Here is a 230686-nt window from a genome sequence, read left to right as displayed (position 1 = left end):
CTCCCCTTTATCTATCTATATTAATATAATCTCATAATAGTTAAGAGTTGTAAAAAAATGACACATTCCAAAACGAATGATTCATATACTATGTACAAAAGGAGGTTCAAACTTATGCGCGCTTTCGTTATTATCGCTTTAACTTTTTTAAGTGTAATTAGCTGGGATGCGTTTTTTAAAGATAAAAGTGATGATAAAAATACAACTGAATAAAAACTCTTCTTTTTTTACTTATTGGACAAACTTTAAAAAACTGTCCAATTCTCCGAAATAACTTAGGCTTTTCTACAAAAATATTTAAACATAACAATTTTTGTAGATTTCCTTCGTTTATTGTCGGTTTCCATCCGCATACATTTTTTGAAAGTATGATATAATAATATAAATCTTGAAGGAAGGGATTTTGATATCATGATCGCTCGAAGGAGCATGTGGCATCGTATTGACGAATCATACACGTAGCGTATTTTTCAGCTCAGATACTTTAGTCTAGCGAAAAAAATACGAGAGTGGGGAAATTATGATTGCCCGAAGGATAATTTGGCAAAAAAAAGACTCTTCTTACACATAGCGTTTTGTTTAGGACTTAATTGTTACTAGCTAAACAAAACAAAGAAGAGCAGGATTGCTAAATGAAGAATCCTACTCCACGTTTTGTTTAGTCGTTTTAAGACTTAAACTAAAACGAAGGTAGGGAGAATTGATGGACGAGAGGATTATTCGTTATTTCTTCAGCGACATATAGCGTAGTTAGTTTTTTTCGTAAACTAACTGAAGCTACATGTGAGCTCGTAGTTAGTTTACAACACAAAAAGGACTACTAACTACGGAAAGAAGGAATAACGATGAGGAACATCCAAAGTCGACAAATTATTAAAGAAATTTTTATGGTTTTAATCGGTTCATTTATTTTAGCAGCAGCGCTATATCACATTCACTTTCAAAACCACTTAACAGAAGGTGGCTTTGTAGGTATCGCACTATTCATCCAAAATTTTTATGATATTTCACCATCTATTTCAACTGTAATGATGGATATCCCAATTATTTTACTATGTGCTTCATTTTTAGGTAGAAAAATGGTTGGCTATTCATTCCTAGGTTCGATTTCATTCGGAGTATTTTATTCTCTTATGGAAAATTATTCTCCATTTACGGTCGATTTATCAAACAATTTATTTATAGCTGCAGTAGTTGGCGGTGCATTAGCTGGTATTGGACTCGGTTTTATATTGCGATTTGGCGGTGCAACCGGCGGAGACGACATTTTAACAATTGTGTTAAGTAAACGAACTCGTTTTACAATTGGGCAAATTTTCTTCGTCTTTGACGCGATTGTTCTTGCGCTTTCATTATATTATTTAAATTGGACAGAAATTGCTTTTACTATTCTTTCAATTGCTGTACAGGCAAAAACATTGGATTTAATTTATTATCCAAAAACAGAAAAAGCAGAAGAAAAGCAACCAGTATCTATTCCAATGTCCAAAAAGCATGCAACAAATTAAAAAGCGAAAGGCTTCGGCCTCTCGCTTTTTTTTACGCTCTTTTTTCCTTCTCAACTATGTGGCGCACTTGATAAAATCTATTTGCAAATTCAGTAACGTTTCTCGTTAAACGATAATTTACAGTAGACCCGATTGCCATTCCAATAACCGGAATTCCTTGGAACAATTTGCGACGAAGAGCATAAATCGAAAATGTTTTTAAAATTTGTTTTAACACAACTTCAGTAGAAGCTGGTTGTAACACCGCTTCGTCTCCTTCATAGAAGAACGAATCCTCTTGCTCTAGTTCTTGTAGTAAATTGTACCATGCGTATTGCTGAAGTCTTCCTGGTAGTAAGGACGCATGAAAGACCTTTAATGCAAGCATCATTTCATAAGGCTTGTTCACATCATGCCCAAATGATGTGGCAATAAGTTGGACAGCCTTCACATTTAACGCAATCATAACCGGAAAATCAGCTGTTAATAATAATAAACCTCCAGCACCCGTTGCTCCGCCTTGTACGAATGAATATAAACGATGTCGTGCTGTTTGCTGCTCTGCTATGTATGTTAATTGATCAATAGATAATTCTTTTAAGTCCTCTAGTTGCTCAATCGATTCATCAAATAATCTCGACGTTCCTAAAATACGATTACGCGCATCTAATTGTGATTGTGAACTTTGAATGAGTGCATGCAAATGAAAGAGCCATCCATCTGCTTTCGTAAAGAAATCTTTTCGTTTTTTCTCAGGTAATTTCGCAATTGTAGTATGTACCCATTTATCAAACATTTTTTGAAAATCTGTCGCTTCTTGCTCAACCAATTGCGATTCCCATTCTTTTATATTGTCTAAAATGGCTTGTTCTCGCTTCGATCGCATCGTAACAACCACCTCGTTCGATTTTTTTCTATTGTAACATATTTCTGCTTATTCTTTGCATATATGCTTGTCTATCTTTATTCACATACCATTTTTTCATGACATAAAATATTAACAAAAAGGATGAGATGAGTCACATGAATCTATCCGATATAAAAAAAGAATATAATGCAGTATTCAGCTTAGGACAAAACTGCTGGCCTGCTTGGGCTTTATATCAATTCGAATTATCACCATTTTTTGGTGTTATCGATTTTATGCTAAGCCCTTCATTAGAAAAAGTGAATGTATTATTACAAAATCGATTTGACCGTTTTTTACATTTCGAAAACCTATCTTTCATCTCATTTTGGGATGATGATGCGAAATTAAGACTAAGGGACACCCTCTATGAAATCGACTCTTGTCACGACTTTAAAACAGATGTAAACACACCAGCTTCTTGGCCTTCTTATACAGAGATTAAGTTAAACTATGAGCATCGAATTCATCGTTTTCTAACAACAATTGAAACGGCACAATCCACATTGTTTATTCGAACTGGAGGAACATATGAAGAAGCACAATCTCTGGAACAAATTTTATCTCAAATAGTCAAACATAATTTTTCTGTCCTATTACTCATTCCTGCAGATGTACCAACTGTTGTAGAAGAAGATTGGGGATTACAAAATATTTGCGCTATAAAATGCCCTATTATGGATGTATTTCAATACAATGAAGCATTTTGGAGTGACTTATTTGATGGAATTACAATTAGACCACATTCTTAAATACACGACCCCTTTTATTGCAAAACACATTATAATCATCCTTATACAAAAGAAATAAGGAGTAGTTGTATATGTATCCACGTGCAAAAGCCTTTGGCATTGCTACACATTACGGTCGTCTTCTCGTACAAGAATATCATACAGCCGATGAAACATATTACCGACCTCTTGGCGGTTCAATTGAACTTGGTGAAAGATCAGCAGATACCGTTATTCGAGAATTTACCGAAGAACTTCATACAGAAATAGAAGTTACCGATTATTTAGGGTGCTTAGAGAATATTTTTTATTCGGGTGAGGAAATTGGTCATGAAATCATTCAACTATATTCTTTGCGTTTATTAGACACATCTCTTTATGAAATGGAAAAAGTGAAGATACAAGATGAGCAAACAGTATCGTATGCGAAATGGATTCCCATTACAACATTCATTCAGAAGAAAAAAGTACTATATCCAGATGGAGTTTTAAACTTTATACAAAAGAAAAAAGACGAAATCCTATAGGATCTCGTCTTTCTTTTCATATAGTATATTAACCAATATCTCCAAGACGTAGTACGTCACGAGCGATCATAACTTCTTCGTCAGTTGGAATTACGATAATTTTTACTGGAGAGTGTGGGAAGCTGATAAATGCTTCTTCACCAAATACGTTATTACGTTTTACGTCGAAGTATACGCCCATGTACTCAAGGCCTTCTAATACGCGCTCACGAATAATTGCACTGTTTTCCCCTACACCAGCTGTGAAGATGATTGCGTCTACACCTTTCATACGAGCAGTGTAAGAACCGATGTATTTGTGGATACGGCTTACGAATACATCAAGTGCTACTTTCGCACGGTGGTCGCCTTCTTCTTCTTTCGCAATGATGTCACGTAGGTCACTAGAGTAACCAGTAAGACCTAACATACCACTCTTCTTGTTTAATACGTTAACTACTTCTTCTACTGTTTGGCCTGTTTTTTCCATGATGTATGGAATTAACGCAGGGTCAAGGTTACCAGAACGTGTACCCATTGTTACACCAGCAAGTGGAGTGAAGCCCATAGAAGTATCGATAGATTTACCGCCTTCTACTGCTGCGATACTTGCACCGTTACCTAAGTGACAAGAAAGTAAGCTTAAGCTTTCAAGTGGACGACCTAATAGTTCAGCCGCACGCTCAGTTACGTATTTATGAGAAGTTCCGTGGAAACCGTATTTACGGATGCCGAATTTTTCATAGTACTCATATGGTAAGCTGTATAGGAATGCAGATTCCGGCATTGTTTGGTGGAATGCTGTATCGAATACTGCTACTGCTGGTACGTTTGGTAATACTTCTTGGAATGCTTTAATACCAACAACGTTTGCTGGGTTATGAAGTGGTGCTAAATCGCTTAATTCTTCGATATCAGCTAATACTTCAGCAGTAATTAAAACAGAGTCAGCAAATTTTTCGCCGCCGTGAACAACACGGTGACCGATACCGCCAATCTCGTCTAGAGATTTAACGATTCCGTTTTCAGTTAATTTTTTAAGAAGCATATTAACTGCTACTGCGTGATCTGGAATGTTTGTAATTTCTTTTTGTTTTTCGCCATCTACAGTAATAGTGAAGATACTATCTTCTAAACCGATACGTTCTACTAAACCTTTTGTTAATACTGTTTCACTTGGCATTTCAAATAATTGGAATTTTAAGGAAGAGCTTCCTGCGTTAATCGCGATGATTTTTGACATCTAGTCTTTCGCCCCTTTTTCTCTTGGTAGTTGTGTGGATCTGTCCACAAACCGCTCGATTTTATCTGATCAAATTTACTACATATGAAAACGTTTCATCATTAGCAAATTTTATACTCACGATTTTAATTTAAACATCGTCCGACATATATTTCAAGTGAAAAAATTGTAACACCAAGAAAAAATATATATTACAGATTTCAAAAAAATTCAGTTTAATCTAGTATATATTTAAAAATATGACATATCATATAAAACTGTACTACATGAATTACTAATCCTGTTACATATACCTATCCTTATTTATGCGTTGCAAACCAAGTATTTAATTGGTCCATAATGTCCTCCATCGCCTTCATGTTGGAGAATTTAGGTAACTCCACTAATAACGCCTGTTTTGGCATCGTTACACTAGGACCTTTCTTTTGGAGAACAAATATACTTTTTGCATTTTTCTCGTTTTTAAACATGGAAACAGGTAGCTGTAATAACCCCTGAATAAAGCACGTTTCTTTAATAAATGCATGTAATTTAGGTGCTTGATCACTTTCAAAAATGAAGTTCGGTACTAAGAAGAATAAGTAGCCACCTTCTTTCGTATGTTTCACACTTTGTTCAATAAATAGGTGGTGGGCATACGACATTCCTTCATCTGCTTTTAACTTATATTCGCTTGCACCAATTTCATTTGGATAGTAACCAATCGGTAAATCTGAAACGACTGCATCAACCGGATCGATATAAAGTGGTGCTAGTCCATCTTGATGGAAGAATTCGATTGCATGCTTTTGTAAATTCGCATTTACTAAAGCAAGCTTAATTAGCACTTCATCCACTTCTACACCAAACCCACTCATTGTTAGTCCTTCTTTGGCGCTATTAAACACTGTAGTCATTAAGTTACCTGTTCCAATTGCAGGGTCTAACACAGTAATTTCTGCTTTACCTTGCATAAATTTATGGAATAAATAGCTCATGAACATGCCAACTGCATCAGGCGTCATTTCGTGATTCGCTTGTACGCCTTCTTTCATTCCTTTTAAGATGGCTAACTGAAATGCTTTACGAATTTCTTCACCTTTATATGTTTCTTCATTAAACGTACTATATTCACGATTCAGCCTTTCAATTGCTGATTCTGATAATTCCTCTTGTAAAATCGCTCCTTCAAACAAGTTATCACCTGTTTCTACAAGCGCCTCTAAATATGTTACATCTAATTCTTTACGTAAAACTACCGCAGAAGAATCAAAAATAGAAAATAATGTTTCTACTGTCTGACTCACGTACATTCCTCCTTCTCTCTTTTACACATAACTTATATCATACCACAAAGTGTTTTTTTCCAAAAAGAAAAAGCGACCTCCTACAAAGAGCTCCCCTTTAAGTTATATATGATATAACGTTTTTTCTCATATATCGGTACCTTTACGAAGCAATATATGAGAAAAAACGACCTCTTTATAAGAGGTCATTTTCTTCACATTACTTCGCAGATTTTGCTGCTTCTAATGCTGCTTCATAGTTTGGATGGCTTGTACCTTCGCTTACGTATTCTACGTAAACTACTTTGTCGTTGCTATCTACTACGAATACTGCACGAGCAAGTAAACGAAGTTCTTTCATTACTAAGCCATAAGCTTCACCGAATGAAAGGTCGCGGTGGTCAGAAAGTGTAACAACATTTTCTAAACCGTTTGCTGCACACCAGCGTTTTTGAGCGAATGGTAAATCAGCGCTAATTGTTAATACTTTCGCGTTTTCAATACCTGCTGCATCTTGGTTAAAACGACGTGTTTGTGCATCACATACACCTGTGTCGATTGAAGGTACAACACTAATTAATTTTACTTCGCCTTTGTATGTTTCTAAACTTACTGGAGATAAGTCGTTTGCTAATACTTGGAAGTTTGGCGCTTGATCGCCAACTTTAACTTCTGTTCCAACTAAAGTCATTGGATTACCTTTAAAAGTTACGTTTGCCACTTGAAAATCCTCCCTTATTTAAACAAAATATGTACAATGTAAATGATAGTTTGTCCCTATCGATAATGCAAATAAAATCGCTTTATTTACAAAAAAATTAAAGAAGCTAATCTATTGATCAGCTTCTTTATCCGTTAAATTTGAAATTCAGGATCGTCTTCTTTTCGTTTATCCATCATTTCCTTCACTTTATCAACAGCTTGTGGCGCTAATTCAATTATTTTATCGATGACATGTGTTTGCTTATCTAAATGCAACACTTTTACACCTTCGCCATTTATAACAAGAAAAGCAACAGGATTAATAGAAACTCCTCCACCACTTCCCCCGCCAAATGGATGACGGCCTGCCTGTTCTTTACCAAATTCACTTCCACCAGCGGCGAATCCGAAACTAACTTTCGAAACGGTAAGAATTACACTTCCATCTGCCGCTTTAATTGGGTCACCAACAATTGTATTTACATCAGTCATTTGTTTCAAATGCTGCATTGCGGTTGTCATTAAACCTTGAATTGGATGGTCCATTCTATATCCCCCCTATGCTTGAACAGATTTTTCTGTCACATCAGATTTTTGCTTTCTCATAAACATGAGCAATTTCACTGCTGTTTTTACAGTGCGGAATATACGAAAAGATGCTGTTAACTCACATCTTGACGCAAATCCTTTCCCTTGAAAAACAGGGGTAATTTCAAATTCTGGTACATCGACAATATGCATATATTGTCCTATGACTCCAGCAGCCATTCCTTTTGTCCCCCATGCATATCCAGTGACAATTCCAGTGCTAGCTGCATCACCTGCACCAATTTGCGTGTGCCATTTCCAACCATTGATTTTCACTCGTTTGAGAAAATCTTTAACAATAGTATGAACTTCTTGCAGCTTTTTTATCAGCTCCCCCATACTATCCAGTTGCGCTATAATTTTATTATCTAATCCGCCATCCTCTTCAGCTTTCTTGATCTTTTGTCCCGTCTTTTTCTGTTGCTTTTCAATTCTTTCCAACACATCGAATGTATATCGAATCATCCATATTTTCACTTGAAACAAACATTGCTTTTCCATTTCTGAATATAAAAATGTCACTTTAAGCTTTATTTTCGACAATAGTATAAGCAAAATAAAAAGGAGAAGAATTATTATTCCAATTACGAACCACTTCATACGTATCATCCTTTCACTCCGTACCCATTATCGACAAGTTTATTCATCATTAAACAGAATCTCATAAGATTGAATATAAAAATTTTTCTAAAAATAAAAAGGTATTTTGACATTTTATATCGAAATATATTATTTGAACATATCTTCAAGAAGGTATGTAGCACGAAGAACAGCAAATTTAACTGCAGTGGAGGGATACATAATGGCAGATCGTCGCAATTTATTTTTCTTTTATGGTGATGACAAAGCAACGCTCGTTGAAAAAATGAAACCAATCTATCGTATTTTAGAAGAGAATGGATTTACCATATTAGATCATCCAAAAAATGCAAACGCTATCGTCAGTGTTGGAGATGATGCAACTTTCTTACAAGCCGTTCGTAAAACTGGTTTTAGAGAAGATTGCTTATACGCAGGGATTTCTACGAAAGATGAAACTTCTTTCTACTGCGATTTCCATATTGATCACGTTGATACAGCCCTTCAAGAAATTACAAAAAATGAAATTGAAGTGCGAAAATATCCAACAATTCAGGTAGATGTAGATCACGGTACATCTTTCCATTGTTTAAATGAGTTCTCATTACGTTCTAGCATCATTAAAACATTCGTTGTAGATGTTCACGTTGATGATCTATATTTCGAAACATTTAGAGGGGACGGTTTAGTCGTTTCTACTCCAACAGGAAGTACAGCTTATAATAAATCATTACATGGTGCGGTTGTTGACCCGCTTATCCCATGCTTCCAAGTAAGCGAATTAGCATCATTAAATAACAACACATACCGTACGCTCGGTTCACCATTTATCTTAAATCATAAGCGTACATTAACTTTAAAACTAAGACCAGACGGTAACGACTATCCTGTTATCGGTATGGATAATGAAGCGCTTAGCATTAAACAAGTGGAAAAAGCTGTTGTACGCTTAAGCGATAAACAAATTAAAACAGTTAAATTAAAAAACAATTCCTTCTGGGAAAAAGTACAGAGAACGTTTTTATAGTATTTAAAAACCGTCGCATTATGGAGATTCCATAATGCGACAGTTTTCTATTTGTAGACAGTTCCGCTTATTATTCGGCCGCTATTCTTGTTAGTTTTTGTCGGTCAATCGACATATTTTCACGCTTCTTTTTTATAAACAATCTTCCCATCAATAACGGTCATCTCTGCTTGTACTTCTTTTATTTCTTCTGCCTCTATTTCAAAAATATTGCGGTCTAATATCGTAAAGTCTGCTTCATATCCTTTTGTAATTTGCCCTCGCTTCGCTTCTTTTCCAATTGCATAGGCACTTCCTGTTGTAAATAGATTAACAGCGTCATATGCCGTTAATCTTTCCTCAGGCATATAACATACACCGTCAATAAAACTTCTACGTGTAACAGCGCTATATATGCCTAGAAACGGATTCACTTGCTCAATCGGAGCATCTGATCCCCCGTTACAGTGTAATCCTGCCTCCAGTAACGTCTTCCAAGCATACGCATAACGAAGACGTTGCTCGCCTAGTTTTTCAATGACTGATGGAAAATCCGATGAAACAAAGACTGGTTGTATATCAATAATGGCTTGTAAGTTTTTCATTCTTTCAATCAACTCTTCACGAGCTAGCTGACAATGAATAATGCGGTCACGTAATCCTTCTGCTGGCGGATACAATTCAAGTGCATCAATGACATATTCAAGCGATAAGTCACCGATAGTATGAATCGCAACTGGCATATGTAAATCTCGTGCTTTCTTCACTAATTCCGCAAGTTCTTCACGTGAGAAAATCGCAACCCCATTCGTTTCCTTCGCATCTTCATACGGTTCACTTAATAATGCGGTTCTTCCGCCAAAAGAACCGTCAGAAAAAATTTTCATTGCCCCAAATTCAATATAATGCTCATTTTCATATTCCTTTCGTTCATGTGCTACTTCATGGTGAACGAGTAAATGTGCTTTAAATGGCATTTCCTTTATGACATGAGAAAACGCATTATGCGTCTTTCTAAAACCACCGTAATAATTTAAATCTTCCGTATGTCCACCAACGAGTCCGTATTGCCAACAATCTTTAATCGCTGTTTGCAAAGCGCTTTGTAAATAAGCTTCATCAATTTCAGGCTGCACATGTTTAATTAACTCTTGTCCTTGTTCATATAAAAGCCCTGTTAACATATTTGATGAATCACGGCCAATTTTCCCGCCTTTTGGATCTTCTGCCTTTTCTGTTATATTCGCTTCTTGCAGTATGTATGAATTCACCCATGTAACGTGACGACAAACTCTCTTTAATAAAATGGGATGTTCTTTCGAAATTTCATCTAAATCACGCGCGTGAACATCTTTCGTATCTGTAAAGTTATTCTCATTCCAGCCTTCTCCAATAATCCAAGAACCTTTTGGGGCTTTTTCTACGCGCTTCTGAACGAGAGTAAGCACTTCGCTATATGATGTGCAATTTGATAAATCTAGACGAAGTAATCTCTCCCCGTGACCAATAAGATGCATATGGCTATCAACGAGACCTGGAATCATTGTTTTGCCTTCTAAATTATGCAATGTAACCGCAGCATATCGGCTTTCTAACTCTTCTTTACTTCCAACATCAACAATCATACCGTTTTCAACGTAAACGGCGTCCACTTTTTCATTTTCTTCTCTCATCGTGTAAATGGTGCCGCCATACCAAATTTCTCCCATATACTCATCCCCCTTTTCCCTTTAGTCTACGAAATTCGTTCGTATAAAAAAAGCACCATTTCGATTAAAAACGGTGCTTTTCCAAAAATTATTTTTGTTCAGTAGTAGACGTTGTAACTTGCCATTCAATGCTAAATTTATCTTTTAGTTGTCCGTATGCTGGGCTCCAGAACGTTTCTTGAAGAGGCATAATAACTTCGCCACCTTCTTGTAACTTACTGAATACTTCTTTCGCTTTTTCCGCGTTACTAATTTGAATTGCAATTGTTACTTGAGATCCAATTGCATGCCCTTGACCTGGGAATGTATCAGAAATCATAAGATCCGTATTCCCAACTTTTAAAGTAGCGTGTAAAACGCGCTCTTTCGCTTCAGCTGGAACCGGGTATTCTGGATTTTCAGGCATATCACCAAAAGTTTGCATGACTTCTACTTTTGCATCTAACGCCTCTTTATAAAACTGTACAGCTTCTTGCCCACTGCCATCTAAAACTAAGTACGGATTAATACCTAAAATCATACGGACACCTCATTTTTTTAATTTATAAAATCGAACTTACGTTCGTTTTTATGATATCATCGTTTTGCATCTCATTCAACTATTTACTTCACTATTTTCAAAATTATTTTGAAGGAATCTCCATCTCTTGTTTTCTAAGTTCAATACGGCGAATTTTTCCGGAAATCGTTTTTGGTAGTTCATCTACAAATTCAATTTTGCGAGGATATTTATATGGTGCAGTGAGTTCTTTGACGTGTTGTTGGAGTGCTGGAATTAATGTTTCTTCGTTCTTGTCTATATTCTCTCTTAATACGATAAATGCCTTCACGACACTTCCGCGAATTTCATCCGGACTTGCAACAACCGCACATTCTCTTACGTAAGGATGTTTTACAAGTGCATCTTCTACTTCAAACGGTCCGATTGTATAACCAGAGCTAATAATGATATCATCACCGCGCCCTTCAAACCAGAAATAGCCGTCTTCATCTTTCTTCGCTTTATCACCTGTAATATAATAATCACCGCGGAATTGCATCGCTGTGCGCTCATCGTCTTTATAGTATTGTTTAAAGAGGGCTGGTGTTTCCATGTGGACGGCAATATCACCAACTTCTCCTACCTGCACGGGAATCCCTTCCTCATTTACGATATCAACATGGTTGCCTGGCGTCGGTTTCCCCATTGATCCTGGTCTAATGTCCATCCCTTTCATTGTCCCCACAAGTAATGTGTTTTCCGTTTGTCCATAGCCATCTCTTACTGTAATATCGAAATACTTTTGGAACGTTTCAATGACTTCTCTATTTAACGGCTCACCCGCGGATACAGCGCTATGTAACGCTTCTAGGTTGTAAGTATTTAAGTTTTCTACCTTAGCCATTAATCTATACTCAGTCGGCGTACAACAAAGCACGTTCACTTTATTATCGTCTAATAAATTTAAATACGTTTTCGGTTCAAATTTACCGTGGTATACAAATCCTGTCGCTCCTGATCCGAGAGTTGCTAAAAACGGGCTCCAAATCCACTTTTGCCAGCCTGGACTAGCCGTTGCCCATACAACATCATTCTCTTCAATACCGAGCCAATTTGGAGCGCTCGTACGTAAATGAGCGTACGCCCACGCATGCGTATGAACAACACCTTTTGGATTTCCTGTCGTCCCTGACGTATAAGATAAAAAGACCATATCTTCTTTATCTGTCTTCGCCATTTCTAACAGGTCACTTTCTGTTTCTAACGCTGTTTTTAAATTAATCCATCCATTCACTGACTGCTCGCTCAGAACGAATTTTTGAAGAGATTCCATCGCTTCTATATCATCAAACTGTCCAATGTATGGCTCATAACTTACGATTGCTTTTACTTCCCCGTGCCCAATACGATATTCGATATCCTTTTTGCGTAACATTTCCGAACTCGGAATTACGACAAATCCTGCTTTAATTGCAGCGATATACGTCATGTACGCTTCAATTAAACGCGGCATCATAATGAGAAGCTTGTCCCCTTTTTGCAGACCACTCTTTATAAAAGCGTTTCCAATTTTATTCGCACCTTGCATAAGCTCAGCGTATGTAACTTCTCGTCTATTCCCTTTATCATCTTGCCAAATTAAAGCAAGCTTCTCTTTATCCCCTGTATATTTCTCTATTTCAGAAACTAAATTATAAGACGGCGGTGCCAACAATTCTTCTCTCTTCATAAACATCCTCCTTTTTTCTTTATGCCTCCCTTATATAATAAAGAATTTTCTGTCTATTTTGAACCCTCTTCTTTTGACAAATTTTTTATATCTATGTCGAAATAATCGTATAACGATGCAAACGACAAAAAGAAAGAGCGGGAGAACCCGCTCTTTCTAAGCCATCATATATGGGATTATTTTTGGTAACCGCCTAATTGTTGCTCAGCTAGTGAAACTAGACGTTTAGTAATTTCGCCACCAACAGAACCGTTAGCGCGAGCTGTTGCATCCGCTCCAAGTTGAACACCAAACTCTTGAGCGATTTCGTATTTCATTTGGTCTAATGCTGATTCAGCACCAGGAACCGCTAATTTATTTGTGCTACGTGCCATGTTATATCACCTCCTTGTGAGTATAGAGTGTGATAAATAACATGACTTCATACACGTTTTAAATATGGTAATTTATGGTTTTAGAAAAGTTCTTCGAATTTTTCTTCTTCCGCCACTACTTCTACTGTTTGTAATACCATTGTTTCTTTGTTCGCTACAGCTTCATCGATTAATGGTGTGAAATCATATTTCGCTTCAAAACGATTTGCTTTTTCACGCTTCGGCTTCGTCGCTGGGCTTGCTGGTGTGAATACTGTACAGCAATCTTCGTACGGACGAATTGAAATATCATATGTGCCGATTTCTTCAGCAATTTTAATAATTTCTAATTTGTCCATCGTAATAAGTGGACGAATAACCGGATAGTTTGTTACCTCGTTAATTGTATGCATACTATCTAACGTTTGACTTGCTACTTGTCCAAGACTTTCACCAGTCGTGATTGCTAGTGCGTTACGCTCCTCTGCGATACGCTCTGTAATACGCATCATCATACGGCGCATAACTGTCATTGAATAGCTAGATGGAATTTCTTTATTGATCGTTTTTTGCACTTCTGTAAATGGAACAAGGTGAAGTGTTACACGTTTACAGTATTTCGTTAATTCTTGTGCTAAATCGATTACTTTTTGTTTTGCACGCTCACTTGTGAACGGTGGGCTATGGAAGTGAACTGCTTCCACAGATACGCCGCGTTTCATCGTTAAGTACGCTGCTACTGGGCTATCGATACCACCAGAAAGAAGTACCATTACTTTTCCGCCAACACCAACTGGTAAACCGCCAGCTCCCATACGCTCATCGCACATGATGTAACTATAACCACTGCGAATTTCTACACGTACATTTACATCTGGATTATGAACATCTACTGTAATATCTTCAGTATTTTCTAGAATGTGTCCACCAATCTCAGGTAATAATTCCATCGTTCTCATTGGGAAATGCTTATAAGAACGGTGTACAGTAATTTTAAATGTTTTCACATCGCCTTTTACTTGTAAGAAAGCTGCTAATGCACCTTTTTTAATATCTTCTAATTCTGACGGTACTTTCATCGCTAAGTTAAACTTATGAATACCGAATACATCTTTCAATCTTTCAGAAATCGCTTCATGATCTTCACCATTTAATTGGATGTACATACGGTCATGCGTTGCATCGATTTTAATATTTGGGAATTTTTTCAATTTGAATTTTACGTTATCTTTTAATGTGCTTACAAACTTAGAACGGTTCTTACCTTTAGTCGTCATTTCTCCATAACGAACTAAAATATATTCATATGTCATCATATTCCTTTACCTCATCACTTCATATAATTTTGGCATTGTTTCTTTCACAATACCTTCAAATTGTTTTACTTCTTCCATCGTGTTTTCTGGTGCCAAACTAATGCGAATCGCACTTGCAGCAGCGGCATGCGGTACTCCCATTGACACTAACACTCTGCTCACTTCATTTGCTTTTGAAGAACAAGCAGACTTCGTTGATACATATACACCGTGTTCTTCTAAAGCATGAACGACCACTTCTGGTTTTAAACCTACAAATGATACATTTAAAATGTGCGGTGCTGCGTATGCAAGCGACGTATTGATCGTTACGTCTTCCATCTCTTTAAAGAAACGGACAAGCTCTGTTTGTAAACTTTGCAAATGAGCTACCTTTTCTTTCACTTGTTCCATCGTCATACGAAGTGCTTTCACCATCGCTACAATGCCAGGTAAATTTTCTGTACCAGAGCGATACTTCAGCTCTTGTTGACCACCTGATAAAATTGGATCTAACCTTACGCCATCACGTACATAAAGAAGACCTGTCCCTTTTACACTGTGGAATTTATGTCCAGATATTGAGCAAAGATCAATATGAGAAGCATATAAATTAAGCGGTACTTTTCCTATCCCTTGTACATGGTCCACATGGAATCTTATTTTCGGATAATTCGATAATAACGTTCCAATTTCGGCAACAGGCTGAATTGCTCCAGTCTCGTTGTTTACGTGAATAATTGACACAAGAATCGTATCTTCACGAAGTGCTCGTTTTACATCCTCTACCGATACAATACCATGCTCATTAACCGGTAAATATGTTACATCAAAACCGAGATCTTCTAATTGTTTATATGCTTCAAACACAGACGCGTGTTCAATATTTGTTGTAATGATATGTTTACCGCGCGAACGATTCCTCATCGCTATCCCTTTAATCGCAAGGTTATTCCCTTCCGTTCCACCTGATGTGAAAATAATCTCAGAAGGTTTAACGTGAAGAAGCTGCGCTGCAATCGTTCTTGATTGTGTTAATAGACGCTCTGCCTCTCCTCCAAGCGAATGAATAGAAGAAGGATTCCCAAAATATTTCCCCGCAACCGTTACGTACGATTGAAGAGCTTCTGGATATGGCTTTGTCGTCGCACTATTATCAAAATAGATCATCGTTCTTCCCCTTTCAGCGCTGTCACATCATATAATCATATCACAAATACGTGTCATTACGCTAAGACTACTAAAAGGTTCCGTTATATTTTAAAACGAATAACCTTACTGTATTCCGCTATTCATTATAGCAACATCGCCTACAAATTTACACAAAAAAACAAACCCTTATGAAAGGGTTTGTTCATTGTCTACATATTCCGCTATTTTTTGAACAACGCCAGGCTCAAGTTGCTCTAGTATAGAAGCCGCTTGTTCTAAAGCTGCATCGTATTGATATTCACGGAATAATTTCTCCGCATAATTTAAGCTCTCTGCAAGGCTCTCATCATGACTACGGTAACGATTACCGTATTGAATTAATTTTTCAACTAAATACGCTTGTCCAATTAACTCTTCTGTCATTTCAGCTACACCATTAACAGTTTTGTATGCTTCTTCTAAACTGCTATTTACAGCGTTCATATTTAACGGCTTCACTTCTAACTGTTCATATACAGCTTGCATTGCCATTTGTCCTCTTTTTAAATCTTCCATAATGCTCTCTGGAAGACCTGGCAAATTCGACTTTTGCATAAAGCGTTTCGTTTCAAAAATAGTATTTCGCATTTCTTGTAACTTCTCACGTGCTTCAAATTCTTCTTTACGCATCGTTTGCAGCATTTCTTTATATTCTGCATGAAGTACTTTTAACGTTTCACATTGCTCATAAACCTCTTCTAGTTCCTCACGAATAATAGAGAAGGCAATATCTTGTTCAGCAACGCGTAATTGCAACATTTCAAAACGTTTCATTAAAATGTGCATTTGCTTTTCAATTACTTTTTGAGACTCAATGTCCTTATCTTGTAACTGATAACTTTGTTTCACAAGTTGTGTTTCTGCTTTTGTTTCAATCGTTTCATTACGAATTTCTTCTAAGTCTTCATAAACAGAAAGTGTTTTTTGCTCCACATAATGTCTCGCATGTACTTCTTGTTCCAGTTGATCGTAGAAGCCATCTAAGCGTGTTTTTAAGTTTTCTACTTTTTCAGCCGCTTCCGTTATATGAAGCTCCTGTATATCCATTAAACATGTTTGTAGTTGTGTCGTCATATCACGAACTTCTTTAGGGACTTCCAAATACTCTAATACATAACCTTGTCTTACCATATCATTATGTCCGTGCAATAAATCTTCCAACTGTACTGGTAACGTCGCTTGACACTCTACCAATAAATCTGGAATTTGGTGAATAATGATTTCTAAGCTTGCCAAACCTTCTTCTAAACTAATAACAATTTCTCTCGCTTTTAAATAGTCACCATTATCTGTTGCCTCTTCAAAGCTTTTAAATTTATTAGATTCAGCGTCTAGCATCTCTTCAATTTTCTGCTCTGCTGCTCCGTACATATGTCTATGAGCAAGAACACTCTTCTTCATACTACGATATGTATCACGTAACTCTTCAATTTCCGAGCTATTCTTTTCATGGCTTTCTAACAATTGCTGTAATTCATTTAAAATATCTGTAATACGATTATCAGCGTCATCTAAACCACTTATGGATTCATTCATCGCATGCTTTGCTTTTCGGAAGGAGAATTGCGAGGCGAATTTTCGCGCTTGCGCTAAATCTTTGTCAGCTTTCGGAAGGGTTGTTGATACAATTTCATCCCATTCTTCACGCCATTTACCAAACAGCTCTTCTGTTTGACCCGTCATATTTAAATCTTTTACCCGTTTTAGTTCATCTGCCACAGGTTTATCTTTTATCTCTTGTTTCCACTGCTCCAGTGCTTCAATATCTTTATATGAACGATTTCTTATCACAAGCTCTATCATGAGCAGCACTAGAATAGAGCTTACTACAATGATAACGATCGTCAGGATAGAATCCATGCAAAAAAGCCTCCTAGTTATATCTCTTTTTTTGTCCGTTCCGTTTATGAAATGGAAGGCATTATGTATAAAAAGGGAATTCCCCTATATTTAACAACTAACAATGTACTAATCATACCATGTAATGGCTTGTTTTTGACCTAGTTTTTTTTAAAATTTCATGTTTCTTTCAATGCAATTGTAATCTTTCTCAATATTCCGTTTGGATTACCTCTCATCATGAAATGAATGTAATAAAGGGCCTTCTTCCATATGAGATGCGAAATAAATTTTGCGCACAAGTGGTGGTTCAATAGAAATCGCATGCACATTTCCTTGCCTTACCGGTTGCCCTACTGACATTTCTGGAAGTAACGTGATACCAAGTCCAGCACCGACCATCGCAAGCATCGGTTCTGTATAAGAAGTTTCAAATGCAATGATCGGTTTCGCACCTATCCCATGAAACGTATTCGTAATCATTTTCCTTACATCACAAATTTCTGGATATACGATTAACTTTTCATTTTGTAAATCTTCCATTCGGATTACTGTTTTCTCTTTATAAAGATGATCATTTGAAACGACACAAACAATTTTTTCTTCTCGTATTTCTTTTATACACGCAGCGCCTTCTACTACTGAGTCGATGAACATTGCTTCAATCTTCCGTTCTTTAAAGAGCCCCATTAATACTTTCGTATGCTCAATTTTCCATTCTACTTCGAACCCTTCACCTAATACATCATTACATTTTGATATATAATGCGCTGCTAAACTTGGCAATATGCCTATAGAAATTTTCCGCTTCTCTTGAAATTCCTTCATTTCTGCTTTCACTTCATATATGTGTTCCAAAATCGGTAGCATTCTTTTTATAAATAACTCTCCTGCCTCTGTTAACTCCACTCCTTGCGAGGAACGCTTCAGTAAAGTAACCTCTAAATCCGCCTCTAACCTTTGAATTTGTTTGCTAAGCGCCGGTTGAGAAATATGTAAAATCTTACTCGCCTTCGATAAGCTTCGCGTATTCTTTACTTCAATAAACGATCGTACTGCCTCTAAATCCATCGTACACACCTCTAACAAAAAGTTATAACTGTCATAAAAAATCGATATTTCCTTCTATAAACCATTACTCTTTATACTTATTTCATCAACTTACTATAACGAAATGTAAAGGGGAAAGATACTCTTGGATAAAAAACAAACGCTACTCGGATCCCTCCTATGCCTACTTGCCGTAACAGCTTGGGGATTTATGTTTCCTGTCATGGCAAATGCCCTGCAGTTTATCGACCCGTTCTTCTTCACAACTATCCGGTACGGATCAGCAGCTATTATTTTTCTTATTTTGCTACTCATTTCTGAAGGAAAAACTTCACTCCGCTTAGAGAAAAGAACACTTTCTTTATTCTTTTACGGAACTGTCGGTTTCGCTGGATATGGTTTTCTCATTTTTTACGGTCAACAACTTGCCGGACCTGCTGGAGCCATCCATGCCGCGATGATTCAATCTCTTATGCCGCTCATCGCTTTACTATTGCAGTGGGTAACAAAAAACAAACGCCCACAAAGCTACACCTTCCTTTGTATGTTCGTTGCATTGCTCGGTGTTATGCTTGTCATTTCAAAGGGAAATATGCACTTATTATTTGGAGCTGCTAGTCACTTCTCAACAAATATACTTATGCTATGCGGCGTTACTTGCTGGGTCATTTACACGAACGGCGGTACTCGTTTTCAATCGTGGTCACCACTTAGGTACACGACGTTAACTTGTTTATTCGGCTCCATTTCACTAAGCGCTATTGTCACCTTCTTCACTTATACAAATATCGTTACTATGCCGTCACTTCGTACAATTATGAGCGTTCGTTTTGAACTCTTATATATGTCGATCATTGCAGGTGTCATTGCTGTATTTTGCTGGAACACAGGAAATCGCTATATTTCATCTATTAACGGCATATTATTTATGAATTTAGTTCCTGTACTTGCACTTATCGGTTCCATCTTTCGAGGTTATACAGTCGACAAAATCGAAATTGCCGGAGCTTCATTAACAATTATCGCGCTATTATGCAACAATGTTTGGCAAAGAAAAGAAAGCACAAAAATCCCCACCTTAGTTCGTTAGGTGGGGATTTTTCACATATGAACAGCTCTTGGCCATTCTTGATACATATTCGTTATACATAATGTTTGTTCCATCCATTGCTCAATTTCTTTCGTGTACATTTCTAAGAAAAATGTCTCAGATGGAAAAGAATGCAGCACCTCTGATATATATTGCGGATATAAGAACGGCATATTTATCATGCCTTTTAATTGCGTCATAAACATTGTAAAAGATACTTTCTTAAACTCTTGTTTCATTTGTCCCTGTCTAATTACTTGCTCTATATAATATCTTTCTTTAGAAAAATAAACGGTCATCACTTCGCGAATTAATGTCGTATCAAGCGACAGCTCTCGGTAAAAAAAACGTGTCAGTTCCCTATTATCAAATTGATATCGTAAAATTCTCCGCACCATTTGCACCATCACATCTTTAGCCGACAAATATTCTCTCTGTTCAAAGGACGTTTCAATCACATGAATATACCCTTCTAAAAAATCAGTAATAAGCTGCTCTAATAGGCCTTGCTTTCCAGCAAAATAATATGAAATATTCGCTACATTCACATCCGCTCGCTTTGCAATGTCTCGCACCGACGTTCCATCATAACCTTTCGTATTAAACAACGATATTGCCGCATCAATTACTTTTTGTTTTGTCTGTTTCATGCGCTCACTTCCTCTCACTGAACAGCTATAGTTTAAATTTCTTGACTTTTAAGACAAATTCCTTTAATTTTCTATCGACAAAGTCATGTGAAATACATCGTATTTTGCTAATTTTTTACACATCTCGATAAAAAGGAGCTGTTTCCATGTTTACTAAAGAAAGTTATGCAGGATCTCGTGAAGAACAATATGAGACAGTAATTAAACAACTGGATGCATTATTAACTGGCGAATTAAACGTAGTCGCAAACTTATCAAATGCGTCCGCATTATTAAACCAATTTTTAGACCGTGTGAATTGGGTTGGCTTTTACGTAACAGAAGGAAATCAGCTTGTTCTAGGACCATTCCAAGGAATGCCTGCTTGCGTGCGCATTCCATTTGGACGAGGCGTTTGCGGCGTTGCAGCTGAAACGAAAACAACACAGCTTGTAGCAGACGTTCACCAATTCCCGGGACATATCGCATGCGACAGTGCTTCAAATTCAGAAATCGTCGTACCAATCGTGAAAGAAGGAACTGTCATTGGTGTACTTGATATTGATAGTCCTGAAAAAAATCGATTCGACGAAGTAGATCAGCACTATTTAGAAAAGTTTGTGGAAACACTCCTAAAACATATGTAAAAGGAAAAGAGCTAGTTATCAATTGCGTACATCACGTACGAAACCGATAGCTAGCTCTTTTTTATTGATTACTAACAGTAGATATTTTCTTTAACGCTTGCTCTAAATCCGAAACGATATCCTCCCACGATTCTAAACCGACAGATAAACGTATTAAATTATCATAAATACCCATTTCTTGTCTTAGCTCAGCTGGAATCGCAGCGTGCGTCATCGTTGCTGGGTGCTGAATTAACGTTTCTGTATCCCCTAAACTTACGGCAATTGTAATAAAGTGAAGGTCATTAATAAACGCTTGCGTCTCTTCTTTTCCGCCTTTTACTGAAAAAGAAATCACACCGCCGCCTCGTTTCATTTGGTGAGATGCTAACTCTCCTTCTGGATACCAAACACCTTCTACCGCATCATGATTTTTCAGGAACGATACAATTTTTTCTGCATTATCACAATGGCGGTCCATTCTTACCGCTAGTGTCTTTAATCCGCGTAACAATAACCACGCATCAAACGGCGCCATAATACCACCGATATCTTTTCGCATCGGGCGAATTTTTTCAGCTAACGCTTTCGTTTTACAAATCGTTACACCCGCTACAACATCGCCATGACCGCCAATATATTTTGTCGCACTATGCACAACAGCGTCACAACCAAGCTCAAGCGGTCTTTGTAAATAAGGTGAACAAAACGTATTATCAACAACGACAAGTAAGCCATTTCGCTTCGCAACCCGAATAACTTGTTTTAAGTCGATTAATTTCATTGTTGGATTAATTGGTGTTTCAACGAAAATAACCTTTGTATTTGGACGGATTTTATTTTCGACATCAGCCTCTGTCTCCATCTCACAAAACGAATGCGTAATCATAAATTTCTCTTCTAACACTTCTAAAAAACCGTACGTGCACCCGTATAATCCATTTGAACAAATAATATGATCTCCAGCTTTTAGAAAGCCAATTAACGTTGCTGAAATAGCTGCCATTCCTGATCCGAAAGCAAGTGCTTCTTCCCCTCCTTCTAACACCGCCATACGTTCTTCAAATAATTTTACAGTTGGATTTCCAAGTCTTGAGTAAATATAAGACGGATCCACTCCCGCAAAACTCGCCTCCCCTTGCTGCGCAGTCTCAAATGTAAATGTAGACGTTTGAAATAAAGGCGGTGTTAAACTTCCTTTATGTTCCTCTGATGTATACCCGTGATGAATTAACGCTGTCTCCATATGCTTCTTTTTCATAAAAACATCCCCTTTTATGTTTTTACTGCCGCATATTCATCAACAAAAAATTAATGAACATTTTTTACTACATTTTATGTAAGCGTTTTATTTGTGTTTCTATCACTTCTTTTATCTCGTTTTAAATTCCTTCTTGTTCATTTCCAAAATTTATATGCATAAAACAAAAACGCACTTGCTTGACGAAACTCTGGGTAAAAGATATAATAGCGTTTGTGTAAAATAAAAAGGCAGCCTTGTAATGTGAGTTTATCGTTTGTATTTTGTTCCTCTACGGAGGTGTATCTCGTAACTCCCTGCTGCTGGAGCGAAGGTACATGAAAACAAAATGCCCGTAAATATCGATTACGTCTGTTTTTATTTTACGTAAATAAAAACATTTTTAAAGGAGGAGTCAACTATGGCTCGTTATACAGGTCCAGCTTGGAAACTGTCTCGTCGTCTTGGAATCTCTCTAAGCGGCACAGGAAAAGAATTAGAAAAACGCCCTTACGCACCAGGTCCTCACGGTCCTAACCAACGTAAGAAACTTTCAGAATACGGTTTACAATTACAAGAGAAACAAAAACTTCGTCACATGTACGGCATGACTGAGCGTCAATTCCGTCGCACATTTGACCAAGCAGGTAAAATGCCTGGTAAGCACGGCGAAAACTTCATGATCCTTCTTGAAGCTCGTCTTGACAACTTAGTTTACCGTATGGGCTTAGCTCGCACTCGTCGCGCAGCTCGCCAATTAGTAAACCACGGTCACATCATGGTTGATGGCGCTCGCGTAGATATCCCATCTTACCGTGTAAAACCTGGTCAAACAATCAGCGTTCGCGAAAAATCTAACAACCTTGTTGTTGTTAAAGAAGCGATCGAAGTTAACAACTTCGTACCAGAATACTTAACTTTCGATGCTGATAAATTAGAAGCTACTTACACTCGTCACGCTGAGCGTTCTGAGTTAGCAGCTGAAATCAACGAAGCATTAATCGTAGAGTTCTACTCTCGTTAATGACAAAAAGCCAATCCTGTGGATTGGCTTTTTTCGTTATATATAAAATAAAATTATTTATTTTCCTCTTTCTGAACATATACATAAGCATCTTTCTGCTCTTTATGTACATCAACCTTCGAATTCTCTGCAAGCTGACCCGCGTTTAGCAAAGAAAAAATAATGAGCGCTTCTAGTGACATTTTGTTTTACCACTCCTTTCTAGTTGTTATACATTTATCATACCGCTTACATGTGATTTCCGTATGAATTCGAAAAGGAGATTACAACAAAAAGGTTACAAGCATACGAATGCACGCTATAATAACCATAAAATAGGAGGTGGATTCTTTTTGACAATAAACCAAATGGTTCAGTTAGGTAGTGCATGTATGTTCTTTATTACTTCCGCGCTTATTAATTGGTATCAGGGGAGTAATTTAATAGATGATCCTGATGAATGGAAATATAGCGCTAAATTTACGAATTACTTTAAAGGCAGCGTTTCAAATTACGAAGATATTTATCAAATCGATTTCTTTATATATGCGGCAAAATTTTATCCAACAGCATTTGTCATTATGCTCATTAGCTTACTTTATATGCTCGTATTAATTCTTTATATTCTATTTACAAGAACTCGTAAGGTAATCTAAATTCATACATAAAAACCCCGAATCATAAACTTTTCAGCCTACAATCCGGGGTACTATTTGTTTTATATTCGTTTCTGATTAGTAACGAATTAAGAAATATTTCTTTTTACCGCGGCGAATGATTGTGAATTTACCTTCAATGCGGTCGTTTTCTGTTACAACGTAGTCTAACGCTTGTGTACGTTCACCGTTTACGTAGATTGCACCGTTCGTTACATCTTCACGTGCTTGACGTTTTGATGGAGAGATTTTGCTTTCTACAAGTAAGTCGATTAATACTGTATCTTCTGCAGTACGTTCTACAGATGGTACGTCTTTGAATCCTTGCTCGATTTCGCTTGCAGTCAGTTCTGCTACAGAACCGCTGAATAATGCAGCTGAAATTTTAATCGCTTGCTCTAATGCTTCTTCGCCGTGAACAAGTTTAGTCATTTCAGAACCTAAAGCTTTTTGTGCTGCACGTTTTTCTGGTGCTTCAGCTACTTGCTTTTCAAGCTCAATAATTTCTTCATGAGATAAGAATGTGAAGTATTTTAAGTATTTAACAACGTCGCGGTCATCTGTGTTAATCCAGAATTGGTAGAACTCGTAAGGAGTTGTTTTCTCTGGGTCTAACCAAATTGCGCCGCCTTCTGTTTTACCAAACTTCGTACCGTCAGATTTTGTAACTAGCGGAATTGTTAAACCGAATGCTTTCGCATCTTCTTCTGATTTACGGATTAATTCAAGACCAGCTGTAATGTTACCCCATTGGTCACTACCACCGATTTGCAAGCGGCAATTATGGTTTTGGTATAAGTTTAAGAAGTCGTATGATTGTAAAATCATGTAACTAAACTCAGTGAATGAAATACCAGTATCTAAACGAGATGCTACTGTATCTTTTGCTAACATATAGTTTAAACCGAAGTTTTTACCGATATCGCGTAAGAATGAAATGACATCTAAGTTACCAAGCCAGTCATAGTTGTTAGCCATTGTTGCTGGGTTGTCCACGTTTTCAAACTCTAAGAAGTTTGAAAGTTGGTTTTTAATGCTTTCTGTGTAGTAAGCAACTGTATCTTTCGTATTTAATGTACGTTCTGCTTTTTTACCACTTGGGTCACCGATCATACCAGTACCACCGCCAACAAGTGCGATTGGTTGGTGACCAGCTAATTGGAAACGACGTAACATTAATACTGGTAACATATGACCGATGTGTAAGCTATCCGCTGTCGGGTCGAAACCACAGTATAATTTAACGCTTTCTTTTTCTAATAATTGCTCAAGTCCCTCAGCATCTGTTTGCTGATTAATTAGACCGCGAAATTCAAGATCTTGTAAAATACCCATATCCTACATACTCTCCTTTAAGTTCATTACTGGCGTGAAGGTTGAAAACATAAAAAAATCGCCCCTTCAAATAAGGGACGATTTTGATTATCGCGTTACCACCCTAGTTGCAGGCCAAAAAAGCCTACCACCTTATTTACATAACGGCTTAGCACCGTCTTTTCCCTTTTGAATACAATTCAATCGAAAAAAGATGCTCTAGGGGCGTAATTCGCGATCATCTATGTGCTGATTTTCACCGGCCATCAGCTCTCTAAAACAGGGAAATGATCACTACTTCTCCCTTTCCACGCTCAATTATTCATATACTTTTCTTTATACCATCATTTATATAGGCGTGTCAAATAGAGGTAGGTGTTCTCTTCTTACCAATCCTTTACAACGCCATAAAGAGTATCGTAATAAGAGAAAGAATTGGAACTCCAACTAATAACGATACATGAAACACGACCGATAAATCATTTCCAATCGTCGCCTCCACAGGATCTTTCGCTGGAGAACCAAGAAATCTGATTAATCGGTCAAAGCGACTTACCGTTTTTGGAAATTCTGGTATTTCTACATGATCACTATCTAAATGCTGCTTTAATTTATATTCACTCTTAAAGGGATTTTCGCTCAATTTCATCCACCTCCAGCAATTGTTTCAATTTCTTTATTCCGTTATGAAGTCTCGATTTTACTGTTCCAATCGGAATGTTTAATATCTCTGCAATCTCTTTTTGCTGCATATCATGATAATAAGAAAGAATAAGGACAGCCCGCTGTTCTTCAGGAACTTTCAAAATTGCCGCTCTTACTGTGAGCCGATCTTCGTGAGAAAATTCTTTTTCCTGAATCGGCACTAAAAATGGCAAAAGCGTACGCCACTTTTTTCTTCTATTTAATTTGTTAATCATAAGACGATAACCAATTTGGAATAAATACGTTTTTATTTTTCCTTTTTCAGGTTCATACATATGTTTCTTTCGTTCTAGCATCAAAAACGTATCTTGCACAAGGTCGATACTTAATTGTTCATCTCGGTTAAATCGATACAAAAATGTATAGAGCGCTGGTTTGATTAAAACATATAGTTTTTCTCCCGCCTGTTTATCTCCACTTTGATACGCAAGCATGAGTTCCTCCTCAATCCCAATCTGCGCCATGATTTTTGATCTCCTTTATTCCTTTTAACGTTAATGAAATACGGGAAATTAAATAGCAACTTGCGACAATAATCCATACTTGTGATTGATTCGTAAAAAATTGAACATACGGGTTTTGAATTGTCTGTCCAGTTGAAACTAAAATATTTAATGCTTGCACACATATACATGCATACACTGCAAGACAAGCCGAAATCGTATCAAATACATTCCAGCGAAAATACACTTTTGTTTTTGTAAAATCAATTTTATATCCATTTTTCCGTACTATATGTTTTCTATCAAACGGAATAATGATTGAAAACATAACAATCATCATGACCCCAGCTGTAATCATTGATACTTTAAATCCGATTGGCATCGGTAATAGCAAACCACAAGAAAATACGACTATAATTCCAATTACAGCAAAAGTAAGAAGTAATTTATTAGACATAAAAAAGCCTCCCTCATCTATTCTTTCATAAATGTATACAGACGAGGAAGGCGCTTCGTTCAAATATTATTTTATTTTTTTAATAATCTTCGCAGGATTTCCGCCAACTACTACATTGTCCGGCACATCTTTCGTTACGACAGCACCAGATGCGATGACCGCATTATCTCCAATTGTTACACCTGGATTAATAATCGCTCTTCCGCCAATCCATACGTTATCGCCAATTGTAACTGGTTTTCCGTATTCTGATCCGCTTATGCGCTCTACCGGATCAAGTGGGTGTGTTGCTGTATAAATGTGAACACCTGGAGCTAACATACAGTTCACTCCAATTGTTACTGGACATACATCTAAAATGGTACAGTCAAAGTTCGCGTAAAAATTTTCGCCAGCGTGAATGTTATAACCGTAATCACATCTAAAAGAAGATTCAAGATGAATGTTATCTCCAGTCGTTCCGAATAGTTCTTTTACGATTTCGCTACGCTCTTTTAATTGTACTTCTGGCGTTTCATTTAATTTTCTCGTTAATATACGAGCTTGCTCCCTCTCTTGAACTAAAACTGGATCAGCTGGTATGTACATTTCACCTAGTATCATCTTTTCTTTTTCTGTTTTCATTTTATCATCCTCATTAACTTATATATATAAGTTAATGATATCACAAAAAAGAAAGGTCTGAACATATTACTTGTTCAGACCTTCCTCTCTTAATCTTCCATCGTTGATAAGTCACCTGTTGGTAAGTTTAACTCCCACGCTTTTAATACGCGGCGCATAATTTTACCACTTCTCGTTTTCGGTAATTTATCTCTAAATTCAATTTGTCTTGGCGCTGCATGAGCTGCTAGGCCTTTCTTTACAAATTGACGAATTTCTTCTTTTAATTCTTCAGATGGTTCGTATCCCACGCGAAGCGCGATAAATGCTTTAATGATTTCTCCGCGAACTGGATCAGGAATACCAATTACACCAGCTTCTGCAACAGCCGCATGTTCGATTAATTTGCTTTCTACTTCAAACGGACCAACGCGCTCACCTGACGTCATAATTACATCATCAATACGCCCCTGGAACCAGAAGTATCCATCTTCATCCATATAAGCAGAGTCACCTGATACGTACCAATCTCCTGGCATGAAATAAGACTCATACTTTTGCTTGTTATTCCAAATACCACGCATCATCGCTGGCCAACCTTTACCAATTGCTAAGTTGCCCATTGTGTATGGAGGAACTTCATTTCCTTCATTATCAACAATCGCTGCTTTCACACCTGGAATTGGTTTACCCATTGAACCTGGACGGATTTCCATACAAGGGTAGTTACAAATAACTTGTCCACCTGTTTCTGTCATCCACCACGTATCATGAATACGAAGTCCAAATGCGTTCATACCCCAGCGAATTACTTCTGGATTTAACGGTTCACCAACGCTTAATACGTGGCGTACTTGTGATAAATCATATTTTTTAATTGCGTCTTGTCCAGCACCCATTAACATACGGAACGCTGTTGGTGCGCTGTACCAAACTGTTACACCGTAATCTTGCAGTGCTTCATACCATGCTTCTGGACTAAAGCGGCCACCTAAAACAACATTGGATGCCCCAACTAACCACGGTGCAAAAATACCGTAAGCTGTTCCAGTTACCCAACCTGGGTCAGCTGTACACCAATATACATCGTCTTCTTTTAAATCTAATACCCATTTCGCCGTTTGATGGTGCTGAACCATTGCGTTCTGCGCATGTAGAACACCTTTTGGTTTACCAGTAGAACCAGACGTATAATGTAGAATCAAACCGTCTTCACGGCCTAGCCATTCAATATGTAATTCTTTTGAAGCTTGTTCGAATAAAGGATTGAACGCTACCGTTTTACCGCCTTCTTCTACATTATCTCCAACAAGGAAGACTGTTTTTAAAGCCGGTAAATCATTTAAGGGTACGCGCTCTAACAATTCAGGCGTTGTAATTAACACCTTCGCTTCGCTATCTTCTAGACGATCGCGAACTGCGCCTTCCATAAATGCTTCAAATAGTGGACCAACGATTGCCCCTAATTTCACTGCGCCTAAAAGTGCGAAATATAACTCTGGGGAACGCGGCATAAAAATAAAAACGCGATCGCCTTTTTCTACATCGCCATAATTTTTCAGGACGTTTCCTGCTTTATTAGAAAAATCCTTCATTTCCTTAAATGTATACTTCTCTTTTCGTGATCCATCTTGATAATAAAGGGCTACTTTATTCTTTCGATCGGATTTCGCATGCTTATCAATTGCCTCATACGCCATATTTACTCGGCCTGTCTCATTCCAAGTAAAGTTTTTATTAACCTCTTCCCAGTTAAAATTCGCGTATGCCTCATCATAATTCGGCAAATTATTTTCTCCTTTAATGACAGGAAGCGTTTCTACTTTCATACTTTACATCCCCCTCCTATGTATTCTATTATCTATTATAATGACATTATTTAAAATTTTCAGTATATTTGTTGATTTTTAGACAAATTTTTAATGACAAATTTCGATTCACATCGCATATATTATAAAGTACGATATGAATAGATTCACAAACCCTCAAGGTGGTGAGCAATACATTGATCCATAAAAAAATATATAATGCTAGAAACTTGAAAACAGCGAAAGGCACTTTAATTATTGAAGGTCCTGTCTCTACACATAACTTAGAAATGTATGAATTTCATCCAGATTTAGTTGCGTTTCGTCCTGCCGAGCAGCAATATAAAGCAATTGTCGAAATTTCTAAATTACCAGAAGCTCGTCTCATTATTGCTAGACATGACCAAACGATTGTTGGATATGTTACATACTTGTATCCTGATCCACTTGAACGATGGTCAGAAGGAAAGATAGAAAACTTAATTGAACTCGGGGCGATTGAAGTTGTCCCTGCCTTCCGCGGCTGCGCTGTCGGAAAGAACTTACTAGAAGTTTCAATGATGGACGATTATATGGAAGATTACATTATATTAACGACTGAATATTATTGGCACTGGGATTTAAAACAAACAGGCTTAAATGTTTGGGAGTACCGAAAAGTAATGGAAAAGATGATGAATGCTGGTGGATTACAATGGATGGCTACAGATGATCCTGAAATTTGTTCGCATCCTGCTAACTGTTTAATGGTCCGCATCGGTAAACGCGTTGATACGGATTCTATTCAAGCATTTGATCGTCTACGTTTTCACAATCGTTTTATGTACTAATAAAGGGGGCAACTGGAATGATTGTAGAAGAAATTATGAATCAAGATGTGGTGACACTACATCCAAACGATACAATCGAAACAGCAATCCGAACGATACGCACGAAAGGCATTCGGCACATTCCAATTGTCGATCAAAATAATCATGTTGTAGGCATTATTTCTGATCGGGATGTAAGAGATGCAAGTCCGTCTATTTTAGATGAACAAGTTTCACTCGATATGCTGAAGCAACCACTTGAACTGATTATGAAACATCCTGTTATGACTTGCCATCCTCTCGATTTTGTTGAGGAAATTGCTACTTTATTTTTTGAAAATAAAATTGGCTGTCTTCCTGTTACAAAGGCTGGAAAGTTAGTTGGAATTATTTCTGAATCTACTGTGCTGCACACGTTAGTGAAATTAACAGGAGCACATCAACCGAGTTCACAAATTGAAATTCAAGTGAAAAACGAACCTGGTATTCTCGGAAAAGTCGTTGCTATTTTTAGTGAGTTACAAATCAATATCGTGAGCGTTCTCGTCTACCCAGCAAAAGATGAGAATGATAAAGTACTCGTTTTCCGCATTCAAACGATGAATCCGCTAAAAGTGATTGATGCACTTGAAGCAGAAGGCTACCGCGTATTATGGCCGAACATTATGGGGATGCAAGCATGAGTAGCGCGTTTATTTATTCGGATGACTTTCGGGGCTATTCGTTTAGCCCTGATCATCCTTTTAACCAACTGCGCGTCACACTCACGTATGATTTATTACAAAAGGGTGGTTTTATCTCTCCTTCTCAAATCATCTCACCACGGATGGCTACAGATGAAGAGATCGCCTACGTTCATACAGAGGAGTACATAAATGCGGTAAAACGTGCTGGAGAAGGAAAGTTAGAAAAATCAATTGCGATGACATATGGACTCGGAACAGAAGATACACCAATGTTTCCAAATATGCACGAAGCAAGTGCATTACTCGTTGGCGGTACATTAACTGCTGTCGATGCTGTTCTTTCCGGGAAAGTAAAACACGCGCTTAATTTAGGCGGCGGCTTACATCACGGCTTCCGCGGCAAGGCATCTGGTTTTTGCATTTATAACGATAGCTCTATCGCAATGAAATATATTCAGAAGAAATACGGTTTACGTGTTTTATATATTGATACAGATGCTCATCACGGTGATGGTGTACAGTGGTCCTTTTACGACGATCCTAACGTATGCACCATTTCACTACATGAAACCGGTCGTTATTTATTCCCTGGAACTGGCGCTGTAAATGAACGCGGACAAGGGAATGGCTATAGTTACTCTTTTAACGTTCCACTCGATGCTTTTACAGAAGACGAATCGTTCTTAGATTCTTATCGAACTGTCGTAAAAGAAGTTGCCGCATACTTTAAACCGGATATTATTTTAACGCAAAACGGCGCTGACGCACATTATTACGACCCACTTACACACCTTTGCGCAACGATGAATATTTACCGTGAAATACCGAAGCTCGCTCGTGAAATCGCTAACGAATATTGCGAAGGTCGCTGGATCGCTGTCGGCGGCGGTGGCTATGACCACTGGCGCGTCGTCCCAAGAGCTTGGGCACTCATCTGGCTCGAAATGAACAACATCCAAAACATCTCAGGTTATCTCCCTCCAGAATGGATTGACGCTTGGAAAGGACAAGCTGAAACAGAACTTCCCCTCACATGGGAAGATCCAAACAACATGTATAAACCTATCCCCCGTAAACCAGAAATTGAAGAAAAGAATGCATTAACTGTAGCGAAATCCCTTGAAATTATTCGGAATAATATGACAAAATCTTTGTACTAAAGAAAAAGGAGGCTCGTTTTTGAATAGCCTCCTTTTATTTGTATAATTACTACCCATGTCGTTTTTTGTTGGTAAATCGATATTCTGTGTCGAATCGCCGATATAGTTCGAGTTGTGGTCGATATATTCGAAAAATCGCTGATATATTTTAAGTTACGGTCGATATATTCGAAAAATCGCCGATATATTTTCATTTAGTAACAGTCTGGCCCAATTTTTATGAGGAAAGGTCGTGAAATTATGTGGACACAACAAATGATCCACACGAAACGTGGTACATTCGAACTCTTCATAAAAGGCAGTGGCAAACCGCTTTGTATTACACATCACTATTCGCAATTTAATGAGACTGGTGATTACTTTGCGGATGTTTTCACTTCTACGCATCGTGTATTCCTCATTAATTTACGAGACGCTGGTAACTCTGCAAAAGCCCAGGTAGAAAACGAATTAAGTATGATTGAAACCATTCACGATTTAGAAGCTATACGAGAAGCATTACAACTTCCAACATGGCATTTCGCCGGTCATTCAACAGGTGGTATGCTTGGACTTTTATATACAATTACCTATCCAAACTCCTTACAATCATTAGTCGTGGTCGGAGCCGCGGCAAGCAACTACACCGAAACACCCTTTTGCATTTATCATCCGGAACATCCTCAGTTTCATTATATGCAACAGCTCATTGAAAACTTAAAAAGCCCCCATCTTACAAGTGAAGAACGGAAAGCACTATCTACTAAACGAACAAAATTATCTTTATATAAACCGGAAAACTACAATGCTTATTTTCATAAGCCAATCCAAAAAACAATGTCTGCTAACCGAATGAATGCTTTTTCTCACGAATATCCAGCATTTAATTTACGAGAACATTTACATTCTATGAAAACAAAGACACTTATTATATGCGGACGACACGATGTGCAGTGCCCGATTCAGTATTCTATCGAGATGCATGAGGGCATACGTAATTCTATTTTTGTGACATTTGAAGAGAGTAATCATTATCCTTTTTTAGAAGAAGCTGCTCCGTTTACTTCTACCACTCAAACATTTTATAAATCGTTACACTAGTACCGTTATTATTAAGGAAAGCTCACAGTCTCTATAAGACTATGAGCTTTTTTCAAAAGAAGTATTTCAACTAGTAACAATTAAAAGAAGAACACAAAAAGTCACTAAACCTAAATCAATGAATATCGACTTTTTATCTCTTTCTTTTATACTCATCATAAAACTAGAAATTATTTTAATTCCAAAAAAAACCATCATAAATAACCCACCGAAATAATCATTTGTAGGGTCTTCATCATAAAACATTTGTATTGCACCGATAATTAATAAAATAAGTATGATATTCGTTCCAATCTTTAAAGCCTTGTTTGATTTATTATTCTTTAATTCCGCCCCCAAGATCTAGCACCCCCCTCAAACTATCGTGCGTGTTAGCAAAACAAAGATGTTTTATCTATATATACCTTAACATAAATTACCTATTATTTCCTTTTCATTCAAATAACATAAAAAACCTGCCAATTACTCGGCAGGTATATTACACATTAAAACGATAACCAGCTCCCCACACTGTTTCAATGTATTGCGGGTGAGCAGGGTCTCTTTCGATTTTTTCACGTAGCTTTCGAATGTGAACAACGACAGTGGCTAAATCGCCAGCTGAGTCTAGTCCCCAAATACGTTCAAATAACTGTTCTTTATTTAATACTTGGTTTGGGTTTGTGACAAAGAATGTTAATAAATCAAATTCCTTCGTTGTAAACGCGATTTCTTCATTGTTTATAAAAACTTTTCTTGCCCTTTGATCAATAGAAATTCCGTGAATGTATAACGTATCGCGTTGCTTACTTACATTTCCTGATAATCTTTCATAACGAGAAATATGAGCTTTTACTCTTGCTACTAGCTCACTCGGGCTAAACGGTTTCGTTATATAATCATCTGCTCCTAATCCGAGTCCGCGAATTTTATCTATATCTTCTTTTTTTGCTGAAACAAGTAAAATCGGAATGTCTTTTATAGCACGTATTTGTTTACAAATTTCAAAACCATTCATCTTAGGAAGCATAATGTCTAAAATAATTAAATCATAATCTTCCTGCAAAGCCATTTGTAAACCTACCTCTCCGGAATGCTCTACATCCACTTGAAAATCACTAATTTCTAAATAATCTCGCTGTAATTCTGCAATACTTATTTCATCTTCTACTAGTAAAATTCTCTTCATTCTACTCACCACATTCCTGTACTTTTTTCAATGAGAAGAAAATAATTGTACCTTCGCCAAGCTTACTTTCCGCCCAAATTTCCCCGCCATGTTCTTCAACAATTTGCTTCGCTATCGCTAAGCCAAGTCCACTTCCACCTGTACTCGAATTTCGCGATTGCTCTGCACGATAAAACCGCTCAAATATATACGGCAATGTATCAGCTTCTATACCTGATCCATTGTCCATTACTTTCACAATAACTTTACTTTTATCATTCAATACTGTTACAGTAATTTTCTTATCTTCTTTATCCATATACTTCACACTATTATGAATTAAATTCGATATCACTCTATTTATCTTTTCACAGTCGGCAGTTACATAGAGTGGTGATGAATGTAATTGTAAGTGAACTTCTATACCTTCCTCACTTAAATCCATTTGCATCTCTTCTAATAATTCCTGCATAAACACGTTTAATTCTATCGTTTCAAACTGAAAGGGAACTCGATTCAAATCAAGCTTTGAAAACAAAAAGAGCTCATCAATGAGTGTATCCATATGTTTTGCCTTCGTATGAATGGTCGTTAAATACTTATCCATTTTTTCTGGCGTATTTGCGACTCCATCTTTTATGCCTTCTACATATCCAATAATAGATGTAATCGGTGTTTTTAAATCATGAGATATGTTTGAAATGAGCTCTTTTCGATTTTCTTCATACTGTGTTTGCACTTCAATCGATTCTTTTAACTTCTTCCTCATTTCCTCAAATCCTTGATTTAATTGCCCGATTTCATCGTGCGACGTAACTGGAATTTGAAAATTTAAATCCCCTTCTTTAATTCTCCCAGTCGCATCTTTCAATACAAAGATTGGCTTTATCACGCTTCTTGAGACGAAATAGCTTACTAACCCTATAAGTAAAATAGCTAACAGTAAAAGCGCTACGAACAAAATCGGAAATAACTTTTGTGTAAGATCTACAAATGAACTTTGCTTCTTTAATACAAATATACTCCCCTCTTCTTCCTGAGGAAAATAAAAATCAAACTTTACATATCGATAAAATGTATCGCCTAATTCCGTTGTACCACGACTATTAATATTTGCTGATTCAAATTTCGGAAGGGCTTCCTTTAAAGCCAAACTTTCAAATACTTTTGTAGCATAAGAAATGGTTTCTCCCTTTCTTACAACTATTTTCACCCCTTCTTTTTCAAGTGATGAAACGAACGATTCATCTAATAGTTGCGATTGATGTTTCTTTGCTGCCGTCTTTAACTCAATATACGCATTCTCTTCTTCTGACGTAAGCGGCTTTTGAATATAGGAACTTTTATAGAAATTTTTCACTGATTCCAAGTCTCCTGTTATGGAAAAAACAATTAAAAATCCCGTGACTAATATGAGCGTGATGGAAACGAGAATAACAGCGATATAAGAGAATAAAAATCTTGTTTTAATAGACATATGTTACACCCTCACTTTACCAAACCTTATTATTCCTAAGCATAAAAATATATGATCAAATACTCAAGCGATTTTATAGTAATTTTAGCGCCAGTTTATAAAAATTTAATGTTCTTATTTTACAGTTGAAATGAGGAGGTTGAGATTCCATGTTCAAAAAAACAGTAAGCATGATATGTTGCGTAATTTTTTTGCAAGGTTGCTCGCAAGAACAAGAAGTTAAAAAGGAGATGACAAACATGGAGACAGCACTACTAACAGCTACTGAGAAACAAGAAACGAATACCGTTATATCTTTACTCAAAAAAGGGGCTGACATAAATATAACAGATGATAAAGGACGTACTCCTCTTATGATTGCTACATACAAAAATGATGTGAAAACCGCAGAAGCGCTTATCGACGCTGGAGCCGACGTAAATATCCAAGATGATATGAAAAACAATCCCTTTCTATACGCTGGTGCAGAAGGTTACTTAGACATTTTAAAATTAACAATTGATGCTGGCGCAGATCCATCGCTTACGAATCGATATGGCGGTACAGCTCTTATCCCAGCCTCAGAACATGGCTATATTGATGTTATAAAAGAACTCCTCATGCGAACAAATATCGATGTAAACCATGTAAATAACCTCGGATGGACAGCTTTGATGGAAGCTATCGTACTAAGTAACGGAGATGAAACACAACAACAAGTCATCCGTCTTCTTATTGAGCACGGTGCAGATGTAAATATTCCAGACAACGATGGTGTTACCCCGCTAGAGCATGCTCGCGCTCATCACTTTGAAAAGATAGAGAAGATTTTGCTAGAAGGACATAAGTAAAAAGCTAATTTTTGCCTTCCTCCCCCGCCCTATGCTACATTTAAGCCGTTACATCAATATGAATAGGGTGGGAATACACATGAACAAACCTAAAATTGGGATGATTGGACTTGGAAGTATCGCACAGAAAGCCTATCTTCCAACACTTACTAAAGAAACAGATTGGAATTTTGTAGGGGCATTTACACCTAACGCGGAGAAAAGGAAACAAGTTTGCCAGCAATACCGCATTCAAGACTTCCATTCTATTGAAACGTTAGCTTCAGAATGCGATGCAATCTTCGTTCATAGTTCAACTGCATCGCATTATGAAATCGTTTCTGAACTTCTGAAAAAAGGAATCGACATTTATGTTGATAAGCCGCTAGCAGCTACAGTAGAACAAGCTGAGAAACTAGTCGAGTTGAGCGAAAAGCATAACCGAAAATTAATGGTCGGATTTAATCGCCGATTCGTTCCTATGTATGTTGCAGCAAAAGAGCAAGCTCATCATATTTCATGGATTCGAATTGAAAAGCATCGTACAAATAAAGTCGGGCCCTATACATACGACTTTACGATGTTAGATGATTACTTACATATTGTAGATACTGCTCGCTGGTTAGCTAACGATGACCTTAACGTCGTTCATAATATGATGCAAACTAATGAAAAGAATGAACTTCTTTACGGACATCATACATATACAACGCCAAGTGGACTGTTGCTTTCTACAGCAATGCATCGCCATGCTGGTACAAATTTAGAACAAATTGAACTTGTAACGACAGGGAAAATCATTCGCGTAAAAAATATGAACACATATGAAGTTGAGCAGGAAAATGCAGTTTCTCAGATCGGCTCCCCATCATGGGATACGACGTTAAAACAACGTGGTTTTGAAGATGCTGTTCATCATTTTATCGAATGTGTACACGGAGATACAAAGCCTGTTGTAGATGGATTAGAAGGATTAAAAACACAGCAACTGCTGCAATCTCTACTAGATAATGTAAATAAAAATTAAAACGGATACATTTTTCAGAATTTACTTTCATTCCCATTTCCCCTTTATTTCTGTCGCAAATTTCTATAGAATATGTTGATAGGAATTATAAATTTCATATTGAATCGTGGAAAGGATGGGATTAACACATGTGGAACGAGTTTAAAAAATTCGCCTTCAAAGGGAATGTAATCGATTTAGCTGTCGGGGTTGTAATCGGTGCTGCATTCGGTAAAATCGTTAGTTCTTTAGTAAAAGATATCATCACACCATTACTTGGTATGGTATTAGGTGGCGTTGACTTTACAGATTTAAAAATTACATTCGGTAAATCATCTATTATGTATGGTAACTTCATCCAAACTATTTTTGATTTCTTAATTATTGCAGCGGCTATCTTTATGTTCGTTAAAGTATTCAACAAACTAACTTCTAAAAGAGAAGAAGAAGAAAAAGAAGAAGAACTTCCAGAACCAACAAAAGAAGAAGAACTTCTTGGCGAAATTCGAGACTTATTAAAACAACAAAATTCTTCTAAAGATAGAGCATAATTGAACGGATAAAAAGGCATGTCCCAAGGGGACATGCCTTTTCTATATGCTATAACGTTTCCGAATTCATATGAATAAATAAAATTATACCTGCAACCATAAGTACCATAATACTACCTGCAAATAGTGTAATACCGATGAACATGAAACTCGTGCTCATGTCCACTGATACACTTTCAATAAAAATAGAAATTACATACGTGATAAGGGCAATTCCTGCAAGAATACTTCCTGGAACTAATCGCTTTAAGCCATTTTGTTTTAACGTCATATATGCAAAAATAGCAGTCATACAAAGCGTAATTATCCAAAGAACGATCATCTCTTCTCCCCCCTCACAAGCCTTTTCTTTCTATTATACATGACATTGCCCTATAATAGTTGAATTTGCACTTATGTGACATATAACAAGGAATCATATTATTTTACAGCGAAGTCACCAATAGGCCATATACTGAGGAGGATTTCAATTGGAAGATGATATTGTAGAATACTTTAAACAAGTAGAGCGATTCGATTATATTACAATCGACTTAGACAAAAAGTTTTTTTATATCGAAGTTGTGCAATTAGAAACAAATATAACTTTGCTACAAATATCCATTAACTTAGAAAAAGATGAAACTATTATTGCTGGCAATGTAAAACAATATGATCCTTCTCGGTTAGAACCGCTAATACAAAGTTTTAAACATACTGCCCAAACATGCCTTGCACATAATTTACGAAATCCTGAAGAACTTTTTGCATTTTGGAAAGAGAATTAACCCCCTCTAAAAATGGTTATTTTTTCTATTAATTGATATAATTATCATATACAAATATTCTTTATAAGGGAGTGTTTCATAATGATTTGGATTTCACTAATCGTATTAGCCTATTTCATCATTCTCGTCCCAATACAGTATAACTATATTAAAATGCTCAAGACAAAGCAGAAAAAAATGAACATGTCACAAAACGAACTATACGACAATATGTCTTATGAAGAATCTCAAATACACTATCATTATCAAAGTAACGTATTTACAATACCTGCTTCACTTGTCGCAAGTATTATTTATAGAGTGAAACATGCAGCATAATATGTACGCTGTAAAGTTATTGTTTGAATCTGTTCATTCTGGTGAGCCTGATCCTACGAAAATTGATGAGCATTATGAAGAGAATTACGATACACTTTTTGAAGAAAGTATTATTCTTGTTAAAGCAAAAAGTTTAGAAGAAGCTCATGAACTAGGTGAAAAAATCGCTATGCAATCTGAAGAATCGTACGACAATGTGTACGGCGAGCAAGTCACATGGACGTTCCGGAAAGTGTTGCATGTGTTTGAATTAGACGATACACCATTTGAAACTGGAAAAGAATTGTACGCAAGATTTTTACACGTTAAGAAAAATGAAACGGTAGATACAGTCGTACAAAAATACTATCCTGAATACGAATAAAAGCTCACAGCAATCGCTGTGAGCTTTTTTATACTTACTTCGTTGAATCTCTAAATTGGATACGGTGAGGTAAGATAACAGTGTGATCTTCCACTTTTTCTTTGTTCATATACTTTGTTAATAGACGCATTGCTACTGCACCGATATCGTACATTGGTTGTACAACTGTTGAAAGCTGCGGGCGTACCATTAATGCAAGGCGTGTATTATCGAAACCAAGTACTTCTACATCCGTTGGTACGTTTAATCCAGCGTCTTGTGCTGCATGGATTACACCTAGTGCCATTTCGTCAGAAGATACGAAGATCGCTGTTGGCTTGCCATCAAGGCTCCAAAGCTTTTCAAATGCTTCGATACCTGAATCATATGTGTAATCTCCATCGATTACAAGATTTTCATCATATGAAATACCTGCTTCTTCTAGAGCTTTTTTATAACCTTGTAACTTCTTCGCACTTCCTGCTTTATCAATGAAAGGACCAGAGACGAAACCGATACGCTTATGTCCTTGCTCAATAAAGTGCTTCATTGCGTCGTAAGCTGCTTGTGTATAATCAATATTTACTGACGGCGTTTCATTTTGCTCATCGAATGACGCCGCTAATACGATTGGTACTGGAGACTTTTTGAATTCTTCAATGTGAATGTCTGTAATATCTTCACCCATGAAAACAATTCCGTCTACTTGCTTTCCAAGCATCGTATTTAATAAATGGAACTCTTTCTCTTTGTTTTGGTCAGAATTACTTAAAATGATGTTATATTTGTACATTGTTGCGATATCTTCAATTCCACGAGCAAGTTCTGCATAAAATGTATTTGAGATATCAGGAATAATAACACCTACTGTAGTTGTCTTCTTACTTGCTAGTCCACGTGCTACCGCATTTGGGCGGTATCCTAAACGATCAATTGCTTCTAATACTTTCTTTCTTGTTGTAGGCTTTACATTTGGGTTACCGTTCACAACGCGTGATACGGTAGCCATTGAAACGTTCGCTTCGCGCGCTACATCATATATTGTTACGTTCATCTCATTGCACACTCCTTCTATTTTTGTTATCTATTTTTATGTATCGGTTACTTGAATGAAAAAAAGACATCAACTCTATTTGCAGATGCCACCAATCGTCCCGAGTTCTTCCTTTTACTAATGATACGATAAAAACGCAGGCTCATACAATATTTTCCCGCAAAAGTTTCGAAAAAATTCGCTTCTTTTCTCGTATTTTCGTATTTTTTATGAAAAAAAGGGCATTTTTTGTAAAAATATAGATATCTCATACGTAGAAACCTTATTTTAAGCAGTACATTAGTAAATGAAATTTATATTAGAGTTGTTTCAAATATATCGACCGCAACTCAAAATATATGAGCGATTTTTTTTATATATCGACTTACCAACAAAAATCGACAATGATAGGCATTTGATGCGCTGAATCTGGAAGTACTTCACAATTAGCAATAGAAGATCATATCCCTCTGTAGAATGTGTTACATCGACAATGCAAGGAGGTAAATAGGTTTCTTCCTTTAAAATCGATACAGAGGGAAATATGAAGCATATTACGCAGCACTCCGTCCTATCGTACCCTTTCATTTAAAATAAAAAAAGACAGTTTAAACACTGTCTTTTTTTATAAGAAGGAAACAAACGGTTTATCGCTGTTTTTCTCTTTTATAACAATTGCCTCGATTTTATTCTCGGACTTTATCTGCAATTGTACTTTTGCATCTTTAGGTAATTGGTCTAACATACTTTGAGCAGCTAGTTGAGTAAGAGCCATTAATTCTGTTTTACCGTTATATTTAATAACAATATTCATATTTAATGTATCCATTTGATTTTTCTTATAAAAAACTTTAGCATTTACTGGAATAAAATCTCCAGGAGAAAAACCTTTCATCGCATCAGCAAAGTCAGCTATTTTTTTATTATCTTCTCCATGTGCTTTTGTAAATTCATCAGAAGGATATGAATATGCTTGCTCATCGATTGTACTCCAATTTCCAAGATTCGTATCGTTCTTTTGAACGGTAGCACTAGCAATATATGTACCATTTTTCAAAGAACTTGTACTTTCTTGCTTAAAGATAGCAAACGTAATTGGAGATTTGTTATACTTGTCATTTTTATTAATAGCTTCTATAAGTTGTCCAGCAACTTCAGCACCCTTAGACATTGCTTCTTCATTTGATACAGTTGACGACATTGCTAACCCGATCACAACGCCAGATAAACTTAATTCATTTGAATTCTGCTTCCCGAAATAGTCTTGTTCTATTATATTTGTCAAAACGGGTGCTTTTACTTTTGCGACCAGTTCATCAACTAACTTCTCAGGGATATACTGATTTAATTGTAGTACGTGATTTTCTGTATCAAATTGCTCTTTTGCAATATTCATTAAACCATTTTCATACTCTGCTAAATCTAATTTAGAATTTGTTGTTATATTAGCTGTATTTATAACCTTTTGTTCTTTTAGAGGAATTACAGTTCTATAATAATCTTTAGAAACAGCAGTTCTCGGAATCATGCTTTTTTCTTTCGTATCTTTCTGTATAACTTCATCCTTCTTACTAATCGTATCATTACTACAAGCTCCTAGTAATAAACTTACGACCGCGAAGGATAATGCCATTTTCTTCATTACTTAAAACCTACTTTCAACAATCTAGTTATTTAATTTGAACTAATAACAGTGTACCATTAAATATATTTCAACAAAAACAAAAAAAAGAAGCAAGCACCTTTAGCTTGCTTCTTTTTACTTAATATTCTCTTCTAAAGCGTCTTTTTTAATGTTCCAATGGGACGTATTCCATACTACCATCCCATCTTTTATGTATAACACTTGCGGAGATTCATGTTTAATGCTGTACTGTTCTGTAACACGATTCGAAACATCTCTCGCATCTTGTACGTATAAGTAATACGCTGGTACTGCTCTTTCTTCACTACAATACGCTTGAAATTCTGTATAGGCACCATGACTAATCGGACATGTCGTACTATGTTTAAAAAGAACATAAGGTTCATTTTTTTCTACTAATACTTCAAGCTCTTCAATTGTTTCAAGCTTTGTCATATTCATCACGATTCACCTCTCATACGAAGTCTAGAGCGCTTCTCTTTCTTTTCAGCTTTTTTCTCAAGTCTTTCTAATTTACGCTCTTCTTTTTCAACCTTTTTCTCTTGTCTTGTCGCACGATAATGATTGTATACTTCAATTGCTGCGCTACTCCACTGTACAACTTGCGCTACTTTATCTGCATTATTTTCAATTTCGTCCGTAACAGACTCTGATACATTACGAAGTTTCGTATTTAAAGAATGGATTGTCGTTCCAATTCCATCTACACCCGATACTACTTTATTTAATGATTGTGACTTCTGTTGAATGTCATCAGCTAACGCATTTGTTTTATGTAATAATTGCTCCGTCTCTACGCTAATCCCTTGCATTTGCTTTTCTAAACCTTCTAACGTACTTGCAACGTTTTCTAACGTCTTCTGAACAGATAACAACGTTCTACATACATACACTACTAATACAGCGAAAGCAACCGCGATAATAGCCGCACTTACATATAAAAGAACTTGCATTTCATCACTTCCTTTATCTTTTTCATACTTTCTCCTATTATACAATCATTTTCCGTTTCGTTCTAATCCCTATCTTTTCATTAGAATTTTCATACTTATTCGTTAACTTTAACATAAATGATTCAACAAATTCCACTAAGTAGGTTACAATAGGAGAGGATACATAATTAGTAGGGAGGCTTTACATATGAAAGATCCACGCATTGAAAAGTTAGCATACAATTTAATTAACTACTCTATCCGCTTACAAAAAGGCGAAAAAGTATTAATTGAAAACTTTGGCTTACAAAAAGAACTTGTAACTGCACTTGTAAAAGAAGCATATGCAGCTGGTGGTTTCCCATTCGTTTCTTTAAAAGATCATCAAGTAGATCGCTCTTTATTAATGGGTGCTACTGAAGAACATTTTGAACAAATCGCTGCATATGAAGCAAGCGTAATGAAAGATATGGACGCTTATATCGGTCTTCGCTCTGGCGATAACATTAACGAACAAGCTGACGTACCAAGTGAAAGAATGCAAATTCACGGTCAAACAGTTGGTAAGAAAGTTCATAGAGACATCCGTGTTCCGAAAACGCGCTGGGTTGTTCTTCGCTACCCAAATGCTTCTATGGCGCAACTTGCTAAAATGAGCACAGAAGCTTTCGAAGACTTCTACTTCGAAGTTTGTAACTTAGACTACGGTAAAATGGATAAGGCAATGGATAGCCTTGTTACATTAATGAATAAAACAGATAAAGTGCGCCTAACTGGACCTGGAACTGACTTAACATTCTCTATTAAAGACATTCCAGCAATTAAATGCTCAGGTCATTTAAACATTCCAGACGGTGAAGTATACTCTGCACCAGTTCGTGATTCTGTTAACGGTACAGTTTCTTACAACACGCCATCTCCTTACAACGGTTATACATTTGAAAATGTACAACTTAAGTTCGAGAACGGGCAAATCGTTGAAGCAACTGCAAACGATACAGAGCGCATTAACAAAATCTTCGATACAGACGAAGGCGCACGCTTCGTTGGTGAGTTCGCAATCGGCGTAAACCCATACATCTTACATCCAATGGGGGACATCCTATTCGATGAAAAAATCGATGGCAGCTTCCACTTCACTCCTGGACAAGCTTACGACGATGCATGGAACGGCAACAACTCGAACATTCACTGGGATCTAGTATGCATCCAGCGCCCTGAATACGGCGGCGGCGAAATTTACTTCGACGACGTACTAATCCGTAAAGACGGACGCTTCGTTGTACCTGAATTAGAAGCTTTAAACCCAGAGAACTTAAAATAATAGAAAAAGCGCTCGGATGGAATTCCGAGCGCTTTTTTTCATTAATACTCTAATAATTTTTTAGCCACATCTTCTGGTACTTTAAAACTATTTTTATTTTTTATTTTATTAATTTTCAATTCAACTTCAACATAAGGGACATCTTTATATACTGTCATCGTACCAATTTCATATAACTCTTTTTTATCTTTACTCGAATCCGATAATTTCGGTGTATCTTCTTGATACATTTTAAATATTTTCCCTTGCGGAGTATCTAACGGAGCCGATTCCATTTTCCACTCATCCATTTTGATTGATTCAAACAACTTTGTGATTTCTTTCTTATCGGTAATGTTTTTTTTATCACTCGAATCAATAAACGATTCAACTTCAATTTTCTGTGCTTTTTCTAAGCTAACATCAGACTTCTCTTTCTTCGTACTACATCCTATTAAAAGAACGGATGCGGTTAGCAGAAGTAAAAATAACATAAGGACTTTTTTCATTTCTAACCCTCCTGTACTACATAAAGCTGCTTTTCTCACTTTTTGTTTGCTGAAAATGAAAATAATATAAAAGCGCCACTGCGATAGTACTTATTAATATTGGTACATATAAGGGCAAATCCCATTTCATATATCCCCTAGTGCAAATAATAATCACCAGCAATATTTCCAAACAAAAAAAGGTTGTACATATTTCATTTCTTACCTACCATTTCTATTTTTACATTTGGATTCTCTTTCTCAATAAGCCCCAAAAATTCATTCATATCTTGCGGCATCGCAATCATATGTACTTTATACGCATTCGTTGTAATTTCAAGATATTTCCCAACTTGACGAATGTTTCTTATCTCTTTCAATACGATATCGTCATTTAAAATGCCGTACTTTAATACACCATTTTCTACTTTATGCTTTTTAATAAATACTTCCCAAACGAGTGGTACATTTACAAGAAAGCATAAACCCATTCCAATTAACGCTGACATCCACTGCTCTTTATTTGTGACAATCATGACAAGTGGATATACAAACATAAAAGCTAACGTGAGACAAACGAAAATTACTACCGATTTGCTTCTTTGAATCGGAATGTTCATACACTCACCCCCTAACCTAAATTATACCACTTTTTCCATTTTAGTCATAAAACAGTCCATTTCTGAATGACCTTCTTAAATAAGATACATATAACATTTTTTACTTATCTTGAATCTCTCTCCACTCTGAAGCTAGTAAACTATATACAGCGATATCGTGAAAATGGTCGTATAGCCATTCATCATCTCTTAAAATACCATCTAACTTAAAACCCAAACGCTCTGGAATAGCGCGGCTTTTCACATTTTCAACACCGCATCTAATTTCCATTTTATTTAATTTTAAATTCTCAAATGCATAGTGAAGTACAGCCTTCACGCTACGCGTCATAATGCCTTTCCCGCCAGCATCTTCTGCAAGATAATATCCGAGACTTGCCGCTTTCTTCCCCCAACTTACCGGATGAATGCCTACCATCCCAACGAGCTTTCCTTTATAACGTATACCACTTTCAAAACCGTCTCCCTCTGCAAACTTCTTTAACCACATCGGACAAATCTCATCATACGCACCAGCAGATTTTACCCCATCCACCCAAGGAAGCCATCTTCTTAAATGGTTACGGTTTTGATCTATTAATTGATATAGTTCCTCTTTATGATGTTTTTCTAATAACTGTAATTCGATTTCATCGTCTACTCGAAGTGTGAACATATTTTTAGCTCCCCTTTAGTTTTCTTATTATTCTAACACTTATAGATGTCAATTGTTAAATATTCACACTTTATCTTGAATTTTATATGTGAATAACAACTATATATGATTGATATCTAGGTATGAATCATATATAGTTGAAGTATGGAAAAAAATGATAATTTTATAATTCAATTACGTAAAGGTGTTTTTGATCTCGCTATTTTGTCTTTAATAAGTAGACAACCTATGTACGGATACGAAATTACAAGCGCACTACAAGATATTCCTGTGTTTCATATCCCAAACGGTTCGATTTATCCTATATTAAATCGAATCACGAAAAACAATTGGGCTGTTTCCTATTGGGAAGAGTCCGGTGATGGTCCAAAGAGAAAATACTATCGCATTACAGACGAAGGGAGAGAAATTTTACATAGTCGCTTACATGATTATGATGCAGTGTATCATGCTCTAATGTTACTAGCTAAAGGAGAGGATAAAAAATGAACAAAGAACAATTCTTTTCAAATGAACTCATTACTTCTTTCTTACACGATCTTCATAAAGGTTTAATGAACTTACCTGCGTCAGCAAGAGAACAACATGTGCTAGAAATCAAATCAGATTTATATGAAAATGCATTAAGTAAAGAAAGCGAAGGGATACCATTAGAAATCATTCCTTCACAAGTGATTGAAGAATTTCTTCCTCCAAAAGAATTAGCAAAAGAAATTGCAGGAGAATATACAGATGTTATTCAAAATGCACAGCAATCTACAAATACATTTATTAAATACTTTACTGGGTTCTCAATTGCTCCACTTGTGGCTTTATCAGTACCCATCGCACTTGGCTTTATAAATATTTCAGCTAATTTACCTTTTTTGCTAGCCTTTATCGCAAGCAACATTTGGTTCATCTGTAGAGAAAACCATTTGAATACAAAGCAATTAAAATTTTTAAAAACAATGATTTCCTTTAGTACTAGCGTTTTAATCGCACTTCCATTTGCATTTTTCGCGATTCGAATTATGATAACAAAACAATTCGATATATTTTCATTCTATTATTTAATTGGATATGTACTTTTTAGTTCACTATATATCGTCTTATTAAAACAACTATACAAAAAAAATAAACAATACCAACATATGAACGCTTTTTAAAATATATTGAACAAAGCAAAAAAGACGCACAGCCACGGCTATGCGTCTTTTCTATTACTTCTCTGCAACTTGAACTTCTTTTACGTAAGCTGCTTCGAATTTTTGGATGTCTCCTGCGCCCATGAAAATGAGAACGCCGTTTTTATGTTTCTTTAATACATCCGTTGTTGTATCTGTAATTAGTTCTGCACCGTCAATACGCTTTTGCAGATCTTCGATTGTTAATTCACCTTTGTTTTCGCGCGCTGATCCGAAAATATCACATAAGTATACTTGGTCAGCTTTGCTTAAGCTTTCAGCGAACTCATCTAAGAACTTTTCTGTACGTGAGAATGTATGTGGCTGGAATACAGCGACAACTTCACGCTCTGGATGTTTTTGACGAGCTGCTTCAATCGTTGCATTAATTTCTGTCGGATGGTGTGCGTAGTCATCGATAATAACTTGCTCTCCCATCGGCTTTTCATTAAAGCGACGTTTTACGCCTTCAAAAGTTGTTAGCTGATGCTTAACTGCTTCTACATCAACATTTTCATAATGGCAAAGCGCGATTACTGCTAATGCATTTAATACGCTGTGATTGCCGTATCCTGTAATTTTGAACGTATCATAGTACGTATTACGAACGAATACATCGAAAATAGTACCATCTGTTCTCTTTTGAATGTTACGTGCTTGGAAATCATTATCTTCTCCAAATCCATAGAAAATAACAGGTACTTTCGCTTGAATTTTTTGAAGTTCTTCATCATCTCCACATGCAATAATGCCTTTTTTCACTTGCAATGCCATCTCTTGGAATGCACTGAATACATCATTGATATCTGTGAAATAATCTGGATGATCAAAATCAATATTTGTCATAATTGCATAGTCTGGATTGTAAGACAAGAAATGACGACGATACTCACAAGCTTCAAATACAAAATACTTACTATTTTCTACCCCATGCCCTGTTCCATCTCCGATAAGGTAAGATGTAGGATGTGCACCTTGCATTACATGGGCTAACAAACCAGTTGTTGATGTTTTTCCATGCGCCCCAGTTACCGCAACACTTGTGTATTGGTTCATAAGGTCACCTAGGAAGTGATGGTAACGATGTACTGGGATGTTCAATTCTTTTGCTGCTACGATTTCTTCATGCGTATCAGGAAATGCATTTCCTGCAATAATCACTTGTCCTTCTTTTACATTATTTTTATCAAAAGGAAGGATCGAGATATTGCGCTTTTCCAACGCTGTTTGTGTAAAGAAACGCTTTTCATAATCAGACCCTTGAACAGTATGCTTCATGTCATGAAGAATTTGCGCTAATGAACTCATTCCTGTTCCTTTAATTCCTACAAAATGGTAAACTGTCATCTTAAAGAACCTCCAACATTTCGAACTAATACAACGGCCTATCTATAAGACAGTATATGAATCTTTTCTTATTTTGGTAATCATCATACATTTTTGATGTAGTGAAGTTATTCTTCCCTTCACTTATCAGGATAAACTCGTACGTACTTCTTTTTTATGTCCATAACAAATCCATTATAGCAAAAAAGAAGCCGCTATACTATGATAACAGAAAAACTGATAGGGTCAATCACCTATCAGTTTTTCTCTCTTTTACATATCTTCTCTTTTTTCTAATTGAACACGCTCTAGACGTGGGTTTGGACGATATTTACGACCAGCTTTCGCTTCTGGTTTTCCATTTAATTCTACGTTATCACCAGTAAAGCCAATATTCATTTTTAATAAGCTACTTCCTACTCCGTATATATCAACAGGTACGTTTTGAGCTTCAAATTCACGAATACGCTTCTCATCAAATCCACCAGTTACAACGATGTCTACATGCTGGAATCCTTCTTCATCAAGTGCTTTACGAAGTGCGAATACAAGCGATGGGTTTACACCACGTGGATCGAATGTTCCAAGTACTTCTGGATGACGAATGAAGTATTGATCAATCATTGTGCGCGACGTATCTACACGTACACCTTTTAATGTTGATCCAAATTCACGCGCTACGCGAAGTGCATCTGTAATGACATCATTGTTGTAATCAATTAATACAACTAATTCATCTTCTGGGAATTTCTTGTGATATGCTTTTGCCGCTTCCACAACATCCCCATTAAACATTTGAATTAATGCGTGAGGCATTGTCCCCATACCACTTCTGCCCCACCATTCATTCATCGCATGCGTCGCTTGTGCGCTCATACCTCCGATGTATGCTGCATAACCGTCACCAGCTTGTTGTGTATAATGATCGTCACGGTCTCCCATGAAAATAACTGGTTTTTCTTTATCTACGCTACGCGCAGCTTGGACAACGTTATATACGTTTGTCGCAACCGATGTACGACGAGCTAAAATCCCATCAATAACACCTTCTAAAAATCCGAAATTTTCATAAGGACCATGAATTGTTAACACTGTTTCAAACGGACTAATATTATCGCCATCTTTTAAAGAGTTAATTTCTAGTTCCTCAGGATTTTTAGCGAATGTTTGTAGCAATGCAATCACTTCATCTGTTCCGCAAAGAACTGCATTTTCCTTTTGGAAAAATTGCATCGTTACAACACTTTTCGGGCGAAATTCTTCAATGATTTCTTTAGTCTTTAAAAAGTAAACGGCAGAGAACCAACCTTCTCCAACGCGTTCGTCAAATTTAAATGTTCTATTTGTTAGTCTATTTATTTCACCTTTTAATTTTAATTCAATTTCTTTCATGTCGCTTTACTCCCTACTTTACTATCCAACATTTTCTCTTAGTATACAGCAAAACCGTTTACTATACATTTGTTTCCTGCATAGCAGCGAATTCATCCTCAGAAATAAGGACATCTCTTGGCTTCGTTCCTCTTGCTTCAGAAATAATTCCTTGCGATTCCATCTCTTCAATGAGACGTGCCGCGCGATTATAACCGATGCGGAATTTTCGCTGTACAGAAGATGTGGACGCTCCCCCTTGTTCTACAACATATTGACACGCTTCAAAGAACAATTCGTCTTCCGACTCAGCCTGTTCTGTTTTCGCTAATAAATCCTCTTGCTTAAATAAGTAATTCGGCTTCATTTGCTTTTTCACATGATCAACTGTCTTTTCAATCTCATCATCCGATACATATACACCTTGTACACGTACAGGCTTAGATGTACCGTTCCCTAAGAATAACATATCACCACGGCCAAGTAATTTCTCCGCGCCACCAATATCGATAATCGTACGCGAATCAACTTGAGATGATACAGTAAACGCAATACGTGTTGGAATGTTTGACTTAATTAAACCTGTAATAACATCTACAGATGGACGCTGCGTCGCTACTAATAAATGAATACCACAAGCACGTGCTTTTTGCGCAATACGACAAATCGCTTCCTCAACATCACCAGGTGCTACCATCATTAAATCAGCTAACTCGTCAATGACAATAACGATATAAGGTAATGTCTCTCCCGGAATTTCTCGCTCACTTACAATCGTATTGTAGCGAGTTAAATCACGAGCACCTGCGTGCGCAAACAATTCATAACGGCGCTCCATTTCTTCAACCGCCCATTTTAATGCTGCTGTCGCTGCTTTCACATCCGTAATAACAGGTGCGACAAGATGCGGAACAGAATTGTATGGTGCAAGCTCAACCATCTTCGGATCAATTAACATTAACTTCACTTCATGTGGTTTCGCTTTATATAAAATGCTCGTTAAAATGGCGTTAATACACACACTTTTACCAGAACCTGTTGCACCCGCAATAAGTCCGTGTGGCATTTTTCGAATATCCGTTACAATTGGATCTCCTGAAATATCAAGCCCTAGCGCAACCGTAAGCGGTGATTCGCTCTTCGTAAACACAGGACTTCTTAAAATTTCACGAAGAAATACTGGCTTACTTTCTTTATTTGGAACTTCGATTCCAATCGCACTCTTCCCTGGAATCGGTGCTTCAATACGAATATCTTTCGCTGCTAAGCTTAACTTAATATCATCACTTAAATTTGTAATTTTATTTACTTTCACACCTGGGTCTGGCTGTACTTCAAAACGAGTTACTGCTGGACCTTGCGATACATTAATAACATGTGCGCCAACATGGAAATTATTAAACGTTGTATCTAATAATTCTTTCTGTTCTTCCAACCATTCCGTATTATCTAACGCTGCTTGCTGCGGAATCGATAGCAATGTTAATGGTGGAATCGTATACGTCGGTGGTGTTTGCAATACATTTCGCACATCGTTCTCTCTTTGATTTACAACATATGCTTTCTCTTCTACTTCCGTACTTGAAATTGGCTTTTGTACTTGCTCTGCCACTACTTGTTGTACTGGTTTTTCTTCCACTTGTGGTTCTACTACTACTTGTTGCATTGGTTTTTCTTCCACTTGTGGTTCCACTACTACTTGCTGCATTGGTTTTTCTTCCACTTGTGGTTCTACCACTACTTGCTGCATTGGTTTTTCTTCCACTTGTGGTTCTACCACTACTTGCTGCATTGGTTTTTCTTCCACTTGTGGTTCTACTACCACTTGCTGCACTGGTTTTTCTTCCACTTGTGGTTCCACTACTACTTGTTGCACTGGTTTTTCTTCCACTTGTGGTTCTACCACTACTTGCTGCATTGGTTTTTCTTCTACTTGATGTACAGACTTATTCTCTACTCGTTCACTCATAGAAGGTTGCATTGCATTTGTTCTAGCCGCATGTCTTTCCATTAATCGCGTTCTGTCTTGTTTCAACATAACAACATTAAATGGTACGTGACGCTTTTTCTCACGTTTTGGTTCTTCTTTTTGTACAACTGGTTGTTCTTCTACAATCGGTGCTTCTTCTACAACTGATTGTTCTTCTGCGACCGGTGTTTCTTCTACAACTAATTGTTCTTCTGCGACCGGTGTTTCTTCTACAACTGGTTGTTCTTCTGCGACCGGTGCTTCCTCTACAACTGGCTGCTCTTCTACAATCGGTGTTTCTTCTGCAACTGGTTGTTCTTCTACAATCGGTGTTTCTTCTACAACTAATTGTTCTTCTCTAATTAAAACATCCGCAAAGCTTTGAACATCTTTTTTCGTTTGTTCATCAGCCTCAGCAACATGTATGAATTCATTCTTTTGTTCAATTGCTTCATTTAACACCATTTCTTGCTGCGTTTCCTCAAGTACTACAGGTTCCACTTCTTCTGGTGCTTCCGTTTCTGCAATTACTTCCACTTCTTCTTGCTCTTCTGCTTCCACAATTACTTCCGCTTCTTCTCGCTCTTCCGTTTCTGTAATTACTTCCACTTCTTCTTGCTCTTCTGCTTCCGCAATTACTTCCGCTTCTTCTCGCTCTTCTGTTTCTGCAATTACTTCCACTTCTTCTTGCTCTTCTGTTTCTGCAATTACTTCCACTTCTTCTTGCTCTTCTGCTTCCGCAATTACTTCCGCTTCTTCTCGCTCTTCTGCTTCTGCAATTACTTCTACTTCTTCTCGCTCTTCTGTTTCTGCAATTACTTCCACTTCTTCTTGCTCTTCTGTTTCTGCAATTACTTCTACTTCTTCTCGCTCTTCTGTTTCTGCAATTACTTCCACTTCTTCTTGCTCTTCTGTTTCTGCAATTACTTCCACTTCTTCTTGCTCTTCTGCTTCCGCAATTACTTCCGCTTCTTCTCGCTCTTCTGCTTCTGCAATTACTTCCACTTCTTCTGGTATTTCCACAATGATTGTTTCTTCCAGTTTTTCTTCTGCTTTGACAATCACTGATTCTTCTGGTGCTTGTTTTTCTACTTCGATAGTAGGTTGTTCTATTTCTGTATTACGTTTAGTTTCTTCTGATAATATTGTATCCTCGTGCTCTACTTTAGAATCTACTAATTCCGCTTGTAGAGTGTTTTTGGCCACTACATCACTTTCTTGCTTCGCATCTTCCATACGCTCAGCAATTGTTTCATGAAGTAATTCAGCCGCTGGAACTTCCTGCGGTGCACTAATTTCTTGAACCACTTCTTTTTCTTCTACTATAGGCTCTTGGCGTTCAATTTCATAACCGTTTTTCTCTAGCCATTGATCGACAACTGACTTTTCTTCCTTTTTACTTTGTTGATCTCGCTGATCAACACCTTCATGACTGGAAGAATTCGTTGCTTGTCCTTGTGAGAAATCAGATAATGTATATCCTTTTTTCTCTAACCATGCATCAACGACTGGTTTGCCCTCTACAGATATTTCAAGGTCTTCTCTTTCCTTTTCTTCCTCCTGCTTTTCTTCCTTTTTCTCTACTGAAGGACGATTATATCCGTAAATTGGCGAAATCATTTCTGTTGGACGAAATGGTCTACGGTTACTTTCTTGCGTAGGTGCAGATGCTTTCTTTACGACAGGCTCTCGCTCCGGTTCATGTTGCATTTCCGGCTCTTCGTATGTAGAAACTACCTTCGCCACATACTGTCGTCTACTTCTTTCCACTTTGATTCCTCTTTGAATAGGCTGATCTTCATACGTTACAGCTTGAACAGGTTGTTCTTCAAAATGCCCTGTTTCTATAACATCTTCTTCATCGAACCCATTATCTGGTACTAATGGAAAACGGCATTTACCTGCATTCCTACTTGCCATTTGTGCTTCTCTTGCTTCAGTGTAGTGGTTTACACGAGGAATTTTCGGCTGACTTTCAACTTGCTTTGGTACTTCTTTATTCATCGCTGTTTGTTCTTCCTCTTTGTTAAACAGCTTTTTCATCCAATCTAACATGCTTACCACTCTTTCTACTAAATAGTAACATCCTTTATTGTATCAGCATTCGGCAAAAAGTGCAGGTAAAATTAAGCATGTCATATTTATCCATAATATTCTAATTTACTAGTGTTTTCATATGGAAAAACGCACCCTTACATGTAAGACTGCGCTTAAGCTTTACTCTTCCTATATTCATCTACACTATCCGTTACACTTTGCAATAAAGAATTTATATACTGCGGGTCAGATAATTTTTTATCTTCTTCAGGGTTTGACATAAATCCAAGTTCTAATAGCACGCCAGGTACTTTGGACCAATTAAACCCAGAAAGGTCATCCCTAAATTTAATTCCATTTACCTTCACTTGCTGATTCTCTCTCATCTTATTTACGATCGTTTGAGAGATTTGAAGGCTTTCCGCATAAATCTCTTTCGTATACGGACTTCCTTCGGCTGGTGTCAATACAGCAAATCCACTTTGATTCGGATTTTCAGAACCATCTGCATGAAGACGTAAAAATAAATTCGCCTTATGATCATTCGCCAATGTCGCACGTTCTTTATTACTTATATCAACATCTTGTGACGTTCTTGTCATTAATACTTGCATTCCCTTTGCTTCTAACTTTTCTTTTAATACGAAAGCCATTTCTAATACAAGAACAGCCTCTCTTTTTTTCGTTACAACACCAGTTGTACCATCTGTCACTTTATATTTTTGCGTCGTCGCTCCTGGCCCAATCGGCTCTAAATTTAAATTCGCCTTTTGTTGATGGCCCGGATCAATAACAACGAGAAACTTTCCTTGTTTTTCATTACTCTCTACTTTTGGTTCATTATTTTGCTGTGGTTGCTCGGCTGGCTGCACTGGCGTAGCTTCCTCTTTCTTTTCCTCAGCCGGCACTTCCTCCTGCTTCTGCTCCACTTGCTCAGTTGTTTGAACTGCTTGCGGTTCTTCTTTCTTTTCTTGTTCTGCTTCCTGCTTTTCTACCGGTGCGTCTTCCTTTTTATCTTTGTTTGTTTCCTGCATAGAAGATGTTACTTCTTTTTTCGGCTCTTCTTGCGAACAACCGCCCATATATATGCCAATGAATGCAATCATACTCATTATTTTTATATACTTCATATTTCTCTCCCATCACTTTGCACCGGTCTCAAAGTTTTTTCTTATAATTGTTTTATAATCTCATCTATATTTCCAATGTAAACAGGTTGCCACTTCTCTGTACCACGCTCTGCAGTATAAACTAGATAAGCATCATCAGCCACATTTACGAAAACCGGATCTCCCATATCTGTTTCATAACCGATAACAATCCATTCCTCTTTCCATTTTCCATGTTCTTCACTTATTAATGAATTTTTATGTTTATCATATCGGTAACCGATTTGTCCTTTTTCTAATTCACTTTCGCTAAATACATATATTTCATAGGAACCTAACTCGATATCTTGCTGTTTTGAAGTTTCAATTCGTTTCAGAAGTTCTACGATTTTTAGTTGTTGTTTCATACGTCTACCCCCTTCTTTTTTTCTAAATTTTAACTAGTTTGTTTATAAAATACAATATAGATTTTGTGAAAAAAGGTGACATCCTTATGAATATGAACGATTTTCTACATATATCTATCACAACTCACAATATATCAAAGATTCAATAGAAAAGAGAGGTTGCCCATAAGGACAACCTCTCTTTTCTATTATCAATTAAAATTTAAACTCTTGTCCAACTTCAAAGCTATCCTCTAATACAAGAATACCTTTTTCTTGTGGAGCATCTGGAAGCTCTAATTCACGTGCTGAGCAGATCATTCCAGAAGAAGGAACTCCGCGAAGTTCAGCTGGTTTAATTAGCATACCACTTGGCATTACAGCGCCGATTTTTGCAACGACAACTTTTTGTCCTGCGTCAACGTTCGGTGCGCCACATACGATTTGTAATGTTTCTGTACCGATTTCTACTTTACAGATGTTTAACTTATCAGCATTTGGATGCTTCTCTTTTTCAGCTACATAGCCTACAACAAATTTTGGAGAAAGATCTGCTTCTACTGTTTCTTCAAAACCGTTCTTCGCTAAAATTTCGTTAATTTTTTCTACAAGTTCTTTCGTTAATGTAAGGTTACCTGTTTCTTTTACTTCTAAGTAAGTAGATGCATTAAAGATGTTAAATCCTGCCACCACGTTGCTTTCACGGTCATATACGCGTGCAACATCTCCTTTGCGATCAAAAGTACGGTTCTCTAAAGTAATATCTTGTAAGGCAACAATTAGAGTGTCACCAATTCCTTCAAGGTTGTAAAAAACGTTCACTTCGTTCATCCTTTCTCTTTTCCATCTGTCTTCTTCCGATTCTTCGCTAAAATAAAGATTGGTTCAAAGTCCCCATCTTCATATACGAATGAAAGTGATGTAATCGGAACATGCCCTTCGGCAAAAAATTTCATTGTCATTTGTGCAATAATATCATAACCGATTTCGTTGACGATATCAGCAATAATTAATACATCTTGGTGAGGAACAGCAACAACCATATCCCCAGAAATCTTTTCACGCATCGATTGTAATAACGATTCGTTTAAAATACGCGTCGCATCATACCCATCATTTGTGTTTAAAAAGTAGAATGTATTCCCTGCTACTGTGTCTTGTTTAAATTCATAACCTAATGAGCGAGCGTTGAATAATGCCATTTCACGCACTTGTTGCTCTGTAAGTTCTAATTTTTGCAATAGACGTTCATCAATTAATCGATACGTTTTATTTGAATCTAACGCGTAGTAAATACGTGTTTCCGCCGTATGATCCGTCATAATGAACGGATTTCCTTCTTCTGCTTGTTTCGGGAAAGAAGTAGAGCGAATAACAGGTAAAATCTTCGCCGCACTATTTTCTTCTTTATGCATCGCAATTAACGCTTCTTGTACGTAATAAGCAACCTCTTCAATCGCCTTTTCTTTATTCACTTCCCATTTTGCCACAACTCCTGGAAGCGATACGTTAATACCTTTTTTAGAGTCTTTCTGTTCTATACGTAGAACTTCTTTCTCGTTATCATATTGAAAGTCCCATTCCGGGCGAGATAATTTCTTCATTAACTCATCTTTCATCTTTTTACTTGTCATCTTCATCTCTTTTTCCTCCCTTCCAAAAAAATAACCTCCCCCGCGAAGGTAGAGGTTGTTTTACAATTCAATTGGCAAATTGCCTTATTTTAAACCTTCAATAAACTCTTCGATTTGTTCTTGTGTTTTACGATCTTTGTTTACATAGCGACCTGTTTCTTCACCTTTATTGTACGCTACAAAGCTCGGAATGCCAAATACGTCTAATTTCACGCATAGATCAATAAACTCATCACGATCTACATAGTAAAATGAGAAATCACTATATTTCTCTTCTACTTCCGGCATAAATGGATCTACGAAGCGACAGTCTGGACACCATTCGGCTGAGAACATAAAGACTACATTCTCTTCATTTTTTAATTGTTGGAATTGCTCCATGCTTTCTAATGATTTCATCTATATTTCCTCCTCTAACGAGTGCATTTTTTCATGTTATAATCTTTCTTTTATACTACCATACATCGCGCACGGTGCAAGGTTTATGCTTGCTTTTCGTCATACTTATATTGCCCAACAAGTAACTTAACAACGTGTACAAATAATTCCGTACGGTCGACATAATCATCCGTAAAAATACCAATCGCACCTTCGTGACTACGAATATCTTTTCTCTGTACAAACTCTTCCATCACTTCACTTAACTCCTTGCCATCTTCAAGAGGCGCTAAAAAGTCATCTGGTAATTTAATGCGCGCCCCGCCCGCAACGAATATTTTACCGCCACTTGTTGCTAGCGCGCCCCAGTTACACATAAATAAACCGTGCTCTGTTTTCATTACACCGCCTTCTAATCCAATACCAATTTGAGCTTCTCCTTCCTCTAGCGCTCGCTTCGCTCTATTAACCGCTCCTTGCATCGTCTCTTCATCTGAAAAAGGCTGGTTTGCTACCCCTGAAGGAACAGAAAGAGACGTAATTTCAGCATCTTTCCAAACCTTCTCCACAGCTCCAACTTTCGTTTTATTCTTTGATCCAACTACTACCTTCATTTCGTTCACCTCTATAAAAATTTATCATTTTGTTCTAACATCCGCTTCGGCACGAATTAAGTAACAAGCACTACCACATATCAGCGGGTCATCTATTCAACCTAAAAAAAGAAGGGTTTTTCGCCCTTCTTCTCTACGCGTTATTCTTAATTGTTTCTAACGTCGTTTTATCCGTTGCTCTTACAAGCTTCGTAATTAACTCTTTCGCTGCCGCATAATCATCAACATGTAAAATAGAAGCATGTGTATGAATGTAGCGCGCACAAACGCCAATTACTGCTGATGGGATACCTGAGTTACTTGTATGTACACGGCCCGCATCTGTACCACCTTGTGAAATAAAGTATTGGTACGGAATGTTGTGTGTTTCTGCTGTATCTAAAATGAATTCGCGCATTCCTCTATGTGTTACCATCGTGCGATCATAAATACGAAGAAGAGCACCTTTTCCTAATTGACCGAACTGCGTTTTGTCACCAGATGCATCGTTTGCTGGACTTGCATCAAGCGCATAGAAAATGTCTGGTTGAATCATATTTGCAGCAGTTTGTGCACCGCGAAGACCTACTTCTTCTTGTACAGTCGCACCAGAATATAACGTGTTTGGTAATGTTTCGTCTTTTAATTCTTTTAGTAATTCGATTGCAAGGCCACATCCGTAACGGTTGTCCCAAGCTTTCGCCATAATTTTCTTTTCGTTTGCCATCGGCGTAAACGGGCAGATTGGCACGATTTGTTGTCCTGGTTTTATACCAATTTCAATCGCATCTTCATAGCTATCCGCACCTATATCAATTAACATGTTTTTTATATCCATCGGTTTTGCACGTTGCGCGTCACTTAATAAATGAGGAGGAATAGAGCCAACAACCCCAACTACAGGACCATTCTTCGTCATAACTTGTACACGCTGTGCTAATAGAACTTGGCTCCACCAGCCGCCTAACGTTTGAAAACGAAGCATTCCGTTTTTCGTAATTTGCGTAACCATGAAACCTACTTCATCCATATGACCCGCTACAAGAACACGTGGGCCAGTTTCGTCCCCTTTTTTCAGACCAAATACGCTACCTAAACCGTCTTGTACAATTTCATCCGCATATTTGCTTAATTCTTGCTTCATAAAACGGCGTACATCATGCTCAAAACCTGATGCACCTTGTAATTCTGTTAACGTACGAAATAATTGTAATGTCTCTTTATTCACGAAGTCCCCTTCTTTCAAACCTTAGTAGAATACCTCTTTTATTGTAACGAAATTTTCGAAATGTTTCTAGTTTCTTCTTTTTTAGCTGTATTTGATTTATAATTATTATCGGTACACTATTTTTATTTTATAGAATTGAGGTGAATATATGAGCTGGAAAGGTTTAGTAGCAGGTCTTGGCGTTGGATTCGCAGCTGGTTATCTTGTTGCAAACAAAGTCCAAGAACAATCCCATATTTCTTCAGAAAAAGCATTGAAAATGGTGAAACAAGCATTAAGTCATAAAGGTGAAATTACTGGCTCTTGGGTACATATGGTTCCAGAGACATTTGAAAAATATGATGTCGCGTACGAGGTTTATCGCGGCGGTCTTACAACGATGTTAGATGATATACAAGAACGATTTGAATTTTTAGTTGATGCTAAAACAGGTACTGTTTTAGAGGTTATAGCAGCATAAAAAGGAGGGTTCCCATTAGGTGAACCTCTTATTTTTTTATTGTGGATAGTGATTGAAATTATATCGGCGATTTTTCGAATATATCGACTGCAACTCCAAATATATCAGCGATTTTTTCAATATATCGACCGTAACTCAAATTATATCGGCGATTTTTTCAATATATCGACCTACCGACAAAAAACGACAATAATAAAAAGGCTGCTCCAGCAAATATTCTGGGACAACCTCCTCTTTTTAAGCCTCTATACTCGTTTTCCGCTCTATCTTTTCTACAATATGCCCTTCCTCATTCCACTTTACTGCACGGTAATACGCGTCATGGTAAAACGTAAACCAAGCATCGTTTTCAGCACCATACTTCATCCACTTTTGCTTATTTTCAATCGATGTCATCGGATAATCATCGTATGCCATTACCCATAATACATTTTGATGCGCATGCGTCGGCAATAGGTCAGCTAAATGCAGCATCGTTTCACCTTTGCTTTCTAACGCAATAACTGCATGTCCATCACTATGACCGCCTGTATGCGCCATTTTGATTTCATCTGTAATTTCTATTTCTTGCTGGAATGTAACAACTTGATTTACAATCGGCTCCCAATTCTCCTTCCAATATGTATTACGCGATCTAATATTTGGGCTTCTCATTTCATTCCATTCTGTTTCATTTACGTAAATTTTCGCATTCGGAAACGCCGGTACAAGGTAATCACCTTCCCATTTTGTTAAACCAGATGCATGATCAAAATGAAGGTGCGTCATTAAAACGTAGTGGATATCTTCAGGCTTTAATCCTAGTTTTTCTAATGATCCATAAACCGATGATTCTTCTGTTACACCTTGATTTCTCTTCATCTTCTCATTCAACTTCCCGTTTCCTATTCCGGAATCAATGAGCATATTACCGTCTTTCGTTTGCAAAAGTAACGGATCTGTTCGTAAATAAATATGATTTGTATCATTATGTTTATACTTACGTGACCAAAGCACTTTCGGCACAACGCCAAACATCGCTCCCCCGTCTAAATGTGTGTTCCCGCCTTTTAACCACGTTACTTTTATATCTCCAATTTGCAACTGTTCCATTTTCCATCCCCCTTTTCTTTCAATACTAACATAAAATTCTGATTATTTTAGATGAAAAAAACCTATGCATTACTGCATAGGCTCTGTACGATATTTCGCTTCCACTCGGTAAATACGATGACCTTTACTAGAGAACTTCTCTTCGTATTCTGTCATAATGTTTCCTTCATAATCACTATTATGAAGATCTAGGCTAAGGTAAGTTAATAACATACCATACTCAGCCATACTCATTAGAGAGTATTCAAATAAACCTTGGTTATCTGTTTTGAAATGAATTTCTCCGCCTTCTACTAACACTTCTTCATAATTGCGTAAAAACGTTTTATACGTTAAACGACGCTTCGTATGACGTTTCTTTGGCCATGGATCTGAGAAGTTTAAATACACGCGATCGATCTCACCTTTTGCAAAGAAAACTGTTAAATCTTCAGCATCTTTATTAATTAATTTCAAGTTCGGTAATTCTTCTTCAATTAATTTATCAAGTGCATCTACAACAACACTTGTGAATTTTTCAATTCCAATATAATTAATATGCGGATTTGCTTTTGCCATATCATACATAAAGCGGCCACGACCTGTACCTACTTCAATATGAATGGGTTGTTCATTTCCAAATACTTCTTTCCAGTTACCAGCGCGCTCCTCTGGGTTTCCAATTACGATATGTGAATACTCATTAATTCGATCCATTGCATATGGTTTATGTCTTAAACGCATAGATGTCTCCCTCTCTTTACATAGCTATTTTAAAGGAATAATTCCTTCTTTCTGTTTTTAAATCAATCTACCAAACAAAAAACCAAGTACGTACGAGCACTCGGTCCGTTTCTTTCAAGTATAAGATGTACCATTTTGATAAAAACTACATACAGCATTAAACATTCCATGACGAAACAGCTTTTTCTCTTACTTCTCTAAGAAGAGAAAAACAATCGAAAGGATGATCCGTTCATGCCAATTAATCAACAACATCAATTAGAAGTGCTGAAAGATATTTTAGTCAATCACCAAAGTGATTGTTGCGGGACAGTTTCTGAATGCGAGCAATTAGAGCGTCTCATTCAATCGTTACTCGCAAACGATAATGTAAGTAGTGACGCTAAAGCAATGCTAAACGATGTATATTCTTATAGTCAATCGGGTAAATCTTCCTCTAATTTGGACAACCACATTTCCAATAATCAAGAACAACTTACTCAGTGGATTGCTGGAATGGACAATTTTTCTTAAGTATTACTCTGAAGCAAGTAGTTGCTGTAAATATTGATGCCAATATTCAGCTTCTGCTTGCTGCTTTTTTGTTGTATGCCATTGAATAGACAAAATCGTTTGTGCTATCACATACCATCTCATACGCTTAAGCAGCAATTCATCCATTTCAATATCATAATAACCGAGCCACTCACTCCATTCATGGCGCGGAATGTACCAATATAATAACATACCAAGGTCTAGAGCTGGGTCAGCAATTACAGCTCCATCCCAATCAATTAAAAACAACTCATCTTCATCCGACAATAGCCAGTTGTTATGGTTTACATCACAATGGCATACAACGAATTCATTGTATTCAATATCTTTTAATGAATCCATTAAATATTGAAGGCCTTGCTGAATTGTTTCATCATCCCTTATATCTCCTCTTAAAACAAGTTGCAGTTGTTGTAATAACTCTTGCGCGTGAAGCGGCTGCTTCCCAAGTCTTTGAATCATCTGTACAAGTGCTTTAGAGGAGTGTATTTTCTTCAAAAGTTTCGCAACACGTTCTAGTTTCATATCCTCTGGCTCTAGCTTCTGTCCCGGAAGCCATTTTTGAGCAGAAATTACATCACCGTTCGTTACCCTTCTTGTCCAAAGTAATTTTGGAACAATTCCTTCTGCTGACAATACCGCTAAAAAGGGCGATGTATTCCGCTTTAAAAATAACTTCTGTTGTCCGTTTTGCGCAATATATGCATCGCCCGTTACTCCACCAGCCGGTACAAGACTCCACTCTTTTCCTAATAATTGTTCCAACCATTCCATATTCATTACCCGTTAACAAATCCTTATCTTTTATAGTTATGAAAAGAAAAACCGCAACATTTCTACACATGTTGTGGATTCATATATATTTTACTGTAAATGAAAAGAAATTTTAGCATAAGCCAAAAACTCTCTATTTTATTTTACAAAACCAGTCATAGAATGACAACTTATCAAAATCGTCACCTTTGTCAATTCTACATTTATTACATTCTCATCGTCAAGTAGCGATTTGTCACATTATCGTCAATATATACGTGCTAATTGGAGCGAGCCTAAGTTCCTTTCCTCTAAATGAAGAAATTGGCTCTATTTTCGCTTGCTTTTCATTTACTAACACATGCCACGTTTCTTCTTTCGGAAGTTGCACCGTTTTAGCTTCTAAACCACTATTAAATAAAACGATAATCTCTTTCCACGGTCCAAGCGATCCTACATGCTCTAGGTGGTATGCAAGTACTTCTGAAGATGTTTGCAAAAAAGTCATGTGCTTTTTTATGAGGTCTGCATTCTGTAATCGAAATGCTCCGTGCTCTTTACGAATCGCAATTAAATCTTTTATATAGTTAACGGTCTCTATCTCTTTCTCTTTTCGATCCCAATCTAATTGATTAATTTCATCATTTGCATTATAACTATTTTCATTTCCTTGCTTCGTACGATAAAACTCTTGCCCAGCATGTAAGAAAGGAATGCCTTGCGACAGAATCACCATTGCACTCGCTAGCAGATGACGTTTTTTCAAAATCTCTTCTGTCTCTTCATTGCTGCGCATTAGTTTATCCCACATCGTCATATTATCATGACATTCTACATAATTAATGCTTTGTACAGGCTCTAGAAACAAACCTGTTTCTTTCATACTCAAAAGGCTTCCTGATGCTATATACTGCAAATGATTACAGTCTACATGCCCACCAAATGCAAAACCGCGCTTATTTATATGAAAAGTACTCCCCTTTATCCCATCACGAAATTGATCATTAAATTGCGCAATATACGGCATTTTCTTCGCATTATTTAGCGTTGCTTTTTCTTCAGCTGGAAGTGGTGTTTGTAGATCCCATCCTTCCCCTAATAGCAATGCATCTCGTTTTATGTTTCGCACTTCTTTTTCTATTATGTTCATTGTATCAACATCTAAAATTCCCATTAAGTCGAATCGGAATCCATCCACATTGTATTCAGTAAGCCAATATAAAATAGACTCTACAATGAATTTACGCATCATTTTTCGCTCAGATGCTATATCATTCCCGACTCCCGTCCCATTAGAAGGCATACCATTTTCACCATGACGAAAATAATATCCTGGGACAAGCTTTTCAAATGATGATAGCTCTCTTTCATACACATGATTATATACAACATCTATAATCACTCTAATGCCGTGCTCATGAAATGTTTCAATTAACTGTTTACACTCTACTATCCTGTTATACGGGTCAGAGGGATTTGTAGCATAATATCCCGTTGGTGCATTGTAATATAATGGATTGTAACCCCAATTATAGGCAGAGGAAGGATTCGCCTCATCCACACCACCGAAACAATATAAAGGTAATAATTCAACATGTGTAACACCTAAATCTTTTATATGAGACAAACCTGTCAATATCCCATTTCGCCCTGTTGTTCCTTCTTCCATTAGCCCTGTATACGTTCCTTTTTTACTTACTCCACTATTCGGATGAATAGTAGCATCACGAATATGCAGTTCATACAATATGGCATCTGTCATTGCTTGTAATGGTGGTAATTGCTCCCCCTTTGTTACAATTGTCTTTTCTAAATCGATAACAATGCCATACTTCCCATTTACAGTTACTGACTTTGCGTAAGGATCCACCGCTTCATTCCATATTAAATTAATACAAACAAGAAACGTATACTTTTCTCCGGCTAAATCACCCTGTAATGTATGAGTCCAAACTCCATTTTCTCCTCTATACATTTCATGATCGATATATTCTTTATCACTTTTATAAATTCTTACTTTTGCAAGTCTCGCAGTTGGAGCCCATACTTTAAATGTAGTTGCTTCTTTTTGGTGCACTGCCCCTAAATCAGTACCTTCGTAATAATACTTTTCATCAAAAATCGCTGTTCTTATGACAGCACCTATTTGTAAATCTGTTTCTTCATTCCGTTCATCTCGTACTGTATAATACTTCCCCACATCTAGCGGCTCTTCTATAAAGCACTCATACTTCGTTGCATCCGGAAGCGCAATTGTATGAGCAATCGGTAAATCTTTCACGTTACTTCCTTCTTGCAAACGAAATGTCCGGCTTGTTCCATACGCATGTGGGAGCAAAATTGTAATTTTATTCATTTCATCTAAATAGGCATCAAATGGACGTTTTACTTTCAACATAAAAAAATCACCATCATTCTTAAAGTTAAATGAAACGAGCTGCAAATGATAAGGCTATTCTTATCCGCAAGACTCTATACAGTAACACATTATTCTTTATAGTATATTCACCTGTATAAAAAACGTTTTCATACATTCTATTTTTGTAATTTTATTTCAGCAATCGCTTTATACTTCGGTGTTTCCTTCACGTGAGATTCGTATAAAGTAATCGTATCCGCTTGAAATGATATTTCAGGCACTTTCTTTATATGTTCTAAATCAAACTTTCCTTCTCCTACCCATTTACGGGCAACAGTAATATGCGGATGATACGGGCGCGTTTCTAAAGAAAATCCATTCCCTTCACAAATAGCGTGCACTTGCTTTTGTAATTGGAACAAATCGTGATTCTCGCTTATCTTCGACCAAAAAATACGCGGCCTATCTTCCATACCGAACGTTGAAAATCCTTGTAACGTAAACGATAGTTCCTTTGTTCCTGTAAGTGTTTGTAATCCACTCTTTATTCCTTCTAATTGTTCCTCTGTCGCACTACCTAAAAATGAAAGGGTAATATGATAGTCTTCTTTATGTACCCACGAACGAAATGGTAATTCCTCCTGCATTTCTTCTTTATAGTTAGACAGCACTTCTTTTATATGATTTGGTAACGTAATTGCGACAAAATAATGCGGCTCCATGTACATCTTCTCCTTCTTTCTATTGTTGCTTTTCTTTCCTATCTCATTCAATGAAAAAGAATCGAATTTCCCTACAAGTCTAACCAAGTTCAGATCGCGTTAATAAATGAAATTACATCGAAATTTCGACAAGGAATATCGACTTAACAACAAACGATACATAACAGAAAACCGTCCCAAAATATGTATCGGGACGGCCTCTTCTTATTTATATATCCACTATTTCGCTAATTCATGAATTGCTTGAGCATAAATCGCCGTCGCTTTTAATAAATCTTCAATTTCAATGTACTCGTCTTTTTGATGCGCAAGCTCTTCTTTTCCAGGGAACAACGGACCAAACGCAACGCCAGCTTTCAATGAACGTGCGTAAGTACCACCGCCGATTGCTAATAGTTCTGCTTTTTCTCCTGTTTGTTCTTCGTATACGCGCTGCAACGTGCGAATTAACACGTGGTCTTTATCAACATGATGCGGACGAGAGTTTGAATAATCCGCTACTTCAAATCCATGAGTACCAACGTATTCTTTTAACTTCGCAATCATCTCTTCAAATTTAGTCGTAACTGGGTAACGTACGTTTAATCCTAAATTCCCACCATTTTCTTTCGTATAAGAAAGGCGACCAACATTCACTGTTAATGGTCCGCTAATATCGTCTTTATAAGAAATACCAGCTTTCTCTCCTAAAATATCACCAGTAAATGTTTCTGTCGCAAATGTTGCAAACGAAGCTCCTTTTCCATCAAGAGCGACTTTCGTTAAGAAGTTTGCCAGTAATAAACCTGCATTCTCACCCTTCTCTGGAGTAGATCCGTGAGCTGAAACCCCTTTAATTTGCAACGTCACCGTATTACCTTCTACAATGGCTTCACCTATTTTTTTAGCAGTTTGTAAATACTCTTCATATGCTACTGTAAGTGCATTTACATCTTCTCCTATAATAATTGCTTCTGCAAAATCAGGAACCATATTTAAACGGCGACCTGATTCAAATGAAACAAGTTCATATGTACCTTTCTTCTCTTCACTACCACTTTGCACAACTTGTATATCAGAAATTCCTTTTTCTGCATTAATAATTGGAAAATCAGCGTCTGGCGCAAAACCGATTGTTGGCATTTCTTCATTTTTAAAGTAGTGATCTACACATTTCCAATTGCTTTCCTCATCTGTTCCTAAAATCATACGAACGCGTTTTGAAAGAGGTAAACCTAATTCTTTCACAATTTTCATCGCATAATAAGCTGCCATCGTTGGGCCTTTATCGTCAATTGCACCGCGCGCAAAAATCTTTCCGTCGCGAATATCTGCACTATATGCAGGAGTCGTCCAGCCATCTCCTTCTGGTACAACGTCAACGTGACAAAGAATACCTACTAACTCTTCTCCTTGTCCCATTTCAAGATGACCTGCATATCCTTCTAAATTTTTAGAAGTAAAACCTTCATTTTCTCCTTTATGTAACATGAAAGATAAAGCTTTTTCTACACCTTCACCGAATGGTGCGCCCTCTTTCGCTGACTCTTCTTCCCATACACTTTTAATTTGTAAAAATTGTTGTGTATCACGAATTAAATCATCTTTTCGTTTTGCAACTTCTTCTGTCCAATTAATTGCTGACATCACGCATCCATCCTTCACTATATTGTTTCTTTCATCATAACAAACCGAAATCTCTTACGCTATACACGAAAACCAAATACCGAACAATTGTAATATTTCAGATATTTCTCATTAGTTTTTCTTTTATTTTTTCAAAAAAATTTGCAGGAATTTGGCGTTTTACGTAGAATTTTATGTGTTAGTTGACTGACCATATATACAATGTCAACTACCAATATTTTTCTATATGAATATTTGTTAAACTTTTGTAAAATTTAAGTAGATTAAAGCATGAATTTTATCATGTAGAGTACAATGGTAGTAACGACCTTCTTTCCTGAATGGGGTCAAAAAAACTAGTAGAGGAGTGGTTTTCTCTTGAAACCTACAACTACTCGTATGCTAACACGCATTAAATCAATTTATATGTACATCAATGAAAACGGAACGGTAACGACGAAAGACCTTGTAGATGAGTTCGGGATCACACCACGAACGATACAACGTGATCTAAATGTGTTGCAGTTTAATGAACTCGTGTATAGCCCTTGCCGCGGTAAGTGGACAACAACAGGAAAGAAAGTGAGAATGACCTCATAACGAAAAATAATTGTATGTAAATAAATACATACCCCTTTCTAACTCATTAGAAAGGGGTCTTTTCTGCGCCTAAAAACAGCACTATTTTTCAGTATCTACTTGATATGTTTTTAACATTTCTACTTCTTCATCTGATAGCTCTCGGTATTGTCCAAGTTCTAGCTCTTCATCTAATACTAACGGTCCCATCTCTGTTCTCTTTAGGTAGACTACTTTTTTCCCTACCGCTTCAAACATACGCTTCACTTGATGGAACTTTCCTTCTGTAATGACAAGCTCGATTTCAGAAATCTCATCGCTTTTTAATATTGTAAGTGCACCTGGCTTTGTTTCATAGCCATCATCTAAAATAACACCTTTAGCGAACTCTTTTACATCCTCTTCTGTTACGACTCCTGCAACGTGTGCATAATATTTTTTCGGCACATGCTTTTTCGGAGATAACAATTGGTGTGATAACTTCCCGTCATTTGTTATTAATAAGAAACCTTCTGTATCGATATCAAGTCGTCCAACTGGGAACGGATCAAAGATTGCATCTTCTAACTCTAATAAATCTATTACCGTTTCATGATTATCATCTTCTGTCGCTGAAATAACACCTTGTGGTTTATGCATCATTAAGTAAACAAACTCTTTATATTCCACAACTTCACCGTGAATCATAACTTCTTGTTCTTCGACATTTACATGAACCTTCGCATCTTTCACTGACGTTCCATCAATTTTCACAACGCCGTCTTTCAATAATTTCTTTACTTCTTTTCTACTTCCATATCCCATATTCGCTAATAATTTATCTAATCTCACGTTTTTCACCTTCTTTGTTTATCATAGAAAAGGGGACGTAATTACGCCCCTTTTGATTTCAACTTTATTTTGAATCTATTGCCAAGTTTACGCTGGATTTTCTCTAACGCTTCTCCACCAAATACTCTTTCAAGTACTCCTGTGCGAATCGCTAACAATCCGTAAACAAGACCACCAATACCTGCACAAATCGCAACTGTAACAAGAGCACCAATTCGGCCATCAGGCGAAATCATGAAGGATAGAATCCATTGTGATAACTTTACAGTAACGACCATTACAAGTGTTAATACTGCAATTTGGAATGTTCTCTTATATACAACACCAAATGAATAATGTACATGTTTTTTGATTTGTCTATTCGTATACCATACGGAAGCTAAGAATCCGACTGCTGTTGCTAAAATCGCTCCAACTGTACCGAAATAACGAATAAAGATTACGTTACATACGAATTTCAAAATAACACCCATAATAAGCGCGACAATCGCATGTTTTTGTTGATTGATTCCTTGCAGAATTGCTGCTGTTACTGTAAATAAAGCGAATAACAACGCAACCGGTGCATACCACATTAATACTTGTCCACCTAGTGGATCTGAGTCGTAAAACGCAGTGTAAATTGGATATGCAAGTGTAGAAATACCGATAACTGCTGGCAATGTTAAGAACATGTTTGCCTGGAATGTTTGTGTAATTTGTAACTTTAAATAACGGTATTGTTTTTCAGTAAATGATTTTGTAATCGCTGGTACAAGCGTTAAACTAAACGCTGTTGCAAGTGATACAGGAATCATAATCAATTTATGCGTCCACATTGTGAAAATACCAAGTGCTCGCTCTGCGATATCACCTTGGCCAATCGCCTGCATAATTGAGTTAAATGTCAATGTATCAATTTGTTGATATAAAGGAATTGTTAACCCAATTACAACGTAAGGAATTGCATATGCAAATAATTCTTTAAACAATTGAACAGTACTCACTGTCGATTCTGGTACAGTTTGTTCAATTAAATATTGATCCAAATGTTTTTTACGTTTTAACCAGTACCAAATTAATACACCGAGTGCTCCAACTGCTGAAACGAATGCTGCAAATGTCGCTACCCCAACTGCTGTTGCAACTGTACCGCCAAGTACTTTAATAACGATAAAACTACCCGCTAATAAAAAGACGATACGAATAATTTGTTCAATAATTTGTGAAACAGTAGTCGGTCCCATTGATTGGTGACCTTGGAAATAACCACGAATTAAACTCGCTGCTGGTACAACAATAAGTGCAAAACTTACAAGACGAATGATCGTCGTAACTTCTTCTACATTACTGTGTATACTTTGTTTACCAAGCATTGCTTCTGCAAACAGTGGCGCCGTCATGTATAGAACTAGGAACGAAAGAACTCCTGTTACTATCATCATAACCATTCCCGAACGGAACATTCTCCGGCTCGTTTTATAATCGCCAAGCGCATTATATTTGGAAACAAATTTGGAAACAGCAAGCGGCACCCCTGCCGTTGCAATACTTAAAAAGATCGTATATGGAATGTATCCATATGTATAGAGCGTTCCGCCTTCTGTCCCTACTAATGCATGAAACGGAAAGACGTAAATCATGCCTAAGAACTTTACTAAAAATGTCCCTAACGTAACAATAAGCGTTCCGCGCAGAAATTTCGAATCGGACATACAAAAATCCTCCTACATCTACATAAAGTGAAACTATAATTTGCAGGGAAGGTGTTAACTCCCTACTCTTTATTAGTTGAACTATTCGAGCATTTACAGGCTACCAAATTCCCTTTTTATTTCTCTTACATCTTAAGGTTTTTATATTATTGCCCACAAATAGCAGGATAGTGCTGAACTCTAACTTTTGTATTGTACCACAATTCTCTCCTTAAGCAGTACTTCACTCTATTTTTCTTTTAAGGGAAAACATGCTATTCTTTTAGGCAGGAAATGTAGAAAATGAGGTCGATATATTATGCATTATGATGTTATTGTCATCGGCGGCGGGCCTTCTGGTCTAATGGCTGCAATCGGTGCTGCAGAAGAAGGCGCAAGCGTCTTACTTCTTGATAAAGGAAATAAACTAGGGCGTAAACTTGCGATTTCTGGTGGTGGCCGTTGTAACGTAACGAACCGTCTACCACTTGATGAGATCGTTAAACATATACCAGGAAATGGCCGCTTCTTATACAGTGCTTTTTCTATTTTTAATAATGAAGATATTATTACATTCTTCGAAAATCTCGGTGTAAAACTGAAAGAAGAGGATCATGGCCGCATGTTCCCTGTTTCAAATAAAGCACAGTCAGTAGTAGACGCACTTTTAACACGATTAAAAGATTTAGGTGTAAAGATGCGTACGAATACACCTGTTGAAACGATTGAATATGAAAATGGTCAAACGAAAGCAGTCGTACTAAAGACTGGCGAAGTGCTAGAAACAAATCACGTCGTTATCGCTGTTGGCGGAAAATCTGTTCCTCAGACTGGTTCTACTGGCGACGGATATGCTTGGGCTAAAAAAGCTGGTCATACAATTACAGAATTATTCCCAACAGAAGTACCAATCCTTTCGAACGAACCATTTATTCAAGACCGTTCACTGCAAGGACTCGCTTTACGAGACGTAAACTTAAGTGTATTAAATCCGAAAGGAAAGGCTATCATTTCTCACAAAATGGACATGCTCTTCACTCATTTCGGCCTATCTGGTCCTGCTGCTCTTCGTTGTAGTCAATTCGTCGTGAAAGCACTGAAAAAGTTTAAAACGAATACAGTACAAATGAGTATTGATGCATTACCAGAAGAAAATAGTGAACAACTATTCCAGCGCATGCTGAAACAAATGAAAGAAGATCCGAAAAAAGGAATTAAAAACGTTTTAAAAGGTTATGTTCCTGAACGTTACTTCCTATTCTTATTAGAAAAAAATGAAATTGACGGTAGTGAACAAGCTGGACAAGTTTCTCATGAAAAGATTCGTGCACTTGTGAAAGACTTTAAAGAATTTACTGTGAATGTAAATGGTACGCAGTCAATTGAAAAAGCATTCGTTACTGGCGGCGGTGTATCCGTTAAAGAAATTAACCCGAAAGAAATGTCTTCTAAATTCACGAACGGCTTATATTTCTGCGGAGAAGTTCTTGATATTCACGGTTATACTGGTGGTTATAACATTACATCTGCCCTTGTTACTGGTAGAATTGCCGGAACAACAGCTGGAGAAAACGCGAAAATGCAATATTAAAAAAAGAAACAGGGATTCCTGTTTCTTTTTTTATAGGTACATGAAACTATTATCGGCGGTTTTTCAAATATATCAGCGATTTTCACGATATATCGGCGATTCTCCAAATTTATCAGCGATTACGCAAATTTATCGGCAATTTCACCAAAACATATATCAACTTGCCGACCAATGCCCATTCCTCATAACATCCTAGTGCTTTTTTATTGCTTTATTTACCTTAGTACCTTTATATTTTATATTGTTGAATATTTGAAAAAGGGTAAGGGGAAAACATATGAGAAAAAAAGTCATGATGTCTTTAATGCTAATGACGTTTCTTTCTGCGGTAGAAGGAACGATTGTTAGTACAGCAATTCCTCGTATAACGAGTGATTTATCAGGCGTCGAACTTGTTAGTTGGGTATATGCAATTTATATGCTTGCAACAGCAGTTTCGACTCCAATATACGGAAAGCTTGCTGATTTATTTGGCCGTAAAAAAGTTTTACTTATCGGAGCTACCATCTTTTTAGTTGGTTCTGCACTTTGCGGAGTCGTTACATCGATGGAACAATTAATTTTCTTCCGCGCTCTTCAAGGTATTGGTGCTGGTGCTGTTATGCCGATCACAATGACAATTATTGGAGACTTATATAGCGAAGCGAAAGACCGCGCGAAAGCACAAGGCTGGATGAGTGCCGTTTGGGGTGTATCTGGTGTTATCGGACCGTTAGTAGGTGGATTTTTAGTTGATTCCCTATCTTGGCGTTATATTTTCTTCTTAAACGTTCCATTCGGAATTATCGCTTGCTTAATGATTGCCATTTACTACAAAGAATCTATTAAGCCAGCTAAACACCATATCGATTATCTTGGTGCAACAGTCTTCTCATTAAGTACGATTGCTCTACTATACGCATTATTAACAGGTAGCAGTAAGCAAAACTGGGGAGACATTACAATTATCGGCCTATTAATCTTTGCCGTTGTTTCATTCATTATTTTCTTATTCATCGAGAAAAAATCTCCGGAACCATTAATTCCGCTAGCACTTTTCTCTAACCGTACATTATCTACGATAAACATATTAACGCTTATTGCTGGCGCAATGATCATTAGTATTACAATGTACCTTCCAATTTGGAGCCAAGGTGTATTAGGAAAAAATGCAACGGAAGCTGGACTTATTTTAATGCCAATCCCTGTTATGTGGACCTTTGGCGCTATTTTCTCCGGTAACTTAGTAGGCAAATTAAAAACGAAACAAATCATTTTACTTGGGGCTAGCATTTTATCAGTCGCTACATTCTTATTATTTACATTATCAACAAATTCACCATCGTTCCTTATTTATGTAGCAGTCGGATTATTCGGCTTAGGAATGGGGCTTGTGACACCAATTTATATGGTAACAATTCAAGCAGCCGTACCAGCTCATACACGCGGAACAGCCGTTGGTTTAAACACATTTATTAATACATTTAGTCAAACGTTAGGTGCTGCAATATTCGGTACAATTTTCAATACGATGATTCACGCACGCGGCATTAAAAACCTTGATCTTGTATCTGGCGGACACGGCGGAACTACAGCAAACGTAGCCACTGAATCACAATCCGCATTAGCAGCAAGTGTACACGTCATTTATATGAGCACTTTCGTATTAGCAGTGTGTACATTAATTATCGCTTGGCTTTTATTAAAGCCAGCTACACAAACAAGTGAGCAATAATAAAGAGGATGACCATTTCGGTCATCCTCTTTTATTCTTCATTCTCTACAATATGTTTCAGCATGGACAATTTATTATCCCAAAAACGTTCATAGTACGAGAGCCACTGTTGTAATTCCTCTAATGGTTCTGGATGCAAACGATATATCTTCTCTCTTCCGCTCTTTCTTCCGCTTACTAAATTCGCTTCTGAAAGAATATGAAGATGCTTTACAACCGCAGTACGGCTCATCGGAAAATAATCCGTTATTTTGGAAATCGGTAACTCTTTATCACTTAATAACCGTATTACTTCTCGGCGGGTTGGGTCAGCAATTGCTTGAAATACATCATATTTCGCTGCTGATGAGGACACTTAGCCTTCAACAACCTTTTTCAGTTTTTCATTTACAATCGCTACCCAGCCTCCGCTCATTCTATCGCGAATAATAGAGCTCTTCGCATTCGCTTTCGGAAGAATTTCATCAGGATGTTTCCAGCCGCCGTGAATTAACGTAAATTCTGTTTTATTCTCTCCTAGGTCTTTCAGATTAAATGAAACAACCCAGCCATCTGTATCCCATGAGAAAGATAGGTGGTTCGGCTCATCGATTTCTAACACTTTACATGGTGATGGCCCAAATGGTGATTGCACATGAAATTCATGTCCTACCTCTAATACAAAATCATTTGGCATAAACCATGACGCAATCCCTTCTGCAGTTGATACTACATTCCATACTTTTTGAATAGACGCGTTAAAAACGATCGTTTGTTTAATATCAGTTAATGTATTTTGTTGTTCCATTTTCATTCTCCTTTATTCAGCACTCAAATATAACACCTTTTGGTTTCATTTAGATGATATAACACCTTTTAGTTTCATGTCAACGCTAATTCTTTTTTACTGTTGAGAAATTGTCAACATTTTTTCAACAGGACAAACACCCTTTGAGCATTCCCTCATAATATACTCACAAAGGCAACAAAAAATAAAAACTTCTCTCAATATGAAACTCCATCATTCATCTTGAAAGAAGAGCCTTACGTATATCATGCGTAGTGTCTCTCCTCCTTCCCTCAGAGACACTACGCGAGATATGAAAAATCAGAAGGAATATGCCCACCATTTGAGTAGGTAGTTATTTCTCTTCTCCTCAACATTTCCTTAGGAGCGAAATGACTACCCCCTCACTTTTTTCAAACAAAAATAAAAAGGGGATGAAAGCTATGTTCTATTGCATTAACTGCTCTGACATTCACCATGAAAAACATCCGAATGATAAAGTATTCAAAAACGGTTTTTATATTGATCCATTTTTAGGTGATCGTTATCACCTTGGTATGTGTAAAGATGCCCAAAATCATGAGACTGGGGAGCCTCTTTTAAAGACAAAGAATTTAGGCACAACCCAATCTATTATGAACGTATTACCGACACATGTTGTCCCAACATAAAGCATAAAAAAGAGCTGGCTCACCCAGCTCTTTTTTATGCTTTATAAACGATCATTGCCGAAAAACAATAAATTTGGTTTTCGTCATCGTTAATGGAAACACCAACTTGATACTTAATATCCACAAAATTACTATCATCAATCTTTTTCAAAAACACATTTACAGCGTCTTCTAAGTCTTTTTCGTGACTTTCATCAAACACTTTCACACGAATCATGTTAACACCATCCTAGATCGCAGCCCTCCGCCGCTTGATTATTGCCACGGTGCGTATCTATGATGCGATAAAATTTTCCGTCTTCATATATATATCCGTCTTCTAACACATATTGTTTACCTTCAGTATAGACATAAAACTTACCTATCATAAATTTACTCGTATATAATTCCAAACAATCTGGTCTAAATTTAGCTACAACTTTATTTGTAATATCAATTTTTATTGTGCGCCCCACCTTCTCTCCCTCCTTTGCAAAGAACGGATTTAGGTATATTGTATTAGCGATTTTACATTTTATGCTTAAAAATAAGTGGATATGCCTACCTTTTTCACCTGTACTATTTTTCTAAAAAAATCATAGATAAGTAAGGGCAAAAAATATATATAAAAAAAGAGCTTTTACTTATTGACTCAAATATAATTATTATGGTATTATATAAAATTTGACATTTTTATTCACTTGTGTTACCATTAAAGATGGTTACCACATATGGAGGTGGATGATTTGTTTCAAATTGGTGATAAAATCGTTTATCCAATGAACGGCGCAGGAGTCATCGAAGCCATTGAAGAGAAGGAAATATTAGGAACTATACGTCAATACTGTGTGATACGTATCATTAGTAAAGATATGCAAGTAATGCTTCCTATGGATCAATTACAAAAATCAGGTATTCGTTATATCGTAGATAAAGGTACGTTAGATGATATACTTCTTGAATTTCAAAACGGGGAATCAGATACATCACTTTCCTGGAAACAAAGATATACAATGAATATGGAAAAAATGAAAAACGGCAATCTGCAAGATAGCGCAGAAGTTGTTCGGGATTTACTTCGCCGCAATAAAGAGAGAGCTTTAAATGCGAGCGAAAAACAAATGCTAGATAATGCCCGAAAAATGATGATTAGCGAAGTTGCACTCGTGCAAAATGTTTCTGAACATCAAGCAACAGAATATCTTCAAGATACAATTAATCATTAAATTTAAAATAGCTGGCCGCTATTTTTTTTTGCTTAAAAAAAGGACAAAGAGGTAAACCTCTTTGTCCTTTTTTATTACCCGCGCCCCGCTTGGAACGATGGATATAACGTCATCCCGCCATCTGCAAATAACGTAATTCCAGTTACGTAACTGGCCTCTGAGGAAGCGAGCCACGTTGCGACTGCTGCTATTTCTTCCGGTTTTCCGATGTATCCCATCGGTATCATACTTTCTACATCAGCACGTTTGTTAGGATCAGCAAACTTCTCTGCATTAATTGGCGTATTTATTGCACCTGGCCCAATATTATTTACGCGAATGCCTTTTGGTGCGTATTCTAGCGCTAACGTTTCTGTCATCAGTTTAATGCCGCCTTTACTCGCCGCATAGTGCACAAATAATGGCCACGGAATTTTCTCATGAACACTCGACATATTAATAACAGATCCTTTAATATCGTGCTCTACAAAATATTTAATCGCTTCTCGGCTTCCTAAAAAAGCACCTGTTAAATTCGTATTAATTACCTTATTCCAATCTTCAAGCTTCATTTCATGCGATGGTACCGCATTTTCTATCCCGGCATTATTAATCATAACATCGAGTGTACCAAATTCTTTCACAGCAGATTGAATGAGGTTCACAACATCAGACTCAACCGTCACATCACCTTTTACAGCAATTGCTTCTCCGCCTACTTTTTTAATTTCTTCTAATACATCATGCGCTTCTGACTCTCGTGAGCGATAGTTAATGACTACTTTCGCTTTTTCCTTAGCAAACCTTACTCCCATCGCTCTTCCAAGACCAGTTGCTGATCCTGTAATAACGACTACTTTTCCTGCTAAATCACTATACATTTCCATACCCCCTTTAACTTTTTGCTATACCTAACATAATTCCGGCTGCAATAATAAAAACGATACCGATAACAATGCCTGTTAATTGACGTTTCGTTTTCTTTTCACCTAATATAAGGATCCCACCAAGTGTTGAAATAATAATTCCCATTTGTGATAGAGAGAAGCTTGTTGCCACTCCAACACGCGGCTGCGAAATGAATAAAAACATATTTCCAGCTGCCCAAATTAACCCTGGAATAATATTTCGTATTGCATATTTATTAAATGGATGATGTTTAAAAGTAAGCAAAATGCCCCCTAACACCATACCGACTGCTTGTGGCAATAAAGCTGACCAACCATCTACGTTAAATAGTCTAATTACTACTACATAAACTAAATAACCGACTGTTGAAATCAATAAAATAATAATGCCTCTTTTAAAATTCCCCGCCTGCTCTGCATTCTTTTCTTCTTCACTTTGAAGTGATGTTAAAATAACGCCGATAATAATACAAATGAGAGCTAATACACCAAGGACGACTGATATTGTCGTAGACCACTCATGAAATACGATGACTCCAAATAAAGTCGTCGCAACTAATTGAAGTCCTGTTGAAATGGGCATCGTCCTCGAAACGCCCATTAAATCAATACTTTTTAATTGATTCGCCTGACCAAGTGCCCAAAATAAACCTGACACAATCCCAACTCCGATAACAGTAGGAGTTAATACGGGCTTCATAAAAATATAAACAACAATCGAGAAAATAAGTGCACCAAACGTTGTACCGAGTGTTTGACTATACGGTCCTCCGCCCAGTTTCACGTTAAATAGCACAATACTTCCCCAAAATAGAGCCGGTAAAATCGCTAAAAGTATGTCCATCGCTCATTACCTTTCTTTACTGAATGTCATAGATTATCACTCTGAAGCATTAGAGTGAGCTTTTATTTTTTCTCTTTCTCGTTCACAAACTTGTTCTGCGATAGCACTAGAAACATTCTTTTCTCGCTCCACTTTCTTTATCTTTACGTGATCTAAATGATCTTCCAAAGTAAGTGTAACTTTATCATTCGGCGGATTATGTGCACCTTGGAACGTAAGAAATTGTAGCGTAATTTCAAATCTAGGAACGAACTCACCATTCTTACCGAGACGCTTTACATTTATAACTGAAGCACATTCAAATTGATCTTCTGTTACTTGTCTAATAACTGAATAATACCTATTCAATAATGTACTCTCTAAAAGCTGTTCCCTCGATTCTTTCGCGAAAGAATCAATTGGAGAAGAGAAAAAGACCGAACATAGCATAATAATAACTACACATATTTTTTTCATAACACCCTCCTTGTTCTATACGTTAGTGTTCGCAAAACTGCTATAAAAAAACGACTTTCCCTATATAGGAAAGTCGTTTTCATAAATCCAATATTAACCACCGCTCACCGGCGGGATTAGCGCAACAACATCACCAGATTGGACCCTGTCATCTTCATTTGCATATTCTTCATTAATCGCAACCATAATTGGCGCTGTCATTGGTACATTATATTCTTTAGCAACAACATCTTTTAACTCTGCAACCGTAATATTTTCTTTCTCTATTTGTAACTCACTTGTTCCTGCTTCCTCTTGCAAGTACGCAAATAATAATACTCGAATCATACTTATAGCTCCCTCCCAGGCTCTCCTGCCGGATATGGCGTTTTTTCTAATTGATCACCAATCCATGAATCCCCATCTTCCCAAAACTCCTTTTTCCAAATCGGAACAATTTGTTTTATGCGTTCCATAATATATTCATTCGCTTCATAAGCCGCTTTACGATGCGGTGTTGAAACAGCAACTACAACCGCGATATCAGAAATTTGTAGTGTACCGATGCGATGTGTAATCGCAACGTGTGTACCTGGCCACTTCTCTTTCACTTCTGAGCCAATTTTCTCTAGCATCTTTTCTGCCATCGTTTTGTAAGCGACGTATTCTAAGTATAATGTACGACGCCCTTTCGTAAACTCCCTAACCGTTCCAATAAATGTTGTAACAGCACCACATTCACGGCGAATAACCTTCTTCGCTACCTCTTCAACCAAGATTTCTGTATCAATTACTTCATAATATGTATTTGTCATTTCGTACTCCTTACCGTTTGTACAAACCAGTCTATATACAAATCTTCTTCTATTATATGAAATACTTTATATTCTTCTCGTAAGTTTGCGGGAGCATCATGCCACGTAATAACCGCTACTATATTTTCTACTTTATGTAGAAGTTCAACGTCTTCCGCAGAACGAAGTAACACTACTTTCGGATAGCTCTCTTTTTTATAGCCTTCAATTAAAATTGTATCCACTTCAAAAAACTCATATAAGCGAATAATGTCTTGTAAGGACCAATCCTCTCTTAATGAAGAAAGCGAAAGTAATCCAGCGCCTTCTACACTACTAACGACAGCACCAGCCTTTCGGTGCCTCTCACTATCTTTTTGCGCTACTTCCGGAAATCCTCCGTGCCCGTGGTGTTTAATGGTAGCAACTTTCATTTTTCGTTCAGCTAACGTATGCACTATTTTCTCAACAAGCGTTGTTTTTCCGCTATTTTGATATCCTACTATTTGTAAGATTGAAGGGGCTTTGCCCATGGCCAATCACATCCCTCGGCGTGCTCTAACAATAATACAGATACTTTCATCCCTGCCTCAAACCCTCTCGTTCCCCCAGGCAACACAATAAAAGCATTCGCATCTGCGAGTGAAGATACGGCACTCGATTTATCTAAACCGACCGGCATCGCTTGTAATGCACCGTCCTCGATTGTCACGTTCGCTCTTACAAAACGAGTAAATGGATTTGGCTTTGGAAAATCTTTTTGTAAAATAGCATCTGCTCTATATACGTGAGGTTCCTTCGCATACAAATATGTTTTTATAATCGGATGCACAAATAACTCAAAGCCCACATAACAAGCTGACGGATTCCCCGATAAACCGAAAAGTAACTTCCCATCAACTTCAGCTACTGTCGTTACACTTCCTGGTCTCATCGCTATTTTATTAAAGAGTACATTTGCCTGTAATCTTTCATAAATAGCCGGCAAGTAGTCATAATCTCCTACCGATACACCGCCTGTCGTAATTAAAATATCAACCTCATTCATCGCTGATTGAACAGCCGTAAAGCATGCATCTAGCTCATCAGCAAGTTGGCCGTAATAACGGACTTTACCTCCGGCTTTCATAATTTGAGCCGCAATCATATAAGAGTTACTATTTCTAATTTTCCCCGGCTGTAAAGACTCATGTACTTCTAACAATTCACTTCCTGTCGTCACAATACCAACAACAGGCTGTTTTACAACTTTCACAGTACTATATCCAAACGTCGCTAATAAAGCCGCAACACCTGGATTAATTGCAACGCCTTTCTGAACGAGAACTTGATTTTGTTTTATATCTTCTCCTTTAAATGACACATTGTCACCACTATGAAAAGGACGCTTTAACTTCATATACGTTTTTCCGTTCTTCTCAAAACCTTCCGTCAGCTCCAGCATTACAACTGCATCACAATCTTCTGGAATAGCTGCTCCCGTCATAATACGAACTGCCTGAAAAGACCCTACTTCTTCTGTAAAAACAAATCCCGCCCCAATTTCTCCTATTACTTCAAACTCAATCGCATTCTCTTGATTCGCTTCTTTCGTATCTTCTGCTCGGATTGCGAAACCATCGTAAGGAGAACGATCAAAATGAGGAACGTCATGATCAGAGACAACATCCTCCCCAAGAATTCTCCCGTAACTTTCCGTAATAGAAACCTCTTCTACTTCACCATTCTTCGAAGATTTCATTACTCTCTCTACTGCCTCAGCAACTTGAATCGGAATTCGTTTTTCTACCATCGTTTCTCACCCCATATTTGCAATTTTTTTTATCTCGATTAAACTTTATATATTAAATAGAAATTACTTCAAGGAGGAATTCCATGTCTTCATTCACACACTTTAATGACCAAGGACGCGCGAAGATGGTTGATATAAGCGACAAAAAAGCAACCGTTCGAACAGCAATTGCGTGCTCTAGCATTGTCGTTACAAAAGAAATTTACGATAAAATCTCTCACAACGAAATCGGGAAAGGTGACGTATTAGCAGTTGCACAAATCGCTGGTATTATGGCTGCGAAACGCACTTCTGATATTATCCCAATGTGCCATCCTTTATTATTAAAAGGTGTTGACGTTTCTTTCGATTGGAAACAATCCGAAGAACAATATCGATTACTTATTGAAGTAAAAGTTAAAACAGAAGGTAGCACCGGTGTTGAAATGGAAGCTTTAACAGCCGCTTCAGCTACCGCTCTTACCGTTTACGATATGTGTAAAGCTGTTGATAAAGGTATGATTATTGGCGAAACGTACTTACTTGAAAAAACAGGTGGAAAAAGTGGAGATTATGCGAGAAAGTCTTAATCTTCTCTCTGTTGAACCTAAAGGGTTTCTTTAGGTTCAACCTATATATCTTGCATATAAACGTTTTGCTACATTTATATCATTCGTCCCATGAATAAACGCCCTGCCATCTGTAAATAAAACAAAACGAAACTCTTCTACCGGAAATGATAATAAGTACGGAGTAGCTTTCACATCCACACTTCTTTGTAAGCGCTTTTTAATTCCCTCTAAATTAAACTCATTCCGCACACCTGGACGGATTTGTACCGTATTTCGGCCACATAACACTTCTGTTTTCGTTTGTGCTTCAAATGTTAAACTTGGATATGTACGTAATCTTCCGCAAGATAGACATGTATCTTTTTTCTGCCTATTCACTTTAAATGCCATCTGTTGATTATTCCAAAGATCAAACGATAACATCGTTTCGCGAAGCGCCCCGTAGTCTTCTACTAATATTTTCAGCGCTTCCGTTATTTGATGCGCAACTACTAATTGTACTGCCGGCTGTATAATACCCGCTGTATCACATGTTGCTCCGCTCGCCGGATGCTCCATTAAACAGCGAAAACACGGTGTTTTTCCTGGTAAAATTGTATACGTTACTCCGTAGCTTCCAACGCAACCACCATATATCCACGGAATATTATACTTTTGTGAAATATCATTAATAAGGAGACGCGTTTCAAAATTATCAGTCGCATCTAATATTAAATCTACATCATTCACTAGCTCTTCCATTTCTTGCACTGTTACATCAGTTACAACCGGATTTATTTCCACCTCAGAATTAATCGCTTTTAAATGCTCTGCCGCTGCTACCGCCTTCGGTTTATACTGCTTCGCGTCTTCTTCTGTATATAATTGTTGCCTTTGTAAATTACTCCATTCTACATAATCACGATCCGCAATTGTTATTTTTCCAACACCTGCTCTAACAATCGCTTCTGCATTTGCCGCACCAAGAGCACCAGCCCCAATAATAAGCACATGCTTCTCTCTAATTTTTCTCTGTCCTTCTTCTCCAACACCAGCAAATAATATTTGTCTTGAATATCGCTCCTGCATACGATAGCCCCCTTTCTTATCCTCCTATATAAGACATTTCAATTTTCGGACGATTTTTCGCACTTTCTTCTGTCCGTTCATCCGAATATCTATCTTTTCTATTCATCCATACATCTTGTATAACTCTTAGTAACTCATTATCCGAAAGCTTTCCTCTCAGAAGTTCCCTTATATCCAACCCTTCTGTCGCAAATAAGCAAGTATAAAACTTTCCATCTGCCGAAATTCTAGCTCTCGTACAAGAAGAACAAAATGACTCAGAAACAGAAGTAATAAAACCGACTTCGACATTTGTTCCAACGTAACGATATCGCTTCGCCACTTCACCGAAATAATGTGCTTCAGCTGGTTCAAGCGGATACACGCTATGAATCATCTCAATTAACTCTCGCTTTGTAACTACTTGATCAAAGTTCCATCCATTTGTACTACCAACATCCATAAACTCAATAAACCTCAGCGTGATTCCTTGCTCTTTAAAATACGCAGCCATCGGAAGTACTTGATGATCGTTCATCCCTTTTTTCACAACCATGTTTACCTTTACATCAAGCCCGGCCTCTTTCGCAGCCATAATTCCCTTTAAAACAGGTTTCGTATTAATATTTCGGCCATTAATGTCCTTAAATACATCGTCATCTATTGCATCTAAACTAACATTTACTCTATGTAATCCAGCTTCTTTTAATACTTTTGCTTGTTTCGTTAAATGAATCGCATTTGTCGTTAACCCTATATCTAACAGCCCGTCAATTTTCACAAGACGTGCAATAAGCTTTGTTAAATCTTTACGAAGCAGCGGCTCGCCACCAGTAAGTCTAATTTTTCGTACACCGATGCTAACAAATAGTTTTGCCAAACGCTCAATTTCATCAAACGTCAGTAAAAACTCATCTTTCAAAAAAGCATAATCTGCCCCAAACACTTCCGCTGGCATACAATATGTACATCTAAAATTGCAACGATCAATGACAGATATACGCAAATCTTGAAGTGGGCGTCCAAAAAAATCTGTAACCATCTCCTGCATCGCCACCCTCCCTTTCTGCCAAATTTCTCTCTTTTCATTCTATTATAATATATTTTCGAACTGCGATGTTTTTGCTCAAGTGAATAAAGTGAAACTTTCCTAACCAATTAGACTCCCTACTTATAACGAGATAAAAAACCTTGAGGCATAAAAGCCCCAAGGTTTTCTCCCTATTAACTTAACCTAATAATAGTTAGCGTAGCTCCTGGTGTTGTCGTAGATAATGTAGCTACTGCAAGTAACCCAAATAACTGCAGACTAACAGCAGCTCCAGCAGACAAATTAGCAATGATTGTCGCATTAAACGAACCTGTAGCTACTGCTGGTGAATTAACGGTTCCTGCAAGTTGAACCCCATTTACAGTTATACGTGAACTTACGAGTAAAGCTGCCGTTATATTAATTGTATAAGCTATATAATAATTCCCTGCGTTCGCAACTGTGAATACAGTATTCGTACCATTAACAGTGATCCCTGGACCAATATTTTGATTGTTCGGTAACGGTACATTTGTCCCGCCTAATAAAACGGAAATAGCGGTTCCTGATGTATTATTCGCAAATGCATACGTTGCAGTTGTACTAACTCCGGTCACACCCGTTGCTCCTGTGGCACCAGTTGCTCCAGCTCCAGTTGGGCCTGTTGGACCTTGGATTCCTTGCGAACCGGTTGAACCAGTTGCTCCGGTTGGGCCTTGTGAACCTGTTACTCCCGTAGGACCTTGGATTCCTTGTGGCCCTTGAATTCCTTGTGGGCCTGTCGCTCCGGTTGCCCCCGTATCTCCTGTTACTCCCGCAGGGCCTTGTGGACCTTGAATTCCTTGGGGACCTTGTGCTCCGGTTGCTCCAGTGTCCCCTGTTGGACCTTGTGGACCTTGCAATCCTTGCACACCTTGGGGACCAGTTGGACCTATTTCACCTTGAACTCCTTGAATTCCGGTTGGGCCTTGTGGACCAGTCGGGCCTTGCACACCTTGTATCCCCTGAATTCCCTGCGGACCTTGTGCTCCGGTTGCCCCTGTCACACCTTGGATCCCTTGGGGTCCTTGATCTCCTTGAATTCCTTGGGGACCCGTTGGACCTTGAATTCCTTGTGGACCTTGGATTCCCTGTGGACCTTGATCTCCTGTCGCCCCAGTTACTCCTTGTATCCCTTGGGGTCCTTGAACACCTTGCGGGCCTGTTGGACCTTGGATCCCTTGCACTCCTTGAATTCCTTGTGGGCCTTGTAAACCCGTAACCCCGGTTGCTCCCGTTTCTCCTGTCGCTCCTGTCACTCCTGTTGAGCCCGTCGCCCCGGTACCTCCAGTTACTCCTGTCACCCCGGTTGCTCCTGTTGGTCCAGGTGGCCCACCAGATGGACCTGTCACTCCCGTCGGACCTGATGGCCCCGTGGGACCAGTCGGTCCTGCAGGCCCTCCAGAAGGACCTGTTATCCCTGTTGGACCTGTTACTCCTGTCGGTCCTGTAGTTCCTTCCCCTGTCGCTCCAGTTACGCCCGTATCTCCTGTTACTCCTGTTGGACCTTGGATTCCTTGAATTCCCTGTGGCCCCTGCACTCCTTGTGCTCCCGTCGAACCTTGGATTCCTTGAATACCTTGAATTCCCTGTGCTCCCATTGGACCTGTTGGACCTATTTCCCCTTGAGTACCTTGAACCCCTTGCGGACCCTCTGGACCGGTTGCTCCTATGTTCCCTTGTACACCTTGAATTCCTGTTGCTCCTTGTGCTCCTGTTGCTCCAGTTTCACCTTGGGGTCCTATAGCCCCCTGTATACCTTGTGGACCTTCTGGACCGGTTGCTCCTATCGGTCCTTGAATTCCCTGTATACCTTGCGGACCCTCTGGACCGGTTGCTCCAGCTGGTCCTGGCACACCTTGGATTCCTTGTGGGCCTTGAAGCCCTTCTGGTCCTTCTGGTCCTGTTGGTCCTATCTCGCCCATCGGCCCTTGTATCCCTTGAACTCCTTGTGGTCCCGTTGCTCCTGTTGGACCTGGTACCCCTTGTATACCTTGTGGACCTTGATCTCCGGTTGCTCCTGTTACACCTTGAGGTCCTATAGGTCCCTGTATACCTTGCAGGCCTTGATCTCCAGTTGCTCCCGTAATCCCTTGAATTCCCTGAACTCCTTGTATTCCTTGTTCACCAGTTACGCCCATCGGACCAGGAATACCTTGAATACCTTGCGGACCTTCTGGACCCGTTGGTCCAATTGGCCCTTGAATCCCTTGTATTCCTTGCAAGCCCTGTGCTCCTGTGCTTCCAGTCGGACCTGTAGTTCCCGCTGCTCCAGTTACCCCTGTACTTCCTGTTGCCCCTGTATTTCCCGTCGCTCCTGTACTTCCACTCGGTCCACCACCCGGACCTGTCGCACCAGTTGGCCCCGTCGGACCAGGAGGTCCTCCTGATGGACCCGTTATCCCTGTTGGACCTGTTATTCCAGTTGGGCCTGTAACACCTTGACCAGTTGCTCCTGTTGTCCCCGTATTTCCACTCGGTCCTTGTGGGCCTTGCATCCCCTGCGCTCCTTGTATCCCTTGTGGACCAGTTGCTCCAGGTAATCCTTGCACACCTTGAATCCCTTGAGGTCCCTCAGGTCCTGTTGCACCAATTGGACCTTGTAATCCTTGTATCCCCTGTACTCCTTGTGCCCCAGTCGCTCCTGTTGGACCAATCGGCCCTTGCAACCCTTGCACGCCTTGAGATCCTGTCGCTCCAGTTTCTCCCTGTGGTCCTCTCAATCCTTGTGGCCCCTGCTGTCCTTCTGGTCCCGTTGCACCTATTGGTCCAACCGGTCCTTGTATACCTTGCACACCTTGAGGTCCTGTCGGGCCCATCTCCCCCATCGTACCTTGTAATCCTCTTGGTCCCTGTGGGCCTGTTGGACCTTGTGGACCGGTTGGGCCTGTAATCCCTATACCCGTAAATCCAGTTGGAACTGGAGGAAAAGTAGGCCCAATAAGTTCTGGTGAAATTCTAAAATTAGGGTTTAACGAATGTTGTTGCCTTTTATTATCGCGCTCTCTCACATTTTCACCACCTACACACCATCTTTTTTACATTACAAACCTCTTCTTAATATGTATTTACAAAAATAATCTCAAAGACTATTTTTATTTTAAATAATAAAAACTCCCTTAATTCCTTAAGGGAGTCCAGCAGTTGAATCCAAATTATCTGTATTTGGGACGGCTTGTGCTATACCCGATACATTTGTACCTTGCCCCATATTTGTTCCTGTTACAGTACCAGCAGGAGTACCTCGTGTATATGTTGTCGTCACCGAATCACCTGGCTGTAAACAAAGCTTTGTCTCCGTCCCTATTACTGTAACAACATCAATCCAAGTACACCCCATAGAACCACTATACGATTTCGTAGCAGTAAATGAATTATCACTCAAATTATCACCGGTAAATATATTCCCAGTGTTATTCACAATAACAAACTCTTTTATACGAGCAGGCATAATCACACTCTACCTTTCCTCTATGAACCTAATGTACGTGTACTCGTTGCTAATGGCGGAAGGAACACTGATGTCCTAATTACCGCTTCTGGCTGTCTTTTCCCATTTAAAAAAATAGCCGCACTCGATCCTCCAGCACCTGCATATATTTTTGCTACAGCTAAAGGTGAGATATCATAACAATCCCCGACATTAACAGCCCCTGTATTATTAATAATTTTTACTTTCCGCAAGTTAATCCCCATTTACCTATCCCCCTTTTGTACACTGTATGCAAAAGAAAAAAACTTGAAACAAACACGTTTCAAGTTTTTCAAGCTACTTATTTAGTTTCTCCCTCATATTGAAGCATACCGCCAACCATGTTCACTGTTTTAAATCCTTGCTCATTTAAATAATGGCATACATTTTCACTGCGCATTCCCGAACGGCAAATAAAGATATATTCATTCTCTTTATCAAAGAAATCTACTTTATTTGGGATATCGCCCATTTTAATATGTACAGCTTCTGGAATTTTGCCTGCCGCTACTTCTTCATCTTCCCTTACGTCTACTAAAAATAAAGTTTCTCCATTTTCTAAACGCTCTTGCACTTCTTCTGTAGTAATTGTTTTAACTTCTGTCATATGTCGTTCCTCCTTATATACAATAAAACCTTTAGTTTCTTCTTTACATAATCATTTCTAATCAATTTTAGCATGCGAAAGAAAGAACGCAAAGAATGGAAAATTTATTTCTCAATTTTCTCGCAAAACTTATTCTTTACAAACATAACTCGTGCATTGTATCCTCAATATACTTGTTTTATGAGAGGAGTCAATGAAAATGACACTTTTTCTTTTCATTATGGGCATCGTTTTCTTAATCGCCGCAATTATTGCACTTAGTATGAAAAATAATAAAAAGATAAAATCACCACAAGAAATGTCATTCTTATTTCTATTGCTTAGTATCGCATTCTTCGGTATAGCAATTGCCACATATATTTTCCGTCTACAAATCATGTAAAAAAAGGTGCCTACTACATACATCGCACCTTTTTCACACCATTTATTTTCTACACAAGGCTAGACACTTTCCGATTTAAAAATTCATAAACTTTCTTTTCAAATAAATGAATATCAAACGCTCCCGCCATATGCCCATTTATACTTTCTATCTCATACACTTCCGCATATTTTCCTTGTTTTTGCAACATGTCTACCATTTTATAATTATAACGTGACGGCTGAAGCAGGTCTTGTTTGCACGGAATCATAAGTACATTTGCTTCTATGTTAGACAATGCCTCTTCTAAAGACGAAAATCCATGCGCAATATCATGTAATAAAACTGCTTTCGCAGTGTACATCCACGAATTTGCATCTACTAACTCTATACTTTTATATGTCACTTTATTTATTTCTTTCTCAAATGATGTTAATGTAGAAAACCTTTCATAAGGGCCTACTTCTATACTATTACGAGGGAATGTTGTTTCATAAAAATGCTCATCAAATGCATTCATAAACATCATTCTATTCGCTAAATGAAGTCCCTTCATTGGCTGCTCTTCTCCATATTTTCCGCCCTTCCAACTTGGATCCAACCTGATAGCCTCAATTGCATTTTGCGCTACATTTACCGACGTAATAATTGGATTTTGCGGATTCGTAATAACACCAATCATCCGCTCTACCATATGAGGATAATGAACAGCCCATTGCTGCGCAATCATCCCGCCAGCTGACGGTCCCATTACAGCATGTAGCCTTACGATTCCCATATCTTTTATTAACTCATATTGCATACGAGCTACATCAAGAAATGTAAAAACCGGAAAATCCATCGCATACTCATCTCCAGTTTCCGGATTAATCGATTTCGGTCCCGTTGTAATTACATAAGGGTTCTTCACTTGCACATTACAAAAATTATCAGTGCATATAACAAAGTATTTATTTGTATCAATTGCTTTTCCAGGTCCAATTAAACCATCCCACCAACCAGACTCCTCATCATGCGCTGTATATTTTCCTGCCGCATGACTAGTTGCACTAAAATAATGACAAACCAAAATCGCATTTGACCTTTCTCTATTTAAAGTACCATACGTCTCATACCCCATTTGAACAGGAATTTCCCTTCCATTTTCAAACGTAAATTCTTTTAAAATAAACTTCTCCTTTTTTACAATTTGCACAGACTCTCCCTCTTCCCGTTATAAGTATGAACTGCTTACTACATGTTTTTTTCTATGCAAACCAAACTCCTTCTTCTTTTCATAAATAAATGAATAATATACAAAATTAGCCACAAAATAGCACTATATTACACAATTAAAGAGGGAATACATATGATTTGGAATTGGCTACGTAAGAAAAAAGAATCAAATACAACAGAGAAAAACGAAACAGACAACTCCGAGCAACAACCTAGCAATCAAGAGGATGATAACCAAAAACAGACTAGAAGTATGAAACATAATAAAGGTAGCAAGGTCGAGCAACAAAAAGAAGAGCATAAGGAGTCTTCCCAGGATCAGGATCAGCAGCAACAATCTCAACAGGATGACTCATCTCAAGATAAACAACAACACTCCAAGCAAGACAACTCGGCCAAAGATAAAAAACAACAATCTAAACAAGATGACTCAAATCAGAATAAACAGCAAAGCTCTAAACAAGATGACTCAAATCAGCATAAACAGCAAGATTCTAAACAAAGCAACTCAGCTCAGGATAAACAACAAAGCTCTAAACAAGATGACTCAAATCAGCACAAACAGCAAAGCTCTAAACAAGATGACTCAAATCAGCATAAACAGCAAGATTCTAAACAAAGCAACTCAGCTCAGGATAAACAACAAAGCTCTAAACAAGATGACTCAAATCAGCATAAACAGCAAAGCTCTAAACAAGATGACTCGGCTCAAGATCAGCAACAACACTCTAAACAAGGCGACTCACCTCAAAATAAACAGCAACACTCCGGAAATAATAGTATTTATGATTTTACAAAACCAGAAAAAGACCGTATTCATTCTCTACAAAATTTACTCGAGAAGCTCAAACAGTCTAGTGATTTTGTTAATTATCACACATCTGACGATGAAACAATGCCTTATTGGATTTCTTACTATCGACCTTCGCTTGATGGTGAGAAATTGCAAAAGTATTTAATGCCTACTCTTTTAGAACGACCTAACGCTTCACTAGAAGAGCTGAAAGAACATATTCCGATGAGCGGCATTACAATTACGAACGATTTACAAAAAATTGAGGATATGGTTTTAAAGGGGCATGCGATTGTTCAAGTAAATCAACACGATCAAAAGTGTATGCTCGCAAACATTGCAATTGATAATTATCGTGCGCCAACTCCTCCTTTAAACGAATCGACTGTTATTGGTCCGCAAGAAGGTTTTGTAGAGGATATTGATACAAATATTAATTTAGTTCGAAAACGTCTTCCTGTTTTAGATTTACAGACAAAAGAGATGATCATCGGTGAGTTTTCAAAAACAAAAGTTGTCATGATGTATTTAGACAACCTCGCCGAAAAGGATAATGTAGATTTTCTAGAAGAGTCTTTACGCGCTCTTGAATATGATCAAATTAATGATAGTGCTTATATACAAGAATTAATGGGAGAAAAGTCGATTTTTCCTCTCTATATCAATACAGAACGCACTGATAGAGTTACAAAAGCACTAATCGATGGGAAAATCGCTATTTTTGTTGATGGTTCTCCAAGTGTTTTACTAACACCTGTATCCTATTTCGATTTTTTCATTTCACCAGAAGACTATAATGTCTCTTGGCTATACGCTACATTTTCAAGGATTTTAAGACTAATCGCCGTTCTATTTTCAATCTGTGCTACACCGTTATACGTTGCAGTTTTAAATTATCATTATGAACTTATTCCAAGTGATTTACTTGAAACTTTGATTTTATCAAGGGCACAAGTACCGTTCCCCCCTTTAATTGAAGCACTCTTTTTAGAACTTGCAATCGACTTACTGAGAGAAGCTGGCGCGAGGTTACCGATGAAAGTTGGTCAAACGCTCGGTATTGTAGGCGGTATCGTAATTGGGCAAGCCTCTGTACAAGCTGGTTTAACGAGTAATATTTTATTAATTATCGTTGCCTTATCAGCACTCGCTTCCTTTATTACACCTATTTATAAAATGGGTAATGCGGTTCGATTACTACGTTTCCCGTTTCTCATATTTGCAGAAATAGGAGGACTTTTCGGGATTTCTCTTGGATTTATCTTCTTATTTACGCATCTATTTAGACTTACTTCCTTACGCAAGCCGTACGCTTTGTTCTACCCAACAAGACAACAATCTGTTAAAGATTCTTGGATTCGCTTTCCTTTAACAATGATTGATACACGTGATGTACAAGCAAGGCCACAACATGTAAAAAAAGCTGCAAAGGGGATTTCAACAAAACATAGATCGGATTTTGATGATTAAGGAATGAGGTGCATTGATGAGTAAAGTTCAAGAGAAATATCAAATATCTCCTATCTTTGTTTTCTTCTTAATTCACAGTGCACAGTTTGGTGCTGGTGTTCTCGGATTCGCTCGAATTATTGCAAAAGCTGCTGGATACGACGGCTGGATGGGAGTGGTAATCACAGGACTCTGTATCCATATTCTTATATGGATGATGTATGTCTTATTAAAAGAAACAAATGGAAACTTAATTGATTTACATCGACAAACATTTGGAAAATGGCTGGGAAATGGTATTAGTATCATCTTTATGGCTTATTTTCTAATCGTCAGTATTTCCGTCATTCGAACATACGTTGAAATTATTCAAGTATGGATGTTCCCTACCGCTTCCACCTTTATGTTAACAATCTTTTTATGCTTAGTTAGTTATTACATTATTTCTTCTGGCTTTCGTGTCATTACTGGTATTTGTGTTATATCTGTTGGTGGTACACTTGGGTATTTACTTCTCAGCCTATTTGTTTTGAAATACTCACATTGGGATAATTTACTCCCTATATTCACACATTCTTTTTCAGATATTTTAAATGCCGCCAATGTGTCAATATACAGTATGACAGGCTTTGAAGTTTACCTCATGGTTTATCCTTTTGTAAAAAAGCCTATGCAATCTCATAAATACGCTCAATACGGAGCACTATTTTCAAATCTTCTATATTTATTTAGTACCCTTTTAGCCTTTACTTTTTTTAGTGAAAAACAATTATTAAAAACAATATGGTCACAACTTTCTATGACCCAAGTCATTCAATTACCATTCATAGAAAGGCTAGAATATATTGCGATTTCAGGCTATGCACTCGTTATTATTACAAGTTTTATCCTTCCGTTATGGGCGGCAATGAGAGGCACTCACGAAATATTCCGTGTAAAACAAAGAGGTGTTTTAATCGCTTTTATCCTTATCACTCTCATTGTTTCACAACTTTTAACAAACAGACATGATATTAATAACTTTATTAGTAATGCATCAAAAGTTAGTTTTTGGCTCATTTATGTATACGTCCCAATTCTATTTATTATTGTGTGGGTGAAAAGAAAATGGAAAAAATCAAAAGCACAAGCAAATTAATACTTATTTCTTGTATAACATTCTTCAGTCTAACTGGATGTTTACAAAAAAATATTATTGATGATGTACAGCTTATTCAAGGAACTGTATTTGACGTTGCAAAGGATAATAAAGTAAAAGTAACATTCGTTTGTCCCATTCAGAAAAAAGGAAATAAAGTTCAAGTTTTTGAAGGTACCGCAAATGCGGTAAAACAAGTAAAAGCAAACACATCTTTAGAGTCTTCCCAACCATTTGCTAGCGGACAAATGCGTGTTGCTCTATATACGATAAGACTTGCCAAAACAGGAATGTCTACTTCATTCGATACATTACTACGAGATGTGAATATAGGGAACGCTTTATATGCTGCTTTATTAGATGGGAATGGTACTGAACTTTTAAAAGGAAAATATTCGACTTCATACAACGTTGCAATTTATATAAAAAAATTGCTAGAACATAATATGGAGACCGGACCTTTACCAGCGGATAATCTACATATAGGAGCATTTCGCTATTATCAAGAAGGAAAAGACTACTATATTCCCATTCTAAAAAAGCATGGTGATAAAATAAAAATTACCGGGATTGGCCTTTTTAAAAAGGATAAATATATCGGTAAAATTGCGGAAAAAGATATGTTCATATTTAAAGGACTATTAGAGAAACATAAATTAGATTCACATGAATTTAAAACAGATTCCGCGTACGTAATGATTAATAATATTCGTTCTGTTCCAACTTACGATATAAAAATTAAAAACGGGAAGCCTTCCTTTTTCATTAACGTTCGTCTTGATGCACGTATTCAAGAACTATCAAAACAAATTAACTTAGAAAATAACAAGAACACAAAAAACATTGAAAAAGATGTCCAAAAACAATTAAATAAACAAGCTGCTAAGTTAATTAAGCACCTTAAATCTTTAGGCGTCGATCCTCTCGGGCTAGGTGCAAAGTATAAGCAACATTATCGCCCATTCAAATTAGAAGAATGGAGACAAATGTATAAAGATGTTCCGGTTCATATAAAATACACCGTAAATATTACAAATTCTGGTGTGATTGAATGAGAAATGATTGAACTCCTCTCTCCAGCATGATACAACGGAAAGAGGAGTTTTTATTTTAGATAGAGAGAGAAGATATTTATGGGGGAGCTTATGTCTAAAAAATTAGTAAAGCCTATTTTAAATGGTATTTTATTTCTCGGCGTCTTTTTATTTGCTCATACATACTTAAAAAATGTTTCCTTCACACGTTATTTACTTGTCGTTATACCAATGTTGCTCGTTGGTATGTTTGGCATCGATCTTATTTTATCCATTTTAATAAAAGAAGAAAAATAACGAGCAGGGCCGTCCCAAAAGTATTTCGGGATGGCTTTCTTTTTTTAACAGGTTTTGTCGTTAAATCGATATAATCTTTCACTATCGCTATCTGAACTAAAAGATGAAACTTTTGAACAGTCCCTTTTCATTTCATAATCACCCTATGTTACAATGAGATTCGGACAAAGCGAGAAAGGATGAAACAACATGACAAACGAAAAAGGTTTAGATAAAGGATATGAACTTGTTGCAAAAATGCATGAAGAGTTCGGACATCCTGTGACAAATACTCCAACAAAACTAACAGAAGAGCGTGCAAAAATCCGTGCAAGTTTTATGCAAGAAGAGCTAGAAGAATTTCTAGAAGCAACGACTGTTGAAGATCAATATGATGCACTAATTGACCTTATTTACTTTGCATTCGGAACGTTTGCTGAAATGGGCGTACGTCCTGATAAAGGATTCGAAATTGTAAATAACGCAAATATGGCAAAACTATTCCCTGATGGGAAACCTCGATTCCGTGAAGGCGATGGCAAAATTCTCAAACCAGAAGGCTGGCAAGCACCAGAGCCACAACTTCGTGCTGAAATCGAGCGTCAACGCAAAGAAGCTGAAAAAAACTGCTAGGATTTCCTGGCAGTTTTTTATTATGTCTTTTTTCATTTGGTTCATTAATGACCCACGTGTCCCGCGTGCCCTGCTGCTCCACTAATGCTAGCCGCTCCTGCCGCTGCTCCTGCTGCTCCCGCTCCAATTCCACCTGCCCAAGGAGAAGATTGTTGCTGTTGTTGATATTGCTGATATTGTTGGTGTTGTTGACCCTGCTGGCCCTGGTGACCATGTTGGCCTTGATGACCGTGGTGTCCATGTTGACCGTGCTGACCATGTTGATCGTGCTGACCATGATGGCCGTGCTGACCATGATGGCCGTGCTGACCATGATGGCCGTGCTGACCGTGGTGGCCTTGGTGCATTTGATAAAGAACAGCTTGCGGATGAATGTGATGATGTCCGTGGTGATGTACTTGTTGACCATGATGGCCTTGATGGTGGTGATGACCGTGTTGACCTTGATGACCATGGTGACCTTGGTGATGGTGTCCATGATGACCTTGTTGGCCTTGATGGTGGTGATGTCCGTGATGTCCGTGGTGACCTTGATGGTGGTGTCCATGATGACCTTGTTGGCCTTGATGGTGGTGATGTCCGTGATGTCCGTGGTGACCTTGTTGGTGGTGTCCATGATGACCTTGTTGGCCTTGATGGTGGTGATGTCCGTGATGTCCGTGAACAACTTGCGGATACCCACCTATTCCTCCAGCTACAACACCTACTCCCGGTAACGGAAATCCTGTCTGTACGCCAGCTACTGATGTCGGAAACCCTCCTGTTACTGTAGGCATTCCAACTCCTGATGTCGAAAAGCCTCCCATTGATGTAGGCATTCCAGTTTGCATGCCAGCTACCGATGTTGGGAACCCTCCTGCTGATCCATCCATCCAGCTCGGAATTCCACCGTATCCTTGTTGGCCAGCTCCTCCCATTAACATCATTTGTTCATAACTACCCGATCCACCTCCGAAGAAGCCATGTGGTGCATTATTGTCCATCCCTTTCATTCCTTTCACCTCTTCTACTCAATTTAGCCTACCTTTTTTATCATATTTCCCATAGAAAAATAGGTGTTTGTCTGCACTAGAATTCCGCTCCTTTTTCTTCTTTCATGCTAAAATTAATTAACTGAATATTTTTTTAGGAGGTATTTCTATTGAAAAACGTAACAAAGGCTTCTATTGATGATTTAGATTCAATCTTACATATAGATATTGATGTAATCGGAAACGATAGTAGGCGAGATTATATTAAGCACACTATTGATGAAGGCAGATGCGTCATTGTAAAAGAAGATAATTCTATTTCCGGTTTTCTAACATACGATACAAGTTTCTTTGGTTGTACTTTCCTCTCATTAATCATTGTTTCGCCAACTAAAAGAAGGCAAGGCTATGCAAGCTCGTTAATTTCATATATGTTAAGTCATTCTCCTACTCAAAAAATCTTTTCTTCAACGAACAAATCGAATGAAAGTATGCAGAAAGTATTTAATACGAATGGTTTTATACGCAGTGGAATGATTGAAAACTTAGATGAAGGTGATCCAGAGATTATTTTCTACACAAAAAAGCTCAGAGCATAAACGCTCTGAGCTTTTCTTTTATTCATTAGTTTGCAACAACGTTAACAAGTTTTCCAGGAACAACAATTACTTTACGAACTGTTTTCCCTTCAATTTGGTCTTGAATTGCTTCAAGTGCCAGTTGTTCCATTTCTTCTTTTGATGCGTCTTTACTCATTGTTAGTTTTGCGCGAACTTTCCCCATAACTTGAACAACGATTTCAACTTCATCTTCTACAAGTTTAGACTCATCAAATGTTGGCCAGCTTGCATATGTGATTGTTTCATTATATCCAAGTTTGCTCCATATTTCTTCCCCGATATGAGGTGCAACTGGTGCAATCATTTTTACGAAACCTTCTACATATTCTTTTGGAAGTGTTTCAGCTTTGTATGCATCGTTAATGAATACCATCATTTGAGAAATCGCTGTGTTGAAGCGAAGCTCTGCATAGTCTTCTGTCACTTTCTTCACTGTTTGGTGATAAGCTTTTTCAAGCTCTTTATTTGGTGCATCAGTAATTTTCTCACTTAGTTCACCGTTATCTTGAACGAATAGACGCCATACGCGATCTAGGAAACGACGAGCTCCGTCAAGACCATTTTCAGACCAAGCAATTGAAGCATCTAATGGTCCCATGAACATTTCGTATAGACGAAGTGTATCTGCACCATGGCTTGCTACGATATCATCAGGGTTTACAACGTTACCTTTTGATTTGCTCATTTTCTCGTTGTTTTCACCTAGAATCATACCTTGGTTGAATAATTGTTGGAACGGCTCTTTCGTTGGAACTACACCGATATCGTATAATACTTTATGCCAGAAACGAGCATATAGTAAGTGAAGTACAGCGTGCTCCGCTCCGCCGATATAAATATCAACTGGAAGCCATTGTTTTACTTTTTCAGGATCTACAAGTGCTTCGCTGTTGTTTGGATCGATGTAACGTAAGTAATACCAGCAGCTACCAGCCCATTGTGGCATTGTGTTCGTTTCACGACGACCTTTTTTACCAGTTTCAGGGTCAACAACATTTACCCACTCGTCAATGTTAGCAAGTGGTGATTCACCTGTACCTGAAGGACGGATGTTTTCTGTTTTCGGAAGAACTAATGGTAACTCCTCTTCTTTCACAGCTGTCATGGTGCCATCTTCCCAGTGAATAACTGGAATTGGCTCACCCCAGTAACGTTGACGGCTAAATAACCAGTCACGTAGACGGTACGTTACTTTTTGATTTCCTGCGCTCGTTACTTCAAGCCATTCAATCATTTTCGCGATTGCTTCTTCTTTATTTAATCCATCAAGGAATGCTGAGTTTACGTGTGCACCATCACCTGTGTACACTTCTTTCGTAATGTCTCCGCCTTTTACAACTTCCTTCATTGGAAGATTGAATACTGATGCGAATTCATAGTCACGCTCATCATGAGCTGGAACTGCCATAACAGCACCTGTTCCGTAAGTTGCCAGAACGTAATCAGCGATCCAGATTGGTAATTTCTCACCGTTTACTGGGTTAACTGCGTAAGCACCAGTGAATACACCAGTTTTTTCTTTCGCAAGTTCTGTACGCTCTAGGTCACTCTTCATTTTTACAGCGTTAATGTAAGCTTCTACCGCTTCTTTTTGTTCCACTGTTGTAATTTCTGCAACAAGTGCATGTTCCGGAGCAAGTACACAGTATGTTGCACCGAATAATGTATCAGGACGCGTTGTGAAAACTGTGAATTTCTCGTCTGTACCGTCGATGTTGAAGTGTACTTCTGCACCTTCAGAACGACCGATCCAGTTACGTTGCATATCTTTTAAGCTTTCTGGCCAATCAAGCTCATCTAGATCTTCTAATAGACGATCTCCGTAAGCTGTAATTTTTAACATCCACTGTCTCATCGGACGACGCTCAACTGGATGTCCGCCGCGCTCACTCTTACCGTCAATAATTTCTTCGTTTGCAAGTACTGTACCAAGTGCTGGACACCAGTTTACAGGTACTTCATCAACGTAAGCTAAGCCTTTTTCAAATAATTTTAGGAAAATCCATTGTGTCCACTTGTAGTAGTTTGGATCTGTTGTATTTACTTCACGGTCCCAATCGTAAGAGAAACCTAATGATTTAATTTGGTTACGGAACGTATTAATATTATGCTCTGTAAATTCAGCTGGGCTGTTTCCAGTATCAAGTGCATATTGTTCTGCTGGAAGACCGAATGCATCCCATCCCATTGGATGAAGAACGTTATATCCTTGCATACGCTTCATACGAGATAGAATATCCGTCGCTGTATAACCTTCTGGATGTCCTACGTGTAGGCCTGCACCTGATGGATATGGGAACATATCTAGTGCATAAAATTTTGGTTTTTCTGTCTCATCTGGCGTACGGAATGTTTTATTCTCTTCCCAGTACCCTTGCCACTTCTTCTCAATTTCTTGATGATTAAAGCTCATGAGATACCCTCCTTGAAATTCTATTTATTTTCACCGCCCAAAATACAAAAAACCTCTCATCCCTAGAAAGGGACGAGAGGTTATAGATTCCCGCGGTACCACCCTAAATTAATGTACAAATATACATTCGCTTAGATCCGTAACGTGGATTAACGGCAATTGCTACTATTAGTTTCACAACTGCAACTCAAAGGCGAGTTCATAACGAAACGTGGATTGACTTGCACCGACCGTCAACTCTCTAAACCAGCTTCTATTACTACTACTCCTTCTCACTGTTATTACACATATGAGTGAATGTGAACTACCTTCCGCCTCGTATCTCTAAAGAGCTTACTTAAAGCGGGGCTTCTCGGTTAATCGTTACTCTAAATAACTAACGAATTCGTCTTAGGACAGCCGAGCTATCTCCCTTGTTCAAAAGGTTGTTTTATTTAAATATATTCTAAAACATGTTACATGTTCCGTCAAACTAAACTGCAATTTTTTCTTCAACTGTTTCTTCTACTTTTACTCGTTTATCATAAATGCTCGTTGCAATAATCGCTACTACAAGCATTACCATGATTGCTATAAACAATACTTCCATATTGTATAAATCAACAATTGCCCCGCCAACGACCGGTCCGAACATTTTCCCTACAGTCGCTGCGCTATTTACAACGCCTTGATAAAATCCAAGTTTATCTTTTGGCGCAAGTATATTTGCAATGGTCGGAACTGCCGGCCATACGAATAACTCACCAATTGTTAATGTTACCATCGCAACGAGGAACATCGTAAATTGCTGCGCTTGACTTAACACAATAAATGACGCCGCAAAAATGACGATTCCAATCATAATTTGCTGTTTTAAAGAACGCTTCATCCAGCGAATTAACATACTAACTAATGGCTGCGCACAAACGATCATCGCTCCGTTTATCGTCCATAATAAACTGTAGTGACGAAGGCTAATGTTTAATTCTTGCATATGCGTTGCAATTGCCCCTTGCCACTGTACGTATGTAACCCAGCATAAAGCATATGCTACACACACGATAAGAAGTGCTTTGAATCCTGGTGTAAGTGACCAGCCTTTTTCCGTTTCGACTTCTTTTTGCACTCCTGACTCTTTTTTGTCTTCCATACCACGGAATCCGATAAAAGCAATTAAGAAGAATACAAAGTATAAAATAAAGTTCGCTAAGAAAATATAATCAAAACGATACGATGCAACTAATCCACCACACGCTGTTCCGATCGCAATACCAACGTTTTGTCCAACATACATTGCATTAAATGCTCGCCTTCCGCCCTCTGGCCAAACCGTACCAACCATCGCATACATCGATGGGAAGACCATTCCAGAACCGAATCCGATTAACGCTAGCCATACAACATATAACGGCCAACCGTGGAAGAACACAAGACCTAAAATCGATACGAGTGTAATGACAATCCCTACTAAAGTTGATTTATAACCGCCCCATTTATCAAATAAAACACCGCCGAGCAAGTTTCCGATTACACCAGTAAGCGAGTTGATCATTAATACCATTCCGGCCACAGATAAAGATTTTCCTAGGTGATCATGCAAATAAATTGTATTAAAAGGCCATAAAAAAGAAGCACCCGTGACATTAATAATCATCCCAGCTACTAATAGCCATACTTTCCTTGGCATAGTCTCCCCTCCTATTCTATTTTTTCGTTCATCTATAACAGTAAAATTGTAGTCGTTTTTAAATAGGAAGGCAACTGATTAATAGTTGATGAAATTCAGATAATGGGGTGTTGGTAAATGAAATTATACTGATTGCTGCTTGAAAATATATCGGCGATTATTAAGATATATCGACTTACCAACAAAAAACGACATTAGTAACAGTATATAAATAAAGGGAGACTGCATGAAGTTTACGCAGCCTCCCCTTATTTATACTATCCAACTTCTTTTTCTCGCTTCGCACGTTCTTTAGCACTCCATTTAAATATCTTATCTAATAGAGAGTATATTCTCCCAGACTCTTTCGTTAATAATGGACCTAACGATGCTAATATTAAAACGTACAGTGCAGAGAACGGTTTAATCGCTGCCATTAAGCCGCCCGCTATGCCGATATTGGCTACAATAATGGAGAATTCTCCGCGCGATACGAGGGTTAATCCAATATTTGTGGAAGCCTTATGCGATAAGCCCGCTTTACGTCCCGCCATCATTCCGGCTGTAAAATTACCGATAAGTGTAATAAGAACTGCTCCTAAAGCCAACCACACTGCTCCACCAAGTGAAAACGGATCTATACTTAAACCGAAGCTAAAAAAGAATATAGCTCCAAAGAAATCACGAAATGGAACGACGAGGTGCTCGATGCGATCACTATGCTCTGTTTCAGAAAAGACGAGTCCTAACAATAACGCTCCAATTGCCTCAGCAACATGAATCGTTTCTGAAAATCCTGCTACAAAGAATAAAATAGCGAATATTACGATAATAAAAATTTCATTTGATGAAATATCTAATACTTTATTTAGAAACGGTGTAGCTTTTCTAGCGATTACAAAAAATAGCAGCATATACCCTACTGCAATTAATACCGATGTAAGAGCACCTACAAATGATGTTGCACCACCGAGTACTAACCCTGAAACGACTGACAAATATACAGCTAAAAAGATATCATCGAACATAATAATCCCTAAAATAAGTTCAGTCTCTTTATTACCAGATCTTCTTAAATCAACAATTACCTTTGCAACAATTGCACTTGATGAAATTGTTATGATTCCAGCAATGATTAATGTTTCTAATAAGGGGAAACCCATTATATATCCGTAAAGTAAACCTAATATAAAATTAAGTGATATATGAACGGTTCCCCCAAAAGCAATCGACTTTCCTGATTTAATTAATTTTTTTATTGAGAATTCTAAACCTAAATAGAATAGGAGGAATATGACGCCAATACGGCCGAGGAAGGAAATAACTTCTCCGCTTTCAATAAATCTTAAATCGATAAGCCCTAAATCCGGAGCATGAGGTCCTACTAGCATACCGAGTATAATGAGAAACGGAATAATCGAGAACTTTAACTTTGCAGCGAGAATAGCTGCAAAAGCGACTAATACTAACGCAGTTCCAACTTCAAAGACTAAAGTATCCATCGATTAGGAATCACCTCCTGCTGAAAGCAATTCATTAATAATTTTTTTCACTTCATGTCTTTCACCCGACAACACGAGCATATCGCCAGCTTCAATAATAGAGTCTGGACCTGGATTAAAGAATTTCTTCATATTCTTTTTCAAAATAGCAATAATCGTTACGTTATATGTTTTTCTGACATGTAAGCTACCAATTGTTTTTTGTACGACTGGTGCATGATTCTCCACCTTAAACCATTCAATCGATAATCCTTCAAAAGCCATCTCAATTGTGTCTAACGCTTGCGGTCTATATACCATTCCGCCTAATATAGCTGCAATTTGTCTCGCTTCAGAATCACGAAGAGAAATGCTTGAAACACTCTCATCGTGATCCACATCAAAATGATACATTTCTCTTCGACCATCATCATGAATAACGATAACCATTTTTTCATTACCTTTTGTAATTACTTCAAATTTACATCCAATGCCCGGTAATTCACTCTCTCTAATATTCATATTCCCGCCTCCTAAAATTTTTAGTTACGGCTTTTACAAATCGACATCAATCTCTGTTTTAAATTCTTCATCTTTTGAGATTCCCAAATACTTTAATGTCTCTGAAGGTGTCGCGTGATGAAAATGTTTTTGTAATAGCGCAATCGCTATCCCTCTTTTGTAAGCATGAAATCCAAACGTTTTTCTCATTGAGTTTGTTCCGATTTTACCAATAATCCCAACTGCTTCAGCAGCATTATGAATTACACGATACGCTTGTTGACGCGTAATTGAATTTGTCGTTTTATTAGATTGAAATACGTAACTTTCTCTTTGAGCATCAATAGATTGTACATACTCTACAAGTGCTTCTTTTACTTTTGTATTTAAATAAATATCTTGTTTAAATTTTTCATCTTTTACAGGAAGAGAGTAGAAATCTTTAACAGTTCCATCCTCATTTAATACCTCTTCAAATTTCATACTAAGTAGTTCAGTAATCTTTAATCCAGTGTTAATTCCAATAACAAATAAAAGATAATCTCGCTGCGAGTGCTCTTTTAAATACTTTTTCATAGCCTCAATTTGGCTTATATCTTTTAATGCCTCTACAACTTCCATACATGTATCTCCTCATCTTATGAACGGTAATTTTCTCATTATCCTGTCCATTTTACCTTATCATGCTATGAGATTTCCATGTATTATCCATTATTTTCACAATATACTCTTACGACAATTTTTCATTTGGAAATTTATGATTGTACAAATACGGTGTGGGTAGAAAAAATAGGGGGTACAAGTTCAGCTTCTTTCTATAGATTGGATTCCTCCTTTCACTTTTCAATTGCTGATACTTACATATTATGTTACTTATTTATATTATATTATATATTTCAGTAACATTAAAGTGTTTTTTCTGAAAATAATAAAAACCGAGCAGTTTCGCTCGGTTTTTTATTAATCTTCTTTCGGAAGAACAATTCCTTTATACAATTGAACGGTAATGAAGTAATAAATCGTGTAAATAACTACGAAAATTACGATTGGTACCCAAATACGGAAGTACGGATCGATTAAAATAAATCCGAAAATATTCATACCAACTAATACGTGAGCAATACCTACAATTGCTGGGAATAAGAATACTAAGAATAATTCTTTATAAATTGATTTTGTTAATAATTCACGGCGCACCCCGATTTTACGAAGCATTTGATAACGCGTAATATCTTTTGATGCCCCAGAAAGAATTTTAAACATTAAACAACTTGCCATCATCGCTAAGAAGGCAATTCCAAGGAAGAATCCCATAAACACTGTTCCGCTCGCAACGCCGTAGAACATGTCATACATTTGATGTTTACTATTCATTTGTTCAGCTGTTACATTTTTATATTTATCTAGCTGCAACTCGTCAATTTTTTTCCATTCTTTTGTGTACGCTACGAAATCATCTGTCTTTCCAGTAAATACGATTCCTTCTTTACCATTTACAGTATCGTACGTTTTTTGATCTACAATTTTAATTGCATGATCTTGATATATATAATACGGTTGGATTGTTCTAAATGCCTCATCCCATTCTTCAGGCATTGCTTTTTCATTTTGATTTTGCTCTGATCTCACTCCTGCTACTGTACCGACTGGAGCCTCTCCTGAAATTTCTTTAAATTTACCGAAATTCTCTTTACCTAAACCGTCTCGAATAAGTGGCTTTTGTTTCTCTAAATCTTCTTTTACATAATAAATATATTTGTCGTCCACTTTATAACGGTACTCAGCTTTATTTTTAAATGATATGCCATCTAAAATTTTCTTTTCTTCAGCTGTTGGATTATGAACTACTGAGTCATAAATCTCTACACCATCAACCATTTTTATAACGTTATTTTTAAACGCCATACCACCTGAAATCGCACCAGCTCCAAGTGCTACTAACATCGCTACTGTCGCAAGTACTTTCGTTAAACTATTAATACGGAAGTTTAACTGTGCGAAAGTAAAGGCGTTAAGCCCTTTTTCGCTACGCTTTTTATTACTTTTTAATTTTTTAATAACAACCGGGAGAAGTGATCCAAACAGCATGTAAGTACCAGCTGTTGTTGTAACTAACGCAATAAGAACTCCCATCTCTCTTAACGTTTCCATATTCACCATAGCTGCATATCCAATGCCTAATAAAATAACCGCAAGGAATGCAACTAAACCTGTCATTTTTCCTTTTACTGCAACACGTTCTGTTTGTGCGTCTGCATGTACAAGTTGCAGTACAGAAATACGTGATAACTTAATACTGTTCATAATTGCTGATAGTACAAATAATGCAAAGAAGAAAATAAAAGTAACAGTCATAGATGGAAGGTAAAATGCTTTATAACCTTCACCAGCAAACTCTAATTGTTTCATTAATAGCTGTCCGATACCTTCTGCAAGTCCTACACCAACTATAATACCAATCGCAAGAGACGCAGCACCTAAGACAATCGTTTCAATAAACATAAGTAATGTAACTTTATGCTTTTTTGCTCCTAACATCATATACATACCAAACTCTTTTTGACGAAGAGATAGTAAGAAAGAGTTCGCATACAAAATATAGAAGAACGTTATAATAGCTAGTAAAAATGAACCTGCTTGGAATACAAATCCAATAGAACTAATAACAGAATTAGATTCAAGAAACGCTTTATTCAGCGCTAACGTTTGAAACATGTAAAAAATTGAAATCGACATAACAAGACCAACAAGTAAGACGACGTAATCTTTCAGCTTACTTTTTAGCCCTGACATGGAAAGTTTAAATAACATACTGGGCCCTCCTTTCTTACGCTTTTTGTGTACCTAAATCTGCAAGTACATCTAAAATTTCTTTATAGAATTCTTCACGCGTACCACCGCGGTGAATCTCTTTATATAGCTCACCATCTTGAATGAATAAAATACGCTGACAGTAACTTGCACTGTACGGATCATGTGTAACCATCATAATAGATACGCCTTGATCTTTATTTAAGTTTGTCATTGCATCAAGTAAACTCGTCGCATTTTTAGAATCAAGCGCTCCTGTTGGCTCGTCTCCTAAAATAATTGCAGGCTCATGTACTAATGCGCGTGCTGCTGCCGAACGTTGCTTTTGTCCACCAGATACTTCAGATGGATACTTTTGAAGAATTTCTGTAATCCCTAACATATCCGCTACTTTTTCTACTTTCGGTCCAATATTACGTGACGAGACACCTTGAAGAGATAATGGAAGTGCGATGTTTTCATAAATAGATAAGTTCTCTAATAAGTTAAAGTCTTGGAAGATGAATCCTAATTTTTGTGAACGGAAATCAGAAAGCTCACCTTGCTTCATTTTCGTAATATCCGTACCCGCAATTTCAACAACGCCCCCCGTTGCTTTATCAAGCGTTGAAATTACATTTAATAATGTCGTTTTACCAGAACCCGATGGTCCCATAATTCCAACAAACTCACCCTCTTGAATTGAGAATGATACACCTTTTAACGCGTGTGATTGGTTCTCACCTTTTTTGCCGTACACTTTTTGGACGTCTTTTACGTCTACAACTGGTTTCGTCATATATATCCTCCTACGCTTGTTTTTCCATTACCTATTTTGCGCCTTTTAGAGATGAACTGCTATTTGTTAACATTACAATTACCTTACACTTTTGTAAGATAAAAAGGCGTGATTGTAAGCTTTGCTTTTCATACTAGTGACATATTGAATCGGTAAATGAAATTATATCGGCGATTTTTCAAATATATCGACCGTAACTCCAATTATATCGGCGATTTTCGAAATATATCGAACGTAACTCCAATTATATCGGCGATTTTCAAAATATATCGACTTATCGACAAAAGCTGACAATAAAAATGAGCTGTTCCATAAAAGGAACAGCCCACTTCTCTCTTTATCCCACTTTAATGGGCAGTAAGACCCCCACCTCAAAATTCAGCGAAAGCAAAAAGGTTAAGTGGGGGATGAAGAAAACCCCCACTGATTAAAGTTTCACTTTATTTCTTTAAAGGTGTTACCGTCCAGTACGTAATAACACGCCAAATCCATTCTAATGGACCCATTTTAAAGATTTTCATCCAAACTACACTAAACACAATTTGAATTACGTAAATTGCAATACACACATATAACGTCTGCATGTAAGTTAAATTTCCCGCAAAGTTACATACACTTCCTGCGATTAAAATCATTGCAGTTTGACCGATATAATTCGTTAAAGCCATACGACCATAATATTTCAGTGGCGCTAACAATGTTTGAACTGGTTTTAATTGAAGTAGTAAAATTAATGCTCCAACATAGAAAGCTGAAATAATTGGTCCGACTGTAATACCCATTTTTAAAAATTGGCTTGCAGCATCCATTGTTCCATCTTCAGTTTCCATTATCCCATTTATAAATGGTTCAGCAGGAACATGCCCATATTGATACCATACAGCTATGACACTTAAAACAAACATAATACCTGTAAAAATAGCGACTTTCTTTATATTTTGTGTAAGATTTTCAAATACACGATACTGTCCTGCAGCAAGCCCTAATAAAATTAAGCCAAGTGGTAATAGTTCTTTCGCTCCCATTACACTGAAGGTAATCGTTAAAATAAGCCCTAGTACTAGGTTCACTTCTTTTTTCGCCTTATAAAACGGTAAAACAATTAACCCGCAAATTGCGTATAACGCTAGTGCTTCTCCAGGCTGAAACATTTGATGAATCAAACCGAAAATAAATAGTGCAACTAAGCGGCGGAAAAATAAAACATATCCATTTTTCCCCTTTGCGATTGCTCTAGAGATAAAGATATAGAATCCCACTCCAAATAAAAATGAGAAGATTGAGAAGAAACGACCTTCTACAAATAAGTATAAAAACCTTTGATAACTAGCATCCACTGTATTAGGATCTGGAATGTTAATGTTAAGTAGTGCAAGAATATTTACTAAAATAATCCCCAGTAATGCGAAGCCACGAATGTAATCTAACTCATCAATTCGTTTGTTTGAAATGTTGTTCCCCATAAAGCAACTCCTTGTATAAAATGTAATCCTCCCTTACTCTACTGGAAAAGGACAAACGTAACTATCGGCAAACCTTACAGGAATCTTACATTATTGTCATATAATAAATTAAAGCTTTAATCATTGTTATTTTATCTCTTGATTAGCTCACACCCATCACATAGCAAAATAAAACCAGGTCATAATGCGACCTGGTTTACTCTGATTGCTTCGATTTTTGCGGTTGTCCTTTTTTACTATTACGCTGTTTCACTTGAACAACTGGATCAAGTTCATTCGAAAACTCAGCGTTATGTCCATTTTGCGTTTTTTGCTCTGGGTTATTTTGATCTGAACGTTTCGCCATTACATTCACTCCTTATTAGTGCGGCGTAATAATCATTTGATGTTGCAATTGGCGAATTGCCATACGTGCTCTATTTAATTGCTCACGTTGCTCATCATTCGCATGTTGTTGCATCGTTTGTAAATCGTTATACGCTTGCTCTAATTGTAACTGCGCATCTGAATACTCCATCGTATTGTAATGCTCTTGTCTCATGCCTTGGTCTAATTGTTCTTTCGCATATTCCACCGCTTGTTCCGCTTGTGTAATATACGATTCAAGTGATTGACGCTCTGCCATAATTGTCCCTCCTTGCTTCAATTCCCCTTTAGTGTGTCCCTTCCATCTGAACCTTATGAGTATGTTATAATGTATTTTGTTTCATTTTGACTCGGCTTAGGAGGGAAAATAATGAAGGTTCAAAACCCTTTTCCATATACAAACGACAATAAACGTTATCACACATGGAATTACCATTTACGCAATGAATTTGGTGAAAAAATCTTTAAAGTTTCATTAGACGCTGGCTTCGATTGTCCGAACCGTGACGGTACAGTTGCTTACGGCGGTTGTACATTTTGCAGTGCCGCTGGATCTGGTGACTTCGCTGGCGATCGCCGCGATGATGTTATAACGCAATATCATGAAATGAAAGAAAAAATGCGCTCCAAGTGGAAAGATGGAAAATGTATCGCTTATTTCCAAGCTTACACAAATACACACGCACCACTTGAAGTGTTAAAAGAAAAATTCGAACCGCTTCTAGCAGAAAAAGACGTTGTCGGTCTTTCTATCGCAACTCGTCCTGATTGTTTACCGGACGATGTCGTTGAATATTTAGCGGACTTAAATAAACGCACGTATCTTTGGGTGGAACTCGGACTACAAACTGTCCATGAACGAACTGCAAATCTTATTAACCGTGCTCACGATTATCCTTCTTACGTTGAAGGCGTAAATAAATTACGTAAGCACGGTATTCGAGTTTGCTCTCATATTATTAACGGTCTTCCACTTGAAAATTACGACATGATGATGGAAACAGCTCGTGAAGTAGCGAAGCTTGACGTACAAGGAATTAAAATTCATTTACTTCATTTATTAAAAGGAACGCCAATGGTGAAGCAATATGAAAAAGGACAACTCGAGTTCCTTTCTCTTGAGGATTACGTAAGTCTCGTTGTTGACCAGCTTGAAATTATTCCAGAAGACGTAATTGTGCACCGCATCACAGGTGACGGTCCACCTGATTTAATGATTGGTCCAATGTGGAGCTTAAATAAATGGGAAGTATTAAATTCCATCGATGCAGAATTTGTACGCCGCGGAAGCTGGCAAGGAAAATATGCAAATGAGGAGAAACAAAAATGAAATTAGAACGTGTATTACCGTTTGCTCGCACTCTCTTGCAAACGGCAGTAAAAGAAGGCGATTACGCTGTAGATGCAACTTTAGGAAACGGGCATGACACATGCTTCCTAGCTGAAATCGTTGGCGATAACGGAAAAGTATTTGGATTTGATATTCAAAAAGAGGCAATTGAAAGTTCTACCATCCGCCTAAAAGAAAAAGAACTTTTCGAACGTACTGTTTTAGTTCACGATAGTCACGATACACTTCTATCCGTATTACCAGAAGATGCAAAAGGAAAAGTAACAGGCGCAATTTTCAATTTGGGTTACCTTCCAGGCGGAGACAAGCATATCGTTACAAAACCGAACTCAACAATCTCAGCAATCGAACAATTATTAGAAGTAATGGCACCTGAAGGTATCATCGTCCTTGTTATTTACCACGGACATCCAGAAGGACAAGTAGAACGCGACGCTGTACTTACATTTGCCGAAGAACTAGACCAAAAACAAGCTCACGTACTGCGATACGGCTTTATTAACCAACAAAATAACCCGCCATTTATTGTGGCGATTGAGAAACGATAATATATCGACTTATAGAAAAAAGATAACAAAAAGACGTGCATTTATTGCACGTCTTTTTGTTATTCTCCTATATAATGGATATATACACTATTTAAAGAAAGAAGGATAGAACTTTGCTAGTAGAACTACGGGGAATTCAAAAGAAGTATGGCAAATCACTTATACTAGACAACATTGATTTATCCATTCCAGAAGGAGAAGCACTCGCTATTATTGGCGGGAACGGGACTGGAAAAAGTACTCTCCTCAAAATAATTGCAGGTTTTATTTCACCTACGGCAGGGACACTTCAAAGAAAAGAACATATACAAATCGGCTATGTACCTGAACATTTTCCTGAAGGGATCCGTTTTACATTAGAGGATTATCTATATCATCTCGGCCACATTCACGGTTTATCAACAAAATATGTAAAAGATAAAATTCCGATGCTCCTTGAATCTTTTCATTTACTTCATGCAAGGCATTCCGTTGTACGCAACTTTTCAAAAGGTATGAAACAAAAAACAGGCATTATGCAAGCATTACTTACGGACGTTCATTTACTAATTTTAGATGAACCACTTTCTGGGCTCGATCCTAACTCCCAGCAAGAATTAGAACATATTTTACTATCATTAAAACAACAAGGTATAACTATACTCTTCACATGTCATGAAAAACAACTATTAGAAAACTTCGCCGATAGAATTATGACGTTAGCAAATCATACAATTGCAGAAAATACCTCTGTACAAAAAGTAGCAGAACAGGTCTATATTGAGGCAATCGTTCACGACACATTTTCAGCGATAGAACTACAAAAGCAATCCGGTTTTATACACGTTGCACACAATTCAAATCAAAACCTTATTCAATTACAAATCGAAAAAGAATATACAAACGATATACTTCAGTTTTTATTACATAAAAAAGCATCTATCACACTGCTACAACCTAACTTTTAAATCGAAAGAAGGTTTATTATGTTTGCGCTTATTCGTTACCATTTTCTCGACTATACAAAATCGTATAAGTACATCCCTCCTATTGCGATGTACTTTGTGAGCTTACTTTTTGTATATACATATAAACCGACTCCTATTGTACCGACATATTTAGAAACCGCACTCGCACTTTATTTATTATCAGCCTGGGTTACAGTCACAATTTTTCATACCGAAGACCATGTTCAAGAGCAAATTACTATTTCTCACACAAATAATATTTCCGCACTATATGTTGGTAAATATATTACCGCTCTTCTCATTTGTACTGTGTTATCGTTTATATCCGTAATCTATCCCATTATTTTGCAAATGTTTAACGAACAAATAACAGTTTCTTTATTTCTAGTCGGATTTCTCGCTCACATGTCTTTCTCTATACTAGGAATTTCAATCGCAACATTATTTACTAGAAATATGATTCAAAAAGCAGGCACTGCTTGGCTTAGCCTTACATTTATATTGCTTATAACGATTGCATCTATCCGGTTTAAAAAAGAGTTACTATGGTTTTTACCACCTGTCGAAAGCTTTCTAATGCTTGGACAATACAAATATAATATACTGACTCACACGCTATGGCTCACAGCTTGGGCTATCGTATATTCATTTTTATTATTTACCTTATTTCTTTTTATCGTTCGCAAAAAACGTTTTTGATTACATATTAAAGGAGACGAAACAATGATCGGAATACTAGCAGGAATGGGGCCAAAATCAACTGGACCATTCGTCGATACAGTTGTAGCAGGGTGCCAAACAATATACGGAGCAAAGCATGATATGGATTTTCCTCATATGATGATTTACTCGTGCCCAACACCGTTTTACATGGATCACCCTATTGATCACGAAGCAATGAAAAAAGCGATTATTGAAGGGGCGCAAAAGTTTGAAAGTACTGGTGTAGAATTTATCGCTATGCCGTGCAATACAGCGCATCTTTATTTTGAAGAATTACAGCGATCTCTTTCTATTCCTATTTTGAATATAGTTGATGAGACGTTACAAGCAATTCCTGAAACTGCCAAAAGAGTCGCTCTTCTCGCAACCGAAGCAACTGTTCAAGCTGGAATTTACCAAGATGGGATTGTAAAACGTAATATAGAGTACATTCATCATGAAAAATGGCAAGAAATGATTAATCAAATTATTTCTTGTATTAAAGGCGGAGAAATTGAAAAAGCTCGCGAATTGTGGAATGAGCTCGTTTTACAATTGAGAGATGAAGTTGATACGGCAATTATCGCATGTACCGATTTGAATGTGATCGCGAGTGAGGATTTTGTTGATTCCTCTCAATGTCTTGCGAAAGCCGTTGTTAGGATGTATGTAGAAACTATAAGGGGGTCCCAATGAATATACCTTTTGAAATGGGATACACGTTTGATGAAAACCTTAGAGAAAAACCTATATCCCTTGCTGAAATGAAGCAAGGGATTGTATTTTTGAAAGAGCATTTACATGAAAGTTCGTTATACGGAAAAAACTCCGGATTAATCGGTGTTTATGAACGAATCGCTGGCAACCTTTCTGACAGTGAGTATTACTTACAGAAGGCCATTGAATATTACACACAAACAGATAACATCCAAGGGCTTTTTATTAACAAACTTCGCCTCGCACATACATATCATTGGGAAAGAAAGGTTGCTGCTGCAAATACAATCTTTGCCGAACTTCTACAAACACTGCCAGACTTACCCGCTTATGAAGATTTTTTCTACCAACATTACGGAAAAAGTAAATTAGATGAAGGTGACTTCCACACCGCCCTTACTTGTTTTCAAAAAGCGCTTCAAATCAGGCTACAAAAAGGAGATGAAGAGCTAATTCATTCAACTAAGCTTTGCATTACTTATTGTATGTCTCGCCGATAAAAATCCTTAAAAAACTTTTAACTTTCTTCACAATTCTTTCAAAGTAATCACACTTAATCTCGCTATATTAAATAAGTAGTTATTCATATAGGGAAGGTTAGGGGAACTGAAAGTATGAAAGTAAATCGTTCGCTTCATTACATTTTTTGGCGTTGGCATTTTTATGCTGGGCTTTTTATTACGCCGCTTCTTATTACTTTGTCACTGAGCGGAATTGGGTATTTATTTCGGGAAGAGGTTGAAGATTTCATCTATAAAGATTTATATTTTGGGAAGAGCGCCCAAACAGAATCTATTTCGATGTCTGATTCTATTTCCTTAACAGAGAAAAAATATCCACATTATAGCGTGGCGAAAATTAGTGAATTTAATGAGGATTATAATACGAGACTTACGATTGCAAATGAGTATACTGGACAACAAAAATATGTGTATTTAGACAGCAATAATCAAATTGTTGGGGATCAAAACGCAAGTGAAACATTTGCCAATGTAATGAGGGAATTACATAGTTCTCTTTTAGTTGGTGGCACTGTCGTCAACTATACTGTAGAACTTGCGGCATGCTGGACAATCTTCTTAATTGTTACTGGGCTCTATATGAGTATACGCCAATTCAAAAACACACCGGCATCCAATAAGCGAGAAAAAGCAAAACGACGTCATTCTATTATCGGTATTATATTTACAATTCCACTCGTTCTGCTAGTCGCAACTGGATTGCCATGGTCAGGATTTATGGGGAACCAAATTTATAAAATCGCATCGTCAAATGAATCACTCGGATATCCAAAATTGTATATGGCACCGCCTGAATCAAAGGTAAAAGAATTGCCGTGGGCAACAAGAAAAGAAGCTCCTCCTGAATCGAATTCAAATGAACCGAAAGCAATTTCTGTCGATGAATTACAAAAAGAAATTGAAATAAGGAAACCATATGTTATTTCACTACCAGCTGATCCGAAAGGTGTATTCACCGTTTCGAAATCGAGCGGTTCTGGTATTACGGGTATGCACGTCGCACCAAATGAAGAAATAACAGCTTACTTTGATCAATATAGCGGAGAACTCATTTCGAAAACGGACTATCGTGATTATGGCTTATTTGCACAATGGTTCACTTACGGTATCCCGCTTCACGAAGGTCATTTATTCGGATGGCCAAATAAAATAGTATGCTTACTAACGACATTATCTTTATTACTTCTCATTTATTACGGAATAAAAATGTGGTTAGCAAGAAAACCGAAAGGAAAATTAGCAGCACCACCAAAGCAAAGAGATAAGAAAAGCGTACTCGTTTTCTTTATCATGATGATTATACTAGGCGCTGTCATGCCTTTATTCGGACTATCTGTTTTAGTTATTTTTGCGATTGAACTTCTTATATATGTATTTTCAAAAATACGATCATAATAAAAAGCATTTGTACTCTCCTGTACAAATGCTTTTTATTTACTATTTTCTTTTTTTCTACCACTTATTAAAAAGACAATATCTACTATAATAATCAATGCAATGATAACTTGCGCTACATAATCCATCGTTGTAGGACCACCGGCTTTATTCATCATCATATACATTCCAGTTACAAATGAAATGGAAAGTAGCACGAGTAATGTTACTTCAATATGGTCATATAGCTTTTGAAACAATCTCTTCATTTCCGCCACCACCTTTACCATATTATAACAAAAAAAACCACTCTACATGAGTGGTTTTCTTCATCACTGCGCCATTTTCTTTCGGTACATCTTCCCGTTCCAATAGAAGAATCGTGAAGTGAGGCCACCGTATTTTACAATGCGCCGTGCCATTTTGTGCATATTCTTTTGTGCTGATACTTTTTGATCTGATAAATAAATACCAAGTAACCCTCGGCTTATAAGGCGATGAAACTTCGCATGAGGCAAATCACCAATGCTCTTCTCTGCTTCTTCTACAAAGTGTTTCATCCGATCTAATATTGCTTGCTCATTTTCGTAATAACTACAGAAATTCAAATCCCCGCCAGCGCGGTCTTCTTCTTGATCAATGAAATAATCAAGTAAGATATGAAGCCCTTGTACGTAAGGGAAATATCCTTGTCTAATTTTCGCAATATCTTCATCATGTAATTCATCATGAAAGGCATATGCGACAAGACAGAATATTCCAAGTGTAGAACCGGCACATGCTGAAAATTCAAACCAACTCATCTCAGGTAAGTTTTCTTTATGCGCTTCAAACCACTTTTGTAATCGTGGTTCTCTTTCTTCTAACTTCACGTGTTTATGAATTTGCAAATCACAATAATAACAAGCAAGTTCATGAAGAACAGGAGCAATTTTGTCATAGTGCTTCGTTTTCTTTAAAACATCTTGGCACGTTTCAACAAGTTCATCTAAATAACCACCATCATCTTGATCATCACGATAACGATAATAATTACCGCCACCTTCTACTTCAGGTGATAATGCCATTAACATCGATTCATGCAACGCGGCGAAATCATTCGGATCAAGTGATGTACTGCGATCACATAAATTATCTAAGTAGTCACTAATCGTTTGATATGCGACGATAAAACGAATACATTCCTCACGGTGTTCATTCGCTAATAGCGCTAAAATGCCACCGCCTTCGCAATGAAACGTTTTATGCTCAATACTTGCGATTGCCTGACTATGAAGCTCATCATTCGGAATATGGTAGGCACGCTCTTTCCACATCGCTAGCTCATGGTGTACAACCGGAAACACATCACGGTATACTTTCGCCATGAGCGTTATGGGATTACTCGGTACGTTCACTTCTTCCTTCATCTCCTCTATTCAATGTACAAATAATTTACTTATTTGTTTCTATTATGTTATGGATGCGTATTTCAGTAAATGACTGAATATAATTCAAAATTTCATCACGCTCATACTCGTTTAATAACTCATGATAACAATTCGGCCATTCTTTATATGCCTTATCACTTATTTTAACATTATCAAACCAAGTGCGGACACGTGTTTTATCTACAAGTTTATCCTCACATGCTTGCATTAGCAAGAGTGGAACGTCTGGAAAATCACCTATTTTTTTATGAGCAATTTCAATAGACTTAATTAATTCACTATACCAACGTACTGACACTTTGCGCAAGAACAATGAATCATTCTCCATCGCATCTCTCACTTCATGATTACGTGTTGACATTTCCACTGTAAGATTCGTTGCAAATTGCAATTTTGGGGCAACGATATTTAATATTTTTGACGCAGCTCGAAGCGGAGCAGCAGGTGCAGCTAATACGCCTAAACATGGCGAACTTAAAATAATACCGTCTACATCTTCTCTCTTCGTTTCTTGCATCATACGAATGACGATAAGACCGCCCATACTATGACCGAATAGAAAAATAGGTAACCGATACTTCCTTGCCTCTTTCATCCACAATTTAACTTCCTCTATGTATTCATCAAATGAATCAATATGTCCTCTATTTCTTGAAGTCGTTCCGTGCGACGGAAGGTCTCCCATCACGACGTGGTAGCCACTATGATTCCACATTTCCGCAACAGCTTCGTAACGTCCGTGGTATTCCATTGCGCCGTGCACGATAACAACGACAGCTTTCGCTTCCTCTGCTTCATAATTCCACATACGGCTCTCCTCCATTTCACTCTTTCTCATAATTTGATACACTGAAACTAGTCTCTAGGAAAGGAAGGCTTTACATGATATACCCTTACAAAGAAAAAAATCCGAAAATTGCGAGTAGTGCTTTTATCGCTGACTATGTTACGATTACAGGCGATGTTTCCGTTGGCGAGGAATCAAGTATTTGGTTTAATACAGTCATACGCGGCGATGTGTCACCAACAATCATTGGAGACCGAGTAAATGTACAAGACCAATGTACACTCCACCAAAGCCCTCAGTATCCTCTTATTTTAGAAGATGATGTGACAGTTGGACATCAAGTTATTTTACATAGCTGCCATATAAAAAAGGATGCTTTAATTGGAATGGGCTCTATTATATTGGATGGTGCTGAAATTGGCGAAGGAGCCTTTATCGGTGCTGGAAGCCTCGTTTCACAAGGAAAGAAAATCCCGCCAAACACATTAGCTTTCGGTCGTCCAGCGAAAGTCGTTCGTGAGTTAACAGAAGAAGACCGTAAAGACATGGAGCGAATTCGCACACAATATGTTGAAAAAGGTCAATATTATAAATCACTACAAAAGTGATTTTACCGCTGCCATAATACTGGCAGCTTTTTTTATAAAATCTAACTTTTTCTTTACAAAACATTATTACTCCCTCAATAAAATCTTATTAAAATAAAAGCTAATATCTCCATATATATGTAAGCGAGGGAGGAGAATTTTCATGAAGGTCAGTGGACTATATAAAATAGAATGTTACATTTTCAAAGGAATTAACCGGTACTTTGATCAAAAAACATTAAATATCTTTTTCAGCAATATTACTCATATCGGTGGCGCTACTTTCTCTATTGCACTCACACTTTTCTTTTTAATTTTCGCAAAAGGGACTTTACATCAAGCTGCAATCGCAACTGCTATTTCTTTAGCAATTAGCCATATTCCGGTGCAAATATTAAAGAGATGGTATCCGCGAAAACGTCCTTATTTAACAATTCAGGATGCAAAATATCCAGTCCATCCATTAAAAGACCACTCTTTCCCATCTGGTCATACAACAGCCGTTTTCTCTGTCCTTATTCCATTTATTTGCTATAATCCGAGTTTATTTGTTTTTCTATTACCGTTAGCATTATGCGTTGGTATTTCTCGCATTTATTTAGGGCTTCACTATCCGTCTGATGTATTCGTCGGTATGTGCCTCGGCACTTGCTCTGGCATCATCTCTTTTTATCAATTCATCCCACTTTTCACATAAAGGAGTGATATGATGAGAGTCGCCATTTTTACCGATACTTTTACGCCACAAGTCAACGGGGTTGCGAAAACATTAGAACGATTAACACGTCACTTTCAGAAAGAAAAGATTGCCTATTCTGTTTTCGCCCCTCAGCATACAGCTGAAGATAATTTCGTGGCTAATGTAAACAAGATGAGAAGTATCCCGTTAACAATATTATATCCAGAATGTCGCTTTTCTTTTCCTACTCCGCGCATTAAACGAGAACTTCTTGCTTTTAAACCTGATATGATTCACATTGCCACACCTTTCAACATGGGACTTTATGGATTGTATTATGCAAAAAAGTTAAACATCCCAGTTGTCGGTTCTTATCATACTGATTTCGATGCTTATTTACGCTATTACAAAATCGAATTTCTCTCCAATATGCTTTGGAACTATTTAAAATGGTTTCATAGTCATATGCAAAAAAATTTCGTTCCTTCTTTTGAAACGTTACACCAACTAAAAAATAAAGGCTTTCAAGCCCTCTCCATATGGGGACGTGGTGTAGATTGCACACTCTTTCATCCATCTTACAATACAGACCTATTCCGAAAAAAATATAATATTACAGCGAAGTATGTCCTTTCCTACGTTGGACGGATTGCCCCTGAAAAAGATATTGATACGTTGCAACACCTTATCGTAAAAACAGCGCATACTCGAAACGACATTCATTGGCTCATCGCTGGAGACGGTCCTCTAGCACCCAATTTACGTGAAACTGTTCCGCAAACAAATGTAACCTTTACTGGATATTTACAAGGTGCAGATTTAGCTGAAGCATATGCTTGTTCTAACATCATGGTATTTCCATCAGCTACTGAAACATTCGGGAATGTCGTACTTGAATCGCTTGCATGCGGTACACCTGTCATTGGTGCAAATAGTGGTGGGGTTAAAAATATTATTACAGATGGAAAAACGGGAGTTCTTTGTCCGCCCAAAAATGAGAACGCATTTCTATCATCCATTTATTCTTTATTACAAAATGAAGAAAAACTGGAGCAAATGGGAATAACAGCTTCATCTTATGCAAAATCAAAAAGCTGGGATGAGATCTTTCGTGGCTTGCTTAACCAATATGAAGAAGTCCTTCACCATAACGCATCAGAGTTGCTTGCTTAAATAGAAAAACTCCCTTCAAAAAACGAAGGGAGTTTATTACACAGTTGTAAACTTTACTTAAACAAATGATACACAAGGTTAAACATCACTGTATTCCTATATTCATTATAACAAAAATAAATATAACTAAATAGACTTGTAATAAAAACCCATAAAAATTAATATATGGTTATACAGTGTTTTAACTGTATATTGATTTTAAGAATTCCCCTTAAAATCAACTTACTCACATACCTTTATACAGTAATTGTTCCCCAATTTCTGTATATCAAAAAACCTTTCATTCATTTGAAAGGTCTTTTTGAGCCTGTACATATTCTTCTTTCGTATTCACATTTATAAACCAATCTGCATTCGCCTGTACCTCTTCACCAGCAATATATTTCACATTACATTGTGATAAAAGATGACCCATACTTCTTTTTTCTTCTTGAAGCAAAGCATAAATCTTTTCTTTCACACGGTTATGATACGCTGCAAGTAACGGTTGTTTTCTTCCATTAATAATAGGTACAACTGCATCATACTCATCGCTTGTTTGCTCTAATAAAATGGTAAACCATTCATGCAAAACATTTGGCGCATCGCAAGGCATAATAGCGTACCAATCTGCTTCTATATATTCCATTCCTGATACAATTCCAGCAAGTGGGCCGTTTCCTTTATAATGCGGAATATCTTCTATAACAGCAACTTGTACCAGTTGCTCTACTCGCTCTTTTATATCAGAGTGACTAATGACCACAACTTCTTGGAGCGCAATTTTCATCACTTTCACAATATGCTCAATAAAAGTACTACCTTGCCAGCTCGCTAACGCTTTCGGCTCACCGAATCGACTCGACATACCGCCTGCCAATACAATTCCAGCATACTTACTCATTGGCGATGCAGCTCAAATGTAATATGACCTAATTCCGGTAAAATCAATTTATTCATCGCAAGGCGAACTGCGCCGCTAGATCCTGGCATCGAGAAGACAACTTTGCGCCCAATTGTACCACCGATTGCTCTACTTAACATTGCGCTGCTTCCGATATCTTCTAAATAACTAATCATGCGGAACAATTCACCAAATCCAACAATTTCTTTATGTAATAGCGCTGATACTGCTTCAATTGTGACATCACGTTTCGTAATACCAGTTCCGCCATTTGTTAATACAACATCGACATCTTCCCTATGATAACCAGCTAACACTGCTTGCTGAATACTTTCTTTATCATCTTTTACAATTTCATAAGAGGTCACTGTATGGCCTGCTTCTTTTAACAATTCATGTAATAGTTGTCCGCTCTTATCCGTCTCTTCTGTACGTGTATCGGAAATCGTTACAATCTTGCAGCGCACTTCTTTTGGTGCTTGTTTTTTATGTTCATTGACACTCATTTTTCCTCTTCCTTTCTTAAAGACTTTTCTTCATTTTATCATACATATCTTTACACAATTATGTATGAAGCCGATGATGCATCATGATACAATATAAGTATACTAATCCACAAAAAGGAAAATAAAAAAACATTCTTTCTTATCCCCCTAGACTTCACATCATTAGCTAACCTTTAACTTTTCTTATATTTTCTACATAGTAGAATTCAGTTTTTAAAATTGCACTACCAAATAAATCGGAGGTCTACATATTATGGAACTATATAAAAAATTAACAACAACATTCATCCTCTTATTCGTCGCTTCCATTACTGTCGGCTTTTCTCTAAAAGGCGCAATTCCATACGCTACATTAGTAAGCATTATATTCGCAACACTATTTTTACTAAGCAGTGCCTTTTGCGCAGGTAAAGCACGTCAAATGAAAGGATGATTACATATGTTCAAGAAGAAACCAATCCATTGTAAATCATGCAAAAAAGAAATACAAACGTATGAAAAAGCATGGATTCATATGCCATTTCCGGCAAGCGGAATGACGAATATGAAAAAGTATATTGAGCTAGATGGCGAAGTGTATTGTAACTCATGCATTCAAATTATAAGTAAAACGAAATAAAAAAAGCTTTGCGCTCACCGCGCAAAGCTTTTTTTCATATATTATAGACCAGCTTGCTCTTTTAAAGCTGCAGCTTTGTCTGTACGTTCCCATGTTAGATCTACATCAGTACGTCCGAAGTGGCCGTAAGCTGCTGTTTGTTTGTAAATTGGGCGACGTAAGTCTAGCATTTTAATAATACCAGCTGGGCGAAGATCGAAGTTGTTACGAACTAGTTCTACTAGTACGTCTTCAGATACTTTACCAGTGCCGAACGTATCAACTGAAATTGATACTGGTTGTGCTACACCGATTGCGTATGCAAGTTGTACTTCTGCTTTGTCAGCAAGACCAGCTGCTACGATGTTTTTCGCAACATAACGAGCTGCATATGCTGCTGAACGGTCAACTTTCGTTGCATCTTTACCAGAGAATGCACCGCCACCGTGGCGAGCGTATCCACCGTAAGTATCAACGATGATTTTACGTCCTGTTAAACCAGCATCACCTTGTGGTCCACCAATTACGAAGCGGCCAGTTGGGTTAATGAAGAATTTCGTTTCTCCATCCATTAATTCTGCTGGAACGACAGCTTTAATTACATGCTCTTTTAAATCGCGATCGATTTCTTCCCATGTAACATCTGGATGATGCTGTGTAGAAATTACGATTGTATCTACACGTACCGGTTTACCATTTTCATCATACTCAACTGTAACTTGCGTTTTTCCATCCGGACGTAGGTATGATAATGTATCATCTTTACGTACTTCAGTTAAACGGCGAGCTAATTTGTGAGCAAGCGAGATTGGAAGTGGCATTAACTCTTGTGTCTCATTACATGCGAAACCAAACATTAAACCTTGGTCTCCTGCACCAATTGCCTCAATCTCAGCGTCAGTCATTTGACCTTCGCGTGCTTCTAGCGCTTGGTCAACACCCATAGCGATGTCAGCAGATTGCTCATCGATAGATGTTAAAACTGCACAAGTTTCTGCATCGAATCCGTATTTTGCGCGTGTGTAACCAATGCCTTGAATTGTTTCACGAACGATTTTTGGAATATCTACGTAAGTAGAAGTCGTAATTTCCCCCGCTACCAATACTAAACCAGTTGTTACAGTTGTTTCACAAGCTACACGTGCATTTGCGTCTTTTGATAAGATCGCATCTAAAATTGAATCAGAAATTTGGTCACAAATTTTATCTGGATGTCCTTCAGTTACAGACTCAGATGTGAACAGATGACGTTTTTTTGTCATGTGGTAAACCTCCCTACAGTAATTGTATATATTGTACGGAACTCATCCTTAATTTGCCACAAATTGCGACATACATTTATTCTCCCACACAAGCATACAGAAAAACCTTTCCCACTTTACATAGAGGAAAGGTTTAATTTGCTACTTGCATACTGCTTTTTGCCCTTCGCTCTTATCGTTCGAGACCTGTAGCCTCGCACAGGTTTTAGCACCTATTCACCTGTATTTACCACTACAAGTGAGGTTGCTGGGCTTCATCGGGCCTGTCCCTCCGCCAGCTCGGGATAAGAGAGTATCCGTCCCAACCTATACTAAAGAAATGATATTCATTTGTCAATTAATATTCACATTTTCCTGAAAGTTTTTCTCAATACGCCTGAAATGAAATATTAATAAGGAAATAATGCATTCACACAAACAAAAAGAAATAAATAGTATACATTATTTATATAATTGTGTTATACTATTGTTGGGGATTACGAGAAATATTTCATTAAATGAAAAGGATGGTATATAAATATGAGTACTGTGAATGTCCAAATTGGTTTACACGAATTATTGAACGGAAGCAATGCACAGATTCAACTAAGTGTTCCGCAATTAGTGGAAAAAGTATTAATGCGAAATGAAGGGAAATTGACTTCTACTGGTGCCGTTTCTGCTTCAACAGGAAAATATACAGGACGTTCTCCTAAAGATAAATTTATTGTGAAAGAAGCATCGGTTGCTGACAAAATTGCTTGGGGAGCAGTGAATCAACCGATTTCTGAAGAACATTTTAATAAATTATATACTAAAGTTTTAGAATACTTAAAAGAAAAAGAAGAGTTATTCGTCTTCAATGGATTTGCAGGCGCTGACCGCAATTACCGCCTACCAATTCAAGTTATTAACGAATATGCATGGCACAATTTATTTGTACATCAATTATTCATTCGTCCAACTGAAGAAGAATTAACAACTCATGAATCAGAGTTCACAATTGTTTCTGCACCGAATTTCAAAGCTGATCCAGCTGTTGACGGTACAAACTCTGAAGCATTTATTATGGTTTCATTCGAAAAACGTATCGTACTAATTGGTGGTACAGAATACGCTGGAGAAATGAAAAAGTCAATCTTCTCTATTATGAACTTCTTACTACCTGAACAAGATATTCTTTCTATGCATTGCTCTGCAAACGTAGGTGAAGAAGGCGACGTAGCACTATTCTTCGGTTTATCTGGAACAGGTAAAACAACATTATCTGCTGATCCAAACCGTAAATTAATCGGTGATGATGAGCATGGTTGGTCTGATAACGGTGTATTCAATATTGAAGGCGGTTGCTACGCAAAATGTGTAAACCTTTCTCACGAGAAAGAACCACAAATTTTTGATGCAATCAAATTTGGATCTGTTTTAGAAAACGTTATCATTAATAACCAAACGCGTATCGCAGACTACAACGATACTACTTTAACAGAAAATACTCGTGCTGCATACCCTATGCATGCGATTGACAATATCGTACTGCCAAGTGTTGCTGGACACCCAAATACAATCATTTTCTTAACTGCTGATGCATCTGGCGTATTGCCTCCAATCAGTAAGTTATCAAAAGAGCAAGCTATGTATCATTTCTTAAGTGGTTACACTAGTAAACTAGCAGGAACAGAGCGTGGTGTTACATCTCCACAAGCAACATTCTCAACTTGCTTCGGTTCACCATTCTTACCACTTGATGCATCTCGCTATGCTGAAATGCTTGGTGAAAAAATCGAGAAACACGATGCGAAAGTATTCTTAGTAAACACTGGCTGGACTGGTGGCGAATACGGCATTGGTAAACGTATGAACTTAGGTTATACTCGTGCAATGATTCAAGCTGCATTAAGCGGCGAACTTGCGAAAACTGAGACAGCTAAACATGATATCTTCGGTCTTGAAGTTCCACTTCACGTACCAGGTGTACCTGACGAAGTGTTAATGCCTGAACAAACTTGGGCTGATAAAGCTGCTTACAAAGCGAAAGCAATCGAACTTGCGAGCGAATTCAAAGAGAACTTCAAAAAGTTCGACAGCGTGTCTGAAGATATTATTAACTTAGGCGGTCCAATCGCTTAAGTACAAACTTTCTGTTGGAATAACCCTTTTTACTCATATGAATAAGTGTCGTGTAACCGTAAAGTTTCGCGTACTCACCGACAAAACCCAATGCGGCTTAACGGTTATACACACTTACATAAAAAAGAAGCTTACGTAAAAAACGTAAGCTTCTTTCTATATCTTATATAAAGTGAAACGTTAATCTCTTCATCTGTGACTTACTTTGTTAAAATACAGAAAATTCACTTTATAATCGTTCGTTTTTAGTTTTTTTATGATACAATTTACATATACAGGAAAGGATGAGATCTATGAAAAATTTTTCTCATACAGGAAAAATTTTATTCAGTTACGGAGCGATCCAAATATTTTGGGGACTTGTGATGCTTAACGTTAATTTATTTGAGCATACAAGTGAAACGATAAAATACATTATTCTAATTACCGGAATAGTTTGTTGCATTGTATCTAACTTTTTTAAAGAACATAAGAGTCATATTAATACGTGATTTCATGTTAACTTATTGGAAGCTGAAACCTGTATTTTATGCAAAGTTTCACTTCCTGTTGTACGATCCATCACCGAATCAATAATCCCAGAGTAAGCCCATTTCCATACAGACAAATCACGCTTTCGAACATATAAAGTATATCCCTACTCACTACATCCTTCTGGTTTCACATCGCATGGGGCTAAAACAGGCCCTGACCGCTTCTATCCCTCGCTGGATCCTCTATTCCATCCAGAAGAGGCTTTTTATCTTTTTATCTTTTTATCTTTTTAACTCTTCGTTAATTCTTTCTCATCTTTCATACTATAGTATCCTAAATTCACAACAATTAAGAAATAACCGCCCATAATCCCTACTGCAAATGCCCACATAACCATATGGTGCTCAATTTCGTACATAATAATAGCACCCAAAATAGCAGCGGCAAAACGGTTAAACATACCGAGCGTCGGTGCTTTCGTTTTCTTTACGATACTATCTCCAAGCTTCTCAATTCGTCTTCCTAAAAGCCAAACACAGTACATACTTACGATAAGTCCAATTCCTGCACCTAGAAAATGTGCTGAAAACGGTGTTAACATCCATCCTAGTAAAAGAAAACCTAGTAAATAATACGATTGAATTTTAAACGATCTTAATGACATACTAATCATGCTGTTCTCCTCTTCCGTAATTTTTATCTATCCAACAAGAAATTCTTTTCAAGTCTATACTGCTTACATCCATTTCACTCAAATTAAAAACAACATAAACAGTACGTTTATGTTGTTTAAATGTTTTTAGGAAATAATATTATACAAGATTTCAAAGATCATCCCCCCATAATTTGTGACGTTTTTCCAAACATTTTTCGTCCATTTATGAAAAAAGTGATATCAATCTATGAACATACGGATATGATGTAATAAGCACACAAATAAAGGGGGCGTCTAATGATTTATTTTTTAATGGCTCTCATTCACCTCATTATCCCTGCACTTATTGGACTTTCATTGTATTGGTACACGAAAAACCACAGTATTTTCTACGCTGTCCTCGGTGTCCTTCTTCCGGGTATTATCCTTATCACTCTCTTCCGTATTCCATTTTTAAACTTAATTCCACTTATTACTGCAATCTTATTTCTCGTCTTCTTACCAAAAATAAAAAAATAGGAAAGCAGATCATAGGTGATCTGTTTTCCTATTTTGATATAGATTCCTCCGCAATAGAATGCACTTTTATTTTCTCCGATTTCACAAACCATAGACCGAAGAAAATAATAATTCCACCGATTATTTGTTGAAACGATACATATTCATTTGCCCATACAGCTGCAAATAAAACGGCAACCAGTGGCGTTATATACATATATACCATAGTATGTGACGCCCCAATTTTTTGAACGCCTACATACCACATCACTAAACCGAAGACCGTTACAAAGAAAATAGAATATAATAAAGCAAATAGTGTGATTCCATGTGTAATATGAAATGGCATTATAAATACGTATGGTCCACTTAAAAGCAAGAGCGGAATTGCACCAACTAATGCTGACCATGCGGTAACTCGTAGTGCTGAATATTTTCTAATTAATGGACTTGCTAAAACAGGATAAAGCCCCCAGCATATTGATGTAATGAGTCCAATCCCATTTCCATAAAAAGAACCAGCAAGTGAATTCCCTGCTACTAAAACTAATGCTGCCCCACCAAAAGCAATGATAGAGCCGATGACCTTTCTAGAAGAAAACTTTTCTTGTTTTAAGAAAATCGCAAATACAGTTGTAAAAATAGGTGAAATAGAAATGAGTAAAGAGGCATTTGTAGCGGATGTATATTTGACAGTTTCCATAAATAACGTTTGATACAGTACAATACCTACAACGCTAACGATAATTAATCTAGGTATATCCTTTCGCTCCATATAAACCGACTTTTCAATAAAAAATGTAAGGAGTAACATAAGCGGTGCCGCCGATATCATCCGAAGTGCAGTAAACTCAATTGCTGTAAATTCTAACAGTCCATATTTTGCAATCGTAAAATTAATCCCCCAAATAATAACGACACTTAAAATTAATACCTCAACTCCCCATTTTCTCATGCGTATCCCCTCCGCAAATACGATTATACAGAAAATTCAATCATATGTACATTTCATTATGTGAAAAAATCTTTGGATTGTCTGGAGAGTTTTGTTTTGTTTGATACATGAAATTATATCGGCGATTTTTCGAATATATCAGTGCAACTCGAATTATATCAGCGATTTTTTAAATATAGCGACTTATACAATAAGAAAAGGTGATTCCAAAACACATTTTGGAACCACCTTTTCTTTACTACACTCGAACGTGTAACTTCATATTCGGATTATAAAATTGGCTCGGGCTCTTCAACTGAAAAGTTCCTCCACCTTCATGCCAATCAACTGTTAACTTATCATCCATAAATACAAGCTTTGTGCGATCTGCGATAAAATTCATTGCGCTAGATTCGATATCTACATCGCGCTCATCTTTTTCTGCTACAGCTACTAAATCGATAATTCCGCTCATTACACAACCGCAGCCTTCATTATCATAAAATAACTTTATATATTTCGCTTCGTTTGGAATCGTATCCATAATCTTCTTATATGCTGCTTCTGTTACAGTAACGTACATACGTTAATCTTCATCCTCTCTTCTCGTATCCTTCATATATTGTACCACTATTTTTCTAAAAGTTAGTATACTGAAAATTAAGGCTAATAACGTGATAAAGGAGGTTGTGTATCACTATGTTCAACTTACTGAGATACCCCATCCTCTTAAGTCTACTCGGTAGCTTTTTTATTTCTAGCGGAATGGTATTACAACATATATTTCCTTATTCTCCTTCTATTGGCTGGATCTTAGCTTTTATTTGTTTCCTTTCTGCTTCCTATCTTGCTATAAAACAATAAGAATTACTTTAAGATTTATTTACAGACTTAGGTGTTACTTTCAGTCCACAAAAGAAATATTGGCTCTATAACGATTCACCTCTCCTCCCTATTTTTGAAATCTATACACAATACGATCGAACACACAAAAATATAGAATTCATAATATGTATAGTAGTTCTATTTTTAAAACTAGTTTTTCAAAATATAGAGAGGAGAACGTACATGTACCCACGTAATTGTTTTAGTTGCGACGGCAGACGCAACAGTGGTTCTAACGGAAACACCGGGCCCACTGGGGCTACTGGATCTGCCGGGCCTTCCGGAGCTGGTTTTCAAAGTACTACCGCCTTTAGTCTAGCAGCCGCTCCCACCTATAAAAAAGGACAAGTTGTCACTTATACGAGCAGCGGCTATGTTGTAAAAATAGATGCACCTCAAGGATTTCCAAATGTATCACCAGATTATATCGTATTAGTAGAAAGTGGACCGACTGGGCCTTCTGGCAGTACTGGACCTACGGGTAACACCGGACCTTCTGGGAATACTGGACCTACGGGTAACACCGGACCTTCCGGTAGTACTGGATCTACCGGAAGTACTGGAACTTCTGGTAGCACTGGACCTTCCGGCAGCACTGGACCTTCCGGCGGCACTGGACCTTCTGGCAGCACTGGGCCTACGGGTAGCACCGGACCTTCCGGCAGCACTGGGCCTACGGGTAGCACCGGACCTTCTGGGAGTACTGGACCGACTGGCACTGCCGGTAGTGCTTCAGCAAAAAGTATTGTTTTTCAAGGAACAAATGCCGGTTTTCAACGTATAGCGGGGTCTCCTGGAATTGACTCCAATGTTATTCCATATGTCACTGCTGGAGCCGGTAGTATAGTTGGATTTGCTGCGTCTATAAATGTAAATAACTTACCTGCTGCTGTATATTCTATTTTTCTAATCACTGATCTATAACCCTTACTTAAAACCATTCATTCCACAATAAAAAGGAGATCACTCTCAAATAAGTGATCTCCTTTTTTAAAATGGTTTTTCATGATATCGGCAATATAACCTTCACCGTCGTTCCAACTCCAACTTCACTTTCAAAACTCATTTTACCGTTGTGGTCTTTAATAATTTTTTCTGTGACTACTAACCCTAAACCTGTTCCTGTTTCTTTCGTTGTGTAAAAAGCTTCATTTAGCTTCGGAATTTTGTCTTTTGGGATGCCGCACCCTTCATCCTTAACTTGCACAATGATTGCATCTTCTACAGTCACTTTAATCGTAATCGTTCCGCCAACTGACATTGCTTCAATCGCATTTTTAATTAAATTAAAAAATACTTGCTTTAATCTTTTTTCATCACATGTAATCGATGGTATGTCTTTACTATAAATACCTTGTATGTGCACTCCTTGATTTAAAGCAGGCTTCCCCATAACTCGGATAACATAAGCGATAATTTCTTCTATATTATGAACTTCTGATTCTAGTGATTTAGATTTCTCAAATCCACTAAGTTCTGTAGCGATTGTATGAATTCGTTCTACTTCTTGTTTCATAATATCACTATATATTTTATCCTCTGGATATTTAATCGCTTGCTTATTAACAAATTTATCTAAATTAGCTAGAGGTCTTCTAATTTTGTAACCAATAACTGTAGCCATTTTCCCAACAGTTGCTAGCTTTTCTGTTTGTTGTATTTCTTTATCCATCATCTCAAGCGTACGAACGTAAGATTGAAACCTTAAAAACATAATCCAACATATAATAGTAAATACGCTATATAATGCCATAGGGATTAAAACGAGTGACGATTGAATAATGATTCCTATAAGAGCGTATTTCCCAACAAGTATGCTCGGAACTAACCAAAAATATCTTTTATTCACAAAGAGTGGGGCAAATAAAATAAAAAATCCTTCTACTATATTCCCACCATCAAACTCAGCATCACTACCATAGTAAATCATAAAATTATGGATAAAATCTAATAGGTTATATCCAATTAGAATAATATATTTCACTACAAATGGATTCTTCCATTTCATGAAGTATACTCCAATACAAAACAAAACCACCATTAGAAAATAAAGCCATAAACCTAAACCATCTTCAAATTGTCCTACTCCCTCTTGCTCTCCCCCGATTAAAGGTACAATAAATTCGTAGGCAAGATCGTATACAAAAAATATAATAAAAAATAAACTTAAAAATATTTTCAGTGCCTTCATTTCTTCATTTTTAAATATATCGTCTTTATTCATATGGTAACTCCTAGCTTTTCTCCCTCTTGGATTTCATTATTTCCACGTTGCTTCGGGAGAATGATATCTATTCTAGTTCCAATATCTCTTTCACTTGAAATATGTAATTCACCAAGATGCTGCTCAGTAACAAGCCGATTCGCTACCGTAAGGCCTAGGCCAATTTTATCTTGTTTCGTTGTATAAAAGGCCTCTTTAACACGAGCTAAATTTTCTTTCTTAATACCGTAACCATTATCAATTACACTTAGCATTACATAATCTCGTCCTTTATTTTCTAATCGCAAATCTAATGTGCCACCTTGCTCCATCGCCTCCAGAGCATTTTTTATGACATATAGAAAGACTCCTCGTATTTTCCGCTCATCACATTCAACTTCTATCGTCTTTTCTTCCACATTAGAAATAAACTGGACGCTAGATTCATTCATTTTTTCGCGAACAATTGTTACTGCTTGTAATGCAATTTCACCTATATTATGTTTCTTATAAACAGAAGGTTTACATGTAGCAACTTCCATTAACTCACTTATCATATTATTCATATTTTCTATTTCAAAAATCATCTGTTTGTAAATAGGGTCCTCCCCATGCTTCTCTCGTTGTAATTGCGTAAACCCTTTTAATGAAGCAAGTGGATTTTTAATTTCATGTCCTACTGTCGCTGCCATTTTTCCGACTACTGCTAATTTTTGTGATTCACTAGCAATCTTAATACTTTTCTTTACCGCTAATAGGTATTGTATAAATCGATTTAAAATGATGTATGCCGCTATTAATACGAGTGTATACATGATGAGGAACATAAACGCTTTTACTTCCTCTAATACAAATAAATAAATTACATATTTCCCTACAATTGTCGAAAGTACAAACACAAAATATTTTTTATTTAAAAATATAGGTACAAAGAAGATGAAAATAATTTCTATTATATTTACTCCATCAAATGCCGCCTTATTGTAAAGCATATTCGAAAGTATATTAACGATTTCTATTCCTATGTATGCAAATACACATGTATATTTAACAAGGTTCGCTTTCTCTTTTTTTATTAAATATACATTCACAACGAGTATTGCAGTTCCGCAAATAACTTGCCATAGTATACTATGGCCCTTATCCGTTAGCGATTTATTCTCTAATACGATTGCGTAGAAAATTTGGTATGAAACAACAATGACATACAACACCCATAAAAAGATTTTAGCATTCCTTTCTTCTTCTTTATATGATAGAAAACTTCCTTTCACTTCAACACCCCTTCAAAATAATATCTCGAAGAATACCATTTATTATAATAAATGATTTTCATAGACAAACAAAGATAAATCGAACATTTGAGGGAAATCATTCCAATAGAATGAAGTATCTTCAGACTATATATAAGCATAAAAGCTATAAACAATAATACGTATATTATGGGAGGTGTTTTATATGGACGGTAAAAAAAATAAAAAAACAGAACAACTGGAATCCTTCACGCGTGAGAATGAAGGAAAGAAAATGACAACAAATACAGGTGTTACAATTGCAAATGATGAAAACTCTTTAACCGCTGGCGATCGTGGCCCTACCCTTCTAGAAGATTTCCTGATGCGAGAAAAGCTTGCTCATTTTGATCGTGAACGAATTCCTGAAAGAGTCGTTCACGCACGTGGATACGGTGCACATGGTATTTTCGAGCTATATGAATCTTTAGAAGAGCTAACAATGGCCGACTTTTTACAAGACCCTTCAAAAAAAACACCCCTTTTCGTTCGCTTTTCTGAAGTGGCTGGATCAAAAGGTGCGAATGAAACAAATCGAGATGTACGAGGATTCGCTGTTAAATTTTATACAGAAGAAGGGAATTTTGATTTAGTAGGAAACAATATCCCGATTTTCTTCATTCAAGATGGCATAAAATTCCCTGATCTTATTCACGCTCTTAAACCTGAGCCGCACAATGAAATTCCACAAGGGCAAACAGCACATGATACATTTTGGGACTTCATCGCCAATAACCAAGAATCCGCTGCGATGATGATGTGGATTATGTCTGACCGTTCTATTCCAAGAAGTTTTCGAATGATGCAAGGATTTGGCGTTCATACATTCCGCTTAGTGAATAAAAATGGAAAGTCGCGATTTGTAAAATTTCACTGGAAGCCAAAGCTCGGTATCCACTCATTAATTTGGGATGAAGCTCAAAAATTAGGTGGTGCTGATCCAGATTACCATCGCCGTGATTTATGGGAAAATATTAATGCTGGAAACTATCCGGAGTACGAACTTGGCATTCAAATTCTAGAAGAAGAGGATGAATTTAAATACGATTTCGATATATTAGATGCGACGAAAATTTGGCCTGAAGAAGATTTCCCTGTTAAAATCATCGGAAAAATGACATTAAATCGCAATGTCGATAATGTATTCGCGGAAACGGAACAAGTCGCACTTCATCCGGGAAGTATCGTCCGCGGTATTGATTTCACCAATGATCCACTCTTACAAGGTAGGCTCTTTTCTTATACAGACACTCAATTAGCACGCGTCGGTACAAATTATCAAGAATTACCGATTAACCGTCCGGTATGCCCATTTCACAACAATCAAAGAGATGGTGCATCTAAATATATAATCGATAAAGGAAAAATCGCTTACCATAATAATTCTTTAGCAAATAACACGCCTTACACTGTCCCCGGTATAAAGGGTGGGTTTGTTACATATCCTTCTACTGTATCAAGTCATAAAACGAGAGAAACAGCCGCAAGCTTCAAAGACCATTTCTCTCAAGCACGTTTATTTTGGAATAGTATGATTAACGTTGAAAAAGTTCATATTATGCAAGCCTTCTCCTTTGAATTAGGAAAAGTAAAAAGTAAATCGGTTCGCCAACAAGTCGTAAATATGATTGGTCATATTAGTACTGAACTAGCTACGTTAGTCGCTGAAGCGGTCGGAGCAAAAGTCCCAAACATTCAAGAATCGAACGTTACGAAATCATCGCCAGCACTTAGTATGGCCAATACGACATTTAGTCCGAATACATTACGAGTAGGGGTCATTGTTGCAGATGGATATGATGGACAAAACGCGCAATATATAATAAATCAATTCAAACAAGTTGGGTTACAGCCAGTGATTGTTTCCGAGCGATTGGGTATTGTACAAGGGACACAAAATGTACGTTGGGACGTGAATGACACTTTCTTAACAGGATCCTCACTTCTTTATGACGGTTTACTTCTTATTGGAGGAAACCTTGATGAACAGTTTCTTAATAAAGCGAGTTCATTTGTCGTAGAATCATATAATCACTTTAAACCAATTGCTGCCTTTCAAAATGGATCTACCATTATTCAATCTTTAAATATTGAAGGAAAGCCTGGTGTCCTAATAGAACAAACCCCTACGCTTCTGGCAAATGAATTCATTAAAGCTATGACGAAACAACGCTTTTGGGATAGAGCATATGAATAGGGGGATGATTTATGTTTGTTACCGTCGAGAAAGATGTTCATATTTTTGTGCAAGACGTTAATCCCGGACCCGGTAGTAAAACTGTTTTCTTCGTCCATGGCTGGCCTTTAAATCATCAAATGTACCAATATCAACTCAATGTGTTACCACAGCACGGTTTCCGCTGCATCGCTATGGATATACGTGGGAACGGGCAATCTGATAAACCGTGGACTGGCTACACATACAATCGTTTAGCAGACGATATCGCCATTGTTCTAGAAGCACTTCAAGTCGAAAATGCTACATTAGTCGGTTTTTCAGTAGGTGGTGCTCTTTCTATTCGCTATATGTCCCGCTATAACGGTCGCCGCATTTCTAAGCTCGCATTAATTGATGCGGTCTCTCCTTCGTTCGTTAAAAATCAAGAATCTCCTTACGGTGTACCAAAAGAACAAGCAGATGCGCTCATTAATCAAATGTATGTAAATTTACCAAAGTTTTTAAGTGACGTATCTTTATCATTTTTCAATAGAAATTTAGGGGCTGCTACGTTAGAATGGTTTTCTTACCTCGGTATGCAGTCTGCTTCCTACGCTCTCATCAAAATATTGCAAGCAGCTGCAAACGAAGACGTAACGAAAGATTTAAGTACAATTAACGTCCCAACAAAAATATTCCACGGTGTTCACGATCAACTTATCCCATACAAAAGCGCTGAACTCACGCAAAAGCGGATTAAAAATTCTCAGTTACATCCTCTTACAAATAGCGGTCACGGCTCTCCAATCGATCAAGCGGATGAATTAAATGAAGAACTTATAAAATTTTTGAATTCATAAAAAATCTATGCCAAATCGTGTAATAGGAATGCAGTTTTCGAAAAATAAAATTCACATATTTCTCACAAATCAATCAATAAAACGATTACATTTTCATTTATACTAAATGTACAGGTAATACTCCCTAACCCCAGCTTGTCTGGTTACCCCGTTAAATATTATAAAAAAAGAACTTGTATCGTTATACAAGTTCTTTTTGTTTTCTATTTAAACAGTATATCTTTACTATACTGTTTTCCAGCAAGTAAATCATATTGGATCATTTTATATTGCTCTAACATTTCTTTTTGTTCTTTTGTTAAATTAGTTATCTCTTCCCCATCTTTATTAACCTTTAACTCATCTCTAAGAACCGGTATCTCTTTATGCATTTCCGATAAGAATTGATAAAACGGTGATTGATTTAGTCCTGCATAATCAAAAACAAGACTAGAAAAATAAATTGGACTTACTAAACCTAAATTGTCATTTGGCAAATCAAAATTTGCATACATTAACAATGGTGTTTCTGACATATTTAATCTTTCTCTTACCGTCTCTTCGTCTTCTATATATCCTGCTTCTGTATAAATAGCTTTATTAGTTCCTAACATAGGTAAATGGTCTCCAAAGAAGACTAGTAGAGTAGGTCTATCTAGATCGTCAAGCTGCTCAATTAAGTATTGCAACGCTTCATCTGATAGCCTTACACCTTCTGTATACGCTTCTAATTCCGCTTTCGATTCCTCTTCTGTTAATCCACTAATTTCTATTTTATTTTCTCCAAACATATTTGGCGTATATGGAAAATGATTTTGCATCGTAACCGCATGAATAAACGTAGGTTGTTCTCTCTTTTTCAATTCATCTATTATTTCTTTACTCATAGATAAATCACCTATATTGTCTCCAACTACTTCTTTATTTTTCATCGTGTCTTCCGCATTAAAATTATCAAATCCCAATATTTTATATACATCTTCACGTTTATAAAACGATCGATTGAAAGCATGAATTGCACTTGCATAATACCCTTGTTTTTTCAATTCACTTGCAATAGATGGCACTTCTTTCTGGCTTGGAATCGCTTGTTGATATGGTATAGACCCAGGCATTAAAAGACTCATTGAGTAACTCGTTAACGCTTCAAATTCTGTATTCGCTGTATTTCCTCCAAATGTAGGAGCTATCGTTTGTCCCCCTGGAAAATTCTCCATATAACGATGTAAATTCGGCACTGGATCTTCGCTAAATGACAGATTTGTTAATTTTGTCGGATCCCAGAATGCTTCACTCATAATAAATATAATGTTCGGCTTCTCTGCTTTTTTTTGCGCTTTTACTTTACCGCCATATTGTTTTTCTATATCCTTTGCAATTTGCTGCATATTTTCCTTTGAATACTTCTCTGGCTCTTTAATGACTGTCGTATCTAAGTTACTTAAAAATCCAATAACAAAACCATTCACCTTATAATTTGCAGCTTGATTCCACGCACGGATGTCTACCCCAGCTTTTGTAAATATATTATTCATAAAGGTAGTAGGATAGTTACTATATGCATACAACATAAACGCAGAGCCACATATGAAAATAACCCTCATAATAATATGTGATTTTATAACTGGAATATACTTTCGTATATACATAACTACAAACACAATCAAAACAATGCTAATTATTGTAAAAGATATAGTCCTAAAACTGAAATAATCCATAACCATTGGTATAACGGAATCCATATGACCAACCTGTGTGAAATCAGACGGATAAAATGGTTCTCCTCTAAAAATAAGCTTAAAATGGTTCACCATCACAAAAATAATTAAAACTATGCTAGTTATCGTTGTACTTAAGAAAACTCTTCCAAGCAAATTATATGCAAAAACGTATACCATATAAATAAATAGCAGGCTTAATATATACTGGCCATATTGTAAATACACCCATGCATTTACTGCTATAAGACTCATATCTTCCTGCACGATGATATACATCCAACTCATTGTATGAGCAATTAAAAATAATACGACATAAACTCGAATAGCTGGCCTAAGCTTATGACCAATACCTTTATTTAAATGAATGGTGTACAGTAGTACCCCCCACAAAATAATAATGAGTATACTTAGCTGTATTGTTCCATTAAAAAATTCTTTAGTTCTCTCAAATTCGAAAGACCTTAACATAACAAAGAATAGCGTTTCTAAACAGATCGCCCACATTCCACTAAGAATGATAGAAATAAATAGATTATTTCTCGGTTGCTGAGCCGAAAAACTAAAATGAAATTCATCTCTTCTTCGTCGCTGTGTAAAAACATTAAAACGCAATTTATTCCCTCTTTCCTTTACCCCTTCGTCTCGCATCCACAAACATATTGTCCTATACAAAATACCATATTTGTATGCAGCTAGTCTCCCTATGTGCTTGTAATATACACATGTATCCTTAATTTCCCCTTAAAAATACAGTGAAACTTTAATTAGCTAGGGACGTTCAAGATTGAACTGGATAAAACTTCTTCGCTCTATATTCTAATAGCATAAATGAACTATGCTTCACAAAATTGTTACCATAAGAAAAGAACCTATCAACACTGACAGGTTCTCCTTCATTTTAACAGACATGAGTATATTTATTATAGAAGAGAATACATCCATACTTTCCATATAATACATACAAATACGATAACTACAAAATCAAAAAGATCTAATCTCGGGCCCTTTTTCATATTCATCTCTAGCCACATATGAATCCATTTTTTCTTTGTATATTTTTGGATGTTTTTCTTTGCAAATCGGTAAACGAGCACTTGCATAATAAAAAATCCGACTACGAAAATGAACAATAAAATGAGAAAATCGACCACAAAATTCCTCCCTATTTTTGCAGCGATTTTTCTACTATTTGATTCCTCAAAACCCACTCTTCAAACTGAGCACTTCCGAATTCCCAGCTAAGATCACGAGCATGTACAGAAAAAACGTAATGACCAGCATATTCGTCCATAAATCTACCTGTCTCGATCTCCTCTTTCTGAAGACCATATGCTCCAAAATTAAAATACACATCCCATACGTCTTCATTCTTCCTTTTATAAGCAATCGATTCCATATCACATTCTGCTCCGAAATAATCAAGATGTAAATGTACGCTATCATCATATTCGTACTCCATTTTATCACCCCTTATATTTGTACTTCTTTATCACCTAAAAAATTCCTGCTATCTACACTCACATATAGGCACTTACCTACATATCATGCTTGTAGAGTGACTTCTAGGAGGTGTCATATAGTGAAAAAATTAATAGCTGTTTTTTGTATCATGTTACTAGCTGTTTTCACATTTACTGCTTGCAGTAGTAAAAAAGAAGGTACGAAGGAACAAACTCAAAACATTCGCATTGGCGAAGTTACCCATTCTCTCTTCTATGCCCCGTTATATGTCGGGATTGAAAAAGGATTTTTTAAAGATGAAGGGTTAAATATTGAACTCCAAACAACAGCTGGTGGAGATAAAACGATGACCGCTCTATTATCTGGCGGCATTGATATTGCTCTCGTCGGTTCAGAAACGTCCATTTACGTTCATCAACAAGGTGCAAAGGACCCTGTCATTAACTTTGCACAGCTTACACAAACAGATGGAACTTTTTTAGTTTCGCGTAAAAAATTAGACTCCTTTAATTGGAATGACGTAAAAGGTGTTACATTTTTAGGACAGCGTAAAGGCGGCATGCCACAAATGGTTGGAGAATACGTTTTAAAGAAAAATGGCATTGATCCGCATAAAGACACGAACTTAATCCAAAACATCGAATTTGCTAACATTGCAAATGCCTACGCATCTGGTACGGGAGAATTTGTCCAGCTCTTTGAACCGACTGCAAGTATATTCGAAAAAGAAGGAAAAGGATATATCGTCGCTTCGTTCGGAAATGAATCTGGTACTGTTCCGTATACATCGTTCATGGCAAAGGAAAGTTTCTTAAAGAAAGATAAAGCTGCTGCTGAAAAATTCACACATGCTCTCTACAAAGCACAACAATGGGTTGATACTCATAGTCCAGAAGAGATTGCTGATGCCGTTTCTCCGTTATTTAAAGACACTTCAAAAGACATTACAGTAAAAGTAATTGAACGGTATAAAAAGCAACATTCTTATGCGACAAATCCGCTATTAGATGCTGAAGAATGGAAACAGCTCCAAACGATTATGAAAGACGCTGGCGAATTACAAAAAGAAGTTCCACATGAAGCGCTCGTCAATACAAAAATTGCCGAAAGCGTTATTAAGAAATAGAGGCGAAGTGTATGAGTTTTTTACAAATACGTAACGTTTCTCACTGCTTTTTCGCAAAAGAGAATGCCAAATTGATTCTCGAAGATATGAGCTTACAAGTGGAAGAAGGCGAATTCATTTCGATACTCGGCCCAAGTGGTTGCGGCAAAACGACACTCCTCTCCATTATTGCCGGGCTGCTTGATCCAATTGAAGGTATCGTCTTTTTAGATGGTGAGCCCATTACAACGAAAACTTCATCTATGGGATATATGTTACAGCAAGATTACTTGTTCCCTTGGAAAACAATTGAAGAAAATATTATGCTTGGACTTCACACCCGAAAAATTTACAATGAACAGACGAAAGAACATACTCTACAGCTTTTAAAGCAAGTCGGCCTACATGATGTAGAGCAGCAATACCCTCGTGAACTATCCGGTGGTATGCGTCAACGTGCCGCCCTCGTTCGAACGTTAGCGACCGATCCAAAAATTTTATTGCTAGATGAACCTTTTTCGGCGCTCGATTACCAAACGAAATTGAAACTAGAAGATCTCGTTTTCAGCTTACTACACAAATATAAGAAAACTTCACTACTCGTGACACATGATATTGAGGAAGCAATTGCGATGAGTGATCGTATTTATTTACTACAAGCGAATCCCGGAAAAATTGCAAAAACATTTATCGTCCCAGAAAGCATCCGTTCCTTATCGCCGTTAGACTCACGCCACCACCATGACTTCCCATCCCTCTTCCAAAATATATGGAAGGAGCTGGAGCGCCTTGGATAATATAAAGCAACTGCATGAACAGTTTCGGAAGAAAGAACGCAAGCGCGCATGGTTAGCACGGTCTTTACAGCTTTTACTGCTCATTCTTTTCTTTGCACTATGGGAAATAGCTAGCAAAAAAGAGTGGATTGATCCCTTACTCTTTAGCTCTCCTTCAAGCATTTGGGATCTCTTCCTTAGTAAATGGCTTGACGGTTCTCTTTGGGTCCACATATGGACGACATTACTTGAAACTGGAGTAGGCTTCATTCTTGGAACAGTGCTCGGCGCTATTATCGCTACTTTCCTTTGGTGGATACCGCTTCTCGCCCGCGTACTTGATCCCTATCTCGTCGTCCTAAACGCCATGCCAAAAGTGGCACTTGGTCCGATTATCATTGTAATCTTCGGTCCAAATATTTCTTCGTCGATTGCAATGGGCGTAATCATTTCCATCATCATTACCATTCTCGTTATTTACAGCGCATTTCAAGAAGTCGATTCTAACTATATAAAAGTGATGGACACATTTGGCGCAAATAAATGGCAATGTTATAAGCAAGTCGTTCTCCCCGCATCCTTCCCAGCAATTATTTCAACGTTAAAAGTGAACGTTGGGTTATCATGGGTCGGTGTTATATTCGGCGAACTTCTCGTCTCTAAACAGGGTCTTGGTTACTTAATTAGCTACGGATTCCAAGTATTTAATTTCACGCTCGTCTTACTGAGCGTACTACTCACCTGCGTCCTCGCAACACTCATGTATGTGTTTGTTGAAGCATTTGAAAAACTTCTAATTGGGAAACGAAAAAAAAGCTGACTTATGGTGATAAACTATAGTCAGCTTCTTTCTTTACCTTTTATCACACATCTTTGTTTCATTTGTAACGTTGCCATTTGCAACGGTAACTGTATGGAAACAATCTTTCACACGTACTGTAACGACATTTTCTTTTCGATCTATTACATGATAATCATCATACTTTTTATTTAATGCACTACGAATTTGCTCTCCTTCAAAAATCGGAAAACCGTGAGACATTACCCAAATGAGACCAGCAACCGCAAGAATCGTTTTCATACGTTTCATTACCTCCTCGAGAGTAAACTTATAGTCCCTACAATATGCGCATTATAATTGTGTCTAATTTGTGACATTTTTATACTAATTCTCTTTTAAAGCTTCAGTTCCTTCTTCTTTTTATAAAAAAGACAGAATTTTCAATTTTATCAACATAAAAAAACACAAAGAACTGAAATTCTTTACGTTTTCTTGACTAAATATATGACTCGCATTAGTGTCCACTTTGCTGTTCTATCATTTTCGAAACATCATATAATCCCGACAACACTTCCGCTCTCATTTTTACAAGCTCAGGGAACTGATAGAAGAACGCAATTTTTTTATATTTTAACTCCGATCCTTCTTTCACTTTTTTTGAATCTTGTAAAATAAATGCTGTAAACGTATCTGCAATATCTTCCGCTACATTTGTCGTTCCATACTGCGATACAAACTCCTCATGCTTTTCTTTAAAAAATTCAATTTGAGTTTCTTCGCTTTCTTCTACTTTCTTTTCTGTCCATTCTTGTTCAATTGGTTTCCAGAAAGAGTTATAAAATTGATTAATATAAGATTTCTCCTTCGTGCATCCCTCTTGTAAGAAAAGAGTTTCACAGTTATTTCTGTACTTTGAAATATCTTTCTCTTCTTCAAAATCCTTTACATATTGTTCATCTACTGGTATTTGCTTATGTCCGAGCGTCAACACGTGAGCTGTCTCATGAATTAATGTTTTCATCACTTCATCAATATTTACCGCAGAATCAAGCGTATCTAAGCTAAGAGTCCAGTCTTTCGGATTCTCCATACTCGGCATAACGTGGGCAACAACACCGTCATAACCATCCGTTATTAAATCAAATTCTTTTATATTCCCGCGATATTTAGCTGGGATGAGGGTTCGGTATATATCCCATAAATCTTCATGATAACCTCTATCTTGACGTTGTTGTAGCACCTCTTCTTTCGCTTCTTTATCCTCAGCGAACACTTTATTTAAACGTTTCCGTTCTATTTTTTCAAAATAAGGATCTACAATTTCATCACCATCAATATAATAAGAAGCTAAAAAGAAGTAACTTTCATCCTCTTCTTTTTTCTGTTCTGCCTCTTTCATATCCGCAATTTCATGCTCTCCTATATTATAATCTTCTACTGCTTCAAGCTCAGATAATCCATCTATTTTTTCATATACTTTTTGAAGTTTCTTATCTCCTATTTCTACGCATTCTTCTTCTGTCTTACAAATTTCTTTTTCTTTCACACTCTTCATAGAACTTTCGCATCCTGCCACTAAACCGATTGCGACAATAACCCCTACTAACTTGCCATACAGTCTCTTCATACAGTCCTCCATCAATACATTCTACAAAAATATAATAATCGCTTTTTAACGAATATGCGATAATGAATTATATAAACTGTAAGGAGGTTTCCTATGATTCAGGCAGCCCTCCAGAAAAATTTATCAGCGATTTTTCGAATATATCGACCGTAACTTGAAATATATCAGCGATTTTTGAAATATATCGATCGTAACTCAAATTATATCGGCGATTTTCACAATATATCGATTTACCGACAAAAATTTACAAAAGAAAAAAGAAGCCGTTTGTTCAAAACGCCTCCTCTTCCTTTATGATTCATATACTGTAAACTGCGGTTTACTAGGATGATCTTGAACTACCGCATCATCTGGAAACTTTGAAACTTTTTGATATAAAGCAATGTCACCGATACAACTCGCTGTTAGTAAGATTCCTAAAAACGAGAGTGGCTCCAGATTCATAACTAATCCCAATGCAATTGGCAAAATTCCAGTCGGTAAAAACGGTAACATTAATACTTTCTTCATTTGCTTTACTGTAATCGCCTGTTTAGAATGCGCATATGCAACACCTAATTTCCAATTAACGCCCCATTTCAGCTCACTCCATGGAACGCCTCCGATGTAACGAAATCCAATTAAATGTATCGTTTCATGAATACATATGAGAACAATCATTCCAATAATCAAAAGAAACATAACGGGCAATGTAAAGTCAAATTGAACCCCGCCTGAAAGAAATATATGCAAATAACCAATTCCAAACGCCAACGCAAATATTATAAGTAATGAATAGATATTTAACTTAACCATCGAAACAGTAACAGTCGTTTCTTTTCTATTCTCCATATTCCCCTCCTAAATTGTAAATATATCTTTACAAAATTGTATAATATACCCAAAATAATGTAAAGATATATTTACATTCATTCTTGCCCACAAAAAAAGAAACCGGCCACTTTACTTCGTAAAACAGCCGATTTCTTCTATATGTTTCATCGTACGCGCCAATACATCGTCGCGCATTATAAAGCTAAATTTTCTATCCGTTTTAATGTTGTCAGGAATTTCTGTTAATAAAACAGATCCTTTCGTTTCTTCGTAATGCGTATGTTCTTCTACCGCACTAATTGTTGCAAAATAAATGTTTTTAATGATTATTTTGTCTTTTCCAGATACTTTATATTGTCCTAAGTAAGTTAAATCAGAAACTATGCCGCCGGTTTCTTCATGAACCTCTCGAACTGCCGCTTCTTCCGGTGTTTCCCCGAGTTCCACTTTACCACCTGGAAATTCAAGACCGCGACGTAAATGATGCGTTAATAACCATTGATCCCCGTACCGGCATACAACCCAAACATGCTTTGGCTCAGGAGAAAATGGATAACGTTCAAACGATAATTGTACAGTGTTGTGGTAATAATCTTTAAATTTGTACATGCCATTACTCCCCTATTGATGGTTACAAGTTTTTCCTACCACAAATTGTAGCATATTCTCGCTTTTCTGCATAATATTATCCAATTATAATCCATTGATTATTCCCATTTGCGCGACTAATTCTTTCGTCTCATGATTTCCTAAATCGTAAATCATTTTATATGCTTTTTGTAGTTGTTCATCATATCGGTCATTATTTGAATCGTGATGATACTCAACAAATGGAACGTGAGAACGTACAAAGGAGCCTAAATCTTCTACATACGCTTGATCAAAGTACTCTCTTAACTCCGTAATTTCCTCATCACTTGCAACAATCTCAAAATTATACGTATCCGCCGTCTTCACTTGTGAAATTTGACCGTTTCCTATTGATATATAATATGTTTTTTTCGTCTCCATGTAACACCCTTCTTTCATCCTTTTAATTTCTATTGTTTTCATCAAATACAAAATTATGTAAAATAAAGAAAAGGAGGGATTTCATGCTGAAAATATTAATTATCGGTATTATCATCGTCCTAGTCATACTAGTACTCTCCGTCATGACGATTAATAAAGGCTACGCTTATAAACATTCTGTTGATAAACCAGAAGATAACCCTTATACAAAAAACAGCAAGAAAAATTCATAATATGCTTCATATACTACTTATTTTAGCCCACATCATATTCAGTATTTATTTACTGGCAAGTCAACATAACTTTCTACTACTTTCACAATTTCTATTAGAAGCTTTACTACCCTTAAACAAATAAAGGAAAAGATTCAGGAACCGGATTTATTTGGATTTTCCTCATTATTAGCTATATAAAATAACAGGGGGAATATATATGCTAAAAGGATTACAGATTACTTTTGCACTCATTGCATTATGTATAACAATATACGGATATTTTACTGGTAATAGAGAAATGATGCCGTATATGTTCATTTTCTTAGGATTAATGGCTTTCACTATAGGGCTAGGAGAAATAAAACAAGAAAGAAAATCTAGTGGCATACTTGCTTTTCTCGCTGGATCTGGCGCTTTATTTCTTAGCTTCTCAGAACTATTCCGATAAATAGTCTATTTAAAAGGAGGTTATATAATGCTAACCGGATTACGGATTGTTTTAGGACTTATTACTCTTCTCGGACTCTCTCTTTGCACTTATGCCCTTATTACCGATAATTTTTCACTTCTCCCATACGTACACTTTATTCTCAGTTGTTCCTTTATTCTTCTAGGAATTAACGAATTGCAATCCGGACGAAAATCAATGAGTATTCCGTTTTTTTTCGTTTCTAGTCTTATATTCCTCTTTCTCATATGTAACTACTTTCGCTACATGTAGAATGAAATTCCAATCAATTTAGCATTTATAATTATTTTCTTTCTACTAAGGAGGGCTAAAATGCATATTAGACAAATACAACTCATCATCGTTTTTATTACTTTAATTCTATGTCTATACAGTACATTTACAATGAACTTTCAAATCTTTTCACCTATCATTTTGTTCTTCTTTAGTTTATATGGGATTTTAGTAGGAATTGAGACGATTCAAAAACAACAAAAGCAAATTGGAGCCATTAGCATCGGTTTAAGTCTTTTTACGATTGTTTTTGTTATTCCATTTATACTGTTCTTTTAAAGGAGGATTATATGGTTGAAAACATTCGAGTTATAATCGCCACTATCGCTCTTATTCTCGCCCTATTTAGCTTCTTCGTAAATATCCCTATGCTTTTACCATACGTTTTTATCCTTTTCGGAATTGATGAAATAAAAGAGCGGCAAAAAGCAAAAGCATTTGTTTATTTTCTCGGTTCTGTCTTTGTTTTGTATGTTGGGGTGTCTAGTATAGTTTCATAAAAAAAGAGGTCGTCCAACACATATGTTAGACGACCTCTTCTTTTTATTTGATTCATAATATTGTCAGTTTTTGTCGGTAAGTCGATATCCAGTGTCGAAACGTCGATATATTAAAAAAATCGTTGATATATTTCAAGTTGTGTTCGATATATTCGAAAAATCGTCGATATAATTTCATTTATCATCGTACTACAAAAAAACTGCCCTTTCACAGGCAGTTTTTCTTTCTATCCAAATACTTTCTCAAGTTCATCTTTATCTTGGCTTAACCAGAAGTTCATTAAGCGTTGTGCTCCTTCTAAGTCGTGAAGCTTCGCTTGACCACACTGCGTTTCATTTGCAGCTGGAATTTCTGTAATTTGAACCGCATCTTTTAATGTTAGTTCTAATAAATCAATGATTTCTCGAACCGTCGGTGTTCCGCTTACTACAAGATAATATCCTGTTTGGCAGCCCATTGGTGAAATATCGATAATATCAAAATGCGGATAACGATCAATATATTTACGTAAATTAAATGCTAATAAATGTTCTAACGTATGAATAACATCTGGTTTCATTGCTTGTTTATTCGGTTGGCAGAAACGAATATCGAATTTATTTACAATACCGTCACTACCTACATTGTGAACTCCGCAATGTCTTACATAAGGTGCCTTTACAATCGTATGATCTAATTCAAAGCTTTCTACTGATGGCATACAACATCTCTCCCGCTTTTAATTTAATTCCGTTATATCCAATATGATATAACGGAAATGCACATTAGTAAAGTATTATGTACAGTCGTGCTATAATACTTTAAGAATATGCTGAAAAGGAGATCGTTATGAAACAGATTTTTATTGGGATTATACGCTTTTATCAAAAGTTCATTTCTCCGATGACACCACCTACTTGCCGTTTCTATCCAACTTGTTCTCATTACGGATTAGAGGCGTTTCAAAAGCATGGTGCACTCAAAGGCTTTTGGCTTACTTGTAAGCGTATATTAAAATGTCACCCTTTCCACCCAGGAGGATTTGATCCTGTCCCAGATAAAAAGGATGACAAAGTAAATTCTTAATTATCGTAACCATTCACAACTAAATCTAATTTTCCTGTGTCAGGATCGATAACAAGACCGTGAACAGGTACTTCTTCCGGAAGTAATGGGTGGTTGCGAAGTACTGATACGCTATGTTCTACACTTTCTTCCACACTAGAGAAACCGCGCAAGAATTGTTCTAAATCGATTCCAGAATAACGAAGCATATCTAATTTCTCTTCTGTTATACCGCGCTCTTTCATTTTCTCAATTGTACTGCTTGCTTGAATTTTTGCCATGCCACAATCATGGTGACCAACTACACATACTTCATCAGCGCCAAGTTCATATACAGCGACTAAAATACTACGCATAATACTTCCGAATGGATGTGAAATAACAGCACCTGCTACTTTAATAATTTTCACATCGCCGTTACGCATATTCATCGCTTTCGGCAATAGTTCAACAAGTCTTGTATCCATACAAGAAATTATTACCATCTTTTTGTTTGGAAATTTCCCCGCTACAAACTCTTCATACTTTTTCTCTTCAACAAATTTCTCATTGTACTGCAAAATCTCTTCTAATGACTTCATAGTAAGGAACCCTCTTTTCTCTCGTTTACACTACATAAACAGTGTACCAAAATATGAAAACCACAAAAAGTATATTGTAATATTATAAAAACGATATATTTTTAGATAACCGACATAATTCTTTCAAAATATACACACAGCTTTGTAACAAGTCTCACATACTACACTGCTATTTTCACTATAAACTAATTGTAGATAATGTAAAAAAGGAGTGAATATTTATTATGTCCGACGTTCTGTTACTGAGTCGTTTTCAATTTGCAATTACTATTTTTTATCACTTTTTATTTGTACCTTTGACAATCGGACTTGTTATTTTAGTGGCATGTATGGAAACGCAATACGCCCGCACATTGAATCCAACATATCGCAAAATGGCAAATTTCTGGGGTAAATTATTTACAATTAACTTCGTCATGGGGATTATAACCGGGATTACGATGGAATTCCAATTTGGAACAAACTGGTCTGAGTACTCCAAATATATGGGAGATATTTTCGGATCACCTCTCGCAATCGAAGCACTCGTTGCCTTCTTCCTAGAATCTACTTTCATGGGAATATGGTTATTCGGTAAAGACAAAATTTCACCAAAGTTCCGCGCCTTCTGTATGTGGATGGTTGCACTTGGAACAAATATTTCCGCCCTTTGGATTATTACAGCAAACGGCTTTATGCAAAACCCTGTTGGCTACGTCGTGCGTAACGGCCGCGCTGAATTAAATGATTTCTGGGCACTCGTTACAAATCCATACGCTTGGAATATGTTCTTCCATACTGTAGTTGGTTGTTATATCGTTGGTGCTTTCTTCGTTATGGCAATTAGTGCCTATCACTTATTACGTAAGAATGAAGTTGAATTCTTCAAAAAATCATTTAAGTTTGGTTTAATGTTAGGCTTATTCGCCGCAACAATTACACCGTTTATGGGACATCAATCTGGTGTATCAGCAGCTAAATATCAACCAGCTAAAGGTGCTGCGATGGAAGCTGTTTGGGAAACTGGAAAAGGACAAGGCTTCTCGATTGTTCAAATTCCTGATGTAAAAAACGAAAAGAACTTTGAATTCCTAACGATTCCAAAGTTAGGAAGCTTCTTCTATACAAATTCATTTGATGGCGAAATTGTTGGTTTAAAAGATATTCCGAAAGAAGATCGTCCAAATGTTAACCTCGTGTACTATAGCTTCCGCTTAATGGTTGCACTTGGTATGTTCTTTATGGCATTAACTTGGTACGGTTTCTACTTAAACCGAAAAGGAAAACTAGAAAACTCAAAACGTTACTTAAAAATTACAATATGGTCTGTTTTACTACCATATATCGCAATTAACGCTGGTTGGATTGTTGCCGAAGTAGGTCGTCAACCATGGACAGTTTATAAACTCATGCGTACAGCAGAATCTGTATCACCTATATCTGTTCCGCAGATTTGGTTCTCATTAATTAGTTTAATATTGTTCTATACTCTACTCTTAATTGCAGACGTATACTTAATGCTAAAGTTCGCGAAAAAAGGACCTGCTGCATTAGAAGAGCCTACTACTGAAGGAGGTACAGCTCATGTCTCATGATATGCTCGCAATCATCTGGTTCGGTTTATGGGGCGTAATTTGGACAGTTTACTTCATTCTTGATGGATATGCACTTGGTAACGGAATGATTTTTCCTTTCGTTGCGAAAGACCGACAAGAACGAAATCAATTACAAGAAGCAATTGGCCCGTTCTGGGGTGGTAATGAAGTATGGTTAATTACAGCTGGTGGCGCAACATTTGCTGCCTTCCCAGTCACATATGCAAATATGTTCAGCTATTTATATACACCACTATTTTTAGTATTACTTGCACTATTTGCTCGTGCTGCTGGACTTGAATTCATGCATAAAGACGATTCACCAGTTTGGCAAAAAACTTGTAAATGGGCATTTACAATTGGTAGTTTCCTAATCGCCTTCTTATTCGGAGTTACGTTCGCTAACCTGTATTACGGATTACAAATCGGAAAAAATGGCTATGAAGGAAATTTACTTAGCTTACTCAATCATTACGGTATTTTAGGAGGTCTGTTCTTCACTTCTATATTCGTCGTATCTGGTGCCCTTTGGGTTATGATTAAAACGACTGGTGAAGTATCTGATCGTGCTTATAAAATCGCTAGACCATTTTCAATGGCAGCTGCTATCATTTTAGCTATTTTCTATGTAGCAACTGCAAATCGTACAAACTTATTCCAAAACTTCACGGAATATCCGGTACTATTCATTCTTCCAGTACTCGCCATGTTAATGAGTGTACTCGCACTTATTATGGTGTACAAACATAAAATTGGTCTTGCATTCACATTCGTTTGCTTAACAATCGCAATGTTTATGACAACTGGCTTTGCAGGCATGTTCCCAAGAATGTTACCGTCACGTATTAACGACGCATACAGTACAACGTTATATAACGCAGCGGGTAGCCAGTTAAACTTAAAAATTATGTTCTTCGTGGCGATGGTTATGGTACCAATTGTTATTGGATATCAACTTTGGAGCTACAGTATATTTAAAAATAAAATCCATAAAGACTCTGCTAAAGGGTATCACTAAAATGAAAAAGACACTTCGTTTGAAGTGTCTTTTTTACGTATGATTTTTGATAGGATGTTATATTTCTAATCTAACAACTATAATACAGAAGAATCATTAACAGCTCACAGCTAGATTGTAGCACAGGACAAGTTCATCATTGTATGCAATTTTACATATTTATCTATAAAGTAAATTGTATTCCTTGATCATTCGCATCGCTATCCCTTACATCCGCTGTACTAATACCACTAAATGTTTGTACTTTCATTCCTGTATTCGATGATCCCGATCCATTATAAGCTTTCGTTTTTTCAATTGGTTGCACGTTATATTTATCACCTAAGTTAATTGTTCCGTTACAATTTTCAATAATAACACCTTCCACAACTGATGGCATTTTGTCACCTACTTTCATTTCGTTACTTTTAGTGTATGAGAATCGCCTAGAAAAATAGCTTGCTTCCATAAGAAAAAGCACTCAGATTGAGTGCTTTTTCTTATTTACCTTTTTTCTTTTTCTCACAAGCAATTCCATCGCCATCACGGTCTAAATGCTTACCATAATATGGACTATCTCTTGTAATGTCATAATATCCCGCATCGTTTGCTTCTTTACAGTTAGCAAAACGTTTTGGATCTGGCTTTACTTCTGGTTTCGGTTCTGGTTTTACTTCTGGTTTCGGCTGTGGTTGTTTTGCTCCTGGTCTTTCTTCAAGTGGTAACGTTGCATTATATAAGAACTGAACGTATTGCTCACGACTTACGTGCATTCTAGGTGCGAATGTACCATCACCAGTTCCAGCTGTAATATAATTTGATTTAATTGCAGTAATCGCTGGATTTGCCCATCCATTTCTATCGACATCCGGGAAATTATGATCCCCTCTTATTTGCAATTGGAATCCCTTTGTTAAAATTTGTGCCATTTCATCGCGAGTAAGTGAATCTTTCGGTCTAAAGTTTCCTTTATCATCACCAGCGAATACACCCATCTCTGTTAAAGCAAGAATCTCTTTTTTAAACCTAGTTGAACGATCCGTAACATCCTTATATGGATTGTGATACTGTTCTTTTACTGTCGGTTTTAATTGACGGAACATAAGAGCAGCAACTTGCTCACGTGTTACATCATCACCAAATCCAAAAATCCCATTTCCGTATCCAGCAACAACATTTTTATTTGCTAAATCCATAATTGCTTTATAAGACCAATGATTATTTGGAACATCTTTAAAATCTACGCTTGCCTGTGCTGTTCCAATTGAAGTAAATGCTGTAGTTGCAACAAGTGCACCTGTTAAAATTAATTTCTTAAATCTCATACTTAAGTCTCCTTCTCTTTCCATAATAACCATTTAACAATATAACAAATTATTCAAATGTATTTTGTCATATTCTGTCGAACACAAAAAAGAATCCAGCAGGATTCTTTTTTGCTAAGCATGAATGGCAATTTTGGAGACAGTTGACTTCTTCAAAAATTTATTAGGGGTAATATTTTGAAAAAGAAAGCCTTTCATATGTAGGTTAACACCACTGGAATATACAGTAAATTGATAATATTTATACGGAAGATTGCTAATGTTTAGTATAGATAGTTTCCACTACGCTAACAGTAAATACTATCTATACTAAACAACAAAAAAGTGCCTTCAAAGAAGACACCTTTCATAAACAGACACTATAAAACAGAATTATTTATTGTTATACGATTGTTAGATACAAAAAGTAGAGGGAAATGTTTGTCTAAAATTCTGCTTTATAGCGTATATCCACAACTTATATTGTATTCCTCTTTCCTTGAAAATAAATATAATATGCATAATTACATACCAAAAAGAAAAGACACTCCATAGAGTGCCTCTTCGACCATTTTACCTTTAATATATCGCTTTACATACATTGTAACATATGTATCCATATGTTTTTATTGAGAAAATTCAAAATCCTTTTTCTTTCATTTCTAATTATAAAATCATGTAATATAAAAGGTATGTCAAATTCTTATACAAATTGAGGTGTACTATATTTATGTCTTTCGGAATCATTCCTCTTATATTGTTTATTATTTTTCTTATCTCCTATTTAAAAGATCCACGAAAAATAATAAATGGCTTTTTATTTAATGCCTTTTTCTGTTCATTTCTATTATTTTGCGCCATAGCCTCATATGAGTCTGGTAGTAATTCTTTACATTTTATCGTTATTATTCCGATGTTAGCGCTAATTGTAATGATACCTTTTGCTATAGTCGCTTTAATGTTTGGACTATTTCTTAATGCAAAAATTTTAATGCAACGTGAAGGAAGACGCTTCACAAACTCTTTAACTTTAATTGCTGCTTTAGGGATTTTATTCTTTATTATGCTCCCTATTATAAATCCAGCAAGTTTATTCTCAGAGCATTTTCAATTTATTTTTGCTGCTATATCTCTTATAACTATGTATTTCTTTGTACATTTATCTAACTTCTTAAGTGCGTATTTTTTATACCAATTCAATAGACCAAGACGTAACCAAGATTTCATCATCGTTCTCGGTAGCGGCTTAATCAATGATAAAGTACCGCCTTTACTTGCAAGTCGTATTAATAAAGCAATCGACTTTTACTGGAAACAAGCCGCTGTGAATACACCACCAACAATTATTTTCTCTGGTGGACAAGGTCCAGATGAAGGGCTTCCTGAAGCAGAAGCGATGCAAAAGTATGCTGTTGAAAAAGGAATTCCGATTGAACATACAGTGCAAGAAAATCGCTCTGTAAACACATATCAAAATATGTCGTTCTCTAAAGATATTATGGATTCTTTAAAACCAGACGGTAAGTATAGAAGTATTTTTACAACGAACAATTTCCATCTTTTCCGTGCAGGTATATATGCAAGACAAGCTGGTCTTAATAGCCAAGGAATCGGATCAAAGACAGCCTTTTATTATTGGCCTAATGCAATGATTCGCGAATATGTCGCAATTGTCGTTATGGGACGTAAGCGCCATATGAAAATATGTGGAACTATTTTAGGTTTTGCTTTATTCTTAACAGTGATTAGTTTTATTGTTTCTTAATAGCTATTCAATAAAAAGTCCCCTAAAAGCTTTATACAAAGGGGACTTTTTTACACCTTTCAGTTCATCAAATTTAAATCAGTAACATAACAGCATACAACACATTAATTATTCCAGAAACCAATCCAACAATAGCAAATGTTTTACTCGTACCTGTCACTTGTTTATTTAAACCTAATATAGAAAATACAATAGCTATAGTACCAATAAGTCCCCATAAATTAATAAACCATGATATCAATCCAGTAATGAAACCAACTAAAGAAAAAACTTCTATACTACTATTAGAATTACTATTTACAAAACTTCCCTCTACCGTTTTATAGCTAAGACTCTCCCCACACTGTCCGCAAAACTTGTTGCCCTCGTTCGTTTCATTTCCACATTTCGTACAGTATCCCACAGAATCCCCTCCCTAAGATCAATGCCCAAAATGTATATATCCATACTATTCATTCTACTTTTTTATATCAAAATTATGACCACCATCTAACCTTCTACAGTTGTATGTAAAATAATAATATGGTCATAATATTCCCTGCATACATCCATTAAAGGAGAATTTTTTCAAATTAAATGTTAAAATGGAATTTAGGTGTGAATGACGTAACAAATAAGAAACTAGTTTGAAACGAGGAAATTACATGGAGAAAATTATCAAAAACAAGCCCAATAAGCTAAAAATCGCTTCAAAAGCTTTGATGATTATTATTGGGGCATTTATCACAGCGTACGGATTAGAAGCTGTATTAATTCCAAATAACGTATCAGACGGTGGTGTAACTGGTTTAAGTATCGTTAGTTCAAGATTATTTGGATTGCCATTAGGAGCTCTAATCGCAGTTATTAACATTCCTTTCGTTTGGTTAGGATATAAACAAATAGGTAAAAGCTTTGCAATTTATTCCATTATCGGTATTGCTTCATTAGCAATAGGTACCGTTGTCATGCACGGAATACCAGCTATTATTGAGGGCGATACATTATTAGTTACAGTTGTTGGTGGTATTATCATCGGTTTCGGTATGGGACTAGCATTACGTAACGGCGGGGCATTAGATGGAATCGATATGCTAGCTGTATTGCTTTCTCGTAAGTTACCATTTGGAACGAGTGACCTTATTTTATTCTTAAACATGTTCGTATTTATTTTCGTATCAACCGTATTCGGTCTTCAAGGAGCTATCCTTTCGGCAATTGCTTACTTTATTGCTTCGAAAGTCATTCATATCGTTGAAGTTGGTTTAAGTGGTTCGAAAGCATTTAAAATCATTACGAAAGAACCTGAATTGATGGTAGAAACCATTCGCGATCGTTTAGGCCGAAGTGCAACATATAATGAAGTATACGGTGGTTATTCAAGAGAGAAATTCAAAGAAATTTCTTGTGTAATTAACCGTTTAGAAGAAAGTAAAATGAAAGAACTTATTAATGAAATCGATCCACACGCCTTTATTACAGTTTATGACGTAGCAGAAGTAAAAGGCGGTAACTTTAAGAAACGTGATATTCATTAATCGTTATGAAAGAAGAGGGTGTGCCAATATGTTGGCACACCCTCTTTTGTTATCGTTGTCAGTTTTTGTCGGTAAGTCGATATATTTCAATAATCGCTGATATATTTTGAGTTGTGATCGATATATTCTAAAAATCGCTGATATATTTTGAGTTGTGGTCGATATATTCCGATAATCGCCGATATAATTTTACTCCCCCCATCTTCCTCCTCTCTTAATCCATGCTACATATTTTTGAAAGGCCGGCACTTCCTGTTGAAAGCGGAGCGGAACATATAGAAAGAGAGTACATGTACATAATATCCATAGAATACCTACTACAAAGTGAAATTTCATCGTTGTGCTAATAAACAAACTGAGAAATAAGACGAGGAACATAATCAAACTAAACCTTTTATATATGGTCATAATAATCTCCCCTTTATAACTTAATTGTACCAGTTACAAGGAATTAATTTCCATAATGAAAAAGACCGAAAAGCAAATTCTACTTTTCGGCCTCTACATTACCTTCTCTTCGTAATCTTTCCTGAACCACCAACCCTCGTTTTTGGAGGAGAAGTATTCCTTGGCGGCGTTTTAATAGATGATTTCGGCTTCACATCTGATCCGCTCGAGCCACCTGGTGTTTTCGTAATTTTCCCTTTGCTTCCAGTAGAAGGCGGAGGGGTGCTACTTCCTTTTTTCGTAATACTTCCTGTATCTCCTACAGAAGATTTCGAATCTACATTATCGCCTCGCTTAATGATAGACCCTTTCCCTTCCTTCGTAATTGGAGGCGGGGTTTTCTTTTCTTCTTTCGTAGGCGGTCTCTCTGGAACAACTGGTTTATGATTTTGTCTGTCATTATATCCTCGGTAATCACCAGATGATGATTTTTTCGAACCAAATATATCGTTTAAAATACTCCCCATAATATATCCTTGCAGGAATGACGGTTGGTAATTTTGACGGACAAATTCTTCATTGCTTACTTCAATTAACGTATCAGATGGTTTCTCTTTATCCTTTTGCAAATTATACATTTTATCAGAATAAACGAGGAACATTTGATTTTCGTCTTCTTTAGATGCTTGCTTCGGTTTCCTTTCAGCTATAAGTTCCTTTGCGACTTCCGGAACTGACCGATTGGCGGCCCTATACACGTAAGATTCTTGTTTACCTTCTTTTGCGACAGATTCAAGCGGATAACGGTCTTGAATCGACTTTGTCTGCCCGCCCTGACAACCTGATAAGGCATATCCAGCAACAACAAGTAACGTAACGATAGCAAGTATAGGGATCACGAACGATTTAATCATGGTAAACAATCGGTTTGACATGATTACGCCCCCTTACGTTGCTCTTATAATTTGTACATCAGCAGGAATAATTGCTTCTCCCTCATACATCATTGTGCGACCATTTTGCCATTCAATACGCAATAATTTTCGATTATCTGATTGGAATTCCCATACGTGCTGTTCCTCTGAAGCAGAGAATGGTGTTTTCCCCATCACAACAACACGTCCGTTATATTGCTCTTCCATATGGTACTCTGTATCATCCATTTCAATTGTCGTCGGAATTTCATCAATCGAATCTAAGCGACCATCAATTGGTGTATATAATTTGTAATACGTATTTTCACGGTCTTCAATTTTCAAGTAACGAATATCTTTCCCGTCTTGCAGTGTTAAAACAATTTCTTTGCGAGAATGCATACTCGTTTTCCCGGTTAATTCGTACATGACTAATGAAACTTCAACCATATCGCCAGGAGCTAAGGTTAGCAAACTTTTTTCTGGTTTCGGCGGCTCCGGGCTCTTCATTATATTTTTAATTCGTTTAAATAAACTCATGATTTACCCCCTCCTTCTCTCTTTATAAACAAGCACCTAAAATAAGTGCACCAACGATATGTAATGATCCAGCTAACATCGCATGCGCAATACTGCCTTCTTTCGTACCTTCTTCTAAATCTAAACCAGCTATTTTCTTTAACACAAATTCAATAAACATTTCTACGACTAACAAAATAACGAAAGAAACTGCCGATGCAAGTAGCGCTTGCCATAAATCATTTGATTTCGTAATCGATTGAGATAAAATGTACCCTTGCGCGAATAATTTCATAACGAAACGAGTTGTTACAGCTGTATTTCCATTCTTTATTTCTTTTAAGTCATTGTATTTCGTAAAAATTGAATCAACCCACATAATTGCAAATAAAAGTACTGCACTTGCTCCAGTCCATACAAGCATGGCTACTACATTTGTCCATGTCATTGCAAAACCTCCTCTAAAAAATAATAGAAAACCGACATGAATTCTCCTCAGACATGTCGGTTTCTTTGTCTATTCTATATTATTTCTCATACTGCTTCATAATACGAGCTAATTCATCGTCAACAGCAGAATTTTTGTTTAAGCTGGCGAATTCATCATCTAATGACTTTTCTTTTTTGTACACTTCACCGCTTGCTTCAGCTTCAGCTTCTAATTGAAGAGCTTTCTCTTCCATACGGCTTAAACCAGCTTTTGCTGAGTTTGAATCAAATCCAGACATCGCCTGATTAATATTCTTTTGTGCTTTCGCCGCATTTACACGCGCTACAAGTGTTTCACGTTTATTTTTCAGCTCTGTTAATTGCTTACGCATTTCTTCTAGCTTCAGACGAAGATTATCAGCAGCAGCTTTATTTTGCTCATAGCTTGCTTTATACTCATTCATCTTTTGCTCTGCATTTTGTTTTTCTTCAAGAGCACGGCGCGCAAGATCTAAGTTACTAGCTTGAACAGCCATATGAGCTTGCTCTTCACGTTTTTTCACAAGTGCTTCTTGCTCTTCAAATAATATTTTGAATTTCTTCTCAAGTGCAATTTGAGCCGCTACACTTTTCTCTGCTTCTTGTACATCTGCTTGCATATCACGTAAATATTGATCCGTCATCTTAACTGGATCTTCCGCTTTTTCAATTAATGAATACACATTTGACATTGTTAAATCTCGTAATCGTTTAAATACAGACATTCAAATTCCTCCTATGATATACCTCATATTTTAAATTCACTACTTGGAAAAATAAAAATCTCCCTTAACAGTAAAGAATAGTCATTTTTACAGCTATGTGTTTATTATAACAAAACGAAGATGTACTTACATGTTATTTCCAAAATACATCCAATATAATATGACATTCTAGATACAATATTGCATTTCTAATATATTCTCATTCATTCTCTTTAGAATTGACTTATTTTTATGCACTTTCACTAAATTACATAAGTGTAATGTTACTGTAAGCTAACTCGATAGTTACGTTTCCATATCTCTTATACACTAATACCAGAAGCAACAAACAAGCTTCTCATTATTTCAAGACTAATACAAAAAATGTATTTACTATAAAACATATAAAAGGAGAAATCATCATGAAAAAATTAGTAGGAATCGGATTAGCAGCAGCAATTTCACTTGGAGCATTATCAGGTTGTTCTTTATTAGGAGAGAAAGCAAACGGCTTTGTACTGTACGGGTCAGAAGAACAAGTTCAGCAAATTACAGATAAAAACAAAAAAGAAGTGAAAGAAAAAGACTTCTATAAAATGAAAATGACAACATTAGAAGGTAAAAAAGTTCTTGTCATGGATAAAAAAACTGGTGATGAACTGGTGAAAAAAGAGTTACTTAGCAAAGTTGATAAAAACGACAACACAAAACCACTTGATAAATTACCGGCTGTAACAGCAGAACAAGGTGTATTGTTCGCAAAAGAAAAATTAGAAAATGCTACACTTGATGGGGCTAAATTAAAATACGAAGGCAACACAATTATCGGAAGTGGCCGTGCATATGCCGACATGTTTGCGATTGTTGATGATGCAACTTACGGAAATGTAAAAGGTGATGAAAAATCTGTCGGTATATTAAAATTTGATAAAGACCCTAGTAAAGAATTCCCTGGTTACAACGGCGTAGAAGCTTCTCAACTTGTAAAAATTAAAAAGTAAAACAAAAAAACTTTGCGAAATTCGCAAAGCTTTTTTCTATTTATGAGCAACTTGCTCCATATCCGGACTACAAGTTTGCGACTGACATGACTTATTTAAAGAACATGCTGCGCATTTTCCCTTTTTACTTCTCTTTACAAAATTAACTAACGTGTATGCTGCATAACCAAAAATGATAGCTCCAATTATAATATTGACCATCATCACAATACATCTCCTTCTAGAATCCGAGTAAGGATCCAACTTGGTATATAATGAACGTTAATACATAAGCAACAACGAGTGGATACACGACAGAGAAAATCGTCCACTTCGCTGATCCTGTTTCACGTTTAATAACAGCTACCGTCGCTAAACACGGAACATATAATAAAATAAAGAACATAAATGCATAAGCTGATAATGCTGTATAATGTGCTCCCATTACATTTCCAAGCACATCTTCTTTCACCGCATAAATAATTGCCATTGTAGAAACGACAACTTCTTTCGCTAAAAATCCTGTTAAAAGGGATGCCGCAGCTTGCCACGTTCCAAAACCAAGTGGTGCAAATAGTGGTGCGATAAATCCACCAATCATCGCTAAATAACTGTCTCCCATATCAACACCAAATCCTGATGGACCTGCATAATTTAATAGCCAAATGACAACAGAACCACCGAAGATGAATGTACCAGCCTTACGAACAAATCCTTTTCCTTTCTCCCACGTACTTAGCCATAACGTTTTCGCTTGTGGCACGCGGTAAGGAGGTAGTTCAATAACGAAAATAGATTTTTCCGCTTTTAAAATGGTAAGTGACATAATTTTTGTAACGAGTAATGCAAGAACAATACCTGCAACATATAAAGAAAACACCACAGTTGCCTGACTTTGAGGGAAGAATACGCCCGCAAATAATGCGTATACAGGTAAACGTGCTGAACAAGACATAAACGGTGTTACAAGCACTGTAAGTAAACGTTCTTTTTCTTGTTCAATCGTTCTCGCTGCCATAATACCTGGAACATTACATCCAAAACCGATAATCATCGGAATGAACGCTTTTCCGTTTAAACCGAAGAACTCCATAATTCTATCCATAACAACTGCAATTCGCGCCATATATCCTGAGTCTTCTAATAATGAAATGAAAAAGAATAGTGCAAAGATTTGTGGAACGAATACTAAAACAGCACCAACACCGGCGATAATACCTTCTGTAACGAGTGCTTGAATAAAATCAGAAGCTCCAACACTTGTAAGCCCAGCCGTTACCCAATCCGTAAGCTGTCCACCAAAAAACTCATCTAGCATATCCGATAAAGGTGTACCAATCCACGTAAACGTAACCTGAAAAATAAAAAACATAACTGCTAAAAAGATTGGAAGTCCTAAAATTTTATGCGTAATTAACCTATCAATTTTTTCCGAAAAAGGAATTTTTCCTTCTTTCTCATGCTGCATAACATTTGTTTTTAACTTTTCAATATACGCTTCACGAGTTTTGTAAATATGCTCCTCTAACGTACAATCAAGTTTTTCTTCTAAGCGAGATCGAACAGCTACAAGTTCCTTATAAATTGGTAGTGCTTTCATTTCTTTTTCTACTACTTCGTTATTGCTTAAAAATTGAAGGGCTAGCCATCTTGGATGCTTATAATTCGCTGTCTCTAAAAGAGAAATTATCTCTCCAATCCCTTCATCCATTTGTACACCATATGAAATAATGAATGGCTTTTTCTCGTTTTTGTCATTTTCTTTAAGAGTGGCAAGTAATTCTTCACATCCTTTTCCACTTCTTGCAACGACAGGAACGACTGTTACTCCTAGTAATTCTGATAATCGTTTTACATCAATTACAATGCCTCGTTGCTTTGCCACATCGACCATATTTAATCCAATTGAAACGGCCTTACCAAATTCAAGTAATTGCAACGTTAAATGCATATTTCGTTCAAACTGCGAAGAATCCACGATATTTAACATATGATTAAATTCTTCTGTTAGTAGAAAGTTTGTTACAACACCTTCATCACGTGAAACTGGATTTAAATCATAGACGCCTGGTAAATCAATTAATGTTCCTCTTCTATCTTTTAATTTACCAACCTTCTTTTCTACTGTTACACCGCTCCAGTTTCCTACATACTCATAAGAACCAGTAAGTGCATTAAATAATGATGTTTTCCCTGTATTCGGATTCCCTAGCAAAGCTACCTTATTCACGCTAATTCCACCTTTATCATTTTCGCGTCACAATGACGAATACTAATTAACTGTCCACGACACTCCAATGTACAAGGACCTTTGAACATCGCCTTTTGCTTCATGCGAAGTTCGCTTCCTTCAGAAAGGCCAAAAGCAGCCAGTCTTCTCTTTAGTAACTGATCTAACGATTGAATACTTTTTACTAACACTTTCTCGCCAATTTTAATATCTACTAAGCTCATAACCTTCCCCCTCCGAAGAGAATGATAATTATTTTCAAAAAAATTATAGCATACTCTATTTCTCTTGTACTATACCCTTTTGCTTCATATTTATTAACATTTCGCTACAATTCTATTTCAATAATTGTCATAACAGATTCGTTTGCCATTCTCATCCATTTCGCTTACAATAAACAATAGCAAATAAAGAATCTCGTTATCACTGGGGGAGCCATGCCGCTGAGAGGGAACACTTCGTTCCGACCCTTCGAACCTGTTAGTTAATGCTAACGCAGGGATTGTGCAAACGTCCGAAATACATACCTCTTTTTATTTACGTATTTCGTATCCTCCTATGATATCTATTCTTTTTTGTACAACTTGGATTTAGGGGGAGACAACATGCGTAACACCAATTTACAAGCGATGATCGAATCTGCAATTCTTGCAGCCTTCGCCTTGGTCATCGACATTTTACCAATATCAATCAAACTTCCAACAGGCGGTTCCATTTCATTCGCTATGATTCCTATTTTTATTATTGCATACCGCTGGGGCTTCAAAATGGCTTTCTTAGGAGGCTTAATTTGGGGATTATTACAAATTGTCGTGGGCGATGCCATTATCGTCACACCAATTCAAGTACTAATTGAATACTTCGTTGCTTTCGCATTCATTGGATTTGCTGGTTTATTCTATCGTCCAATTCAAAAAGCACTTTTAACATCCAATGAAAATAGCTTAGAACAATCTACTTTAGGTAGCCGTAAAGACAAACCTTCACAAAAACAAAACGAAGGAAAGAAAGTTATTGGTTACATTATTGTTGCTACATTTGTTGGTAGCTTTGCACGTTATTTCTGTCACTTTATTGCCGGTATTATTTTCTGGGGACAATATGCACCGAAAGGTCAATCAGCTGTCCTATATTCATTAATCGTAAACGGCAGTGTAATGATTGGTTCCTATATTCTATGTACCGTTTTGCTTATATTTTTATTTCTTACTTCACCACGCTTATTCAAGAGCATCAATGCTTATCAAATAAATGCAAACAAAAAGAGCGCTTCATAAGCGCTCTTTTTTCATATCGTAATATCAATTAAAAAAACAATAAATGCACAAAAGAAAATAAATACCATTATACTTAGCCAATTGCTATGCACGGTTCATCGACTCCTTACATAACCTCATTTTCTAACCAGATTATATCGCTAAAAAATAAAGATTAGGTAAAGATAATATGAAAATAAATTAAAAAAGCGTAGCATGCATCATCTACGCTTTTTTCGGTAAGTAAAAGTAAAATAACACACCGTCTTCTGTATTCTTTGCTCCATATTCAGCATCGTGTAGTTCTAAAATGTTCTTTGAAATAGCAAGCCCAAGCCCCGTTCCGCCTTGTGAGCGCTGGCGGGATGCATCCACGCGATAAAAACGATCCCAAATTTTGTCTAATTGCTCTTCTTCAATGTGAGTACCTTTATTTTCAATACACACCTTTATACGATCCTTCTCATCTATTATTGTGGAAATAATAATATCCTCTTTATTCGGTGTATAACGTATGGCATTCGTAATGAAATTCACAATGACTTGTTCAATCCGATTTTGATTTGCGACTACTTCAAATGAACATATATTTTTATGCACACGAAGTTCTTTTTTCTCTATCTCCACAGAAAGGTGTTCACATATATCTTCAATTACTGTATCAATATAAAATACATCCTTTTTCATTTTATATGTGCCTGATTCAAATTTAGCTAACTCTAGCATATCCAAAATTAACGTATCCATCTTATCTACTTCTCGTTCCATCGCCTGAAAATAGTATTCCTTTTTATGTTCAGCTACCCCGTCTTTTAAAATAGAAATACAACTTTTCATAATACTCAGCGGTGTTTTTAATTCGTGCGACACACCAGAAATAAATTCTTTCCGCGTATTTTCTAACTTTCTTTCCTTTTCAATATCTTGTTCTAGCTGTCCAATATGCGAATGGAGCTTATTGGATAATACATTAATATTATTCGATAAATCACCAATTTCATCTTTTGAAGTAATCGGAATTTTTTCGGTGAAATCTAAATGCGCTATTTTCTTCGTCGTATCATTTATTTTTAATAATGGCTTTGCAATTTGTTTTGAATAATAGAACGAAGCTAGAAAAATGAGAACGACTACAAATGCAATGATGTAAATGTAGTAATCTTGCACCATTTGTACAGCTTCATCTACAGGCTGTAAAGAAGCCATCGCATATATATATGTTACCGATCCGTCTTTTTCTTTTATCGGTTTCATTAATAATTTATATTTTATATCATTTTTTTCATAGTCCATTGTCTTTGTTGAATACTCTATTTGATTACTCTCTTTTAGTACTACATCCGTTTGAAATTCTTTTATACTATCCAAAAATAAAGTGTTTTTATAAATTGGATTTACGGGTCCTGTTACATCAGGGAATTGTACTTTCGTAACACGCCCTCTTATGAAAGCATCTGGTTCTTGGGCAGCTTGCTCCTGAACGGCCGGCTTCTTTTCCTTACCAACTTGTTCTTCAGCTACTTTCTTTTTCTCCTGATCTAATTTACTCATTTTCTCCTTAAATGCTTTTTCTAACGGTTTATTCAATCCACTTAAATTTTGCTTAGATAGTGAGAAAGAGAATGGAATAAAACTATCTTCTTTTTTCATTCCAGCAAAATAAATTTCTTGTCCTAAAATCTGCTCTGATGATTTATTATCAATCTCCTCAATATTGACGAGATTGTATAAGGGAATTTTGAATATTTGATGTCCAAAACTCTTCTGTTGCTTACGATCTATCGTTACCTCAAAATAAAAATCATCTGCATATTTTAAATTCCCATTCTGATCCAATGTCGTAATCCACGTGTTATTTTCTCTAAAAAAGTCTTGCTCCAGCTTCTGAATTCCTTCTGTACTTCCTGCGTAATTCAAATAATTCTTCTCAAAGGAATTTAAATTCACTTTAATATCTTCTACTTTTCGATTCGCATAATATTGTTTAAAAAATATCGTTTGTCCAATAAATATCGTCGCTAAAATTAACATACATAACGCTGTGGTGAGGGTAAATAATTTTAGTACAATCCCTTTTCTCATATATTCCCCTCAAATTTATAACCGGTTCGTACTACAGTTGTAATGTATTTTGCTTTCTCTCCTAATTTATTTCGCAAATTACGAATATGACTATTAACCGTTCGATCATCACCGGCAAATTCGTACCCCCAAATTCTTGAAATGAGTTGCTCTCGTGTTAAAACAATCCCTTGATTTTTCATAAAATACGCTAATATTTCAAATTCAGTATGCGTTAAATTAATGTCTGTCCGATCTACCGTAACAGTACGCGACGGAAAATGAACGTGAATACCGTGGATGGATAATGTATCATCTTCATTCTCTAGCAGTTGCTTTGTTACTTTTCTACTTTCTAACAATCTTTTTGCTCTTGCTAATAAAATGGGTGGGCTATACGGCTTCGTCACATAGTCATCTGCCCCAAGTTCAAATCCAAGTAACGTATCATCTTCATCAACACGTGCTGTCAGCATAATAATAGGAACCTCGGATGTTTTACGAATTCTTCGGCAAACAGACCACCCATCAAGTTCTGGCAACATAATATCTAAAATAACTAAATCAACCTCTTCTTCCTCAAATACAACTAAAGCTTCTTTCCCATCTCTTGCTTCAAACACTACATATTGCTCACTTAAAAAATAATCTTTTAATATTTCACGCAAAATATCTTCATCTTCCACAATTAAAATGTTTTTTGACATAACTTACGTATCCCCCTCCCGCTTTCAGAAACTATCACTTCATTTTGAATAACTAGCCGTTAACTTTGCCTGGGTAATATATCTATCTGGCGCATCCCCTATATAATCAAACGGATAGCAAGTCGTCAGTGTTAATATCGGTTCTTCTTTTTTTATAATAACAGTACGATCATCCGCATGGGTAATCCATATCTTTTGAATTTCATATGTGTAAGTTTTTTTATCATACTCTAAAATAAGGGTATCCTTTTCTTTTAACTCTCCCAAATCTGTAAATACAGTATCCCTATGCCCACTTAGTACAGTATGTCCCCCTCCAGATGGCGTTGTCGTTAAATCACTAACGAACATCCCAACGCCTTTCTTCAACGTTGCATCATCTGCCCCCCAATATATAGAAAACTTCTTTTTTATTTTCGGTATATGTAACAGTGCTACCTTTTCTCCTTCTTTATGCTCTGTTTGAGAGGAAGGTACTTGGGAAGTTACAGGGGTTTCGTAAGAAAGTTGATTATGTTTTATATTTTCAAGGCTCTTTATTTCTTCTTTCGTCAATTGCTGAGCAGAGCTTTTTCCTTTATACCACTCCATGGCGTAATATGATCCCATACATAGTCCTATAGCCATCAATATGATACCGATATAATTGAGTACCTTCATGTTTCATCCCTCCATGCCAAAAATGGTAGGAATAACCTACCATTTTTAATATATGAAATTATCCCATTCTTTATAGGACAATATTTTATTTACGCCTTAACTTTATTGCGACGATTCCAACCAAATAATGTCCCTATCCCTACAAGACATGCGCTTAGTGCCATCATTGCTATATTATTGGATGCTGTGTTTGGTAATTTCTCACCTTGTACAACCGGCTTTGCTACTTCTTTTTTAGTTGCACCATTTTTTTGTTGTACTTGTGCTGCTTCTTTTTTCGCCATATCATTTTTCAATTGTCCTTGTGCTATTCTCTTTTTCTCTTCTTCACTTTTTTGCTGTTCCTTAATCAATGCTTCTTTTTTTTCCTTATCATTTTTCAACTGTTCTTGTGCTATTCTCTTTTTCTCTTCTTCACTTTTTTGCTGTTCTTTAATCAATGCTTCTTTTTTCGCTTTATCTTGCTGCAGTTGCGCCGCTTCTTCCTTCGTTACTGTCCCAGTATCCGCGCTTGCTACTGAAGAATATCCTACTGTTAACAGTGCCATTGCACAAATTGGTAATAGTTTCTTTTTCATTTTATATCTCTCCTTTTATACGTTTTACATCACTTCGCATCGGATGTATCACTAGAATAAACAAGAGATATAAATATAAGATGCAGATGAAATATATTTCATTTAAAGATTTCATTGTAGAAAAATAAAAAAACATCGCAATATATACGATGTTTTTTCGGGTGTGTGTCTCAATATTTACATGTTACTTTCGCGTGATGTAGAAGTAGAACGGGCCGGAGCGATAACTAATTGTCTCGGCTCAGTTTTCTTTAAGTGATTTTTGACGTTACACTTACGACGTTGAACAACCCACGCTTTAATAGGGTTTGTCAAAATAATCTTTTGCTCTTCGTTAGGGGTCTCTTCTTCAAACCTACAACTTTCGCTCCATTTATTCCATTTCATTGTAAATGTAGAAGAAGAATGATCGTCTTCTCGATCAAACAAGTGCAAAAAATCCATTTCGCCAGCTAGCATTACGGTGTTGCTAGTTGCTAAAAAAGAAAAGGTCGTCCAACGTTTCTCCATGCCCTCCTACTCCTTTTTCACATATAGAGTGCCTAAAACTTAATTTACCTAAAATATGCTTGCCTTTTACCTTACACCTATAGTTTATCCAAAACACTACTATGCAACTATCGATTTGCCTTACAACTACCTTACACTTTTGTAAGAAATGAAAAAAACCTTCACTCTCTATACGTGAAGGTTTCTCATTTCTCATCTATATGATCTTTCATATGATCGACTCCAGCTTCTTGCAGCTGTGACATCATACCGTGGGAAATTGCGCCTAATACTAAAGTCATTCCAATTAGTGAAATCCGAATCGCCGGTACATCAATTATGTAAGCCAAACTACCAAGAACAATTGTTAAAAGTAATGCTTTTATAAATGTTGCACTTGTATACTCTTTCTTTCTCATCATAATCACCCTTTATGGAAGCGTTTTCTTAATATAATCAGTATATCATATCATCTGACTATTTTGTGGGTATTTTTGTAAAAAACCTATATCTTCTTTGACTTTTTCCTTTCTATCCTTTACAGTCGAAATGTTCACAAGTTTTACACTGTAGGAGGACTCCAATGAATATTGAAATAAAAGACACTTTAATTTCCGAAGAACAATTACAAGAAAAAGTAAAAGAACTAGCACTTCAAATCGAACGTGACTTTGAAGGAGAAGAAATCGTAGTAATCGCTGTATTAAAAGGATCTTTCGTATTCGCTGCTGATTTAATTCGTCACATTAAAAACGATGTAACAATCGACTTTATTTCTGCATCTAGCTACGGAAATCAAACAGAAACAACTGGAAAAGTAAAACTATTAAAAGATATTGATGTAAACATTACTGGAAAAAACGTAATTGTCGTAGAAGACATTATCGATTCTGGTTTAACACTTCACTTCTTAAAAGATCACTTCTTTATGCATAAACCGAAGGCACTCAAATTCTGTACGTTACTTGATAAGCCTGAGCGTCGTAAAGTGGACTTAAAAGCTGAATATGTTGGCTTCCAAATTCCAGACGAATTTATCGTTGGCTACGGTATCGACTGCGCAGAAAAATATCGTAACTTACCATTTATCGCTTCAGTTGTAACGGAATAATTGTTCATCTGTTACAAAATCGATAGTACATGAAATTTATATCGGCGATTTTTTCAATATATCGATCGTAACTCAAATTATATCGGCGATTTTTTCAATATATCGATCGTAACTCAAATTATATCGGCGATTTTTTCAATATATCGACCGTAACTCAAATTATATCGGCGATTTTTTCAATATATCGACTTAACGACAATAATTGACAATCTTAGCACCCTATTAATAGGAAAAGGCTGTTCTGAAATACATCGGAACAGCCCTTTCTTTCCATTACAAACTACAGGGAGAGATGAAAAATGACAAAAACAAAATTTGAAAAAGTACTCCTCATCGTAAATCCAAAAGCTGGGCAAGGCGATTTACATACGAACTTAACGAAAATTGTACCACCTCTTGCGGCAGCTTTTCCTGACTTACATATCCTTCATACGAAAAAGCAAGGCGATGCAACAAAATATTGCCAAGAGTTTGCTAGTAAAGTAGATTTAATTATCGTCTTTGGTGGTGACGGCACTGTATTCGAATGCACAAATGGCTTAGCACCTCTTGAAACTAGACCTACACTTGCAATCATTCCCGGCGGAACTTGCAACGACTTCTCTCGCACACTCGGCGTTCCGCAAAACATCGCAGAAGCAGCAAAGCTGATCACAAAGGAACACGTAAAACCAGTTGACGTCGCAAAAGCAAACGGACAACACTTCTTAAACTTCTGGGGCATTGGACTCGTATCTGAAGTATCAAACAATATTGATGCAGAAGAGAAAGCAAAGCTTGGAAAAATCGGCTACTACTTAAGCACTATTCGAACTGTCAAAAATGCTGAAACATTCCCGGTAAAAATTACGTACGACGGACAAGTATATGAAGACGAAGCTGTCCTTGTTATGGTTGGGAATGGTGAATATCTTGGCGGCATCCCGTCCTTTATTCCAAATGTAAAATGCGATGACGGAACACTTGATATTTTCGTAGTCAAATCAACGGGCATTCAAGCGTTTAAAGATTATATCGGAAAGAAACTATTTGAAGACTCAAATGAAAATGACATCTTCCACGTAAAAGCGAAATCCATTCATATTGAAACGGAAGAAGAAAAAGAAGTAGATACCGATGGAGAAAGCTCGCTTCATACACCTTGTCAAATTGAACTGTTACAAGGGCACTTTACGATGATTTATAATCCTGCGGTTGTGTAATACAAAAAAGACGAACTAAAGTTTCAAACTTTAGCTCGTCTTTTTTATGAGAAAGGTATTTTAACCAGCTTTTTCATTTCTAATATAAGTTTTCGTAGTCAAACTCCACCCAATTTTTCCAGTGCGTATTACAATCCTTATTCACAATAACGCTTGGATCTTGCTTCTCTATTGCAGCAGCTACTGATTGGAAAAATTCATTTTCACTTACTTTCTCTTCTTCAACGTGTTTCCACTCTTCCGTTTCATACGCTACTTCCCAATCGCCTTCTAAACTGAACTCTTCTAAAATTTCTTCTTTATCCCACCATAATAATTTTCTAGCTTCGTCACGAGTAGCAAGCATACGCATGAAATCTCTTGGATAAGACTCTGTCGTTTGTACTTCTATTCCGTTCTGTACATACTCTACTTTTGTAAATTCATATTCAAAATGACGATTGCGAAGTTTTACACTACCGTTATGAATATCCGGTATAAATTCACCTTTATTATCAAATAGTTCATAATCTCCATTATTTACTTGCAAAATACCATCGTCACCAATTGAATGGTCTATTCTATCACCATATACGTGAATATCATTAAATACCCCTAATGAACCTACACCGACAACTTGAAATACCATTAACCAATCCTTATTATCTTTAAAGAAAAGAGAGAATTTCACTTGCGAAATATCTATATATTCATTATCAAAGGCAGGAAATTCATAGTTACTTTGCTTTTTATCTAATAGTTTCAAAATATCTTTTTGCATATGTATCATCTTCACCTCTATATAAACTTTTCAATTTCACTAGAGTATAACATAGCCATACTTGCTTGTGACATTCTAATAATACTTCTTAAAAATAACAGAATGGTCTATTTGCATGCCCTAATTATTTTTAGGTAAAATGAAGGAAAGAAGAACCTTAATATAAGGGAGAGGACAAACTTTGTTCAACCAACAGTTAGTTAATTTACGCATTGATTTTGCATTTAAACAATTGTTTGGTACGAATGGTAGTGAAGATATTCTAATTGCATTTTTAAACGCTATGTTACAAGAGTCTTTAGAATCACCTATCGCTTCTCTACAACTAGAAGATCCACATTTACACCGGGAATACGAAGAGGATAAGTTATCAATTCTAGACATTTCAGCGACATTAAACACGGGAACAAAAGTAAATGTAGAAATACAGCTCAATAATAATCACGATATGATGAAACGTAGTTTATATTATTGGGGAAAATTATACACATCTCAATTACAAAAAGGTATGCCTTACAGTTCCCTTCATAAAACCATCACCATTAATTTATTAAACTTCATAATGTTCTCAGACCATAAAGAATTCCATACAACGGGCACATTATGGAATTCACAACAACAGAAACTCTTGAGTGATGACATAGAAATTCACATTGTAGAAATTCCAAAGTTAACAAAACAATGGCATGAAGAAAAAGTAAATCCGTGGAAAGATCCATTTGCTCGTTGGCTTTTATTACTTTCAGCAAATGAGGATGAGCACTTAACTAAAACATTGGAGGATATTGCTATGAACCGAGATCCTATTTTACAAAAAGCAATAAACAAGTGGGAACGTATGAGTCAAGATTCTTCTTTCCGACAAGCCTATGACGCGAGGGAGAAAGTTTTAATGGATGAAGCAGCAAAATTCGCCCACGCAGAGACAGAAGGTATGAAAAGAGGAATGGAAAAGGGCTTGGAAAAAGGTATGGAAAAAGGTTTAGAAAAAGGTTTAGAAAAAGGGCGAAAAGAAGGGGTTCAACAAGGAAAAATTCAAATGATTAAAAGTATGCATGATCTTGGTATACCACTTGAAACAATTGCTAAGGCAAGTAAATTAAATGTGCATGAGGTTGAGCATATTTTAGGACATAAATAGTTATAAAAAAGAGCTTGAATGGTTTCAAGCTCTTTTTTATCATCCTCTTAGCATACTCCTCATTTTTTGAAATATAGATTTCTTCACCGGAGCACTCTCTAACTTCCATAACCCGCGCGGATTATAAAATGGATCTTCTCGTTCATAACGATCATCTATATAATGAGATAGACGGTACACTGGAGAATCTTCTGCGAAACTAATTGTGTCTCCATCATATGCACTCCACTTCTTATCTATTTCTAATCTATTCTTTCAATCTTCCAAACTAAATTATCTGGATCATTTTTCTCTAAAAAGGTTAACATCCACATAGTTTTTCCTTTGTCGTTCATCAACATCACTTTATAGTTTAACTTCCAAGCCGCATCACTAACATGATTAGACATTTGATACATATCTTCTTTGCTCATAAGCTTTTCCTTTTTGATTAACCGTCTCGTTCTATACTCTCTTATTTCTAAATACATATCCGCATAATCCACTTCATGCTGCCAAATTATACTACATACATATTTTTTATTTGGACTACTCTTCTTTATATATACAAGTTCATTTTTATAATCCAAATCCAGTATCTTATTATATGCTTTTTCCAACATCTCTATATCCCAATCACATTTCACAGCTAAACTCTTCATTTTAGTATGAACGATTTGAAGGGCTAATTCTTTTTTCTCTCTATCTGATAAAGATGAAAAATCCTTTACACTCCCATACTCTACAAACACATTCATATATTCAGGAAAAATCCGATATTTTTTCTCCCACTGATTTAATAATGAAATATCATCCACACAGTGAATCCAGATACCTTTTTCATAGGCTGTTCTTAACTTTGGCATGTGTTGCTCGTATAAAGAAGTAATACAGCTCGTTTCTTTAAAAAAAGCTATCTCTTCCTCGTAGTTACTTGAGGATGTTAGTTGTAATGCCTCTAGACTACTTATATTCTCTTTTCTTTTTAGAAAACTTAATCGGATATCTCTTATAATTGGCATTTACTCTCTCCTTCTTCATACTACCACTATATAATCGATTCTCTAGCGCTAACTAATCCATTTAAACCTTACTATATACACCCCATTCTAACTAAAGCAAACGAAAGAGAACATCATTTTCTCTTTCATTTTTAAACATAAAAAATCCGAAACCATACAAAATGATTTCGGATTTACTTTCGTTAAAATATTAAATTACATTTCGAACAAAAAGGAGCGGAATTTCCTCTTCGAATTTTCGCATTACATTTTGGACAATATACATATCTCTCTTCTATCTTTTCTCGCTCTATCATATGTAAAGAGACGATTCTCATACTACACATAATCCCAATTAATATAAGGCTAACAATGAGTAACATAACTCTCACTCCTCCCTTCTATATTTTACCATAAAATAACAAAACCGATTCCCTCAATGAGAATCGGTTTTATCTTTATACCCCTAACTTCGCCTTCGCACCATCAGGAATTTTATCTACCTCTATTTCTACTTTATCATGTAAAAACTTCCCTTTCGTAATGACATGCCAGTATGAGCCTTGTTGTAATTTATCTACCCCATCAATTGTTACTTCTTTTTCTTCTCCCTTCTCATCATAAGCTTTAACCGTATATTCAAAACCCTTATTTCCACCTAACTCTTTTCCATCTTTATCAATGATTGCGTAACGATATTCTAAATTAAGAAATGGATTCATTCTACCAATCGCAGTACTCCCATTTAATAAATATGCCGCTCCTGCGACGATAACAAGTAATGATCCAAAAATAAATCGTTTCATCTATATTCCGCCTTTCATTCTATTTTCTTTAAGATGTTTCTAAGTATAGAGCATATTTCTTAATAAAAACTCGTACGGTTTCTTAACATTTTCTTAAACTAAAAGTGAAATATTAATTAATAAGATCAAAAAAAAAACAAAAAAACCTTCACGCTTAAATTGACAAAATTACACTTCTGGTGTAATTTTACACTATAAAGAAAAAGGAGATGCATAATGGATAAACAAGAATTTATTGAACTCGTTAATTCAAAATTAAAACTCATCCGTGTTGAAAATAATCTATCACAAGATAAAATGTCCGAAATTATCGGTTTATCGAAGAAAACATTAGTAGAAATTGAAAAAGGAAGACGCACGCTAACATGGTCAGGTGCAGTTTGTGTCGTAACACTCTTTGAACAATGTGATATAGTCCAAATGACATTTGGGGATGATGTGAATGAAATTATAAAAACAATTGCTTTTACACATTACAATACGAACTTCCCGAAGACTTTAGGAGGAAAAGTGTGGTGGCGACAAATAAAAGAATTAAATGGCTATCAAATACAACAAAATATTTTATCTCAGCACTATCGAATTTTAGATAAAAAAGACCGCAGAATATGCCATTCATTCGATTTGGATGAAATGGAACAAAGATTTATAGAAATGGCAAAAGCATCTCAGTAAAGTGAAACTTTAATTAGTGGGGATTTATTGCCCACTAATAGAAGTCTAAAAAAATTCCGGAGTGTAATTCAAATGAAAAAACAGAAGAATATTACCATTTTAAACACGCTAATCATTAGCACATTAGTATTCAATTTATTTATTTTCACATCACGAATGAGCTTTTTACCTTGGTATATTGAAGATGGTTGGGGGTATTTAGGATTATTATTTACATCCCTTATTTTCTTACTTTGCTTCTTTCAATCTTCCAAGCTTCATAAAAATGGAAAATTAACGACTCTGCAAAAGTTCATTCCACTTGCTTCTGCTGTACTTTCAATCTTTGTTCTTATCGTTCCATCAAGTGATTTTATAACTGTATTAGCTAATCTAATCAATACAACCATATTAACAATTTATATAACTGTATTTCAGACAACACCTAATATAAGTAATAAGGAACTATTACATTAAAAGGGAGAGTTATGCTACAAAATAACTCTCCCTTTTATACTGCACTCAATAGCAATCTCTTTATTCTACTTACTCATCACCGTACTTCTTCTTTGCTTGTACAAATATGCACCACTCGCAACAACAAAAACAAGCCCGCCAAAATAAACGCCATACTCTATCGCGATCGCTACAATCTTGTTAATATGTTGTCCAAATAAAGAACCGAGCACAAAGTAAACGAGTGTCCAAACAAATCCTGTCGTATAGGAATACAAAGCATATATCTTAAATGACATGTTATTCATTCCCACTAAATACGGTACAATATGTCTTACAACTGGTATGAAATAACTTGTTACTAACGCATAATGACCATATTTCTCTACCATTTGTTGAGATTTCAATACATATTTCGCCTTATTCTTTCTCATTAGCTTATCAAGTACTTTCGTACCAAATATTTTCCCTAATATATAACCTAATGATAGCCCGGATACAACACCTAAATATGTTAGTAAAAATGCTGGAATGACATTTAATATCCCTAGTGAAGAGACAAAACCACCACTCATTACGATCATTTCATCTGGAATTGGCATACCGATAATACCTAACCATAAACAGAAAAATAACGCCCAATAACCGTATTGTTCAATATAAGATAATAATTCATGTAATTCCATTATGCATACGCTCTCCTTAACTCTTTTTTACAACTAAAGACGTAAGCCGGCGGGAAATTGAGCCACACTTTCTCTAGCGTAATTTCAGGAAAGAAATGCTGTATAAATCCTTTTTTCACAAGTGAATATTGAAATGTAATAAATGCACCTTTCTCGTGTATCGCTTCCATGACATTGTTTAAAATTCGCTTTGAAACTTCTTCTGGTAAAGAAGTAAAAGGTAATCCCGATAAGACGTAATCCACACATTCTATATTGAATTCTTCCATATACTTCTTTATATTTTCAGCTGAACCGTGTACAACAATGACGTTCTGTTCATTTTTAAACTTTCTCGTTAACTCTTTGCAAAATACTTCATTAATTTCAATAAGAAGAAATATCGTTTCCTTCTTCTTTCTCTTCATAATTTCTTTCGTAAAAACCCCTGTACCAGGCCCTAACTCTACGATGCACTTTGCTCGATGAAAATCAATTACATCTACCATTTTCTTTGCTAATATTTTTGAACTTGGCGCAATTGCACCAGTATGTTTCGGATGCTTAATAAATTCATGTAAGAATGTTATGAGTTGCATGTAACCCTCTCCCCATTCGTTCAATAGTTTTTAACTTGTTTCTAAGTATAACTATCGTTTCTTAACAAAAATTGAGGAGATTTCTTAAGATTTTATGAAGAATGAAACATTTCTTATTCCATATATAAATACCTATTTTATATTTATTAATTAGGTATAATAGATATAAGAAGGACTTTTATGGAAGATACCATCACTATGTCTATTTTCATACAACATCTACGGAGATTAATCTGTACATCATCTTTCATGTCAGTAAAAAAATTCAAACAATAAGAAATTTATATTTTATAGAAACAAAGGTAGATTTAATTAATATGTAGTATTTCAAAACTATTTAAAAGGAGAAAATAATGAATCATTCCATCGACCTACAGCACTTATGTGATCTTGTACATAGAACGTTTCATGTTCCTGTTCAGTTTCTATCTACCGATAAAAAAATTGTATATGAATCTACTTCTCATACGATTGATAGTCCGTTTTATTCTTCCAAAGAAGAACACCTTAATGAAATTTTTCAAGAAAACGTTCCTTATAATTTTCCAATTTTCAAAGGGAATAAGTATCTTGAGAATTTCATTAGCATCCATATAACAGAACATGAACATATAAAAGGAACCATTATAATCGGTCCGACTACCTATCCAAAAGTATCAGATGAAATGGCTATTAAACTTATGAAATATTTCAACTGTAATAATAAAATGCAACAAGGAATAGACTATTATCAATTTCTACCCGAGATTAAAAAAAGCATGCTAATTGATATAAGTATTTGGTTACATTACGTAATTTTCAATGAAAAATTAGATAGAGATATTGTCTGGAAAGAGAATAAATTACTTGAAGATGTTTCTTATAAAATTGTAAATCCTGATTTATATATTTCAAAACGTCGCCGCCATGATCCGCAAAATTATGACATATCATTGGAACGTAAATTTTTTTCAGCAATTAAAGAAGGTAATAAAGAAAAGGTCATACAATATGCGTATTCATTTCCACAAGAAGATGCGGCAATTTCATCTAAAGGAGATCAACTGAGAAACCAAAAAAATAATGGCATTATCGCCATTACGCTAGCTATTCGATATGCGATAGACGGTAATCTTCCATCACATATTGCTTTTTCACTCGGTACTTTATATATACAAACGATTGAAAAACTAGATAACATGTATTCCGTAAATCGGTTAATTGAAGATGCATTATGCACTTTTGCAGAACGTGTGAAGGAATATAGTGATCAAGCATATTCTAATTCGATTACTACGTGCCTCAATCATATTAATAAACATATTTACGATGAAATATCTCTGAATGACCTTGCTAATCTTTTACATATTTCCCCTACTTATTTATCAAAATTATTTAAAAAAGAAGTGGGAATGCCTTTAATTGAATACATCCAGAGAGAACGGGTAGAAGAAGCTAAAAAGTTATTAACATTAACGACCTATCCTTTATCAGATATTTGTACCTGGCTTAATTTTAATGATCAAAGTTATTTCACAAGAGTCTTCAAAAAAATTACGAGTATGACTCCTAGACAATATAGGGAAAAGCATACTGTTATATAAAAATGCTTTCTTAATAGGAGGTGAGATAGGTTTCATACTAGCTCACCCTCATCAAATCCATTTATTCTCCTTACTCCAAACTCACCTTAATAAAGTTTTAATCCACTTCAAAAAAGTACAAAAATGACAAATAAATTACTATAAATAAATTCATGAATTTGGTAATTTTTTAGTGCTGAGTAAATTCGTCTTTCAGCTACTTCCACAGTGATTAACCTTCCTAGTATAGAAAATATATTGTTAGGAGAATAGAAAGCATGAGTAGTACAAAAATATCAAAATCGCCCGACATGAAAGAATCACGAAAAGTATCACCATATGATGATAGAGACAGAATTGAAGATACTTTATTACGCTCTTACATTTCAGAAAAAGAAATATTGATCGCTTATTATAAAGATGGTTATTTCCCTACAATTTATATGACTGTAATTGAATTAAATCCTTTAAAGCGTTCTTTAGTATGCATAGATGCCTTTGACCGAAAACATACTTTTAGTTTCATCGACATAATCGATGCACGGTAGTATTTAGAACGAAAAAAAAGCCATTCACCTCATAAAAGATTAGGTAAATGGCTTTCTTATTTTCTCGCAGCTTCACTTATTACTTCGCGCTCACAATCTTATAATAAGAACGAACCGTTAAGAAGTAATATCCAATATAAATAACACCGTATACTCCGATACTAATTAGAAGCGGAATCATAATTTCAAATGGTAATATATTTGATAAACCTTTTAGTGCAAATAAGCTGTGTAAAATACCGATTACTAACGGAATCGCAAAGATAAAGCTTACTTGTTTTGCGATAGCTTTCTTCATTTCTTGCTTCGTTACACCAACTTTATGAAGGACAATGTAACGATCACGGTCAGCACTTGCTTCTGTTAATTGTTTAAAGTAAATGATTGAGCCTGTCGCTAATAGGAAGACTAATCCTAAGAATAACCCAATAAACATCATTAAGCCTGTCGTTTCAAGCCCCATTTGGAATCCTGTATAGAAATCGTTAAATGGTTTTAAAACTTCTGATTCACCAGCTGGCATAATGCTTGCTAATTTTGCTGTTAACTCTTTACTATTTCGCTCACCTTTTACATCAATATTTTTTACAGTGCGCGTTTCGTTTACTTGTTTCACTTGCTCATATGTTTTATCAGGAACGATTACAAATAATTCATTTAAATTTGTAAGGCTTCTATTATTTACACCTTTAATTTTTAATTCTTTTGACTCATTTCCAACAGGGAATACAGCTGTATTTCCTGTATAAAGAGGACCAAAATCCAGTTTCTCAATATATAAGCTATCATATACGAAAGCTTCATTCGCACTTAAATTTACAGGTTCTACATCTAAATGTTTCACCTGTTTATTAAAGCTTGATTGAGAAATAAGCTGGTACTGATTCGTAACATTATAGTGTGTGTTCAGAACTTGATCAGCTCTTTCACCTTTAAATGTTCCTTTCACAGGAATCATTTCAACTTCTGATTCATATGTGACTGAATGATTATTCTTCTCTCCAGCAAGTATTTCATTTACTTTTTTATCTAATGCTGCATCTTTTTTCTCATAGGAATAACTATACGGCGCAGCAACTTTTGATTGCGTAAATGTATTGTAATACATCGTAACTGACGTACCAACCGCTGTTAATGTAACTGCACTTAAAATAGCGATTGTCGCCAGTGATTTCGCATTTCCTTTAATACGATATAGTAACTGCGATGTCGTTACCATATTCATACCATTATAAAATGCTGACTTATTATTTCTTGCACGTTTCAATACAAATACTGTGAAGAACATGAACAGTAAATAAGTCCCTGCTACTGTCGCTAATAAAATGTATAATGCAACGACCATAAAGTCTGCATACATAACTGCTTTCATGTACATTAGCGCTAAAAAATAACCTGATCCGATTAAGAAAACTGAAATTAATGCCATAATGACAGATCCTTTTGGCATTGTTTCTCCTTCACGTTCTGCGCGGAAAAGTTCAATTAACTTAAAGCGATAAATTAAACGATATCCTTGGAGTGATGTATATAAAATAATCACAAAGAAAATAATTGCTGTATCAATAATGGCAGCCATCGGTACTTCAAAATGAACGTTTAAATTTAATCCCATCATACTTACTAATAACTCAAGGAATAATTTTGAAAGGACACTACCAATCGCAATTCCGATAATTAAAGACATTAATCCCATTAACATATTTTCATAAAAGAGCATTTTACCAATTTGTCTTTTACGGATACCTAATAAGGAATATAAGCCAACTTCTTTTTTACGCTTACGTGTAAAGAATCCGTTCGAATATATAATAAACACTGCTACGAAAATGATAAGCATGACACTGGAAACTTGGAAAGCTCCGCTAATTTTTTTAGAAGCTTCCGCTGCTTTTTCCATTTGTGAATTATATTGTAGTGCTTTAAATGTAAAGTAAATAACGATACTAAAAATCATAGATGCAAAATATACAAAGTAGTCTTTAAAGTTCCGCTGTATGTTGCGGAGGGCAATGCTAGATAAGGTCATCAGCCATACCTCCAGAAATAGAAGACATTACGTCAACGACTTGTTGGAAGAACTGTTTACGCGTTAATTCACCACGGTGCAATTCTTTATATAACTCACCATCTTTAATGAAAATAACTCGTTTACAATAACTTGCCGCAAACGCATCGTGCGTTACCATTAAGATTGTAGAATTATCGTATTCATTTAACGACTTCATACTTTCAAGTAAATCTGTTGCAGATTTAGAATCAAGCGCTCCCGTTGGCTCGTCCCCGAAAATCATACTTGGATTCGTAACGATTGCACGTGATGCGGCGCAGCGCTGTTTCTGTCCACCAGATACTTGATATGGGAACTGACTTAAAATATGATCAATACCGAATTTCTTTGAGATTTCAAGAACGCGGCGATCAATCTCACTCGCTTTCACCTTTGATAACGCAAGAGGTAACGCAATGTTCTCTTTCACCGTTAATGTATCTAATAAGTTATAATCTTGGAAAATGAACCCTAAATGATCGCGGCGGAATAATGCTAACTTATCATCATTCATTTTCACAATATCTTTTCCATCAATTAAAATTTCACCGTTCGTCGCATTATCAATTGTAGAAAGAACGTTTAGTAAAGTCGTCTTACCAGAACCAGAAGGTCCCATAATTCCAACGAACTCACCTTCTTTCACTTGTAAATTAATACCTTTTAACGCTGCAAATTTATTACCACCCGTGTCATATACTTTTTCAATATTTTTTGCTTCTAACACTGTTTTCATCTCGACATCCCTCATTTCTTCTATTCTCTATCTTCAACTATATACACTCTCTACTCTTGCCACTATCGATGTTTCTTACACAAACATGACAGTTATGTAAGGCACATAAGTAAAGACATCAAAAAGTTAACGTAATGAACCAAAGTACTTTGTTACTATAACATTGGGATATCATGCCATCCATTCATTCTCCTTACAGGAACATTACAATTTTGTAAGGTACAAAATGTACCCTACAAAGTTGTGCATGAAATGTCGGATGGAGCTATTTCGTTCCTGCTATTCTATGTACAGAGGAGGTCATCATATGGATTCACTTAAAAATATGAATGCAGCAATGCAATATATTGAAAATAACCTAACAAATGAAATTGATTTTAAAGAAGTTGCGAGGCTAGCTCTTTGCTCTGAATATCACTTTAAAAGGATGTTTTCATTTCTAGCTGGCATATCACTATCTGATTATATTCGTTGTAGACGTCTTACTCTTGCTGCCTTTGAACTAAAAAACAGCAATGTAAAAGTCATTGATGTCGCTATAAAATATGGGTACAACTCACCGGATTCTTTTGCACGTGCCTTTCAAAACTTGCACGGCATAACACCTTCAGAAGCCCGAAACAGTAATCATTCTTTGAAAGCCTATTCACCAATGACCTTCCAATTATCCGTTCAAGGAGGAAACGAAATGAATTATCGAATTGAAGAAAAAGAACCATTTCGAATTATAGGTATTACAAAACGAGTACCGATTGTATTTAACGGTGTAAATGAAGAAATCGCTTCTATGTGGAAAAGTTTAAATCCAGAGTCTATTCAAACATTAAAGATGCTTTCAAATGTGGAACCTAATGGAATCATTAGTGCCTCTACTAACTTTTCTGAAGGGAGAATGGAGGAAAAAGGCGAACTTGATCACTATATTGGAGTAGCCACAACAAAGGATTGTCCAGAACAATTTAAACAACTTGAAGTCGCAGCTTCAACGTGGGCTATATTTGAAGCTGTCGGCCCATTTCCTGAAACATTACAAAATGTATGGGGACGTATTTATTCCGAATGGTTCCCATCATCAAACTATGAACTAGCGGAAGGACCGGAAATATTGTGGAATGAACAGAAAGATGTATCTTCTCCAAACTTTAAAAGTGAAATTTGGATACCGGTTTTGAAGAAATAAAAAATAAAGCTGCTTTTCCTTTGAGGAAAAGCAGCTTTATTTACATTTTTAGTTCTTTTTTATAAGCAACATACGAATACACCATCGTACCAACAACTAATACAGCAGTAACACTTAACAAACTAATTATTTTCCACATTCCCGGTAGAAACGCCGAAATCATAATTGCAATACCGCCAATCATCATAATCTTTGATCCTAACCGATGTGTTTTTCTCCACACTTCCTCACTACTTAACGTCCACGGTGTTTTAATTCCCATGAAGAAGTTCGGTTTACATTGCTGCATATAATTGCCGATTACTACAAAAAGGATACCTACCATTATGTTCACAGCAATTCCAATTGGAATGTTGTATCCTAAAGCATTTGCCAGTCCCATCATATTACTAGCAAATAAGAACAATAAAATAGCTCCGGTCATCATCATATATGCTTTCGAAAACTTGCCGTAATTCGCATACTTCGGGTCTAATTTAGGTAAAGTAATTGCTAAAACATATATAAATAACATAACTGCAACATCTAAAATCATCATGCCCATCTTCGACATATATCCATCTACTTCACCCGAGACATTTATATGACTCGGAACCTCTCCCGGTAAATGCGGCCATGCAATGTACCATGCAATAATCGTTAAAGCGATTAATAATAACGGAAATACATGTTTTCTCATTTCCCCTCTTCCCCCTTATTCGTAAACGTAAACACCCAAGTTAACAAATCTTGAAATACAGTTGTGTTTAAAGAGTACATAACAAATTGCCCCTTTTTTTCATCTTGAATAAGTTCAGCATTTTTAAGTGCGTTTAAGTGGTGTGAAATACTTGGCTTTGTCATATTGAAATGCTCCGCAATTTCCCCAGCGGTTAAATCGCCTTCTTTTAATAAATCTAAAATTTTTCGCCTTGTTGGGTCTGCTAATGCTTTGAATGCTTGATTCAATGTCTTTCTTCCTTTCAACAATTAGACATTTAGATATTTATCTAAATATTAAATCATTATCAATTAATTATCAATTATACATACGCCCTTTTTACTTTTCCAACTTTTAACCTATACTGTTTACTAGCTTATCTTTCAACATGATGAAAAGACTTGAAACACATGATACACTATATCTACAATTGTTTTTTTAGGAGGAATATACATATGTACAAAATTTTAATCGTTGAAGACGATCCAAATATTTCATCATTACTACAATCTCACATTCAAAAGTACGGTTATGAAGCTGTCGTTGCGGAGAACTTCGATGATATTATGGAATCGTTTAACACAGTAAAACCACACCTTGTTTTACTTGATGTAAACTTACCGAAATTCGATGGTTTCTACTGGTGCCGTCAAATTCGTCATGAATCTACTTGTCCAATTATTTTCATTTCAGCTCGTGCTGGTGAGATGGAACAAATTATGGCGATTGAAAGCGGTGCGGATGATTATATTACGAAACCGTTCCACTATGACGTTGTAATGGCGAAAATTAAAGGACAATTACGCCGTATTTACGGTGATTATGCACCAAATATTTCTGAACGTATCGTTGAAGTAGAAGGTTTAAAACTATTCCCAGAACGTCCAGAAATTCATTTCGGTGCTGAGCAAGTTCTTTTAACGAAGAAAGAAGCTATTTTAGCAGAAATGTTATTATCTAAATTCCCTCGTACAGCAAGCCGTGAAGATTTACTAGCTGCCCTGTGGGATGACGAAAGCTTCGTTGAGGAAAATACATTAAACGTAAACATTACGCGTCTTCGTAAAAAGTTCAATGAGCTTGGTATTGAAAATGCTATTGAAACAGTACGTGGACTCGGATATCGTTTTAACGCAACTTGGAGTGAATAAGCATGAAGCTATTTTTACGTGATCATTTTGCATTTTTTCTACTGTACGTATTAAACTTCGGTATCATTTTCGTTCTCTATGATGCAGTAGATGGATTCCAAAATAATAAGTTTTACTTCATCGTTTTAAGCTTATACTTATTCATCTGTTTCCTCGCTTACCGTTACGTTCGTAACCGTAGAATGTACCATAGATTAAGTGAGCAACCAGAGAAAATGGAAGATGCGTTTATTGAAAGAGCGACCGCTCCGATGCCTCACGGTGTAAATGAACTCGTGCGTACGCAGTACCGTCTCTTCCAAAAAGAACTTCAATCGTATGAAGTAAAACAACAAGAACATCAATTATTTATTAACCACTGGGTACATCAAATGAAGACACCTGTGTCTGTTATGCAGCTTATGGTGCTAGAAATGGAAGATGAACATTTAATTCCAAAATTTAAAAAGGAATTAGAACGTCTAAACCAAGGGCTTGATATGGCTTTATACATGGCAAGATTAAATAACTTCCATGAAGACTTCCATGTTGAGACGATTTCATTAAAAGATACGGTAACGAAAAATATTAATGGATTAAAAGAACTATTCATTCGAAATGGAGTCTTTCCTGTTTTAGAAGTTCATTCCGATTTAAAGGTTGCTTCTGATGCAAAATGGCTAAAATTTATCATCTATCAGTTAATGACAAATGCTGTTCGTTACTCTGGTGAGCGCGGAAAGAAAGTGTTCTTATCTGCTTATCGAAACGGAAAAGATATTATTTTAGAAGTTCGTGATGAAGGTGTTGGTATTCCGCAAGAAGATATTCGAAGAGTATTTGAACCATTTTACACTGGGAAAAACGGTCGCGCATTCGGAGAGTCTACTGGTATGGGACTTTATATTGTAAGTAAAATTTGTGATTATTTAGGTCACTCTGTCAAACTAGATTCTGAAGTCGGTAAAGGAACGACGATTAAAATCATCTTCCACAATGCTGCAAATAATCAAGCAGAACATACAGAGAAGGTGACCGAAGCATGATCGGAACATATGCAAGCAAAATGTATGAGAACGCACTCTCATACATTTTTTGCAATAACACTACATATTTACCTTCTAGCGGGAGGTACATATTATGACATTTTGGCAGTTTGCCTTTAAAAATGTAACGCGTAATTCCAGAGCTTATTTTGCTTATTTCGTCAGCAGTTCTTTTTCAATTGCTGTTTTCTTTTCGTTTGCTGTTTACTTATTCCATCCGAAATTACAAAATCTTAATATGGTCTCTGAAGTTTCAGGATTAATGATATTTTCAGAAGTAGTAATTGTATTTTTCTCTTTCTTCTTTTTACTATATTCCATCGGTACTTTTTTAAAAGTGCGAAAAAAACAGTTCGGCGTTTTGACCGTTTTAGGAATATCGAGAAAACAATTACATCGTCTCGTTTTTATGGAGAATATGTTAATCGGTATTTTATCTATCTTTTTCGGTATGCAGTTTGGTCTTGTCTTTTCACAATTTTTCTTATTAGTGACAGCGAAAATCACACATCTACCAGGGATATATTTATATCCCCCTACGAATGCTTTCATTTTAACAACGATTGTATTTCTTGGTCTCTTTATCGCTGTATCTTCATTTACACCCATGCTAATTCGTACGAAAAAGACGGTAAACCTTTTAAAAACTAATAGTGGGAAACAAAAGGAAAGAAAACCATCCATATTCATTTCTCTATTTGGTGCTATATGTTTAATAGGTGGCTACTCTTTAGCAAGCAAACCAATATATTTCGTATCGTTAAGCCCACAAATAGGAATGATTTATATGTTTTCCAGTATTTTTGTCATTCCAGCACTCGTTTCAATCGGTACGTATTTCTTCTTTTCACAAATTAGTTTCTTGCTCATTCATCTTTTGAAAAAGAGACGGAAATTTTATATGAAACGTATTAATATGCTCTGGATTTCAGACTTAGCTAGCCGCATTCGATCAAATATTAATATGCTTTTTGTTGTAGCCATGCTATCTACAATTGCATTTACGATGATTACTTTTTTATATGGATTCGGGAAGTTCATGAAACTTGATGTTGAACGTAATTCGCCATTCGCATTTTCTTATTTCTCATATGATGCGAATCCTTTTACTGCCCAGCACTTGAATTGGCTTGAAAAACAGTTACAAGATGGACAGTTTTCGTACGATAAAATTAAAGTAGATTTATATAACACACCTGTAAAAACTGAACAGAGTACAGAAATGTATTACGACACATTTGCCATAAAGCAAAGTGACTATAATAAGCTTGCTACATCATTACATTTAAAACAAATATTTGTGAATGACAATGAAACATACGTATTATCTGGAACTGCATATTTCCCGTTGTTTAGTGCATTCGATAAAAATTACAGTAGCCAACATGTTACACTCCCTAATACAAATGATAAGCTACTTGTAAAAGGATTTGAGGTAACTAGTGCTCTTCCGGCCACTTTTACGTATGAAACGTTTGTAGTACCTGATTTCGTCATTAATAATTCACAAAATAATACAAAACATGTAACAGCCTATAATTACAACGTAAAAAACTGGGAGAATACATATGCTATTGCTGATGAGTTTGTAAAACGCACCGATAAAGATCGCAACAGTATTCAGCATGAAGGAAGCATCGTTCGTGTTTTCGAATCGGGCAATTCCCTATACAAAATCAAAACAGGAAGTGCTTCCTATTTCCTCATCGGGACATTCCTAGGGATTATTTTCTTTATTGGTGCTGGCAGTGTACTGTACTTCCGGATGTATACAGATTTAACAACTGAGCAAGAGAAGTATGTAACGATTACGAAGATTGGTTTAACAGAATCAGAAATGAAACGTTCAGCGACCATTCAACTTGGAATCTTATTTTTCGTGCCATACATTATGGCTTCCATTCATACGATGTTTGCCACAAAGATGTTACAAGATATTATCAATTTATCACTATTCGCTGAAATTACGGTTGTACTTGTCATTTTCGGAACGGTTGAGATCATCTTTTTCTTATTAATTCGTTCCCTTTACATGCAGAAGTTATCGCAACATATTAAGTTTTAAAAAATGAAAAGAGTATGGGGAAAAAATCTCCTCATACTCCTTTTAGGCTAATTCGATTAGGAGGTCTAGGTGAATGACATTTTGGCAGTTTGCATTTAAAAACGTAACGCGGAACGCCAGAGCTTATTTCGCCTATTTTGTAAGCAGTGCGTTTTCCATCGCCATTTTTTTCTCATTTGCAGTTTATTTATTTCATCCTAAATTGCATATGACAGACGTGAATGTTGCTCTGAACATATTAATGACAATTTCAGAAGTCGTCATTGTATTCTTTTCGTTTTTCTTTTTACTATATTCAATCGGGACTTTCTTAAAAGTACGAAAAAAGCAATTTGGGATTTTAACAGTACTTGGCATATCTCAAAAGCAATTAAAAAGACTCGTATTTCTAGAAAACATGCTAATTGGTGCTCTTTCCATCTTTTTCGGCATACAACTCGGACTTGTCTTTTCACAGTTCTTTTTATTAGTTACCGCAAAAATTACACATGTGCCTGGTTTATATTTATATTGGCCAACGGGTGCCATTATTTTAACTATGATCATTTTTCTAGGACTCTTCATTCTCGTCTCATCGTTTACGCCGATGCTCATTCGGACAAGAAAGGCTGTACGTCTTTTAAAAGAAGGAACAAAACAAAAAGAAAGAAAAGCATCCGTGCTCATCTCTCTATTTGGTGCGACATGTTTAATAACTGGATATGTATTAGCGGCAAACCCGCTATATTTTCTTTCACTAGGCGATATGATTGGAATCTTATATGCCCTATCTAGTATATTTCTCATTCCGTCACTTGTTGCAGCTGGAACATACTTTTTCTTCTCACAAATTAGTTTTTTACTCATTCGTATATTAAAAACACGAAGAACATTTTATATGAAGCGTACGAATATGCTTTGGATTTCTGATCTAGCAGCGCGCATTCGGACAAACATTAACATGCTCTTTATTGTAGCGATGCTTTCAACACTCGCTTTTACTATGATTACATTCTTATACGGTTTTGGAAAATTTACAAAGTTTGATGCAGTAAGAGAAAATCCTTTTCCTTTTACATATTTATCACATACTGAAAACACGTTGGCGGATGAACATTTAAATTGGTTAGAACAAAAATTTAATGAAGAACACTTTACTTATAAAAAACTTAAAACGGATATATATGAAGTATCTTCGGCAGAAGAGAACCCAAAGCTCTATTATGCAATTAAACAAAGTGATTACAATATACTTGCCAAGGCGTTAAACTGGGAACATCTCAACGTAAAAAATAATGAATCTTATATCCTTATGAAAGACATAGATGATCAATTCATTGGCACAATTTATGATACAGACAGGAAAGATATTCTTACACTTACTCAAAACAGCCTACAGCTACAAGTAAAAGAATATAAAAATTATAATCCTTTCCCAAACAGCTTAATCTCAACATTACTCATATTATCTGATGAAAATGTAGAGGCATTATCATCGGTTTCAAAACAGATGAGTGTATATAACTTTAAAGTTAACGATTGGGAAAAAGCACATAACATCGGTTCGGAATTTATAACAAAAATTGATAATGATAATGAAGCGATTAAGGCTGAGCACCCACCATTCCATGCAAGTGAAGCAAGCGATTCTCTATACACAACAAAGCTAAATGTCGCTTCGTTCTTCTTAATTGGTACTTTCTTAGGTGTTATTTTCTTTATTGGTGCTGGCAGTGTTCTTTACTTCAGAATGTATACAGATTTAACAAATGAGCAAGAAAAGTATGTAATGATTACAAAAATCGGTTTAACAGAAGCCGAAATGAAACGATCTGCTACAATTCAACTTGCGATTCTTTTCTTTGTTCCATACATTATGGCATCGATTCATACAATGTTTGCGACAAAGATGCTACAAGAAGTATTACATCTCTCGTTCTTCGCTGAGATTACAGTCGTACTTATGATTTTTGGAACAGTTGAAGTGATATTTTTCCTTTTAATTCGTTCCTTCTATATGCAAAAATTATCACAACATATTAAGTTCTAAAAGATAGAAAGGTGATTACTATGGAAGAAGTTTTACACATAAAAAACGTTTCAAAAGTGTATGAAGGAAAAGTCCCCCATACTGCTTTAAAAAATATAAATTTACATGTAGATAAAGGTGAATTTGTCGCAATCATGGGACCATCTGGTAGCGGTAAATCTACATTTTTAAACGTTATCTCTACAATTGATTCTCCTACTTCTGGCGATGTCGTAATTAACGGAAAAAAACCGCACACATTTCGTAGAGAGAAGTTAGCTATTTTCCGCCGCCAAGAGTTAGGATTTGTTTTCCAAAACTTTAACCTACTAGATACACTAACAATCGGTGAAAATATCGTACTACCTTTAACATTAGATAATGTTCCATTAAAAGAAATGGACGAAAAACTTGATAACATTTCAAAAAAGCTTGGCATTGATCACATTTTGGACAAACGTATTTTTGAAGTTTCTGGAGGACAAGCACAGCGTACGGCAGTAGCACGTGCTATTATTCATCATCCGTCACTTCTACTTGCCGATGAACCAACAGGAAATTTAGATTCAAAAGCGGCAATTGATGTAATGGAGTTATTTACGAAATTAAATAAAGAAGAAGATGCAACAATTTTAATGGTTACTCACGATCCATTTGCAGCAAGTTATTGTAACCGCGTCATTTTCATTAAAGACGGCGAGCTTTACAACGAACTACACCGCGGGCTATATCGCGAGAAGTTTTATCAAGAAATATTAGATGTTTTAGCATTATTAGGAGGAAGACGTGGATGACATTTTGGCAATTTGCATTTAAAAATGTCTCGCGTAATTCGAAATCATATTTCGCCTACTTTGTAAGTAGTGCGTTTTCTATCATGGTTTTCTTTTCATTTACCGTATACGCGTATCATCCGCGATTACAAATTATGAATAAATTACAAGAACAAGATCCACTCATGAACTTAGCCGGCATGGCACAGTTTGTTATCGTTTTGTTCTCGTTCTTCTTTCTTTTATATTCTATCGGAACGTTTTTAAATGTACGAAAACAACAATTTGGCGTTTTAACTGTTCTCGGTATATCTCAAAAACAATTAAAACGTCTTTTGTTTACTGAAAATATGATCATTGGAATACTCGCTATCTTTGCAGGTATTCAAGGCGGTCTTGTGTTTTCTAATTTTTTCTTACTCGTTACTTCTAAATTAACAAATGCAAAAGGCCTCTATTTATATTGGCCAACAGAAGCAATTATCGTTACAACCGTAACTTTTATTATTTTATTTTTCATCGTTTCTACGTTTACACCGCTGTTCATTCGCACTCGTAAAACAACACAGCTCATTACAGGGACGAAAAAAGGCGATAAAGAAAAAAAACCATCTATACTCATTTCGATATTCGCTTTAATTTGCTTATCATTATGTTATTATATCGCTGGTTATCCGCAAGGCTATGTAACAGAAGAAAATGTACGGAATGGCTCTGTAGCCTTTATTATATTATCTATTTTGCCGCTCGTAATAGTCGGAACATATTTATTCTTTTCGCAAACATTTCTTCTCTTTATCTTCATTTTAAAAAGACGAAGAAAGTTTTATATGAAGCAAATAAATATGTTATGGATTTCAGATTTAACTAGCCGTACTCGTAGTAATATTAATGTGCTCTTTATCGTTTCTATGTTATCAGCACTTGCATTCACAATTATCATCGGGTTATTTGCCTCTAATAACAATACAAAAGCATCGATATTAGAACGATATCCTTTCCCCTTCACATACATATCCGAAGGAGAAAATGCATTAGAGCAAAAGCACATTGCTACAATTGAGACGGAGCTTACAAATGCCAATTTTCAATACAATAAACATAAATTTACGGTGTTAAAAGATACAGCTTTAAAAGAAGACGTTGCTCTTATAAAAATGAGTGACTATAACGCACTCGCTAAACAATTAAAGAGGCCGAAAATAACTCTTGATTCTACACAAGTTTATATTATTTCTCGTTACTCGCCAGAACTTTTAAATCTTGTATCAAATCCATTTGCTAAACAAAATACAATTACACTCGGATCTAATAAAAAGGAATTTCATATTAAAGGATTTATTAATAAAGGGATAGAACCCTTCTTTGCATTGCCCCATCTCATCGTTATGGAAGATAATGCAATTGAAAATATGGTTCCACATATTGAAATAATCACGATTTATAATTATTTTGTAGAGAACTGGGAAAACACGATTATTCCGACGAAAAAAATGTCGCGTACCATTAGTGATGATGCGCACAATTTTCAAGAAAAACATAAAGTAGACAATATCGAGGTCCCTTTTTCCATTTATACAGCTGCTGATAATCTAAACTACAGCAAAGGGAATTCAATTGCCACTTTCTTTATTTGGGCATTTCTCGGCTTTATTTTCTTTATCGGGGCAGCTAGTGTTTTATACTTCCGTATGTATAATGACTTAACGACCGAAAAACAAAAGTACATTACGATTACAAAACTCGGTTTAACAGAATCAGAAATGTTTCGTTCTGCAACGATTCAATTAGGAATATTATTTTTCATTCCTTATATCGTTGCTGGTATTCATACAGTATTTGCGATTCAGTTTTTACAAAGCATGTTTGCTTTCTCTTTACTAAAAGAGTTAGTGATTATACTTACGTTGTTCGGGATTATCGAGATTATATTCTTCTTCTTAATCCGTTCTCTGTACATTAATAAATTATCACAGCATATAAAAATATGAATAAAATGGCCTTGTGCGTATTGCACAAGGCCATTTTCAATAGTTTTTAAATAATTAGCAGCAATATCCACCATAGCCGCCAGCGTAACCGCCGTAACCACCATAACCACAAGAACCGCCACCGCCGAAGCAGCTAGCACCGATGATGATTAATAAAATAAACAATACGATTAGAAGCGCAAAACCGCCGCCGCACCCATGTCTGCGGTTACAATCATCATGTCTGTGTTCACACTTTTCGCTCATTACTATATTCCTCCTTTAGTATCATTCATAACAAGTTCACCTTGCTCTAAATGAGGGGATTCCATTTATATTATGTTTTCAGGGCGAATAGGAAGCTTGGCTTACGTAAAAACGGGCTTGTTTAAGGAAACCAAGCTTCCTTAAACAGAGGATCGGCCTTATCAAAACGTAAGCATAAAGCATTTGACATACTCTTAATTTCTTACTAAAATTAATTGAACGACCAATCAATTTTTTGATTACTCATTTAAATTATCTAAATCAGGAGCTGAATAACATGACTGACTCTTTTATTGCAGAGGCTAGACGTGAACAAATTATTCTTGCATGTATCGATACACTAGAAGAAGTGGGATATAACAACTTAAGCTTAACGAAGGTAGCAAAAAAGGCTAAGATTAGCACTGGACTGATTTCTTATCATTTTAACGATAAGCTTTATCTTATGAATCGGACATTACAATTTTTAGCTAATAAACAACATGAATTTATTAGCAATCGAGTACTATTAGCCCAATCTGAAATAAACAAACTAGAAGCTTTTATTGAAGCACATTTGGCTTATCAAGAAACTCATTACAAAAATAATATTGCCTTAATTGAGATTGTCTTTAATGCGAGAAATGAAGAGAATATCCCTTATTACAGAATCGAAGACGAAGAAGATGACGCTCTTAGAACGATGTTATTGGATATTTTGAAGACTGGTCAACAAAATGGCACGTTTTCTAATTCTTTTCAAACTGACACATTAGCTTCGTTTATTTTAGGAGCAATTGAAGAAAGAATGCTACAGGCGAATTCATCTATATCTATAGAAGTTTACTCAGATGAGCTCATAAAAATGGTAAAGAAACTTACTGTTTAAACATGTCATGATCTTGAAAATAAAAATATATTAAGAAAGGATGAACTACACATGAAAAATACGTCTGTCATTGGATTAGGCTTTTTAGAAAAGCTACTTACGATAGTAAGCCCAATCCTTTTAGGCATCATCGGATATTTTTCACCTAAATTAATAGAAATTATAAAAGGAATTCCTCTTTTTTCTGATTCGAAAATTATAGAACTTTTAAATTCTATTAACCCTTTCTGGCTTCCAATTATCCTCATGTTAATTGGCGCTATTGCAGGGATTTTATTTTCTTTCATTATTTATAGTGACGCTTTAAAGATGAAAATCAATTCAGAAGGTATTCATATGAGTAAAGATGAGCAAGAAAAACAAATCACCAGATCAAATGTAAAAGCCGTTTTTGTAGATAAGCGTCAAGTGGTTATCATTGATCAAGAGGACCGGGAATGGTTACGTGAAACATCTGACATTAACCCAAGCAAAATTAAAGATACTTTCTTAATGCACAGCTTCCCCTTTGTGGAACAAGATCCTTATAAACATGAATATAGCTTATGGAAATTAGAGGATGAGCGATTTAATAAAAGCATAAATACGATTTTGTATGAAAGACGAAATGCCCTTCGAGAAGGAAACTCGAAAAAAAAGAAGCATTTGCGTAAAGATTTGAATGAACTAGGGGTCTTTGTCAAAGACGATGGAGAAGATCAGTATGTCCGTTCCATTAAGTAATAGAGCGATAGAAAGCACAAAAAAACGAATAGAGCACACAGAGAAATTACATTTTCTCTGTGTGCTCTATTCGTTTAAATTGGCTCTCCTCCCCTAAAGAAACATATTCAATAAAAGCGCAAAACCAAATGCAATAAATGATAATAACGTCTCCAGTACCGTCCACGTTTTAAACGTTTCCTTCACTGTCAAACCTAAATATTCTTTTACAAGCCAGAATCCTGCATCATTTACGTGAGAAAACATTAATGAACCTGCTCCGGTTGCAATAACAAGTAATTCTAAATTCACACCAGACATGTGCTGAATAACCGGCGAAACAATTCCTGCCGCTGTCGTTAATGCTACTGTCGCTGATCCGGTCGCGATTCGAATTAAACCGGCTACCATGAAAGCAAGTACGATTGGTGATAACGATATATGTTCCGCCATTTGCGCAATCGCTGTTCCAACGCCGCTTTCAATTAATATTTGTTTAAACCCACCACCTGCACCAATTATTAAAATAATGGAACCGACAGGTAATAAACTGTCATCTGTTAATTTTTTAATCATCTTTTTATTAATACCTTGTCTCATGCCAAGTAAATAGAATGCTGCGAAACATGAAATGAGTAAAGCAATTACTGGGCTTCCTACAAAAACAAAAAATTCAGTTATCTTTTTCGGTAATGAAATATACGGTGCGACTACTGATAAAATCATTAAAACTACCGGCAGTAAAATAATAAAAAACGAAACTTTACGGCTCGGTAAATCAGTTGATACAGTCGTAACTCGAATAAGCTCTGGTTCATTTTCAGGTATAACTCTTTTATGTACCCACTTTGCAAATAATGGTCCTGCAATAATAGCGGTTGGTAACGCGATAAGTAATGAATATAAAAGTACCTTTCCTAAGTTCGCATTATAAATACCGATTGCCGTCATTGCACCTGGATGTGGTGGTACAAGCCCATGTACGATAGATAATCCAGCAATAACAGGTAATGCAATTAATAAAATGTTTTGTTTCGTTGTTTTTCGAATTGAAATAACAAGTGGTAATAAAATGACGATTCCCACTTCAAAAAAGACTGGAATCCCTATAACAAACCCCGCAAATAACATTGCCCAAGGTAGTTTCTTCACACCGAAAAATCGAATAAAGAAATCTGCAACTTGCATGCCTGCGCCTGAGTCAGACATCATTTTCCCTAAAATTGTTCCAAGAGCTAAAATACCAACTAAATGCCCTAGTACACTACCAACACCAGTTTCATAGGCAGCCACTATTTTCGTTAAATTCAGTCCAGACATAATGGCTAAAAACAAACTCGCAACTGTTAAACTAATAAATGCATGCCATTTCCACCATGATACCCCTAAAATAACAATCGCAATTGCAAGTAACGTGACGATTAATAAGTATATATCCATCTCTCATTCCCCTTACTTTATAAAAAAAGAGGGCGAATACCCTCTTTTTTATACGTCATAATTTACTACATAATGCTGCATTTCTGTATTGTAGTAGCCTTCGCTATATTCAATTACTTCGCCAACTTCATCGTAAGAATAGCGCATACGTTTTAATAACGCTGTCCCTTCTTTTTCACCTAACGATTCTGCAACGAAACTAGGCGCAAGTCCAACTGCGAATTCATCTCTGAAGTTTTCTAAATGTATACCTCGGTCTTCCACTAAATCATAAAGCGATTGCAAGTCAAAGTCCGATAAATCTGTACTTGCCATGTGTGCTGAGAAATAGTGCGTATAATGAATGTACGGTGCATCATTTAACGTATATAAACGTTCAATGCGAAAACTCTCCTTACCGAATAATTGAAATGGCACTGTTCCTTCTTCATTCTTAACGATTTCTGCTTTTAGCAATTTCTTCTGTACTTTATATCCTTCTTCCACTAACACTTCAGTAAATTTCTTACCCTTTGACAGTTTTGTCGCAGAAGTGTTACGGATGACTTTCGTTCCTTTACCGCTTTTCTTTTCTAAATACCCTTCTTGAGCGAGTTCTTTAATCGCATTTCGTACTGTAATTTTACTCACTTTGAACTCTTCTTCTAACTGCGGTTCGGAAGGAATATTCGTATGAATCGCATATACACCATGCAATATTCGATCACGAATAATGTTTTTTATTTGTAAATATAATGGTCCTTTTTTCCTCGTTACGTTCACCGTTACACCCACTACCTTTCTACATCACCTACTGATGCCGTCATTGCCCGAAGTATATCCTTCTCTGATGACATTGGCGTATCACCGACGATTGTATGTGCAAGCATTCCAGCTGCTGACGCAAATGAAACAGCTTTCTCTGGTGCAAACTCTTCTATCTCGCCATGAATAATCCCGCTCGTATAAGCATCTCCAGCACCTATTCTATCATATACAGAAAACGTAAGTGTTTTTGCAAAAGTGAACGTACCATCTTTACATATAAATCCGCGCAGCGAGTGTGTATTATCGCTATTAATAGAGCGATGTGTACCAGCAATTGTAGTGATATGATATGTTTCAGCTACTTGTGGAATAAGATCAACAAGTTGAGCTTCTCGCTCTGTCTCTTCTGTTTTCATTCCAAGAACGAACATTGCATCTTTTTCATTCATCATTACAATATCAGCTAGCCCTAACATTTCTTCATAATGCGGTTTCGCCTGTTCATATCCATCTTCTCCCCAAAGCGATGGACGATAATTGCAATCAAAAACGACAGTGCCTCCGTTTTCTTTAACTGCTTTCGCTAAAGATTTCATATGATGGCGCACCGTGTCATTCATCGCAAGTGTAATTCCGCAAAAATGAATGATATCAATTTCCTTTGCGATTTCTTCAAATTGATACATTTCTTCACATGCCGTATTGAAGCTACTTTCTAATCGATTCGAATATGTAACGCGGCTTGCACGTGCACCAAATCCATTTTCTAAAAAGTACATGCCGACATATTTACCGCCTCTTGAAACAAGAGAGGTTTGCACACCCAACTTTTGAATGTACGATAATGCCGCATCTCCAACCGAATTTTCCGGTAAAGTTGAAATAAGAAGCCCTTCATGCCCTAGATGAGAAAGCGCGGCTGCAACATTCACACCTGTACCAGAAAAGGAATAATTTAATGTGTTAGCTTGCGATAACAATTCATATCCCGGTACTTGCAGGCGCATCATTACTTCGCCAAATGCTGCAATTTTCTTACGCATATTGATCAACTAACTTCTTCACTACTGCTAGTAATTCACGGACATCTTCTGTTTTTGTATTGCCAGTTTCTTTATCAATAATAGAAGAGTACACGTGCGGGATAACTTGCTCTACGTTTGCTTCAAGCGCAATACGTACAATTGTTTCGAAGTTTTCTTTATCAATTCCGCCTGTTGGCTCTAATGCAAATCCTTCTTCTGCACAAGCTTTCGCAACTGCACGATATTCTTCTTCATGAGCTAGGCCCTTCATTGGGAAGTATTTCAATGAATTTCCGCCCATATCACGTACAAGTGCGATTGCTGTTTTAATTGGAACGATTGCTTTTTCTTCTCCAGCTGCACTAATTGGACCAGTAGAAATGTTTACGTACCCTACTTTTCCTGTTGGCGATACTAAACTATTAATCCAACTATCTTTCCCATCAAGATTTGCACGCGTTGCTCCAACTGAAGGGAATACTTGGTTAATATGACTACCAGGGTAATGCTTCGCAATTTCAGCTACAACTGCCGCTTGGCGATTATCTCCTGCTCCTAGTCCGATTGATACAGCATCATCAATTTCTTTTCCGTATGCTTTCATCGCTGTCACTGCTTCTTCCACTGTTGGGTAGTCTTTTGATAACACTCCCACTACTACATACCCTTCTGCTGCTTCAAAAATATCTTTCGCATTTTGGATATTGTTCGCTAATACATTTAATGCTACGCGGCCTTTATAAAAACGTTTTTGAATGTTTGTCATTTTAGTTTCCCCCTACAATTTCTCTCATTTTTTCTTCAATTACATGTATGTCATCACCTTGAAGTGGACGTGGATCAATATCAAAGAATCCTTGTCTTACGCCGTAATCACGTGTGTAAATTGCGATTTCCCCTTCGCGTAATGCATTTACAACGTCTTTTGCTGATTTATTTAACTCTTTTTCGTTAATATGAATACGTGCTCTAAAGATTGCTCTTCCCGCTTCATCTTGAACGATTGTTACATTTACACCGTTTAATTCTTTTAGTGGCATAAGTACTTGTAACAACTCTTTTTCTTGCTCGCTCTTATCTTCTTTTACTCCGTACTCATCAAGCGCTTGAAGTAAGCCGAAAGTCGTCTCTTTCCCAACTTTCATACTTCTTCCGATGCAATGTAATTGTACTTTCAGCCACTCGATGTATTTTCGTTTCCCGCCGACAATACCAGAAGTAGGTCCTTCAATTGCCTTTGAACCGCTATAAATCGCAAGATCTGAATACTTCACATATTTTTGAATATCTTCTTCAGCTGCCGCATCGACGATAAGTGGTACATTATTTCGCTGCGCGACTTCCCATGCTTCTTCAACAGAAATCATATTTTTTTGCACGGCATGATGGGATTTCACATACAGAATCGCTGCTGTATTTTCACCAATCGCATCTTCAATATGCTCTGCTTTTCCTTCATTTGCATAACCAACTTCTACAAGTTTTCCTCCGCCTAAGTAAATCATCGTTTCAACAGGAGCACCGTACTGAACGTTATGACCTTTTAACATGATCACTTCATTTTTCGCGATGACCTCTTGATGAAGTCTTTCACTTTTACGTCGATTTCCTTCTGTAACGATACCAGCGATAGAAAGTGCAATTCCGCTCGATGCTGAATTCACAACGACCGCTGCCTCTGAATCTAGAATTCTCGCAATATGGTCTCCTGCTTTATCTACTAAATCAGCAATTTCCACATAATTTTGTCCGCCATGTTTCATCGCATCCATAACTGTATCTGTAGGAGCGGATACACCTAAAATACTCATTCTACCGCTCGCATTAATCACTCTTTTTAATCCGTACTTAGCATTCAATGAATGACCCATTGATTACAACCCCTTTCGTATCAATTCTTCTTTCAGCAATGCGCTGATCCCCTTCTGAATCAATTAACGTAACCTTCTCATCTTTCACCGTAAATAAAGTCAAGTTTGCAATATCGCCTTCTTGAATACGGCCAAGCTCTGGTTTCTTCAGCCACTCTGCCGCATTTTTCGTAACCGCATTAATTACTTCTTCTAGCGGATACCCTAAGTAAAGGAATTTCGAAAGAACGTGAGCCATACTATATACTGGACCGTGTATACGATTCTTTCGGTAAATATCTGTACTAATTGTATGAAAGGCAATACCGTGACGCTTCGCCGCCTCTGCTACTTTAAAAGAAAAACTAGCATTACCGTGACCAACATCTAAATGTACGCCGTGATTCACTGCATCTAGTAACACAGGTAGCGGTTTGCCTTCTTCATCAAATAAATTATTTTCTTTCCCGTTTAAATAATGTGTAATAACATCATCTTTTTCTAAAAGAGGTACAACTTCCTCAATGCGAGGAGGTGCTGAACCGATATGTACCATAATCGGTAATGATGTTTCACGGGATAAAGAGCGCGCTACATGCAGCGGTTCAATTCCACTATCACAAACGACACTTTTACTCATTCTCGCCTTTAACCCGACGATTACATCTTTATACTTTTCTACTGCTTCTATTACTTTCTCTTTATCTATCCATTCCATATTGGATAGTTCATCAATTCGTTTCAAACCGATGCGAGAAATATTTAAAAAGGCAAATAAATTCGTTTTCGCCTGCTCTCTACTTTTTACTAAATCTGCAATGCGATCAGCTCCGCAGCTACCTGCATCAACAATTGTCGTTACCCCTTGCTTAACGCCAATTTCATCCACCTCATCGCCATACGGATCAAACTCTGGAAAAGCATGAACGTGTAAATCAATCCAGCCACTCGATACGTAAGTACCTGAGTAATCAAGAACCTTTCCACCCTCACCAGCACCAGCTTTTGCCACCTGTGCGATTTTATTATTTTCAATTACAATGTCAATCTCTTCCCCGTTCACACGTTTCACATTACGTAGTACGAATCGTTCTGTCATTGTACTTCCACCCTTTTCTATAAGAAGCCATAAGAATACGCTTACATTAAAGTTTCATTTTATATCTCTTTCACACGTTTAGCGTAACACAAAAAAAGGGAGAAGTAAATATAACGTTATAATGTTTAGAAGTAAATAAAAAGATGCTGCTCCAAACGGAACAACCTCTTTTTCTATTCCTGAACCGTCACAATAACCCCGTCCATATTATTCCCCGAAATTTCATACTGCTTATTCGCCGGAACATTCACTGTCCTGTTCCCAGACACTTTATAATAAGAAACCGTATATTTCTTACCTTCCACATCGGTTGTGATTTCTTTTTTCTCTTTTAAGAAGTGTAAGTATTCTTCTAATGTAATTTTCTTTTTTTGCATAATTGCGCTATGAGGTAGACCTACATAACGGATGTGCCACGGCTCATATTGAATGCCTGTAATGTTACTTTTATTTTTCGGGTAGCGTAACACAAATCCGTGCTTCCATACGTTCTCTTCAATCCATTTTCCTTCAGGCGCTTTCTCCATTTTCTTTTGCGTTGATCCAACGTCCAGTGATAACCCTAAATTATGCTCACTGTATCCTGCTGGAAGTGCATAATCAGATCCCATGTCTTTATATAATTTACTTTGCTCTTTAAAATCTCTATACCCGCTATTCATTAAGAAATGTTGTACGCCATCTTTTCCAGCCGCATCGACAACGTTCAAAAACTTTTTTACAACATCCTTTGATAAACGAAGATTTCTATCAAATATTACGTAACCTCTTACTAATTCACTACTGTGATTTACATTTATAATGTCAGACCTAATACTATCTTTTTTTACTGGGTAATCTTTGTTAACTAATAATAGATCCCCTTTATAAATTTGTTCTTTTGTAACCTCTACCTTTTCCATATTTGCATTCTTTACTGCACTATTTTCCCCACCGATTTTCACATCAATTTCTTTTTGAAATAACGGTGATATATAAACGCCTACACAGATTGTGCATGCAATAAAAAAAGAAATAAATACCCACTTTTTCATTTCTAGTTCCTCCTTAACGTAACTTACGTATAGAATAGAAAAAACTATTAAAATAAAAAGTGGGGTAAAGTTTAAATTTTTATTAAATTGCTTCGCTCTCTTCTTTTGGCAACCTTACTTCAAATATCGTTCTAATCACATTACTTTCAGCAGAAATCGTCCCATCATGCTGTTCAACAATATTTTTCGCAATAAATAGCCCAAGGCCTGTCCCACCTTGCTGCTCTGATCTTGCCTTATCACCTGTATAAAACATATCAAAAAGATACGGTAAATCCTCTTCTGGAATACTATCTCCGTAATTAATAATTTGTACGATTACCTCTTCATCCTCAATATATCCGTTCACATCAACAAACTTTCCATCATATCCGTAACGAATCGCATTCGTTAAAAGATTTTCAAATACCCTCGCTAATAATTTCCCGTCACCGTTAATAGGTAAATGCGGCGTGATATGCAATCTCGCTTCTAAACCCTTTTTTTCTAATATCGGATATAATTCTTCATCCAACTGAATAAGCAATTCACCTATATCAATTGGTCTTTTTTCTAGCTGCAACATCCCATAATTCATTCTTGTGATTTCAAATAATTCATCAATTAAACTTTCCAGCCTTTCGGATTTCGTAAAAGCAATTGTGGAAAAATGTTTAATTTGTTCTTTCGTCAAATTCTCATCTTTAAGAATTAAATCTAAATAACCTAAAACAGATGTTAACGGCGTTCTTAAATCATGAGCTAAGTTAACAATGAGCTGGTCTTTACTACTTTCCGCAAAGTCTCCTCGTTCAACCGCTTCCTTTAATTTTTCACTCGCTACATTGATTTCACGTGCGATATATCCAAACTCATCATTTGATGAGACTTGAACTTGTTTTGTAAAATCTCCGTTCGCAAGATGATGAATCCCGCTTGAAATCTCATTAAAATATTTTAAATACGGTTTTGTAAGAAAGAAGAAAAACATAATGGATAGAGGAATAAATATAAAGATAATGATAAAGAATTCAATATCACCAATCTGCCTTATAAAGAAACGCACTTGAGCTAAAGGGTCTTCATAACGAACTGCCAATTTATAATATAGCTTTAACCCTTTATACATTAAATACGTTACGCCAGCAGCTAATATCATACTTAACGCAAATAGCATAACCATCTTCGAGCGAAAACTTCTCATTTGTTTAGCCATTGAAAGTATAACCTACTCCCCACACTGTTTTTATTAACTTATTCTTTCTTTTATCTTCCCCAAGTTTTTTCCGCAATGTACGAATATGTACCATAACTGTATTTCCGCCTTCAAAATAATCATCTGCCCATACTTGCTGAAAAATATTTTCTACATTGTACACTTTCTTCGGGTGACTCGCTAATAAATATAAAATATCAAACTCTTTCGGTGTTAATTCAACTTGTTCTCCATACACATTTACTGTTCTTCGCTCAGGATCAATAACGACTCCGCCTACCTCTAAAGCAGATTTACTCTCCGCTACTTTCGGCTGATTTAACGTAAGAAATCGGCGTAATTGTGCATTTACTCGCGCAACTAATTCAATCGGTGTGAACGGCTTGGTCATATAATCATCTGCACCTAATACAAGACCTGTCACCTTATCAAAATCAGACGTTTTTGCGCTTAAGAAAATGATTGGCATATGATGCTTCGCGCGAATTTGGCGCGTCACTTCATAACCATCCATTTTCGGCATCATAATATCTAAAACCACTAAGTCGATTGGCTGCGTTTCAATAACATGAATTGCCTCTTCCCCGTTCGCTGCCTTCACGACGTGGTACCCTTCTTTTTCTAAATGTATCTCAATTAAATCAGCAATTTCTGCCTCATCATCCGCTATTAAAATTGAAATGCGCTTCATTTTACTCCCCCTTATATACGCTCGATTGTAAACTAGTCTATCCAATTTGTACAATACGAAAAGGTTACTCGCGGGAGTAACCTAAGTAAATGAAATTTATATCAGCGATTTTCGAAATATATCGATCACAACTTGAATTATATCAGCGATTTTTCAATTATATCGACCGTAACTCGAATTATATCAGCGATTATTGAAATATATCGACTTACCGACAATTAACGACAAAATCCGCCCGCTATTTGAAAAACTCAACTTACCGCTCCAAAACAATCCGCTGCTTCGTGATTTCCGCCAGTCTTCCGCGATCTACCTCATACTCAGCATCAACACTTTGCGGTACAATCACTTTTCCGCCCTCAAGCGCCACTTCCGGCGAAATAATATCCCTCTCCCAGTGCCTACTAGAAGCAGATATATCGCCTGGAATTGTAAAGTTCGGCAATGAAGCAAGCGCAACATTTTGTGCTCGTGAAATCCCCATCTCCACCATACCGCCGCACCAAACGGGTATGGTGTGCTCCATACAATAATCATGGATTTGAATCGACTCCGTTAATCCGCCCACTCGCCCTGGTTTAATGTTAACGATGCGGCAACTGCCAAGCGTAATCGCAACGCGCGCGTCTTCTAAACTATGGATGCTTTCATCTAAACAAATGGGCGTTTCAATTTTCTTTTGCAGCTGTGCATGATCAAGAAAATCGTAGTCCGCTAGTGGTTGTTCAATCATCATCAATTGAAATTCATCTAATCGTTTCAATTTCTCTGTATCCGCTAACGTATACGCTGAGTTTGCATCAGCCATTAACGGTATACCTGGGAACTCTTTACGAATCTCTTTCAATAATTCGTAATCATGCTCTGGCTTTATTTTCACTTTAAAGCGCTCGTATCCTTCTTCTGCGTACTTCTCGATTTGTTTTAACATAAACGGAATTGTATTGATACCAATTACAACACCGACCTCAATTTCAGGTCTAGTCCCGCCAAGTAACGTTGCTAGCGATTTCTGTTCACGCTTCGCATATAAATCCCAAACAGCACCTTCTATTCCCGCCTTTGCCATTCTGTTTCTCTTTATATGTTGGAACAAAACAGGTACTTCATTCGGATGAGAAATCTCCGCCTTTAATAAATCAGGTAATAAAAAATCTTGAAGTACATGTAGCGCTGTCTTCACTGTTTCTTCCGTATACCACGGTTCAGAGAACGCAACGACTTCGCCAAATCCAATGTATCCGTCCGTATCTTCTAATTCAATGACGATACTCTCACGCTTCTCATAAGTTCCGTAGCTTGCAGCAAACGGGATTACAAGTGGCATTTCCGTTATATAAAGTTTCGCTTTTTTTATCTCCACCTACATCTCCTCCACTAATTGTCTTAGCTCTCGTCTTAACAATTTTTTCGAAGCGTTTCGTGGTAATTCCTCTAAGAAACACGCTTTTTTCGGCACTTTATATTTCGCTAATTTCTCCGCGCAAAAATGAAGAATTTCTTCTTCTGTTACTTCACCACTTTTTACAACAAAAGCAGCGGGTACTTCGCCCCATTTATCATCAGTCATGCCGACAACACCAGCTTCCGCTACCATCGGATGAGAAAGCAACACTTCTTCAATTTGAGCCGGATATATGTTCTCTCCGCCAGAAATGATTAAATCACTGCGTCGATCTAATACGTATAAAAATCCTTCTTCGTCTAAATAACCGAGGTCACCAGTATGAAGCCATCCGTTTTGAATTGTTTTGCGCGTCGCGTCTTCACGGTTAAAATAACCATCTGTTACGTTCGGTCCTTTTACTACGATCTCGCCTTCTACTAACGGCGGTACTACTACGCCATCTTTTTCAATACGAAGTCGGCACTGAAATAGTGGTTTCCCGGCTGATCCTACTTTCGTTAACATGTAATCTGCGGATAACGTACAAATTTGCGACGACGTTTCTGTCATACCGTACGTTTGATACACAGGAATTCCTTTATCTACACATGTTTCGAGTAACGGTTTTGGCGCTGGTCCTCCGCCAAGTAACATGCATCGTAAAGAAGATGGATATGTCTCTTCTCCAAGTCTCTCTAATAAATCAGTTAACATTTTAGAAACGACAGAAATAATCGTAACACCTCTCGTCTGAAGTGCTTTATGAATAAAATCAGCATCATATTTCGGAACGAGTAAAATGCGCATACCATACATAATATTTTTCATTAAAAGAGATAATCCGCCAACGTGGAACATTGGCATACAAGCTAACCAGCAATCATCATCACGAAATCCTAAGTTAAGCGAAGAACCAACTGCACTTGCCCAATGATTACCATACGTTAAAATAACGCCTTTCGGTTTCCCTGTCGTCCCTGACGTATAAATAATTGTCATCGCTTCTTCTAAAGAGAACTCTTCTTGTATAGATGCTTCCGCCTTCGGACCATTCATCACTTCGGCGAACGAATAGACAGGAACATTTTTAGCCTCAAAATCTTGATCCGTTACTAAACAAATAACTTCAGCATCACCCATTTGCCAAAGTAGCTCTTCTCTTGAAAGACGCGTATTTAAAAGTACAGCTACTGCCCCTACGTAAGATAGGGCGTGAATTACTGTAATCATCTCCATACCATTTTTCATCAGAACAGCCACCTTTTGCCCACGCTTCACTCCTACATGCGTGAGGTGTTCACAAACAGATACTACTTTTTCATGCAGCTGCACGAAAGTAACTTTCTCTTCCTCTATTTCAATTGCAGTGCGATCTGGTGTTAAAAATGCACGTTGCTTTAACCAATTTGGCATCGTCTCCATCATCCATTCTCCTTTCATGAAAGAAAGAGACTTGATATGACATCAAGTCTCTTAGTTGTTTTGTTTCCATCTCACACTCTAAACGAGCCGCTTCCGCTTTTGGTCACGTCCAGCTACAGCAGCTAGAATTTTCGGTGGCTTCACTTCTTCCTACGAGGCAAAAAGCGCCTCTACGTCAGAAGCTCCATCCCCCTCACATTCTGAACGAGCTGCTTTCGCTTTTGGTTTCATCCAGCTACAGCGGCTAGAACAGTCGGTCGTTTCACGCCTTCCTACGAGGCAAAAAGCGCCTCTACGTCAGGAGTTCCAACGCCCTCTTGTTCTAAGCAAGCCGCTTCCGCTTTTGGTTTGATCACGGGAAACGAGGGAATTGACCGAAGTCCGGACTGCGTTTTTCTTTGAACGCGTCACGACCTTCTTTTGCTTCGTCAGTTGTGTAGTACAATAACGTCGCATCTCCAGCTAGTTGTTGAATACCAGCTAGACCGTCTGTGTCTGCGTTGAATGCAGCTTTTAGGAAACGAAGTGCCATTGGGCTGTTTGCTAAAATTTCTTGTGCCCATTGTACTGTTTCTGCTTCAAGCTCTTCTAATGGTACTACTGTATTTACTAAGCCCATATCAAGCGCTTCTTGTGCGTTGTATTGACGGCATAGGTACCAAATTTCGCGAGCTTTCTTGTGGCCTACCATACGAGCTAAGTAACCAGCTCCGTATCCACCGTCAAAGCTTCCTACTTTAGGACCTGTTTGTCCGAATACAGCGTTGTCTGCAGCGATTGTTAAGTCACATACGATATGAAGTACGTGTCCTCCACCAATTGCATAACCTGCTACCATTGCGATAACTGGTTTAGGAATTGCGCGAATTAGACGTTGTAAGTCTAATACGTTTAGACGTGGGATTTGGTCGTCACCTACATATCCACCATGACCGCGAACTTTTTGGTCGCCGCCAGAACAGAATGCACGTCCACCTTCACCTGTTAAAATGATAACGCCAACATTTGCATCATCACGAGCGTGTGCAAATGCATCGATTAACTCCATTACCGTTTTAGGACGGAATGCGTTATGTACTTCAGGGCGGTTAATCGAAATCTTTGCGATACCATTGTATGTTGAATAAATAATATCTTCGTAATTGCCTTCTTTTACCCATTCAATAGCCATTACAACTACCTCCTTGTATATTTCTGATCTCCTCTATAAGTGCGTCTTCCTTCTTAGATGAAAAAAGCATCACTGCATAGTTTTTAGAAATCCCTTTACTATTGTATCAAACTTTTCCGGTTGTTCCACATGAATTGCATGGCCAGCACCATCAATTTTGACAACTTTCGCATCAGAGACGCATTTTTCGATGTTTTTTAATATGCGAAAGAACTTTTCATCATGCTCCCCATTCAATAAAAGAACGGGCATTTTGAAACTTTCAAGCTCATTCCACCATGAAGGCTGAGCCCCTGTTCCCATGCCGCGCAAGCTATTTGCAAGTCCTTTTGGATCGTTAGCAAGTCGTTCTTTTCGCACTGCTTCTTGTACATTTTGTGCTAAACGTTTTTGCGTTTCAAACAGCGGAATATTTTCCCACATTGTTACAAAGCTTTCGATGCCTTCTCGCTCGATTTTATCGGCAAGTCGCTCATCTTTTTCACGGCGTTCTTCTCGCTCCTCTTCGCTTTCAAGACCAGCTGTACAATTTTCTAATATAAGAGAATGTACATATTTTGGATATAAGCAAGCCATCGTAATCGCCAGTCTACCACCCATTGAATAGCCGAGTATATGCGTTTTATCAATATGAAGGTAATCTAGTAGTTGTTTCATTTGCACTGCTACATTTCGAATATCATAATGATTCACATCTTCAGGACTTTCCGTTTTTCCGTGCCCAACAATGTCTACTAAAATGACTTGAAATTGCTCGCTCCAAGAAGGAACGAAAGAACGCCACGTTTCCATACTTCCCATAAAACCATGAAGAAGTAGAAGTGGTTCTCCGCTTCCAACTACTTCATATTCATACGATACACCTTGCAGTGTTACGTTCATTTTGCTTCACCTTGCAACGATGTAGTAATCACGTCCTGCGTCTTTGCCCATAATTTACGGTGCAACGTTAAGTTTTCATCACGGTTCGTACAAATTTCTACAACGTGTAAACCTTCCGCCCTTGTTCCTTTTTGTACCTCTTCTCGGAATTGCTCCCAACCATTTACACGGCTAAATGAACCGCCGTACATTTTGACAACATGCTCATAATCAAGACCAATTGGCGTTCCAAATAATGATTCGAAATGTTCCTTTTTCTCATATTGTGGTAAGAATGAGAAAATACCGCCACCGTCATTATTTACAACGACAATCGTTATATTTAATTCATGTAATTTTGCAGCTAATAACCCGTTTAAATCGTGATAAAATGATAAATCACCAATAACTAATACGAGCGGATCGCAAATAATACTTGCTCCTAAAGCTGTCGAAATTATGCCATCAATCCCATTTACACCGCGGTTTGCCATCACTTGAATATGTTTGTCCGATGTGAAGAAGAATGAATCTGTATCACGAATTGGCATACTATTACTCGCAAATAACGTTGCCCCTTCTGGTAATACCCGGACAATATCCGTAATAACTTTCCCTTCAAATGCAGTTTCATATGTTTCCATTTCACGAAGCGTTTCCTTCGTTTTTTCGTTTATATGTTGCCACATTTGGGACCAATCATTCTTTTTCATAACTGGCATTTTTTCTATTAATGCATTGCAAAATGCAATATCACTTGCCTGTACAACTTCTGTCGCAACGAGAGCTGGATCTCTCCATTGTCCAGATTCATCAACAACGATATGAACGGCTTTCGTTTGTTTTTTAATGAACTGTGTTAATGCTTTCGAAACAGGCATACCACCAAAGCGAATCATAACTTCTGGCTTCCACGTTTCCTTTAACAGTTCATTTCGTAAAAATGTGTCGTAACAGTCGATTACCATCGTTTTATCGTGATGTCCGCTACGAATGTTAGAAAGTGGATCTGCTAATATTGGATATCCCGTTTTTTCAGCTAGTTGCGTTGCAAACGCTGCGATTTCTGGATGACTATCATCTCCACAAATAATAAGCCCCTTTTCCATATGTGAAAGGCGCCCTACAAGAGAATCTACATATTCACTCGGCATCACCGCGTTCCCTTGCTGAACTACTCCTGTATATTCCCCGCGTCCTTTATCCCATAAACTTTCTAACGAAAAGTCTGGGATAAGCGGTTCACGAACTGGAAAATTAAGATGAACAGGTCCTTGCGGCGCTAAACAAGCATTTGCTATCGTGCGCTGCGTCGTCATGCGAGCGTAATGATACATCGCTTCACTCGCTTCTGGAAGTGCCATCTCTGTAAATTGCTTCACAAATGTACCGTATAAATTAATTTGATTCATCGCTTGTGGTGCACCGACATCTCTTAATTCATGCGGTCTATCTGCCGTTAATACGATAAGCGGCACGCGTGAATGAAAAGCTTCACATACAGCTGGATAGTAGTTCGCTGCTGCCGTTCCTGACGTACATAATAAGGCAACAGGACGTTTTTTCGCTTTTGCGATACCGAGCGCAAAAAATCCTGCTGATCTTTCATCTACATGTAAATATGTGTTCATTCCTTCATGTTGTTCCATTAGTAAAGCAATCGGCGTTGACCGTGAGCCTGGACTAATGACAACATCACATACATTTAGACGCGTCAGTTCATCCACGAACGCGCCTAAATAATATGATAATGCTTCTATATGATTGTTCATTTCATTAATTCCTCCAAAGCACCAAGCATCGGTCTAAACTTCAAACTTGTTTCTTCATATTCAAGTTGTGGTACTGAATCAATTACAATCCCGCAACCGGCAAATAAGGATGCTTTCTCGCCATTTAATAATCCGCAGCGAAGTGCAACCGCAAATTCACCATTTCCTTCATCATCTATCCAGCCAATCGGTGCACCATATAATCCTCTGTCTAACAATTCAACATCACGAATCAGTTTCATCGCTTCCAAACGAGGTGTCCCGCCAAGAGCTGGTGTTGGATGTAATTCTTCTACCATTGTTAAAAGACTCGCATCGCCTTTTGCCTCTACAGGCGTATATAAATGAATTAAATTTTTCGTTGTTAATAAGCCCGGACTTTCCGGAATATTAACAGATTCGCAGTGCTCATTTAATACCGATCTAATCATGTTCACAACATAACCGTGTTCAGCTAAATTCTTTTCATCATGAAGAAGCGCATTACTATTTCGCTTACTTTCTTCTATAGATTGACCATGACCAGTTGAACCAGCAAGACACATCGAAGTAAACTTCTCATCTTCTTTGCGAATTAATCTCTCTGGCGTCGCTCCTAAGAAGCATGCTCCTTTATAATCAAAAGAAAATACGTAACAATCTGGTTGCCCAATGCGAAGTGCTTCTAAAACAAGCGCAGAATCAATATGATGATCCATCTCTACTTTTAGTTCCCTCGCTAATACAACCTTCTGCACGTTCCCCTGCTTCATCTCATCTTGCACTTTCTCAATGGCCTTCATCCAGCCTTTCGGATCCACTTCTACTTTAGAAGTAACTGTTAATTTCGATCCTTCTAGTGCACATTTGCTCTCCTCAAAAATTTTCTCTTCTAAAGAAACAATTTCGTTATAAAGAGTTTCTGCACAATCTGTTGCTGAAACGAATGTATTCATTGTTAACCATGCTTTTTCATTTTTTACAGTTAATAAAAATGCCGGTAGTGAAAATGTCGTATCATCAAATTCTTTCCATAAATCTGTTTTCTCTTTTTGTTGGTCAAATGAAAATCCACCAAATAAAAGAGGACCTGTTCCAAATTCGTATCTTTCTCTTTGTACAAATGCTTCCTCTTTTACTTTATCCCACTCGTCACGAGCAGTTTGAAAGCGTTTGTGAGAAGCAGTTGCTATAGTGAAAACAGAGCCAATTCCAGCAAATATTACATGCTGAGCTGGGTCTGCAAAATAACATCTATTTTCGAATGCAATCCTTTTACCTGCTGCATAAAACAGAAGCGGATCCATCCAGTCTATTTGTTTCACGAAGCTCACCAATATTTTTTCATCAGTTGCACGCTTAATAGCTGCAGCAAGAACTTCTTGCAAGCCTATTTGTTTCGTTTGAATCACAATTGTCTCCCCCCTATGGGCGAAAAATAGTCATAATTACGCTTGATTTTAAGATACACCTCAAACGAAAGGCCTGTCAACGTTTAGCATTTCTGAGAAATTCACCTTCTCTTCCTAGAAAATAAACGTTGACACTAAATGATGCTTTTTCTACACTTAGTTGTGTACAATATGTGACCAAAGGAGGATTCAACATGGAAATGAACGTCGAAACGAATTCCTCTCCTACGGCGCCAAAGCCAAGTAAGCAAACAGGCTGGCGCATTTGGTGGAGTTTACTACGTCCCCATACATTAACAGCAGCTTTCGTTCCTGTTTTCATCGGAACAGCCTATGCAATGCAGGTCGGAGGTATAAATCAAATACATCTCCCTCTTTTCCTTATAATGCTTCTTGCTTGTCTTCTCATTCAGGCAGCAACAAACATGTTTAATGAATACTTTGATTATAAAAGAGGACTTGATCACGAAGGTTCAGTTGGTATCGGCGGTGCTATCGTTCGCGATGGCATTCAGCCAAAAACAGTGCTTAACTTAGCATTTGGATTTTTCGGCATCGCAATACTATTAGGTGTGTATATTTGTATGAATTCTAGCTGGTGGCTTGCTGCAATCGGTCTTGTTTGTATGGCCGTTGCTTACCTTTATACAGGCGGTCCACTTCCAATTGCATATACACCATTTGGAGAGTTAACAGCCGGATTATTTATGGGTGTCATTATTATCGGGATTTCATTCTTTATTCAAACTGGAACTGTAACATCAGAAGTTATTTTACTATCTATTCCAAGCTCCATTTTAATTGGTGCCATTTTACTAGCTAATAACATTCGTGACTTAGATGGCGATAAAGAAAACGGTCGTAAAACGTTAGCAATTCTCGTTGGACGCGAGCGAGCGGTTGGTGTACTTGCTTCTATGTTCATCGTTTCCTACATTTGGACAATTGCTTTAATTATCGTGGGCATCGTATCACCATGGATGCTTATCGTATTTTTAAGTGCACCGAAAGCATTTAAAGCGACGAAAGGCTTTATTGGCAAAAGCGTTCCAATGGAAATGGTACCTGCAATGATTGCCACAGCAAAAACAAATACAATTTTCGGTCTCCTCATGGGAATCGGATTATTACTTGGATATTTCCTTTAAAAGGAGCTGCTGACGCGGCTCCTTTTTCATATACCAATTTCAGCTCATAATTCCTACTCGCAACGTTCATACTATGTAAAGAAACTGAATTGTAGGAAGGTGGACGACTATGTTAACTCCACAACAAATAAATCAATTTAAATCTGTTTTAGAAAAACAAAAACAAGAACTAGAGCAAACGATACAAACACATGAAAATGAAGATCGTGCATCTGAACGTGATTCCGTTGGAGAATTATCTAGCTACGATAACCATCCAGCTGATATGGCAACAGAGCTATATGAACGCGAAAAAGACTTCGGACTTATTGAACTTTGGCATAAACAGCTAGAGGATACGAAACACGCCCTGCAAAAAATAGAAGCGGGTACGTACGGCATTTGCGAAGTGTCTGGCGAAGAAATTCCATTTGAAAGATTAGATGCAATGCCGACCGCTACAACATGCATCCAGCATACGACAAGTAAGTTAAATATGAATACGCGACCAGTTGAAGAAGAAGTGTTGTCTCCTTCTTTCCACAAACACGATGAAGATCATTCTGTTGAATACGATGCGGAAGATGCATGGCAAGATGTTGCCAATTACGGAACGTCTGAAACGCCGTCTGATTTAGAAAGACAAGATTCTAAAAACTATAATGGCATGTACGTAAATAGCGAGGAAAATGTAGGCTACGTAGAGGATTTTGAAAACTTTATCGGTACAGATATGTATGGGAAAAATCCGCAAGTTTTCGCTACAGAAGAGCATGAAGAATATGAACAAATGCTTGATGACTTTGAAGAGCGTACCTTTAAGGGCGAATTATCTTCAAATGAGTCGAGTTCCAAAGAATAAAAAAAAGCATTCCGAAAATCGGAATGCTTTTTATCGCTAGCTAATTAGTTTTTTGTAACGTTAGCAGCTTGTGGTCCACGGTTACCTTCAACGATTTCGAAAGAAACTTCTTGACCTTCTTCTAAAGTTTTGAATCCGTCACCTTGGATAGCTGAGAAGTGAACGAATACATCGTCTCCACCTTCAACTTCGATGAAACCGAAACCTTTTTCGCTGTTAAACCATTTAACTTTACCTGTTTGCATGTCATGTACCTCCTAAATAAAAATGAAACTATGAATCCACATGAAAAGGTGGATATAAAGGACATGAATGTATAACAAGCTTACAGCCTTTAATTCAACGTGCTTTATTTCCGTACCACATTATGTAGCTCAATAGTGATTTCACTATATCACGCTATATCAAAAACGTCAAATGAGAACACTTTCATTCCACCATTTTTTTATAATTTTAATATAACGTTGAATTTCCATATTCATATATTATCCCGCCATTTGCGGACAGCTTGATTGGTGGGAGCTGATAATCCGTTTTGGTTGATTCCACTTTATTTGAAAATTAACAAAACTAAAGTATTCTAATCCTATTAAATTCTGTACAATATAAGTATCTATTACATACGAGGTGAAAAAAATGAGAGCACACGAAATTGAGTATAAGTTATATGGCGATGATATGCAGTTTGTTGAAATTGAGTTAGATCCAGAAGAAAGCGTAATCGCAGAAGCTGGCGCAATGATGATGATGGAAGATTACATTGAAATGGAAACGATTTTCGGTGATGGTTCTGGCCCATCTAGTGGTCTATTCGGTAAATTAATGGGCGCTGGTAAGCGTCTCGTTACAGGTGAAAGCATGTTTATGACTGTATTTACAAATACAGGTCATGGCAAGCGCCACGTATCATTTGCTGCCCCTTATCCGGGTAAAATTATTCCTGTAGATTTAACAGAATATCAAGGGAAAGTAGTTTGTCAAAAAGACGCGTTTCTTTGTGCAGCAAAAGGCGTTTCTATCGGAATCGAGTTTACGAAAAAAATCGGAACTGGTTTCTTCGGCGGTGAAGGTTTCATCATGCAGAAACTCGAAGGTGATGGACTTGCTTTCATGCATGCAGGCGGAACTGTATATAAGCGTGAATTAAAACCTGGCGAAAAACTTCGCATTGATACTGGTTGTCTCGTTGCTATGACAAAAGACATTAACTACGATGTCGAGTTCGTTGGAAAGGTAAAAACAGCTCTATTTGGCGGCGAAGGTTTATTCTTCGCAACGTTAGAAGGTCCTGGAACAGTTTGGATTCAGTCCTTAACACTTAGCCGCTTAGCAGCACGTCTGACAAGCCCAGCGGCACAAAGCAGTGGTGAAGGCAGCGTTTTAGGCGGACTTGGTCGTTTATTAGATGGAAAAGAGTAAAAGGTGCCCTTATGGGGCGCCTTTTATTTTAGCAAACTATATTTTTACTTTTTTAGCACGTAACTGAATGTGTACGCCTCATTTTCAAAACCCTCTAAAAGAATGAATCAAGTCCCTCACTGCATATATTGAACTATACCTTTTCTTAAGGAGGCTCCCTTAATGCGTACTCCTTTATCCTTTGATAAAGATACTGCCATACTGTTAGCTTCTTGTTGTGAGTTAACATATGAACAATATAAACAAAATGGGATTTTTGAAATACCAGATGGTTTTCAATATGTACAAGGCTTTCAAGGAAAAACTATTCAAACGACAGAATGGTTCGGATTCATACTAGAATCTGAGGATACCATTATTGTAGCTTTTCGTGGGACACAAACAGATACAGATTGGATTATCGATTCACTCGTTAACCAAAAACCATACCCATATGCTTTAAATAGTGGAAATGTCCATAACGGCTTTCTTTCCATTTATGAATCTTGCCGAGATTCTATTATGGATATGCTCGTATCATTACCAGCCCATAAGAAACTTCTTGCAACAGGTCATAGTTTAGGTGGCGCGCTCGCTACACTACATATACTAGATGCGCGTATCAACACCGCCTTCGCACAGTACGGTCTCTATACATTCGCCTCTCCAAAAGTGGGCGATATTGCATTTCGTAATTATTATAAACTGCAAGTAGCTAGTAGCTTTCGCTTTGTTAATTTATTTGATGTCGTTCCTCTTCTCCCTCCCCGCAACGTCCATTTTAATGAACAAGACTGGGAATATGCACACGTTCATCACAACATGACTTTTACAAAAAACACAAAATCTATTGCAAATAATCATGCCATGACAACATACAAAACATGTCTGACTTCTCATTTTTAACCAGTAAACAATTGGAAATTAAATATCCTTATACTATAATAATATATGAATTTACTTTTGGATGAGGGGACCTTACATGCTAAAATTTATCTTTGCACTTTTTCTCATTGTAATTTTTACGTTTACAGGTTTCTTTACATTTTCATACTTTGCGACAGGAGAATATGATGGAACAGGTATCATATATACTGCTATTCCATTTCTTTCTTAAGCAAAAAAAGAAAACCGAGCTTAATTTCATTAAGCTCGGTTTTTTAAGCAATTATATTCCCCTTTTAAAAGTGAATACACTTTAGCATCCCTATACGTATTATTCATTTTTACACTTTGTCTCAATGTGCCTTCAAAAGGGACTTTCACTTAATATTGTGTAACCGCATTACCAATACCCCAAATCTCATTACTATACTGTAAAATCGTTCGATCGCTCGCAAAATGACCAGATTGTGCAATATTTAAAATCGACATTTCTAGCCACTTCGTTCGGTTTTCATAAGCTCTACCAACAGCTTCTTGCCTTTCCGCATATGGACCAAAATCTCGCAGAACGAAGTATTCATCATTTTGGATTACGAGAGAATCATAAATCGCTTCAAATTCAGCTCCTGACTGTGCAAAGAAACCATTCGTTAACTGATCTACTACTTTTTTAATGTGCCCATTGTGGTGATAATAATCACTTGCACGATATCCACCATTTTGATAGTAATGAAGCACCTCATCGGCTGTTAAACCGAAGATGAAACAGTTATCATCACCGACTCTGTCTTTTATTTCAATATTAGCTCCGTCTAACGTGCCGAGTGTAATCGCACCATTCATCATAAATTTCATATTACCTGTTCCGGATGCTTCTTTACTCGCAGTTGAAATTTGTTCACTTACATCGGCCGCAGGGAATATATCTTCCGCTACAGACACTCGATAGTTTTCTAGAAAGATAACTTTCATATATTGGCTTACGTACGGATCATTATTCACTTTTCTTGCGAGTTCATTAATTAATTTAATAATTTTTTTCGCATAATAATAGCCAGGTGATGCTTTCGCTCCAAAGATAAAAGTACGCGGATAAAATGTAAAACTAGCATCCTCTTTCAAACGATTATACAAATATAAAATATGAAGAACGTTTAATAATTGTCGTTTGTATGCATGCAGTCTTTTTACTTGCACATCAAAAATAGAATTAGGATCGATTGTAATCCCCATTTTATTATGAATACGCTCCGCTAAAATCTCTTTACGCTCTTGTTTTACCTCTGCAAACTTCTCTTGGAAACTCGCATCGTATTGAACTAATTGTAGCTCTTGAAGCTTAATCGGTTCTTTCTTCCACTCTGTTCCGATCGCCTCCGAAATAAGGTTTGTCAGTTGTGGATTCGCCTTCATTAACCAGCGCCTATGAGCAATTCCATTCGTTTTATTATTAAACTTCTCTGGATAAAACTCATAAAACAATCGCATTTCACGTTGCTTTAAAATTTCCGTATGAATTTTTGCAACACCATTTACACTATGGCTACCGACAATTGCTAAATGAGCCATTTTCACAAGATCATGCGCAATAATCGCCATCTCTTCAATACGATGCCATTCATACGGATAACGTTCCCAAAGTTCATGACAGAAACGTTCATTAATCTCTTCAATAATCATATAAATTCTCGGTAATAACGGTTTAAAAATGTGAATTGGCCACTTCTCAAGTGCTTCTGATAACGTCGTATGATTCGTATAAGAAATCGTTTGTGTCGTTATGTGCCAAGCTTCTTCCCATGCTAGTTTTTCTTCATCTAATAAAATACGCATCAGTTCTGGAATCGCCAAAACTGGATGTGTATCATTAATATGAATCGCAATTTTCTCATGTAATTGACGAAGGTCACCATATCTTTCTCTATGCATACGAACGATATTTTGCAAACTTGCTGATACGAGGAAATACTGTTGTTTCAAACGAAGTATTTTCCCCTCATCATGCGTATCATCTGGATATAAAAACTCCGATACCGCCTCTGTTTCACGCTTATATTTCAAAATATCTTTGCAATTTTGCGGGAAAGGAACTGGTTCCGCATTCCAAAGTCTAAGTGTATTTACAGTACTCGTCTCATAACCTACTACTGGAACATCATATGGTACTGCCATAATCACTTCTGCATTCGTATGCCTGAACTCTAAACGTCCATCAATGTAAAGCGGTTCAACATTGCCGAAATAGCTTACTTCTACAGCTTGATCATGCCTTCTTACTTCCCATACGTTTTCATGAAGAAGCCACTGTTCTGGAAATTCAACTTGATAACCATCAACAATTTTTTGATCAAATAAGCCGTGTTTGTAACGAATTCCACACCCATGACCTGGTAAATTTAACGATGCAAGTGAATCAAGGAAACAGGCCGCTAATCGTCCAAGTCCACCATTTCCAAGACCTGCATCTGCTTCCACCTCTTCTAATTCTTGCAACGAAATCCCAAGCTCAGAAAGTCCTTGCTCACATACATCCCTGATGCCTAAATTTAATATGTTACTTCCAAGCAAACGCCCAAGTAAAAACTCAATGGATAAGTAATACATTTGCTTTCGCTCTCCAGACCGATAGCTTTCATTCGTTGCAATCCATTGACTATTCATATACTCACGTACCATGTACCCAAGCGTATTGTATTGATCACGAGTTGTAGAGTCTTTGAAACTTTTACCATACATCGTCTCTAACTTTTCTAGAAAAGCTGATTTGAAACTTTCAACATGAGTAAACATTTCTTCACCACCTACATGTTATTCCATGAGACTTTTATACAATTTCTTATAAGCAAGAGCTGACTTCTCCCAGCTATAATCTTCCGTCATCGCTTGCTTTACAAGCTGCTCCCATACCGATTTATCATGATAAAATTCAATTGCACGGCGAACCGTGTGCAACATGTCATGTGCATTAAAGTTCGTGAAACTGAAACCATTTCCTTCTCCAGTTTCTTCGTCATAAGATTGTACCGTATCATTTAATCCGCCTGTCTCTCTTACAATTGGAATCGTACCGTACGCTAATGCGATAAGTTGTCCAAGTCCACACGGTTCAAATAGTGATGGCATTAAGAATAAGTCACTTCCCGCATACACTTGGTGAGCTAATTCTTCATTAAAGCCGATATATACTTTTACCTTCTCAGGATACTCGTATGCCATCCACTCAAAGAATTGCTCATATTCCGAATCACCTGATCCTAAAATAATACATTGTACATCTTCCTCCATTATTTCTCGGAATACAGTACGTACTAAATCAAGACCTTTCTGCTTCGTTAATCTCGTTACCATTGAAATAATTGGTGTATCTTCTTTTTCTGGCAAACCAAAATAACGCTGCAACGCGCGTTTATTTTCATTCTTTTCATATAATGAATCTGCATCGTACTGAGCAGTAATATACGAATCCGTTTCTGGATTATATACGCTCGTATCAATTCCATTTACAATACCGCTTAGCTTATCATTATATTTTCGCAGTAATCCATCTAACTTCTCACCGAAAAACTCATATTGGATTTCCTCTTTGTATGTCGGGCTAACCGCTGTAATTTGATCAGAAGCGATAATCCCACCCTTCATAAAGTTCACATTTCCATAAAACTCTAACTGTTCACTATGAAAATATTCATCACCAAGTTCTAACAAGTCGTACATCACTTCAGGAGGAAATACACCTTGGAACTGCAAGTTATGAATCGTATATACTGTTTTAATATGCTCATATAATGGGTTATCTTGATACTTTTCACGCAGTAAGAAATTCACCATAGCTGTATGCCAATCGTGGCTATGAAGAACATCCACTTCAAAATCAAGATGCGGGATACACTCTAATACGGCTTTCGAGAAATAAGAAAAACGCTCTCCGTCATCATAATGCCCATACAGAGAATCCCTCTTAAAATAATATTCATTATCTATTAAGTAATACGTAATCCCGTCTTGCTCACCTTTTAAAATTCCGCAATATTGATTCCTCCAGCCAAGCGGGACGTTAATTACTTTATGTAACGTACATCCATCCCTTAATTTTTGCGGAATAAGACTATAATTCGGGAGTATAATACGAACTTCCACACCTAATTTTTTTAGCTCTTTTGGGAGCGCACCTGCTACATCAGCTAATCCTCCCGATTTAACGAATGGTACACATTCTGATACTGCAAATAAAATATTCACTTGTTGTCCCACTGCACGAAAAGCTTATACTACTTCCCTTGCAGCTTCCTCCCTTCGAGTTTTCATTTGAATTAAAACTTTAATCAGTGGAGGAAAAACCCCCACTGATTTCTTAAGAATAACTATTAATCGTACTGTTTTGAACGCTTCCTTTTTCAATAACGTATGGCTCATCGGCGTTTCCTTTTAGCACAACACCATCACCAATTTTCACATCTTTATCAATAATAACACCGTCTATTATACAGTTATCTCCAATTTGGCTCTTTTGCATAATAATGCTATTACGAACAATTGAACCTTTCCCAATTTTAACAGAACGGGAAACAACACTATTTTCTACTTCACCTTCGATAATACTGCCGTTTGCAATCATTGTATTTTTCACAGCTGCACCCTTTAAGTAGCGAGTTGGTGGTTCATCTTTTACTTTCGTAAAGATCGGTGCTTCTTTCTTAAATAATTGCTTCCAAATAGCAGGCTGCAAAATTTCTAAGCTATGTTTATAGTAACTTTCAATCGAATCAATAATAGCTACATATCCTGTATGCTCATACGTGGCAATATGCAGTGATTTTCCACGCTTTTCTCTCACTACATCGAATAAGCTATATTGCTCCACATCTTTATATGACTCGAATAAATCTAACAGTAATTGTTTCTTTAACACGTATGTTTGAAGCGAAACCCCTTCATGGCAAACTTCAGTAATATCAGCTGCCGTATGTATATGTCGCTCTAACACCGCCTGGAAATTTAATGCTGTTACGAGATGGCTATTCGTAATAACAACGTATTCTTCTCTAGCTCTTAGAAAATAATCAATATGTCTTCTAAAATGCGCAAAAGATCCAAATTCATCTTGGTCACATTGGCAATTTGGTGGGAATAAAAACAGTCCGTCTCTTTTTCTATCTAAATCCCACTGTTTTCCTGAACCAACATGGTCCATTAACGAACGGTTTTTATGACTTGTAAAAACCGCTACACTATGAATATTAGAATTCACCATATTTGAAAGCATGAAATCAATGAGTCGATAACGGCCCCCAAACGGTAACGCCGCTAGTGAACGATGCCCTGTTACTTTCTGTAAGGAAGGAAAACTTCCCGTTGCATTAATAATTCCTAACATTTTTTCTCCCATTCATTTCATCCCCCTTTTCTATTTTCCTTCAGCAATTAATACTACATCGTCGACATTTTTTTCTGGACGAATAATTGTTCCATCTTCAATAACCATTTCCGATCCAACAATCGCTCTCTCAATTACAACATTTTTACCAATCTTCGCTCCTGGCATAACGACAGAATCAATAACCATACTACCTTCTTCCACCGTCACCCCTTGGAATAATACAGAATGCTTCACGTCCCCTTCAATGACGCATCCTTCATTAATAAGCGATTCTTCTACCTTTGCCTTTTCTGCAATATATTGAGGTGGCTCATTTGGATTCACAGAATAAATACGCCAATTACGATCGTTTAAATTCAGTGATGTTTCATCACGTAGTAAATCCATATTCGCTTCCCATAAGCTCTTCACCGTTCCAACATCTTTCCAATACCCTTCAAACGGATACGCCATTAACTTCTTCCCTTCATCTAATAAAAGCGGAAGTACGTCTTTTCCGAAATCATTACTAGATTCAGGGTTTCTTGCATCCATTTCTAAATACTCTTTCAAAATGGCCCAGTTAAAAATGTAAATTCCCATTGAGGCAAGATTACTTCTTGGAAATTGCGGTTTCTCCTCAAATTCAACAATCTCCATCTCTTCGTTCGTATTCATAATACCGAAACGGCTCGCTTCATCCCAAGGTACTTCAATAACTGAAATCGAAACGTCCGATTCTTTCTCAATATGGTAATCTAGCATTTTACTGTAATCCATTTTATAAATATGGTCGCCTGATAAAATCAGAACGTACTCTGGTTCATACTGACTTAAATAGTTTAAGTTTTGATAAATGGCACTTGCCGTACCTGTGTACCACTTCACACCTGAAGACTCCGCATAAGGAGGTAATACTGTGACTCCACCGCTTACTCGGTCTAAATCCCACGCATTGCCAATCCCGATATAATTATGAAGTTCAAGTGGTTGATATTGCGTCAAAATCCCAACTGTTTCAATACCAGAATTCGCACAGTTACTTAGCGTAAAATCAATAATGCGATATTTACCACCAAATGGAACAGCTGGCTTTGCTAAATTTTTTGTTAATGCACTTAATCGACTACCTTTTCCCCCTGCTAGTAACATTGCTACGCACTTTTGTTTTTGAGCCATCTTGTTTTTTGCTCCCCTTTCTCGTCTTCACTGGTCGTAATATGGATACGCCAAATGGTGGAATTGTAATTTCTACATGTGCTACTTGATTATGATACGGTTCTTGAATCGCCTTAAGACGTTTCTTATTTACTTGCCCCGATCCGCCATATTGCTCAGCATCACTATTTAAAATCTCGTTATAATACTCGAAATCTGGTACACCTACTTTATAGTTTTCATATGTAGCTTTCGTAAAATTACATACGACAACTAACGCATCTTCTTGTTTATCCCCTTGGCGAATAAACGAGAAAATACTTTGCTCATGATTATTAGCATCTATCCACTGAAATCCTTCAGGCGAATGATCAAGCTGCCAAAGCGGTTTGGAGCGCTTATACAATGCTATGAGCTCTTTAAAGTAATCATGCATATAACGATGCATTTCAAAATCATGTAAATTCCAATCTAAATCTTCAAGGTCTTTCCACTCATCAAACTGCCCAAATTCTCCTCCCATGAAAAGTAATTTCTTTCCTGGGTGAGTAAAGAAATATCCATATAATAAACGAAGTTGAGCAAACTTATCCCAGTACTCTCCTGGCATTTTATTTAATAACGACTTTTTCCCATGAACGACTTCATCATGAGAAAGTGGTAATATGAAATTTTCAGAGTAAGCATATACTAAGGAAAACGTCATTTTCTCATGAATATACTTCCTGTACTCAGGCGCACACTCCATATATTTCAGCACATCATTCATCCAGCCCATATTCCATTTGTAATTGAATCCAAGCCCACCTTCATACGTTGGGGCTGTTACAAGTGGCCAAGCTGTTGAATCTTCTGCTGTCATAAGAAAATCTTCATCTTCTGCGAACACCGCTTCATTTAACTCTCGTAAAAATGAAACAGCGTGCTCATTACTTTGCTCCTGTCCTTCTTTATTCCAGTACAGCATGTTTGCAACTGCATCCACTCTGAAACCATCAATGTGGAAATATCTCATCCAAAACAACGCATTTGAAATTAAGAAATTACGCACTTCCCTCTTTCCTAAATCAAAATTGACAGTTCCCCATACCGGATTTTCTTGCACATCTTTATCTTTATATTCATAAGTCGGTGTCCCATCAAACAAATATAAACCGTGAGCATCTTTACAAAAATGCCCCGGCACCCAATCTAAAATGACACCGATTCCATATTTATGACATTCATCGACAAAATGCATCAAATCATGTGGCGTGCCGAATCTACTCGTTGCTGCATAATATCCCGTCCCTTGGTATCCCCAAGAACGATCATATGGATGCTCAACAAGCGGCATGATTTCAATATGTGTAAATTGATGTTCTACCACATAAGGAATGAGTGCTTCTGCCATTTCCCTGTAAGAATATAGTGTTCCATCTTCTTTCTTCTTCCAAGAACCGAAATGTAATTCATAAACTGTCATCGCTTCTTTATAAACCGATTTTTTCTTTTTCTTACGACTCCAGTTTTTATCATTCCATTCGTATCCCTTTATATCAAAAACTACAGATGCCGTATTCGGTCTTACTTCTGCATACACAGCATACGGATCTGCCTTAAAAATGACGTCACCAGCCATCGTTTCAATCGCATATTTATATATTTCCCTTTCTTCAATATGCGGTATAAACAAGGACCAGATTCCTTCTTCTGTCACTTGTAGCATCTTATGTTGCCCATAATCCCATTCATTAAAATCTCCAACAACACTCATTGCTTTCGCATGAGGAGCCCATACTGTAAATCGTACACCTCGCATCTCATCTTCCGTCACAACATGTGCACCAAAGATGTTATAACTGTCATAGTACTTTTCTGTATGAAACTCATCTCGTTTCACTTCTTCACAATTTATTACACTCAATATGCTCACCTCACTAAGATGACAGAATTTTTTATACTTTACCAATTCTGCGAAAAACTGAAATATCCTTGTTATTTTTAAAAAAATATTCGTTTTTTTCTTTAATTTCGCTTAAAATATTCAAATTTACTGTGTAAAATATCGAATTTTGACGAATATTCATTGCAAACGCTTCATTTTTTACTGGTCTTTCATCCTAATATTTATTTCTCAACCCTGATTTTATTAGGTTTATCCCATTTTACACGTTATGTATCACTTAAAATCGTAACAAAATAATCTGTCATAAAAAAATGTTTCTCAACATTTTTCGTCACAATTGTATTGAAATGGAAAATTCATAAGCATATACTTGTTCTCAATAAAGAACGTCGAACCTTCGCAAATATAATTCATACTGAACTACTCTGTTTACCCTATCTATACTCCATGCGAAAGTTCGATAAAAATTTTTAACTAGGGGGCTTTCTTATGTCATTAAAACAAAAGGTTGGAATGGGAGTTGTCACAGCTTCACTTGGCTTATCCCTTACATTCGGCGGTGTATTCGCCTATTTCAGTGATTCCGAAACATCTAGTAACTCATTTCAAGCTGGTACACTAGATCTTTCTCTTAACCCGAGTGTAATTGCTAATGTGAAAGATTTAAAACCAGGTGATTACATCGAAAGAAATTTCAAGCTCGAAAATAAAGGAACATTAGATATTGCAAAAGTAGCACTTGAAACATCCTATGAAGTTACAGATGCAAAGCAGAATAATGATGGTGAAGATTTAGGCGATCACATCGTCGTCCAGTTTCTAGTAAATGATGGACAGCCATCTAATCCAAACGATGATCATGAAATTTTGTGGGAAACGAAACTATCAGAATTAAAAACTATGAAACCTGAAGATGTCGCTACTTCTCTAGAACGTCATAATTTAATAGACGGTATTAAATCTGGTGAAACAGATTATTTACATGTACTCTTCTCCTTTGAAGACAACGAACAAGATCAAAATAAATTCCAGGGTGATTCCTTACAGCTAAACTGGACATTCCACGCAGAGCAAACACCAGGCGTGGAGAAATAAAGTGAAACTTTAATCAGTGGGGGTTTTCTTCATCCCCCACTGATTATTAGTTGAACCAATCGGACTTTTATGGGCAGTTGATCCCTCACCTAACTTCTTTGCTTCCGCTGAATTTTGAGGTGGGGGTCTTACTGCCCATTAAAGCGGGATAATTTTTAAAATATAAATTATCGGAGGCCTATATATGAAAAAGAAAAATCGTTTTGTTACCGGAATTGTAACGGCTGGCGTTCTATTTTCAACTGCCCTTCCGTTCAACGTACTTGCTGAAAACCCTATTAACCAAATTGAATCTTCAAACGCCCAGTCTTTACTATCAAAACTTTCTAAAGAACAGCGTCAGGCATTACAAACGTTAGATGCAAATCCTGGTTTTACTATTTCACCAGATATTAATACGAGTAGTGCCGAACCAGTAAATATCATTGTAGAATTTCAAACTGCTCCAGTAAAGATTAATGAATTAAAACAAAAAGAAAAAGGATTACAAGCTGCTCCTGAAAATATAAAAGCACGTATTGATCAAGAACATGAGGAATTTCAAAAAGGACTAAAACGTCTGTATCAATTCAGCCCATCAGTAAAGTCAGGGAATTTCCAGTCTGTACAAATTAAACGTTCTTATAAACATGCGATAAATGGAGTTGCGCTAACATTACCTGCAAATACAGTTGAAGAATTGTTACGAATTGGCGTTGTAAAACGTATTTGGAAAGATTACGAAGTGAAATTAAATTTACCAAAACAAGCTGAGCAGAATGCACCTCAAAAACTAACAGATAGCATTCCGCAAATTGGAGTAGATAAGTTACATAGCGAGGGCATTACCGGAAAAGGAATTAAAGTTGGGGTATTAGATACAGGTATTGATTACAACCATCCTGACTTAAAAGACGTGTATAAAGGCTATCGTGCAAAAGCAGGTGAAGATTCTAGTAAGGTAGACCCAAATTCCGTAAAGGGTTGGGACTTTATTAATAACGATGCAGATCCGATGGAAACAACTTATACAGAGTGGCAACAATCTGGCGCTCCTGAATTTGATGATCGCGGTTCTTCTTTCTACACTGCGCATGGTACCCACGTAGCAGGTATCGTTTCTGCTCAAAAGAAAAACAAATCAGATTCAGCAGTAAAAGGTGTTGCACCTGACATTGAACTATATAACTATCGTGTACTCGGTCCTTATGGAAGCGGAGATAGTTCTGGTATTATCGCTGCAATCGATAAATCTATTTCTGACGGTATGAACGTCATTAACTTATCGTTAGGTGATGATAGTAACAATCCGCTTGATCCAACGTCTATTGCTGTTAATAACGCGATGCTTTCGGGCGTTGTTACAGTCGTTGCTGCCGGGAACTCTGGTCCAAATCCAGCGACACTCGGATCACCAGGTGCTTCTCCATTTGCGATTACGGTCGGGGCAAGTGACAGTTCTATTTCCTTACCAAAACTATCAGGTCGTGCTGGACAGGTACAATTCCCTAACTTAATTTTATTTGGCAAAAACTTCACTGATAAAATAGAAGATTTCAAAGGACAATCTTTACCTATTGAATCTGTAGGAATCGGTACGCCTGACGAATTTAGTAAAAAAGATGTAAAAGGAAAAATCGCTCTCGTTGCACGTGGTACACTCTCATTTGATGAAAAAATTGCTAATGCAAAACAAGCTGGTGCAAAAGCCGTTATTATTTATAACAATGTGGACGGAGAAATTCCTTTCTACGTTGGCGAAAGTACAAAATACATTCCCGCATTCCGCCTAACGAAAGAAGACGGTGAAAAACTAAAAGCTCAAATCGAACAAGGTAATACATCCTTTAGCTTTGACGAACTTAGTTATATTCAAACAGAAGGCGATCATCTTGCAGACTTTAGCTCACGCGGCCCTGTTACATCAAATGATGATATTAAACCTGATATTACAGCGCCTGGTGTTGCGGTACTTTCAACAGTACCTGAATATATTAACGATCCGCAAGAAGGTGAAAACTACGATGTTTCCTATGAACGTATGCAAGGAACATCCATGGCTTCTCCACATATCGCTGGCGTTGCTGCTCTTATTTTACAAGAACACCCAGAATACTCTCCATTTGATGTAAAAACGTCTCTTATGAACACGGCTGACGATTTAAAAGAAAAGTATTCCGTATATGAAGTGGGAGCTGGACGAGTAGATGCTTATAACTCTGTTCACACAGAAACAAGCTTTAAAGTGTTAGATACGACAAAAACAATTGTGAACGATGAAGTAATTGAAGTACCAGAAGAAACTGGCTCTATTGCATTCGGTAAATACTATCAAAAAGACGGGGAATCAATTGAGCAAAAACGAAAAATTAAAATTGAAAATCGTAATAAACAAGAGAAGAAAGAATTTAAAACAGAAATTACTTACACACCAGCATCTTCTGCTATTAACGATGCTACAGCAAACGGTGTAAAAGTTTCTGCTCCAGAAACAATTACTCTTGATGCTGGAATGTCAGATGAAATTGAAGCAAAAATTAATGTTCCAGCCGGTGTAAAACAAGGCCGATATGAAGGATATATCCATATTACGAACACGAAAAATAAAGAAGAAACATATCAAATTCCGTTCTCTATTCGCGTATCAGAGCCTGGTATTGAAAATGCGATATTATCCAGAAAAGCAATTTCAACTGATACATCTAAATTTAATCCATACGGTGAATCATACGTTCACGGAGCATTCCAATTAAATAGCGAACTTGAAACATTAGATCTTATCGTGAAAGACTCAAAAACAAATAAAGCGCTCGGCTTCATCGGAACATTAAACACAAGCGGACTAAAAACGGATGTGTATTACTACTTAGATTCATTCTTTAACGGAAAAGTATATCCTTTTACAAATGATCCTGCAAAACCAATCGGTGATGAGAAAATCAACTTACCAGAAGGAGACTACACAATTGAGTTTGTCGGCTATGATAAAGCTGGAAAAGCACGTGTGAAAGGTGATTATGTCGTAATCGATAATACACCACCAGAAGTGAAATTAACTGGATTACAACCTGGTATTTATGAATTAAATGAAGAGGATTATACAGTAGAAGATGGTAAAAAGGCATTATGGATTAAAGGTAATGTGTACGATTCAAACGTTGACTACTTAAAAGGAAAAGGGTTAAACATTACGCAAGAAGCGAACGGAGTTATGTACTACGACTATTCCCCATACTTGCATAAGTTTTTACCTATTAATGCAAATGGTGACTTTAAAGTTGGCATTACTCCTGAATCCTTTAAAGTGGAAGGTCCAATGAATACAGGGGTATATATTTTCGATTATGCCACTGCAGGTCCTGATTATCCAAGCGGTGTAAATAACTATTGGTTTATCCCGCAAGGAGCTCAATATGCGAAAACTAGTTATGATAAAAAAGAAGTATACAAAAATGATGAACTTACTGTAACACTAAACGCGAAACACGTAAAACAGTTTGTTTCTGGGGAATTTAACGTGAAATTCCAAGAGAAAAACTTCAAATTTGCAAATGCGAAATTCAATCCTGCTTTTGAAAAACTCCTTTCTGAAAAAGGTGTAACCGCAAAAGTAAATGAACCGAAACTAGAAGAAGGTTCTGTTACAGTTGGCGGAGCTATTGATGACAAAAACTTTGCTGGATTAGATGGTGATTTCCCGTTCATTGATGTAACTTTCAAAGTAGCAAATGATGAATTTTATAAAGCAAGTGCTCAATTAGATTTACCAGTGTTCGCTTACTGGAAGCAAGGTGAATCAGAGCCAAATAGAATGCGTGTACTTCAAGATCAATCATTCTCAGTGATGTCATTAAACTCACTCGTAGAGGGTAATATTAAACCTGGTGCCTTCTTAAATGAACGTGGCTATTTAGATGAGAAATTCGATTATACAAAGCTTGGCGTAAAAGTATATGCGACTGATTCTTACCGTCATAAGTTTGAAGGCTCACTTGATAAATACGGTTACTTCAAGCTGAATGGACTCCCTGTTAATAAACGCGACTATAACTTATATGTAGAAGTACCAGGGCACTTAACAAGCCGCCTAACTACGAAACTAGGTACTGAAAAAGATGGTAAACTGCTCGGCCAATATTATTATGCACGCCCTGACGAAAACCTTGCCGGTGATGTAAATGGTGATAAAGTAATTGACATTAAAGATGCTGAAATTATCGCTAGCAACTACGGTAAAAAAGGACTCGCTGTAAAAGACGGTGACCTTAACAAAGACGGTATTGTCGACGAAAAAGATATTCGCTTCGTTGAAAAGAACTTCTTGAAGAAAGGTCCTGATGCATCTAAATCACAAACACCGGTTGAAAAATCAAAAAGCGGTACACTGGCAGATATTTTAAAGAAATTAGGATTAACGCCTAAAAAATAATCATAAAGAGCACTCTATATAAAATAGAGTGCTCTTTTCTATAAACGACCCTGATCCAGCAAAAGGGGTATATTGGGGATATACAAGGGAAACCGGAAAAGGAATTTATATTAAATTATATGAATTCAGAGGTAGGAAGCAGTTTCCCGCCTCTGAATGATTTAGCCATTATTATAGTACTGGTGCCATTGTTTCTTTTAATACTTTTACAGAATGAGCGAATTTCGCTTTTTCTTCTTCATTTAACTCAAGTTCTACGATTTCACGTACACCTTGGCGGTTAATAACAGCTGGAACACCTACGTAAGCATCTTTCTCACCATATTGACCTTCAAGGTATGCAGATACAGTTAATACGCTGTTCTCGTTGCTTAAGATTGCTTTAGTTACACGAAGTAGTGACATACCGATTCCGTAGTAAGTTGCACCTTTACGTTCGATGATATGATAAGCTGCATCGCGTACATTTTCGAAGATTTTATCTAAGTCTTCTTGTTTGTACTGCTCGTTGTTAGCTAAAATTGTTTCAAGTTTTTGTACACCTACAGTAGCGTGGCTCCATACTGGAAGTTCAGTGTCACCGTGTTCACCAACGATGTAAGCATGAACGTTACGTGGATCTACATCTAAGTAGTCACCTAACATGTAACGGAAACGAGCAGAGTCTAAAGTAGTACCAGAACCGATTACGCGCTCTTTTGGTAAACCAGATTCTTTCCAAGTTACGTAAGTTAGAATATCAACCGGGTTTGTTGCGATTAAGAAGATTCCATCGAATCCGCTATCCATAATACCGCGAACGATTTGTTTAAAGATCTTTGTATTTTTCTCAACTAAATCTAAACGAGTTTCACCTGGCTTTTGTGGTAATCCAGCAGTGATAACAACTAAATCTGCATCTTTACAATCTGCATAGCTACCGCTCCAAACTTTTGTTGCTGCTGGAGAGAATGGTACCGCATGACTTAAGTCCATTGCTTCTCCTTCTGCTTTTGCTTCATTAACATCTACTAGTACGAATTCTTCAGCTACACCTTGGTTGATCATTGAGTAAGCGTAACTACAACCTACAGCTCCTGTTCCTACTAATACTACACGATTGATACCTTTTTTCATGTTAATTTCCCCTCTCTATTGTTCACATATATTTTTTTATGATTGTTTAAGTAATTAATTAAAATACTAATTTAATGTTGTTTAACTTCTTTACATTCATATTGTAGCACGTATTATTGTGAATTACTTCACAAATTATGACCTAATTGTGAACTTTTTCACATAGAGTGTAAAGTTATTGGAATAGGTGTGAAATCCATTTCAATGGAGGCGTTTTCTTTAGATTGTGAACGGGATTTTCTTATGTTTCTGTCGGTAAGTGAAATTATATCGGCGATTTTTAGAATATATCGACTGTAACTCCAAATATATCAGCGATTATTGAAATTTATCGACCGTAACTCAAATTATATCGGCGATTTTTGCAATATATCGACTAACCGACAAAACCCGACAATAATGACAACATAAAAAAGCTGTCTCCGGTAGATCACCTCTACTTAGAGACAGCTTCTTCTATATATTATTTGTTTTCCGCGGTAGCTCCTAACACAGCAGCCTTTACGTAATTTTGACCATTTAACTTCTGTAAATCCGCAGCGGTTCCTGTTACAACTACTCCAATAACTTTTACATCTTCCTCGCTTGGCTTTGTTTTCTTCCCTCTTAGGTAATCATATATACGTTTATATTCCTCATAATACTTTCCCTTTTGCTCAATGCCATTTTGAATTGCTAAAAGAAAATCTTTTTCTGTTCCATTTCCAAATTCAATATCACCTTGTTTTGCTTTAAAGCCGTACACATTATAAGCACTTTCGGTCATATCATCAATAGAATATGATTTTTTATCATCATACGTATCTACCCAATACCAAACAGGATGAATCCCTTCTGGTAGTATCTTTTTTATTTCAGACACCTTATGTGGTTTATCAAAAGATATAGCCAATTCAGCTACTTTATTTTCACCCTTCACTTTCTCTATATCATTTATATAACTATTATATGAAGCAAATGGAAGATAAAACTGCATCTCTCTTTCCATCGTTTGATTATTATACAATTCACTTGTTTTATTAATACGTTCATTTCCCACTACAACATTATCTGCTATTGTTAATGGGTTTACATTCGATAATCGGTGGAATGTATTCCAAACTTTATACTCATACACTTCATCTTCCCACTTAACAGGTTTCCCCTCAATAACTTTATACGTTTTATACTCTACTGTGCTTTTAAATAAACCGTTTGAAGTAATTGCTACGCCTCTTTCCGTATTAGGCCTTGTAATGTGTCTTATCATATTTACGTCACGATCCATAGCTAGATAAGCTCTATTATTCAATTGTGAAATTCCTATAATAGAACCGAAGAATAAAACAATAAAAAGTGCAATTGAAATTACGATTATTTTTAATAATTGTCTTCGCTTCGCCTTCTTCAACATTGTTGATACTTTACTTGAATCTATATCAAAATCAAACTCATCTCTGCCCATCTTCAAACCTCCTATAAAGCTTTTTAAACTCATTGCGAGCTCTGTACAAAGAAACACGTACGGTCTCTTCTTTCATCTCTAGTACGGTTGCTATCTCCTTATAAGAAAGTTCATAATCATACTTTAATAAGAGAATGTGTTTATATACCGGATTCATCTTTCCAAGTATATTTTGTATTTCTACTTGAAGTTCTTTTCTTAACAGTGGCTCATCTAATCCTTTCGTTCCAATAAGTTGAACGGATTCAATCGGGATTTGTTCAATACGATTTCGCCTTTTCACTAGATCACGATGCCTATTAATCGCAACTTGAAATAACCATGTTTTAATATAAGTAATTTTCATATTCGGTATAGATACTAATGCTTTATGTATCGTATCTTGAACGATATCCTCTGCTTCTGCTGGTGTTACTCCAATTTTAAGCAAATATCTATAAATACTTTTAGATGTTCCTATAATAACCTTTTCATATTCCATCGCTCTCTCCTTTCTATTAGTTAGACGATTCAAATAGAAAAAAGTATACAAGAAACCCATAAAAAAAGCAGACTATCTAAAGTCCGCTTTTACACAACAAAAAAGAGATAGCAGATTATGCTATCTCTTTTAGTATGACCCGTACGGGATTCGAACCCGTGTTACCGCCGTGAAAGGGCGGTGTCTTAACCACTTGACCAACGGGCCAGTTACTGGCAGAGAAGAAGGGATTCGAACCCTCGCACCGCGTTAGCGATCTACTCCCTTAGCAGGGGAGCCCCTTGAGCCACTTGGGTACTTCTCTATAATATGGCTCCGCAGGTAGGACTCGAACCTACGACCGATCGGTTAACAGCCGATAGCTCTACCACTGAGCTACTGCGGAACAATTATGGTGGGCCTAAATGGACTCGAACCATCGACCTCACGCTTATCAGGCGTGCGCTCTAACCAGCTGAGCTATAGGCCCATAATTGAAAGCGGGTGAAGAGAATCGAACTCTCGACCAGAGCTTGGAAGGCTCTTGTTTTACCACTAAACTACACCCGCATTAAATTGTAAATGGTGAGCCATGAAGGACTCGAACCTTCGACCCTCTGATTAAAAGTCAGATGCTCTACCAACTGAGCTAATGGCTCATTTTGAAAGTGGTGCCGACTAGAGGACTTGAACCCCCAACCTACTGATTACAAGTCAGTTGCTCTACCAATTGAGCTAAGTCGGCTCGTGATTTCAAAATGGTGGCTCGGGACGGAATCGAACCGCCGACACGAGGATTTTCAGTCCTCTGCTCTACCGACTGAGCTACCGAGCCTTTATGTA

Annotated in this window: 244 protein-coding genes, 8 tRNA genes, 4 pseudogenes, 2 riboswitches and 2 other annotated features; of the genes and pseudogenes, 91 read left to right on the top strand and 165 right to left on the bottom strand. The window is 36.8% G+C overall.

From position 1 onward, the window contains the following. Positions 1-845 precede the first annotated feature (845 nt). Complete coding sequence (locus VF726_RS07420) at positions 846-1508, top strand: YitT family protein (RefSeq protein WP_087957177.1); 663 nt, start codon at positions 846-848, stop codon at positions 1506-1508. A gap of 31 nt (positions 1509-1539) precedes the next feature. Here VF726_RS07420 and VF726_RS07415 read toward each other — a convergent pair whose 3' ends face one another. Beyond that, a complete protein-coding gene (locus VF726_RS07415; protein WP_166703015.1) occupies positions 1540-2373 on the bottom strand; it encodes an EcsC family protein in 834 nt (277 codons plus the stop codon). A 137-nt stretch (positions 2374-2510) separates the two neighbouring features. Between VF726_RS07415 and VF726_RS07410 the strand changes: the two genes are divergently transcribed. Both VF726_RS07410 and VF726_RS07405 read left to right on the top strand, forming a co-directional pair. Continuing rightward, a complete protein-coding gene (locus tag VF726_RS07410) occupies positions 2511-3146 on the top strand; it encodes a DUF1796 family putative cysteine peptidase (protein WP_440167091.1) in 636 nt (211 codons plus the stop codon). A gap of 71 nt (positions 3147-3217) precedes the next feature. Then, positions 3218-3652 (top strand): NUDIX hydrolase, encoded by a 435-nt coding sequence (locus tag VF726_RS07405; protein ID WP_440167089.1) that lies wholly within the window; start codon positions 3218-3220, stop codon positions 3650-3652. A gap of 28 nt (positions 3653-3680) precedes the next feature. Here the strand turns inward: VF726_RS07405 and ackA are convergent, their stop codons facing one another. The 5 genes from ackA to VF726_RS07380 form a co-directional block, all read right to left on the bottom strand. Continuing rightward, positions 3681-4874, bottom strand: coding sequence for an acetate kinase (ackA, locus tag VF726_RS07400; RefSeq protein ID WP_440167087.1), 1194 nt, complete (start codon positions 4872-4874; stop codon positions 3681-3683). A gap of 299 nt (positions 4875-5173) precedes the next feature. Beyond that, positions 5174-6160: a class I SAM-dependent methyltransferase gene (locus VF726_RS07395; RefSeq protein WP_440167085.1), complete on the bottom strand. Its 987-nt coding sequence runs from the start codon at positions 6158-6160 to the stop codon at positions 5174-5176. Between the two features lie 199 nt (positions 6161-6359). Continuing rightward, entirely contained in the window at positions 6360-6860 is a 501-nt protein-coding gene (gene tpx / locus VF726_RS07390) for a thiol peroxidase (RefSeq protein WP_000024529.1), read from the bottom strand. 134 nt (positions 6861-6994) lie between these two features. Beyond that, entirely contained in the window at positions 6995-7387 is a 393-nt protein-coding gene (ytfJ, locus tag VF726_RS07385) for a GerW family sporulation protein (protein WP_000350001.1), read from the bottom strand. A gap of 12 nt (positions 7388-7399) precedes the next feature. Then, on the bottom strand, positions 7400-8038 hold the full coding sequence (locus VF726_RS07380) for a DUF2953 domain-containing protein (RefSeq protein WP_440167082.1): 639 nt from the start codon (positions 8036-8038) through the stop codon (positions 7400-7402). A 193-nt stretch (positions 8039-8231) separates the two neighbouring features. Here VF726_RS07380 and VF726_RS07375 point away from each other — a divergent pair, with 193 nt between their 5' ends. Continuing rightward, complete coding sequence (locus VF726_RS07375; RefSeq protein ID WP_166703019.1) at positions 8232-9035, top strand: NAD kinase; 804 nt, start codon at positions 8232-8234, stop codon at positions 9033-9035. Positions 9036-9154: 119 nt separating this feature from the next. Here the strand turns inward: VF726_RS07375 and VF726_RS07370 are convergent, their stop codons facing one another. The 8 genes from VF726_RS07370 to VF726_RS07335 form a co-directional block, all read right to left on the bottom strand. Then, a complete protein-coding gene (locus tag VF726_RS07370) occupies positions 9155-10723 on the bottom strand; it encodes an amidohydrolase (protein ID WP_061401644.1) in 1569 nt (522 codons plus the stop codon). An 88-nt stretch (positions 10724-10811) separates the two neighbouring features. Beyond that, positions 10812-11243, bottom strand: coding sequence for a VOC family protein (locus tag VF726_RS07365; protein ID WP_440167079.1), 432 nt, complete (start codon positions 11241-11243; stop codon positions 10812-10814). A 103-nt stretch (positions 11244-11346) separates the two neighbouring features. Beyond that, on the bottom strand, positions 11347-12933 hold the full coding sequence (gene mbcS, locus VF726_RS07360) for an acyl-CoA synthetase MbcS (protein WP_440167077.1): 1587 nt from the start codon (positions 12931-12933) through the stop codon (positions 11347-11349). Between the two features lie 176 nt (positions 12934-13109). After that, on the bottom strand, positions 13110-13307 hold the full coding sequence (locus tag VF726_RS07355; RefSeq protein ID WP_000124489.1) for an alpha/beta-type small acid-soluble spore protein: 198 nt from the start codon (positions 13305-13307) through the stop codon (positions 13110-13112). Between the two features lie 80 nt (positions 13308-13387). Continuing rightward, positions 13388-14602, bottom strand: a complete 1215-nt coding sequence (thiI, locus tag VF726_RS07350) for a tRNA uracil 4-sulfurtransferase ThiI (RefSeq protein ID WP_048531737.1) — start codon at positions 14600-14602, stop codon at positions 13388-13390. Between the two features lie 6 nt (positions 14603-14608). Beyond that, positions 14609-15751 (bottom strand): cysteine desulfurase family protein, encoded by a 1143-nt coding sequence (locus VF726_RS07345; RefSeq protein WP_440167074.1) that lies wholly within the window; start codon positions 15749-15751, stop codon positions 14609-14611. Positions 15752-15919: 168 nt separating this feature from the next. Further along, a complete protein-coding gene (gene ezrA / locus VF726_RS07340; protein WP_440167072.1) occupies positions 15920-17632 on the bottom strand; it encodes a septation ring formation regulator EzrA in 1713 nt (570 codons plus the stop codon). Positions 17633-17839: 207 nt separating this feature from the next. Next, positions 17840-18682, bottom strand: coding sequence for a LysR family transcriptional regulator (locus VF726_RS07335; protein WP_440167070.1), 843 nt, complete (start codon positions 18680-18682; stop codon positions 17840-17842). 124 nt (positions 18683-18806) lie between these two features. Here VF726_RS07335 and VF726_RS07330 point away from each other — a divergent pair, with 124 nt between their 5' ends. After that, complete coding sequence (locus VF726_RS07330) at positions 18807-19751, top strand: DMT family transporter (protein ID WP_440167068.1); 945 nt, start codon at positions 18807-18809, stop codon at positions 19749-19751. A gap of 11 nt (positions 19752-19762) precedes the next feature. Here VF726_RS07330 and refZ read toward each other — a convergent pair whose 3' ends face one another. After that, on the bottom strand, positions 19763-20401 hold the full coding sequence (gene refZ / locus VF726_RS07325; RefSeq protein ID WP_440167066.1) for a forespore capture DNA-binding protein RefZ: 639 nt from the start codon (positions 20399-20401) through the stop codon (positions 19763-19765). A 146-nt stretch (positions 20402-20547) separates the two neighbouring features. Between refZ and VF726_RS07320 the strand changes: the two genes are divergently transcribed. Continuing rightward, a complete protein-coding gene (locus VF726_RS07320; protein WP_440167064.1) occupies positions 20548-21027 on the top strand; it encodes a GAF domain-containing protein in 480 nt (159 codons plus the stop codon). A gap of 61 nt (positions 21028-21088) precedes the next feature. Here VF726_RS07320 and megL read toward each other — a convergent pair whose 3' ends face one another. Beyond that, positions 21089-22267, bottom strand: a complete 1179-nt coding sequence (megL, locus tag VF726_RS07315) for a methionine gamma-lyase (RefSeq protein WP_440167062.1) — start codon at positions 22265-22267, stop codon at positions 21089-21091. 400 nt (positions 22268-22667) lie between these two features. Here megL and rpsD point away from each other — a divergent pair, with 400 nt between their 5' ends. Next, positions 22668-23270: a 30S ribosomal protein S4 gene (gene rpsD, locus VF726_RS07310; RefSeq protein ID WP_001970982.1), complete on the top strand. Its 603-nt coding sequence runs from the start codon at positions 22668-22670 to the stop codon at positions 23268-23270. 53 nt (positions 23271-23323) lie between these two features. Here rpsD and VF726_RS07305 read toward each other — a convergent pair whose 3' ends face one another. Then, complete coding sequence (locus VF726_RS07305) at positions 23324-23452, bottom strand: hypothetical protein (protein ID WP_000050944.1); 129 nt, start codon at positions 23450-23452, stop codon at positions 23324-23326. Between the two features lie 150 nt (positions 23453-23602). Between VF726_RS07305 and VF726_RS07300 the strand changes: the two genes are divergently transcribed. Next, positions 23603-23905: a YjdJ family protein gene (locus tag VF726_RS07300; RefSeq protein ID WP_440167059.1), complete on the top strand. Its 303-nt coding sequence runs from the start codon at positions 23603-23605 to the stop codon at positions 23903-23905. A gap of 78 nt (positions 23906-23983) precedes the next feature. On the opposite strand, the gene tyrS is transcribed toward VF726_RS07300, so the two are convergent. From tyrS to acsA, 6 genes are all read right to left on the bottom strand, one after another. Then, complete coding sequence (gene tyrS, locus VF726_RS07295; RefSeq protein WP_440167057.1) at positions 23984-25240, bottom strand: tyrosine--tRNA ligase; 1257 nt, start codon at positions 25238-25240, stop codon at positions 23984-23986. Between the two features lie 70 nt (positions 25241-25310). Then, positions 25311-25539: a binding site (T-box leader), on the bottom strand. A 77-nt stretch (positions 25540-25616) separates the two neighbouring features. Continuing rightward, entirely contained in the window at positions 25617-25862 is a 246-nt protein-coding gene (locus VF726_RS07290; RefSeq protein WP_440167055.1) for a hypothetical protein, read from the bottom strand. Continuing rightward, the gene (locus VF726_RS07285; protein WP_440167053.1) at positions 25843-26388 is read right to left on the bottom strand and encodes an RNA polymerase sigma factor; all 546 of its coding nucleotides are present in this window, start codon (positions 26386-26388) and stop codon (positions 25843-25845) included. Before VF726_RS07285 ends, VF726_RS07290 begins: the two co-directional genes overlap by 20 nt. Continuing rightward, positions 26369-26824, bottom strand: a complete 456-nt coding sequence (locus tag VF726_RS07280) for a hypothetical protein (protein WP_064474569.1) — start codon at positions 26822-26824, stop codon at positions 26369-26371. Before VF726_RS07280 ends, VF726_RS07285 begins: the two co-directional genes overlap by 20 nt. 66 nt (positions 26825-26890) lie before the next feature. After that, entirely contained in the window at positions 26891-27448 is a 558-nt protein-coding gene (locus tag VF726_RS07275; protein ID WP_440167051.1) for a maltose acetyltransferase domain-containing protein, read from the bottom strand. An 89-nt stretch (positions 27449-27537) separates the two neighbouring features. Beyond that, entirely contained in the window at positions 27538-29256 is a 1719-nt protein-coding gene (gene acsA, locus VF726_RS07270; RefSeq protein WP_440167049.1) for an acetate--CoA ligase, read from the bottom strand. Positions 29257-29432: 176 nt separating this feature from the next. Here acsA and acuA point away from each other — a divergent pair, with 176 nt between their 5' ends. The 4 genes from acuA (at position 29433) to VF726_RS07250 (ending at position 32970) form a co-directional block, all read left to right on the top strand. Then, positions 29433-30065 carry an acetoin utilization protein acetyltransferase AcuA gene (acuA, locus tag VF726_RS07265; protein ID WP_063222474.1) on the top strand — a complete coding sequence of 211 codons (633 nt, stop codon included), beginning with the start codon at positions 29433-29435 and terminating at the stop codon, positions 30063-30065. A 17-nt stretch (positions 30066-30082) separates the two neighbouring features. Next, positions 30083-30727, top strand: a complete 645-nt coding sequence (locus VF726_RS07260; protein ID WP_000634568.1) for an acetoin utilization AcuB family protein — start codon at positions 30083-30085, stop codon at positions 30725-30727. Further along, positions 30724-31890 carry an acetoin utilization protein AcuC gene (gene acuC / locus VF726_RS07255; protein ID WP_440167046.1) on the top strand — a complete coding sequence of 389 codons (1167 nt, stop codon included), beginning with the start codon at positions 30724-30726 and terminating at the stop codon, positions 31888-31890. Before VF726_RS07260 ends, acuC begins: the two co-directional genes overlap by 4 nt. 219 nt (positions 31891-32109) lie before the next feature. Further along, the gene (locus VF726_RS07250; RefSeq protein WP_440167043.1) at positions 32110-32970 is read left to right on the top strand and encodes an alpha/beta fold hydrolase; all 861 of its coding nucleotides are present in this window, start codon (positions 32110-32112) and stop codon (positions 32968-32970) included. 66 nt (positions 32971-33036) lie between these two features. Here VF726_RS07250 and VF726_RS07245 read toward each other — a convergent pair whose 3' ends face one another. From VF726_RS07245 to VF726_RS07235, 3 genes are all read right to left on the bottom strand, one after another. After that, positions 33037-33309, bottom strand: coding sequence for a hypothetical protein (locus tag VF726_RS07245; RefSeq protein ID WP_440167040.1), 273 nt, complete (start codon positions 33307-33309; stop codon positions 33037-33039). Positions 33310-33448: 139 nt separating this feature from the next. Then, positions 33449-34138: a response regulator transcription factor gene (locus VF726_RS07240; protein WP_440167038.1), complete on the bottom strand. Its 690-nt coding sequence runs from the start codon at positions 34136-34138 to the stop codon at positions 33449-33451. Position 34139: 1 nt separating this feature from the next. Beyond that, on the bottom strand, positions 34140-35594 hold the full coding sequence (locus VF726_RS07235) for a sensor histidine kinase (protein ID WP_440167036.1): 1455 nt from the start codon (positions 35592-35594) through the stop codon (positions 34140-34142). Positions 35595-35743: 149 nt separating this feature from the next. Here VF726_RS07235 and VF726_RS07230 point away from each other — a divergent pair, with 149 nt between their 5' ends. The 3 genes from VF726_RS07230 to mscL all read left to right on the top strand — a co-directional run bounded on the left by VF726_RS07230 (position 35744) and on the right by mscL (position 37960). Then, positions 35744-36424, top strand: a complete 681-nt coding sequence (locus tag VF726_RS07230) for an ankyrin repeat domain-containing protein (RefSeq protein ID WP_440167034.1) — start codon at positions 35744-35746, stop codon at positions 36422-36424. A 79-nt stretch (positions 36425-36503) separates the two neighbouring features. Then, a complete protein-coding gene (locus VF726_RS07225; protein WP_440167032.1) occupies positions 36504-37430 on the top strand; it encodes a Gfo/Idh/MocA family protein in 927 nt (308 codons plus the stop codon). Positions 37431-37558: 128 nt separating this feature from the next. After that, positions 37559-37960, top strand: a complete 402-nt coding sequence (gene mscL, locus VF726_RS07220) for a large-conductance mechanosensitive channel protein MscL (protein ID WP_061884675.1) — start codon at positions 37559-37561, stop codon at positions 37958-37960. 49 nt (positions 37961-38009) lie between these two features. On the opposite strand, the gene VF726_RS07215 is transcribed toward mscL, so the two are convergent. Then, on the bottom strand, positions 38010-38282 hold the full coding sequence (locus tag VF726_RS07215) for a DUF3917 domain-containing protein (RefSeq protein ID WP_440167029.1): 273 nt from the start codon (positions 38280-38282) through the stop codon (positions 38010-38012). A gap of 148 nt (positions 38283-38430) precedes the next feature. On the opposite strand from VF726_RS07215, the gene dhp61 reads away from it, so the two are divergent. The 3 genes from dhp61 to VF726_RS07200 all read left to right on the top strand — a co-directional run bounded on the left by dhp61 (position 38431) and on the right by VF726_RS07200 (position 39409). Continuing rightward, positions 38431-38727, top strand: a complete 297-nt coding sequence (gene dhp61, locus VF726_RS07210) for a protein Dhp61 (protein WP_440167027.1) — start codon at positions 38431-38433, stop codon at positions 38725-38727. 81 nt (positions 38728-38808) lie between these two features. Continuing rightward, positions 38809-39045 carry a DUF3949 domain-containing protein gene (locus tag VF726_RS07205; RefSeq protein WP_097840840.1) on the top strand — a complete coding sequence of 79 codons (237 nt, stop codon included), beginning with the start codon at positions 38809-38811 and terminating at the stop codon, positions 39043-39045. A gap of 1 nt (position 39046) precedes the next feature. After that, on the top strand, positions 39047-39409 hold the full coding sequence (locus VF726_RS07200) for a DUF4288 domain-containing protein (protein WP_440168276.1): 363 nt from the start codon (positions 39047-39049) through the stop codon (positions 39407-39409). A 34-nt stretch (positions 39410-39443) separates the two neighbouring features. On the opposite strand, the gene ccpA is transcribed toward VF726_RS07200, so the two are convergent. From ccpA to VF726_RS07180, 4 genes are all read right to left on the bottom strand, one after another. Continuing rightward, positions 39444-40442, bottom strand: a complete 999-nt coding sequence (gene ccpA / locus VF726_RS07195; RefSeq protein WP_060632566.1) for a catabolite control protein A — start codon at positions 40440-40442, stop codon at positions 39444-39446. Between the two features lie 604 nt (positions 40443-41046). Then, positions 41047-42063 (bottom strand): CamS family sex pheromone protein, encoded by a 1017-nt coding sequence (locus VF726_RS07190; protein ID WP_440167024.1) that lies wholly within the window; start codon positions 42061-42063, stop codon positions 41047-41049. Positions 42064-42180: 117 nt separating this feature from the next. Continuing rightward, positions 42181-42507 (bottom strand): bacillithiol system redox-active protein YtxJ, encoded by a 327-nt coding sequence (gene ytxJ, locus VF726_RS07185; protein WP_440167022.1) that lies wholly within the window; start codon positions 42505-42507, stop codon positions 42181-42183. Next, on the bottom strand, positions 42507-43019 hold the full coding sequence (locus VF726_RS07180; protein ID WP_001197726.1) for a DUF948 domain-containing protein: 513 nt from the start codon (positions 43017-43019) through the stop codon (positions 42507-42509). Before VF726_RS07180 ends, ytxJ begins: the two co-directional genes overlap by 1 nt. Positions 43020-43206: 187 nt before the next feature. Here VF726_RS07180 and VF726_RS07175 point away from each other — a divergent pair, with 187 nt between their 5' ends. Beyond that, complete coding sequence (locus VF726_RS07175; RefSeq protein ID WP_048544494.1) at positions 43207-44322, top strand: aminopeptidase; 1116 nt, start codon at positions 43207-43209, stop codon at positions 44320-44322. Positions 44323-44363: 41 nt separating this feature from the next. Here VF726_RS07175 and VF726_RS07170 read toward each other — a convergent pair whose 3' ends face one another. The 4 genes and pseudogenes from VF726_RS07170 to VF726_RS07155 all read right to left on the bottom strand — a co-directional run bounded on the left by VF726_RS07170 (position 44364) and on the right by VF726_RS07155 (position 46064). Then, positions 44364-44810: a hypothetical protein gene (locus VF726_RS07170; RefSeq protein WP_440167019.1), complete on the bottom strand. Its 447-nt coding sequence runs from the start codon at positions 44808-44810 to the stop codon at positions 44364-44366. A 16-nt stretch (positions 44811-44826) separates the two neighbouring features. Further along, positions 44827-45008: pseudogene (locus VF726_RS07165) on the bottom strand (hypothetical protein). Next, positions 45005-45409, bottom strand: coding sequence for a PH domain-containing protein (locus VF726_RS07160; RefSeq protein WP_440167017.1), 405 nt, complete (start codon positions 45407-45409; stop codon positions 45005-45007). The pseudogene VF726_RS07165 and the gene VF726_RS07160 overlap by 4 nt, the downstream one beginning before the upstream one ends. Before the next feature lie 100 nt (positions 45410-45509). Beyond that, a complete protein-coding gene (locus VF726_RS07155) occupies positions 45510-46064 on the bottom strand; it encodes a GNAT family N-acetyltransferase (protein WP_440167015.1) in 555 nt (184 codons plus the stop codon). Between the two features lie 144 nt (positions 46065-46208). Here VF726_RS07155 and VF726_RS07150 point away from each other — a divergent pair, with 144 nt between their 5' ends. Both VF726_RS07150 and VF726_RS07145 read left to right on the top strand, forming a co-directional pair. Next, on the top strand, positions 46209-46553 hold the full coding sequence (locus VF726_RS07150) for a PadR family transcriptional regulator (protein ID WP_440167013.1): 345 nt from the start codon (positions 46209-46211) through the stop codon (positions 46551-46553). Continuing rightward, the gene (locus tag VF726_RS07145) at positions 46550-47212 is read left to right on the top strand and encodes an HAAS signaling domain-containing protein (protein ID WP_440167011.1); all 663 of its coding nucleotides are present in this window, start codon (positions 46550-46552) and stop codon (positions 47210-47212) included. The genes VF726_RS07150 and VF726_RS07145 overlap by 4 nt, the downstream gene beginning before the upstream one ends. 54 nt (positions 47213-47266) lie before the next feature. Here VF726_RS07145 and murC read toward each other — a convergent pair whose 3' ends face one another. The 10 genes from murC to VF726_RS07095 form a co-directional block, all read right to left on the bottom strand. After that, the gene (gene murC / locus VF726_RS07140; RefSeq protein ID WP_098344517.1) at positions 47267-48577 is read right to left on the bottom strand and encodes a UDP-N-acetylmuramate--L-alanine ligase; all 1311 of its coding nucleotides are present in this window, start codon (positions 48575-48577) and stop codon (positions 47267-47269) included. A 252-nt stretch (positions 48578-48829) separates the two neighbouring features. Further along, entirely contained in the window at positions 48830-49948 is a 1119-nt protein-coding gene (locus tag VF726_RS07135) for a nicotinate phosphoribosyltransferase (RefSeq protein WP_440167009.1), read from the bottom strand. A gap of 61 nt (positions 49949-50009) precedes the next feature. Next, positions 50010-53951 (bottom strand): DNA translocase FtsK, encoded by a 3942-nt coding sequence (locus VF726_RS07130; protein ID WP_440167007.1) that lies wholly within the window; start codon positions 53949-53951, stop codon positions 50010-50012. A gap of 155 nt (positions 53952-54106) precedes the next feature. Next, entirely contained in the window at positions 54107-55063 is a 957-nt protein-coding gene (locus VF726_RS07125; RefSeq protein WP_440167005.1) for an N-acetylmuramoyl-L-alanine amidase, read from the bottom strand. Between the two features lie 41 nt (positions 55064-55104). Beyond that, a complete protein-coding gene (locus VF726_RS07120; protein ID WP_440167003.1) occupies positions 55105-55449 on the bottom strand; it encodes a thiamine transporter in 345 nt (114 codons plus the stop codon). A 195-nt stretch (positions 55450-55644) separates the two neighbouring features. Beyond that, positions 55645-56259, bottom strand: a complete 615-nt coding sequence (ytpR, locus tag VF726_RS07115) for a YtpR family tRNA-binding protein (protein WP_440167001.1) — start codon at positions 56257-56259, stop codon at positions 55645-55647. Then, positions 56256-57068, bottom strand: coding sequence for a DUF1444 domain-containing protein (locus tag VF726_RS07110; RefSeq protein WP_440166999.1), 813 nt, complete (start codon positions 57066-57068; stop codon positions 56256-56258). Before VF726_RS07110 ends, ytpR begins: the two co-directional genes overlap by 4 nt. A 78-nt stretch (positions 57069-57146) precedes the next feature. Beyond that, a complete protein-coding gene (locus tag VF726_RS07105) occupies positions 57147-57461 on the bottom strand; it encodes a thioredoxin family protein (protein WP_000838193.1) in 315 nt (104 codons plus the stop codon). Between the two features lie 83 nt (positions 57462-57544). Continuing rightward, positions 57545-58054, bottom strand: a complete 510-nt coding sequence (locus tag VF726_RS07100) for a DUF84 family protein (RefSeq protein WP_440166996.1) — start codon at positions 58052-58054, stop codon at positions 57545-57547. Positions 58055-58187: 133 nt separating this feature from the next. Beyond that, a complete protein-coding gene (locus tag VF726_RS07095; protein ID WP_087958509.1) occupies positions 58188-59261 on the bottom strand; it encodes a M42 family metallopeptidase in 1074 nt (357 codons plus the stop codon). 148 nt (positions 59262-59409) lie between these two features. On the opposite strand from VF726_RS07095, the gene VF726_RS07090 reads away from it, so the two are divergent. After that, on the top strand, positions 59410-59721 hold the full coding sequence (locus VF726_RS07090) for a PepSY domain-containing protein (RefSeq protein ID WP_000118541.1): 312 nt from the start codon (positions 59410-59412) through the stop codon (positions 59719-59721). Positions 59722-59958: 237 nt separating this feature from the next. Here VF726_RS07090 and VF726_RS07085 read toward each other — a convergent pair whose 3' ends face one another. Continuing rightward, complete coding sequence (locus VF726_RS07085) at positions 59959-60813, bottom strand: YtnP family quorum-quenching lactonase (protein WP_440166993.1); 855 nt, start codon at positions 60811-60813, stop codon at positions 59959-59961. A gap of 69 nt (positions 60814-60882) precedes the next feature. Then, positions 60883-61536 (bottom strand): tRNA (guanosine(46)-N7)-methyltransferase TrmB, encoded by a 654-nt coding sequence (gene trmB / locus VF726_RS07080; RefSeq protein ID WP_001239381.1) that lies wholly within the window; start codon positions 61534-61536, stop codon positions 60883-60885. A 234-nt stretch (positions 61537-61770) separates the two neighbouring features. Between trmB and VF726_RS07075 the strand changes: the two genes are divergently transcribed. Continuing rightward, on the top strand, positions 61771-62049 hold the full coding sequence (locus tag VF726_RS07075; RefSeq protein ID WP_016118745.1) for a YtzH-like family protein: 279 nt from the start codon (positions 61771-61773) through the stop codon (positions 62047-62049). 3 nt (positions 62050-62052) lie between these two features. Here VF726_RS07075 and VF726_RS07070 read toward each other — a convergent pair whose 3' ends face one another. From VF726_RS07070 to pepV, 4 genes are all read right to left on the bottom strand, one after another. Beyond that, positions 62053-62850, bottom strand: coding sequence for a phosphotransferase (locus tag VF726_RS07070; RefSeq protein WP_440166990.1), 798 nt, complete (start codon positions 62848-62850; stop codon positions 62053-62055). Positions 62851-63079: 229 nt separating this feature from the next. Continuing rightward, complete coding sequence (gene pulA / locus VF726_RS07065) at positions 63080-65221, bottom strand: type I pullulanase (RefSeq protein WP_440166988.1); 2142 nt, start codon at positions 65219-65221, stop codon at positions 63080-63082. Between the two features lie 137 nt (positions 65222-65358). Beyond that, a complete protein-coding gene (gene thpR / locus VF726_RS07060) occupies positions 65359-65904 on the bottom strand; it encodes an RNA 2',3'-cyclic phosphodiesterase (protein WP_440166986.1) in 546 nt (181 codons plus the stop codon). A 219-nt stretch (positions 65905-66123) separates the two neighbouring features. Then, positions 66124-67530 carry a dipeptidase PepV gene (pepV, locus tag VF726_RS07055; protein WP_440166984.1) on the bottom strand — a complete coding sequence of 469 codons (1407 nt, stop codon included), beginning with the start codon at positions 67528-67530 and terminating at the stop codon, positions 66124-66126. A gap of 357 nt (positions 67531-67887) precedes the next feature. On the opposite strand from pepV, the gene VF726_RS07050 reads away from it, so the two are divergent. Further along, positions 67888-68109 (top strand): DeoR family transcriptional regulator, encoded by a 222-nt coding sequence (locus VF726_RS07050; protein WP_000805512.1) that lies wholly within the window; start codon positions 67888-67890, stop codon positions 68107-68109. Positions 68110-68190: 81 nt separating this feature from the next. Here VF726_RS07050 and VF726_RS07045 read toward each other — a convergent pair whose 3' ends face one another. After that, on the bottom strand, positions 68191-68919 hold the full coding sequence (locus VF726_RS07045) for a pseudouridine synthase (RefSeq protein WP_429606091.1): 729 nt from the start codon (positions 68917-68919) through the stop codon (positions 68191-68193). A gap of 41 nt (positions 68920-68960) precedes the next feature. After that, positions 68961-70613 (bottom strand): putative polysaccharide biosynthesis protein, encoded by a 1653-nt coding sequence (locus VF726_RS07040; RefSeq protein WP_440166980.1) that lies wholly within the window; start codon positions 70611-70613, stop codon positions 68961-68963. A 298-nt stretch (positions 70614-70911) separates the two neighbouring features. Here VF726_RS07040 and VF726_RS07035 point away from each other — a divergent pair, with 298 nt between their 5' ends. Together VF726_RS07035 and VF726_RS07030 are read left to right on the top strand one after the other, a co-directional pair. Then, complete coding sequence (locus tag VF726_RS07035; RefSeq protein WP_440166978.1) at positions 70912-72183, top strand: NAD(P)/FAD-dependent oxidoreductase; 1272 nt, start codon at positions 70912-70914, stop codon at positions 72181-72183. A gap of 277 nt (positions 72184-72460) precedes the next feature. Continuing rightward, the gene (locus VF726_RS07030) at positions 72461-73897 is read left to right on the top strand and encodes an MDR family MFS transporter (protein WP_440166976.1); all 1437 of its coding nucleotides are present in this window, start codon (positions 72461-72463) and stop codon (positions 73895-73897) included. A gap of 31 nt (positions 73898-73928) precedes the next feature. On the opposite strand, the gene VF726_RS07025 is transcribed toward VF726_RS07030, so the two are convergent. Further along, on the bottom strand, positions 73929-74252 hold the full coding sequence (locus VF726_RS07025) for an ArsR/SmtB family transcription factor (protein ID WP_016512230.1): 324 nt from the start codon (positions 74250-74252) through the stop codon (positions 73929-73931). Beyond that, positions 74253-74684: an SRPBCC family protein gene (locus VF726_RS07020; protein ID WP_440166974.1), complete on the bottom strand. Its 432-nt coding sequence runs from the start codon at positions 74682-74684 to the stop codon at positions 74253-74255. It abuts the gene before it with no gap. Between the two features lie 422 nt (positions 74685-75106). On the opposite strand from VF726_RS07020, the gene VF726_RS07015 reads away from it, so the two are divergent. Then, entirely contained in the window at positions 75107-75334 is a 228-nt protein-coding gene (locus tag VF726_RS07015) for a DUF3973 domain-containing protein (RefSeq protein WP_048528729.1), read from the top strand. 34 nt (positions 75335-75368) lie between these two features. Here the strand turns inward: VF726_RS07015 and VF726_RS07010 are convergent, their stop codons facing one another. Together VF726_RS07010 and VF726_RS07005 are read right to left on the bottom strand one after the other, a co-directional pair. Continuing rightward, entirely contained in the window at positions 75369-75551 is a 183-nt protein-coding gene (locus VF726_RS07010; RefSeq protein WP_000621751.1) for a sporulation protein Cse60, read from the bottom strand. 1 nt (position 75552) lies between these two features. Then, positions 75553-75789, bottom strand: coding sequence for a DUF2553 family protein (locus tag VF726_RS07005; protein ID WP_000533797.1), 237 nt, complete (start codon positions 75787-75789; stop codon positions 75553-75555). A 255-nt stretch (positions 75790-76044) separates the two neighbouring features. Here VF726_RS07005 and VF726_RS07000 point away from each other — a divergent pair, with 255 nt between their 5' ends. Then, positions 76045-76539: a CarD family transcriptional regulator gene (locus VF726_RS07000; protein ID WP_001998466.1), complete on the top strand. Its 495-nt coding sequence runs from the start codon at positions 76045-76047 to the stop codon at positions 76537-76539. A gap of 74 nt (positions 76540-76613) precedes the next feature. Here the strand turns inward: VF726_RS07000 and VF726_RS06995 are convergent, their stop codons facing one another. The 7 genes from VF726_RS06995 to moeA form a co-directional block, all read right to left on the bottom strand. Further along, positions 76614-77399, bottom strand: a complete 786-nt coding sequence (locus tag VF726_RS06995) for a glucose 1-dehydrogenase (protein WP_440166970.1) — start codon at positions 77397-77399, stop codon at positions 76614-76616. Positions 77400-77412: 13 nt separating this feature from the next. Beyond that, a complete protein-coding gene (glcU, locus tag VF726_RS06990) occupies positions 77413-78270 on the bottom strand; it encodes a glucose uptake protein GlcU (RefSeq protein ID WP_144612200.1) in 858 nt (285 codons plus the stop codon). Positions 78271-78306: 36 nt separating this feature from the next. Beyond that, positions 78307-78726 (bottom strand): DUF3888 domain-containing protein, encoded by a 420-nt coding sequence (locus VF726_RS06985; protein WP_440166966.1) that lies wholly within the window; start codon positions 78724-78726, stop codon positions 78307-78309. Between the two features lie 93 nt (positions 78727-78819). Further along, complete coding sequence (gene moaD / locus VF726_RS06980; RefSeq protein ID WP_048528724.1) at positions 78820-79053, bottom strand: molybdopterin converting factor subunit 1; 234 nt, start codon at positions 79051-79053, stop codon at positions 78820-78822. A 2-nt stretch (positions 79054-79055) separates the two neighbouring features. Further along, on the bottom strand, positions 79056-79520 hold the full coding sequence (gene moaE / locus VF726_RS06975) for a molybdopterin synthase catalytic subunit MoaE (RefSeq protein WP_440166964.1): 465 nt from the start codon (positions 79518-79520) through the stop codon (positions 79056-79058). Then, positions 79517-80032, bottom strand: a complete 516-nt coding sequence (gene mobB, locus VF726_RS06970; RefSeq protein ID WP_440166962.1) for a molybdopterin-guanine dinucleotide biosynthesis protein B — start codon at positions 80030-80032, stop codon at positions 79517-79519. Before mobB ends, moaE begins: the two co-directional genes overlap by 4 nt. Beyond that, entirely contained in the window at positions 80002-81291 is a 1290-nt protein-coding gene (gene moeA, locus VF726_RS06965) for a molybdopterin molybdotransferase MoeA (RefSeq protein WP_440166960.1), read from the bottom strand. The genes mobB and moeA overlap by 31 nt, the downstream gene beginning before the upstream one ends. A gap of 83 nt (positions 81292-81374) precedes the next feature. On the opposite strand from moeA, the gene moaC reads away from it, so the two are divergent. Then, a complete protein-coding gene (gene moaC, locus VF726_RS06960) occupies positions 81375-81860 on the top strand; it encodes a cyclic pyranopterin monophosphate synthase MoaC (RefSeq protein WP_000094145.1) in 486 nt (161 codons plus the stop codon). A 36-nt stretch (positions 81861-81896) separates the two neighbouring features. Here the strand turns inward: moaC and VF726_RS06955 are convergent, their stop codons facing one another. From VF726_RS06955 to VF726_RS06930, 6 genes are all read right to left on the bottom strand, one after another. After that, a complete protein-coding gene (locus VF726_RS06955; protein WP_440166958.1) occupies positions 81897-82910 on the bottom strand; it encodes a molybdopterin-synthase adenylyltransferase MoeB in 1014 nt (337 codons plus the stop codon). Positions 82911-82926: 16 nt separating this feature from the next. Further along, positions 82927-83940: a GTP 3',8-cyclase MoaA gene (gene moaA / locus VF726_RS06950; RefSeq protein WP_440166956.1), complete on the bottom strand. Its 1014-nt coding sequence runs from the start codon at positions 83938-83940 to the stop codon at positions 82927-82929. A gap of 173 nt (positions 83941-84113) precedes the next feature. Continuing rightward, entirely contained in the window at positions 84114-86969 is a 2856-nt protein-coding gene (locus tag VF726_RS06945; protein WP_440166954.1) for a BclA-related collagen-like exosporium protein, read from the bottom strand. 116 nt (positions 86970-87085) lie between these two features. Continuing rightward, positions 87086-87409: a hypothetical protein gene (locus VF726_RS06940; protein ID WP_440166952.1), complete on the bottom strand. Its 324-nt coding sequence runs from the start codon at positions 87407-87409 to the stop codon at positions 87086-87088. Positions 87410-87429: 20 nt separating this feature from the next. Continuing rightward, a complete protein-coding gene (locus VF726_RS06935; RefSeq protein ID WP_000512461.1) occupies positions 87430-87654 on the bottom strand; it encodes a spore germination protein in 225 nt (74 codons plus the stop codon). Between the two features lie 77 nt (positions 87655-87731). Then, positions 87732-88037, bottom strand: a complete 306-nt coding sequence (locus VF726_RS06930; protein WP_000141212.1) for a rhodanese-like domain-containing protein — start codon at positions 88035-88037, stop codon at positions 87732-87734. Between the two features lie 199 nt (positions 88038-88236). Here VF726_RS06930 and VF726_RS06925 point away from each other — a divergent pair, with 199 nt between their 5' ends. Further along, positions 88237-88419 carry a hypothetical protein gene (locus tag VF726_RS06925; protein ID WP_440166949.1) on the top strand — a complete coding sequence of 61 codons (183 nt, stop codon included), beginning with the start codon at positions 88237-88239 and terminating at the stop codon, positions 88417-88419. A gap of 49 nt (positions 88420-88468) precedes the next feature. On the opposite strand, the gene VF726_RS06920 is transcribed toward VF726_RS06925, so the two are convergent. Then, positions 88469-89593 (bottom strand): homoserine O-succinyltransferase, encoded by a 1125-nt coding sequence (locus VF726_RS06920; protein ID WP_440166947.1) that lies wholly within the window; start codon positions 89591-89593, stop codon positions 88469-88471. Between the two features lie 153 nt (positions 89594-89746). Here VF726_RS06920 and VF726_RS06915 point away from each other — a divergent pair, with 153 nt between their 5' ends. From VF726_RS06915 to VF726_RS06895, 5 genes are all read left to right on the top strand, one after another. After that, positions 89747-91876 (top strand): spore germination protein, encoded by a 2130-nt coding sequence (locus tag VF726_RS06915; RefSeq protein WP_440166945.1) that lies wholly within the window; start codon positions 89747-89749, stop codon positions 91874-91876. 16 nt (positions 91877-91892) lie between these two features. Continuing rightward, on the top strand, positions 91893-92993 hold the full coding sequence (locus VF726_RS06910; protein ID WP_440166943.1) for a spore germination protein: 1101 nt from the start codon (positions 91893-91895) through the stop codon (positions 92991-92993). After that, on the top strand, positions 92963-94048 hold the full coding sequence (gene gerHC, locus VF726_RS06905; protein ID WP_440166941.1) for a spore germination protein GerHC: 1086 nt from the start codon (positions 92963-92965) through the stop codon (positions 94046-94048). The genes VF726_RS06910 and gerHC overlap by 31 nt, the downstream gene beginning before the upstream one ends. 90 nt (positions 94049-94138) lie before the next feature. Next, positions 94139-94324, top strand: coding sequence for a hypothetical protein (locus tag VF726_RS06900; RefSeq protein ID WP_000038782.1), 186 nt, complete (start codon positions 94139-94141; stop codon positions 94322-94324). 189 nt (positions 94325-94513) lie between these two features. After that, a complete protein-coding gene (locus VF726_RS06895) occupies positions 94514-94936 on the top strand; it encodes an HAD family hydrolase (protein ID WP_048562049.1) in 423 nt (140 codons plus the stop codon). 44 nt (positions 94937-94980) lie between these two features. Here VF726_RS06895 and VF726_RS06890 read toward each other — a convergent pair whose 3' ends face one another. Next, the gene (locus tag VF726_RS06890) at positions 94981-95928 is read right to left on the bottom strand and encodes a hypothetical protein (protein ID WP_440166938.1); all 948 of its coding nucleotides are present in this window, start codon (positions 95926-95928) and stop codon (positions 94981-94983) included. Positions 95929-96077: 149 nt separating this feature from the next. Between VF726_RS06890 and VF726_RS06885 the strand changes: the two genes are divergently transcribed. Continuing rightward, entirely contained in the window at positions 96078-96506 is a 429-nt protein-coding gene (locus VF726_RS06885; protein ID WP_440166936.1) for a GNAT family N-acetyltransferase, read from the top strand. A gap of 25 nt (positions 96507-96531) precedes the next feature. On the opposite strand, the gene leuS is transcribed toward VF726_RS06885, so the two are convergent. The 10 genes from leuS to VF726_RS06835 all read right to left on the bottom strand — a co-directional run bounded on the left by leuS (position 96532) and on the right by VF726_RS06835 (position 108244). Continuing rightward, the gene (leuS, locus tag VF726_RS06880) at positions 96532-98940 is read right to left on the bottom strand and encodes a leucine--tRNA ligase (RefSeq protein ID WP_440166934.1); all 2409 of its coding nucleotides are present in this window, start codon (positions 98938-98940) and stop codon (positions 96532-96534) included. A 65-nt stretch (positions 98941-99005) separates the two neighbouring features. Further along, positions 99006-99225 (bottom strand) — a binding site (T-box leader). 187 nt (positions 99226-99412) lie between these two features. Next, complete coding sequence (locus VF726_RS06875) at positions 99413-100606, bottom strand: MDR family MFS transporter (RefSeq protein WP_440166932.1); 1194 nt, start codon at positions 100604-100606, stop codon at positions 99413-99415. A gap of 257 nt (positions 100607-100863) precedes the next feature. Next, complete coding sequence (locus tag VF726_RS06870; RefSeq protein ID WP_440166930.1) at positions 100864-102087, bottom strand: cation:proton antiporter; 1224 nt, start codon at positions 102085-102087, stop codon at positions 100864-100866. 3 nt (positions 102088-102090) lie between these two features. Next, on the bottom strand, positions 102091-102588 hold the full coding sequence (locus tag VF726_RS06865; protein ID WP_440166928.1) for a cation:proton antiporter regulatory subunit: 498 nt from the start codon (positions 102586-102588) through the stop codon (positions 102091-102093). Positions 102589-102621: 33 nt separating this feature from the next. Next, complete coding sequence (locus VF726_RS06860) at positions 102622-103188, bottom strand: tyrosine-type recombinase/integrase (RefSeq protein ID WP_166703412.1); 567 nt, start codon at positions 103186-103188, stop codon at positions 102622-102624. Positions 103189-103527: 339 nt separating this feature from the next. Next, the gene (locus VF726_RS06855) at positions 103528-105378 is read right to left on the bottom strand and encodes an FtsX-like permease family protein (RefSeq protein WP_440166925.1); all 1851 of its coding nucleotides are present in this window, start codon (positions 105376-105378) and stop codon (positions 103528-103530) included. Between the two features lie 16 nt (positions 105379-105394). Continuing rightward, positions 105395-106156, bottom strand: coding sequence for an ABC transporter ATP-binding protein (locus VF726_RS06850; protein WP_440166923.1), 762 nt, complete (start codon positions 106154-106156; stop codon positions 105395-105397). Positions 106157-106596: 440 nt separating this feature from the next. After that, positions 106597-107619 carry a DUF418 domain-containing protein gene (locus VF726_RS06845; protein WP_440166921.1) on the bottom strand — a complete coding sequence of 341 codons (1023 nt, stop codon included), beginning with the start codon at positions 107617-107619 and terminating at the stop codon, positions 106597-106599. 196 nt (positions 107620-107815) lie between these two features. Then, the gene (locus tag VF726_RS06840; RefSeq protein WP_001129344.1) at positions 107816-107965 is read right to left on the bottom strand and encodes a hypothetical protein; all 150 of its coding nucleotides are present in this window, start codon (positions 107963-107965) and stop codon (positions 107816-107818) included. A gap of 15 nt (positions 107966-107980) precedes the next feature. After that, entirely contained in the window at positions 107981-108244 is a 264-nt protein-coding gene (locus VF726_RS06835; protein WP_000840869.1) for a YtzC family protein, read from the bottom strand. Between the two features lie 111 nt (positions 108245-108355). Between VF726_RS06835 and VF726_RS06830 the strand changes: the two genes are divergently transcribed. The 7 genes from VF726_RS06830 (at position 108356) to VF726_RS06800 (ending at position 114166) form a co-directional block, all read left to right on the top strand. Further along, positions 108356-109315: a TIGR01212 family radical SAM protein gene (locus tag VF726_RS06830; protein ID WP_156573657.1), complete on the top strand. Its 960-nt coding sequence runs from the start codon at positions 108356-108358 to the stop codon at positions 109313-109315. Next, the gene (locus VF726_RS06825; RefSeq protein WP_098991530.1) at positions 109312-109884 is read left to right on the top strand and encodes a class I SAM-dependent methyltransferase; all 573 of its coding nucleotides are present in this window, start codon (positions 109312-109314) and stop codon (positions 109882-109884) included. The genes VF726_RS06830 and VF726_RS06825 overlap by 4 nt, the downstream gene beginning before the upstream one ends. 113 nt (positions 109885-109997) lie before the next feature. Continuing rightward, on the top strand, positions 109998-110831 hold the full coding sequence (locus VF726_RS06820) for an ABC transporter ATP-binding protein (protein ID WP_440166918.1): 834 nt from the start codon (positions 109998-110000) through the stop codon (positions 110829-110831). Positions 110832-110849: 18 nt separating this feature from the next. Then, the gene (locus VF726_RS06815; RefSeq protein ID WP_440166916.1) at positions 110850-111530 is read left to right on the top strand and encodes an ABC transporter permease; all 681 of its coding nucleotides are present in this window, start codon (positions 110850-110852) and stop codon (positions 111528-111530) included. Between the two features lie 24 nt (positions 111531-111554). Next, positions 111555-112229, top strand: a complete 675-nt coding sequence (locus VF726_RS06810) for an aspartate/glutamate racemase family protein (RefSeq protein WP_440166914.1) — start codon at positions 111555-111557, stop codon at positions 112227-112229. After that, entirely contained in the window at positions 112226-112750 is a 525-nt protein-coding gene (locus VF726_RS06805) for a hypothetical protein (protein ID WP_440166912.1), read from the top strand. The genes VF726_RS06810 and VF726_RS06805 overlap by 4 nt, the downstream gene beginning before the upstream one ends. Positions 112751-112864: 114 nt before the next feature. Continuing rightward, a complete protein-coding gene (locus VF726_RS06800; protein WP_440166910.1) occupies positions 112865-114166 on the top strand; it encodes a PepSY-associated TM helix domain-containing protein in 1302 nt (433 codons plus the stop codon). Between the two features lie 35 nt (positions 114167-114201). Here VF726_RS06800 and VF726_RS06795 read toward each other — a convergent pair whose 3' ends face one another. From VF726_RS06795 to VF726_RS06785, 3 genes are read right to left on the bottom strand one after another with little or no spacing between them, the layout of a single operon-like run. After that, on the bottom strand, positions 114202-114435 hold the full coding sequence (locus VF726_RS06795; protein ID WP_140420756.1) for a hypothetical protein: 234 nt from the start codon (positions 114433-114435) through the stop codon (positions 114202-114204). A 42-nt stretch (positions 114436-114477) separates the two neighbouring features. Then, entirely contained in the window at positions 114478-115542 is a 1065-nt protein-coding gene (locus VF726_RS06790) for a tetraprenyl-beta-curcumene synthase family protein (protein WP_440166908.1), read from the bottom strand. 37 nt (positions 115543-115579) lie between these two features. Then, positions 115580-116383, bottom strand: coding sequence for a lysophospholipase (locus VF726_RS06785; RefSeq protein WP_440166906.1), 804 nt, complete (start codon positions 116381-116383; stop codon positions 115580-115582). A 74-nt stretch (positions 116384-116457) separates the two neighbouring features. Here VF726_RS06785 and VF726_RS06780 point away from each other — a divergent pair, with 74 nt between their 5' ends. From VF726_RS06780 to VF726_RS06770, 3 genes are all read left to right on the top strand, one after another. After that, the gene (locus VF726_RS06780; RefSeq protein WP_000640209.1) at positions 116458-116970 is read left to right on the top strand and encodes a gamma carbonic anhydrase; all 513 of its coding nucleotides are present in this window, start codon (positions 116458-116460) and stop codon (positions 116968-116970) included. Positions 116971-117112: 142 nt separating this feature from the next. Continuing rightward, positions 117113-117646 carry a phosphatase PAP2 family protein gene (locus tag VF726_RS06775; protein WP_440166903.1) on the top strand — a complete coding sequence of 178 codons (534 nt, stop codon included), beginning with the start codon at positions 117113-117115 and terminating at the stop codon, positions 117644-117646. Positions 117647-117658: 12 nt separating this feature from the next. Continuing rightward, the gene (locus tag VF726_RS06770; protein WP_440166901.1) at positions 117659-118801 is read left to right on the top strand and encodes a glycosyltransferase family 4 protein; all 1143 of its coding nucleotides are present in this window, start codon (positions 117659-117661) and stop codon (positions 118799-118801) included. A gap of 280 nt (positions 118802-119081) precedes the next feature. Here the strand turns inward: VF726_RS06770 and VF726_RS06765 are convergent, their stop codons facing one another. Both VF726_RS06765 and VF726_RS06760 read right to left on the bottom strand, forming a co-directional pair. Next, a complete protein-coding gene (locus VF726_RS06765) occupies positions 119082-119684 on the bottom strand; it encodes a molybdenum cofactor guanylyltransferase (RefSeq protein ID WP_440166899.1) in 603 nt (200 codons plus the stop codon). Beyond that, entirely contained in the window at positions 119681-120190 is a 510-nt protein-coding gene (locus tag VF726_RS06760) for a MogA/MoaB family molybdenum cofactor biosynthesis protein (protein ID WP_063223620.1), read from the bottom strand. Before VF726_RS06760 ends, VF726_RS06765 begins: the two co-directional genes overlap by 4 nt. A 253-nt stretch (positions 120191-120443) precedes the next feature. Between VF726_RS06760 and VF726_RS06755 the strand changes: the two genes are divergently transcribed. Beyond that, complete coding sequence (locus VF726_RS06755; protein ID WP_000424805.1) at positions 120444-120623, top strand: hypothetical protein; 180 nt, start codon at positions 120444-120446, stop codon at positions 120621-120623. A gap of 6 nt (positions 120624-120629) precedes the next feature. Beyond that, positions 120630-120809: a hypothetical protein gene (locus VF726_RS06750; RefSeq protein WP_440166896.1), complete on the top strand. Its 180-nt coding sequence runs from the start codon at positions 120630-120632 to the stop codon at positions 120807-120809. Between the two features lie 41 nt (positions 120810-120850). Here the strand turns inward: VF726_RS06750 and metK are convergent, their stop codons facing one another. Beyond that, a complete protein-coding gene (metK, locus tag VF726_RS06745; protein ID WP_000163118.1) occupies positions 120851-122050 on the bottom strand; it encodes a methionine adenosyltransferase in 1200 nt (399 codons plus the stop codon). Positions 122051-122219: 169 nt separating this feature from the next. After that, positions 122220-122341: riboswitch (SAM riboswitch) on the bottom strand. A 228-nt stretch (positions 122342-122569) separates the two neighbouring features. Here metK and pckA point away from each other — a divergent pair. Together pckA and VF726_RS06735 are read left to right on the top strand one after the other, a co-directional pair. Further along, entirely contained in the window at positions 122570-124156 is a 1587-nt protein-coding gene (gene pckA / locus VF726_RS06740) for a phosphoenolpyruvate carboxykinase (ATP) (protein ID WP_144612162.1), read from the top strand. 293 nt (positions 124157-124449) lie between these two features. After that, entirely contained in the window at positions 124450-124647 is a 198-nt protein-coding gene (locus tag VF726_RS06735; protein WP_440166893.1) for a hypothetical protein, read from the top strand. A gap of 272 nt (positions 124648-124919) precedes the next feature. Here the strand turns inward: VF726_RS06735 and VF726_RS06730 are convergent, their stop codons facing one another. Then, positions 124920-125303 carry an ATP synthase subunit I gene (locus VF726_RS06730; RefSeq protein ID WP_048656097.1) on the bottom strand — a complete coding sequence of 128 codons (384 nt, stop codon included), beginning with the start codon at positions 125301-125303 and terminating at the stop codon, positions 124920-124922. A 279-nt stretch (positions 125304-125582) separates the two neighbouring features. On the opposite strand from VF726_RS06730, the gene VF726_RS06725 reads away from it, so the two are divergent. Next, positions 125583-125804, top strand: a complete 222-nt coding sequence (locus VF726_RS06725; RefSeq protein ID WP_000639043.1) for a hypothetical protein — start codon at positions 125583-125585, stop codon at positions 125802-125804. Positions 125805-125832: 28 nt separating this feature from the next. Here the strand turns inward: VF726_RS06725 and VF726_RS06720 are convergent, their stop codons facing one another. Beyond that, on the bottom strand, positions 125833-126738 hold the full coding sequence (locus VF726_RS06720) for a DMT family transporter (RefSeq protein ID WP_440166890.1): 906 nt from the start codon (positions 126736-126738) through the stop codon (positions 125833-125835). A 238-nt stretch (positions 126739-126976) separates the two neighbouring features. Next, a complete protein-coding gene (locus tag VF726_RS06715; protein WP_000289561.1) occupies positions 126977-127300 on the bottom strand; it encodes an iron-sulfur cluster biosynthesis family protein in 324 nt (107 codons plus the stop codon). 485 nt (positions 127301-127785) lie between these two features. On the opposite strand from VF726_RS06715, the pseudogene VF726_RS06710 reads away from it, so the two are divergent. Beyond that, a pseudogene (locus tag VF726_RS06710) lies at positions 127786-128505 on the top strand (collagen-like protein); the annotation flags it as partial. Positions 128506-128605: 100 nt separating this feature from the next. On the opposite strand, the gene VF726_RS06705 reads toward VF726_RS06710, so the two are convergent. Both VF726_RS06705 and VF726_RS06700 read right to left on the bottom strand, forming a co-directional pair. After that, positions 128606-129826 carry an ATP-binding protein gene (locus VF726_RS06705; protein WP_440166888.1) on the bottom strand — a complete coding sequence of 407 codons (1221 nt, stop codon included), beginning with the start codon at positions 129824-129826 and terminating at the stop codon, positions 128606-128608. Beyond that, positions 129823-131079 carry an ATP-binding protein gene (locus VF726_RS06700; protein ID WP_440166886.1) on the bottom strand — a complete coding sequence of 419 codons (1257 nt, stop codon included), beginning with the start codon at positions 131077-131079 and terminating at the stop codon, positions 129823-129825. Before VF726_RS06700 ends, VF726_RS06705 begins: the two co-directional genes overlap by 4 nt. 184 nt (positions 131080-131263) lie before the next feature. On the opposite strand from VF726_RS06700, the gene VF726_RS06695 reads away from it, so the two are divergent. Next, positions 131264-133294 (top strand): catalase, encoded by a 2031-nt coding sequence (locus tag VF726_RS06695; RefSeq protein ID WP_440166884.1) that lies wholly within the window; start codon positions 131264-131266, stop codon positions 133292-133294. Positions 133295-133305: 11 nt separating this feature from the next. After that, complete coding sequence (locus VF726_RS06690; RefSeq protein ID WP_440166882.1) at positions 133306-134115, top strand: alpha/beta fold hydrolase; 810 nt, start codon at positions 133306-133308, stop codon at positions 134113-134115. 203 nt (positions 134116-134318) lie between these two features. On the opposite strand, the gene VF726_RS06685 is transcribed toward VF726_RS06690, so the two are convergent. From VF726_RS06685 to VF726_RS06675, 3 genes are all read right to left on the bottom strand, one after another. After that, entirely contained in the window at positions 134319-136463 is a 2145-nt protein-coding gene (locus tag VF726_RS06685; protein ID WP_440168274.1) for an LTA synthase family protein, read from the bottom strand. Between the two features lie 272 nt (positions 136464-136735). Further along, the gene (locus VF726_RS06680) at positions 136736-136966 is read right to left on the bottom strand and encodes a hypothetical protein (RefSeq protein ID WP_440029998.1); all 231 of its coding nucleotides are present in this window, start codon (positions 136964-136966) and stop codon (positions 136736-136738) included. An 11-nt stretch (positions 136967-136977) separates the two neighbouring features. Further along, complete coding sequence (locus VF726_RS06675; protein WP_440166880.1) at positions 136978-137274, bottom strand: DUF3986 family protein; 297 nt, start codon at positions 137272-137274, stop codon at positions 136978-136980. 120 nt (positions 137275-137394) lie between these two features. Between VF726_RS06675 and VF726_RS06670 the strand changes: the two genes are divergently transcribed. From VF726_RS06670 to VF726_RS06660, 3 genes are read left to right on the top strand one after another with little or no spacing between them, the layout of a single operon-like run. Next, a complete protein-coding gene (locus VF726_RS06670; RefSeq protein WP_440166878.1) occupies positions 137395-138402 on the top strand; it encodes an ABC transporter substrate-binding protein in 1008 nt (335 codons plus the stop codon). An 11-nt stretch (positions 138403-138413) separates the two neighbouring features. Next, positions 138414-139178 (top strand): ABC transporter ATP-binding protein, encoded by a 765-nt coding sequence (locus tag VF726_RS06665; RefSeq protein ID WP_440166876.1) that lies wholly within the window; start codon positions 138414-138416, stop codon positions 139176-139178. Continuing rightward, positions 139171-139977: an ABC transporter permease gene (locus tag VF726_RS06660; protein ID WP_166703443.1), complete on the top strand. Its 807-nt coding sequence runs from the start codon at positions 139171-139173 to the stop codon at positions 139975-139977. The genes VF726_RS06665 and VF726_RS06660 overlap by 8 nt, the downstream gene beginning before the upstream one ends. A gap of 33 nt (positions 139978-140010) precedes the next feature. Here the strand turns inward: VF726_RS06660 and VF726_RS06655 are convergent, their stop codons facing one another. From VF726_RS06655 to VF726_RS06635, 5 genes are all read right to left on the bottom strand, one after another. Further along, positions 140011-140238 (bottom strand): hypothetical protein, encoded by a 228-nt coding sequence (locus VF726_RS06655; protein WP_000849119.1) that lies wholly within the window; start codon positions 140236-140238, stop codon positions 140011-140013. A gap of 214 nt (positions 140239-140452) precedes the next feature. Continuing rightward, on the bottom strand, positions 140453-141565 hold the full coding sequence (locus VF726_RS06650) for a recombinase family protein (RefSeq protein WP_440166874.1): 1113 nt from the start codon (positions 141563-141565) through the stop codon (positions 140453-140455). 291 nt (positions 141566-141856) lie between these two features. Continuing rightward, positions 141857-142396: a DUF3267 domain-containing protein gene (locus VF726_RS06645; RefSeq protein WP_440166871.1), complete on the bottom strand. Its 540-nt coding sequence runs from the start codon at positions 142394-142396 to the stop codon at positions 141857-141859. A gap of 111 nt (positions 142397-142507) precedes the next feature. Then, entirely contained in the window at positions 142508-142987 is a 480-nt protein-coding gene (gene mutTA / locus VF726_RS06640) for an antimutator 8-oxo-(dGTP/GTP)ase (RefSeq protein WP_048529549.1), read from the bottom strand. 84 nt (positions 142988-143071) lie between these two features. Further along, positions 143072-143389, bottom strand: coding sequence for a hydrolase (locus tag VF726_RS06635; protein ID WP_440166869.1), 318 nt, complete (start codon positions 143387-143389; stop codon positions 143072-143074). Between the two features lie 83 nt (positions 143390-143472). Here VF726_RS06635 and ytzI point away from each other — a divergent pair, with 83 nt between their 5' ends. The 4 genes from ytzI to VF726_RS06615 all read left to right on the top strand — a co-directional run bounded on the left by ytzI (position 143473) and on the right by VF726_RS06615 (position 144846). Continuing rightward, entirely contained in the window at positions 143473-143622 is a 150-nt protein-coding gene (gene ytzI / locus VF726_RS06630) for a YtzI protein (protein ID WP_000912935.1), read from the top strand. Between the two features lie 199 nt (positions 143623-143821). Continuing rightward, positions 143822-144052, top strand: a complete 231-nt coding sequence (locus VF726_RS06625) for a YczI family protein (RefSeq protein ID WP_087958438.1) — start codon at positions 143822-143824, stop codon at positions 144050-144052. Positions 144053-144385: 333 nt separating this feature from the next. Continuing rightward, positions 144386-144625 (top strand): hypothetical protein, encoded by a 240-nt coding sequence (locus tag VF726_RS06620; protein WP_440166866.1) that lies wholly within the window; start codon positions 144386-144388, stop codon positions 144623-144625. An 11-nt stretch (positions 144626-144636) separates the two neighbouring features. Next, positions 144637-144846: a YczI family protein gene (locus VF726_RS06615; RefSeq protein WP_440166864.1), complete on the top strand. Its 210-nt coding sequence runs from the start codon at positions 144637-144639 to the stop codon at positions 144844-144846. A 227-nt stretch (positions 144847-145073) separates the two neighbouring features. On the opposite strand, the gene luxS is transcribed toward VF726_RS06615, so the two are convergent. Further along, entirely contained in the window at positions 145074-145547 is a 474-nt protein-coding gene (luxS, locus tag VF726_RS06610) for an S-ribosylhomocysteine lyase LuxS (RefSeq protein ID WP_001141371.1), read from the bottom strand. 128 nt (positions 145548-145675) lie between these two features. On the opposite strand from luxS, the gene yidD reads away from it, so the two are divergent. Beyond that, the gene (gene yidD / locus VF726_RS06605) at positions 145676-145912 is read left to right on the top strand and encodes a membrane protein insertion efficiency factor YidD (RefSeq protein ID WP_000809334.1); all 237 of its coding nucleotides are present in this window, start codon (positions 145676-145678) and stop codon (positions 145910-145912) included. On the opposite strand, the gene VF726_RS06600 is transcribed toward yidD, so the two are convergent. Next, on the bottom strand, positions 145909-146472 hold the full coding sequence (locus VF726_RS06600; RefSeq protein WP_000838159.1) for a beta-class carbonic anhydrase: 564 nt from the start codon (positions 146470-146472) through the stop codon (positions 145909-145911). The two genes, yidD and VF726_RS06600, sit on opposite strands and share 4 nt — an antisense overlap. Before the next feature lie 224 nt (positions 146473-146696). Between VF726_RS06600 and cydA the strand changes: the two genes are divergently transcribed. Together cydA and cydB are read left to right on the top strand one after the other, a co-directional pair. After that, on the top strand, positions 146697-148046 hold the full coding sequence (cydA, locus tag VF726_RS06595) for a cytochrome ubiquinol oxidase subunit I (RefSeq protein ID WP_440166859.1): 1350 nt from the start codon (positions 146697-146699) through the stop codon (positions 148044-148046). After that, complete coding sequence (gene cydB / locus VF726_RS06590; RefSeq protein ID WP_440166857.1) at positions 148036-149064, top strand: cytochrome d ubiquinol oxidase subunit II; 1029 nt, start codon at positions 148036-148038, stop codon at positions 149062-149064. The genes cydA and cydB overlap by 11 nt, the downstream gene beginning before the upstream one ends. Positions 149065-149227: 163 nt before the next feature. On the opposite strand, the gene VF726_RS06585 is transcribed toward cydB, so the two are convergent. Next, a complete protein-coding gene (locus VF726_RS06585) occupies positions 149228-149461 on the bottom strand; it encodes a spore germination protein (RefSeq protein WP_142286658.1) in 234 nt (77 codons plus the stop codon). Positions 149462-149543: 82 nt separating this feature from the next. Beyond that, positions 149544-150368 carry an S-layer homology domain-containing protein gene (locus VF726_RS06580; protein ID WP_440166855.1) on the bottom strand — a complete coding sequence of 275 codons (825 nt, stop codon included), beginning with the start codon at positions 150366-150368 and terminating at the stop codon, positions 149544-149546. 709 nt (positions 150369-151077) lie between these two features. Here VF726_RS06580 and VF726_RS06575 point away from each other — a divergent pair. After that, entirely contained in the window at positions 151078-152112 is a 1035-nt protein-coding gene (locus VF726_RS06575; protein ID WP_440166853.1) for a YdcF family protein, read from the top strand. Between the two features lie 73 nt (positions 152113-152185). Here the strand turns inward: VF726_RS06575 and VF726_RS06570 are convergent, their stop codons facing one another. After that, positions 152186-152515: a zinc ribbon domain-containing protein gene (locus VF726_RS06570; protein WP_440166851.1), complete on the bottom strand. Its 330-nt coding sequence runs from the start codon at positions 152513-152515 to the stop codon at positions 152186-152188. Positions 152516-152756: 241 nt separating this feature from the next. Here VF726_RS06570 and VF726_RS06565 point away from each other — a divergent pair, with 241 nt between their 5' ends. Next, on the top strand, positions 152757-153629 hold the full coding sequence (locus VF726_RS06565; protein ID WP_000411240.1) for a YitT family protein: 873 nt from the start codon (positions 152757-152759) through the stop codon (positions 153627-153629). Positions 153630-153818: 189 nt separating this feature from the next. Here the strand turns inward: VF726_RS06565 and VF726_RS06560 are convergent, their stop codons facing one another. The 5 genes from VF726_RS06560 to VF726_RS06540 form a co-directional block, all read right to left on the bottom strand. Beyond that, on the bottom strand, positions 153819-154037 hold the full coding sequence (locus VF726_RS06560; protein ID WP_440166848.1) for a hypothetical protein: 219 nt from the start codon (positions 154035-154037) through the stop codon (positions 153819-153821). Positions 154038-154135: 98 nt separating this feature from the next. Next, a complete protein-coding gene (locus tag VF726_RS06555; RefSeq protein WP_071725039.1) occupies positions 154136-154951 on the bottom strand; it encodes a DUF4247 domain-containing protein in 816 nt (271 codons plus the stop codon). A gap of 12 nt (positions 154952-154963) precedes the next feature. Continuing rightward, positions 154964-155470, bottom strand: a complete 507-nt coding sequence (locus VF726_RS06550) for a DUF4178 domain-containing protein (protein ID WP_087958431.1) — start codon at positions 155468-155470, stop codon at positions 154964-154966. 22 nt (positions 155471-155492) lie between these two features. Further along, positions 155493-155897 carry a DUF350 domain-containing protein gene (locus VF726_RS06545; protein ID WP_440166846.1) on the bottom strand — a complete coding sequence of 135 codons (405 nt, stop codon included), beginning with the start codon at positions 155895-155897 and terminating at the stop codon, positions 155493-155495. 79 nt (positions 155898-155976) lie between these two features. Continuing rightward, positions 155977-156642, bottom strand: coding sequence for a PspA/IM30 family protein (locus VF726_RS06540; protein WP_000110287.1), 666 nt, complete (start codon positions 156640-156642; stop codon positions 155977-155979). 401 nt (positions 156643-157043) lie between these two features. Between VF726_RS06540 and VF726_RS06535 the strand changes: the two genes are divergently transcribed. Further along, a complete protein-coding gene (locus tag VF726_RS06535) occupies positions 157044-157622 on the top strand; it encodes a lipoprotein BA_5634 family protein (RefSeq protein WP_440166842.1) in 579 nt (192 codons plus the stop codon). A 36-nt stretch (positions 157623-157658) separates the two neighbouring features. Here the strand turns inward: VF726_RS06535 and VF726_RS06530 are convergent, their stop codons facing one another. From VF726_RS06530 to VF726_RS06520, 3 genes are read right to left on the bottom strand one after another with little or no spacing between them, the layout of a single operon-like run. After that, a complete protein-coding gene (locus VF726_RS06530) occupies positions 157659-157826 on the bottom strand; it encodes a FeoB-associated Cys-rich membrane protein (RefSeq protein ID WP_000989599.1) in 168 nt (55 codons plus the stop codon). 16 nt (positions 157827-157842) lie between these two features. Next, positions 157843-159831 carry a ferrous iron transport protein B gene (gene feoB / locus VF726_RS06525; RefSeq protein ID WP_440166840.1) on the bottom strand — a complete coding sequence of 663 codons (1989 nt, stop codon included), beginning with the start codon at positions 159829-159831 and terminating at the stop codon, positions 157843-157845. Then, positions 159828-160055 carry a FeoA family protein gene (locus VF726_RS06520; RefSeq protein WP_000060514.1) on the bottom strand — a complete coding sequence of 76 codons (228 nt, stop codon included), beginning with the start codon at positions 160053-160055 and terminating at the stop codon, positions 159828-159830. The genes feoB and VF726_RS06520 overlap by 4 nt, the downstream gene beginning before the upstream one ends. Positions 160056-160249: 194 nt before the next feature. Continuing rightward, positions 160250-160351: riboswitch (TPP riboswitch) on the top strand. An 85-nt stretch (positions 160352-160436) separates the two neighbouring features. Here VF726_RS06520 and thiT point away from each other — a divergent pair. Further along, entirely contained in the window at positions 160437-161108 is a 672-nt protein-coding gene (thiT, locus tag VF726_RS06515) for an energy-coupled thiamine transporter ThiT (RefSeq protein ID WP_440166838.1), read from the top strand. 204 nt (positions 161109-161312) lie between these two features. On the opposite strand, the gene VF726_RS06510 is transcribed toward thiT, so the two are convergent. The 6 genes from VF726_RS06510 to VF726_RS06485 form a co-directional block, all read right to left on the bottom strand. Then, positions 161313-163169 (bottom strand): sensor histidine kinase, encoded by a 1857-nt coding sequence (locus tag VF726_RS06510; protein WP_440166836.1) that lies wholly within the window; start codon positions 163167-163169, stop codon positions 161313-161315. Continuing rightward, positions 163166-163855, bottom strand: a complete 690-nt coding sequence (locus VF726_RS06505) for a response regulator transcription factor (protein ID WP_000041856.1) — start codon at positions 163853-163855, stop codon at positions 163166-163168. The genes VF726_RS06510 and VF726_RS06505 overlap by 4 nt, the downstream gene beginning before the upstream one ends. A gap of 39 nt (positions 163856-163894) precedes the next feature. After that, positions 163895-164515 carry a class D sortase gene (locus VF726_RS06500; protein WP_440166833.1) on the bottom strand — a complete coding sequence of 207 codons (621 nt, stop codon included), beginning with the start codon at positions 164513-164515 and terminating at the stop codon, positions 163895-163897. 89 nt (positions 164516-164604) lie between these two features. Beyond that, complete coding sequence (locus VF726_RS06495; RefSeq protein ID WP_440166831.1) at positions 164605-165093, bottom strand: LPXTG cell wall anchor domain-containing protein; 489 nt, start codon at positions 165091-165093, stop codon at positions 164605-164607. 177 nt (positions 165094-165270) lie between these two features. Further along, on the bottom strand, positions 165271-165603 hold the full coding sequence (locus VF726_RS06490; RefSeq protein WP_440166829.1) for a hypothetical protein: 333 nt from the start codon (positions 165601-165603) through the stop codon (positions 165271-165273). 185 nt (positions 165604-165788) lie between these two features. Next, positions 165789-166004, bottom strand: coding sequence for a hypothetical protein (locus VF726_RS06485; protein WP_061677576.1), 216 nt, complete (start codon positions 166002-166004; stop codon positions 165789-165791). Between the two features lie 161 nt (positions 166005-166165). Between VF726_RS06485 and hpt the strand changes: the two genes are divergently transcribed. Both hpt and VF726_RS06475 read left to right on the top strand, forming a co-directional pair. Then, the gene (gene hpt, locus VF726_RS06480; protein WP_001019304.1) at positions 166166-166693 is read left to right on the top strand and encodes a hypoxanthine phosphoribosyltransferase; all 528 of its coding nucleotides are present in this window, start codon (positions 166166-166168) and stop codon (positions 166691-166693) included. A 299-nt stretch (positions 166694-166992) separates the two neighbouring features. Then, entirely contained in the window at positions 166993-167895 is a 903-nt protein-coding gene (locus tag VF726_RS06475) for a diacylglycerol/lipid kinase family protein (protein ID WP_000167907.1), read from the top strand. 79 nt (positions 167896-167974) lie between these two features. Here VF726_RS06475 and VF726_RS06470 read toward each other — a convergent pair whose 3' ends face one another. Further along, the gene (locus VF726_RS06470; protein ID WP_440166826.1) at positions 167975-168655 is read right to left on the bottom strand and encodes a DUF7003 family protein; all 681 of its coding nucleotides are present in this window, start codon (positions 168653-168655) and stop codon (positions 167975-167977) included. A gap of 181 nt (positions 168656-168836) precedes the next feature. On the opposite strand from VF726_RS06470, the gene VF726_RS06465 reads away from it, so the two are divergent. Continuing rightward, positions 168837-169796, top strand: a complete 960-nt coding sequence (locus VF726_RS06465) for an Rpn family recombination-promoting nuclease/putative transposase (protein WP_440166823.1) — start codon at positions 168837-168839, stop codon at positions 169794-169796. Positions 169797-169835: 39 nt separating this feature from the next. On the opposite strand, the pseudogene VF726_RS06460 reads toward VF726_RS06465, so the two are convergent. The 4 genes and pseudogenes from VF726_RS06460 to VF726_RS06445 form a co-directional block, all read right to left on the bottom strand. Then, positions 169836-170018: pseudogene (locus tag VF726_RS06460) on the bottom strand (DUF4261 domain-containing protein); the annotation flags it as partial. 20 nt (positions 170019-170038) lie between these two features. Next, complete coding sequence (locus VF726_RS06455; RefSeq protein WP_440166821.1) at positions 170039-170797, bottom strand: hypothetical protein; 759 nt, start codon at positions 170795-170797, stop codon at positions 170039-170041. A gap of 182 nt (positions 170798-170979) precedes the next feature. Next, entirely contained in the window at positions 170980-171159 is a 180-nt protein-coding gene (locus tag VF726_RS06450) for a hypothetical protein (protein ID WP_440166819.1), read from the bottom strand. A 75-nt stretch (positions 171160-171234) separates the two neighbouring features. Further along, positions 171235-171582, bottom strand: coding sequence for a YxeA family protein (locus VF726_RS06445; protein ID WP_440166817.1), 348 nt, complete (start codon positions 171580-171582; stop codon positions 171235-171237). A gap of 216 nt (positions 171583-171798) precedes the next feature. On the opposite strand from VF726_RS06445, the gene VF726_RS06440 reads away from it, so the two are divergent. Further along, positions 171799-172257 (top strand): helix-turn-helix transcriptional regulator, encoded by a 459-nt coding sequence (locus VF726_RS06440; protein ID WP_440166815.1) that lies wholly within the window; start codon positions 171799-171801, stop codon positions 172255-172257. 72 nt (positions 172258-172329) lie between these two features. After that, complete coding sequence (locus VF726_RS06435) at positions 172330-172713, top strand: hypothetical protein (RefSeq protein ID WP_440166813.1); 384 nt, start codon at positions 172330-172332, stop codon at positions 172711-172713. Between the two features lie 65 nt (positions 172714-172778). Here the strand turns inward: VF726_RS06435 and VF726_RS06430 are convergent, their stop codons facing one another. After that, complete coding sequence (locus VF726_RS06430; protein ID WP_440166811.1) at positions 172779-173378, bottom strand: DedA family protein; 600 nt, start codon at positions 173376-173378, stop codon at positions 172779-172781. Continuing rightward, positions 173378-173956, bottom strand: coding sequence for a class I SAM-dependent methyltransferase (locus VF726_RS06425; RefSeq protein ID WP_440166809.1), 579 nt, complete (start codon positions 173954-173956; stop codon positions 173378-173380). Before VF726_RS06425 ends, VF726_RS06430 begins: the two co-directional genes overlap by 1 nt. A 353-nt stretch (positions 173957-174309) precedes the next feature. Between VF726_RS06425 and VF726_RS06420 the strand changes: the two genes are divergently transcribed. Together VF726_RS06420 and VF726_RS06415 are read left to right on the top strand one after the other, a co-directional pair. After that, positions 174310-175539: a helix-turn-helix domain-containing protein gene (locus tag VF726_RS06420; RefSeq protein WP_440166807.1), complete on the top strand. Its 1230-nt coding sequence runs from the start codon at positions 174310-174312 to the stop codon at positions 175537-175539. 257 nt (positions 175540-175796) lie between these two features. Then, the gene (locus tag VF726_RS06415; RefSeq protein ID WP_440166805.1) at positions 175797-176066 is read left to right on the top strand and encodes a YolD-like family protein; all 270 of its coding nucleotides are present in this window, start codon (positions 175797-175799) and stop codon (positions 176064-176066) included. Positions 176067-176145: 79 nt separating this feature from the next. Here VF726_RS06415 and VF726_RS06410 read toward each other — a convergent pair whose 3' ends face one another. Next, positions 176146-178095, bottom strand: a complete 1950-nt coding sequence (locus tag VF726_RS06410) for an ABC transporter permease (RefSeq protein WP_440166803.1) — start codon at positions 178093-178095, stop codon at positions 176146-176148. Further along, positions 178082-178852 carry an ABC transporter ATP-binding protein gene (locus VF726_RS06405; protein ID WP_000859654.1) on the bottom strand — a complete coding sequence of 257 codons (771 nt, stop codon included), beginning with the start codon at positions 178850-178852 and terminating at the stop codon, positions 178082-178084. Before VF726_RS06405 ends, VF726_RS06410 begins: the two co-directional genes overlap by 14 nt. Positions 178853-179159: 307 nt before the next feature. On the opposite strand from VF726_RS06405, the gene VF726_RS06400 reads away from it, so the two are divergent. Further along, on the top strand, positions 179160-180032 hold the full coding sequence (locus VF726_RS06400; RefSeq protein ID WP_440166801.1) for an AraC family transcriptional regulator: 873 nt from the start codon (positions 179160-179162) through the stop codon (positions 180030-180032). Between the two features lie 40 nt (positions 180033-180072). On the opposite strand, the gene VF726_RS06395 is transcribed toward VF726_RS06400, so the two are convergent. Further along, positions 180073-180711 carry an SdpI family protein gene (locus VF726_RS06395; RefSeq protein WP_440166799.1) on the bottom strand — a complete coding sequence of 213 codons (639 nt, stop codon included), beginning with the start codon at positions 180709-180711 and terminating at the stop codon, positions 180073-180075. Continuing rightward, on the bottom strand, positions 180708-180980 hold the full coding sequence (locus VF726_RS06390; protein WP_001070523.1) for an autorepressor SdpR family transcription factor: 273 nt from the start codon (positions 180978-180980) through the stop codon (positions 180708-180710). Before VF726_RS06390 ends, VF726_RS06395 begins: the two co-directional genes overlap by 4 nt. Positions 180981-181187: 207 nt before the next feature. Here VF726_RS06390 and VF726_RS06385 point away from each other — a divergent pair, with 207 nt between their 5' ends. From VF726_RS06385 to VF726_RS06360, 6 genes are all read left to right on the top strand, one after another. Further along, positions 181188-181883, top strand: coding sequence for a response regulator transcription factor (locus VF726_RS06385; RefSeq protein ID WP_440166796.1), 696 nt, complete (start codon positions 181188-181190; stop codon positions 181881-181883). Positions 181884-181885: 2 nt separating this feature from the next. After that, positions 181886-182908 carry a sensor histidine kinase gene (locus VF726_RS06380; RefSeq protein WP_440166794.1) on the top strand — a complete coding sequence of 341 codons (1023 nt, stop codon included), beginning with the start codon at positions 181886-181888 and terminating at the stop codon, positions 182906-182908. Positions 182909-183002: 94 nt separating this feature from the next. Continuing rightward, complete coding sequence (locus tag VF726_RS06375; RefSeq protein WP_440166792.1) at positions 183003-184973, top strand: FtsX-like permease family protein; 1971 nt, start codon at positions 183003-183005, stop codon at positions 184971-184973. Positions 184974-185046: 73 nt separating this feature from the next. Then, a complete protein-coding gene (locus VF726_RS06370) occupies positions 185047-187002 on the top strand; it encodes an FtsX-like permease family protein (RefSeq protein WP_440166790.1) in 1956 nt (651 codons plus the stop codon). 20 nt (positions 187003-187022) lie between these two features. Beyond that, positions 187023-187775 carry an ABC transporter ATP-binding protein gene (locus VF726_RS06365; RefSeq protein ID WP_100618322.1) on the top strand — a complete coding sequence of 251 codons (753 nt, stop codon included), beginning with the start codon at positions 187023-187025 and terminating at the stop codon, positions 187773-187775. Beyond that, the gene (locus VF726_RS06360; protein WP_440166788.1) at positions 187772-189745 is read left to right on the top strand and encodes an FtsX-like permease family protein; all 1974 of its coding nucleotides are present in this window, start codon (positions 187772-187774) and stop codon (positions 189743-189745) included. The genes VF726_RS06365 and VF726_RS06360 overlap by 4 nt, the downstream gene beginning before the upstream one ends. A gap of 54 nt (positions 189746-189799) precedes the next feature. Here VF726_RS06360 and VF726_RS06355 read toward each other — a convergent pair whose 3' ends face one another. Continuing rightward, positions 189800-189991, bottom strand: a complete 192-nt coding sequence (locus tag VF726_RS06355; protein ID WP_001290399.1) for a YjcZ family sporulation protein — start codon at positions 189989-189991, stop codon at positions 189800-189802. 277 nt (positions 189992-190268) lie between these two features. Between VF726_RS06355 and VF726_RS06350 the strand changes: the two genes are divergently transcribed. Both VF726_RS06350 and VF726_RS06345 read left to right on the top strand, forming a co-directional pair. Then, positions 190269-190859 (top strand): TetR/AcrR family transcriptional regulator, encoded by a 591-nt coding sequence (locus VF726_RS06350; protein ID WP_440166785.1) that lies wholly within the window; start codon positions 190269-190271, stop codon positions 190857-190859. A 51-nt stretch (positions 190860-190910) separates the two neighbouring features. Then, the gene (locus tag VF726_RS06345) at positions 190911-191582 is read left to right on the top strand and encodes a YqeB family protein (RefSeq protein ID WP_440166783.1); all 672 of its coding nucleotides are present in this window, start codon (positions 190911-190913) and stop codon (positions 191580-191582) included. Positions 191583-191675: 93 nt separating this feature from the next. On the opposite strand, the gene gntP is transcribed toward VF726_RS06345, so the two are convergent. The 15 genes from gntP to VF726_RS06270 all read right to left on the bottom strand — a co-directional run bounded on the left by gntP (position 191676) and on the right by VF726_RS06270 (position 208646). Next, entirely contained in the window at positions 191676-193001 is a 1326-nt protein-coding gene (gene gntP, locus VF726_RS06340) for a gluconate permease GntP (RefSeq protein ID WP_440166781.1), read from the bottom strand. 48 nt (positions 193002-193049) lie between these two features. Then, positions 193050-193775: a GntR family transcriptional regulator gene (locus VF726_RS06335; protein WP_440166779.1), complete on the bottom strand. Its 726-nt coding sequence runs from the start codon at positions 193773-193775 to the stop codon at positions 193050-193052. Then, the gene (locus tag VF726_RS06330; RefSeq protein ID WP_440166777.1) at positions 193775-194791 is read right to left on the bottom strand and encodes a sugar kinase; all 1017 of its coding nucleotides are present in this window, start codon (positions 194789-194791) and stop codon (positions 193775-193777) included. Before VF726_RS06330 ends, VF726_RS06335 begins: the two co-directional genes overlap by 1 nt. Continuing rightward, the gene (dagF, locus tag VF726_RS06325) at positions 194784-195539 is read right to left on the bottom strand and encodes a 2-dehydro-3-deoxy-phosphogluconate aldolase (protein ID WP_088084464.1); all 756 of its coding nucleotides are present in this window, start codon (positions 195537-195539) and stop codon (positions 194784-194786) included. Before dagF ends, VF726_RS06330 begins: the two co-directional genes overlap by 8 nt. A 1-nt stretch (position 195540) precedes the next feature. Then, positions 195541-196644 (bottom strand): DgaE family pyridoxal phosphate-dependent ammonia lyase, encoded by a 1104-nt coding sequence (locus tag VF726_RS06320; RefSeq protein ID WP_440166775.1) that lies wholly within the window; start codon positions 196642-196644, stop codon positions 195541-195543. After that, positions 196622-197722: an amidohydrolase/deacetylase family metallohydrolase gene (locus VF726_RS06315; protein WP_440166773.1), complete on the bottom strand. Its 1101-nt coding sequence runs from the start codon at positions 197720-197722 to the stop codon at positions 196622-196624. The genes VF726_RS06320 and VF726_RS06315 overlap by 23 nt, the downstream gene beginning before the upstream one ends. A gap of 173 nt (positions 197723-197895) precedes the next feature. Beyond that, positions 197896-198756, bottom strand: coding sequence for a M15 family metallopeptidase (locus tag VF726_RS06310; protein ID WP_440166771.1), 861 nt, complete (start codon positions 198754-198756; stop codon positions 197896-197898). 82 nt (positions 198757-198838) lie between these two features. Further along, positions 198839-199951 carry an ATP-binding protein gene (locus tag VF726_RS06305; RefSeq protein WP_440166769.1) on the bottom strand — a complete coding sequence of 371 codons (1113 nt, stop codon included), beginning with the start codon at positions 199949-199951 and terminating at the stop codon, positions 198839-198841. Further along, positions 199944-200642 carry a response regulator transcription factor gene (locus VF726_RS06300; protein WP_440166767.1) on the bottom strand — a complete coding sequence of 233 codons (699 nt, stop codon included), beginning with the start codon at positions 200640-200642 and terminating at the stop codon, positions 199944-199946. Before VF726_RS06300 ends, VF726_RS06305 begins: the two co-directional genes overlap by 8 nt. Before the next feature lie 256 nt (positions 200643-200898). Further along, positions 200899-202005 (bottom strand): o-succinylbenzoate synthase, encoded by a 1107-nt coding sequence (gene menC / locus VF726_RS06295; RefSeq protein ID WP_440166765.1) that lies wholly within the window; start codon positions 202003-202005, stop codon positions 200899-200901. Further along, positions 202006-203451 carry an o-succinylbenzoate--CoA ligase gene (locus VF726_RS06290; RefSeq protein WP_440166763.1) on the bottom strand — a complete coding sequence of 482 codons (1446 nt, stop codon included), beginning with the start codon at positions 203449-203451 and terminating at the stop codon, positions 202006-202008. Between the two features lie 352 nt (positions 203452-203803). After that, the gene (gene menB, locus VF726_RS06285; protein WP_000963873.1) at positions 203804-204622 is read right to left on the bottom strand and encodes a 1,4-dihydroxy-2-naphthoyl-CoA synthase; all 819 of its coding nucleotides are present in this window, start codon (positions 204620-204622) and stop codon (positions 203804-203806) included. Positions 204623-204691: 69 nt separating this feature from the next. Continuing rightward, positions 204692-205504 carry a 2-succinyl-6-hydroxy-2,4-cyclohexadiene-1-carboxylate synthase gene (gene menH, locus VF726_RS06280; RefSeq protein WP_440166761.1) on the bottom strand — a complete coding sequence of 271 codons (813 nt, stop codon included), beginning with the start codon at positions 205502-205504 and terminating at the stop codon, positions 204692-204694. Further along, the gene (gene menD, locus VF726_RS06275) at positions 205501-207255 is read right to left on the bottom strand and encodes a 2-succinyl-5-enolpyruvyl-6-hydroxy-3-cyclohexene-1-carboxylic-acid synthase (protein WP_440166759.1); all 1755 of its coding nucleotides are present in this window, start codon (positions 207253-207255) and stop codon (positions 205501-205503) included. Before menD ends, menH begins: the two co-directional genes overlap by 4 nt. Beyond that, entirely contained in the window at positions 207252-208646 is a 1395-nt protein-coding gene (locus tag VF726_RS06270) for an isochorismate synthase (RefSeq protein WP_440166757.1), read from the bottom strand. Before VF726_RS06270 ends, menD begins: the two co-directional genes overlap by 4 nt. Before the next feature lie 194 nt (positions 208647-208840). Between VF726_RS06270 and VF726_RS06265 the strand changes: the two genes are divergently transcribed. Both VF726_RS06265 and VF726_RS06260 read left to right on the top strand, forming a co-directional pair. Further along, positions 208841-209794, top strand: coding sequence for a 1,4-dihydroxy-2-naphthoate polyprenyltransferase (locus VF726_RS06265; RefSeq protein ID WP_440166755.1), 954 nt, complete (start codon positions 208841-208843; stop codon positions 209792-209794). 109 nt (positions 209795-209903) lie between these two features. Further along, positions 209904-210635, top strand: coding sequence for a yteA family sporulation protein (locus tag VF726_RS06260; RefSeq protein ID WP_440166753.1), 732 nt, complete (start codon positions 209904-209906; stop codon positions 210633-210635). 44 nt (positions 210636-210679) lie between these two features. Here VF726_RS06260 and cspD read toward each other — a convergent pair whose 3' ends face one another. Beyond that, positions 210680-210880: a cold-shock protein CspD gene (gene cspD / locus VF726_RS06255; protein ID WP_001193054.1), complete on the bottom strand. Its 201-nt coding sequence runs from the start codon at positions 210878-210880 to the stop codon at positions 210680-210682. A 391-nt stretch (positions 210881-211271) separates the two neighbouring features. On the opposite strand from cspD, the gene VF726_RS06250 reads away from it, so the two are divergent. From VF726_RS06250 to VF726_RS06240, 3 genes are all read left to right on the top strand, one after another. Next, positions 211272-212054 (top strand): TIGR00266 family protein, encoded by a 783-nt coding sequence (locus VF726_RS06250; RefSeq protein WP_440166750.1) that lies wholly within the window; start codon positions 211272-211274, stop codon positions 212052-212054. A gap of 162 nt (positions 212055-212216) precedes the next feature. Further along, on the top strand, positions 212217-212939 hold the full coding sequence (locus VF726_RS06245; RefSeq protein ID WP_001260120.1) for a lipase family protein: 723 nt from the start codon (positions 212217-212219) through the stop codon (positions 212937-212939). Positions 212940-213015: 76 nt separating this feature from the next. Continuing rightward, a complete protein-coding gene (locus tag VF726_RS06240) occupies positions 213016-213150 on the top strand; it encodes a hypothetical protein (RefSeq protein WP_000911070.1) in 135 nt (44 codons plus the stop codon). 29 nt (positions 213151-213179) lie between these two features. On the opposite strand, the pseudogene VF726_RS06235 reads toward VF726_RS06240, so the two are convergent. The 6 genes and pseudogenes from VF726_RS06235 to glgB all read right to left on the bottom strand — a co-directional run. After that, positions 213180-213299 (bottom strand): annotated as a pseudogene (locus tag VF726_RS06235) (GNAT family N-acetyltransferase); the annotation flags it as partial. Beyond that, the gene (glgP, locus tag VF726_RS06230) at positions 213300-215708 is read right to left on the bottom strand and encodes a glycogen phosphorylase (protein WP_440166748.1); all 2409 of its coding nucleotides are present in this window, start codon (positions 215706-215708) and stop codon (positions 213300-213302) included. Positions 215709-215726: 18 nt separating this feature from the next. After that, a complete protein-coding gene (gene glgA / locus VF726_RS06225; RefSeq protein ID WP_440166746.1) occupies positions 215727-217157 on the bottom strand; it encodes a glycogen synthase GlgA in 1431 nt (476 codons plus the stop codon). A gap of 112 nt (positions 217158-217269) precedes the next feature. Further along, on the bottom strand, positions 217270-218304 hold the full coding sequence (gene glgD / locus VF726_RS06220; protein WP_440166744.1) for a glucose-1-phosphate adenylyltransferase subunit GlgD: 1035 nt from the start codon (positions 218302-218304) through the stop codon (positions 217270-217272). A gap of 18 nt (positions 218305-218322) precedes the next feature. Beyond that, positions 218323-219453: a glucose-1-phosphate adenylyltransferase gene (gene glgC / locus VF726_RS06215; protein ID WP_144612093.1), complete on the bottom strand. Its 1131-nt coding sequence runs from the start codon at positions 219451-219453 to the stop codon at positions 218323-218325. Then, entirely contained in the window at positions 219401-221338 is a 1938-nt protein-coding gene (gene glgB / locus VF726_RS06210; protein WP_440166742.1) for a 1,4-alpha-glucan branching protein GlgB, read from the bottom strand. The genes glgC and glgB overlap by 53 nt, the downstream gene beginning before the upstream one ends. A gap of 471 nt (positions 221339-221809) precedes the next feature. On the opposite strand from glgB, the gene VF726_RS06205 reads away from it, so the two are divergent. Next, a complete protein-coding gene (locus tag VF726_RS06205) occupies positions 221810-222415 on the top strand; it encodes a TasA family protein (protein ID WP_440166740.1) in 606 nt (201 codons plus the stop codon). A 184-nt stretch (positions 222416-222599) separates the two neighbouring features. After that, positions 222600-226823 (top strand): S8 family serine peptidase, encoded by a 4224-nt coding sequence (locus tag VF726_RS06200; protein WP_440166738.1) that lies wholly within the window; start codon positions 222600-222602, stop codon positions 226821-226823. Between the two features lie 171 nt (positions 226824-226994). On the opposite strand, the gene VF726_RS06195 is transcribed toward VF726_RS06200, so the two are convergent. The 11 genes from VF726_RS06195 to VF726_RS06145 all read right to left on the bottom strand — a co-directional run bounded on the left by VF726_RS06195 (position 226995) and on the right by VF726_RS06145 (position 230678). Further along, on the bottom strand, positions 226995-227939 hold the full coding sequence (locus VF726_RS06195) for an L-lactate dehydrogenase (RefSeq protein ID WP_000715331.1): 945 nt from the start codon (positions 227937-227939) through the stop codon (positions 226995-226997). Between the two features lie 463 nt (positions 227940-228402). Continuing rightward, a complete protein-coding gene (locus VF726_RS06190; protein ID WP_440166735.1) occupies positions 228403-229383 on the bottom strand; it encodes an anti sigma factor C-terminal domain-containing protein in 981 nt (326 codons plus the stop codon). Continuing rightward, complete coding sequence (locus tag VF726_RS06185; RefSeq protein ID WP_000455504.1) at positions 229370-229864, bottom strand: RNA polymerase sigma factor; 495 nt, start codon at positions 229862-229864, stop codon at positions 229370-229372. Before VF726_RS06185 ends, VF726_RS06190 begins: the two co-directional genes overlap by 14 nt. A gap of 135 nt (positions 229865-229999) precedes the next feature. Beyond that, positions 230000-230071: transfer RNA gene (locus VF726_RS06180), tRNA-Glu, on the bottom strand. Between the two features lie 6 nt (positions 230072-230077). Then, positions 230078-230168, bottom strand: a tRNA-Ser gene (locus VF726_RS06175). Between the two features lie 6 nt (positions 230169-230174). Continuing rightward, a tRNA-Asn gene (locus VF726_RS06170) sits at positions 230175-230249 on the bottom strand. A gap of 7 nt (positions 230250-230256) precedes the next feature. Next, positions 230257-230333 (bottom strand) — tRNA-Ile (locus VF726_RS06165). A gap of 9 nt (positions 230334-230342) precedes the next feature. Then, positions 230343-230413: transfer RNA gene (locus VF726_RS06160), tRNA-Gly, on the bottom strand. 13 nt (positions 230414-230426) lie between these two features. Further along, positions 230427-230502: transfer RNA gene (locus VF726_RS06155), tRNA-Lys, on the bottom strand. A 10-nt stretch (positions 230503-230512) separates the two neighbouring features. Continuing rightward, positions 230513-230588 (bottom strand) — tRNA-Thr (locus VF726_RS06150). A gap of 14 nt (positions 230589-230602) precedes the next feature. Further along, positions 230603-230678, bottom strand: a tRNA-Phe gene (locus VF726_RS06145). Positions 230679-230686 lie beyond the last annotated feature (8 nt).

The organism is Bacillus sp. Brlt_9 (assembly GCF_051948935.1).
Lineage (GTDB): Bacteria > Bacillota > Bacilli > Bacillales > Bacillaceae_G > Bacillus_A.
Note: the sequence above shows the minus strand (reverse complement) of the source record. Positions and strands in the feature narration are given on the sequence as shown.

Coding starts and splice junctions, on each gene's coding strand:
- VF726_RS07420 (WP_087957177.1), top strand. CDS start 846: ATGAGGAACATCCAAAGTCGACAAATTATTAAAGAAATTTTTATGGTT.
- VF726_RS07415 (WP_166703015.1), bottom strand. CDS start 2,373: ATGCGATCGAAGCGAGAACAAGCCATTTTAGACAATATAAAAGAATGG.
- VF726_RS07410 (WP_440167091.1), top strand. CDS start 2,511: ATGAATCTATCCGATATAAAAAAAGAATATAATGCAGTATTCAGCTTA.
- VF726_RS07405 (WP_440167089.1), top strand. CDS start 3,218: ATGTATCCACGTGCAAAAGCCTTTGGCATTGCTACACATTACGGTCGT.
- ackA (WP_440167087.1), bottom strand. CDS start 4,874: ATGTCAAAAATCATCGCGATTAACGCAGGAAGCTCTTCCTTAAAATTC.
- ytfJ (WP_000350001.1), bottom strand. CDS start 7,387: ATGGACCATCCAATTCAAGGTTTAATGACAACCGCAATGCAGCATTTG.
- VF726_RS07380 (WP_440167082.1), bottom strand. CDS start 8,038: ATGATACGTATGAAGTGGTTCGTAATTGGAATAATAATTCTTCTCCTT.
- VF726_RS07375 (WP_166703019.1), top strand. CDS start 8,232: ATGGCAGATCGTCGCAATTTATTTTTCTTTTATGGTGATGACAAAGCA.
- VF726_RS07370 (WP_061401644.1), bottom strand. CDS start 10,723: ATGGGAGAAATTTGGTATGGCGGCACCATTTACACGATGAGAGAAGAA.
- VF726_RS07365 (WP_440167079.1), bottom strand. CDS start 11,243: ATGATTTTAGGTATTAATCCGTACTTAGTTTTAGATGGCAGTGGGCAA.
- mbcS (WP_440167077.1), bottom strand. CDS start 12,933: ATGAAGAGAGAAGAATTGTTGGCACCGCCGTCTTATAATTTAGTTTCT.
- VF726_RS07355 (WP_000124489.1), bottom strand. CDS start 13,307: ATGGCACGTAGCACAAATAAATTAGCGGTTCCTGGTGCTGAATCAGCA.
- thiI (WP_048531737.1), bottom strand. CDS start 14,602: ATGATGACATATGAATATATTTTAGTTCGTTATGGAGAAATGACGACT.
- VF726_RS07345 (WP_440167074.1), bottom strand. CDS start 15,751: ATGATCTATTTTGATAATAGTGCGACGACAAAGCCATATCCAGAAGCT.
- ezrA (WP_440167072.1), bottom strand. CDS start 17,632: ATGGATTCTATCCTGACGATCGTTATCATTGTAGTAAGCTCTATTCTA.
- VF726_RS07335 (WP_440167070.1), bottom strand. CDS start 18,682: ATGGATTTAGAGGCAGTACGATCGTTTATTGAAGTAAAGAATACGCGA.
- refZ (WP_440167066.1), bottom strand. CDS start 20,401: ATGAAACAGACAAAACAAAAAGTAATTGATGCGGCAATATCGTTGTTT.
- VF726_RS07320 (WP_440167064.1), top strand. CDS start 20,548: ATGTTTACTAAAGAAAGTTATGCAGGATCTCGTGAAGAACAATATGAG.
- megL (WP_440167062.1), bottom strand. CDS start 22,267: ATGAAAAAGAAGCATATGGAGACAGCGTTAATTCATCACGGGTATACA.
- rpsD (WP_001970982.1), top strand. CDS start 22,668: ATGGCTCGTTATACAGGTCCAGCTTGGAAACTGTCTCGTCGTCTTGGA.
- VF726_RS07305 (WP_000050944.1), bottom strand. CDS start 23,452: ATGTCACTAGAAGCGCTCATTATTTTTTCTTTGCTAAACGCGGGTCAG.
- tyrS (WP_440167057.1), bottom strand. CDS start 25,240: ATGGGTATTTTACAAGATCTTGAATTTCGCGGTCTAATTAATCAGCAA.
- VF726_RS07285 (WP_440167053.1), bottom strand. CDS start 26,388: ATGGCGCAGATTGGGATTGAGGAGGAACTCATGCTTGCGTATCAAAGT.
- VF726_RS07280 (WP_064474569.1), bottom strand. CDS start 26,824: ATGTCTAATAAATTACTTCTTACTTTTGCTGTAATTGGAATTATAGTC.
- VF726_RS07275 (WP_440167051.1), bottom strand. CDS start 27,448: ATGAAAACAGAAAAAGAAAAGATGATACTAGGTGAAATGTACATACCA.
- acsA (WP_440167049.1), bottom strand. CDS start 29,256: ATGAAAGTAGAAACGCTTCCTGTCATTAAAGGAGAAAATAATTTGCCG.
- VF726_RS07260 (WP_000634568.1), top strand. CDS start 30,083: ATGATTGTAGAAGAAATTATGAATCAAGATGTGGTGACACTACATCCA.
- acuC (WP_440167046.1), top strand. CDS start 30,724: ATGAGTAGCGCGTTTATTTATTCGGATGACTTTCGGGGCTATTCGTTT.
- VF726_RS07250 (WP_440167043.1), top strand. CDS start 32,110: ATGAGGAAAGGTCGTGAAATTATGTGGACACAACAAATGATCCACACG.
- VF726_RS07240 (WP_440167038.1), bottom strand. CDS start 34,138: ATGAAGAGAATTTTACTAGTAGAAGATGAAATAAGTATTGCAGAATTA.
- VF726_RS07235 (WP_440167036.1), bottom strand. CDS start 35,594: ATGTCTATTAAAACAAGATTTTTATTCTCTTATATCGCTGTTATTCTC.
- VF726_RS07230 (WP_440167034.1), top strand. CDS start 35,744: ATGTTCAAAAAAACAGTAAGCATGATATGTTGCGTAATTTTTTTGCAA.
- VF726_RS07225 (WP_440167032.1), top strand. CDS start 36,504: ATGAACAAACCTAAAATTGGGATGATTGGACTTGGAAGTATCGCACAG.
- mscL (WP_061884675.1), top strand. CDS start 37,559: ATGTGGAACGAGTTTAAAAAATTCGCCTTCAAAGGGAATGTAATCGAT.
- VF726_RS07215 (WP_440167029.1), bottom strand. CDS start 38,282: ATGATCGTTCTTTGGATAATTACGCTTTGTATGACTGCTATTTTTGCA.
- VF726_RS07205 (WP_097840840.1), top strand. CDS start 38,809: ATGATTTGGATTTCACTAATCGTATTAGCCTATTTCATCATTCTCGTC.
- VF726_RS07200 (WP_440168276.1), top strand. CDS start 39,047: ATGTACGCTGTAAAGTTATTGTTTGAATCTGTTCATTCTGGTGAGCCT.
- ccpA (WP_060632566.1), bottom strand. CDS start 40,442: ATGAACGTAACAATATATGATGTAGCGCGCGAAGCGAACGTTTCAATG.
- VF726_RS07190 (WP_440167024.1), bottom strand. CDS start 42,063: ATGAAGAAAATGGCATTATCCTTCGCGGTCGTAAGTTTATTACTAGGA.
- ytxJ (WP_440167022.1), bottom strand. CDS start 42,507: ATGAATATGACAAAGCTTGAAACAATTGAAGAGCTTGAAGTATTAGTA.
- VF726_RS07180 (WP_001197726.1), bottom strand. CDS start 43,019: ATGCAAGTTCTTTTATATGTAAGTGCGGCTATTATCGCGGTTGCTTTC.
- VF726_RS07175 (WP_048544494.1), top strand. CDS start 43,207: ATGAAAGATCCACGCATTGAAAAGTTAGCATACAATTTAATTAACTAC.
- VF726_RS07170 (WP_440167019.1), bottom strand. CDS start 44,810: ATGAAAAAAGTCCTTATGTTATTTTTACTTCTGCTAACCGCATCCGTT.
- VF726_RS07160 (WP_440167017.1), bottom strand. CDS start 45,409: ATGAACATTCCGATTCAAAGAAGCAAATCGGTAGTAATTTTCGTTTGT.
- VF726_RS07155 (WP_440167015.1), bottom strand. CDS start 46,064: ATGTTCACACTTCGAGTAGACGATGAAATCGAATTACAGTTATTAGAA.
- VF726_RS07150 (WP_440167013.1), top strand. CDS start 46,209: ATGGAAAAAAATGATAATTTTATAATTCAATTACGTAAAGGTGTTTTT.
- VF726_RS07145 (WP_440167011.1), top strand. CDS start 46,550: ATGAACAAAGAACAATTCTTTTCAAATGAACTCATTACTTCTTTCTTA.
- murC (WP_098344517.1), bottom strand. CDS start 48,577: ATGACAGTTTACCATTTTGTAGGAATTAAAGGAACAGGAATGAGTTCA.
- VF726_RS07135 (WP_440167009.1), bottom strand. CDS start 49,948: ATGAAAGAAATTGAATTAAAATTAAAAGGTGAAATAAATAGACTAACA.
- VF726_RS07130 (WP_440167007.1), bottom strand. CDS start 53,951: ATGTTAGATTGGATGAAAAAGCTGTTTAACAAAGAGGAAGAACAAACA.
- VF726_RS07125 (WP_440167005.1), bottom strand. CDS start 55,063: ATGAAGTATATAAAAATAATGAGTATGATTGCATTCATTGGCATATAT.
- VF726_RS07120 (WP_440167003.1), bottom strand. CDS start 55,449: ATGAAACAACAACTAAAAATCGTAGAACTTCTGAAACGAATTGAAACT.
- ytpR (WP_440167001.1), bottom strand. CDS start 56,259: ATGAACGAAGTGAACGTTTTTTACAACCTTGAAGGAATTGGTGACACT.
- VF726_RS07110 (WP_440166999.1), bottom strand. CDS start 57,068: ATGAAGATGACAAGTAAAAAGATGAAAGATGAGTTAATGAAGAAATTA.
- VF726_RS07105 (WP_000838193.1), bottom strand. CDS start 57,461: ATGAAATCATTAGAAAGCATGGAGCAATTCCAACAATTAAAAAATGAA.
- VF726_RS07100 (WP_440166996.1), bottom strand. CDS start 58,054: ATGAAGGTAGTAGTTGGATCAAAGAATAAAACGAAAGTTGGAGCTGTG.
- VF726_RS07090 (WP_000118541.1), top strand. CDS start 59,410: ATGAGCTGGAAAGGTTTAGTAGCAGGTCTTGGCGTTGGATTCGCAGCT.
- VF726_RS07085 (WP_440166993.1), bottom strand. CDS start 60,813: ATGGAACAGTTGCAAATTGGAGATATAAAAGTAACGTGGTTAAAAGGC.
- trmB (WP_001239381.1), bottom strand. CDS start 61,536: ATGCGTTTAAGACATAAACCATATGCAATGGATCGAATTAATGAGTAT.
- VF726_RS07075 (WP_016118745.1), top strand. CDS start 61,771: ATGCCAATTAATCAACAACATCAATTAGAAGTGCTGAAAGATATTTTA.
- VF726_RS07070 (WP_440166990.1), bottom strand. CDS start 62,850: ATGAATATGGAATGGTTGGAACAATTATTAGGAAAAGAGTGGAGTCTT.
- pulA (WP_440166988.1), bottom strand. CDS start 65,221: ATGTTGAAAGTAAAACGTCCATTTGATGCCTATTTAGATGAAATGAAT.
- thpR (WP_440166986.1), bottom strand. CDS start 65,904: ATGGAGCCGCATTATTTTGTCGCAATTACGTTACCAAATCATATAAAA.
- pepV (WP_440166984.1), bottom strand. CDS start 67,530: ATGTCAGCAATTAATTGGACAGAAGAAGTTGCAAAACGAAAAGATGAT.
- VF726_RS07040 (WP_440166980.1), bottom strand. CDS start 70,613: ATGTCCGATTCGAAATTTCTGCGCGGAACGCTTATTGTTACGTTAGGG.
- VF726_RS07035 (WP_440166978.1), top strand. CDS start 70,912: ATGCATTATGATGTTATTGTCATCGGCGGCGGGCCTTCTGGTCTAATG.
- VF726_RS07030 (WP_440166976.1), top strand. CDS start 72,461: ATGAGAAAAAAAGTCATGATGTCTTTAATGCTAATGACGTTTCTTTCT.
- VF726_RS07020 (WP_440166974.1), bottom strand. CDS start 74,684: ATGGAACAACAAAATACATTAACTGATATTAAACAAACGATCGTTTTT.
- VF726_RS07015 (WP_048528729.1), top strand. CDS start 75,107: ATGTTCTATTGCATTAACTGCTCTGACATTCACCATGAAAAACATCCG.
- VF726_RS07010 (WP_000621751.1), bottom strand. CDS start 75,551: ATGATTCGTGTGAAAGTGTTTGATGAAAGTCACGAAAAAGACTTAGAA.
- VF726_RS07000 (WP_001998466.1), top strand. CDS start 76,045: ATGGAGGTGGATGATTTGTTTCAAATTGGTGATAAAATCGTTTATCCA.
- VF726_RS06995 (WP_440166970.1), bottom strand. CDS start 77,399: ATGTATAGTGATTTAGCAGGAAAAGTAGTCGTTATTACAGGATCAGCA.
- glcU (WP_144612200.1), bottom strand. CDS start 78,270: ATGGACATACTTTTAGCGATTTTACCGGCTCTATTTTGGGGAAGTATT.
- VF726_RS06985 (WP_440166966.1), bottom strand. CDS start 78,726: ATGAAAAAAATATGTGTAGTTATTATTATGCTATGTTCGGTCTTTTTC.
- moaD (WP_048528724.1), bottom strand. CDS start 79,053: ATGATTCGAGTATTATTATTTGCGTACTTGCAAGAGGAAGCAGGAACA.
- moaE (WP_440166964.1), bottom strand. CDS start 79,520: ATGACAAATACATATTATGAAGTAATTGATACAGAAATCTTGGTTGAA.
- mobB (WP_440166962.1), bottom strand. CDS start 80,032: ATGGGCAAAGCCCCTTCAATCTTACAAATAGTAGGATATCAAAATAGC.
- moeA (WP_440166960.1), bottom strand. CDS start 81,291: ATGGTAGAAAAACGAATTCCGATTCAAGTTGCTGAGGCAGTAGAGAGA.
- moaC (WP_000094145.1), top strand. CDS start 81,375: ATGTCTTCATTCACACACTTTAATGACCAAGGACGCGCGAAGATGGTT.
- VF726_RS06955 (WP_440166958.1), bottom strand. CDS start 82,910: ATGCAGGAGCGATATTCAAGACAAATATTATTTGCTGGTGTTGGAGAA.
- moaA (WP_440166956.1), bottom strand. CDS start 83,940: ATGCAGGAGATGGTTACAGATTTTTTTGGACGCCCACTTCAAGATTTG.
- VF726_RS06940 (WP_440166952.1), bottom strand. CDS start 87,409: ATGCCTGCTCGTATAAAAGAGTTTGTTATTGTGAATAACACTGGGAAT.
- VF726_RS06935 (WP_000512461.1), bottom strand. CDS start 87,654: ATGGGGATTAACTTGCGGAAAGTAAAAATTATTAATAATACAGGGGCT.
- VF726_RS06930 (WP_000141212.1), bottom strand. CDS start 88,037: ATGACAGAAGTTAAAACAATTACTACAGAAGAAGTGCAAGAGCGTTTA.
- VF726_RS06925 (WP_440166949.1), top strand. CDS start 88,237: ATGACACTTTTTCTTTTCATTATGGGCATCGTTTTCTTAATCGCCGCA.
- VF726_RS06915 (WP_440166945.1), top strand. CDS start 89,747: ATGATTTGGAATTGGCTACGTAAGAAAAAAGAATCAAATACAACAGAG.
- VF726_RS06910 (WP_440166943.1), top strand. CDS start 91,893: ATGAGTAAAGTTCAAGAGAAATATCAAATATCTCCTATCTTTGTTTTC.
- gerHC (WP_440166941.1), top strand. CDS start 92,963: ATGGAAAAAATCAAAAGCACAAGCAAATTAATACTTATTTCTTGTATA.
- VF726_RS06900 (WP_000038782.1), top strand. CDS start 94,139: ATGTCTAAAAAATTAGTAAAGCCTATTTTAAATGGTATTTTATTTCTC.
- VF726_RS06895 (WP_048562049.1), top strand. CDS start 94,514: ATGACAAACGAAAAAGGTTTAGATAAAGGATATGAACTTGTTGCAAAA.
- VF726_RS06890 (WP_440166938.1), bottom strand. CDS start 95,928: ATGAAAGGGATGGACAATAATGCACCACATGGCTTCTTCGGAGGTGGA.
- leuS (WP_440166934.1), bottom strand. CDS start 98,940: ATGAGCTTTAATCATCAAGAAATTGAGAAGAAGTGGCAAGGGTACTGG.
- VF726_RS06875 (WP_440166932.1), bottom strand. CDS start 100,606: ATGCCAAGGAAAGTATGGCTATTAGTAGCTGGGATGATTATTAATGTC.
- VF726_RS06870 (WP_440166930.1), bottom strand. CDS start 102,087: ATGGATACTTTAGTCTTTGAAGTTGGAACTGCGTTAGTATTAGTCGCT.
- VF726_RS06865 (WP_440166928.1), bottom strand. CDS start 102,588: ATGAATATTAGAGAGAGTGAATTACCGGGCATTGGATGTAAATTTGAA.
- VF726_RS06860 (WP_166703412.1), bottom strand. CDS start 103,188: ATGGAAGTTGTAGAGGCATTAAAAGATATAAGCCAAATTGAGGCTATG.
- VF726_RS06855 (WP_440166925.1), bottom strand. CDS start 105,378: ATGTTATTTAAACTTTCCATGTCAGGGCTAAAAAGTAAGCTGAAAGAT.
- VF726_RS06850 (WP_440166923.1), bottom strand. CDS start 106,156: ATGACGAAACCAGTTGTAGACGTAAAAGACGTCCAAAAAGTGTACGGC.
- VF726_RS06845 (WP_440166921.1), bottom strand. CDS start 107,619: ATGGGGAACAACATTTCAAACAAACGAATTGATGAGTTAGATTACATT.
- VF726_RS06840 (WP_001129344.1), bottom strand. CDS start 107,965: ATGGCGAAACGTTCAGATCAAAATAACCCAGAGCAAAAAACGCAAAAT.
- VF726_RS06835 (WP_000840869.1), bottom strand. CDS start 108,244: ATGGCAGAGCGTCAATCACTTGAATCGTATATTACACAAGCGGAACAA.
- VF726_RS06830 (WP_156573657.1), top strand. CDS start 108,356: ATGAAGGTTCAAAACCCTTTTCCATATACAAACGACAATAAACGTTAT.
- VF726_RS06825 (WP_098991530.1), top strand. CDS start 109,312: ATGAAATTAGAACGTGTATTACCGTTTGCTCGCACTCTCTTGCAAACG.
- VF726_RS06815 (WP_440166916.1), top strand. CDS start 110,850: ATGTTTGCGCTTATTCGTTACCATTTTCTCGACTATACAAAATCGTAT.
- VF726_RS06810 (WP_440166914.1), top strand. CDS start 111,555: ATGATCGGAATACTAGCAGGAATGGGGCCAAAATCAACTGGACCATTC.
- VF726_RS06805 (WP_440166912.1), top strand. CDS start 112,226: ATGAATATACCTTTTGAAATGGGATACACGTTTGATGAAAACCTTAGA.
- VF726_RS06800 (WP_440166910.1), top strand. CDS start 112,865: ATGAAAGTAAATCGTTCGCTTCATTACATTTTTTGGCGTTGGCATTTT.
- VF726_RS06795 (WP_140420756.1), bottom strand. CDS start 114,435: ATGGTAAAGGTGGTGGCGGAAATGAAGAGATTGTTTCAAAAGCTATAT.
- VF726_RS06785 (WP_440166906.1), bottom strand. CDS start 116,383: ATGTGGAATTATGAAGCAGAGGAAGCGAAAGCTGTCGTTGTTATCGTG.
- VF726_RS06780 (WP_000640209.1), top strand. CDS start 116,458: ATGATATACCCTTACAAAGAAAAAAATCCGAAAATTGCGAGTAGTGCT.
- VF726_RS06775 (WP_440166903.1), top strand. CDS start 117,113: ATGAAGGTCAGTGGACTATATAAAATAGAATGTTACATTTTCAAAGGA.
- VF726_RS06770 (WP_440166901.1), top strand. CDS start 117,659: ATGAGAGTCGCCATTTTTACCGATACTTTTACGCCACAAGTCAACGGG.
- VF726_RS06765 (WP_440166899.1), bottom strand. CDS start 119,684: ATGAGTAAGTATGCTGGAATTGTATTGGCAGGCGGTATGTCGAGTCGA.
- VF726_RS06760 (WP_063223620.1), bottom strand. CDS start 120,190: ATGAGTGTCAATGAACATAAAAAACAAGCACCAAAAGAAGTGCGCTGC.
- VF726_RS06755 (WP_000424805.1), top strand. CDS start 120,444: ATGGAACTATATAAAAAATTAACAACAACATTCATCCTCTTATTCGTC.
- VF726_RS06750 (WP_440166896.1), top strand. CDS start 120,630: ATGTTCAAGAAGAAACCAATCCATTGTAAATCATGCAAAAAAGAAATA.
- metK (WP_000163118.1), bottom strand. CDS start 122,050: ATGACAAAAAAACGTCATCTGTTCACATCTGAGTCTGTAACTGAAGGA.
- pckA (WP_144612162.1), top strand. CDS start 122,570: ATGAGTACTGTGAATGTCCAAATTGGTTTACACGAATTATTGAACGGA.
- VF726_RS06735 (WP_440166893.1), top strand. CDS start 124,450: ATGAAAAATTTTTCTCATACAGGAAAAATTTTATTCAGTTACGGAGCG.
- VF726_RS06730 (WP_048656097.1), bottom strand. CDS start 125,303: ATGATTAGTATGTCATTAAGATCGTTTAAAATTCAATCGTATTATTTA.
- VF726_RS06725 (WP_000639043.1), top strand. CDS start 125,583: ATGATTTATTTTTTAATGGCTCTCATTCACCTCATTATCCCTGCACTT.
- VF726_RS06720 (WP_440166890.1), bottom strand. CDS start 126,738: ATGAGAAAATGGGGAGTTGAGGTATTAATTTTAAGTGTCGTTATTATT.
- VF726_RS06715 (WP_000289561.1), bottom strand. CDS start 127,300: ATGTACGTTACTGTAACAGAAGCAGCATATAAGAAGATTATGGATACG.
- VF726_RS06705 (WP_440166888.1), bottom strand. CDS start 129,826: ATGAATAAAGACGATATATTTAAAAATGAAGAAATGAAGGCACTGAAA.
- VF726_RS06695 (WP_440166884.1), top strand. CDS start 131,264: ATGGACGGTAAAAAAAATAAAAAAACAGAACAACTGGAATCCTTCACG.
- VF726_RS06690 (WP_440166882.1), top strand. CDS start 133,306: ATGTTTGTTACCGTCGAGAAAGATGTTCATATTTTTGTGCAAGACGTT.
- VF726_RS06685 (WP_440168274.1), bottom strand. CDS start 136,463: ATGCGAGACGAAGGGGTAAAGGAAAGAGGGAATAAATTGCGTTTTAAT.
- VF726_RS06675 (WP_440166880.1), bottom strand. CDS start 137,274: ATGGAGTACGAATATGATGATAGCGTACATTTACATCTTGATTATTTC.
- VF726_RS06665 (WP_440166876.1), top strand. CDS start 138,414: ATGAGTTTTTTACAAATACGTAACGTTTCTCACTGCTTTTTCGCAAAA.
- VF726_RS06655 (WP_000849119.1), bottom strand. CDS start 140,238: ATGAAAACGATTCTTGCGGTTGCTGGTCTCATTTGGGTAATGTCTCAC.
- VF726_RS06650 (WP_440166874.1), bottom strand. CDS start 141,565: ATGAAGAGACTGTATGGCAAGTTAGTAGGGGTTATTGTCGCAATCGGT.
- VF726_RS06645 (WP_440166871.1), bottom strand. CDS start 142,396: ATGGAGAATAGAAAAGAAACGACTGTTACTGTTTCGATGGTTAAGTTA.
- mutTA (WP_048529549.1), bottom strand. CDS start 142,987: ATGTACAAATTTAAAGATTATTACCACAACACTGTACAATTATCGTTT.
- VF726_RS06635 (WP_440166869.1), bottom strand. CDS start 143,389: ATGGAGACGAAAAAAACATATTATATATCAATAGGAAACGGTCAAATT.
- ytzI (WP_000912935.1), top strand. CDS start 143,473: ATGCTGAAAATATTAATTATCGGTATTATCATCGTCCTAGTCATACTA.
- VF726_RS06625 (WP_087958438.1), top strand. CDS start 143,822: ATGCTAAAAGGATTACAGATTACTTTTGCACTCATTGCATTATGTATA.
- VF726_RS06620 (WP_440166866.1), top strand. CDS start 144,386: ATGCATATTAGACAAATACAACTCATCATCGTTTTTATTACTTTAATT.
- VF726_RS06615 (WP_440166864.1), top strand. CDS start 144,637: ATGGTTGAAAACATTCGAGTTATAATCGCCACTATCGCTCTTATTCTC.
- luxS (WP_001141371.1), bottom strand. CDS start 145,547: ATGCCATCAGTAGAAAGCTTTGAATTAGATCATACGATTGTAAAGGCA.
- yidD (WP_000809334.1), top strand. CDS start 145,676: ATGAAACAGATTTTTATTGGGATTATACGCTTTTATCAAAAGTTCATT.
- VF726_RS06600 (WP_000838159.1), bottom strand. CDS start 146,472: ATGAAGTCATTAGAAGAGATTTTGCAGTACAATGAGAAATTTGTTGAA.
- cydA (WP_440166859.1), top strand. CDS start 146,697: ATGTCCGACGTTCTGTTACTGAGTCGTTTTCAATTTGCAATTACTATT.
- cydB (WP_440166857.1), top strand. CDS start 148,036: ATGTCTCATGATATGCTCGCAATCATCTGGTTCGGTTTATGGGGCGTA.
- VF726_RS06585 (WP_142286658.1), bottom strand. CDS start 149,461: ATGAAAGTAGGTGACAAAATGCCATCAGTTGTGGAAGGTGTTATTATT.
- VF726_RS06580 (WP_440166855.1), bottom strand. CDS start 150,368: ATGAGATTTAAGAAATTAATTTTAACAGGTGCACTTGTTGCAACTACA.
- VF726_RS06575 (WP_440166853.1), top strand. CDS start 151,078: ATGTCTTTCGGAATCATTCCTCTTATATTGTTTATTATTTTTCTTATC.
- VF726_RS06565 (WP_000411240.1), top strand. CDS start 152,757: ATGGAGAAAATTATCAAAAACAAGCCCAATAAGCTAAAAATCGCTTCA.
- VF726_RS06560 (WP_440166848.1), bottom strand. CDS start 154,037: ATGACCATATATAAAAGGTTTAGTTTGATTATGTTCCTCGTCTTATTT.
- VF726_RS06555 (WP_071725039.1), bottom strand. CDS start 154,951: ATGTCAAACCGATTGTTTACCATGATTAAATCGTTCGTGATCCCTATA.
- VF726_RS06550 (WP_087958431.1), bottom strand. CDS start 155,470: ATGAGTTTATTTAAACGAATTAAAAATATAATGAAGAGCCCGGAGCCG.
- VF726_RS06545 (WP_440166846.1), bottom strand. CDS start 155,897: ATGACATGGACAAATGTAGTAGCCATGCTTGTATGGACTGGAGCAAGT.
- VF726_RS06540 (WP_000110287.1), bottom strand. CDS start 156,642: ATGTCTGTATTTAAACGATTACGAGATTTAACAATGTCAAATGTGTAT.
- VF726_RS06535 (WP_440166842.1), top strand. CDS start 157,044: ATGAAAAAATTAGTAGGAATCGGATTAGCAGCAGCAATTTCACTTGGA.
- VF726_RS06530 (WP_000989599.1), bottom strand. CDS start 157,826: ATGATGGTCAATATTATAATTGGAGCTATCATTTTTGGTTATGCAGCA.
- VF726_RS06520 (WP_000060514.1), bottom strand. CDS start 160,055: ATGAGCTTAGTAGATATTAAAATTGGCGAGAAAGTGTTAGTAAAAAGT.
- thiT (WP_440166838.1), top strand. CDS start 160,437: ATGCGTAACACCAATTTACAAGCGATGATCGAATCTGCAATTCTTGCA.
- VF726_RS06510 (WP_440166836.1), bottom strand. CDS start 163,169: ATGAGAAAAGGGATTGTACTAAAATTATTTACCCTCACCACAGCGTTA.
- VF726_RS06505 (WP_000041856.1), bottom strand. CDS start 163,855: ATGTCAAAAAACATTTTAATTGTGGAAGATGAAGATATTTTGCGTGAA.
- VF726_RS06500 (WP_440166833.1), bottom strand. CDS start 164,515: ATGAAGGTACTCAATTATATCGGTATCATATTGATGGCTATAGGACTA.
- VF726_RS06495 (WP_440166831.1), bottom strand. CDS start 165,093: ATGAAAAAGAAACTATTACCAATTTGTGCAATGGCACTGTTAACAGTA.
- VF726_RS06490 (WP_440166829.1), bottom strand. CDS start 165,603: ATGGAGAAACGTTGGACGACCTTTTCTTTTTTAGCAACTAGCAACACC.
- VF726_RS06485 (WP_061677576.1), bottom strand. CDS start 166,004: ATGATGAGAAAGAAAGAGTATACAAGTGCAACATTTATAAAAGCATTA.
- hpt (WP_001019304.1), top strand. CDS start 166,166: ATGAATATTGAAATAAAAGACACTTTAATTTCCGAAGAACAATTACAA.
- VF726_RS06475 (WP_000167907.1), top strand. CDS start 166,993: ATGACAAAAACAAAATTTGAAAAAGTACTCCTCATCGTAAATCCAAAA.
- VF726_RS06470 (WP_440166826.1), bottom strand. CDS start 168,655: ATGCAAAAAGATATTTTGAAACTATTAGATAAAAAGCAAAGTAACTAT.
- VF726_RS06455 (WP_440166821.1), bottom strand. CDS start 170,797: ATGCCAATTATAAGAGATATCCGATTAAGTTTTCTAAAAAGAAAAGAG.
- VF726_RS06450 (WP_440166819.1), bottom strand. CDS start 171,159: ATGTTACTCATTGTTAGCCTTATATTAATTGGGATTATGTGTAGTATG.
- VF726_RS06445 (WP_440166817.1), bottom strand. CDS start 171,582: ATGAAACGATTTATTTTTGGATCATTACTTGTTATCGTCGCAGGAGCG.
- VF726_RS06440 (WP_440166815.1), top strand. CDS start 171,799: ATGGATAAACAAGAATTTATTGAACTCGTTAATTCAAAATTAAAACTC.
- VF726_RS06435 (WP_440166813.1), top strand. CDS start 172,330: ATGAAAAAACAGAAGAATATTACCATTTTAAACACGCTAATCATTAGC.
- VF726_RS06430 (WP_440166811.1), bottom strand. CDS start 173,378: ATGGAATTACATGAATTATTATCTTATATTGAACAATACGGTTATTGG.
- VF726_RS06425 (WP_440166809.1), bottom strand. CDS start 173,956: ATGCAACTCATAACATTCTTACATGAATTTATTAAGCATCCGAAACAT.
- VF726_RS06420 (WP_440166807.1), top strand. CDS start 174,310: ATGAATCATTCCATCGACCTACAGCACTTATGTGATCTTGTACATAGA.
- VF726_RS06415 (WP_440166805.1), top strand. CDS start 175,797: ATGAGTAGTACAAAAATATCAAAATCGCCCGACATGAAAGAATCACGA.
- VF726_RS06410 (WP_440166803.1), bottom strand. CDS start 178,095: ATGACCTTATCTAGCATTGCCCTCCGCAACATACAGCGGAACTTTAAA.
- VF726_RS06405 (WP_000859654.1), bottom strand. CDS start 178,852: ATGAAAACAGTGTTAGAAGCAAAAAATATTGAAAAAGTATATGACACG.
- VF726_RS06400 (WP_440166801.1), top strand. CDS start 179,160: ATGGATTCACTTAAAAATATGAATGCAGCAATGCAATATATTGAAAAT.
- VF726_RS06395 (WP_440166799.1), bottom strand. CDS start 180,711: ATGAGAAAACATGTATTTCCGTTATTATTAATCGCTTTAACGATTATT.
- VF726_RS06385 (WP_440166796.1), top strand. CDS start 181,188: ATGTACAAAATTTTAATCGTTGAAGACGATCCAAATATTTCATCATTA.
- VF726_RS06380 (WP_440166794.1), top strand. CDS start 181,886: ATGAAGCTATTTTTACGTGATCATTTTGCATTTTTTCTACTGTACGTA.
- VF726_RS06375 (WP_440166792.1), top strand. CDS start 183,003: ATGACATTTTGGCAGTTTGCCTTTAAAAATGTAACGCGTAATTCCAGA.
- VF726_RS06370 (WP_440166790.1), top strand. CDS start 185,047: ATGACATTTTGGCAGTTTGCATTTAAAAACGTAACGCGGAACGCCAGA.
- VF726_RS06365 (WP_100618322.1), top strand. CDS start 187,023: ATGGAAGAAGTTTTACACATAAAAAACGTTTCAAAAGTGTATGAAGGA.
- VF726_RS06360 (WP_440166788.1), top strand. CDS start 187,772: ATGACATTTTGGCAATTTGCATTTAAAAATGTCTCGCGTAATTCGAAA.
- VF726_RS06355 (WP_001290399.1), bottom strand. CDS start 189,991: ATGAGCGAAAAGTGTGAACACAGACATGATGATTGTAACCGCAGACAT.
- VF726_RS06350 (WP_440166785.1), top strand. CDS start 190,269: ATGACTGACTCTTTTATTGCAGAGGCTAGACGTGAACAAATTATTCTT.
- VF726_RS06345 (WP_440166783.1), top strand. CDS start 190,911: ATGAAAAATACGTCTGTCATTGGATTAGGCTTTTTAGAAAAGCTACTT.
- gntP (WP_440166781.1), bottom strand. CDS start 193,001: ATGGATATATACTTATTAATCGTCACGTTACTTGCAATTGCGATTGTT.
- VF726_RS06330 (WP_440166777.1), bottom strand. CDS start 194,791: ATGCGTAAGAAAATTGCAGCATTTGGCGAAGTAATGATGCGCCTGCAA.
- dagF (WP_088084464.1), bottom strand. CDS start 195,539: ATGACAAACATTCAAAAACGTTTTTATAAAGGCCGCGTAGCATTAAAT.
- VF726_RS06320 (WP_440166775.1), bottom strand. CDS start 196,644: ATGGGTCATTCATTGAATGCTAAGTACGGATTAAAAAGAGTGATTAAT.
- VF726_RS06315 (WP_440166773.1), bottom strand. CDS start 197,722: ATGACAGAACGATTCGTACTACGTAATGTGAAACGTGTGAACGGGGAA.
- VF726_RS06310 (WP_440166771.1), bottom strand. CDS start 198,756: ATGAAAAAGTGGGTATTTATTTCTTTTTTTATTGCATGCACAATCTGT.
- VF726_RS06305 (WP_440166769.1), bottom strand. CDS start 199,951: ATGGCTAAACAAATGAGAAGTTTTCGCTCGAAGATGGTTATGCTATTT.
- VF726_RS06300 (WP_440166767.1), bottom strand. CDS start 200,642: ATGAAGCGCATTTCAATTTTAATAGCGGATGATGAGGCAGAAATTGCT.
- VF726_RS06290 (WP_440166763.1), bottom strand. CDS start 203,451: ATGGAGACGATGCCAAATTGGTTAAAGCAACGTGCATTTTTAACACCA.
- menB (WP_000963873.1), bottom strand. CDS start 204,622: ATGGCTATTGAATGGGTAAAAGAAGGCAATTACGAAGATATTATTTAT.
- menH (WP_440166761.1), bottom strand. CDS start 205,504: ATGAACGTAACACTGCAAGGTGTATCGTATGAATATGAAGTAGTTGGA.
- menD (WP_440166759.1), bottom strand. CDS start 207,255: ATGAACAATCATATAGAAGCATTATCATATTATTTAGGCGCGTTCGTG.
- VF726_RS06265 (WP_440166755.1), top strand. CDS start 208,841: ATGGAAATGAACGTCGAAACGAATTCCTCTCCTACGGCGCCAAAGCCA.
- VF726_RS06260 (WP_440166753.1), top strand. CDS start 209,904: ATGTTAACTCCACAACAAATAAATCAATTTAAATCTGTTTTAGAAAAA.
- cspD (WP_001193054.1), bottom strand. CDS start 210,880: ATGCAAACAGGTAAAGTTAAATGGTTTAACAGCGAAAAAGGTTTCGGT.
- VF726_RS06250 (WP_440166750.1), top strand. CDS start 211,272: ATGAGAGCACACGAAATTGAGTATAAGTTATATGGCGATGATATGCAG.
- VF726_RS06245 (WP_001260120.1), top strand. CDS start 212,217: ATGCGTACTCCTTTATCCTTTGATAAAGATACTGCCATACTGTTAGCT.
- VF726_RS06240 (WP_000911070.1), top strand. CDS start 213,016: ATGCTAAAATTTATCTTTGCACTTTTTCTCATTGTAATTTTTACGTTT.
- glgP (WP_440166748.1), bottom strand. CDS start 215,708: ATGTTTACTCATGTTGAAAGTTTCAAATCAGCTTTTCTAGAAAAGTTA.
- glgD (WP_440166744.1), bottom strand. CDS start 218,304: ATGGGAGAAAAAATGTTAGGAATTATTAATGCAACGGGAAGTTTTCCT.
- glgC (WP_144612093.1), bottom strand. CDS start 219,453: ATGGCTCAAAAACAAAAGTGCGTAGCAATGTTACTAGCAGGGGGAAAA.
- VF726_RS06205 (WP_440166740.1), top strand. CDS start 221,810: ATGTCATTAAAACAAAAGGTTGGAATGGGAGTTGTCACAGCTTCACTT.
- VF726_RS06200 (WP_440166738.1), top strand. CDS start 222,600: ATGAAAAAGAAAAATCGTTTTGTTACCGGAATTGTAACGGCTGGCGTT.
- VF726_RS06195 (WP_000715331.1), bottom strand. CDS start 227,939: ATGAAAAAAGGTATCAATCGTGTAGTATTAGTAGGAACAGGAGCTGTA.
- VF726_RS06190 (WP_440166735.1), bottom strand. CDS start 229,383: ATGGGCAGAGATGAGTTTGATTTTGATATAGATTCAAGTAAAGTATCA.
- VF726_RS06185 (WP_000455504.1), bottom strand. CDS start 229,864: ATGGAATATGAAAAGGTTATTATAGGAACATCTAAAAGTATTTATAGA.